Source organism: Hymenobacter armeniacus (assembly GCF_014699055.1).
In the GTDB taxonomy this organism is placed as follows: domain Bacteria; phylum Bacteroidota; class Bacteroidia; order Cytophagales; family Hymenobacteraceae; genus Hymenobacter; species Hymenobacter armeniacus.
In genome coordinates, this window is the sequence record NZ_JACXAC010000001.1 from 509,733 (window position 1) to 737,199 (window position 227,467).

General features: G+C 64.5%; 206 protein-coding genes (2 of these 206 only partly in view). 97 read left to right on the forward strand and 109 right to left on the reverse strand.

The features are described 5' to 3' along the window. The 3 genes from IC234_RS02225 to IC234_RS02235 all read left to right on the forward strand — a co-directional run. Positions 1-456: the 3' portion of a hypothetical protein gene (locus IC234_RS02225; RefSeq protein ID WP_190922192.1), read on the forward strand. Its footprint begins 3 nt before the window's first position; only the last 456 of its 459 coding nucleotides appear in the window; its start codon lies off the left edge, out of view; it ends in the stop codon at positions 454-456. A 75-nt stretch (positions 457-531) separates the two neighbouring features. Further along, a complete protein-coding gene (locus IC234_RS02230; protein ID WP_190922193.1) occupies positions 532-1,401 on the forward strand; it encodes a cation diffusion facilitator family transporter in 870 nt (289 codons plus the stop codon). Between the two features lie 196 nt (positions 1,402-1,597). Then, positions 1,598-2,710 carry a zinc ribbon domain-containing protein gene (locus IC234_RS02235; RefSeq protein WP_190922194.1) on the forward strand — a complete coding sequence of 371 codons (1,113 nt, stop codon included), beginning with the start codon at positions 1,598-1,600 and terminating at the stop codon, positions 2,708-2,710. A 39-nt stretch (positions 2,711-2,749) separates the two neighbouring features. On the opposite strand, the gene IC234_RS02240 is transcribed toward IC234_RS02235, so the two are convergent. Further along, entirely contained in the window at positions 2,750-3,454 is a 705-nt protein-coding gene (locus IC234_RS02240) for a 16S rRNA (uracil(1498)-N(3))-methyltransferase (RefSeq protein WP_190922195.1), read from the reverse strand. Positions 3,455-3,577: 123 nt separating this feature from the next. Between IC234_RS02240 and IC234_RS02245 the strand changes: the two genes are divergently transcribed. From IC234_RS02245 to IC234_RS02255, 3 genes are all read left to right on the forward strand, one after another. After that, the gene (locus IC234_RS02245) at positions 3,578-3,967 is read left to right on the forward strand and encodes an SPW repeat domain-containing protein (RefSeq protein WP_190922196.1); all 390 of its coding nucleotides are present in this window, start codon (positions 3,578-3,580) and stop codon (positions 3,965-3,967) included. 140 nt (positions 3,968-4,107) lie between these two features. Beyond that, positions 4,108-5,148 carry an SDR family oxidoreductase gene (locus tag IC234_RS02250; protein ID WP_190922197.1) on the forward strand — a complete coding sequence of 347 codons (1,041 nt, stop codon included), beginning with the start codon at positions 4,108-4,110 and terminating at the stop codon, positions 5,146-5,148. A gap of 55 nt (positions 5,149-5,203) precedes the next feature. Further along, the gene (locus tag IC234_RS02255; protein ID WP_190922198.1) at positions 5,204-6,298 is read left to right on the forward strand and encodes a hypothetical protein; all 1,095 of its coding nucleotides are present in this window, start codon (positions 5,204-5,206) and stop codon (positions 6,296-6,298) included. Positions 6,299-6,404: 106 nt separating this feature from the next. Here the strand turns inward: IC234_RS02255 and pckA are convergent, their stop codons facing one another. Then, positions 6,405-8,030 (reverse strand): phosphoenolpyruvate carboxykinase (ATP), encoded by a 1,626-nt coding sequence (gene pckA / locus IC234_RS02260; RefSeq protein WP_190922199.1) that lies wholly within the window; start codon positions 8,028-8,030, stop codon positions 6,405-6,407. A 228-nt stretch (positions 8,031-8,258) separates the two neighbouring features. Here pckA and IC234_RS02265 point away from each other — a divergent pair, with 228 nt between their 5' ends. The 3 genes from IC234_RS02265 (at position 8,259) to IC234_RS02275 (ending at position 14,119) form a co-directional block, all read left to right on the forward strand. Further along, positions 8,259-9,176: an AraC family transcriptional regulator gene (locus IC234_RS02265; RefSeq protein WP_190922200.1), complete on the forward strand. Its 918-nt coding sequence runs from the start codon at positions 8,259-8,261 to the stop codon at positions 9,174-9,176. Between the two features lie 150 nt (positions 9,177-9,326). Beyond that, a complete protein-coding gene (locus IC234_RS02270; protein WP_190922201.1) occupies positions 9,327-10,895 on the forward strand; it encodes a peptide MFS transporter in 1,569 nt (522 codons plus the stop codon). Positions 10,896-11,083: 188 nt separating this feature from the next. Continuing rightward, a complete protein-coding gene (locus tag IC234_RS02275) occupies positions 11,084-14,119 on the forward strand; it encodes a nidogen-like domain-containing protein (RefSeq protein WP_190922202.1) in 3,036 nt (1,011 codons plus the stop codon). 131 nt (positions 14,120-14,250) lie between these two features. Here the strand turns inward: IC234_RS02275 and groL are convergent, their stop codons facing one another. The 13 genes from groL to IC234_RS02340 form a co-directional block, all read right to left on the reverse strand. Further along, positions 14,251-15,897: a chaperonin GroEL gene (groL, locus tag IC234_RS02280; RefSeq protein WP_190922203.1), complete on the reverse strand. Its 1,647-nt coding sequence runs from the start codon at positions 15,895-15,897 to the stop codon at positions 14,251-14,253. A gap of 66 nt (positions 15,898-15,963) precedes the next feature. Then, complete coding sequence (gene groES / locus IC234_RS02285) at positions 15,964-16,254, reverse strand: co-chaperone GroES (RefSeq protein WP_068195400.1); 291 nt, start codon at positions 16,252-16,254, stop codon at positions 15,964-15,966. Between the two features lie 252 nt (positions 16,255-16,506). Next, on the reverse strand, positions 16,507-16,923 hold the full coding sequence (gene secG / locus IC234_RS02290; RefSeq protein ID WP_190922204.1) for a preprotein translocase subunit SecG: 417 nt from the start codon (positions 16,921-16,923) through the stop codon (positions 16,507-16,509). A 26-nt stretch (positions 16,924-16,949) separates the two neighbouring features. Further along, positions 16,950-18,485 carry a hypothetical protein gene (locus IC234_RS02295; protein WP_190922205.1) on the reverse strand — a complete coding sequence of 512 codons (1,536 nt, stop codon included), beginning with the start codon at positions 18,483-18,485 and terminating at the stop codon, positions 16,950-16,952. A 222-nt stretch (positions 18,486-18,707) separates the two neighbouring features. Continuing rightward, a complete protein-coding gene (locus IC234_RS02300; RefSeq protein ID WP_317173313.1) occupies positions 18,708-19,184 on the reverse strand; it encodes an LptE family protein in 477 nt (158 codons plus the stop codon). 100 nt (positions 19,185-19,284) lie between these two features. Continuing rightward, complete coding sequence (locus IC234_RS02305) at positions 19,285-20,577, reverse strand: sigma-54 interaction domain-containing protein (RefSeq protein WP_190922206.1); 1,293 nt, start codon at positions 20,575-20,577, stop codon at positions 19,285-19,287. A 6-nt stretch (positions 20,578-20,583) separates the two neighbouring features. Then, entirely contained in the window at positions 20,584-21,015 is a 432-nt protein-coding gene (locus tag IC234_RS02310) for a four helix bundle protein (RefSeq protein WP_190922207.1), read from the reverse strand. Positions 21,016-21,056: 41 nt separating this feature from the next. Continuing rightward, on the reverse strand, positions 21,057-22,493 hold the full coding sequence (gene miaB, locus IC234_RS02315; protein WP_190922208.1) for a tRNA (N6-isopentenyl adenosine(37)-C2)-methylthiotransferase MiaB: 1,437 nt from the start codon (positions 22,491-22,493) through the stop codon (positions 21,057-21,059). Positions 22,494-22,622: 129 nt separating this feature from the next. After that, positions 22,623-23,888 (reverse strand): anthranilate synthase component I family protein, encoded by a 1,266-nt coding sequence (locus IC234_RS02320; protein ID WP_190922209.1) that lies wholly within the window; start codon positions 23,886-23,888, stop codon positions 22,623-22,625. A gap of 90 nt (positions 23,889-23,978) precedes the next feature. Beyond that, entirely contained in the window at positions 23,979-25,436 is a 1,458-nt protein-coding gene (locus IC234_RS02325) for a DUF3808 domain-containing protein (RefSeq protein WP_190922210.1), read from the reverse strand. A 199-nt stretch (positions 25,437-25,635) separates the two neighbouring features. Then, a complete protein-coding gene (locus IC234_RS02330; RefSeq protein WP_190922211.1) occupies positions 25,636-26,397 on the reverse strand; it encodes a zinc ribbon domain-containing protein in 762 nt (253 codons plus the stop codon). After that, on the reverse strand, positions 26,387-27,508 hold the full coding sequence (locus IC234_RS02335) for a Nif3-like dinuclear metal center hexameric protein (protein WP_190922212.1): 1,122 nt from the start codon (positions 27,506-27,508) through the stop codon (positions 26,387-26,389). The genes IC234_RS02330 and IC234_RS02335 overlap by 11 nt, the downstream gene beginning before the upstream one ends. Before the next feature lie 63 nt (positions 27,509-27,571). Then, on the reverse strand, positions 27,572-28,261 hold the full coding sequence (locus IC234_RS02340; protein WP_190922213.1) for a uracil-DNA glycosylase family protein: 690 nt from the start codon (positions 28,259-28,261) through the stop codon (positions 27,572-27,574). Between the two features lie 54 nt (positions 28,262-28,315). On the opposite strand from IC234_RS02340, the gene lpxK reads away from it, so the two are divergent. The 3 genes from lpxK to miaE are packed head-to-tail and all read left to right on the forward strand — an operon-like array spanning position 28,316 to position 32,100. After that, positions 28,316-29,383, forward strand: coding sequence for a tetraacyldisaccharide 4'-kinase (lpxK, locus tag IC234_RS02345; protein WP_190922214.1), 1,068 nt, complete (start codon positions 28,316-28,318; stop codon positions 29,381-29,383). A 1-nt stretch (position 29,384) separates the two neighbouring features. Continuing rightward, the gene (locus IC234_RS02350) at positions 29,385-31,493 is read left to right on the forward strand and encodes a putative porin (RefSeq protein ID WP_190922215.1); all 2,109 of its coding nucleotides are present in this window, start codon (positions 29,385-29,387) and stop codon (positions 31,491-31,493) included. A 10-nt stretch (positions 31,494-31,503) separates the two neighbouring features. Next, positions 31,504-32,100 (forward strand): tRNA-(ms[2]io[6]A)-hydroxylase, encoded by a 597-nt coding sequence (gene miaE / locus IC234_RS02355; RefSeq protein ID WP_190922216.1) that lies wholly within the window; start codon positions 31,504-31,506, stop codon positions 32,098-32,100. Between the two features lie 90 nt (positions 32,101-32,190). On the opposite strand, the gene fahA is transcribed toward miaE, so the two are convergent. Next, positions 32,191-33,477 carry a fumarylacetoacetase gene (fahA, locus tag IC234_RS02360; RefSeq protein WP_190922217.1) on the reverse strand — a complete coding sequence of 429 codons (1,287 nt, stop codon included), beginning with the start codon at positions 33,475-33,477 and terminating at the stop codon, positions 32,191-32,193. Between the two features lie 118 nt (positions 33,478-33,595). Here fahA and IC234_RS02365 point away from each other — a divergent pair, with 118 nt between their 5' ends. Then, a complete protein-coding gene (locus IC234_RS02365) occupies positions 33,596-34,201 on the forward strand; it encodes an SET domain-containing protein (RefSeq protein WP_190922218.1) in 606 nt (201 codons plus the stop codon). A gap of 71 nt (positions 34,202-34,272) precedes the next feature. Here IC234_RS02365 and IC234_RS02370 read toward each other — a convergent pair whose 3' ends face one another. Continuing rightward, the gene (locus IC234_RS02370) at positions 34,273-34,488 is read right to left on the reverse strand and encodes a NifU family protein (protein WP_317173327.1); all 216 of its coding nucleotides are present in this window, start codon (positions 34,486-34,488) and stop codon (positions 34,273-34,275) included. A gap of 44 nt (positions 34,489-34,532) precedes the next feature. Next, complete coding sequence (locus tag IC234_RS02375; RefSeq protein ID WP_190922220.1) at positions 34,533-35,636, reverse strand: Mrp/NBP35 family ATP-binding protein; 1,104 nt, start codon at positions 35,634-35,636, stop codon at positions 34,533-34,535. 200 nt (positions 35,637-35,836) lie between these two features. On the opposite strand from IC234_RS02375, the gene IC234_RS02380 reads away from it, so the two are divergent. Beyond that, positions 35,837-36,136, forward strand: a complete 300-nt coding sequence (locus IC234_RS02380) for a hypothetical protein (protein WP_190922221.1) — start codon at positions 35,837-35,839, stop codon at positions 36,134-36,136. 24 nt (positions 36,137-36,160) lie between these two features. On the opposite strand, the gene IC234_RS02385 is transcribed toward IC234_RS02380, so the two are convergent. The 3 genes from IC234_RS02385 to IC234_RS02395 form a co-directional block, all read right to left on the reverse strand. Then, positions 36,161-38,011, reverse strand: coding sequence for a glycoside hydrolase family 2 protein (locus tag IC234_RS02385; RefSeq protein WP_190922222.1), 1,851 nt, complete (start codon positions 38,009-38,011; stop codon positions 36,161-36,163). A gap of 147 nt (positions 38,012-38,158) precedes the next feature. Next, the gene (locus tag IC234_RS02390; RefSeq protein WP_190922223.1) at positions 38,159-38,947 is read right to left on the reverse strand and encodes a phosphatase PAP2 family protein; all 789 of its coding nucleotides are present in this window, start codon (positions 38,945-38,947) and stop codon (positions 38,159-38,161) included. A 177-nt stretch (positions 38,948-39,124) separates the two neighbouring features. After that, the gene (locus tag IC234_RS02395; protein WP_394354864.1) at positions 39,125-40,402 is read right to left on the reverse strand and encodes an asparagine synthetase B; all 1,278 of its coding nucleotides are present in this window, start codon (positions 40,400-40,402) and stop codon (positions 39,125-39,127) included. Between the two features lie 155 nt (positions 40,403-40,557). Between IC234_RS02395 and IC234_RS02400 the strand changes: the two genes are divergently transcribed. Genes IC234_RS02400 through IC234_RS02410 form a run of 3 tightly spaced genes read left to right on the forward strand, consistent with a single transcriptional unit; the run spans position 40,558 to position 43,500 of the window. Continuing rightward, complete coding sequence (locus tag IC234_RS02400) at positions 40,558-41,796, forward strand: ABC transporter permease (protein ID WP_190922224.1); 1,239 nt, start codon at positions 40,558-40,560, stop codon at positions 41,794-41,796. 12 nt (positions 41,797-41,808) lie between these two features. Next, positions 41,809-42,663: a hypothetical protein gene (locus tag IC234_RS02405; protein WP_223827431.1), complete on the forward strand. Its 855-nt coding sequence runs from the start codon at positions 41,809-41,811 to the stop codon at positions 42,661-42,663. 45 nt (positions 42,664-42,708) lie between these two features. After that, on the forward strand, positions 42,709-43,500 hold the full coding sequence (locus tag IC234_RS02410) for a hypothetical protein (RefSeq protein WP_190922226.1): 792 nt from the start codon (positions 42,709-42,711) through the stop codon (positions 43,498-43,500). Between the two features lie 171 nt (positions 43,501-43,671). Here IC234_RS02410 and mtaB read toward each other — a convergent pair whose 3' ends face one another. Together mtaB and IC234_RS22105 are read right to left on the reverse strand one after the other, a co-directional pair. After that, complete coding sequence (mtaB, locus tag IC234_RS02415) at positions 43,672-45,006, reverse strand: tRNA (N(6)-L-threonylcarbamoyladenosine(37)-C(2))-methylthiotransferase MtaB (protein WP_190922227.1); 1,335 nt, start codon at positions 45,004-45,006, stop codon at positions 43,672-43,674. A gap of 48 nt (positions 45,007-45,054) precedes the next feature. Then, entirely contained in the window at positions 45,055-46,917 is a 1,863-nt protein-coding gene (locus tag IC234_RS22105; protein WP_190922228.1) for an LTA synthase family protein, read from the reverse strand. Positions 46,918-47,161: 244 nt separating this feature from the next. Between IC234_RS22105 and IC234_RS02425 the strand changes: the two genes are divergently transcribed. After that, positions 47,162-49,351, forward strand: coding sequence for a glutamine synthetase III family protein (locus IC234_RS02425; RefSeq protein WP_190922229.1), 2,190 nt, complete (start codon positions 47,162-47,164; stop codon positions 49,349-49,351). Positions 49,352-49,474: 123 nt separating this feature from the next. Here the strand turns inward: IC234_RS02425 and IC234_RS02430 are convergent, their stop codons facing one another. Next, positions 49,475-50,053: a hypothetical protein gene (locus IC234_RS02430; protein WP_190922230.1), complete on the reverse strand. Its 579-nt coding sequence runs from the start codon at positions 50,051-50,053 to the stop codon at positions 49,475-49,477. A gap of 193 nt (positions 50,054-50,246) precedes the next feature. On the opposite strand from IC234_RS02430, the gene IC234_RS02435 reads away from it, so the two are divergent. From IC234_RS02435 to IC234_RS02445, 3 genes are all read left to right on the forward strand, one after another. Continuing rightward, positions 50,247-50,612, forward strand: coding sequence for a hypothetical protein (locus IC234_RS02435; protein ID WP_190922231.1), 366 nt, complete (start codon positions 50,247-50,249; stop codon positions 50,610-50,612). 35 nt (positions 50,613-50,647) lie between these two features. Then, entirely contained in the window at positions 50,648-51,175 is a 528-nt protein-coding gene (locus IC234_RS02440; protein ID WP_190922232.1) for a PAS domain-containing protein, read from the forward strand. Positions 51,176-51,277: 102 nt separating this feature from the next. Next, positions 51,278-52,252: an NAD(P)H-quinone oxidoreductase gene (locus IC234_RS02445; RefSeq protein ID WP_190922639.1), complete on the forward strand. Its 975-nt coding sequence runs from the start codon at positions 51,278-51,280 to the stop codon at positions 52,250-52,252. A gap of 66 nt (positions 52,253-52,318) precedes the next feature. Here IC234_RS02445 and IC234_RS02450 read toward each other — a convergent pair whose 3' ends face one another. Continuing rightward, positions 52,319-52,927: a thioredoxin family protein gene (locus tag IC234_RS02450; RefSeq protein WP_190922233.1), complete on the reverse strand. Its 609-nt coding sequence runs from the start codon at positions 52,925-52,927 to the stop codon at positions 52,319-52,321. Positions 52,928-52,965: 38 nt separating this feature from the next. Next, the gene (locus IC234_RS02455; RefSeq protein WP_223827432.1) at positions 52,966-53,445 is read right to left on the reverse strand and encodes a TlpA disulfide reductase family protein; all 480 of its coding nucleotides are present in this window, start codon (positions 53,443-53,445) and stop codon (positions 52,966-52,968) included. A 143-nt stretch (positions 53,446-53,588) separates the two neighbouring features. Here IC234_RS02455 and ispG point away from each other — a divergent pair, with 143 nt between their 5' ends. Together ispG and IC234_RS02465 are read left to right on the forward strand one after the other, a co-directional pair. Further along, the gene (gene ispG, locus IC234_RS02460; protein ID WP_190922234.1) at positions 53,589-55,577 is read left to right on the forward strand and encodes a (E)-4-hydroxy-3-methylbut-2-enyl-diphosphate synthase; all 1,989 of its coding nucleotides are present in this window, start codon (positions 53,589-53,591) and stop codon (positions 55,575-55,577) included. Positions 55,578-55,634: 57 nt separating this feature from the next. Continuing rightward, positions 55,635-56,441, forward strand: a complete 807-nt coding sequence (locus tag IC234_RS02465) for a DUF4062 domain-containing protein (protein WP_223827433.1) — start codon at positions 55,635-55,637, stop codon at positions 56,439-56,441. A 5-nt stretch (positions 56,442-56,446) separates the two neighbouring features. Here the strand turns inward: IC234_RS02465 and IC234_RS02470 are convergent, their stop codons facing one another. Continuing rightward, positions 56,447-56,920, reverse strand: coding sequence for a nuclear transport factor 2 family protein (locus tag IC234_RS02470; RefSeq protein WP_190922236.1), 474 nt, complete (start codon positions 56,918-56,920; stop codon positions 56,447-56,449). Between the two features lie 161 nt (positions 56,921-57,081). Here IC234_RS02470 and IC234_RS02475 point away from each other — a divergent pair, with 161 nt between their 5' ends. After that, positions 57,082-57,255 (forward strand): DUF6728 family protein, encoded by a 174-nt coding sequence (locus IC234_RS02475; RefSeq protein ID WP_190922237.1) that lies wholly within the window; start codon positions 57,082-57,084, stop codon positions 57,253-57,255. A 15-nt stretch (positions 57,256-57,270) separates the two neighbouring features. Further along, complete coding sequence (locus IC234_RS02480; RefSeq protein ID WP_190922238.1) at positions 57,271-57,621, forward strand: MmcQ/YjbR family DNA-binding protein; 351 nt, start codon at positions 57,271-57,273, stop codon at positions 57,619-57,621. A 77-nt stretch (positions 57,622-57,698) separates the two neighbouring features. Here IC234_RS02480 and IC234_RS02485 read toward each other — a convergent pair whose 3' ends face one another. Together IC234_RS02485 and IC234_RS02490 are read right to left on the reverse strand one after the other, a co-directional pair. After that, positions 57,699-60,293: a M14 family metallopeptidase gene (locus tag IC234_RS02485; protein WP_190922239.1), complete on the reverse strand. Its 2,595-nt coding sequence runs from the start codon at positions 60,291-60,293 to the stop codon at positions 57,699-57,701. 98 nt (positions 60,294-60,391) lie between these two features. Continuing rightward, the gene (locus tag IC234_RS02490; protein ID WP_190922240.1) at positions 60,392-63,367 is read right to left on the reverse strand and encodes a leucine--tRNA ligase; all 2,976 of its coding nucleotides are present in this window, start codon (positions 63,365-63,367) and stop codon (positions 60,392-60,394) included. Between the two features lie 230 nt (positions 63,368-63,597). On the opposite strand from IC234_RS02490, the gene dnaG reads away from it, so the two are divergent. The 6 genes from dnaG (at position 63,598) to IC234_RS02520 (ending at position 72,669) form a co-directional block, all read left to right on the forward strand. After that, positions 63,598-65,691: a DNA primase gene (gene dnaG / locus IC234_RS02495; RefSeq protein WP_190922241.1), complete on the forward strand. Its 2,094-nt coding sequence runs from the start codon at positions 63,598-63,600 to the stop codon at positions 65,689-65,691. 85 nt (positions 65,692-65,776) lie between these two features. Next, positions 65,777-66,832 carry a potassium channel family protein gene (locus IC234_RS02500; RefSeq protein ID WP_190922242.1) on the forward strand — a complete coding sequence of 352 codons (1,056 nt, stop codon included), beginning with the start codon at positions 65,777-65,779 and terminating at the stop codon, positions 66,830-66,832. A gap of 249 nt (positions 66,833-67,081) precedes the next feature. Then, the gene (locus IC234_RS02505) at positions 67,082-68,338 is read left to right on the forward strand and encodes a glycosyltransferase family 4 protein (protein WP_190922243.1); all 1,257 of its coding nucleotides are present in this window, start codon (positions 67,082-67,084) and stop codon (positions 68,336-68,338) included. Then, on the forward strand, positions 68,335-69,504 hold the full coding sequence (locus IC234_RS02510) for a glycosyltransferase (protein ID WP_190922244.1): 1,170 nt from the start codon (positions 68,335-68,337) through the stop codon (positions 69,502-69,504). The genes IC234_RS02505 and IC234_RS02510 overlap by 4 nt, the downstream gene beginning before the upstream one ends. A 64-nt stretch (positions 69,505-69,568) precedes the next feature. Next, on the forward strand, positions 69,569-70,798 hold the full coding sequence (locus IC234_RS02515) for a bifunctional 3,4-dihydroxy-2-butanone-4-phosphate synthase/GTP cyclohydrolase II (RefSeq protein ID WP_190922245.1): 1,230 nt from the start codon (positions 69,569-69,571) through the stop codon (positions 70,796-70,798). A gap of 221 nt (positions 70,799-71,019) precedes the next feature. Beyond that, positions 71,020-72,669 carry a T9SS type A sorting domain-containing protein gene (locus IC234_RS02520; protein ID WP_190922246.1) on the forward strand — a complete coding sequence of 550 codons (1,650 nt, stop codon included), beginning with the start codon at positions 71,020-71,022 and terminating at the stop codon, positions 72,667-72,669. 222 nt (positions 72,670-72,891) lie between these two features. On the opposite strand, the gene IC234_RS02525 is transcribed toward IC234_RS02520, so the two are convergent. After that, on the reverse strand, positions 72,892-74,193 hold the full coding sequence (locus tag IC234_RS02525) for a competence/damage-inducible protein A (RefSeq protein ID WP_190922247.1): 1,302 nt from the start codon (positions 74,191-74,193) through the stop codon (positions 72,892-72,894). Between the two features lie 113 nt (positions 74,194-74,306). On the opposite strand from IC234_RS02525, the gene IC234_RS02530 reads away from it, so the two are divergent. Next, on the forward strand, positions 74,307-75,170 hold the full coding sequence (locus IC234_RS02530) for a DUF4197 domain-containing protein (RefSeq protein WP_190922248.1): 864 nt from the start codon (positions 74,307-74,309) through the stop codon (positions 75,168-75,170). Between the two features lie 95 nt (positions 75,171-75,265). On the opposite strand, the gene IC234_RS02535 is transcribed toward IC234_RS02530, so the two are convergent. From IC234_RS02535 to IC234_RS02545, 3 genes are all read right to left on the reverse strand, one after another. Next, on the reverse strand, positions 75,266-75,631 hold the full coding sequence (locus tag IC234_RS02535; RefSeq protein ID WP_190922249.1) for a hypothetical protein: 366 nt from the start codon (positions 75,629-75,631) through the stop codon (positions 75,266-75,268). A 187-nt stretch (positions 75,632-75,818) separates the two neighbouring features. Beyond that, positions 75,819-77,027, reverse strand: a complete 1,209-nt coding sequence (locus IC234_RS02540; protein ID WP_190922250.1) for an N-acetyl sugar amidotransferase — start codon at positions 77,025-77,027, stop codon at positions 75,819-75,821. Between the two features lie 130 nt (positions 77,028-77,157). After that, positions 77,158-78,075 (reverse strand): carbon-nitrogen hydrolase family protein, encoded by a 918-nt coding sequence (locus tag IC234_RS02545; RefSeq protein WP_190922251.1) that lies wholly within the window; start codon positions 78,073-78,075, stop codon positions 77,158-77,160. A 355-nt stretch (positions 78,076-78,430) separates the two neighbouring features. Here IC234_RS02545 and IC234_RS02550 point away from each other — a divergent pair, with 355 nt between their 5' ends. The 3 genes from IC234_RS02550 (at position 78,431) to IC234_RS02560 (ending at position 82,112) form a co-directional block, all read left to right on the forward strand. Then, complete coding sequence (locus tag IC234_RS02550; RefSeq protein ID WP_190922252.1) at positions 78,431-81,061, forward strand: valine--tRNA ligase; 2,631 nt, start codon at positions 78,431-78,433, stop codon at positions 81,059-81,061. 160 nt (positions 81,062-81,221) lie between these two features. Then, on the forward strand, positions 81,222-81,650 hold the full coding sequence (gene parS, locus IC234_RS02555) for a type II RES/Xre toxin-antitoxin system antitoxin (protein ID WP_190922253.1): 429 nt from the start codon (positions 81,222-81,224) through the stop codon (positions 81,648-81,650). A 3-nt stretch (positions 81,651-81,653) separates the two neighbouring features. Next, the gene (locus tag IC234_RS02560; RefSeq protein WP_190922254.1) at positions 81,654-82,112 is read left to right on the forward strand and encodes an RES family NAD+ phosphorylase; all 459 of its coding nucleotides are present in this window, start codon (positions 81,654-81,656) and stop codon (positions 82,110-82,112) included. Positions 82,113-82,123: 11 nt separating this feature from the next. Here IC234_RS02560 and IC234_RS02565 read toward each other — a convergent pair whose 3' ends face one another. The 15 genes from IC234_RS02565 to IC234_RS02635 all read right to left on the reverse strand — a co-directional run bounded on the left by IC234_RS02565 (position 82,124) and on the right by IC234_RS02635 (position 95,482). Next, positions 82,124-82,321: a hypothetical protein gene (locus IC234_RS02565; RefSeq protein ID WP_190922255.1), complete on the reverse strand. Its 198-nt coding sequence runs from the start codon at positions 82,319-82,321 to the stop codon at positions 82,124-82,126. 108 nt (positions 82,322-82,429) lie between these two features. Next, positions 82,430-83,824: a dihydrolipoamide acetyltransferase family protein gene (locus IC234_RS02570; protein ID WP_190922256.1), complete on the reverse strand. Its 1,395-nt coding sequence runs from the start codon at positions 83,822-83,824 to the stop codon at positions 82,430-82,432. A 163-nt stretch (positions 83,825-83,987) separates the two neighbouring features. Beyond that, a complete protein-coding gene (locus IC234_RS02575; RefSeq protein ID WP_190922257.1) occupies positions 83,988-84,389 on the reverse strand; it encodes a hypothetical protein in 402 nt (133 codons plus the stop codon). A gap of 95 nt (positions 84,390-84,484) precedes the next feature. Further along, positions 84,485-84,892, reverse strand: a complete 408-nt coding sequence (locus IC234_RS02580; RefSeq protein WP_190922258.1) for a hypothetical protein — start codon at positions 84,890-84,892, stop codon at positions 84,485-84,487. A 91-nt stretch (positions 84,893-84,983) separates the two neighbouring features. Next, positions 84,984-85,298: a hypothetical protein gene (locus tag IC234_RS02585; protein ID WP_190922259.1), complete on the reverse strand. Its 315-nt coding sequence runs from the start codon at positions 85,296-85,298 to the stop codon at positions 84,984-84,986. Between the two features lie 171 nt (positions 85,299-85,469). Next, positions 85,470-86,813 carry an acetyl-CoA carboxylase biotin carboxylase subunit gene (accC, locus tag IC234_RS02590; protein ID WP_190922260.1) on the reverse strand — a complete coding sequence of 448 codons (1,344 nt, stop codon included), beginning with the start codon at positions 86,811-86,813 and terminating at the stop codon, positions 85,470-85,472. A gap of 126 nt (positions 86,814-86,939) precedes the next feature. Then, entirely contained in the window at positions 86,940-87,422 is a 483-nt protein-coding gene (gene accB, locus IC234_RS02595; protein WP_190922261.1) for an acetyl-CoA carboxylase biotin carboxyl carrier protein, read from the reverse strand. 120 nt (positions 87,423-87,542) lie between these two features. Next, complete coding sequence (gene efp / locus IC234_RS02600; RefSeq protein ID WP_190922262.1) at positions 87,543-88,106, reverse strand: elongation factor P; 564 nt, start codon at positions 88,104-88,106, stop codon at positions 87,543-87,545. A gap of 145 nt (positions 88,107-88,251) precedes the next feature. Continuing rightward, positions 88,252-89,265 carry a beta-ketoacyl-ACP synthase III gene (locus IC234_RS02605; RefSeq protein WP_190922263.1) on the reverse strand — a complete coding sequence of 338 codons (1,014 nt, stop codon included), beginning with the start codon at positions 89,263-89,265 and terminating at the stop codon, positions 88,252-88,254. 149 nt (positions 89,266-89,414) lie between these two features. Continuing rightward, entirely contained in the window at positions 89,415-90,356 is a 942-nt protein-coding gene (gene plsX, locus IC234_RS02610; RefSeq protein WP_190922264.1) for a phosphate acyltransferase PlsX, read from the reverse strand. A gap of 114 nt (positions 90,357-90,470) precedes the next feature. Beyond that, positions 90,471-90,701 (reverse strand): 50S ribosomal protein L32, encoded by a 231-nt coding sequence (gene rpmF, locus IC234_RS02615; protein ID WP_190922265.1) that lies wholly within the window; start codon positions 90,699-90,701, stop codon positions 90,471-90,473. Positions 90,702-90,771: 70 nt separating this feature from the next. After that, on the reverse strand, positions 90,772-91,305 hold the full coding sequence (locus IC234_RS02620; RefSeq protein WP_190922266.1) for a YceD family protein: 534 nt from the start codon (positions 91,303-91,305) through the stop codon (positions 90,772-90,774). Between the two features lie 92 nt (positions 91,306-91,397). Beyond that, positions 91,398-92,432 (reverse strand): 4-hydroxythreonine-4-phosphate dehydrogenase PdxA, encoded by a 1,035-nt coding sequence (pdxA, locus tag IC234_RS02625; RefSeq protein WP_190922267.1) that lies wholly within the window; start codon positions 92,430-92,432, stop codon positions 91,398-91,400. Between the two features lie 47 nt (positions 92,433-92,479). After that, the gene (locus IC234_RS02630) at positions 92,480-93,940 is read right to left on the reverse strand and encodes a leucyl aminopeptidase family protein (protein WP_190922268.1); all 1,461 of its coding nucleotides are present in this window, start codon (positions 93,938-93,940) and stop codon (positions 92,480-92,482) included. A 159-nt stretch (positions 93,941-94,099) separates the two neighbouring features. Continuing rightward, on the reverse strand, positions 94,100-95,482 hold the full coding sequence (locus IC234_RS02635; protein ID WP_190922269.1) for a TSUP family transporter: 1,383 nt from the start codon (positions 95,480-95,482) through the stop codon (positions 94,100-94,102). A 178-nt stretch (positions 95,483-95,660) separates the two neighbouring features. On the opposite strand from IC234_RS02635, the gene rsmA reads away from it, so the two are divergent. The 8 genes from rsmA (at position 95,661) to IC234_RS02675 (ending at position 102,343) form a co-directional block, all read left to right on the forward strand. Further along, the gene (rsmA, locus tag IC234_RS02640) at positions 95,661-96,488 is read left to right on the forward strand and encodes a 16S rRNA (adenine(1518)-N(6)/adenine(1519)-N(6))-dimethyltransferase RsmA (protein ID WP_190922270.1); all 828 of its coding nucleotides are present in this window, start codon (positions 95,661-95,663) and stop codon (positions 96,486-96,488) included. A 34-nt stretch (positions 96,489-96,522) separates the two neighbouring features. After that, entirely contained in the window at positions 96,523-97,137 is a 615-nt protein-coding gene (locus tag IC234_RS02645; protein WP_190922271.1) for a hypothetical protein, read from the forward strand. 11 nt (positions 97,138-97,148) lie between these two features. Continuing rightward, positions 97,149-98,114: an NAD(P)-dependent oxidoreductase gene (locus IC234_RS02650; protein ID WP_190922272.1), complete on the forward strand. Its 966-nt coding sequence runs from the start codon at positions 97,149-97,151 to the stop codon at positions 98,112-98,114. 101 nt (positions 98,115-98,215) lie between these two features. After that, a complete protein-coding gene (greA, locus tag IC234_RS02655; protein ID WP_190922273.1) occupies positions 98,216-98,692 on the forward strand; it encodes a transcription elongation factor GreA in 477 nt (158 codons plus the stop codon). 145 nt (positions 98,693-98,837) lie between these two features. Further along, positions 98,838-99,671, forward strand: coding sequence for a nuclease A inhibitor family protein (locus IC234_RS22110; RefSeq protein ID WP_190922274.1), 834 nt, complete (start codon positions 98,838-98,840; stop codon positions 99,669-99,671). Between the two features lie 67 nt (positions 99,672-99,738). Further along, positions 99,739-100,305, forward strand: a complete 567-nt coding sequence (locus tag IC234_RS02665) for a hypothetical protein (protein WP_190922275.1) — start codon at positions 99,739-99,741, stop codon at positions 100,303-100,305. Between the two features lie 123 nt (positions 100,306-100,428). After that, the gene (locus tag IC234_RS02670; RefSeq protein WP_190922276.1) at positions 100,429-101,265 is read left to right on the forward strand and encodes an alpha/beta hydrolase family protein; all 837 of its coding nucleotides are present in this window, start codon (positions 100,429-100,431) and stop codon (positions 101,263-101,265) included. 133 nt (positions 101,266-101,398) lie between these two features. Next, a complete protein-coding gene (locus tag IC234_RS02675; protein ID WP_190922277.1) occupies positions 101,399-102,343 on the forward strand; it encodes a hypothetical protein in 945 nt (314 codons plus the stop codon). Position 102,344: 1 nt separating this feature from the next. Here the strand turns inward: IC234_RS02675 and IC234_RS02680 are convergent, their stop codons facing one another. After that, a complete protein-coding gene (locus IC234_RS02680) occupies positions 102,345-103,808 on the reverse strand; it encodes a DNA/RNA non-specific endonuclease (protein ID WP_190922278.1) in 1,464 nt (487 codons plus the stop codon). A 113-nt stretch (positions 103,809-103,921) separates the two neighbouring features. Here IC234_RS02680 and IC234_RS02685 point away from each other — a divergent pair, with 113 nt between their 5' ends. After that, positions 103,922-104,689, forward strand: coding sequence for a Bax inhibitor-1/YccA family protein (locus tag IC234_RS02685; RefSeq protein WP_190922279.1), 768 nt, complete (start codon positions 103,922-103,924; stop codon positions 104,687-104,689). Positions 104,690-104,760: 71 nt separating this feature from the next. Here the strand turns inward: IC234_RS02685 and IC234_RS02690 are convergent, their stop codons facing one another. The 3 genes from IC234_RS02690 to aspA form a co-directional block, all read right to left on the reverse strand. Next, positions 104,761-106,359, reverse strand: coding sequence for a protein adenylyltransferase SelO (locus IC234_RS02690; protein ID WP_190922280.1), 1,599 nt, complete (start codon positions 106,357-106,359; stop codon positions 104,761-104,763). A gap of 160 nt (positions 106,360-106,519) precedes the next feature. Further along, entirely contained in the window at positions 106,520-107,392 is an 873-nt protein-coding gene (locus IC234_RS02695; protein WP_190922281.1) for an alpha/beta hydrolase, read from the reverse strand. Positions 107,393-107,512: 120 nt separating this feature from the next. After that, complete coding sequence (gene aspA / locus IC234_RS02700) at positions 107,513-108,919, reverse strand: aspartate ammonia-lyase (protein ID WP_190922282.1); 1,407 nt, start codon at positions 108,917-108,919, stop codon at positions 107,513-107,515. A gap of 235 nt (positions 108,920-109,154) precedes the next feature. Here aspA and IC234_RS02705 point away from each other — a divergent pair, with 235 nt between their 5' ends. The 3 genes from IC234_RS02705 (at position 109,155) to IC234_RS02715 (ending at position 112,245) form a co-directional block, all read left to right on the forward strand. Further along, positions 109,155-110,924: a DUF885 domain-containing protein gene (locus tag IC234_RS02705; protein ID WP_190922283.1), complete on the forward strand. Its 1,770-nt coding sequence runs from the start codon at positions 109,155-109,157 to the stop codon at positions 110,922-110,924. Between the two features lie 80 nt (positions 110,925-111,004). Next, a complete protein-coding gene (locus tag IC234_RS02710; RefSeq protein ID WP_190922284.1) occupies positions 111,005-111,361 on the forward strand; it encodes a thioredoxin family protein in 357 nt (118 codons plus the stop codon). A 116-nt stretch (positions 111,362-111,477) separates the two neighbouring features. Beyond that, the gene (locus IC234_RS02715; RefSeq protein WP_190922285.1) at positions 111,478-112,245 is read left to right on the forward strand and encodes a YdcF family protein; all 768 of its coding nucleotides are present in this window, start codon (positions 111,478-111,480) and stop codon (positions 112,243-112,245) included. A 620-nt stretch (positions 112,246-112,865) separates the two neighbouring features. Here IC234_RS02715 and IC234_RS02720 read toward each other — a convergent pair. Beyond that, on the reverse strand, positions 112,866-114,263 hold the full coding sequence (locus tag IC234_RS02720) for an NAD-dependent succinate-semialdehyde dehydrogenase (protein ID WP_190922286.1): 1,398 nt from the start codon (positions 114,261-114,263) through the stop codon (positions 112,866-112,868). Positions 114,264-114,459: 196 nt separating this feature from the next. On the opposite strand from IC234_RS02720, the gene IC234_RS02725 reads away from it, so the two are divergent. From IC234_RS02725 to IC234_RS02750, 6 genes are all read left to right on the forward strand, one after another. Continuing rightward, positions 114,460-115,020 (forward strand): RNA polymerase sigma factor, encoded by a 561-nt coding sequence (locus tag IC234_RS02725; RefSeq protein ID WP_317173315.1) that lies wholly within the window; start codon positions 114,460-114,462, stop codon positions 115,018-115,020. 7 nt (positions 115,021-115,027) lie between these two features. Then, on the forward strand, positions 115,028-115,939 hold the full coding sequence (locus tag IC234_RS02730) for an anti-sigma factor (RefSeq protein ID WP_190922287.1): 912 nt from the start codon (positions 115,028-115,030) through the stop codon (positions 115,937-115,939). Between the two features lie 135 nt (positions 115,940-116,074). Beyond that, entirely contained in the window at positions 116,075-116,614 is a 540-nt protein-coding gene (locus IC234_RS02735; RefSeq protein ID WP_190922288.1) for a heme NO-binding domain-containing protein, read from the forward strand. 41 nt (positions 116,615-116,655) lie between these two features. Beyond that, positions 116,656-116,988: an arsenosugar biosynthesis-associated peroxidase-like protein gene (locus IC234_RS02740; RefSeq protein WP_190922289.1), complete on the forward strand. Its 333-nt coding sequence runs from the start codon at positions 116,656-116,658 to the stop codon at positions 116,986-116,988. A gap of 31 nt (positions 116,989-117,019) precedes the next feature. Then, positions 117,020-117,553, forward strand: a complete 534-nt coding sequence (locus tag IC234_RS02745; protein WP_190922290.1) for a rhodanese-like domain-containing protein — start codon at positions 117,020-117,022, stop codon at positions 117,551-117,553. A gap of 139 nt (positions 117,554-117,692) precedes the next feature. Then, a complete protein-coding gene (locus tag IC234_RS02750) occupies positions 117,693-118,586 on the forward strand; it encodes a hypothetical protein (protein WP_190922291.1) in 894 nt (297 codons plus the stop codon). Positions 118,587-118,634: 48 nt separating this feature from the next. Here the strand turns inward: IC234_RS02750 and IC234_RS02755 are convergent, their stop codons facing one another. From IC234_RS02755 to IC234_RS02770, 4 genes are all read right to left on the reverse strand, one after another. Then, positions 118,635-119,984, reverse strand: coding sequence for a hypothetical protein (locus IC234_RS02755; RefSeq protein WP_190922292.1), 1,350 nt, complete (start codon positions 119,982-119,984; stop codon positions 118,635-118,637). Continuing rightward, positions 119,974-121,431, reverse strand: coding sequence for a glycosyltransferase (locus IC234_RS02760; RefSeq protein WP_190922293.1), 1,458 nt, complete (start codon positions 121,429-121,431; stop codon positions 119,974-119,976). Before IC234_RS02760 ends, IC234_RS02755 begins: the two co-directional genes overlap by 11 nt. 155 nt (positions 121,432-121,586) lie before the next feature. After that, complete coding sequence (locus tag IC234_RS02765; protein ID WP_190922294.1) at positions 121,587-122,285, reverse strand: glycosyltransferase family 2 protein; 699 nt, start codon at positions 122,283-122,285, stop codon at positions 121,587-121,589. 180 nt (positions 122,286-122,465) lie between these two features. Next, on the reverse strand, positions 122,466-123,284 hold the full coding sequence (locus tag IC234_RS02770; RefSeq protein ID WP_190922295.1) for a universal stress protein: 819 nt from the start codon (positions 123,282-123,284) through the stop codon (positions 122,466-122,468). Positions 123,285-123,607: 323 nt separating this feature from the next. On the opposite strand from IC234_RS02770, the gene IC234_RS02775 reads away from it, so the two are divergent. Both IC234_RS02775 and IC234_RS02780 read left to right on the forward strand, forming a co-directional pair. Continuing rightward, the gene (locus IC234_RS02775; RefSeq protein ID WP_190922296.1) at positions 123,608-125,116 is read left to right on the forward strand and encodes an amidohydrolase family protein; all 1,509 of its coding nucleotides are present in this window, start codon (positions 123,608-123,610) and stop codon (positions 125,114-125,116) included. Between the two features lie 33 nt (positions 125,117-125,149). Continuing rightward, positions 125,150-125,983, forward strand: a complete 834-nt coding sequence (locus tag IC234_RS02780) for a DUF6544 family protein (RefSeq protein ID WP_190922297.1) — start codon at positions 125,150-125,152, stop codon at positions 125,981-125,983. A gap of 6 nt (positions 125,984-125,989) precedes the next feature. Here IC234_RS02780 and IC234_RS02785 read toward each other — a convergent pair whose 3' ends face one another. Continuing rightward, on the reverse strand, positions 125,990-126,733 hold the full coding sequence (locus tag IC234_RS02785) for an LOG family protein (RefSeq protein ID WP_190922298.1): 744 nt from the start codon (positions 126,731-126,733) through the stop codon (positions 125,990-125,992). 139 nt (positions 126,734-126,872) lie between these two features. Here IC234_RS02785 and IC234_RS02790 point away from each other — a divergent pair, with 139 nt between their 5' ends. The 14 genes from IC234_RS02790 (at position 126,873) to IC234_RS02855 (ending at position 143,378) form a co-directional block, all read left to right on the forward strand. After that, complete coding sequence (locus IC234_RS02790) at positions 126,873-128,174, forward strand: NRAMP family divalent metal transporter (RefSeq protein WP_190922299.1); 1,302 nt, start codon at positions 126,873-126,875, stop codon at positions 128,172-128,174. 40 nt (positions 128,175-128,214) lie between these two features. Next, on the forward strand, positions 128,215-129,234 hold the full coding sequence (locus tag IC234_RS02795; RefSeq protein ID WP_190922300.1) for a 2-hydroxyacid dehydrogenase: 1,020 nt from the start codon (positions 128,215-128,217) through the stop codon (positions 129,232-129,234). Positions 129,235-129,252: 18 nt separating this feature from the next. After that, entirely contained in the window at positions 129,253-131,946 is a 2,694-nt protein-coding gene (locus IC234_RS02800; protein WP_190922301.1) for a cation-translocating P-type ATPase, read from the forward strand. A 322-nt stretch (positions 131,947-132,268) separates the two neighbouring features. Further along, positions 132,269-133,759 (forward strand): BON domain-containing protein, encoded by a 1,491-nt coding sequence (locus IC234_RS02805; RefSeq protein WP_190922302.1) that lies wholly within the window; start codon positions 132,269-132,271, stop codon positions 133,757-133,759. Between the two features lie 51 nt (positions 133,760-133,810). Further along, positions 133,811-133,990 carry a hypothetical protein gene (locus IC234_RS02810; protein WP_190922303.1) on the forward strand — a complete coding sequence of 60 codons (180 nt, stop codon included), beginning with the start codon at positions 133,811-133,813 and terminating at the stop codon, positions 133,988-133,990. Between the two features lie 21 nt (positions 133,991-134,011). Then, positions 134,012-134,839: a universal stress protein gene (locus IC234_RS02815; RefSeq protein WP_190922304.1), complete on the forward strand. Its 828-nt coding sequence runs from the start codon at positions 134,012-134,014 to the stop codon at positions 134,837-134,839. A 57-nt stretch (positions 134,840-134,896) separates the two neighbouring features. Further along, the gene (locus tag IC234_RS02820; protein ID WP_190922305.1) at positions 134,897-135,742 is read left to right on the forward strand and encodes a universal stress protein; all 846 of its coding nucleotides are present in this window, start codon (positions 134,897-134,899) and stop codon (positions 135,740-135,742) included. 77 nt (positions 135,743-135,819) lie between these two features. Next, a complete protein-coding gene (locus IC234_RS02825; RefSeq protein ID WP_190922306.1) occupies positions 135,820-136,701 on the forward strand; it encodes a universal stress protein in 882 nt (293 codons plus the stop codon). After that, positions 136,701-137,603: a universal stress protein gene (locus IC234_RS02830; RefSeq protein WP_190922307.1), complete on the forward strand. Its 903-nt coding sequence runs from the start codon at positions 136,701-136,703 to the stop codon at positions 137,601-137,603. Before IC234_RS02825 ends, IC234_RS02830 begins: the two co-directional genes overlap by 1 nt. A 39-nt stretch (positions 137,604-137,642) precedes the next feature. Further along, entirely contained in the window at positions 137,643-137,795 is a 153-nt protein-coding gene (locus tag IC234_RS02835) for a hypothetical protein (RefSeq protein ID WP_190922308.1), read from the forward strand. Positions 137,796-137,964: 169 nt separating this feature from the next. Beyond that, on the forward strand, positions 137,965-140,364 hold the full coding sequence (ppsA, locus tag IC234_RS02840; protein WP_190922309.1) for a phosphoenolpyruvate synthase: 2,400 nt from the start codon (positions 137,965-137,967) through the stop codon (positions 140,362-140,364). A 184-nt stretch (positions 140,365-140,548) separates the two neighbouring features. Next, positions 140,549-141,307: an MlaE family ABC transporter permease gene (locus IC234_RS02845; RefSeq protein WP_190922310.1), complete on the forward strand. Its 759-nt coding sequence runs from the start codon at positions 140,549-140,551 to the stop codon at positions 141,305-141,307. Positions 141,308-141,319: 12 nt separating this feature from the next. After that, entirely contained in the window at positions 141,320-142,105 is a 786-nt protein-coding gene (locus IC234_RS02850; protein ID WP_223827434.1) for an ABC transporter ATP-binding protein, read from the forward strand. Between the two features lie 286 nt (positions 142,106-142,391). Beyond that, positions 142,392-143,378, forward strand: coding sequence for an MlaD family protein (locus IC234_RS02855; RefSeq protein ID WP_190922311.1), 987 nt, complete (start codon positions 142,392-142,394; stop codon positions 143,376-143,378). Positions 143,379-143,439: 61 nt separating this feature from the next. Here IC234_RS02855 and IC234_RS02860 read toward each other — a convergent pair whose 3' ends face one another. The 11 genes from IC234_RS02860 to IC234_RS02910 all read right to left on the reverse strand — a co-directional run bounded on the left by IC234_RS02860 (position 143,440) and on the right by IC234_RS02910 (position 154,233). Then, complete coding sequence (locus IC234_RS02860) at positions 143,440-144,396, reverse strand: 1-phosphofructokinase family hexose kinase (RefSeq protein ID WP_190922312.1); 957 nt, start codon at positions 144,394-144,396, stop codon at positions 143,440-143,442. A 141-nt stretch (positions 144,397-144,537) separates the two neighbouring features. Continuing rightward, positions 144,538-145,488 carry a coproporphyrinogen III oxidase gene (locus tag IC234_RS02865; protein WP_190922313.1) on the reverse strand — a complete coding sequence of 317 codons (951 nt, stop codon included), beginning with the start codon at positions 145,486-145,488 and terminating at the stop codon, positions 144,538-144,540. A 202-nt stretch (positions 145,489-145,690) separates the two neighbouring features. Beyond that, positions 145,691-146,743, reverse strand: a complete 1,053-nt coding sequence (locus tag IC234_RS02870) for a response regulator (protein WP_190922314.1) — start codon at positions 146,741-146,743, stop codon at positions 145,691-145,693. Further along, positions 146,721-148,331, reverse strand: a complete 1,611-nt coding sequence (locus tag IC234_RS02875) for a sensor histidine kinase (RefSeq protein WP_190922315.1) — start codon at positions 148,329-148,331, stop codon at positions 146,721-146,723. Before IC234_RS02875 ends, IC234_RS02870 begins: the two co-directional genes overlap by 23 nt. Before the next feature lie 158 nt (positions 148,332-148,489). Then, on the reverse strand, positions 148,490-149,254 hold the full coding sequence (locus tag IC234_RS02880; protein ID WP_190922316.1) for a porin family protein: 765 nt from the start codon (positions 149,252-149,254) through the stop codon (positions 148,490-148,492). 85 nt (positions 149,255-149,339) lie between these two features. Further along, entirely contained in the window at positions 149,340-150,782 is a 1,443-nt protein-coding gene (locus IC234_RS02885; protein ID WP_190922317.1) for a BON domain-containing protein, read from the reverse strand. Positions 150,783-150,972: 190 nt separating this feature from the next. Beyond that, positions 150,973-151,800 carry a universal stress protein gene (locus IC234_RS02890; RefSeq protein WP_190922318.1) on the reverse strand — a complete coding sequence of 276 codons (828 nt, stop codon included), beginning with the start codon at positions 151,798-151,800 and terminating at the stop codon, positions 150,973-150,975. Positions 151,801-151,819: 19 nt separating this feature from the next. Continuing rightward, a complete protein-coding gene (locus tag IC234_RS02895) occupies positions 151,820-152,047 on the reverse strand; it encodes a hypothetical protein (RefSeq protein ID WP_190922319.1) in 228 nt (75 codons plus the stop codon). Positions 152,048-152,261: 214 nt separating this feature from the next. Further along, on the reverse strand, positions 152,262-152,672 hold the full coding sequence (locus IC234_RS02900) for a globin family protein (RefSeq protein ID WP_190922320.1): 411 nt from the start codon (positions 152,670-152,672) through the stop codon (positions 152,262-152,264). Between the two features lie 237 nt (positions 152,673-152,909). Next, complete coding sequence (locus IC234_RS02905; protein ID WP_190922321.1) at positions 152,910-153,575, reverse strand: phosphoribosyltransferase; 666 nt, start codon at positions 153,573-153,575, stop codon at positions 152,910-152,912. Positions 153,576-153,600: 25 nt separating this feature from the next. Further along, positions 153,601-154,233, reverse strand: a complete 633-nt coding sequence (locus IC234_RS02910) for a dienelactone hydrolase family protein (protein WP_190922322.1) — start codon at positions 154,231-154,233, stop codon at positions 153,601-153,603. 370 nt (positions 154,234-154,603) lie between these two features. Between IC234_RS02910 and IC234_RS02915 the strand changes: the two genes are divergently transcribed. After that, a complete protein-coding gene (locus IC234_RS02915; RefSeq protein ID WP_190922323.1) occupies positions 154,604-155,899 on the forward strand; it encodes an erythromycin esterase family protein in 1,296 nt (431 codons plus the stop codon). A gap of 112 nt (positions 155,900-156,011) precedes the next feature. Here IC234_RS02915 and IC234_RS02920 read toward each other — a convergent pair whose 3' ends face one another. Next, positions 156,012-157,781 carry an SBBP repeat-containing protein gene (locus tag IC234_RS02920; protein ID WP_190922324.1) on the reverse strand — a complete coding sequence of 590 codons (1,770 nt, stop codon included), beginning with the start codon at positions 157,779-157,781 and terminating at the stop codon, positions 156,012-156,014. A gap of 475 nt (positions 157,782-158,256) precedes the next feature. Here IC234_RS02920 and IC234_RS02925 point away from each other — a divergent pair, with 475 nt between their 5' ends. Continuing rightward, on the forward strand, positions 158,257-159,105 hold the full coding sequence (locus IC234_RS02925) for a universal stress protein (protein ID WP_190922325.1): 849 nt from the start codon (positions 158,257-158,259) through the stop codon (positions 159,103-159,105). Between the two features lie 90 nt (positions 159,106-159,195). Here the strand turns inward: IC234_RS02925 and IC234_RS02930 are convergent, their stop codons facing one another. The 12 genes from IC234_RS02930 to IC234_RS02985 all read right to left on the reverse strand — a co-directional run bounded on the left by IC234_RS02930 (position 159,196) and on the right by IC234_RS02985 (position 168,255). Next, positions 159,196-160,029 (reverse strand): hypothetical protein, encoded by an 834-nt coding sequence (locus tag IC234_RS02930; RefSeq protein ID WP_190922326.1) that lies wholly within the window; start codon positions 160,027-160,029, stop codon positions 159,196-159,198. A 95-nt stretch (positions 160,030-160,124) separates the two neighbouring features. Continuing rightward, on the reverse strand, positions 160,125-160,307 hold the full coding sequence (locus tag IC234_RS02935; protein WP_190922327.1) for an invasion associated locus B family protein: 183 nt from the start codon (positions 160,305-160,307) through the stop codon (positions 160,125-160,127). A 54-nt stretch (positions 160,308-160,361) separates the two neighbouring features. Beyond that, entirely contained in the window at positions 160,362-160,505 is a 144-nt protein-coding gene (locus IC234_RS02940) for a hypothetical protein (RefSeq protein WP_190922328.1), read from the reverse strand. A gap of 92 nt (positions 160,506-160,597) precedes the next feature. Beyond that, positions 160,598-161,920, reverse strand: coding sequence for a sensor histidine kinase (locus IC234_RS22115; protein ID WP_190922329.1), 1,323 nt, complete (start codon positions 161,918-161,920; stop codon positions 160,598-160,600). 155 nt (positions 161,921-162,075) lie between these two features. Continuing rightward, positions 162,076-162,750, reverse strand: a complete 675-nt coding sequence (locus IC234_RS02950; RefSeq protein WP_190922330.1) for a response regulator transcription factor — start codon at positions 162,748-162,750, stop codon at positions 162,076-162,078. A gap of 22 nt (positions 162,751-162,772) precedes the next feature. Next, a complete protein-coding gene (locus IC234_RS02955; RefSeq protein WP_190922331.1) occupies positions 162,773-162,979 on the reverse strand; it encodes a hypothetical protein in 207 nt (68 codons plus the stop codon). A 338-nt stretch (positions 162,980-163,317) separates the two neighbouring features. Continuing rightward, on the reverse strand, positions 163,318-164,004 hold the full coding sequence (locus IC234_RS02960) for a phosphatase PAP2 family protein (RefSeq protein ID WP_190922332.1): 687 nt from the start codon (positions 164,002-164,004) through the stop codon (positions 163,318-163,320). A 179-nt stretch (positions 164,005-164,183) separates the two neighbouring features. Next, positions 164,184-164,543: a phosphoribosylpyrophosphate synthetase gene (locus IC234_RS02965; RefSeq protein WP_190922333.1), complete on the reverse strand. Its 360-nt coding sequence runs from the start codon at positions 164,541-164,543 to the stop codon at positions 164,184-164,186. Positions 164,544-164,591: 48 nt separating this feature from the next. After that, entirely contained in the window at positions 164,592-164,867 is a 276-nt protein-coding gene (locus IC234_RS02970) for a hypothetical protein (RefSeq protein WP_190922334.1), read from the reverse strand. 55 nt (positions 164,868-164,922) lie between these two features. Further along, positions 164,923-165,771, reverse strand: coding sequence for a universal stress protein (locus tag IC234_RS02975; RefSeq protein ID WP_190922335.1), 849 nt, complete (start codon positions 165,769-165,771; stop codon positions 164,923-164,925). A gap of 162 nt (positions 165,772-165,933) precedes the next feature. Continuing rightward, on the reverse strand, positions 165,934-166,761 hold the full coding sequence (locus IC234_RS02980; protein WP_190922336.1) for a universal stress protein: 828 nt from the start codon (positions 166,759-166,761) through the stop codon (positions 165,934-165,936). Between the two features lie 36 nt (positions 166,762-166,797). Beyond that, on the reverse strand, positions 166,798-168,255 hold the full coding sequence (locus IC234_RS02985; RefSeq protein WP_190922337.1) for a BON domain-containing protein: 1,458 nt from the start codon (positions 168,253-168,255) through the stop codon (positions 166,798-166,800). Between the two features lie 443 nt (positions 168,256-168,698). Here IC234_RS02985 and IC234_RS02990 point away from each other — a divergent pair, with 443 nt between their 5' ends. Beyond that, positions 168,699-169,574: a bestrophin-like domain gene (locus IC234_RS02990; RefSeq protein WP_190922338.1), complete on the forward strand. Its 876-nt coding sequence runs from the start codon at positions 168,699-168,701 to the stop codon at positions 169,572-169,574. 178 nt (positions 169,575-169,752) lie between these two features. On the opposite strand, the gene IC234_RS02995 is transcribed toward IC234_RS02990, so the two are convergent. From IC234_RS02995 to IC234_RS03000, 3 genes are all read right to left on the reverse strand, one after another. Then, on the reverse strand, positions 169,753-171,774 hold the full coding sequence (locus IC234_RS02995) for a cation:proton antiporter domain-containing protein (RefSeq protein ID WP_190922339.1): 2,022 nt from the start codon (positions 171,772-171,774) through the stop codon (positions 169,753-169,755). Positions 171,775-171,970: 196 nt separating this feature from the next. Then, a complete protein-coding gene (locus tag IC234_RS22025) occupies positions 171,971-172,099 on the reverse strand; it encodes a hypothetical protein (protein ID WP_262892397.1) in 129 nt (42 codons plus the stop codon). Between the two features lie 4 nt (positions 172,100-172,103). Next, a complete protein-coding gene (locus IC234_RS03000; RefSeq protein WP_190922340.1) occupies positions 172,104-172,262 on the reverse strand; it encodes a hypothetical protein in 159 nt (52 codons plus the stop codon). A 242-nt stretch (positions 172,263-172,504) separates the two neighbouring features. On the opposite strand from IC234_RS03000, the gene IC234_RS03005 reads away from it, so the two are divergent. Genes IC234_RS03005 through IC234_RS03015 form a run of 3 tightly spaced genes read left to right on the forward strand, consistent with a single transcriptional unit; the run spans position 172,505 to position 175,552 of the window. Beyond that, a complete protein-coding gene (locus tag IC234_RS03005; protein WP_190922341.1) occupies positions 172,505-173,602 on the forward strand; it encodes an efflux RND transporter periplasmic adaptor subunit in 1,098 nt (365 codons plus the stop codon). After that, complete coding sequence (locus IC234_RS03010) at positions 173,599-174,855, forward strand: ABC transporter permease (RefSeq protein ID WP_190922342.1); 1,257 nt, start codon at positions 173,599-173,601, stop codon at positions 174,853-174,855. Before IC234_RS03005 ends, IC234_RS03010 begins: the two co-directional genes overlap by 4 nt. A gap of 1 nt (position 174,856) precedes the next feature. Continuing rightward, positions 174,857-175,552 (forward strand): ABC transporter ATP-binding protein, encoded by a 696-nt coding sequence (locus tag IC234_RS03015; RefSeq protein ID WP_190922343.1) that lies wholly within the window; start codon positions 174,857-174,859, stop codon positions 175,550-175,552. A 167-nt stretch (positions 175,553-175,719) separates the two neighbouring features. On the opposite strand, the gene IC234_RS03020 is transcribed toward IC234_RS03015, so the two are convergent. The 10 genes from IC234_RS03020 to IC234_RS03065 form a co-directional block, all read right to left on the reverse strand. Next, entirely contained in the window at positions 175,720-176,109 is a 390-nt protein-coding gene (locus IC234_RS03020; RefSeq protein ID WP_190922344.1) for a DoxX family protein, read from the reverse strand. Positions 176,110-176,301: 192 nt separating this feature from the next. Beyond that, the gene (locus IC234_RS03025) at positions 176,302-176,907 is read right to left on the reverse strand and encodes a 2,3-bisphosphoglycerate-dependent phosphoglycerate mutase (RefSeq protein WP_190922345.1); all 606 of its coding nucleotides are present in this window, start codon (positions 176,905-176,907) and stop codon (positions 176,302-176,304) included. Between the two features lie 19 nt (positions 176,908-176,926). After that, positions 176,927-178,732, reverse strand: a complete 1,806-nt coding sequence (locus tag IC234_RS03030) for an ABC transporter ATP-binding protein (protein WP_223827435.1) — start codon at positions 178,730-178,732, stop codon at positions 176,927-176,929. A gap of 62 nt (positions 178,733-178,794) precedes the next feature. Next, on the reverse strand, positions 178,795-179,172 hold the full coding sequence (locus tag IC234_RS03035) for a spore germination protein GerW family protein (RefSeq protein WP_190922346.1): 378 nt from the start codon (positions 179,170-179,172) through the stop codon (positions 178,795-178,797). Between the two features lie 97 nt (positions 179,173-179,269). Further along, positions 179,270-180,223: a universal stress protein gene (locus IC234_RS03040; protein WP_190922347.1), complete on the reverse strand. Its 954-nt coding sequence runs from the start codon at positions 180,221-180,223 to the stop codon at positions 179,270-179,272. A 31-nt stretch (positions 180,224-180,254) separates the two neighbouring features. Beyond that, positions 180,255-181,088, reverse strand: coding sequence for a universal stress protein (locus IC234_RS03045; protein WP_190922348.1), 834 nt, complete (start codon positions 181,086-181,088; stop codon positions 180,255-180,257). Between the two features lie 80 nt (positions 181,089-181,168). Then, entirely contained in the window at positions 181,169-181,663 is a 495-nt protein-coding gene (locus IC234_RS03050; protein ID WP_190922349.1) for a general stress protein, read from the reverse strand. A 113-nt stretch (positions 181,664-181,776) separates the two neighbouring features. After that, positions 181,777-182,235, reverse strand: a complete 459-nt coding sequence (locus IC234_RS03055; protein WP_223827436.1) for an Hsp20/alpha crystallin family protein — start codon at positions 182,233-182,235, stop codon at positions 181,777-181,779. A gap of 75 nt (positions 182,236-182,310) precedes the next feature. Continuing rightward, a complete protein-coding gene (locus IC234_RS03060; protein ID WP_190922350.1) occupies positions 182,311-182,619 on the reverse strand; it encodes a hypothetical protein in 309 nt (102 codons plus the stop codon). Positions 182,620-182,691: 72 nt separating this feature from the next. After that, on the reverse strand, positions 182,692-182,901 hold the full coding sequence (locus IC234_RS03065; RefSeq protein WP_190922351.1) for a YgaP family membrane protein: 210 nt from the start codon (positions 182,899-182,901) through the stop codon (positions 182,692-182,694). 436 nt (positions 182,902-183,337) lie between these two features. Here IC234_RS03065 and IC234_RS03070 point away from each other — a divergent pair, with 436 nt between their 5' ends. The 3 genes from IC234_RS03070 (at position 183,338) to IC234_RS03080 (ending at position 185,679) form a co-directional block, all read left to right on the forward strand. Then, the gene (locus IC234_RS03070; RefSeq protein ID WP_190922352.1) at positions 183,338-183,796 is read left to right on the forward strand and encodes a peroxiredoxin; all 459 of its coding nucleotides are present in this window, start codon (positions 183,338-183,340) and stop codon (positions 183,794-183,796) included. A 93-nt stretch (positions 183,797-183,889) separates the two neighbouring features. After that, entirely contained in the window at positions 183,890-184,882 is a 993-nt protein-coding gene (locus IC234_RS03075; RefSeq protein ID WP_190922353.1) for an alpha/beta fold hydrolase, read from the forward strand. A gap of 239 nt (positions 184,883-185,121) precedes the next feature. Next, entirely contained in the window at positions 185,122-185,679 is a 558-nt protein-coding gene (locus IC234_RS03080) for a hypothetical protein (protein ID WP_190922354.1), read from the forward strand. Between the two features lie 21 nt (positions 185,680-185,700). On the opposite strand, the gene IC234_RS03085 is transcribed toward IC234_RS03080, so the two are convergent. The 3 genes from IC234_RS03085 to IC234_RS03095 all read right to left on the reverse strand — a co-directional run bounded on the left by IC234_RS03085 (position 185,701) and on the right by IC234_RS03095 (position 188,738). Beyond that, entirely contained in the window at positions 185,701-187,053 is a 1,353-nt protein-coding gene (locus tag IC234_RS03085; RefSeq protein WP_190922355.1) for a 4Fe-4S binding protein, read from the reverse strand. 90 nt (positions 187,054-187,143) lie between these two features. After that, a complete protein-coding gene (locus IC234_RS03090; protein ID WP_190922356.1) occupies positions 187,144-187,371 on the reverse strand; it encodes a hypothetical protein in 228 nt (75 codons plus the stop codon). A gap of 17 nt (positions 187,372-187,388) precedes the next feature. After that, entirely contained in the window at positions 187,389-188,738 is a 1,350-nt protein-coding gene (locus tag IC234_RS03095; RefSeq protein WP_190922357.1) for an NAD(P)/FAD-dependent oxidoreductase, read from the reverse strand. Between the two features lie 193 nt (positions 188,739-188,931). Between IC234_RS03095 and IC234_RS03100 the strand changes: the two genes are divergently transcribed. Next, positions 188,932-189,363: a hypothetical protein gene (locus IC234_RS03100; RefSeq protein ID WP_190922358.1), complete on the forward strand. Its 432-nt coding sequence runs from the start codon at positions 188,932-188,934 to the stop codon at positions 189,361-189,363. A 238-nt stretch (positions 189,364-189,601) separates the two neighbouring features. Beyond that, complete coding sequence (locus tag IC234_RS03105) at positions 189,602-190,318, forward strand: carboxypeptidase-like regulatory domain-containing protein (protein WP_190922359.1); 717 nt, start codon at positions 189,602-189,604, stop codon at positions 190,316-190,318. Positions 190,319-190,397: 79 nt separating this feature from the next. On the opposite strand, the gene IC234_RS03110 is transcribed toward IC234_RS03105, so the two are convergent. The 4 genes from IC234_RS03110 to IC234_RS03125 all read right to left on the reverse strand — a co-directional run bounded on the left by IC234_RS03110 (position 190,398) and on the right by IC234_RS03125 (position 194,322). Beyond that, complete coding sequence (locus IC234_RS03110) at positions 190,398-191,873, reverse strand: APC family permease (RefSeq protein WP_190922360.1); 1,476 nt, start codon at positions 191,871-191,873, stop codon at positions 190,398-190,400. 107 nt (positions 191,874-191,980) lie between these two features. Continuing rightward, positions 191,981-192,946 carry a tetratricopeptide repeat protein gene (locus tag IC234_RS03115; RefSeq protein WP_190922361.1) on the reverse strand — a complete coding sequence of 322 codons (966 nt, stop codon included), beginning with the start codon at positions 192,944-192,946 and terminating at the stop codon, positions 191,981-191,983. A 50-nt stretch (positions 192,947-192,996) separates the two neighbouring features. Further along, positions 192,997-193,533: a hypothetical protein gene (locus IC234_RS03120; RefSeq protein WP_190922362.1), complete on the reverse strand. Its 537-nt coding sequence runs from the start codon at positions 193,531-193,533 to the stop codon at positions 192,997-192,999. Between the two features lie 186 nt (positions 193,534-193,719). Continuing rightward, positions 193,720-194,322 carry a hypothetical protein gene (locus IC234_RS03125; protein ID WP_190922363.1) on the reverse strand — a complete coding sequence of 201 codons (603 nt, stop codon included), beginning with the start codon at positions 194,320-194,322 and terminating at the stop codon, positions 193,720-193,722. 98 nt (positions 194,323-194,420) lie between these two features. Between IC234_RS03125 and IC234_RS03130 the strand changes: the two genes are divergently transcribed. After that, on the forward strand, positions 194,421-197,183 hold the full coding sequence (locus IC234_RS03130; RefSeq protein WP_190922364.1) for a hypothetical protein: 2,763 nt from the start codon (positions 194,421-194,423) through the stop codon (positions 197,181-197,183). A 10-nt stretch (positions 197,184-197,193) separates the two neighbouring features. After that, the gene (locus tag IC234_RS03135) at positions 197,194-198,252 is read left to right on the forward strand and encodes an AAA family ATPase (protein ID WP_190922365.1); all 1,059 of its coding nucleotides are present in this window, start codon (positions 197,194-197,196) and stop codon (positions 198,250-198,252) included. Between the two features lie 38 nt (positions 198,253-198,290). On the opposite strand, the gene corA is transcribed toward IC234_RS03135, so the two are convergent. Beyond that, positions 198,291-199,484, reverse strand: coding sequence for a magnesium/cobalt transporter CorA (gene corA / locus IC234_RS03140; protein WP_190922366.1), 1,194 nt, complete (start codon positions 199,482-199,484; stop codon positions 198,291-198,293). A gap of 176 nt (positions 199,485-199,660) precedes the next feature. On the opposite strand from corA, the gene IC234_RS03145 reads away from it, so the two are divergent. Continuing rightward, complete coding sequence (locus IC234_RS03145; protein ID WP_190922367.1) at positions 199,661-200,647, forward strand: hypothetical protein; 987 nt, start codon at positions 199,661-199,663, stop codon at positions 200,645-200,647. A 70-nt stretch (positions 200,648-200,717) separates the two neighbouring features. Beyond that, positions 200,718-201,977, forward strand: coding sequence for an MATE family efflux transporter (locus IC234_RS03150; RefSeq protein WP_190922368.1), 1,260 nt, complete (start codon positions 200,718-200,720; stop codon positions 201,975-201,977). A gap of 105 nt (positions 201,978-202,082) precedes the next feature. On the opposite strand, the gene IC234_RS22120 is transcribed toward IC234_RS03150, so the two are convergent. Next, positions 202,083-203,330 carry a PKD domain-containing protein gene (locus IC234_RS22120; protein WP_190922369.1) on the reverse strand — a complete coding sequence of 416 codons (1,248 nt, stop codon included), beginning with the start codon at positions 203,328-203,330 and terminating at the stop codon, positions 202,083-202,085. Between the two features lie 791 nt (positions 203,331-204,121). Here IC234_RS22120 and IC234_RS03160 point away from each other — a divergent pair. The 5 genes from IC234_RS03160 to IC234_RS03180 all read left to right on the forward strand — a co-directional run bounded on the left by IC234_RS03160 (position 204,122) and on the right by IC234_RS03180 (position 212,122). Then, positions 204,122-205,081 carry a glycosyltransferase family 2 protein gene (locus IC234_RS03160; protein WP_190922370.1) on the forward strand — a complete coding sequence of 320 codons (960 nt, stop codon included), beginning with the start codon at positions 204,122-204,124 and terminating at the stop codon, positions 205,079-205,081. A 46-nt stretch (positions 205,082-205,127) separates the two neighbouring features. Beyond that, complete coding sequence (locus tag IC234_RS03165; protein WP_190922371.1) at positions 205,128-205,982, forward strand: phytanoyl-CoA dioxygenase family protein; 855 nt, start codon at positions 205,128-205,130, stop codon at positions 205,980-205,982. A 46-nt stretch (positions 205,983-206,028) separates the two neighbouring features. Further along, a complete protein-coding gene (locus IC234_RS03170) occupies positions 206,029-207,729 on the forward strand; it encodes a hypothetical protein (protein WP_190922372.1) in 1,701 nt (566 codons plus the stop codon). Between the two features lie 143 nt (positions 207,730-207,872). Then, complete coding sequence (locus IC234_RS03175) at positions 207,873-208,853, forward strand: acyl-ACP desaturase (RefSeq protein WP_190922373.1); 981 nt, start codon at positions 207,873-207,875, stop codon at positions 208,851-208,853. Positions 208,854-209,149: 296 nt separating this feature from the next. After that, the gene (locus IC234_RS03180; RefSeq protein ID WP_223827437.1) at positions 209,150-212,122 is read left to right on the forward strand and encodes a sensor histidine kinase; all 2,973 of its coding nucleotides are present in this window, start codon (positions 209,150-209,152) and stop codon (positions 212,120-212,122) included. Positions 212,123-212,280: 158 nt separating this feature from the next. Here IC234_RS03180 and IC234_RS03185 read toward each other — a convergent pair whose 3' ends face one another. Further along, complete coding sequence (locus tag IC234_RS03185) at positions 212,281-212,928, reverse strand: response regulator transcription factor (RefSeq protein ID WP_190922375.1); 648 nt, start codon at positions 212,926-212,928, stop codon at positions 212,281-212,283. Between the two features lie 251 nt (positions 212,929-213,179). On the opposite strand from IC234_RS03185, the gene IC234_RS03190 reads away from it, so the two are divergent. The 4 genes from IC234_RS03190 (at position 213,180) to IC234_RS22035 (ending at position 217,875) form a co-directional block, all read left to right on the forward strand. Next, complete coding sequence (locus IC234_RS03190) at positions 213,180-213,698, forward strand: hypothetical protein (protein WP_190922376.1); 519 nt, start codon at positions 213,180-213,182, stop codon at positions 213,696-213,698. Positions 213,699-213,724: 26 nt separating this feature from the next. After that, positions 213,725-214,270, forward strand: a complete 546-nt coding sequence (locus IC234_RS03195; protein ID WP_190922377.1) for a hypothetical protein — start codon at positions 213,725-213,727, stop codon at positions 214,268-214,270. 156 nt (positions 214,271-214,426) lie between these two features. Further along, on the forward strand, positions 214,427-216,346 hold the full coding sequence (locus tag IC234_RS03200; RefSeq protein WP_190922378.1) for a beta strand repeat-containing protein: 1,920 nt from the start codon (positions 214,427-214,429) through the stop codon (positions 216,344-216,346). Between the two features lie 23 nt (positions 216,347-216,369). Beyond that, complete coding sequence (locus IC234_RS22035; protein WP_190922379.1) at positions 216,370-217,875, forward strand: T9SS type A sorting domain-containing protein; 1,506 nt, start codon at positions 216,370-216,372, stop codon at positions 217,873-217,875. Between the two features lie 78 nt (positions 217,876-217,953). Here the strand turns inward: IC234_RS22035 and IC234_RS03210 are convergent, their stop codons facing one another. Further along, positions 217,954-218,811: a bifunctional transcriptional activator/DNA repair enzyme AdaA gene (locus IC234_RS03210; RefSeq protein ID WP_190922380.1), complete on the reverse strand. Its 858-nt coding sequence runs from the start codon at positions 218,809-218,811 to the stop codon at positions 217,954-217,956. Between the two features lie 82 nt (positions 218,812-218,893). Further along, complete coding sequence (locus IC234_RS03215; RefSeq protein ID WP_190922381.1) at positions 218,894-219,175, reverse strand: DUF427 domain-containing protein; 282 nt, start codon at positions 219,173-219,175, stop codon at positions 218,894-218,896. A gap of 141 nt (positions 219,176-219,316) precedes the next feature. Between IC234_RS03215 and IC234_RS03220 the strand changes: the two genes are divergently transcribed. From IC234_RS03220 to IC234_RS03235, 4 genes are all read left to right on the forward strand, one after another. Beyond that, entirely contained in the window at positions 219,317-220,423 is a 1,107-nt protein-coding gene (locus tag IC234_RS03220) for a vWA domain-containing protein (RefSeq protein WP_190922382.1), read from the forward strand. Positions 220,424-220,555: 132 nt separating this feature from the next. Next, complete coding sequence (locus IC234_RS03225) at positions 220,556-222,103, forward strand: sigma 54-interacting transcriptional regulator (protein WP_190922383.1); 1,548 nt, start codon at positions 220,556-220,558, stop codon at positions 222,101-222,103. A gap of 123 nt (positions 222,104-222,226) precedes the next feature. Then, entirely contained in the window at positions 222,227-222,985 is a 759-nt protein-coding gene (locus IC234_RS03230; RefSeq protein WP_190922384.1) for a COG4705 family protein, read from the forward strand. A 71-nt stretch (positions 222,986-223,056) separates the two neighbouring features. Then, positions 223,057-223,551 carry a DUF4112 domain-containing protein gene (locus IC234_RS03235; protein ID WP_190922385.1) on the forward strand — a complete coding sequence of 165 codons (495 nt, stop codon included), beginning with the start codon at positions 223,057-223,059 and terminating at the stop codon, positions 223,549-223,551. 93 nt (positions 223,552-223,644) lie between these two features. Here IC234_RS03235 and IC234_RS03240 read toward each other — a convergent pair whose 3' ends face one another. Together IC234_RS03240 and IC234_RS03245 are read right to left on the reverse strand one after the other, a co-directional pair. Beyond that, a complete protein-coding gene (locus IC234_RS03240; protein ID WP_190922386.1) occupies positions 223,645-225,456 on the reverse strand; it encodes an alpha-amylase domain-containing protein in 1,812 nt (603 codons plus the stop codon). A gap of 307 nt (positions 225,457-225,763) precedes the next feature. Beyond that, a protein-coding gene (locus IC234_RS03245) for a M14 family metallopeptidase (RefSeq protein ID WP_223827438.1) crosses the window boundary here: on the reverse strand, positions 225,764-227,467 show its 3' portion. 36 nt of this gene lie beyond the right edge of the window; the window shows 1,704 of its 1,740 coding nt (coding positions 37-1,740); its start codon lies off the right edge, out of view; it ends in the stop codon at positions 225,764-225,766.

A 227,467-nucleotide genomic window follows, 5' to 3' on the forward strand; every position in this document is an offset into this window, starting at 1 on the left:
CATCGGCACTGTCACCTTCTTCTGCAAACCGCAACCTTAGCCCTTGCGCTGCTGCTCAGCACGGCCGCGCACGCGCAAACCAAAGTGGCCACGTACGCCGCTGGCAAGCCCGGCACCGACCAGTACGAAGAGTTAAGCTTCTGGGTGAAAGACGGCAAGCGGGGCGATGTGTACTACGTGCGGGGCAAAGAGCGCAGCGAACAGCCGGCCAACTACTTGCCCAAAACGGGCATGACCAACGGCTCCAGCTTCGCCATCCGCACGGCCGACGACCGCCTGTTCAGCATCATTCCCAGCGGCACCGCGTTGAAGGTGGCCAGCTCGGCCAACGACGCCCCCAAAACCTTCGTTTGGAAATACGAAGGCCCCGTGAACGGCGTCGGGACGTTCTGCCGGGAGTGCGCCGCCAGTTCCAAAGAAGCCATGCAGCTACTGCGCGCGTATTACCTCAAGTAGGCGCGCCCCTTGCCTTAAGTCCCGGGCCGCGGCGGCTGTTGCAGCTGCGCTGTGTGGCCGCCCGTTCAGCCAACCATGACCAACGAAGAGACGGCCGTCAAAGCCACGTATTTCAGCATTGCCGGCAACACCGGGCTGGCCTTGCTCAAGGGCTTGGCCGGCTATTTTGGCAATTCCTACGCCCTCGTGGCCGACGCCATCGAATCGACGGCCGACATTTTTTCGTCGTTTCTGGTGCTGCTGGGCATCAAATACGCCAACCGGCCCGCCGACGACAACCACCCCTACGGCCACGGCCGCATCGAGCCGCTGGTGACCTTTTTGGTGGTGGGGTTTCTGATGACCTCGGCCACGGTAATTGCCTACGAAAGCATCCAAAACATTGGCACCCCGCACGCCCTGCCCAAGGCGTGGACGCTGCTGGTGCTGGGCGGCATCATTTGCTGGAAAGAACTATCGTTTCGGGCGGTGATGAAGAAGGCGGAGCTAACCAACAGCTCCTCGCTGAAAGCCGACGCTTGGCATCACCGCAGCGACGCCCTCACGTCGGTGGCCGCGTTTCTGGGCATCTCGTTTGCGCTGCTCATGGGCCCGGGCTACGAAGCCGCCGACGACTGGGCCGCCCTGCTGGCCGCCGGGCTGATTTTTTACAACAGCTACCATATTTTTCGCCCCGCTCTCGGCGAAATCCTCGACGAGCACGTGCACGACGACCTGGTGGCCGACATCCGCCGGGTGGCCCTGACCGTGGACGGTGTGCTGGGCACCGAAAAATGCTTTGTGCGCAAAGCCGGCATGCAATACCACGTCGACCTGCACGCCACCGTGAGCGGCGACATCACCGTGCGCCAGGGCCACGAAATTGCTCACCGGCTGCAGGATGCGCTGCGCCGCGAGTTGCCACAGCTCGGCCACGTGCTCATTCACATCGAACCGCAGGAGTAAGGGGTTTTCCAACAAGGTGACGCACGTTGGTCAGCGTGCCCTGGCTCTTGCCTTTCAATTCAGGAAGGTGGCACGCGGTGTTTGCAGAACATACTTCCTTACCGTGCCACGCTGAACGCAATGCGCTTGGGCCGTTCTGCTTAGTATTGTAGCCTGCAATATTTACGCCGCTGCCGGCCGCCACGAAAACAGCCCCATGGAATTCAACAGCAAGAAGTTGGAACGCACCTCGCGCGTGGTGTATTATGCCATTTCACTCATTCTGTGCGCTTTCCTGATTTTGCTGTCCAATCAGCTCATCGGCGACCTGGACACGGCCACCACCCGCCCGGAGTTCGATGGTTTTCTGAACGCCGACGCCGTGGCGGGCCTGCACCGCCGCCAAGCCAGCCTGCAAGCCGAGGTGCAACGCCTGCGCGACCGCAACGCGGTGGTGGAGCGCACCATGCTCACGGCCCAGCAGAACTACGCCAACGAAAAGCAGTCGTTCGAGAACTGGGTGAAAACCCGGAAAACCCTGGGCTCGCCCGACAAAGACGCGGAAGTGGTGAGCCGGGCCACGCGGCTCGATGAGTTTTATAAGGTGGAGCAAGCGTGGCGGGCGCAACTGGCGGCCCGGCAGGCGGCCATCGACGCCAAAGCGCGCCAACAGGCACGGCTGGAATCGCAGTTGGAGCGGGAAAATGAGCGAGCCGGCGAGAAATATGAGGCCGCGCTGAAGCGCTACGACCTGAAGGTGTTCCTGATTCGGCTGCTGTTTGTGGGGCCGGTGCTGGGCGTGGGCATCTTCTTTTTCATTCGCTACCGGCGGCACAAGTTTTGGCCGCTGTACATGGGGTTCACCCTGTTTTCGCTTTATGCCTTCTTCGTTGGCTTGGTGCCGTATCTGCCCAGCTACGGCGGCTACGTGCGCTCAGCGGTGGGCGTGGCGCTGTCGGTTGGGCTGGGCTACTACGCCATCAAAACCTTCCGGACCTACCTGGAGCGCAAGCAGCAAGAACTGCAAGCGTCCAGCCAGGAACGGGCCAAGCACGTGCAGCTGGAAGCCGCCGAAAAAGCGTTGGAAAACCATTTTTGCCCCTCCTGCGGCAAAGACTTCATCTTGAAGAAATGGGAGTTTCCCCCGTCGGGCGATGCCAGCGCCACCTACAAGCTGGTGACGGATTTCTGCCGGCACTGCGGACTGGAGTTGTTCTCAAACTGCCACAATTGTGGCAGCAAAAACTTCAGCCACCTGCCTTTTTGCGCCACCTGCGGCGCGCGGCCCCGCTCGGCCTCGCCTCAAGCCGTGGGCGCAGAAACGGTTTAGCTTGCGTGGCTAAGCAGAAACGCGGCGTGGACTGATGGCTTACGCCTGTGGGCGCTGCAGCTGCGCCGTGAATACCACCGCCAGCGCTGCCGTTTCGGTGCGCAGCCGCGAGGCGCCCAACGTCACCGGCCGGATGCCTTTTTCCTGCGCCAGCGCAATTTCCTGCGGCGTAAAATCTCCCTCCGGCCCGATGAGCACGCAGCAGCCGGGCCCGGTGCCTACCACCTGGGTCAGGGCTGTGCGCTCGCCCTCCTCCAGGTGCGCAATGAAAGTGGTTGCCGGTGCCACCGTTGCCACAAAAGCAGCGAAGTCGGTCAGCTCGTCCAGCTGCGGCAGCCAGGCCTGGCCCGACTGTTTCATGGCACTGACGGCAATTTTCTCCAGCCGCTCCAGCTTCAATTCGCGGCGCTCGGAGCGGGCGCAGCGCAGAAAGCTGATGCGCTCGACGCCCACTTCCACGGCTTTTTCCACGAACCATTCCATGCGGTCGAGGTTCTTGGTGGGGGCCACGGCCACGTGGGTGAAGTAGGGGCGGGGTGGCACCGTTTCGTGGCCGGTGATGCGCAGCTGGCAGCGCTTGGGGTTGGCGTCGGCCACGGCGGCCTGGTAGCGCCCGCCGCGGCCGTCGAGCAGCTCCACGGCGTCGCCGGTGCTCAGGCGCAGCACGCGCACGGCGTGTTTGCTTTCGTCTTCGGGCAGGGTGTAGGTAGGGCCGTCGAGGTCGGAGGCGAAGAAGGTGTGCATGGCCGCAAAGAACGGCAGCCGGGTCCAAAAGACGATGTGCGGCCTTGGCGAGCGAAGCTCAGCCATAACGCGGCGTTTGGGCTTGGCGTACGCAAAAGCTCCCCCTTTCCAGTTCCTTCCAACATGAATGCTCCCCTGATTTCCCGCTCCCTGCACGGGATGGCCGACTACCTCTACGTGCCCACGGTGGCGGCCGCGCCGGCGCTGTTTGGCTTTGCGCACGCCCGCACCCCGGCCCGGCTGGCCCGCCTCATCAGCTGCGGGGTGCTGGCCTCCACGCTCGTTACCCGCGCCGAATGGGGCGTGGTGAAGGCCATGACCTACAAAACCCATTTGCTCCTGGACTTCGTGTCTGGCCTGGGTGCCATGGCGCTGCCCTGGCTGGCGGGCTTTTCCCGCAACCGTGCAGCTCGCAACACGTTTCTAACCATCGGGGCCGTCAGCGTTGCGGCCGGACTGCTCTCGGGCGTTTTTGGCGATGCCAAAGAAATGCCGGTTGCCGCTGAGGAGTAAGGACGCGTACCCGCGTCTCAGCGCGCGCGCCGTTCAGGCGGCTTCGTTCTTATTTCCAGCCGCCGTCCTCGTTCAACGCCGAGACGTGAGTACGCGTTTCTCTCCCCGTTTTATTCTGCCTTTCCACCTACAACTGCTTCATGAAAACCAACCTGAAAAAATTAAACGAGCAAGTCATCGTCATCACGGGCGCCACGTCTGGCATCGGCCTGGTGACGGCCCGCATGGCCGCCCGGCAGGGTGCCCGGCTGGTGCTCGCCGCCCGCAGCCAGAACGCGCTGCGCCGCTTATGCGAGGAAATAACCCAAACCGGTGGCCAGGCCATTTACGAAGTGGCCGACGTGAGCCAGCAGGCCGACGTGCAGCGCATTGCCCAGGCCGCCGAGCAACGCTACGGCGGCTACGACACCTGGGTAAACAACGCCGGCGTGAGCATCTACGGCAAGCTGGAGCAGGTGCCCATTGAGGACATGCGCAAGCTGTTCGAGACCAATTTCTGGGGCGTTGTCTATGGCTCGCTCGAAGCGGCGCAGCACCTCAAGAAAAAAGGCGGGGCCATCATCAACGTGGGCAGCATCTTGTCCGACGTCACGGCCATTCTGCAAACCATCTACTCGGCCAGCAAGCACGCCGTGAAGGGCTTCAACGACGGCCTGCGCATGGAGTTGGAAATGGACGGCGCCCCGGTGGCCGTCACGCTCATTCAGCCCTCGTCCATCGACACGCCCTACACGGTGCACGCCAAAAACTACATGGACCGCGAAGCCAAGCACGGCCCGCCCGCCTACGCCCCCGACACCGTGGCCCGTGCCATTCTGCACGCCGCCGCCACGCCGGAGCGCGACATCGTGGTGGGCGGCGGCGGCCGCGCCTTCATCGGCCTGCAGCGCTGGACGCCCACGCTCTTCGACCAGTACATGGAAAAAGCCTTCGCCAAGCAGGAAAAGGCCGACGACGCCCCGCGCCCCCTGGCCCAAAACGGCCTCGACCGCGCCGCTGGTGGGCTGCGCGAGCGGGGCAACTACCCCGGCTACACCCGCGAAACCAGTTTCTACACAGAGGCCGTGACGGCCGGCAGCCCGGCCCTGCGCACGGCCCTGCTGGCGGGAGCCGGCGTGGCCCTGGCCGCTTGGCTGAACCGCGACACCATCAAGAAACAACTGGATAAGCGGCGGCAATAGCGGCCGAAGTAGCCAAGTGAAAACGATGGGCCGAAACCGGAGCTAGAATCCATTTTTGGACCGTCGTTTTTATTTATATTTCTGCATGCAAAAGTTTACATGGGCTCTGATTGCACTAGCGAGTGCTTTTTCAGCAAAGGCTCAAACGGTCATGATTGACAGAGCCCCGAGCGGCGTGCAGAACATGCGGGCTGTGCAGGGAGGGGGCATGATGGTTTCGGTTGATACGGTCACCTCGCTCGACGCGCTCATCAAGCGACTCAACGGCAATTGGGAATTTGTTGAAACCGGCAAAGCTTATTGGATTGGCTATACCGATGACATGTATTCCATCGCGGCCCGCAAGGAGAAGGCCATCGAACCGCTGCTTGATTTTATTAAAACCTCGGCAAACGAGGGAGGCAAATTTGGCGCTGTTTACAGCCTGCACCTCATCGGAATTGACAGCCGCATAGCAGGGCGTTTTTATGAGGAGTTCACCAACAAGAAGGCGCGCCAGGCCCTGCTCTCGCTCCTGAAAGAAAAAAAACTGCAAGGCCCCGTGACGCATTTGTTGATGCGCGACCCCTGGCAGTCGGACATACCTACGCTCTTCGACGCGTTGCGGCAGCCATCGGAGGGAAATTGGGGAGTCGTCAACGCCTTGAAAATTCATTTCCTTCCCGGATTGCCGATTCAGCAGCGCATTCCGGCTGAAATCGCAGAAGTTGATTTCGCATACCCCCGAATGAAATCCCAGACGTTCAAACAGCAATTGGACGCTGAAGCTCGCCACGAAATGAGTGTGTACGATGCGCAGGTGCTGGGCATTCTACGCGCCATTCGCGCCCTCAACAATCCCATTCTCCGTGTCGAGGATTCCTTACTTGCAGCTCCCAGGTTTTGGGGAAGGTCGATGACGGAATTTGGGTGCAAAAACTGCATTGGCGTGGGCGGCAAGCGCCTGACCGTGGGAACCTTCCTGGAACACCTGGCCGAGAGTCGGGTCCAGTACTTCGTTGAAGGCAATGAATTGGTGATGTGCAACACCCAACAGGCTCAGCAGCGAATACTCGCCTGGTGGGATGCTCAGCCCGCTGCGTTCAGGACGCAGTTCAACCAAGACCAGGCCGATAAGAGGCGCGGCCACCAAGTGCGTTGGGGATTCTAGCGTCAACGGGCTGTAGCAGGCTGAAATGATGGCGCTCCATCGCAACGCAAAAGCCCCGTCGGCTGCAACCGACGGGGCTTTTTGGTGAGTGAACTACTGCGGCAACTTAGGCTTCGACTGCCACGCGGGGCGCGCCGGCCAGAATTTCCTCGTTCGCAAACTCGGCGTACTTCTTAAAGTTTTCGACAAACTTCTCGGCCAGGTCCGAGGCGGTTTTGTCGTAGGCTTCTTTGTCGGCCCAGGTGTTGCGCGGGTCCAGTATTTCGGTGGGCACGCCGGGCACGGCGCCGGGCACCATCATGCCGAAAATGGGGTGCTTGGTGAATTTCACGTCGTCGAGCTGGCCATTGAGCGCAGCCGTAATCATGGCGCGGGTGTAGGGAAGTTTCATGCGCGAACCGGTGCCGTAGCTGCCGCCGGTCCAGCCGGTGTTGATGAGCCACACGTTGATGTCGGGGTTTTCGTCCATTTTCTGGCCCAACATCTCGGCGTACTTGGTGGGGTGCAGCGGCAGGAACACGGCGCCGAAGCAGGCCGAGAACGTGGTCTGCGGCTCGGTCACGCCCATTTCGGTGCCGGCCACCTTGGCCGTGTAGCCGCTCATGAACAGGTACATGGCGTGCGACTTATCGAGCTTGCTGATGGGCGGAATCACGCCGAAGGCATCGGCCGTGAGGAAGAAAATGTTCTTCGGCGCATCAGCCACGCCGGGCTCAATGGCGTTCGGGATGAAGTTGATGGGGTAGGCGGTGCGCGTGTTTTCCGTCACCGACTTGTTGGCGTAGTCCACCGTGTGGGTGCCGGGGATGAAGCGCGTGTTCTCCACGATTGCGCCGAAGCGGATGGCGTCGTAAATCTCGGGCTCCTTCTCCTTGCTCAGGTCGATGACCTTGGCGTAGCAGCCGCCCTCGAAGTTGAAGATGCCTTCGTCGGGCGTCCAGCCGTGCTCGTCGTCGCCGATGAGGCCGCGGTTGGGGTCGGCCGAGAGCGTCGTTTTGCCGGTGCCCGAGAGGCCAAAGAAGATGGCCGTGTCGCCCTCCTTGCCCACGTTGGCCGAGCAGTGCATGCTCAGCGTGTTGTGCTCGTGGGGCAGCAGGTAGTTCAGCACGCCGAAGATGCCTTTTTTCATCTCGCCGGCGTAGCCCGTGCCGCCAATCAGAATCATCTTTTTGGTGAAGTTGATGATGGCGAAGTTGGGCTGGCGGGTGCCGTCCACGGCCGGGTCGGCCTCGAAGCCGGGGGCGCAGATGATGCTGAAATCAGGCGTCCAGGAGGTATCGGCGCCTTCTTCGGGGCGCAGGAACATGTTGTAGCAAAACAGGTTGTGCCAGGCCTGCTCGTTCACCACGCGCAGCTTGAGCTGGTAGTCGGGGTTGGCGCCGGCGTAGGCTTCGCGCACGTACAGCTCCTTGTCGGCCAGGTAGGCCACCATTTTCTGGTGCAGCTGGTCGAATTTCTCGGGCGCGAAGGGAATGTTGATGTCGCCCCACCACACGCTCTCGGCGGTGTTTTCGTCCTTCACCACAAACCGGTCTTTGGGCGAGCGGCCGGTGAACTTGCCGGTGTCAGCCATCAGGGCGCCGGTGTCGGTGAGGTGGCCTTCGCCGTTGCGCAGGGCGTGCTCCACGAGCGCGGCAGGCGTCAAATTGAGGTGAACGGTGGCGGTTTCGGTGAAGCCCAGGGGCTGCAAACGATTGTGGGCCGTGGCGGCAAGGGTGGGAGCTTGTTGCATGGCTATAAAGGGGTTAGGGGGAGGTTCTTGCGAAAGAGGATACAAAGGTAGAATTGCCAGGCCCAAGGGCACTGAAACAATTCATTTCTTTAACGGGACAAATTAAACCATGCCACCGGTGGGCCTTACATTTGTGCACCACATACGGCTAAACGGGGCCGTAGGGATGGGAATAATTTAACGCCTTGCTCGCCTAAGGTTTTCTTTGTCCCTGTTTTTTGTTGCGTCATGGCCACGGAAATTGCTCGCTACAACGGAATCTACGGCGACCACAAGGCCCAGATTTCGCACGATTACCTGCAGAGCCAGCTCATTGTGCCCCGCCAGCGCGTCACCGACTGGGGCCTGAAGCCGCACCTGCACGAAAATCTCTTTCAACTATTCTTCCTGGAGGCCGGGCGGGCTTCTTTCGGCGCGCCCGAGCCGGTGGAGCTGCGCACGCCGTGCCTGGTCATCATCCCGGCCAACACGGTGCACGGCTTCACGTTCAGCCCGCAGGTGAAGGGCCGCACCCTCACCTTATCGGAGGCCTTGCTCGACACCATTCTGCAAGCCACGCCGGGCGTGCTGGTCGAGCTGAACTCGGTGCACATCCTGTCCGATTTCAACTCCGAAGTCCGCTTCGCCGACTTGCAAGACCTGGAGCAGCAGATTCACGAAGAAATCAACTCCGACCTGCCCGGCAAGCAGCTGGCCCTGAACGGCTACTTCAAGCTGCTTTTTGTGAAGATTTACCGCCTGCTGCAGCACAACCGCCGCCAGCAGGAAAGCCCCAACCGCGCGCTGCATTACTTCCGCGAGTTTCAGAAAGCCGTGGAGCGCACCGCGCCCTTCGAGAAAAAAATATCGGAGTTTGCCCGCGAGCTGAAGATTACACAAGTGCACCTGAACCGCATTTGCCAGGCCGTGAAAGGCAAAACGGCCCAACAGATAGTGCAGGCGCACACCATTCGGCGGGCGCACAACTACCTGCTCTACACGTCGCTTTCGGTGGCCGAAATTGCCTACGAGCTGCAGTTTGTCGACCCGGGGTATTTCACCCGTTTTTTCCGCAAACAAACCGGGCTGGCGCCGGCCGCCTACCGGGCCAAAGCCTACCGGAGCGATGCCGCCAAGCCCGGCAAGGCCGAGCTGAGCGAAGGGTAGCCGGGCAATCAAGCCGCCGCCTTGCCGGGCCGGGCCAGCCCCATTAATGCCGAAACTTTCCTAGATTTACCGTGCCCGCATTGCACTACTGTTGCAATGATTGTGGTTCTGGCCTTTTCGCATCTCATTTCTCACCCCTCGTTTCCCCCTATGCAAACCATCCCCGCTCAGACCGAGCAGCCGCTCGCCGCGGAATCCACGAGCCACCCCAAGGGCCTGTACCTGCTGTTCGCCACCGAAATGTGGGAGCGGTTCAGCTACTACGGCATGCGCGCCGTGCTCGTGCTGTTCCTCACCAAGGCCATGATGATGGACAAGGCCTTTGCGTCCAAGTTCTACGGCGGCTACACCAGCCTGGTGTACCTCACGCCGCTCATTGGCGGCTTTATCTCGGACCGGTACTGGGGCAACCGGCGTTCCATCCTCACGGGCGGTCTGCTGATGGCGCTGGGGCAGTTCACGCTGTTTTTCTCGGCTTCCAACTACGGCGCGGCCGAAAGCCACGCCCTCAGCCACTGGCTGCTGTACCTGGGCCTGGGCGTGATGATTGTGGGCAACGGCTTCTTCAAGCCCAATATTTCTTCGATGGTGGGCTCGCTCTACGCGCCGGCCGACAAGCGCAAGGACGCCGCCTACACCATTTTCTACATGGGCATCAACCTGGGCTCGTTCATCGGCAATACCATCACCAGTCTCATCGGCGACACCGGCAACCCCGCCGATTTTCGCTGGGCGTTCCTGGCCTGCGGCGTCGCCATGCTGCTGGGCACGGTGATTTTCAACTGGGGCAAGGAGAAGTACCTGCACACGCCGGATGGCACCCAAGTGGGCCAGACGCCCGCCATTTCGGGCGGCGTGATGGGCGTGTACGCTTTGCTGCCCGTGCTGCTGGCCATCATCCTGGGTATTCTATGGCTCGATTCGGCCAAATTCCCCACCATTGCGCCGCTGCTGGGCGTGGCCGTGCTGGGCATCGCCTTCATGATTTTCAGCGACAAATCCCTGAGCGGGGCCGATGTCAAGGGCATCATGGTGATTTTCATCGTGTCGTTTTTCGTGGTGTTCTTCTGGGCGGCGTTCGAGCAGGCTCCGGCCTCGCTCACGTTCTTCGCCGATGAGCAGATGAACCGCACCATCTTCGGCTACACCTTGCCGGCCAGCATTTTCCAGAACCTCAACGCCATTTTCGTTGTGGTGGGCGCGCCCATCATGGCCGCCGTCTGGACGGCCCTGGGCCGCCGCGGCGCCGAGCCGCCGTCCCCCCTCAAAATGGCCATCGGCCTGGCCCTGTTGGCCGCCGGTTACCTGGTGATGTGCTTTGGCGTGCACAACCTGCAGCCCGGCGTGAAGGTGAGCATGTTCTTCCTGGTGGCGCTGTATTTCCTGCACTCGGTGGGCGAGCTGTGCTTGTCGCCCATCGGCCTGTCGCTGGTGAACAAGCTGGCCCCGGTGAAATTTGCCTCGCTGCTGATGGCCGTGTGGTTCCTCGCCAACGCCGCCGCCAACTACCTGGCCGGCTACATGAGCAGCCTCTACCCGGACCCGAAATCGAACGCCACGCCGGAAATCCTCGGCTACCACATAACCAACCTCTACGACTTCTTTATGGTCTTCGTGGTATCGGCTGCCGTGGCCGCCGGCATCCTGTTCCTCATCAGCGGCAAGCTGGCCAAGATGATGGACGCCCGCAACTACCCCGCGCCCGCTGCGCAGGCGTAAGGCAGCGTTGTTTTTCATTTTCCACCAAGAAGCCCCCGGCGCTGCTGCGTCGGGGGCTTCTTGTTTGGGGTGGGGCGGCCGCATTGTCGAGACTCGTGGCTTTGGATGGGCAACGTTTTTGGGCAGGTCGTGAGAGGAATTCTGCCGGTCTTTTATTTTGCAGGGCCTTTCAACCTACTCCTTTTTCTATGAAACAATTTCTATTCTGCTGCCTGTGGCTGAGCGTGCTGTGCGCCCAAGGCCAAGCCCCGCGCTTCTGGAACCCCGCCAGCACCAACCCCCGTTACGAGGCCTCAAAGCGTCAGCTTAGCACTCCGGCTACTACCCCAGCGGCGCTGCCTTCCGTGGGCATACAACAAAGCGCCGCGTCCACCGCGGCCCGCCCGGCTTGCTTTGAGCCTTTCGACACCACGGCCGCCGGGGGCTGGAGCAGCTTGGGCCGCAACGACGACACTTCTTTTGGGCCCGTTTCCTTAGGCTGGAATTTCTCGCTTTTCGGCGCTTTGTACAGCGAGGTGTACGTCAACAACAACGGCAACATCACCTTCGATGCGCCATACGGTTCCTTCAACGCCCAGGGCTTTCCTTTAGCCAGACCCATGATTGCGCCGTTTTGGGCGGACGTGGATACCCAAAACCCTGCCAGCGGCACCGTGTGGTACAAGGTATTTCCGGACCGGCTGGTGGTGGTATGGAACAAGGTGGGCTACTTCAATCGCAAAGCCGACAAGAAAAACACCTTCCAGCTGGTCATGAAGGCCAACACGGCCCCCGGCTTTGCGGGCAACGACGTGCTGTTTGCCTACGACGACATGCAGTGGACCACCAGCGATGCCTCAGGCGGCACGGGCGGTTTCGGTGGGATTCCGGCCTCGGTGGGCGTCAACAAAGGCAATAGCGTCGACTACATCCAGACCGGGAGATTTAACCTCAGCGGCAGCCAGGCACCGAACACTTCTTTTTCGGGCAATCCCGGCGGCGTCGACTGGCTCGACGGGCTCTGCCTGGGCTACCGCGTGCGCGACGCCGGCAACGTGCCGCCCGCCGTGGCCGGCCTGCCCGCCGGCAACGTGCTCACCGTGAACCAGGGGCAGACCGTGGTGCTACCGCTCCAGTTCTCGGGCCCGGAAACCGACGAGACGGTTTCCGTGTCGTCCAATTTCAACGGCGCAACGTTTTGCAACGCTTCGGTGGGCGTGGCGGGCAACGGCGGCACCAACCCCACGCTGACGTTCTCAGTAACCGGCGCGCCCTGCAACGTGGGCACGCGCACCATCAATTTTACTGCTACTGACAACGGCCTGCCCGCGCCCGCGCAGGCCACCTTTGCCCTCACCGTGGTGGTGAACCCGGCCAACGGGCAATGGACCGGCGCCGCAAACACCGCCTACAACAACCCGGCGAACTGGAACAACAACACCGTGCCCGCCGCCACCGATAACGTGACCATTCCGGCCGGCGTGCTCAATATGCCCGTGCTGAGTACCAGCGCCGCCGTGGGCAGCCTGACCGTGGCCACCGGGGCCTCGCTCACGCTGGCCAACGGCGGCGCCCTCAGCCTGAGCGGTGCCCTCACCAACAACGGCACCATCGGCGGGGCGGGCACTTTGCTTACCACCGGCAGCGCCGCGCAAAGCTTCGGGGGCTCCAACGGCCTGCGCATCGCCAACCTAACAGTGGGGAGCGCGGGCGTGCAGCTTGGCCGCCCGCTGGCCGTGACGCGCCTGCTGACGCTAAACGGCAACCTGACGTCCAACGGCAACCTGACGCTGGCGGCCGATGCCAGCGGCACGGCCATGGTGGTGAACAACGGCGCGGCCGCCGTGCTGGGCACCGCCACCGTGCAGTGCTACCTCGACCCCGCACTGAACCCAGGCCCGGGCTACCGCCACCTGGCCGCGCCCGTGGCCAATACCACGTTGGCCGACCTGACCACTGCCGGCTTCGCGCCCGTGGTAAACCCGGCCTACAACGGCGCCGCGAACCCCGGCCAGGTGACGCCCTTCCCCAATATTTTCTTCTACAACCAAGCCCTGGTGGCCGCCACCGGCAATGGTGCCACGGCCGACTTCGACAAGGGCTGGTTGTCGCCGGCCGCCACCACCGAGGCCATGGCGCCCGGCCGGGGCTATACCGTGAATCTGGCCGGCGGCCAGACCATCGACTTCGTGGGCACTCTGGGCAACGGGGCCGTTGCCATCGGCGCCCTCGGCCGCGGCGTGCCGGCCCAGGCCGGCTGGCACTTGCTCGGCAACCCGTACCCGGCGCCCATCAACTGGACGCAGGCCTTTGCCGGGGCCTCGGGGCTCGATAATGCCGTGCACGTCTACAAATCGAGCGGGCAATACGCCGGTACCTACGCCAGCTACGTAAACGGCGTGGGCACCAACGGGGGCACTAATATTATCGGCCTGGGGCAGGGCTTTTTTGTGCGCGCCAGCACGCCCGGCGCCACCGCCAGCCTCAACCTGGGCAACGCCGCCCGCCTCAGCACCTACACCTCGGCCGCTCCGCAGCGCGGCACCGCCGAAACCCGCCTGCTGCTCCAGCTAAGCCTGAGCGGGGCCGGGGCCACCGACCAGGCCGCCCTATACTTCGAAGCGGGTGCCACTGCGGGTTTCGATGCCGCCTTCGATGCCCCCAAACTCACGGCCGGCCACCGCGTGCAGCTGGCCCTCGACGACGTAGCCGGCCCCCTGGCCATCAGCGGCCGGCCGCTGCTCGGTAATGCGCCGCTGACGGTGCCGCTGGCCGTGCGCGTAGCCCAGGCCGGCACCTACACACTGCGCGCCGACGAGCTGCTGAACCTGCCCGCCGGCGCCACCGTGCAGCTGCGCGACGCCCTGACTGGCACTGTCACGCCGCTCACGCCTCAGGCCACCTACACCTTCACCGCCGATGCCTCGCTGGCCGGGCCACGTGTCTCGCTCATCTTCCAGGCCAGCCGTGCCCTGGCCACTTCTCCAGACCAGCTCAGCGCCCAGGTGGTGGTGTTTCCCAACCCGGCCCATCAGCAGCTGTGGCTGGCCGTGCCTGCCAGCTCGCAGGCCGTCAGTGTAAGATTGGTCAATGCGCTGGGCCAGCTGGTGCTGCGCCAGGAGCTGCCCGTTGCGCGTGGTGCCGGTGCGCAGGCCCTGGCCGTGGGTCATGCGGCGCCCGGCGTGTACACCCTCCACGTGGCCCTGCCCGAAGGCGTGGTGACAAAGCGCGTCGTTATTGAGTAGCACAAGTTGGCGTAGCTGATGGCCCAACTCGCGCCGTGCCGCTCCGTGCTCCAAACCAACAAAAAAGCCCCGCCGGCAATGCCAGCGGGGCTTTTCTATTCCTAACAGCGGGAGGCTGCCAGCGGCTCGACTTACATCATGCCGCCCATGCCGCCCATGCCGCCCATGCCGCCGTCGCCGTGGCTATGGCCGCTTTCTTTGGGCTCGGGCTCGTCCGAAATCACGGCTTCGGTCGTCAGCAGCAGGCCGGCGATGGAAGCAGCGTTTTCGAGGGCCAGACGGGTCACCTTGGTGGGGTCGATGATGCCAGCGGCCACCAGGTTCTCGTACCGGTCTTCGCGGGCGTTGTAGCCAAAGTCGCCTTTGCCTTCCACCACTTTCTGCACTACTACCGAGCCTTCGCCACCGGCGTTGGCCACGATGGTGCGCAGGGGGGCTTCCAGAGCCGTGCGGATGATGTTCACCCCCGTGCGCTCGTCGGCGTTGATGGTCTCAACACCAGCCAGCGACTCCAGAGCGCGCACCAGGGCCACGCCGCCGCCGGGCACCACGCCTTCCTCAACGGCGGCGCGAGTGGCGTGCAGGGCGTCGTCCACCCGGTCTTTCTTCTCTTTCATTTCCACCTCGGTGCTGGCACCGATGTAGAGGATGGCTACGCCGCCGCTCAGTTTGGCGAGGCGCTCCTGCAGCTTCTCCTTGTCGTAGTCCGACGTGGTGGTCTCCATCTGGGCCTTAATCTGGGCCACACGGCCGCTGATGGCGTCTTTCGAGCCCTTGCCGTTTACGATGGTCGTGTTGTCCTTGTCGATGATGATTTTCTCCGCCGTACCAAGGTATTCCAGAGTGGCGTTTTCGAGCTTGTAGCCCTGCTCTTCGCTGATAACGGTACCGCCCGTGAGGGTGGCAATGTCTTCCAGCATGGCCTTGCGGCGGTCGCCGAAGCCAGGAGCCTTCACGGCGGCAATTTTCAGCGAGCCGCGCAGCTTGTTCACCACCAGGGTGGCGAGGGCTTCGCCGTCCACGTCTTCCGAAATAATGACGAGGGGCTTGCCGGTTTGCAGCACTTGCTCCAGCACGGGCAGTAGCTCCTTCATGGTGCTCACCTTCTTGTCGTAGATGAGGACGAAGGGCGAGTCGAACTCAACCTCCATTTTCTCGGGGTTGGTTACGAAGTAGGGGGAGAGGTAGCCGCGGTCGAACTGCATGCCTTCCACCGTTTTTACTTCGGTTTCGGTGCCGCGGGCTTCTTCCACGGTGATGACGCCTTCCTTGCCCACTTTCTCCATGGCGTCGGCAATCATCTTTCCGATTTCGGCGTCGTTGTTGGCCGAAATGGTGCCCACCTGGGCAATTTCCGCCGAGTTTTCAATCTTCTTCGACTGCGACTTCAGGTTGGCCACCACGGCCAGCACGGCCTTGTCGATGCCGCGCTTCAGGTCCATCGGGTTGGCACCGGCGGCCACGTTCTTCGAGCCGGCGGTGTAGATGGCCTGGGCCAGTACGGTGGCCGTCGTGGTACCGTCGCCGGCCTGGTCGGCCGTTTTCGAGGCCACTTCTTTCACGAGCTGGGCGCCCATGTTCTCGATGGGGTCGCGCAGCTCAATCTCCTTGGCCACGGTCACGCCGTCCTTGGTGATGGAGGGGGCGCCAAATTTCTTGTCGATGATGACGTTGCGGCCTTTCGGGCCGAGGGTCACTTTCACGGCGTTAGCGAGTTTGTTCACGCCGGCCTGCAGGCGGGCGCGGCCCTCCACGTCAAATTGGATGTTCTTAGCCATTTCTGGGAACTGAAGTAAGTAAGGTTAATAGGTGTTTTGGAATCTTCGCGGACCAAGCCCGATGGCTTAGAGCACCGCGAAAATGTCCGACTCGCGCATGATGAGCAGGTCCTCGCCGTCGACGGTGATTTCGGTGCCGGCGTATTTGCCGTACAGCACCTGGTCGCCCACCTTCACCTGGGGCTTGATGAGCGAGCCGCTGTCAGCGGTTTTGCCTTCGCCTACGGCCACCACTTCACCGCGCTGGGGCTTTTCCTTGGCCGTATCGGGGATGATGATGCCGGATTTGGTTTTTTCCTCGGCGGCGGCGGCGCGAACAATGACGCGGTCGGCCAGCGGTTTCATGCTAAGTGCCATTCTGTGTGTGTTTGGGTTATGTAAGGTGGAAAATCAGAGTCTACGCCCCCTCGTCATTTCCCGTGCCAGCCCCGGAAACCTGACAAAATGGGCAGTTTTTGGGAACCCGCGTGGCAGTACCCCGGGCAAACAGACATTGTACGAGGCAAACTTGACAAGCCTGCGCCAGCCCAACCCGGCTACAAACGACAAAGCCGGCGCCTCCCAAGGGAAGCACCGGCTTTGCATCGGAGGCGCGAAAAGCGCGCGGAATTAGTTGTTTGTGGCCGGAGCGGAAGCCGGCGCAGCAGGCTGAACCGGAGCCGTTGCGGGGGCCGTGGTGGTACCGGCCGGAGCTTCAGCACCAGCGGGAGCCGGGGCGGCAGGGGCAGGAGCCGAAGGCGCCGGCAGCTTGGTTTCGAGGGCGCGCTGCTGGTTGATGCTGCGAGCGGGGCCACCGCCGGTCGACGTCAGCATGTGCGAGCCGAGCGACAGCACCACCAGGCCAATGGCAAAGCCCCAGGTCAGTTTCTCCAGCAGGTCGCCGGTGCGCTTCACGCCCATCATGCTGGCGGCGCCGCCAGCGCTAAACTGGCTTGAAATTCCGCCGCCTTTGGGGTTTTGGGCCAATACCACCAGGGCCAGCAGGAAGCAAACGAGGAGAATGAGAACGATGAGTGCGATGTACATGTAGAGAAATAAAACTAAGAGGCGATTTACGCCGAAGGTTGCAAAGATTGGATTTGGGCCGCAAAGTACGCCATTTTTTCCGGCTGTTTCACCATCAGCTTCTCATAAATCTCAATGGCTCGGGCAGTTTTGCCCTGGCGCACAAAGATGCGGGCGAGGCTTTCGGACACCAAGTCGGGCTCGGCGTGGGTGCTGCGCACGCTCAGGTCGGCCTGCGTGGTGGGCGAGGGCGGCAGCATGGCCGGCCGCGTGAGGCGCGGCTGGCGCTTCAGGAAGTTGTTGATGAGGTCGAGCGACGAGGGCAGCGCCGGGGTCGGCGGACGGTGCGTCGCCCAATGGTCGAGTAGCAGCGGGTCGGGTTCGAAGAAGGCCCCGACGGGCGGTAGCGGCCTTGCCGGGGGCTGGCCGTCGGCCCCGGCGGGCGAGGTGTTTTCGTTGGCTTCAGCCTTATCGGTCAGCAGGTTGAGCAGTTGCAAGGAGAAGCCCAGGCGGCTGCTTTCGCCGTAACCGTAGCCAACGGCCTCGTCGCCGGTGAAGGCGGCCGGGGTGAGTTCAGGGGCCTCTGGGGTAGCCCCGCTGCCCACCGACAGGAAGTCGGCCGGAGCAGCCGGGCCGGCCAGGCTCAGGGTGACGGCAGCGGCGGCCCATTCGTCTACCAGGCCCGGCAGCTCATAGGCCGGTGGGGGCGGGGGCGGCTCGGCCAGCCCGAATTCGAAGCGGGCCTCGCCTACTTCGACCGGGGGCCGGATGGCGGGAGCCTGCGGGGGCAGGTCGGGCTCTTCGGCTAGCTCGGTGGGAGTTTCCATCTCCGGCGTTGGCGAGGCAGCCGGAATATCTACGCCTTCCTGGTCAACCAGAACCGGCGTCAGGTCGGCCTCAACAGCCGCAGAAGGCGTGGGGCTGTCCTCTGGCGCAGCATCCGGCTCAGGCTCGGCCAGTGCCTCTGCAACGGGCGTCGGGGCAGGTTCCTCGGCAATCGGAACGTCGGCAATTAGCTCCGGGACTGTCTCCGTCACCGGCTCCGGTACTGGTTCCGGAGCAACCTTAGCGGGCTCGGCTTCCGGTACCGTCGGGGTAGCCTCCGTGGGCGGCGCGTCGGCAGCAGGTGCTTCCTCTGCAGCAGGGGCGGCAATTGGAATGGGCGCGGCCGGCGTCTCAACAGCAGCGGTTTCGGCGACGGGCAGCGGCGCGATGACAACGGCGGGGGCCGTAACCGGCTCGGCCGGCGCCTGGGCAACGGGCGGCTCGGCGGTGACTGGCTCGGCAGTGGGCAGCAGTGCGCTGCTGGTCACTGTTTCTTCGGCGGGCACCGCTATTTCCGGTATTGTTTCCGGCACGGGGGCCGGCTCTACTTCCTCAATCAGGCGGCGGAGCAAGGCCCGGTCGGCAGCGTAGGTGGCGGCGCGGCGCAGGCGCTGGCCGGCCAGCATGGTGCCTTGGTCGTGCGCGGCTTTGGCCAGCAGCAGGTGGGCCGTTTGGCAATACGGAAACGCCTGGGCCAGCTGCTCCAACTCGCGCACTTCCGCCTGGCCGAGGGCCGTGGGACGGGCAAGAACTTGCAAAAGCGTGGCGCGGGTCACGGGGCTAAACGGGCGTTAATAGAGCAGAAGCGAACAGGCAGATTCTTAAAATCCGCTTTTTCGGCGCAAGAATGGGGCCGCAACATTACGTCAATTTACGCAAATACCCGCGCGCTTGCGCCACAACAAACTAGGGACGAGCCAACCCCGCTTTTGGCAATTGCCTCACCGGTTGGCGCTTATCAAAACGCAGCTTGCAACCGGCTACCAGTTGGCCACCGATTTATTGAAAATATCGGTGATGATTTTGTCGGTCGTGCGGCGCACGGCGTTGGGGTCGTTGTTAATCGTGGCGATGTTGCGGTCGCCCGAGAAGTCATCAAAATTCTGAAACACCTGCTCGAAGCTCTGCTTGTCGTCTTTGGAGTTGGTGAAGCGAATCTTGACCTGGATGGTGAGGCGGTTGGAGCCGGCTTGGCTCACGCCGCCCACTTGCTGAATGGCTGCCGGGGCAAAATCATAGGCAATGATGTTGCCGTCGAACTGCAGGTCGCCGTCGCGCGGCACCAGCTTGAGGTTGGTGTTGCGCTGGAAATAGTCCTTCAAATCCTCGGTGAAGCGCTGCGTCAGGAAGGCCGGGCCCATCGGCGCGTTGTTCTGAATGGTGGAGATGGAGACGGTGCGCACCGCTGGGTCGATGTTGGTGCCATTGAAGGAGTAGATGCCGCAGCTAGTCAGCACGGTGCAAACTGCCAGCCACAAGCCGCAAGCCAGTACGCGACGCCAGTTGTTCAACTTGCTAAAGGCAAGTGACTTGTGGCTGGTAGCTTGCAGTGCCGATTCAAACTTGCTCCAGGTCATATTGCTTCAGTTTGCGGTACAGCGTGCGCTCCGAGATGCCCAAGTCGTGGGCGGCGTACTTACGCTTGTTATTGTGCTTTTTCAACGCCTTGAGTATCATCTCGCGTTCCTTCACGTCGAGAGACAGGGTTTCTTCCTCGGTTTCGTGCGGAATGTCCTCTACCGGAGCTTCGTCGTCGTAGCCGGTGGTGGGCTCCGTGTTGTAGGTGTTCGGCGCAGGCGGCAGGAAGTATTCGGCCCCGGCGCTGCCGTCAAACGCGCTGGCGGCGCCGGTATTGCTGAAGAGGTGACTGTTCTGCCGCAGCAGCTCCTGGGCCTCGTGGGGGCGCTGGCCGGTGGCCAGCTCCAGCACCATTTTCTTGAGGTCCGTCATGTCGCGGCGCATGTCGAACAGGATTTTGTAGAGCAGGTCGCGCTCGGAGTAGCCGGCCGCCGACCCTTCGGGGGCGCCGGGGCCCAGCAGCATGGGCAGGCGGCTGGTCTGGTCCTGCGGCAGGTAGGGCGCCAGGCGCCGGGCGTCGAGCTCGCGCTCGGTTTCCAGCACCGAAATCTGCTCGGCAATATTCTTGAGCTGGCGGATGTTGCCGGGGAAGCGGAAGCGCGTAAGCGCCTGCACTGCATCGGGCGTCAGGGTGATGGGGCGGGTGCGGTACCGCTCGGCCGAATCGGAAGCAAACTTGCGGAAAAGCAGGTAGATGTCCTCGCCCCGCTCACGCAACGGTGGAACCGTAATGGGCACCGTGTTCAGGCGGTAGTACAGGTCTTCGCGGAAGGTGCCGGCCTGCACGCGGTCAAGCAGATTGACGTTGGTGGCGGCCACCACGCGCACGTCGGTTTTCTGCACCTTGCTGGAGCCCACGCGGATAAACTCGCCATTCTCCAGCACGCGCAAGAGGCGGGCCTGCGTGCCGAGCGGCATCTCGCCGATTTCGTCCAGGAAAATGGTGCCGCCGTTGGTAACCTCGAAATAGCCTTTGCGGGCCTCGTTGGCGCCGGTGAAAGAGCCTTTTTCGTGGCCGAACAGCTCCGAGTCGATGGTGCCTTCGGGAATGGCGCCGCAGTTGATGGCAATGAACTGCCCGTGCTTGCGCGGCGACAAGGCGTGGATAATCTTGGAAAACGACTCCTTGCCCGACCCGCTTTCGCCGGTGATGAGCACCGTCATGTCGGTGGGCGCCACTTGGGCGGCCACCTGAATGGCGTAGTTCAGCGCCGGCGCATTGCCGATGATGCCGAAGCGGAGCTTGATGGATTGGATTTCGGAAGGTGTCAAAGCTAGCTAGTTGTCAGTTGTTGGTTGTCCGTTGTCAGAGAAGTACCTGGGGGCATCTTCGGCAACTTGTGATGCTGGTAGCAGGGAGCGGTAGTAGCGGATAAAGCCTTGCAGTAGCTTTTTGCAATCCGTCACTGCAGCCAGCAATTCCTGAAGTTCTATTTCAGCTAAATAGGCTAAATCGTGAGCTAGATAGGATTGGGTCTCTACTTCAAACAAGGAGCCCCTGGCAACAAACAGAAACTGCAGTGTGTCGCGGGTATGCTGCCGTCCGCAGCCTTCGGCGATGTTTGAAGGAATAGAAACCGCTGCCCGGCGCATTTGATTGGTCAGGCCGAACAGCTCTTCCTTCGGAAACTGTTTAGTCAGTTCATAAACTCGTTTAGTCAGTTGCCGACTTTGCAGCCAAACACTCAATTCGGTATAAGACCTTTCCATCCGATAGAACAATCTAACAACTGACAACGAGCAACTGACAACTAAACAGCCTCGCCAAGCAAAGCCGCGCCGGTGGTGCTCGTGGCCAGTACGTTCACGTAGTCGCCTTTCTGGAAGTTTTGCTTTGGAAAGATGACGACCTGGTTCTGGCTGTTGCGGCCGCTCAGGTGCTCGGCCGAGCGTTTGGATGGGCCTTCTACCAGCACTTGGTGCACCCGGCCCACCATGCGGGCGTAGCGGGCACGGGCGTGGATTTGCTGCCGGTCGATGACCTCCTGTAGGCGGCGCTTCTTCACTTCCAGCGGAATGTCGTCTTCCAGCTTGCGGGCGGCCAGCGTGCCGGGGCGCTCCGAGTAGAAGAAGTTGTAGCCCATGTCGTACTGCGCGAAGTCGATGAGGCTCAGGGTGTCCTGGTGCTCCTCCTCGGTTTCGGAGCAGAAGCCCGAAATCATGTCCGTCGAGATGGCGCAGTCTTCGCCCAGAATGCGGCGGATGGCCTGCACCCGCTCCTCGTACCAGGGCCGGTCGTAGGTGCGGTTCATCAGGGCCAGCACGCGGGAGTTGCCGCTCTGGGCGGGCAAGTGGATGTACTTGCAGATGTTGTCGTGGCGCGCCATGGTGTGCAGCACCTCGTCGGTGATGTCCTTGGGGTGCGAGGTGGAGAAGCGCACCCGCAGCGCGGGGCTGATGAGGGCCACGCGCTCCAGCAGCTGGGCAAAATTGACGTGCTCCGTGCCGTCGGCGCTGGCCCATTTGTAGGAGTCCACGTTCTGGCCCAGCAGGGTCACTTCCTTGTAGCCGGCGGCTACCAAAGCGCTGGCTTCCTGCACAATGCTGTGCGCGTCGCGGCTGCGCTCGCGGCCGCGGGTGAAGGGCACCACGCAGAATGAGCACATGTTGTCGCAGCCACGCATGATGCTGATGAAGGCCGTGATGCCGTTGGAATTCAGGCGCACCGGCGTGATGTCGGCATAGGTTTCTTCGCGGCTCAGCAGCACGTTCACGCCTTTTTGCCCGCCGTCGACCTGGCTGATGAGGCCGGGCAGGTCGCGGTAGGCGTCGGGGCCCACCACGAGGTCCACAATCTTTTCTTCTTCCAGAAACTTGCTTTTCAGGCGCTCGGCCATGCAGCCGAGCACGCCTACCAGCATGCCGGGCTTGCGCTTTTTGTGCGAGTTGATTTGCTTGAGGCGCATGCGCACCGTTTGCTCGGCCTTCTCCCGAATGGAGCAGGTATTAAGCAACACCAAGTCGGCGTTGGCGAGGTCGTCGGTAGTATCGAAGCCTTCATCGAAGAGGATGCTCGACACGATTTCGGAATCCGAGAAATTCATCTGGCAGCCGTAGCTCTCGATGTAGAGCTTGCGCTGCCGACCCGTGCGGGTAGCGGCCGTGATGCGCACCTCGCCGCTGGGCGTAGCCTCGGCAGCGGGGGCGGCAGTATCCAAAAAATCAAGAGTTAAGAGGGGCTGGGGCATAATTATAGCGCGTTTCGGCGGACGACAAAGATACAGCTTCGCTTGGTAAAATGACAGAATGGCAGAGACGAAAGCCGGGAACAGTTAGCAGAAGTCGTTACAAATTGTTCACTGCTAACCGTTCACTGCTTATTGCTCACCGATAGTTGCGCCCAGTACCTCCAGCAGGGCCTTTGCCTTCAACAGGCACTCTTCGTACTCCCGCTCTGGGTCCGAATCGTAGGTAATGGCGGAGCCGACCTGGAAGCTGAGGTAGCCCGTGTCCTGCCGGTATTGCAGCGAGCGAATGACGACGTTGAAGTCACAGTCGCCGCTAGGCCACACGTAGCCGATGCTTCCGCTGTAGAGGCTGCGCCGGACGTTTTCGTAGTGCTCGATGAGCTGCATGGCCCGGATTTTGGGCGCGCCCGTCATTGAGCCCATGGGGAAGGCGGCGCGCAGCACGTCGACCAGCGTGGCGTCGGGCCTGGCGGTGGCTTCCACGGTCGAAATCATTTGCCAAAGGTGACGGAAAGGGTAGAGGCCGAAAAGCTCGGGCACGCGCACGGTGCCGGTTTGGGCCACGCGGGCGAGGTCGTTGCGCACCAGGTCCACTATCATCAGGTTTTCGGCGCGCTCTTTCTCGTCGTGCAGCAAGGTCAGGCGCTGCTGTTCGTCTTCGGCCGGGGTGGCGCCGCGGCGGATGGTGCCTTTGATGGGCTGGGAAAGGAGGCGCGAGCCCCGCCGGGCCACAAACCGCTCGGGCGAGGCGCAGAGCAGAAACCGGTCGTGCCAGCGCACAAACCCGGAAAACGGTGCCGGCGACGCTTCCATGAGCCGCCAAAACACGTCGACGGGGTTCAGGCGAACGTTTTCGGCATAAAACTCCTGGCACAGATTCAACTCATACACCTCGCCGTTGAGGATGTCGGTGCGCACGGCTTCCACAGCGCGCAGGTAATCGGCTTTGGGCAGGCGGGGCCGCAGCACCGGCACTTGGGGCCGCTGAACAGGCGGCATGGGTTGGGCCAGAATCTGGTCGATAATCCCGTTCGTCGTCCCGTGGATTTCCACCGCGTCTTCCCGCCAGCACAGCCAGGTTTCCGGCGCGAAAAAATGCAGCCGCGGCCAGCCCATGCCGTCGGCGTTGTGGCTGGAAAGGGCTTCGATATCGTTCTTGACGTCGTAGGTAAGGAACCCGCACCGAAATACGGCCGGGGAGGCGTCTGCTTCGAGCGCCGCCAACGACTCTACTGCCTGCGCCTTCGCCGACGCCACGGCCAGGATGCGGCGGAAAGGCCCTTCCGGATAAGCCGCATCGTTGGGTTCAAAGTAGGCGCAATGCGGAAACTGCGCGGCCCACTGCACGACCCGCCGCCGAAAATCGGCGGGCAAATCGGCCAAAGAAACAAGCACAGGAGCAGCCGCGGAAACAGACACGGGAAAGCGGTTCAAGTAGAAGCCAGAGGGGACAGCATCAGGCCAACAAGCCCCCAGCGGCCGGGGTTATTTCAGCTCGCGCAGCGCCAGCGTGGCTTTGGCGTCGGTGCTGTTTTTGTATTCGTGCCAGGGGTAGCGCAGGGCCTTCTCAAAATAAAAGCGGGCCTGGGCTTTTTTGCCCGCGTCTTTGGCCATGTAGCCTTGTTGGAGCGCGGCCTGGGGCGCAAAATAATACGGCGCCTTCGGGCCGGCCACCGTTTGGGTGCGCTCAAAGTAAAACCAGGCCGAATCGAGCCGGCCCAGGCCCTGAAAGGCGCGGGCCCGACGGTAGGGCTCCTCAATGCGGTCGCGCCAGAGCGTGGTGGGCGTCACGCGGAAGGAGCGCAGCGTGGCCAGGGCCTGCTGGTTGTATCCGCCGTCGGTTTGCAGGCGGGCGCGGGTGAGGATGGGATTCAAGGCCTGCGCTTCGTGGTAGTAGTGCTGGGCGTAGTTGTCTTCCTCCACGTCGGTGGGGCCGGGCTCGTTGATTTGGGCGCGGTAGCGGGCCACCGCCGGCGGCGGCGCACCGCCCAGCCACGCCGCCAGGTAGAGCTTGAAGGCCGCATCCTTGCGGTAATGCACGCCCTTGTATTCACGCAAAAACGTCAGGTTCTCGCGTTCCGAAGCCGCGTAGTCGCCCTGGTACAGCAGCAGGTCGGCGGCCATGTGGCGCAGGTAGGGCACCGGCTGGTAGCCCGGGCCGGCGGGCCGGGTGCGGTAGGCGGCCAGCGCCGCCTCGCCGTGGTGCTGGCGCTTATTGATGCTGATGAGCAGGTAGGAAAACAGCAGGTTGTCGGGCTGCTGGGCGTGCAGGCGCTCGGCCAGGCGCAAGGCTTCCTCGGGCTTTTTGTAGTAGCCTTCCCGAATCAAGCTCAGGTAAATCTGGCTTTCCGTCTGAAAGTCGTTGGGCTGGGTGGCGGCCAGCGCCAGGTTGCGGAGCCCTTCGTTCGAGTCGGCCGTCAGGCCCAGCAAACTCAGCAGCCAGTGGTAGCCCTCGGGCAGGGAGCCCACGGCAAACTGCGAAATGCCCAGCGTCTTGCGCGCCGGCATGAAGCCCGGGTAGTGCTTCACCACGTCCTGCATTTGGCGGTAGCCGCTGCGCAGGTGGTAGCCACCCATCACCACGTGCTTGAACAGCAGCTGGCTCAGCCCCAGGTGCAGCGTGATTTCGGCCCGGGCGTAGTCGCGCAGGGCGTTGGCTGGCTGTTTATCAAGCACCTCCAAACGGGCTTCCTGCGCCTCTTCCGATGCATCGAAGCGGCTGGGGTCTTGGCTTAGAATAAGCTCGGCAAAATCGATGCAGTTGGCCACCAGCAGGGGCGAGGCCGCCTTGGGGGCACTGGCCAGCTCGGACCGCAGCAGTTCGCGGGCGGGCCCCAGGCGCAGTTTCAGCACCTCGGCATATGCCCGGCGGCTGGCGGGCGTGAGCTCACCCGCCGCGGTGGCGCTGGGCTGCTCGGCCAGTTGGCTCGGCTGCGGCGCCATAAATCCCGACACAAGCAGCCATCCGGCTGCCCAGCCAAGCGGCCGCACAAGTGCCCGGCACCTGAGTGGTGCGACGCGTAGTAAAAAGCCGGCCAACGATGCCATGGAGAAGTGTAACAAAAAAAGGAACGACGCGCGGCCGTTCCTTTTTACGATTTCAATCAGCAAGTCAGATTCGTGAGTTGCTCACCAGTCGAGCTTAGACCGCGCGGGCTTCCACGTCGGCCAGAATGCGGCCGCAGTGCTCGCACACGATGATTTTCTTGTGCGAGATGATGTCGGCCTGGCGCTGGGGCGGCACCGTGTTGAAGCAGCCGCCGCAGGCGTCGCGGCGCACCAGCACCACGGCCAAGCCGTTGCGCACGTTGCCGCGGATGCGGGTGTAGGCCGTCAGCAGGCGGTCTTCCACCGGCTTGGTGGCCTCTTCGCGCTGGGCCATGATGGTGCGCTCCTCTTCTTCGTTCTCGCCCACGATGGTGTCGAGCTCCGATTTCTTGTTGTCGAGGTCCTTGCGGCGCTCGTCCAGCTTCGACTTGGTGCCGCTGATTTCGGCATTCTTCACGTCAATCTGGTACTGCGCCTCTTTGATTTTCTTGTCGGCAATCTGGATTTCCAGGCGCTGCAGCTCAATTTCCTTGGCAATGGCTTCGAACTCGCGGTTGTTGCGCACGTTCTGCTGCTGCTCGTCGTACTTCTTGATGAGGCTTTCGGCGTCTTTGCTGGCTTGCTTGCGGCTCTTGATGAAGTCGTTCAGACCCTGAATTTCTTCGTCGAATTTCTTCACGCGCACTTCGTAGCCCGCAATTTCGTCTTCCAAATCCCGCACTTCTTCGGGCAAATCGCCCCGCACGCGCCGGATTTCGTCGAGCTGCGAGTCGAGGTGCTGCAGGGTGAGCAGGGCTTCGAGCTTGGCGGCTACGGGAACGTCGGCGGGAGCCACGGCGGCACTTTTAGCAGTCATATTGAACGGGGTTCGTAGGGGTTTCAGCGATTAAGACCGCAAAAGTACGTCCAAATCCGGCCGTTAGCAAATCCCGAAACACCTCGCCGGTGAACTGTTCGCTCTCGAAATGGCCCACGTCGCAGAGCATGAGCCGGCCCTCTGCCCCGAAAAACTCGTGGTATTTCACGTCGCCGGTCACGTAGGCATCGGCCCCCGCCGCCCGCGCCGCGCCGATGAGAAACGCGCCCGCCCCGCCGCATAGCGCCACGGTTTTAATCGGTTTCTCGAACGCCGTGTGGCGCACCACCGGCACCAGCAGCTGCCGCTTCAGCAATTGCCGGAATGCGGCCGGGGCCAGCGGTTCAGCCAGCTCACCCACCAGGCCGGCGCCCACGTCCTGGTGCACGTTTTCCAGCTTAATGAGCTCGTAGGCCACTTCCTCGTAGGGGTGCGTGGCGCGCAAAGCGCGCAGCACCGCCGCCTGCCGGTGCAGCGGCAGCAGCACTTCCAGGCGCTTTTCGGCCACGGTTTCGGGCTGATTTGCGGCCCCGATGGCGGGCTGGGTGCCCGCGCCGGGCGTGAACGTGCCGGTGCCTTCCGTCTGGAAGCTACAAGCTGCATAACGGCCGACTTGGCCCGCGCCGGCGGCGTACAGCGCGGCCAGCACGCGGCCGGCCACGTCGGCCTGCTGGTCGTCGGGCCGGTTGGGCACGTAGGTGATGAGACGAGCCAAGATACCGCTCTGCGGGGCCAAAACACGGGTTTTTAGCAGGCCCAGCTTTTCGGCCAGCTTGTCGTTGACGCCGCCGCGCACGTTGTCGAGGTTGGTGTGGGCGGCGTAGATGGCCACGTCGTTTTTCAGCGCGGCAATGATGGTTTGCTCCACCTCATTGGTCCCGGTGAGCCGCTTGAGGGGCCGGAAAATGACCGGATGGTGGGCCACCACCACGTTGCAGCCCCGCCGCACGGCCTCGGCCACCACGGCGGGCGTGCAATCGAGGGCGATGAGCACGCCGGTGATTTCGGCCTGCGGGTTGCCGCATTGCAGGCCGGCGTTGTCGTAGCTTTCCTGATAGGCGAGGGGGGCGGCGGCTTCGAGCAGGCGGGCCAGGTCTTGAACGGTGGGCATTTTTCGAAAAGAGTAAAGAGGGAGAATGACGAGGGGCGTGGCGAGCGCAGCTGAGGCGCGCCCTTATTCTTCGTTAATCAAATTGCCCAGCGTGGCCACGTAATTCGCCACGTTGGCGGCTTCGTCGCGGCTTTTATACTGCATGAGGTAGCGCGGGTGGTCGAGCACGATGACTTCTTTGAACAGGTCCAGCTCCGCGTTCAGGCGCTTAAAGAATTCGCCGTTGCGCTTGCCCAGGCTCACGGCCACGTCGCGGCGCAGGCCCAGTTCCTCCACTTGCTGGCGCAGGGAAAGCCGGATGTCCGGCCACAGGGCTTTGACGAGCGCCGGAGCGTCGTAGTAATTGTAGTTCAGTCCGTTTTTCAGCAGCACCAGCGGGTAGAGGGAGCTCACGTAGAAATGCTGGTAGAACTCCGCCGGCCCGCCCATGGCCTCAACGACTTTGTAGACGAACTGCGTGGAGGTCTCGGGCCGGCCGCGCGGCAGGTCGTTAAGGATGCCGCAGTGCTCGGCTAAGGCGGTGGGGTCGGTGAAGGCCACGCCGGTGCGGCCCATGCCCAGGCGGCCGGGGTTGATGCCCAGCAGGGCCACGCGGGGGTGGTTGTCGGCGTAAAATTTCTGGGCAAACCGGCTGAGCAGTTCTTGCACCGGCGCTTCCCGAAACGGACTCTGGGCTTCTACCCCCGCGGGCAAGGCCTGGGGCAGCGGAAACGTGGTGAGAAAGTGCAGCAAACGGTCGGCCAGCGTGGTCATGGCCCAAAAGTACGCGCCGGGTGCCGGCCAAACCCGCCGTACTTTTGAGGGCGTATGGCCCGTTTGCTGCTGTTGTTGCTGTTGCCGTTTTCCTGGCTTTATGCCGGCGTCATGGCCGTGCGCAACTGGCTGTACGACGCGGGCTGGAAGAAATCGGTGGCTTTTGCGGTGCCGCTGCTGGGCGTGGGCAACCTGCGGGTGGGCGGCACCGGCAAAACGCCCCACGTCATCTGGCTGGTCGAAGAGCTGTTGCGCCAGGGCCACCGCCCGGCCATCCTCAGCCGGGGCTACGGCCGCCAAACCACCGGCCCCCACCTGGCCGGGGCAGCCGATTCGGCCCTTACCGTTGGCGACGAGCCCTGGCAGTACTACACGCAGTTTGCGGCGCAGGCAGTGCCCGTGGCCGTGGCCGAAAAGCGCGGCCTGGGCGTGGCGCTGTTGCTGGAAGCGCACCCCGAAACCACGGTCATCGTGCTCGACGACGCCTACCAGCACCGCGCCGTGCGCCCGGCCCTGAACGTGCTGCTTACCGAATACGCCCGCCCTTTTTACGAAGACCATGTGCTGCCCGCCGGCCGCCTGCGCGAAAGCCGTCGCGGTGCCGCGCGGGCCGATGTGGTCATCGTCACGAAATGCCCGCCCGATTTGAGCGAAGCCGCACAGGCCGCGGTGGCGCAGCGCATCCGGCCGTATGCGCGGCCGGCGGTGCCGGTGCTGTTTTCGGCGTACGCGTATGGCGCACCCCGGCCGTTGGGCCAAGCGGCGAAGCTGGCGCCTCCGGCCGCGGGCCCGGCGCTGCTGCTCACGGGCATTGCGCAGCCGCAACCGCTGCGGGAGTATCTTGAGAGTCAAGGCTATAATGTCGCTCATCACGCGAACTTGCCGGACCACCACGCTTTCCTGCTGGCCGACCTCGATGCGCTGCAAGCGCATTGGCAGCCGGGCTGGCCTATTTTTACCACCGAAAAGGACGCGACGCGCCTGCAGCGCCCCGAATTGTGGGCCGGCCGGCCGGCGCTGGCCCTTCACACCTATACCATTCCGGTGCAGGTGGCGTTTTTGGGCAATGGCGCCGACGTGTTGCGGCCGCTGCTGCCCGGCCGAAGCGCTTCGTCCTGCTGAAATGATTTTAACCCTGCCGGGCTCCGGCGCATCCGATACCTGTTTGAAGGCCCCGCAACGAGGATTTTTGATGAAGTGGCCGCGGCCGATGGGCGCGCTGCTGGTGCTGCTGGCGTGGCTGGCCGCGCCCGCCGTCCGCGCCCAGGTGCTCGACGACAGCACCAAGGTGGTGTACGGGCCCAAAACCACGCGCGTCATTTACGAAGCCGAGGTGCTGCGCGACTCTACCGCCGGCACGCTGCTCGACACCACGCTCACGCACTTTCCGCAGGAGCGGTTCTGGACCCACGACACCACGTTTCAGCAGGACCTGGGCGCCGTGGGCACCGCCACGCGGCCGCTGCTCTACCAGCCCAACCTGCAGCTGGGGGCCCGCCTGGGCCGCAACGTGTTCGACAAATACGCCCGCGACGCCAGCAAGGTGCCGTACTACGACTCCCGCTCGCCGTATTCGTTTTTCCGCTACATCCAGTCGGGCGCCGGCGAGCAGGTGTTTGAGTTCAGCTACAGCCGCAGCCTGAAGAAAAACTTCAGCGTGGGCATCGCCTACGAACGCATTGCCTCAAACAAGATTCTCGCCACTATCAGCTCGCGGGCCGGCTTGGTGGAACATTCCAACCTGCTGTTTTTTGGCCGTTACCAAACCGAAGACGAGCGTTATCACCTGTTGTTCAATTTCACGAACGCCCGCCACCGCGCCGCTGAGCAGGGCGGCATCTGGCCGCTAAAAACGCGCATACGTCCGGAGGGAGCGGGCATCAACGACAGCATTCCCGGCCCGGGCAGCGAAGAAACGCCCGCCGACCTGTTCAAGTACAACCAGCAGCGCGTGTACCTCACCCAGGCCGCCAACAACGAGGACCGCGACGAACTCTATTTCACCCACACCTACCGGCTGCTGGGCCGCGGCCTCACCGTGTACCACACCTTCGACGCCAAGCGCCAGTACAACAGCTATTCCGATTTGGCCCTCCAGCGGCTTAACTCTGCCGAAAACTTCTACCCCCGCGTGCTGTACTACCCGCGGGTGCTGCGCAACACGGCGGCCATTCTCGACCGCGTGGAGTTTGCGCAGGTGGAAAACACGGCCGGGGTGCTGGGCCGCACCAAGGCGGTGGAGTACCGCCTCTACGGCCGCTACCGCACCGCCAGCCTGGTGTCGCAGGCGCTGGTCAACAACCAGGACTTCGGCGGGGCAATTAACACCGGGCTGCGCCTGGAGCAGGCCGCGCCGCGCCGCACGTTCAACGAAGTGTTTTTTGGCGGCACGGCGGCTTTCAACTACCGCACCGTCTACGCCGTGGAGGCGGCGGGCGAGCTGCACCCCGTGTCCTTCGGGCCTGCCCAGAATGGGCCCGAATATTGGGCCCGGGCTTCGGTGCGCACCGGGCCGCTGTCGGCCGAAGCCCTGAGCACGTCGTACGCGCCCACGCTCACGCAGCAGGAGCTAGTGGGCAACAACTATGAGTGGCACCACCTGCCCGGCTCGGCCACCGAATTCAGCAACACCAACACCACCCAGCTCACCGGCCGCCTGCGGCTGAAACTGCCCGACCTCGGCCTGCTCAACAAGCAGCACTTCGAAGCCAGCGCCAGCCTGGTCAACATCGGCAATCTGGTGTACTACGACACCACCGCCATGCCCACCCAGGAAACCACGGCCCGAAACCTGCAGGTGCTGTCGGCGCGGCACCAGGTGCACCTGGGCCGGGTGGCCTTCGACAACCAAGCCACTTACACCCGCGGCGGCGACGTGAACGGCCTGCGCATTCCGGCCCTGGTGAGCAACTCGCGGGTGTACTACGAGAGCTACATTTTTCGCCGGGCGATGTTTACCCAGATTGGCGCCGAAGTGTACTATCAGTCGCGCTACCGGGCCTTCGACTACAGCCCCAGCACGCAGCAGTTTCATCAGCAAAACACTTTCACCATCCGCAACTACGCCGTGGCCAACGTGTTTCTGACGGCCGACATCAGAGCCGTGTCGGTGTTCCTCAAAATGGCCTACATCAACCAGGGCCTGCTGGGCGACGGCTATTTCACCACCCCGTACTACACCGGGTACCCGCGCCGCTTTCAGTTCGGCGTGAAATGGAATTTCTTTAACTAGGAATCAGGAAATGAAAGAGAAAACCATCCTGAAATTGAAGCTGAACACCGACCCGCGCTGGGTCGACATCGCCGAGAAAAACATCGAGGACATCCTGGTCGACCACGCCTGGTGCGAGCAAAAAGCCGCCAGCACCGGCATCAGCATGATTATCCACTACCCCGAGAAAACGCGGCTAGTGGACGAGCTGACCGACCTCGTGGCCGAGGAGTGGAGCCACTTCGAGCGGGTGCTGCTGGAGCTGCGCAAGCGCGGCTATGCCCTGGGCCGCCCCCGCAAAGACGAATACGTGGTGCAGCTGCTGGCCCACGTGCGCAAAGGCGGCGCCCGCGAGCGTCAGCTCATGGACCAGCTCCTGGTGTCGGCCCTCATCGAAGCGCGCAGCTGCGAGCGGTTCAAGCTGCTCTGGCAAAACATCGCCGACCAGGAACTGAGCAAATTCTACTACGAGCTGATGGTGTCCGAAGCCGCACACTTTGTGAGCTACGTGGACTTGGCCAAGGAATACTGCGACCCCCAAGTGGTGGACGAGCGCCTGCAGGAGCTGCTGAAAATCGAAGGCGAAATCATCACCAATCTGCCCGTGCGCGACGACCGGATGCACTAAGCGCGAGGTTTCGCGAAGTGAAAAGAGGTTTCGCAAGGTTGGCAGCACGTCAACTTTGCGAAACCTCTTTTCACTTCGCGAAACCTTGCGCTATACCGCCGGCAGCACCGTCCCGCGCACCTCGCCGAATCCAATGCGCACGCCGTCTTTCTCGGCAAAGCCGCGCATGGTCACCGTGTCGCCATCGAGCAGGAATTTGCGCTCCGAGCCATCGGCCAGGGGCACGGGGCGGGTGCCGCGCCAGGCCAGCTCCAGCATCGAGCCCAGCGAGTCGGGCGTGGGGCCCGAGATGGTGCCGGAAGCGTAGAGGTCGCCGGCTTCGAGGTTGCAGCCGTTGGAAGCGTGGTGGGTGAGCTGCTGGGCCATGCTCCAGTACATGAGGCCAAAATTGGTGCGGCTGATGGTGGTTTCGGGGCCGCCGGCGGGCGTGAGGGCCACTTCGAGGTGCACGTCGAAGTTGTGCGCGCCGCTTTGCTGCAGGTAGGGCAGGGGCGTGGGCTCCTGCACCGGGCCGGGCGTGCGGAAGGGCTCCAGCGCATCCAGCGTCACCACCCAGGGCGCCACGCTGCTACCAAAGTTTTTGCCTAGAAAGGGGCCCAGCGGCACGTATTCCCAGCTTTGCAGGTCGCGGGCGCTCCAGTCGTTGAACAGGCACAGGCCGAAAATGTGCTCTTCGGCTTCGGCCAGCGGCACGGTGCTGCCCAGCTCGGTGCCGGTGCCCACCACGAAGGCCATTTCGAGCTCAAAGTCGAGCTGGCGGCTGGGGCCGAAGGTGGGCGCGGCTTCGTCGGGGGCTTTGCGCTGGCCGTTGGGCCGGCGGATATTAGTGCCCGACACCACGATGCTGCTGGTGCGGCCGTGGTAGCCGATGGGCAGGTGGCGCCAGTTGGGCAGCAGGGCGTTGGCCGGGTCCCGAAACATGGTGCCCACGTTGGTGGCGTGCTCGATGCTGCTGTAGAAATCGGTGTAGTTGTTGGGCTTCACGGGGCGCAGCATGCGTACTTCGGACTGGCGCAGCAGGCAGGCGCGCACGGCCTCTTCGTGGTCGCGCAGGCGGGGCTCGTCGTGGCGCAGCAGCTCGCTCACGCGCTGGCGCACGGCCCGCCACGCCGGCCGGCCCAGCTTCAGAAACCCGTTGAGCGAGCGGCGGCGAAACACCTTGGGCTGGGCGTCGCCCAATTCGGTCAGGTCCTCAAAAAAGCCGTACTGGCTGGCCGCGTACAAATCGAGCACGTAGCGCCCGATGGCCACGGCCAGGCGCGTGCCCCGCTCCTCGGTTTCAAACACGCCAAATGGCAGGTTTTGGATGGGAAAATCGGAGCCGGGGGCAATGTCAATCCAAGAGCGGAGGGCAGGCGAGTTGGGCGAAGTGGCCATGACGGGAGAAAGGGTACGGCGCAAAAGTAGGGCAAGGCCGTGCTTCCGGGCTGTTCAGCTTGATTGGCTGCCGTTTTTTGCAAACATTGCGTCTCCTCCTTTTCCCGCTGCTTCCTGCATGATTCACCCCGACACCGAGCTGCGTTTCATCAGTCCCGAAGTTGGCTTTGGCGTGGTGGCCACCGCGCTGATTCCCAAGGGCACCATCACCTGGGTGTTCGATTCGCTTGACCAGATTATTTCACCCGCGGCCCTGGCCCTGATGCACCCGTTGCAGCAAACCTTTCTGGAAAAATACTGCTACCGCGACCACCACGGCGACTACGTGCTGTGCGGCGACCATTCGCGCTTCGTCAACCACAGCTTTCGGTCCAGCTGCATCAGCACGGCCTACAATTGCGAGCTGGCCGTGCGCGACATCCATCCCGGCGAGGAGCTCACCGACGATTACGGCTACCTCAACCTCATCGAGCCCTTCGACTGCCTGCCCGAGCCCGGCAGCCCGCGCACCCAAGCCCTGCCCGACGACTTGCTCCGTTTCCACGCCCACTGGGACGCGCAGTTGCTCTCGGCCTTTACGGCATTCAACCGGGTTGCCCAGCCGCTTTTGGCGATTTTAGCGCCGGAGCAGCGGCGTGAGGTGCTGGCCGTGGCCAATGGCCAGCGCCCGATGGCGTCCATTTTGAACTGCTATTACCAGGAAAAAGCAACGCGGCCGTTGTAGCCCGCGCCCCCGCACGTGTTACACGGCGTGAGGACGCGGGCTACAACGGCCGCGCTGCGTAAGCAGTTGGCTTATTTGGCCTCGACGGCGGTGATTTCGGGCACGGCTTTTTTCACCGTGTCTTCCAGGCCGGCGCGGGTCATTGGCGACATGGGGCAGGCGCCGCAGGCGCCCTGCCACTCCAGCTGGAGCACGCCTTCGGGCGTGATGTTGGCCACGCGCACGTTGCCGCCGTCGGTGGCCAGGTAGGGGCGCAGGGTATCCAGAGCGGCCTCAATGCGGGGCATCAGCGGATGGTCGAAGGTAGGGGCGGTGGTGGTTTCCACGAGCATTAGGAGTTCATCTGCACGACGGCCGTTTTGGGGGCCACGTTGTTGCGGATACTGACTTGGCGGGCCACGGCTTCGGCCAGGTAGGCGAAGCGCTGGCCCACTTCAGAGGTGGGGTCGAGCACGGCGGGCTGGCCCTGGTCGCCGTTTTCGCGGATGGTTTGCACCAGCGGCAGCTGGCCCAGCAGCGGGATGTCGTGCTGCGCGGCGAGGCGCTGGCCGCCGCCTTCGCCAAAAATAAAGTACTTGTTCTCGGGCAGCTCGGCCGGCGTGAACCACGCCATGTTTTCCACCACGCCCAGCACGGGCACGTTGATTTGCGGCTGGCGGAACATCTGCAGACCTTTCTGGGCATCGGCCAGGGCCACTTTCTGCGGCGTGGTCACGATGACGGCGCCCGTCACGGGCACAGTTTGCACTAGCGTGAGGTGAATGTCGGAGGTGCCGGGCGGCAGGTCGAGCAGCAGGTAGTCGAGCTCGCCCCAGTCCACTTCGGTTATGAATTGCTTGAGCGCCGACGAGGCCATCGGCCCGCGCCACACAATGGCGCTTTCGGCCGGCGCCAGGAAGCCGATGCTCATCAGCTTCACGCCGTACTTGATGATGGGCTGGATGAGGTTTTTGCCGTTCGGGCCCTGAAACACGTGCGGGGCCTCGTTCTCCACCCCAAACATGACCGGCATGCTGGGGCCGGAAATATCGGCGTCGACCAAGCCCACCTTGGCGCCGGTGGCGGCCAGGGCCACGGCCAGGTTGGCCGTCACGGTGCTTTTGCCCACGCCGCCCTTGCCGGAGGCGATGGCAATAATATTTTTCACGCCGGGCAGCAGGTCGCCGCGGTTGTGGCGGCCGGTGGTCACGCGCGAGGTCATCGTAATCACCACGTTGGCGTCTTTGGCCACCATGGTGTGAATGGCGCGCTCGCAGGCGTCGTGAATGAGCTGCTTGAGGGGGCAGGCGGGCGTGGTAAGCACCACGGTGAAGGCGACGGTAAGGCCGTCAATCTCAATGTTCTCAATCATGTTGAGCGTCACGAGGTCCTGGCCCAGGTCGGGCTCTTCCACGTAGCTCAGGGCTTTGAGAACGGCTTCTTTGGTAATCATCATGGGGGTGGGCTAGGCGCCGGAAGGGCGGGCCGCAAAGATAACCCCGGAAGCGCCGGAGCGGTTCGGAAGATGCAAAAATGCAGGTCTAACTATCAAAAAATCTGCCTTTTCGGCTTGCAATTATTCGATATTTTTCCCACATATTTACAGGCATGCCCCTGGCAGTAATCTAAAGATTTTACACTGTTTACCTTATCTATATGCAAAACCTCGACTCTGCGAACCGTTCACTCCTTGCCGATGCCCGGGCGTTTTCCGACGGCCAGCCCGAGGCCGAGGAGGTAGTCGTGTTTGAACTTCTGGTGCCGGGCGCTGCCAAAGTGCCGCCCCAGCGCCAGTACCTCGAAGTTGCTTCGCTGGTGGTGTTGCCGTCGTCGGTGAGCAGCACCGTGCCCAGCACCATTGTCACCGATTTGCGCGTGAGCGACACCGCCCGCCGCCTCACCTGGAAAGTGACGGCCACCCTGACGGCGCCCCCCGCCCAAGCGCGGCGCCACTAGCGGCTCCGGGCGGCCGTAGCTGCTTTATTGCAAATGCTCCAGCTGGCGCGAGGCCAGCAAGCCTTCGGGCACGCTGAGCGCGCCGGTGTGTGGGTCGATGAGGCCGTTGCGCTCGTCTTCGATGTTGGTGGCCTGGGTGTACACGTCGCCCGCAATGGGGCGGGTGCGCAGCTCCTGCTTAAAGGCCTTGATGCTGTTGGTGCGGGATTCGGCGTCGGCCGGGCCGCCGTAGTCCGAAAAGCCGAAGCCGCCCCACTCGCTCACAATCAGCGGCACCTGGCGGCGGTAGAAGAACGGGTCGCCCACCACCAGGGGGAAAGCGGCCGTGCCGTCCATTTGGCCGCCCACCAGGCGGTCGAGCAACTCTTTCCAGCGGGCCAGGTCGGGGGTGTAGAGGTGGGCCGTGAGCAGGTCCGACTTTAGACGGCCGGTGTAGGAAATGTGGTGCCAGCCGTCGTTGTCGACCACCAGAAACTGCGGGTAGGCAATCTGCATGAAGTGGTAGGTTTCGACGATGTACTGGCGGGTTTCGGGGTTGGTGGCGATGTCCTGGGCGCCCCAGTCCTCGTTGTAGAGGCTCCAGATGATGATGCTGGGGTGGGTTTCGCTCAGCGTGACGAGGCGCAGCAGCTCGGCGCGGTGGTTTTCGCGGCTGCGCGGGGTGGAGCTGTGCGGGCTGGGCACTTCCACCCACAGCAGCAGGCCCAGCTCATCGGCCAGGTTGTAGATGCGCGGGTCGATGCCGGCAATGTGCACGCGCACCAGGTTGCAGCCTAGGGCCTTCATGGCGTGCATGTGGCGCTGCATTTCTTCCAGCGTGGCCTGGCCGGGCTGGTAGAGAATGCCGTCGAGGTAGGTGGGCTGGTTGTTGAGGTACACGTAGCGGCCGCGCGCCTCAATCTTGCGCAGCCCAAACAGCGTTTCAATCTGGGCGGCGTAGCCCTCGGCGTCGATTAGGCAGGCCACCAGGCGGTAGCGGTTGGGCGCCTCGGGGCTCCAGAGCTCGGCGCCAGGCACTTCCAGCACCACGCGTTGCTGCCACTGCCCGGGTTCCAAGTGCAGCGGAAAGTCGGAGGAGGCGAGCGGGGCCGTGCGGTCGGACGTGAGCGGGTCGAAGACCTGCAAGCGGATGAGGTAGTCGCCGGCATCGTGAATGCGCAGCGTCAGGTTGAAGCGCACCAGCTGGTCTTCCACCACGCTCACCACGCCCACGCGCGAGCGCAGGCGGTTGCGCTCCACGGTTTCGAGCCACACGCTGCGCACGGCCCCGGTGTAGGTTTGGTACCAGATGCCGCCGCGCTTGTACACGTGCGATTCCTGCTTGCCGCGGGGCGTCTCGGCGTCCATCGTGTCCACGATGCGCACGGTGAGGCGGTTCACGAGGTGCAGGTTCTCCTCGTTCAGCTCGTAGCTGAAAGAAGTGTACTCGCCGAAGTGCACGTCTTCGCCCTCGATGGTTTTCAGGAGCTGGCCGTTGAGCCACACCCGCGTTTCGTAGCCGCAGGCCCCAAACGTGAGCTGAATGAGGGAGCGCGCCTGGGGCTCGGCTATTTCGGGCAGGTTGAACTCGCGCTCGTACCACACCACAATTTTGTCGTGCCAGGCGGCGCCGCCCTGCTGGCCCCGCACCTCGGCCAAATGGGCTTCGACCGAGCCGGGCCACTGGGCCAGGTGCTCGTAGTTGTGGCCCAGGGCCCAGTCGTCGAGCAGGCCCACGTCTTCCGCATCGTGGGCAAATTTCCATTGGCCGTCGAGCAGCACGTGGCTGCTCATGCGCAGCACGGCGCGGGGCAAGGGATTCGTGAATTCCTCGGGGGTTTCCTCTTCGGGCCGGCTGGCCGAGAGCGAATAGTTGGATGGGTTCAGGTCCTCCATGCGGGCAAGGGTAGGGGCGCAGCGAGATAAGCTGTGCCTGACATACCCCTGCTAACGGGCATATTCATCAGAATGATGCACACCGACCCATCGAATGACAAACCGCCCGCGGTATTGGCGGCTTGCAAGTCGGCCGTTGCGCTGCGGCTAGAGCTGCACGCCCATGGCCAGCCCGGCGCCGCCGCCGGGGGCGTAGGTGGGCACCAGCAGCATTTTGTGGGCCAGCCGCTGCGGCAGCAGCTTGGTGAGCGCCGGGTAGGCGTGCCACACCGTTTCGGCCGAGAGAAAGCCGATGGCAGCGCCGGCCAGCACGTCGGTGGCCCAGTGCTTGTTGCCGAGCACGCGCATGGTGCCGGTGGCGGTGGCCACGGCGTAGCCAGTCACGCTCACCCAGGGGTATTGGCGCCCGTATTGCTCGTGCAGCAGCGTGGCCGTGAGGAAGGCCTGCGAGGTGTGCGACGACGGAAACGAGCTCAGGTCCTGGGCGTTGTAGGGCCGGGGCTCGGCGGTGATGCGCTTGAGGTGATTCACCACGCCCTGGTCCAGCTCGTGCGCCACCAGGTAGATGAGCGTGAAGCCCAGCGGCGTGCGCACGCCTTTGTGGCCGGTGGCCATCAGCCCGTAGGCCAGGGCCAGGGGCGCGTGGCGCGTGTAGTCGTCGAGGCCGTGCGCGTCGAAGCCGCTGAAAACTTCCTGCGTTTCTTCCTGCAGGTCCTGCTTGGCCTTGCACAGGGTTTGGTTGAAGGTGGGCTTGTGGGCCAGCACGCCCACGCCAATGGCCACCGACGGCACGGCCACGCGCAACAGAGCCGCGCGCAGGTGCCCGGCGGGCCGGGCCGTTACCGAATCGGGCAATGGGCGGGTGGGAGCCTGGGCGGCGGCCTGGATGCACGGCCACCCGGCCAGCAGCAAAAGCAAGCGCAACCGAATTAACATAAAAGCAGGACCTGGATGTGGATTCTAAATCTACACACGGCCGCGCCCGAAACGAAACAAAAACCGGTGAGTGGAAGGCTTTTCCCCCTGAGCAGCCGGTCTGACGCGGCCACCTGCCGGGCACAAAAAAGCCTCTGCCTGACGGGGCAGAGGCTTTGGACTGCATTCGGGCGCAGCCTAGGTTTTTTGCTTCTTCTTCTTGGCCGCCGGGAAAAGAATGTTGTTCAGGATGAGGCGGTAGCCGGGAGAGTTGGGGTGCAGGGCCAGGTCGGTGGGCTCCTCGCCCACCAGGTGCTGGTAGTCTTCGGGGTCGTGGCCGCCGTAGAACGTCCAGGTGCCTTTGCCGAGCGAGCCGTGCACGTAGCGCGCCTCGCCGGTTTGCTTGGTGTCGCCCATTATCACCACATCGGGTTTCACGAGGCTTTTGCGGAAGGCCGTGGTCTGGCCCATGAAGCCGTGAATAGTTTTTTCGTGGTTCTGGCACAGCATGGTGGGCACCGGGTCGTACTTGGCCGAGAAGGTGAAGAGCTGGAAATAATCGTTTTGCTCACCCAGGCCCCGCTCGCCGGGCTGCATGTCGATGTTGGAGTACTCGTACTCAAACGGGTTGGTTTTGAGCTGGAAGTTCTGAAAGGCCAGGCAGCGGTTAAAGTTGAGCTTGGATTGGGCCGCCGGGTCGGCGGGGTCGCCGTCGTACATGCTTTCCACCATGTCGATGCCCAAGCTGGCCAGGGCGATGTCGTAGCTGTCGGTGGCCGAGCACATGGCAAACAAAAAGCCGCCTCCGGCAATGAATTCCTGCATTTTGGTGGCCACGGCGCCCTTCATCACGCTCACCTTGGCAAAGCCGTTGCGCTTGGCGGCGGCTTCGGCGTCGCGCACCTGCTGCTGGTACCAAGGGTAGTTGCGGTAGGTGGCGTAGAACTTGCCGTACTCGCCCGTGAAGTCTTCGTGGTGCAGGTGCAGCCAGTCGTACTTGGGCAGCTCGCCCTTCAGCACTTCGTCGTCGTAAATCTGGGTGTAGGGAATTTCGGCGTAGGTGAGCACCATGGTCACGGCGTCGTCCCAGGGCTGCTTGCCCTTGGGCGTGTACACCGCAATTTTGGGTACCTTCTCCAGCTTCATCACGTCCATGTTGGCGTTGGGGTCGGCTATTTCCTGCAGGATGCCGGTGTATTGCGCTTCGCTGATGACCTGAAACGTGACGCCGCGCACGGCCAGCTCATTCTCGGCCGCCGAGCTGGTTTCGAAGGCAAACGCGCCGCCGCGGTAGTTGAGCAGCCAGTCAACGGGCACCTCGCGCTGCAGCAGCCAAAACGCCACCCCGTAAGCCTTGAGGGCTTCTTTTTGGGTGTTGTCCATCGGGATGAACACGTGGTTGGCCCGCGCGGCCAGGGGGGCGGCCACGCCGGCCACCGCCATCAGCCAAAACAAGAGAAAACGCTTGAACAGCATAAGATTTTAGCAAAAGAAACGCATGTCCGCAACGAGGTTGCGGCGCCTGTGGTTCAAGTTAGGCGTCGGCCGCCGAACTTTGGGCTTGTGGCGCATGCTTTCGCTTGCGCTTGAAGAAAGGCACAAGCCGAAGCATGTGCTACAACACCCTTGCCATGAGCCCTTTCGAAAACGTTCGCGAAGCTTTCCGTTCCATCCGCGCCAATCTGCTGCGCACCGTCCTCACGGCCCTCATTCTCAGCATCGGGCTGTTTGCGCTGGTGGGCATCCTCACCAGCATCGACGCCATGAAAAACTCGCTGTCCGAAACCTTCGCCAGCCTGGGCGCCAACTCCTTTGAGCTGCACGCCAAGGGCTACACCAACCGCTCCCGGCGTGGCGGCGTGCAGGGCAAGCAGTACCCGCCCATCGACTTTTTGCAAGCCAAGCTCTACAAAAAAGCCATGGGCGACGAGGCCCAGGTGGGCGTGTCGGCCTTCATCTCCGGCGCCGCCGAAATGAAGGCCAACGGCGTGAAGACCAACCCCAACATGCAGGTGACCGCCGGCGACGAAAATTACCTGAAAATTCAAGGCTACAACCTCGCCGAAGGGCGCACCTTCTCCCAAACCGAGCTCAGCAGCGGCGCCAACGTGCTGATTGTGGGCGACGAAATCAAGCAGAAGCTGTTTCCCAAGCAAAGCCCCATTGGCCAGTACGTGTCGGCCCTGGGCCGGCGCTTCCTGATAGTGGGCCTGCTCGAAAAAAGCGGCGGCAGCATGGGCGGGGGCGGCGCCGACCGCCTGGCCCTGCTGCCCCTCGAAACCGGCAACCAGATGCCGCGCCAGCGCGCCCTTACCTACGACATCAAAACCGCCACCGACAAGCCCGGCACGCTGTCCTTCCTCATGGGCCAGGCCACCGGCAAGATGCGCGCCGTGCGCCACGACAAGCTGGGCCAGGAAGACAGCTTCACGGTGGAAAGCAGCGAGTCGCTGGCGTCTACGCTTGATTCCATTTCGGGCAAGGTGAAGGTGGGTGGCAGCATCATGGCTTTCATCACACTACTGGGGGCCAGCATTGCCCTCATGAACATCATGCTGGTGTCGGTGACGGAGCGCACGCGCGAAATCGGCATCCGCAAAGCGCTGGGGGCCACCGCCGTGCAGATTCGGCAGCAGTTCCTCATCGAAGCCATTGTGATTTGCCTGCTGGGCGGCACGCTGGGTATCATACTGGGGGTGCTGGGCGGCAACGGCGTGGCCAAGCTCATCGGGGCCGGCTCGTTCTTCGTGCCGTGGTTCTGGATGTTCTTGGGCCTGGTTATCTGCGTGGGCGTGGGGCTGGCCTCGGGCTATTACCCCGCCAGCAAAGCCGCGGCGCTCGACCCCATCGATTCGCTGCGCTACGAGTAGGGCAGGGGCAACATGCTGAAGAAATGCATCCTTGGCGCGTGGCTTTGGGCCGTGGCCGCTCCCGGCTGGGCGCAAGCCGTGGCGGGGGCCGCGCAGGCACGCATTGCCACGGTCACGGAAGGCCGGCCGGCCAACCGATTTAAAGTTCCGCAGGTGCAGCTGGCCGATGCCGCGGTGGCCGCGCGCATCAACCGCCGCTTGGTGGCGTTGGTGCTGGGCGGCGAAACCAACCCCGCGCTGAGCGTGCGCCAGCAGCTGCGGCAAGCCGAGCGGACCTGTTGCTACGACGGCGAGAACGGGCTGGGCTGGAACACGGCCGGGCAGGGCCTCACGGGCTGCGACTACACCGTGTTGCTGAATCAGCAGGGCTTGCTGTCCATTGAGTATTCGCAGGAATTCACGGGCGCCTACTCGTGGGAGCAGGCCCGGCACGCCACCTTCGACCTACGCACGGGCCGCCAGCTGGCCCTGGCCGACCTGGTGGCCGACCCGCCCGCGCAATTGACGCGCCGCATGCACGGAGCCATCAGCCGCCGCCTGGGCGAAACCATGGCCGAGCTGCGCGATGTAGGGGACTCCACTGATTTCGAAATCGTGGCCGAAAATTTCCATTGGGACGAAACGGCGAAGCGCGTGCGGTTCCAGTCCGACCCCGGACCCGCCGAAGAAGCCCGGGCCTCCGAGCCCGATTTGGAAAGCTTCGCCCTCACGCCGACCGAATTGCGGCTCTACTACGAGCGCATGCTGCCGCACGTCCTGCTGAACTTAGAGCCCGACAACACCTACCGCTTTCCCTATTCGAGGGTGCAACCGCGAGGAGCGCTGCTGCCCGTGGCTGCAAGGGCCCGGCCGCCGAAAGCGAAGTGAGGTTGGGTGAATGTTATACATTTGCACAAACCTCATTTGTGCAACATGGTGGCCATTCCCGCTTCCGAAACCATTGACCAGCGCTTCGCCCAGCTTATTCAGCAGTTCGGGCTCACCAAAAACAGCTTTGCCATCTCGCTGGGCAAAACCGCTAGTGTGGTGCAACACCTCATCGACGGCCGCAACAAGCCCGGCTACGACCTGCTGTGCAAGGTATTTGAGGTCTACCCAAATGTCTCAAGAGATTGGCTCCTGCTGGGCCGCGGCCCCATGCTGGTGGGCGGCGAGCCCATTCCGAAGCCGACGCCCCGGGCCGTGTCTCCCACGGTCGAAGCGCCCCTTGAGCCCATCGACCTGACCGACATTGAAGCGCCGGTCAGCCGCCGCGCTGGGCCCGGCGTGGCCGGCAGCCGTCTGCAGCCCGCCGAAATTGCCGCCACGCTGGCGCTGGCGTCGGCCGTTCAGCAGCCCGCTCTCGCCGCCACGTCCGTGCTGAATGATGTGGTCCAATCCCCCCAAGCCGCGCCCGCCGCTGTCGAGTCTTCCGCTGCGCCAGTGCCCCAAGTCGCCTCCGCTACCGAAACCAGCCGCCAGCCAGAACAGCCGACTGGCTATTCGTCCGCGCAGCCTGGCGCGGTGCCGCAAAGTAATGTTGCGCCGGCCTTGGTTCCTGCTGTTGCTCCCGCCATTAATCCGGAAACCTACGTTGCGGCGGCTCTGCACGCCCAGCACATGCAGCACCAGTTGGCAATGGCCGAGATGCGCAACCAGCACCTGCTGGAGCAGCAACAAATGTTACGCGAGATGCTGGCCATGGCAAGGCAGGCCATGGTCTGAACCACGGATTCGTGCGGATTTTCCGGATTCCACGGATTTTGTGAACGGCACAAAATGCAAGTAAAAAGGCCACTCATATGAGTGGCCTTTATTTTTTAGCATTGAATAGGTTCTGAATCCGCGCCGTCTACGAAATCCGTGAAATCCGAAAAATCCGCCCGAATCCGTGGTTCAGACGAGAATGCCTACTTCCTCGGCTTCCATCAGCCCCAGGGCATTAACCGCCGTGAGGCGCAGCTTCTTCATTTCGCCCACCAGCAGAGGGTCGTATTTGGCCGCCACGCGGATGTAGTTGGGCGTGAAGCCTTCCATGCGGCCATCGGTCACGTCGTCTTCAAACAGCACGTCGGTTTCGAGGCCCAGGTGCTGCTCGTAGAAGTGGCGCTTTTTCTTTTCCGACAGGCTGCGCAGCTGCGTGGTGCGCTCGTGGCGCACCCGGTCCTGCACGCGGCCGGGCAGGGAAGGCGCCAGCGTATCGGGCCGCTCCGAGTAAGGAAACACGTGCAGGTAGCTAATGGGCAACTCGTTCAGGAACTGGTAGGTATCGAGGAAGTCGGCATCGGTTTCGCCCGGAAAGCCCACAATCACGTCGACACCAATGCAGGCGTGCGGCATCAGTTCCTTGATGCGGGCCACGCGGCCGGCGTAGAGGGCCCGGCGGTAGCGGCGGCGCATCAGGCCCAGAATCTTGTCCGAGCCGCTTTGCAGCGGGATGTGGAAGTGCGGCATGAACCGCTCCGACGCCGCCACCGTGGTCAAAATGTCGTCGGTAAGCAGGTTGGGCTCGCAGCTGCTGATGCGGAAGCGGCGGATGCCGGTTACCCCGTCAAGGGCCTTCACCAGCTGGGTAAAGTCTTCGCGGCGCTCGCGCTCGGGGCCTTGCAGGCCAAAATCGCCGAGATTCACGCCGGTGAGCACGATTTCCTTTACGCCGGTTTCAGCCAATTTTTCCACGCGTTCCACCACGCTGGCCACGCTGCCCGAGCGGCTGCCGCCCCGCGCCAGCGGAATGGTGCAAAACGAGCAGGAGTAGTCGCAGCCGTCCTGCACCTTGAGAAACGTGCGGGTGCGGTCGCCAAACGAATGCGCGGCCACGAATTCGGTGGCTTCCGAAATGGGGGAGGCGTGCACCGCGCCCGGATGGCCAGCGGCAGGCTTCTTGAAATCGGCCAGGATGTCGACGAGCTGAAACTTCTCGGCGGCGCCCAGCACGGCGCTTACGCCGGGAATCTCCGAAATCTCCTGGGGCTTGAGCTGCGCGTAGCAGCCCACGATGGCCACGAAGGCTTCCGGATTATGCTTGAGGGCCTGCTGCACCACTTTCCGGCACTTGCGGTCGGCGTGGTCCGTGACGGAGCAGGTGTTGATAACGTATAAGTCAGCCCCGGCTTCAAAGGCTACTTTTTGGAAGCCCTTCTCTTCAAACTGCCGGCCGATGGCCGACGTTTCGGAGAAGTTCAGCTTGCAGCCGAGGGTATAAAAGGCAACGGATTGGGGGGTAGGCATAGCGCCGCAAAGGTACGGCCGGGGGCCAGAATGCGCCGCCGGCCGTGGCTAGCGGCGGGCAAAGTCTTCGAGCGACACTTGTTCTAGGGCCTGGCCCAGCTTTACCTGCGCATCGGTCACGTTCACGTCGCGCTCCCAGGTGTGCCGGCTCACGTTATCGAACGTGACCGCACCGGCCGGCGAAACGGCTCCGAATCCGTTGTTAAACGTGTAGAAGGCAAACGGCGTGGGATGCACCGCCAGCAGGTTGCGGCTCCACACATACGGTGTGGCCGGCAGCCCAAGCTGCTGCAGCAGCGTGGCCGCCACATCGGTCTGCGAGCCCAGGGCGGTGATAACCTGCCCGCGGCTTTCGGGCCGTAGGGCGCCCCCGGCCAGTAGTAGCGGAATGTGAAACTTGGCCGGGCTTTGGTTGGCGGAGTGGCCGGGCAGCGGGTGGCCGTGGTCGGCCACGAGCACCAGCAGGGTGTGGGCGTACCAAGGCTGCTGCCGGGCCGCGCGCAGGAACTGCCCAAGGGTGTAATCGGTGTAGTACACCGAATTGCGAAACAGGTCCGTTTCGGACGTGCCCGGAAACTTCGTTTTCATGGGCACGTCGAAGGGCTCGTGGCTGCTCAGCGTGAACGCCGTAACGAAAAACGGCTGCGGCTGCGTCCGCAGGTCCTGCAGCACGCGGTCGAAGAGCACGCCGTCGTGGGCGCCCCATTTGGAGTTCTGCTGCGCGGCGGCAAAGTCGGCCCGCTCGGTGAGGTGCTCGTAGCCGGCCGTCTGCAGGTAGCTTTTCATGTTGGCAAACGCCAACTCGCCGCCGTAGTAATAGCCGGAGTGGTAGCCGGCCGCCATCAGCGTGCGGCAGAGGTGGGGCAGGTGCTCGGTTTTGCGCGGAAACTTGATAATGCTGGTGGTGGGCTGGTTGGGATAGCCCGATAGCAGCGACACCAAACCCTTCTGGCTGCGGTCGCCGGCCGCGAAGATGCTGTTGAACAGCACCCCCGTGCGGGCCAGGCTGTCGAGGGTGGGCGTCACGCCCTTTTCGCCGCCCACGCTGCCCACCAGCTTACCGGTAAAGCTTTCGAGGATGATGAACAACACATTGGGTCGCGGCTCCTGCAGAATGGGAGCCGTCGAATCGGCGGGCACTGGCTGGCCCACCGCAGCTGGGTACAGACCGGCCACCAGCCGGCGCGCCGTGCTGTCGGGCATAAACGGGGCCAGGGGTTTTTCCTCGGCCCGCAGCACCAGCGCGCTCATCAGGTTCCAGGGCGCGTTCAGGGCGGCGTGGTTGGCAAACGGGATGCGCGAGAAATACACGTCGCTCTGGTTGACGGGAATTTGCTGGGTGCCGCCGCGCAGGGGCACCACCAGCAGCGCAGCGTAGAGCAGGCTGGCCAGCACCGCTCGCCCGCGCCCAAACCACGCCGGCTGCGGCGCCACCGCCCCCACCACCTTTTTATATAGCCAGCGCCCGCCCAGCGCCAGCAGCGCCAGCAGCGCCAGCAGCAGCGGCAGGGGCGCGCTGCCCGCCGAGGCCGCCATTTCGCCGGGCGAGTTCAGATATTGCAAGGGCGTGTCGTCGAGCCGAAAGCCCCAGGCGCGGTACAGCTCCAGGTCGGCCACCATCAAAAAGGCCAGAAACGCACCAATCACCACCGAATAAGCCCCGACAATTCGCCCAATGGGCAGTTGCGGCAGCACACTGGCCCCCACAAACAGCAAAAAGGGCAGCACCGAGACGTAGGCCGCCGCCGAAGCATCGAGCCGCAGGCCGTATCCAAACGTGGCCAGCAGCGTGCCGATGGACAACTGCGCTGCCGCCCCGTGCTGGTAGCCCAAAAACAAGGCCCGGCCCACCCCAAAAAACAGCAGCCAGAACAAAAAGTAGCGCGGCTGAAACGCAAAGCGGTTTTTCACCCCGCAAAGATAGCCCAGCCGCTAAAGGGATGCAGAACGGGTGCAGATTAACAGCACGAGCACATCAAGTGAATAAATGAGTAAATAGGCGTGAAAAAGAAGGGTCTAAAAATAAAAATTAGTTAAATTTTAGAAAAGGTGTCTCAAAATTTAGGGGGTAGGTAGCTGAGAAAAGGTTTCATGTTTTACCTTTGCCTTCAGATTCGTTACTAACCTTTCAATTCTTCCGTCGGTACTTTCGCATATGGCCACCCTTCGCTTTAAAGCCCTCGAACTCGTCAACCAGCGCCGCCCCATCACGGTGGTGCCCGCTGCCGCCCGTCGCTCCGACAGCTACGGCCAGAACGTGTTCAACCTGGAGGCCATGCGCGCCACCATGCCGGGCGACTATTTCAAAAAGCTGCAGGCGGCCATCAAGCAGGGCGCTACCGTGGAGCGCAACGTGGCCGACGCCGTGGCTTCGGCCATGAAAACCTGGGCCATGGCCAAGGGCGCTACCCACTACACCCACTGGTTTCAGCCCCTCACCGGCGCCACCGCCGAAAAGCATGATTCGTTTTTCGACCTGAATTCCGACGGTCGTCCGATTGAAAACTTCAAGGGTTCGGCCCTTGTGCAGCAGGAGCCCGATGCTTCGTCGTTCCCCAACGGCGGCATCCGCAACACCTTCGAGGCCCGCGGCTACACCGCCTGGGACCCTACCTCGCCCGCATTTATCATCGAGACGGTGGGCGCCAAAACGCTGTGCATCCCCACCATTTTCGTGGCGTACACCGGCGAGGCACTCGACTTTAAAGCACCGCTGCTGAAGTCGCTGGGCGTGCTGGAAAAGGCCGCCGTGGAGGTTTGCCAGTACTTCGACAAAGACGTGAGCCGCGTGAACACCACGCTGGGTATCGAGCAGGAATATTTCCTGGTTGACAAGGCGCTGTACGACGCCCGCCCCGACCTCGTGATGACCGGCCGCACGCTGTTTGGCCACACCCCGGCCAAAGGCCAGCAGCTCGACGACCATTACTTCGGCTCCATTCCGGCCCGCGTGCACGGCTTCATGCTGGAGTTTGAAGAAGAAGCCAACCTGCTCGGCATTCCGCTGCGCACCCGCCACAACGAAGTGGCCCCCAACCAGTTTGAGTGCGCCCCTACCTTTGAGGACGCCAACCTGGCGGTGGACCACAACCAACTGCTGATGGACGTGATGGACCGCGTGGCCGAGCGGCACAACTTCAAAGTGCTGCTGCACGAGAAGCCCTTCGCCGGCGTGAACGGCAGCGGCAAGCACAACAACTGGGCGATGAGCACCGACACCGGCGTGAACCTGCTCGCCCCCGGCCGTCGCCCCAAGGAAAACCTGCAATTCCTGGCCTTCTTCATCACCACCATCAAGGCCGTGCACCGTCACGCCGACTTGCTGCGCGCCAGCATTGCCTCGGCTTCGAACGACCACCGCCTGGGCGCCAACGAGGCCCCGCCGGCCATCATGTCGGTGTTTGTGGGGTCGATGCTGGACTCGGTGCTTGACGAGCTGGAGCGCACCGCCAAACTGCCGCTCGACAAAGGCGACAACATTTACCTCAAGCTGGGCATCGACAAGATTCCGGCCATCCTGCTCGACAACACCGACCGCAACCGCACCTCGCCGTTTGCCTTCACCGGCAACAAGTTTGAGCTGCGCGCCGTGGGTTCGTCGGCCAACTGCTCGTCGGCCATGACGGTGCTCAACACCATCGTTGCCGACCAGCTCATCGACTTCAAGGAGTCGGTGGACGCGCTGATTGACCAGGGCAAGAAAAAGGAAGTGGCCATTGTGGAAGTGCTGCGCGAATACGTCATCTCTTCCAAAAACATTCGTTTCGAGGGCAATGGCTACTCCGACGAATGGAAGGCAGAAGCCGCCCGCCGCGGCCTCAACAACATTGCCACCACCCCGCAAGCCCTTGATGCCTTCATTCGCGAGGACGCGGAGGAACTTTTTGCCCGCCACGGCATCTTCTCCCAAGTCGAACTTCATGCCCGCCACGAAATCTTGCTGGAGGAGTACATGAAGAAAATTCAGATTGAAAGCCGCGTGTTGGGCGACCTGGCCATCAACCATATCATCCCGACTGCGTTACAATACCAGACCAAACTCATTAACAACGTGCGCGGCCTGCGCGAGCTGGGCCTCGACGACGAGCACAGCCAGGTAACCGTGGAGATGATTAAAGCCATCTCGCGGCACGTGGCCACCATCAAAACCACGGCCGACGCCATGACGGAGGCCCGCAAACAAGCCAATAAAATCGCAGACGCCCGCGAGCTAGCCGTGGCGTACTGCGAAGAAGTTAAACCGAAATTCGACCCCATTCGCCGCGCCGTAGACAAGCTCGAGCAAATGGTGGCCGACGAGGACTGGCCCTTGGTGAAGTACCGCGAACTGTTGTTCAGCCGGTAATTCAGCTCGGGACGGAATCGGGTCCGGTGTTGGGTGGGAATTCTCGCCGCGCCCCGATTGGGAAAGAGGTACCTCCGTGGGGTGCCTTTTTTTGGAAATCCGCCGCAAACGATTGCGGTAAAGTCAGGCTTCTTTTTGAGCCTTGTTCGTGGATTTCCGGGTTGATTTGGCGCTTGTTGATTCGTTGGCCGGGGCGGCCAGCAGAAGGGGGAGCCGAGGCGCTAAGGCGTCTGCTTCTTCGTCGAGCACTTCGGTGCTGCTGCCGGGGTCGGGCACGAGCATTTTCCAGGTAGCGCGGCGCAGCTCATCGAGCTTGTCCACCGCCTCGCTCACGGTGGCGTTGGCCAGCAGCTTGTCGAACAGGCCGCTGCTATGGCCCACGGCAATCAGCTTTTCAATCACGAAGGGCAGCACCCAGCCCACCACATTCGACGCCAGAGCGCCGCGCAGGCCCAGGCGCATGAGCAGGCGCACGGTCATTTGCTCCAGCAGCAGCACGCGGGCGGCGGGCAGGGCCTTATCGGCCAGAAAATCGGCCACCAGCTTGAGGTTGCCCTTTTCGACTTCGGCACGCAGCACGTCCTGCACGCTGTCGAGGGCGCGGGCGGCCAGCTGGCGAAACAGGCGGCCGGTTTGCCAGGCGGCCAGGCCGGTGAAACGAGCGGCGCCCAGCAGCGCCGGCAAAAAACGGGGTTTTAGCATGGTTGAGTGCGAAACGGGGCCGGTCCGGAATAGTTGCTTGGGTAAGGAACGCTGGCCCGCAAATTGTGGTTAAGCCGCGCAGTAAGCAAAAGTGCGCGCAGGTGAAATAATCTCTGGCTTCGCGGCCGGCAATTAAAACCTCGGCACTAGTTGCTTGTTAGACTACGGCCCAAGGCCGCGTTTTCTCTCTTGTATGTCTGATTTGCTGCTGGATATAAATTTACAACAACTACCCGATGACTATTTCGGGGGGGAATGGCAGGTTGCGAACCGTGTGCTGAACCACAACGACCCGCGCAGTCCCCTGGCGCAGGCCGTGCGCCTGGTGCTGGCGCCTGGGCAGCTGGAAGCCAAGCCCATACCGCCTGGTGAGCCGCAGACCGGCCATTGGGCCGTGATGCGCGATGAAATACTGAATCGGCCTTACCTGAGCTTTGAGCTGCCCGAAGAGGCCACCCGGGCCCTGGTGACGCGCTTGCGTCGCTCGGCCGACGGCCTGCGCAGCCAGTTGAACCTATACTTCGCGTCGGGCATGGAAATGCAGCTCGACCGCGCCTGATTCCTTTCCTTTTCGAACCCTCATTTCTCTCGTTCGTGAGTACTTCGCCCGCTGCTTCCTCTTCTGCTGCCGCCGCCCAAGGGTTGGTGGGGCCCGAACAGTTCACGTTTCTGGCCGATATGATTCCGCAACTGGTGTGGATTACCGATAATACCGGCTTTCATACCTATTTCAACCAGCGTTGGATTGATTTCACGGGTTACGACTTGGCCGACAGCGTGGGCCCCGACATGTGGAACAACCTGCTGCACCCCGACGACCGCGCCCGCGCCCGTGAGGTGTGGGGCCATTCGCTGGCCACCGGCGACTACTACCGCATCGAGTACCGCTTCAAGGCTAAAGACGGCTCGTACCGGTGGTTCTTAGGCCAGGCCTTGCCGCGTCGCGGGGCCGATGGCGAAATCGTTGCTTGGTTCGGCACCTGCACCGACATCCAGGAGCAGCGCCAGATGCGCGAGCAACTGGAGGCCGCTTATTCTGACCTCGAAGCCAAAGTGATGTTCCGCACGCTGGACCTGGAACGCGAAGTGCAGACGTTGCGCCAACAGCTGGGCCAGAAATAGGCTACTCAAGCGTTGACTTTCTTCAAAACGGCTCTTCGGAGCCGTTTTGCGTTTATGTCAGGACTAGCCTCCTTGTTTCACCACCAGTTCTTTGCCCTTTTGATGAATGCCATTGTGATTCAGCAGCCCGGCGGCCCGGAAGTGCTTGCCATGCGGCAGCAGCCTCAGCCGCAACCAGCCGCGCACGAAGTGCTGGTGCGCGTGCACGCCGCCGGCGTGAACCGGCCCGATGTGCTCATGCGCCAAGGCAAATACGCCGGCAGCGGCGACGTGAGCGGCCTCGTGCCCGGCCTGGAAATAGCCGGCGTCGTGGAAGCGTGCGGCGCGCACGTCACGCGCTGGCAGCCCGGCGATGCCGTGTGCGCGCTGCTGCCAGCCGGCGGCTACGCCGAGTACGCGGCCGTAGACGCCCGCCACTGCCTGCCCGTGCCTGCCGGCCTGAGCATGGCCGAGGCCGCCGCTTTGCCCGAAACCGTGTTCACGGTGTGGCACAACGTATTTCAGCGGGGCCAGCTGCAGTCCGGCGAAACGCTGCTGGTGCACGGCGGCAGCAGCGGCATTGGCACCACGGCCATTCAGCTGGCGCGGGCGGTGGGCAGCCACGTGGCCGCCACGGCCGGCGACGAAGCCAAATGCAGCGCCTGCCGCGAGCTGGGCGCCGACTGGGCCATCAACTACAAAGCCGAAGACTTCGAACAGGTGCTCAACGACGAGGGCGTGGACGTAATTCTCGACATGATAGGCGGCGACTACACCGCCAAAAACCTGCGCCTGCTCAACGACGACGGCCGGCTGGTGTTCATCAATGCCATGCAGGGCAGCAAGGGCGAGTTCAGCGCGCTGGAGATGATGCGCCGAAGGCTGACCATCACCGGCAGCACCCTGCGGCCTCGTTCGGCCGATTTCAAAGCCGCGCTGGCCGAGGAGGTAGAAAAACACGTGTGGCCGCTAATCGCCGCGGGGAAGTTCCGGCCGGTTATTCACGCCACCTTCCCGCTGGCCGAAGCCGCGGCGGCCCATCGGCTGATGGAAAGCAGCGCGCACATTGGGAAAATATTATTGGAAACCGGCCACTAGCCGAAAAGCAAAAAGCCCGTTCTGCACAATGCGGAACGGGCTTTTTAGCGCGATGGAAGCCAAGGACTACGCCCGGCGCCACTTAATGGTGCAGCCAATGGCTTTGGTAGAATTGGTGGTGGCGGGCTTGCCGGCCAGGATTTCGGTCATGGCGTTTTCCACGTATTTCGTTTTCACCAGCTTGGGGTCTTCGGAGTTGTCGTCGATGGCGCCGATGTAGGACACCACGAAATCGGCTCCCTTGCGGGTGAGGACGTAGAGGTGCGGCGTGCGGGTAGCGCCGTAGGTTTTGGCCACTTGCTGCGACTCATCGACGAGGTAGGGGAAGGCGTATTTCTTCTTCTGCATGTCGGCGTAAGAATCGCCGGGGGCCACGGCCGGGTCGTTGGGGTTGATGGCCACCACGGGATAGCCTTTCGGCGCGTACTTGGCGTTCAGGTCGATAATGCGGCTTTCGTAGGCTTTGGCAAAAGGGCAGGTGTTGCAGGTAAACACCACGATGTAACCCTTGGCGGCCTTGTTATCGGCCAGCGACACCATTTTGCCGTCGATGTTTTTCAGCTTGAAGTCGGCAGCTTTGTCGCCCACTTGGTAGCCGTCGGCGACGGGGCGGCTCACGAAGCCGCTGAGCAGCAACGCGAAGCAGAGGGAGAGGAAAGGCAGGAGCTTTTTCATGGCGGTGGAGCAGGTAATAAGTGAGAAATGGAAACGAATTATTGCTGGACTTTCTGCAAGGCGGCCGTGAGCTCGGCTTGCGACAGCTCTTTTTCAAATGTAAGGCGCCGCTTGGTTTTGTTGTTGACAATGAGGGTGAAAGGCAGCGCGCCCGACCATTTGGCGTCCACTTTGTCGATGAAGCTATTCGGGTCCGACTCATTCAGCAGCACCACTTCCGACTTGAGCCCGCGCTGCTTCACGAAGGGCTTCACCTTTTTATCAAGCTGCGAGGCATAGTCCATGCTCACCAGCAGCACTTTCACTTTGCGGCCCGCATTGGCGGCGCGCAGCTGCTCGAAGTGGGGCAGCTCTTTCACGCAGGGCGCGCACCAGGTGGCCCAGAAATTGACCACGTACGTGGTGTCGGTGGGCCGCGCCAGCCGCTTCTGCAGCTCCGGAAACTTGATGACGGCTACCTGCTGGGCGAAGCCGGGGGCGGCGGTGAGCAGGGCAAAAGCAAGGAAAAGGGCTTTCAAAGGTTGACCGAGGTGTAATGATTCCTGTGATTGGTTGATAGACAGCAAACCCTGGCGCGAAGTTGCGGCTGCCCGAGGCGCGCGGCCGGCTTTACCTTTGTGCGACGGCGCAACTTTCGCCTTCTGACCGTAGTTTTTGCTTCATGAACAAAACGTATTGCCCCAGCCTGACCGAGTACAAGCGCCGCGTATCCCGCGTAGTCAACATCGGCGGCCTGCCCATGGGCGGCGACTACCCCATTCGGGTGCAAAGCATGACCACCGTCGACACCATGGACACCCTGGGCTCGGTGGAGCAAACGCTGCGCATGGTGGAGGCCGGCTGCGAGTACGTGCGCATCACGGCGCCCAGCATGAAAGAGGCCCAAAACCTGCTGGAAATCAAGAAAGAACTGCGCAAGCGCGGCTGCAACGTGCCGCTCATCGCCGACATTCACTTCACGCCCAACGCGGCCGAGCTGGCCGCCCGTATCGTGGAGAAAGTGCGCGTGAACCCCGGCAACTACGCCGACAAAAAGAAATTTGAGGAGATTGAATACACCGACGCCACCTACGCCGCCGAGGTGGAGCGCATCCGTGAGCGGTTTCGGCCCCTGGTGAAGATTTGCAAGCAGCACGGCACGGCCATGCGTATCGGCACCAACCACGGCTCGCTCTCGGACCGAATTTTGAGCCGCTACGGCGACACGCCGCTGGGCATGGTGGAGTCGGCACTGGAGTTTCTGCGCCTGTGCGAGGAAGAAAACTATTACGACGTGGTGCTGAGCATGAAGGCCAGCAACACGCAGGTGATGGTGCAGGCCTACCGCCTGCTGGTGCAAAAGCTTGACGAGGAAGGCCTGCAGCCCTACCCGCTGCACCTGGGCGTGACCGAGGCCGGCGAGGCCGAAGACGGCCGCATCAAGAGCGCCGTGGGCATCGGCACGCTGCTCGAGGACGGCCTGGGCGATACCGTGCGCGTGAGCCTGACCGAGGCGCCCGAAGCCGAGGCGCCGGTGGCCAAAGCGCTGATTGACCGCTACACCGGCCGGGCGGCGTTGGCCAAGCCCATTGCGCCGCTGGTGGGCGAGGAGCCCATCAATCCCTTCCAGTATTTCCGCCGCGTGACGCGCGAGGTGGCCAACCTCGGCGGCCAGAACGTGCCGCGCGTCATCACCGATGTGTCGCGCCTGCCCAACCTGGAGTATGCCGACTTGCGTGCGGCCGGGCATTTGTATTCGGCGTTTCTCGACAAGTTTCAGATGTCGGACCTGGGGGCTGACTACGTGTACACCGGCCAGCGCCCGGCGCCCTTTATGCTGCCCAACGGCCTGAAGGAAATAGTGGATTACACCGCCTGGCGCGACGCCGGCCAGCGCGCCGACCATTTCCCGGTCTTCACGCCGGCCGAATACGCCGGGGCCCCCGCCCGCCACCCGGAGCTGAACTTCGTGTTCCAGAACCTGGCTTCGCTAACCCAGCCGGTGCTCGACCAACTGCGCGCCGACAGCACCGCCGTGGTGATTCTCTACACCGACAACGCCCACGCCATGCCGGAAATCCGGCGGGCCTTTTTCGCGTTGATGAATGCCGGCGTGACTTGCCCAGTGGTCATTAACCGCCAGTACCCAGCCCTTTCGCCCGAAGAAACGCAGCTGTACGCCGCCACCGACGGCGGCGGGCTGCTGCTCGATGGCCTCGGCGATGGCCTCGTGCTGAGCACGGAACTGCTGCCGGAGCGCAGCAAAACCGAATGGCTCAGCACCATCGAAGGCCTGAATCAGTTGTCGTTTGGCATCTTGCAAGCGGCCCGCACCCGCATGAGCAAGACCGAATACATCAGCTGCCCCAGCTGCGGCCGCACCTTGTTCGACTTGCAGGAAACCACGGCCATGATTCGCAAGCGCACCGACCACCTCAAGGGCATCAAAATCGGCATCATGGGGTGCATCGTGAACGGCCCCGGCGAAATGGCCGACGCCGACTACGGCTACGTGGGCGTGGGCAAGGGCAAAATCTCCCTCTACCGCGGCCAGGAAGTCATCAAGAAATCGGTGCCCGAAGAAGCCGCCGTGGACGAGCTCATCGAACTCATGCGCGAGGACGGTCGCTGGATTGAGAAGGAAGTAGTGGAAGAGCCGGTGGGTATTTAAATTTTAGAGTGAATGTTAGTTTAAAGTATGAGCTTCAATGCGACTGTGTACAACGTGATGATTGCCTCTCCTGGAGATGTACAGGAGGAACGACAAGCCGTCCGTGACTTGATATACGAATGGAATGCTCTCAATGCAGATGAACGAAAGCAAGTGCTTTTGCCGATAGGTTGGGAAACACATTCTGCTCCTGATATGAAAGCACCTGCTCAATCAATCATCAACGAGTCGGTGTTGGCTCCTTGCGATTTATTGGTTGGTATTTTCTGGACGCGTATAGGCACTGCCACTGCGGAATACGCAAGCGGAACAGTAGAGGAAATACAGCGGCACATAGCTTCTGGCAAGCCAGCAATGCTATACTTTTCTGAAGCGCTTGTTAAACCAGAAATCAATATCAGTAAGCAGTTCAAGCAACTTCAAAAGTTTAAAAGCTATTGCCAGCCTAAAGGATTGTATGAAGGGTTTTCAAGTTTAGATGAGTTTAAAAGAAAATTTAGAAATCAACTCCAGATTAATATAAAAAAGTATTTCCCTGTTGCTGCTGTTCCCGCTTCTAACCATTTGCTAAGTCTTGTGAAGTCTAGCGAGAAATTGGAATTGAGCATTGACGAACAAAGTCTTTTGCAAGAAGCAGCCCAAGATTCTCGCGGAATAATTCAACGTCACCGAATTGCTGCCGGAACATATATTCAAACGAACAGAATTAATTTTATTAAGGAACAATCGCCAAGAGAGATAGCCAAATGGGATGCTATAATCGGCTCTCTTGTTCATAAGGGCTTATTCAAGCCAGTTGGCTACAAAGGAGAAGTGTTTGAGGTTACTGCAGCTGGATTTGAAGTCATCGACAATTCTAAATAATCTGATTATTTACACTTCTCCTTGCGCCGCGTGTCGATGATGTGCGCAATTTTCCAGCCGTCGGCCAGCTTCACCAACTGGAACGAGTCGTAGCCGCAGTGGCTGAATTTACTGCCGAGGTAGAACTCGTACGGCGTCCACACGCTGGCCAGGTTGGCGTCAATCAGCACCTGCTCGAATTTTATCCGCTCGTCCCATACTTCGGCGTGTGGCGTGCCCACGGCTTTCAGGAAGCCGTTGATGTTTTCGGTTTGTAGCGCCACGGGCTGGCCGGGCCGACCGCCGATGCCGTGGAAAACGGCGCCGGGCGCCAGCGTTCGGCGCACCAGGGTGCTGTCGCCGCGCCGCATGCCGTCGAAAAAGGCGGTGACGGTTCGCTTCACGGCCTCCGTTTCGGAAGGCGCTTGTTGGGCGTTGGCAACGAGGGCCGGCAGTGAAAGCACAGCGGCGAGCAGGAGAGAAGTAGCGAATTGGGGCATAATGGCTGGAGTTGCGGGAGTATAGGCGAGGAGCCAAGGCGCAGGTTGCACGGCAGCCCAGTAGGTTGATGTTTAACGTGTTTTACCTAGCAAATCCGGGCTTATCGCAAATCATTCTGGCGCGCCCCGTGTTATCTTTCCGAACCCAAACCTGCCTCGCCATGAACGGTAAAAACCTGTTTAACTTCGGTCCCGCCCTCGGTTATTTCTTCCGCGGCAACGACCCGAACCGCAAAACCAATTTCAACCTGAAGACCATGCACTTCATCAATAAGCTCAGCTTGGCGATGTTTCTGGTGTGCCTAGTGGTGATGCTGTTCCGCTACGTGCTCTAACCTGCGGACGGCCCGATGAACATTGAAGACTTCCGCGATTACTGCTTGCTGAAAGCGGGCGTGACCGAGGAAACCCCATTCGGCCCCGAAACACTGGTGTTCAAAGTAGGAGGCAAAGTGTTTGCCCTCACCGACATCGACACTTTCGGCAGCATCAACTTGAAGTGCGACCCCGAGCGGGCCGTGGAGCTGCGTGAGGCGCACGACTACGTGCTGCCCGGCTACCACATGAACAAGAAGCACTGGAATACAGTGCTCATCGGCACCGGCGTTCCGGAAAGCCAGCTGCGCGAGCTGATTGACCATTCGTATGAGTTGGTCTGGGTTTCCCTTCCCAAGGCGGTTAAGGCAGCTTTGGAAATGTAGAGACTCATATTTGCGTCTTTACAGCCCACGCAAAAGCCCCGCCGGATTGCCGGCGGGGCTTTTGCGTCAACAGTAGATTACTGTCCTACTAAGAACACGGCGTTGCCGAACATCAGCTTGCCGCCCTGCCAGAAGGCGCGGAAAAGCGGGTTGTCGCCCAAGTACACCACGGAGCCGCGGCCCAGGTCCTGGGTGCCCACCACGAAGGTGTCGGTGAGTTCCTTGCGGGCTTTGGTGCCGGCGAAACCGGCCGAGTAGCTGTCCTTCTTGATGACGCCCACGTTCCAGCCGCCCTTGTCGAGGAAGCGGTAGCCCAGGGGGTTGCGGATGAGGGCGAAGTAGTTGCTACCGTAGCCGAAGGCCAGCGGGTGGGTGTTGTCGAGCTGCACGCGGTACACGCTGCCCTGCACGGCCTCTTCGGCTTCCTCGCGCTCCGAGTCGCCGTAGCGGCGCAGCAGGCGGTAGGGGTTTTGCTGGTTGGCCTTGCGCACGGCCACCGAGTCGACGGCTTTGGTTTTCAGCAGAAAGTCCTTCTTGTTGGCCAGGAATTTGGCGGCGCCTTCCAGGGCAATGAGGCGGCCGCCGTCGCGCACCCAGGCCTTGAGGCCTTCGAGGGCGCGGTCTGAGTAGATGTCGCTGTAGTTGCCGTTGGGCAGAATCAGCACGTCGTACTTCTGCAGCGACACGCGGCTGAGGTAGTCGGCGCCCAGCACCGTGAGCGGGTAGCCGAGCTGCTGCTCAAAGAAGTGCCACACCTCGCCAAACGCGGTGGGGTCGACGCCGGGGCCGGCCACCACGGCCACGTTGGGCTGCTTCACGAAGTGCACCGTGCTGGAGCCCAGGTCGCGGCCCGTGGTGGAGAACCCCGATTTCACGGCCACGACGGTGGTGCCCGCCGAGTCGGCCTGGGCGCGCACCAGCTGGTCGAAGCGGGCGCCGAGGCCTTCGTTGCCGGTGCGGGTGATGATGAGGGTGCCGGGCGCGTACTGCTGGCCTTCCGACTCAAATGCTTTTTCGGCGTAGCGCACCTTCACTTTTTGCTGCAGCAGGCGGCTCAGGAAACGAATGTCTTGCAGGCTGTTCCAGCGGGCCAGGTAGGCGTAAGGGCGGTCGGCGGAGGCGGCGCTGCCCTTCACCATGGCTTGGCTGGGGGCGGCGCCCGAGGCGTCGAGGCGGCCGGGCAGGGCGTAGGCTTTCAGGTTGAAGGCGTAGGGCAGGGCCCAGGAGGTAATGTCGTAGGTGAGCGAGTCTTCGAGCTGCGACTTGGGCTCGAACAGCACCTTCACCAGCGTCGACTTGGGCTGGTACATGCTGATGACCACGTCGCGCGGCTCCACCTGCACGTTGTCGGTTTTGCCGGTGGCGTAGTTGTAGCCCTTGGCTTTGCTGCGCTTGCTGGCGAAACCGTACTGAATCTGGTTGCGGTCGAGGTATTGGGTGAAGGCGCGCAGCTGGCCGGGGTCGTTGCCGGCCGACAGCACGTAGGTTTTGTAGTCGCCCTGCGGCTTGCTCCGGGCCGTGGCGAAGTAGCTCTGGAACTCGCGCAGCAAGTCGTCGTGCCGCTCAGCGGTGGCCTGGATAGTGGCGCGGCTGGCAGCGTGGTGGTGGGCAATTCGCTGGGCCAGCGTCAGCGTGTCGCCGTCGAGGCGGGCGAAAGCCAGGCCACCGGCGGGGCCGCCGCCCTGCTCGTAGGTCATGCCGATGGCGCCGTTGAAGCTGGGCCAGGTGTCGCCATAGGTGGGCGCGTAGAGGTCGTACACCTCGCGGGTGAAGTACAGCCAGTTATTCTTGTCAAACGCCACCTTGTTGTAGTCGCCCAGGATGCCCTGAAACTTGCGCTGCCACGGCGTAATGTCGGCGTGGTAGGGCTTGGCCGCGGGCGAGAAATAATACGTGTTGTTGGGGCCCATCTCGTGAAAGTCGGCGTGCACGGCCGGCAGCCACTGGTTGTAGAGGGCGATGCGCTGGCGGGTTTCCTGCTGGGTTTGCCAGGCCCAGTCGCGGTTCAGGTCGAAATAGTAGTGGTTGAAGCGGCCGCCGGGCCAGGGCTCGCGGTGCTCCCAGGAGTCGGGGTTGGCGTTGGGGCTCTGGTTGCGCACGCGGTTGTACCAGTTCACGTACCGGTCGTGGCCGTCGGGGTTGATGCAGGGGTCGACGATGACGACGGTGTTTTTCAGCCAGTCCTGCACTTGTTGGTCCTGCGGGTTGGCCAGGTCGTAGAGCACCTGCATCACGGCTTCGGAGCTCACGGCCTCATTGCCGTGCACGTTGTAGCTCAGCCAGCACACGGCCGGCTGCTGGCGCTGGGCGCTGCCGCTTTCCAGGCCGGCCAGGCGCAGGTTGTTGTGGCGCACATCTTCCAGCTTGCCGAAGTTGTCGGCGTTGGCAATCTGCACCACTTCCAGCGGGCGGTTTTCGTAGGTTTTGCCGTAGGGCACCAGCTTCATGCGGCCAGGCGAGTGTGCCACCACGTGGGCCACGTAGCGCAGCATCTCGGCGTGCGGCGTGAACTGCGAACCGAGCTTATAGCCGAGGAACTGGTCGGGCGACAGGAGCGGGCCGGCGGCATCGGATGTTTGGGCGCGGCTGTTCAGGCCGATGCTCAGCAGCAAACCCAGTAAGCACCACCGGTGGCGCAGAGCTGCCGCTGGGCGGGTTAAAAATGAAATCATCAATGAAAAGAAAATAGGAGAGCAAAAAAGCGCGCCGCGAAGCGACACCTCAAAAGTATCACTCCGCGGCGCGCCGCGTATGGCCACATGAGCCGCTGCTACACCACCACGTTTACCATGCGGCCGGGCACCACAATCACCTTTTTGGCGGCTTTGCCCTCGCCGTGCTTGGCCAGGAAATCAGAGGCCAGCACGGCGGCTTCGATGTCGGCGGCGGTGGCGGCGGCGGCAAACTGCATCTGCTCGCGCACCTTGCCGTTGATGGCAAGCGGGTAGGTCACGGTGTCTTCCACTAAGTATTCTTCGCGGAACTCGGGGTAACTGGCCGTGGAGATGCTGCCGGCCGCGTGGCCCAGCTCCTGCCATAGCTCTTCGGCCAGGTGCGGGGCAAACGGCGACACCAGCAGCACCAGCGGCTCCAGAATGGCGCGCTTGTGGCACTTGAGGGCCGTGAGCTCGTTCACGGTAATCATGAACAGGCTGACGGAGGTGTTGAAGCTGAACTTCTCGATGTCTTCCTGCGCCTTCTGGATGGCGCGGTGCAGCACCTTGAGCTCGGCCGGCGTGGCGGACTCGTCGGTCACGGCGAGGGGGCCGTCTTCGGGGTGGAATAGGCGCCAGAACTTCTTGAGGAAGCCGCCCACGCCGCTGATGCCGTTGGTATTCCAGGGCTTGTACTGCTCCAGCGGGCCGAGGAACATCTCGTAGAGGCGCAGGGCATCCGCGCCGTAGCGGCCAATCAGCACGTCGGGGTTCACGACGTTGAATTTGGACTTGGACATTTTCTCAACTTCCCAGCTACAGAGAAATTGACCATCTTCTGTCACAAATGCAGCCGATTTGTAGTCATCTCTTGACGAACGGAATTGTTCAAGGTCTAGTACGTCATTCTCGACCAAATTCACGTCTACATGCAAGGCTGAAAAACTTGCTTTACCGTCTCCACCTACGTTATGGATTTTCAACTTTGCATTAAAGTCGGGGTACATCAAACGAGCGGATTTCTCAATCTCTTTCACTTGATTAAAAAAGTCGATAACAGCGGGGTTATTCGTTTGGTCTAGAGTGACATCTCGAAGCGCTTCCCGAATATTTTTGGATACATAGATGCTCGGCAAAAGCTCCATGTGCTCGTCACTGTTTGGGTCATTTGTATCCCATGTATGCCATAGCCTATACACAAAATTCGACCGGCCCAGAATCATGCCCTGGTTAATCAGCTTTTGAAAGGGCTCATTGCCGCTCACGAGGCCCAGGTCCTTCAGGAACAGGTACCAGAAGCGGGCGTAGAGCAAGTGGCCGGTGGCGTGCTCAGCGCCGCCCATGTAGAGGTCCACGGTACCCCAGTACTGCTCGGCTTCTTCACCCACGAAGCGCGCGTCGTTGGTGGGGTCCATGTAGCGCAGGTAGTACCACGACGAACCGGCCCAGCCGGGCATGGTGCTCAGCTCGTAGGGGTATTTGCCTTTGTAGAGCCAGTTTTGGGCACGGCCGAGGGGCGGCTCACCGGTTTCGGTGGGCTTGTACTCATCGATTTCGGGCAGCACCAGCGGCAGGTCGCTTTCGGCGATGCCGTAGGCCGTGCCGTCCTTGTAGTAAATCGGAATGGGCTCGCCCCAGTAGCGCTGGCGGCCGAAAATGGCGTCGCGCAGGCGGTAGTTCACCTTGCCGCGGCCCAGGCCTTTCTCTTCCAGATAGGCAATGAGCTTGGCGGTGGCTTCTTTGTAGCCCAAGCCGTTGATGAAGCCGGAATTGATGTAGTGGCCTTCCTTGGTGGGGTCGGCTTGCTGGTCGAGGTCCTTTTGCGCGTCGGAAATGGCCGGAATGGGCAGGCCGAAATGCTTGGCAAACACGTAGTCGCGCTGGTCGCCGCTGGGCACGGCCATCACGGCGCCGGTGCCGTAGCCGGCCAGCACGTAGTCGGCCAGCCAGATTTGCACGGGCTCGTTGTTCACCGGGTTCAGGGCATACGCGCCCGTGAACACGCCCGATACGGTTTTGGTATCGGCCATGCGGTCGCGCTCCGAGCGGCGCTTGGTGGCGGCGATGTACTCGTCGACGGCGGCGCGCTGCTCGGGCGTGGTGAGGGCGTCCACCAGCTCGTGCTCCGGCGCCAGCACCAGGAAGGTGGCCCCGTAAATGGTGTCGACGCGGGTGGTGTAGACCTTGATGTGCGCGTTGTCGTGGCCCTGCACCGGGAACGTTACCTCGGCCCCGATGCTCTTGCCAATCCAGTTGCGCTGCATCTCCTTCACCGCGTCGGGCCAGTCGATGGTGTCGAGGCCCTGCAGCAGGCGGTCGGCGTAGGCCGTGATGCGCAGGTTCCACTGGGGCATGAGGCGGCGCTCCACGGGGAAGCCGCCGCGCTCCGAGAGGCCGTCCTTCACCTCGTCGTTGCTTAGCACCGTGCCCAGGCCGGCGCACCAGTTCACGTAGGTGTCCTGCTGGTAGGCGAGGCGGTAGGGGTGCACGGCGGCCAGCTTCTGCTGCTCCGAAAACAGCGCCCACTGCCCGGCCGTGAACACCTGGCGCTCGTCGGCGTCGCCGGCCGCGTTGATGCCTTCGCTGCCGCTCTCGGCAAAGCGGGCGGTGAGGGCCGTCAGGGGCTCGGCGCGGTCGGTATCGAGGTTGTACCAGGAGTTGAACAGCTTGAGGAAAATCCACTGCGTCCACTTGTAGTAGCCGGGCTCCGAGGTGCGCACCTCGCGGCTCCAGTCGTAGCTAAACCCCAGGCTGTTGAGTTGCTTGATGTAGGTGTCGATGTTTTTCTCCGTCGTGATGGCCGGGTGCTGGCCGGTCTGGATGGCGTACTGCTCGGCGGGCAGGCCGAAGGAGTCGAAGCCCATGGGATGCAGCACGTTGAAGCCCTGCAGGCGCTTGAAGCGCGACACAATGTCGGAGGCAATGTAGCCCAGCGGGTGCCCCACGTGCAGGCCCGCCCCGGAGGGGTAGGGGAACATGTCGAGCACGTAGTATTTGGGCTTGTCGGAGTGGTTCTGGGCCCGGAAAGTGCTGTGCGCTTTCCAGTGGGCTTGCCACTTCTTTTCGATTTCTTCGGGGCGGTATGCGGGCATCTTGCGCGGAGTTTATTCCAGGCAAAGGTAGGACGTAGGAGAAAGTAGGGCGAAATTTGTTGTGACGACTGCAGCCGTAGCGCCTCACCCCCGGCCCCTCTCCCACAGGAGAGGGGAGCCAGCCGACTTCGATAGGAGCAGAACCGGTGCCTCTTTCCTTCGGGAGAGGGCCCGGGGGTGAGGCGCCCCGATTGCACGACGCCCCCATTTGTCCCGATACCCCGCCCCCGATGGCCCGCATTCCCAAAGAATTAGTTGACCACATCATCCAGACCGCCGACATCGTGGAAGTTGTCGGCGACTTCGTGCAGCTCAAGCGCAAGGGCCAGAATCTGTGGGCCCCGTGCCCGTTTCACAACGAAAAGTCGCCGTCATTCTCCGTAAACCCGGCCAAGAGCCTGTACAAGTGCTTCGGCTGCGGCAAGGCCGGCGGCGTGGTGCAGTTCGTGATGGACGTGGAGGGCACCAGCTACGTGGAGGCCCTGAAATACCTGGCCAAGAAGTACGCCATCGAGATTCAGGAGGAGGAAAAGACGCCCCAGCAGCAGCTGGAGCAGAACGAGCGAGACTCGCAGTTCATCGTTTCGGACTTCGCCAAAAACCACTACCACCGCCTGCTGCTCAACTCCGAGGAGGGCATGAGCATCGGCTACGGCTACCTCAAGGAGCGCGGCCTCAACCTGAGCACCATCCAGACGTTCGAGCTCGGCTATTCTCTGGATGCCTGGGACGACCTGATGAAAGCCGCCGAGACGGCCGGCTACGACAAGAAATACCTGGAGAAAACCGGCCTCACCGTCATCCGCACCGACGACCAGGGCAAGGATACCGGCCGGCGCTACGACCGGTTCCGGGGCCGCGTGATGTTCCCGATTCACAACATCAGCGGCCGGGTGGTGGGCTTTGGGGCGCGCACGCTGAAGCGCGACGACAAGATGGCGAAGTACCTCAACTCGCCAGAATCTGAGATTTACCACAAGTCCGACGTGTTGTACGGGCTATTTCAGGCCCGGCAGGCCATTCGTACGCAGGAGGTTTGCTACCTGGTGGAAGGGTACCTGGACGTGCTGAGCTTGTACCAGGGCGGCATCAAAAACGTGGTGGCCTCGTCGGGCACCTCGCTCACTGAAGGCCAGATTCGGCTCATCAAGCGGTATTCCGATAACGTGACGGTGCTCTACGACGGCGACGCGGCCGGCATCAAGGCCTCGCTGCGCGGCACCGACTTGCTGCTCGAAGGCGGCCTGAACGTGCGCGTGGTGCTCTTCCCCGACGGCGACGACCCGGACAGCTATATCCGCAAAGTGGGCGACCAGCGCTTCACCGAGTACATCGAAACCAAGAGCCAGGACTTCATCTCCTTCAAAACCACGCTGGTGGCCCGCGAGGCCAGCAACGACCCGGTGAAGAAGGCCGAGGCCATCCGCGACGTGCTGCACAGCATCGCCAAAGTGCCCGACGCCATCAAGCGCCAGGTGTTTTTGCAGCAAACCTCGGCCACGTTCGGCATCGACGAGCAGGTGCTCATCACCGAGTACAACAAGCTTGTCAAAACCGCTTCGCAGAAGGCGCCCGGCGGCAGCGGCAACGCCGGCAGCTACGGCCAGGGCGCCGGCAGCGCCAACACCGGCTTTCCGCCCAGCAACAACCCGCGCTCGGCCCCGGCTCCGCGCCCGATGACCGACGAGGAAGAGGCCGAAATGCTCATGTACGGCGGCCACGAAGCCACCGTGGAAATCCTGGGCGCGGGCGCCAGCTTCCAGCCCTCGGCTGCCAAAGCCGAGGCCGACGACGACACGCCCGACATGCTGCAGGTGTGCGAGCGCGAGGTGCTGCGCCTGCTGGTGCTCTACGCCGGGCGCGAGGTGGAAGAGGAAATCAGCGTGGCGGCCTACCTCATGGGCCAGCTCGGCGAAAACCCGTTGCAGAAGCCGCTCTATGCCGAAATGTGGGAAATCTGCCGCCAGGAATTGCTGGCCGGCCGCTTCCCCGACGCCCGCCTGCTGGCCCAGAACGAGCGCGAAGACATCCGCCAGCTCATCACCGACCTGGCCACCGAGCGCTACGAAATCAGCCCCAACTGGCGCACCAAGGAAATCTACGTCTTTAACGAAGTGGACCTGCCCAAGCTGGCCTGCGACAACGCCGTGCTGCGCCTCAACAAAGTGCACGTGCAGCGCGAGCTCGACCAGTGCCTCGAAAAGCTGCGCCACCCGCTGGACGACGTCGAGATGTTCGAAATCCTCGGTGACATCAAGCGGCTGAAGGAACTCGACAACGAGCTGGCCGGGCTGCTGGGCACCGTGGTGGGCCGCACGGCGTAGGATTTGGCCGTCCGTAATCGGCGATAATGAGGCGTCGTGCTTCGACAAGCTGGCATGACGTTCCTTTGAGGTCTCAACCAACCCCATGCTCCGACAACTCAACATCAACCGGCTGCTGCTGGCCATTGTCCTGACTTCGCTGAGTTTGGTCATCGGCATGACGGGCTTCATGGTCATCGAGCATTACCACCCGGTTGATGCCTTTTACATGACCGTGACCACCATTGCCACGGTGGGCTTTGGCGAAATTCACCCGTTTTCGCAGGCGGGGCGGCTATTTGTCTCCTTTTACATTCTTTACAACCTCGTCGTGGTGGCCTACCTCGTGTCGGTCATGTCCTCGTTTATCTTTGACGGCGAGCTGCGCAAGATTTACAACATGATTCGGACCGACCAGGAAATCAAGCGCTTTAGCGGGCACGTCATCGTATGCGGGTTTGGGCGCAACGGGCGCCGGGCCTACCAGGAGCTGCGCGCCAACGGCGCCCGCGTGGTGGTCATCGAATCGGACCAGGAGCTGATGAAAAGCATCACCAGCGGCAGCACCGGCGAGGACTACGACGGCGACGGCCTGCCCGGCGGCGGCATCTACACCGTGTTTGGCGACGCCACCACCGACCTCGTGCTGAAGCAGGCCGGCGTGGAGCGCGCCTCGGCCCTCATCACCTCGCTGCCCAAAGACGCCGACAACGTGTTTGTGGCCCTCTCGGCCCGCGCCCTCAACCCGCGCCTGAAAATCATCGCCCGCGCCTCGCTCAAAACCTCTGAAAGCAAGCTGCTCTCGGCCGGGGCCGACTCGGTGGTGATGCCCGACGAAATCGGGGGCTCGCACATGGCCAAGCTGGTGGTGCGCCCCGAGGTCATCCGCTTCCTCGACCTCATTTCCGGCCTCAGCGCCGACAAACTGCGGCTGGAGGAAATGAGCTTTGAGCAGCTCCGGCGCGATTTACACGGCCGCAGCATCCGCGAGCTCGACGTGCGCTCCATCACCGGCGCCACCATCATCGGCATGCGCACGGCCGCGGGCTCCCTTATGGTGAGCCCGCCCGTGGACTACGTGCCCGCGCCCGGCGACGTGCTGCTGGTGCTGGGGAGTGAAGAGCAGATTGAAACCTTCGAGGTGCGCTTCCGGCAGCTGTAAGGTCGCGCGGAATGCACAGGAGCGTCAAACTCCCCTCCTTACCAAGGAGGGGATGTTCGAGCCGCAGGCTCGGACGGGGGTGGTTAACGTCGTTGAACGACTGGCGGCTGCATCGTTTGGGTGCGTTCAACCGCCTAACCACCCCAGCTTGCGCTTTGCGCAAGCGTCCCCTCCTTGGTAAGGAGGGGAGTTGGCCGCCAATTTCCCATTCTTCCGGAAGCGCGGCCTCCTTCTACCTTTGCCGGCGCTATGCACATTCTGCAACTCTGTCCGCGCGTGCCTTTTCCGCCTCATGACGGCGGCGCCATTGCCATGTACGACGTGGCAGCGGGCCTCGTGCGGGCCGGGCACCGGGTCACGCTGCTGGCCATCAACACGCCCAAGCACCGCCAGCCGGCCGACGCCCTGGCCCGCCTGGGACCCAATTTGCGGCTGGTGCTGGTGGATGTTGACACGAACATTTCGGCCTCTAAAGCCCTCAAAAACTTCCTGTTCAGCCGCCAGCCTTACAACGTGGAGCGGTTCATCAGCCCGGCGGTGGGCGAGAGGCTGCTGGAAATCCTGCGCACCGAGAAAGTGGACATCGTGCAGATGGAAGGCACCTTCGTGGCCTGGTACGCCGAGCTGCTGGGGCGCCAGCATCGGGCCGATTTTCGGGTGCCGCCGCTGGTGCTGCGCGCCCACAACGTGGAATACACCATTTGGCAAATGCTGGCCGGCCGCGAAACCAACCCGCTCAAGCGCGTTTTCCTGGGCACCATTGCCCGGCGCTTGGAGAAGTTTGAGCGGCGCTACCTGCGCCAGTTCGACGCCGTGGCCGCCATCACCGAAGACGACGCCCAACGCCTGCGCGCCCTGCACTGCCCCGAGCCGGTGGTGTTCATTCCCGCCGGCGTCGACCTCAGCCGCGTGCGTCCCGACTCGTCGGTGCAGCCCAAGCCCCGCACCTTGTTCATGATTGGCTCGCTCGACTGGCTGCCGAATCAGGAAGGGGTGGAGTGGCTGCTGCGCGAGGTATGGCCCACGTTTCACGCCGAATTTCCGGACGTGGAGCTGCACCTTGCCGGGCGCAACGCCCCCGCGCACTTGCTCAATCGGAAAGGTGAAAATGTCATCATGCACGGCTTTGTGGAATCAGCCCCCGCCTTTATGCAGCAGTACGAGCTGATGCTGGTGCCGCTGCTGAGTGGCGGCGGCATGCGCGTGAAAATTGTGGAGGGCATGGCCTTGGGCAAAGCCATTTTGAGCACCACGCTGGGCGCCGAGGGCATTGTGGCCCACAACGACGAGAACCTGCTGGTGCGCGATGGCGCGGCCGCCTGGCTCGACGCCCTGCGCGCCTGGTACCGCGGCGAAATCGACGTGCGCGGCATTGGGGCCGCGGCCGCCCGCACCGCCACCAACGTCTACGACAACGGCCGCGTGGTGCAGCGCTTTATTGACTTGTACGAGCGCCTGCTTCTGCCCGCGCCGGCTGGCACGCCCGCCCATTCGCCGCCCGCATGAAGCTGCTTGTGCTCCTCTCGCGCTTCCCGTACCCCTTGGACAAGGGCGACAAGCTGCGCGCCTACCACCAATTGCGCTACCTGGCCGAGCGCCACGAAATCTGCCTCTTTGCCCTCAGCGACGAGGAAGTGACGGCCGAAGCCGACGCGGCGGTGCGGCCCCTGTGCCGGGGCGGCCTCACGGTGCACCGGCTGCACAAGCCCGGCATCGCGGCCAACATGGCACGGGCCTTGGCCACGGGCCGGCCGCTGCAGGTGGGCTATTTCTACGACGTCCAGGCCCAGCGCAAAGTCGATGAGCTGCTGCGCACCTTCCGGCCCGACCACGTGTACTGCCAGCTCATTCGCATGGCCGAATACCTGCGGCCCCACGCCGGCACGGTGCCCATGACGCTCGATTACATGGACGTTTTTTCGGCTGGCATGGCGCGCCGGGCCACGCAGGCGCCGCTATGGCAGCGGCCGGTGTTTGCGTTAGAGGCCCGGCGGCTGACGGCCTACGAAGCCGAGGCCTTTGCCTGGTTCCGGCACCACACCATCATCAGCGACCAGGACCGGCAGCTCATTCAGCACCCGCGCCGCAACGACATTCGGGTGGTGCTCAATGGCATTGACACCGAGAATTTCCAGCCCATGCCGGAGGTGGCCAAGGAATACGACGTGCTGTTTTGCGGCAACATGAGCTACCATCCCAACGTGGACGCAGCCGTTTTCCTGGCCGAGGAAATCATGCCGTTGGTGCGCGCGCAGCACCCCGGGGCGCGCCTGTTGGTGGCCGGCACCACGCCCGCGCCCCGGGTGCTGGCGCTGGCTTCGGCGCACGTGGAGGTGAGCGGCTGGGTGCCCGACATTCGGGCGGCGTATGCATCGGCACGGGTGTTTGTGGCGCCCATGCGCGTGGGCACGGGCCTGCAAAACAAGCTGCTCGAAGCCATGGCCATGCAGCTGCCGTGCGTGACCACCCCGCTGGCCAACAACGCCCTGGGCGGCACCGACGGCCAGGAATTGCGCGTGGCCGAGTCGGCGGCAGCCCTTGCTCGGGTCGTCTCGGAGCTGCTGGCCGACCCGGCTTCGGCCAGTGCTCTGGCCCGCCGCGGGCAGGCGTTTGTGAAAGCCCGCTACACCTGGGCCGGGGCCACGGCGCAGCTGGAAGCACTGTTCGGCTAGGGCGCCGCGCTACGGGCTAACTTTGCGGGCGCTGCCGCTGTTATGGCCCGAAATACCCCATCCCATGCTTGATACCATCGAATCCGCCATCGAAGACATTCGCGCTGGCAAAGTTGTCATCGTAGTCGACGACGAAGACCGTGAAAACGAAGGCGACTTCATTTGCGCCGCCCGGTCGGCCACGCCCGAAGTCATCAATTTTATGGCCACGCACGGCCGCGGCCTGGTGTGCGCTTCGCTGCCCGAGCAACGCTGCGAAGAGCTGGGCCTCGACCTGATGGTGGGCCACAACACGGCCCTGCACGCCACGCCCTTCACCGTATCGGTCGACCTGTTGAAGAACGGCGTGACCACCGGCATCTCGGCCTCCGACCGCAGCAAGACCATCCTGGCCCTTATCGACCCCGCCACCAAGCCCGAAGAACTGGGCAAGCCCGGCCACATTTTCCCCCTCAAAGCCCGCAAAGAAGGCGTGCTGCGCCGCGCCGGCCACACCGAAGCCGCCGTGGACCTGGCCCGCCTGGCCGGGTTTGAGCCGGCCGGGGTGCTGGTCGAAATCCTGAAGGAAGACGGCGAGATGGCCCGCCTGCCCGACCTCGAAATTGTGGCCAAGAAATGGGGCCTGAAGCTAATTTCGGTGCAGGACCTCATCAGGTACCGACTTGCCACGGAAAGCCTCATTACCCGCGAAATCTCAGTGAAGATGCCCACCGAGCACGGCGATTTCGACCTCTATGCCTTCACCCAAAACTCCAACGGCGCCAAGCACCTGGCCCTGGTGAAGGGCGACATCAGCGGCCCCGAGCCGGTGCTGGTGCGCGTGCACAGCTCCTGCGTGACCGGCGACATCTTCGGCTCGTGCCGCTGCGACTGCGGCCCCCAGCTGCACCAGGCCATGCGCCAGATTGAGCGCGAAGGCCGCGGCGTCATCGTGTACATGAACCAGGAGGGCCGCGGCATTGGCTTGCTCAACAAGCTGAAAGCCTACAAGCTGCAGGAGCAGGGCCGCGATACCGTGCAGGCCAACGAGGAGCTGGGCTTCAAGAGCGACGAGCGCGACTACGGCGTGGGCGCCAGCATCCTGCGCGACCTAGGCGTGCGCCAGATGCGCCTGCTCACCAACAACCCCCGCAAGCGCACCGGCCTCATCGGTTACGGCCTCGAAATCGTGGAAACGCTGCCCATCGAAATCCACGCCAACCCGCACAACGAAGCGTACCTGACCACCAAGCGCGACAAAATGGGCCACGAAATCATGCGAAAAGTACCCAGTGACGCCCCAGAAGCTGCTTAAGTTCTTCGTATGCCCAAGAAAAAAGGCCGGCCGAAATGCCGGCCTTTTTGCTTGGGCGTAACCAGTGCTTGGGAGTAGGCCCGTCGCTTGGAGGCCGGCATGGCTAGCAAGAGACGGGTAAGGACCTTGGCTGAATGGACAACATCGGGGCATTTGAGAATATTATTTCCAATGCTTTCAGTTACGCTGCCTATTTTCACCCATTATTCTTTCCTACTACCATGAAAACAACCCTACTTACTTCGTTAGGGCTCACCTTGCGCTTGGGTGCGGGGCTGGCCCTGCTCTGCCCGTTGCCCGAAGCCGCCGCCCAACTACCCACGGCGCCCACCAAGGTGTGGGACCGGCGCTTTGGCGGCACTTCCACCACCTGCAGCGGGGAAGATGCCCTGTTTACCCTGGCCGCCACCCCCGACGGGGGCTGCCTGCTGGGCGGGCGCTCCAGCTCCGACGCCGTGGGCGACGTGTCGCAGCCGAACTGGGCGTTTGGGGCCGATTTCTGGGCCGTGAAGGTGGATGCCCAGGGCAACAAGCAATGGGATGCCCGTTTTGGCGGCACCCAAATAGAAACCCTGCAAGCCATCTTGCCCACCGCCGACGGGGGCTACCTGCTCGGCGGCAGTTCAGATTCGGGGCAGGACGGCGACAAGTCGCAGCCCAGCCAGGGCGGCAACGACTTCTGGCTGGTGAAGGTGAACGCGCAGGGCGTCAAGCAATGGGACAAGCGGTACGGCGGGCCCGGCAGCGACTACCTCGCGGCCATCCAACCCACCCCCGACGGCGGCTACCTGCTCGGGGGCAGTTCGCAGTCGGGCAGCGGCGGCGATAAAACCGAAGCCAGCCGGGGCAGCAGTGACCTGTGGGTGGTGAAGATTGACGCGCAGGGCGCCAAGCTCTGGGACCACCGTTTTGGCGGCAGCGCCGAAGAATATTTTGCCGGCATGAAAGCCACGCCCGACGGAGGCTGCATTTTGGGCGGTTCCTCTCTCTCTGGGCTGGGCGGCGATAAATCGGAGCCAAGCCACGGGTCAGTGGATATTTGGCTGGTGAAGCTGGACGCCACCGGCACCAAACAATGGGACAAGGCCCTGGGCGGCGCGGGCTTCGATGGCCTCGGGGCCATTCAGGTGCTGCCGGGGGGCGGCTATCTGCTCGGTGGTAATTCGCAATCAAACATTGGCGACGACAAGTCGGATCCCCACAAGGGCGGTGGCGATATGTGGCTGCTGCGGGTCGACGCCCAAGGCACCAAGCTATGGGACCGCACCTACGGCGGCGCAATGGGCGAAAGCATTACCAGCTTAGCGCTGATGCCCGACGGCGGCTACCTGCTGGCGGGCAGCTCCAGCTCCGGCGTGGGCGGCGACAAAACCGAGCCCAGCCAGGGCGACGGCGACTACTGGGCCGTGAAGACCGACGCAGCCGGCGTGAAGCAGTGGGACAAGCGTTTTGGCGGCACCCTCAACGATAACCTCCTCGCCGTGCAACTGGCCGTGGGCGGCGACGTTTTGCTGGGGGGATTCACGGCCTCGCCCATTGGCGGCGACAAAACGCAAGGTTGCTGGGGCAACGTTGACTATTGGGTGGTGAAGATGACAGCGGGTGCGCCGCTGGCCGCGCAGCCGGCCGTGGCCGCCCAGGTGGGGCTGTACCCCAACCCGGCCCGGCACCAGGTAACGGTGCGCTTGCCTGCCGCTTACGCCCAGCAACCGGTGGCTGTCACCGTTCACAACGCCCTCGGCCAACTGCTGCGCCGCACCGCCCTCACGCCCACCGGCACAGTGCCCCTGGATGGTCTTGCGCCGGGCGTATACGAGGTGCGCCTCGCTTTACGGGAAGGCGTCGTTTCCAAGAAGCTGGTAATAGAATAGCGTTTTGAGCTGAACAGTATTGCCCAACCTGCTGCCGGTTGCGCTGGCTATAACCAGAAGGTTTTGACCCGCTAATCGATACTCGTTTGGTGCCCTCCGCAGCCTCAATCTGCGGGCTTCGGCGATGAGCCGAGGGGAAGGTAAAACGGAACTTGCCCCAGCGGGGCGACATGCAATGAGTGTCGCCCCGCTGGGGCAAGTTCTGCTATAACAGCTACGTTGCTACACGCCCGCCAGCTGCTGCCGCAGCATCGTGAGCAGCGACTGGGCCGCGTATTCCACGTTCAGCGCCCGGCCTCGGTCCAGCACGTATTCGCGGCTTATGGTGTGGGTGGCGTCGGCGTAGGCCAGGCACACGGTTCCTACCTTTTTGGTGGCCGTGGCGCCGGTGGGGCCGGCAATGCCGCTGGTGGCCACGGCCACGTCGACGCCCAGGCGGCGGCGGGCGCCCTCGGCCATCTCGCGCACGGTGGCCTCGCTCACGGCGCCGTGCTGAGCCAGGGTTTCGGGCTTCACGCCCAGCTCAGCCTGCTTGATGTCGTTGTGGTAGGCCACGATGCCGCCCCGGAAGTAGCCCGAGCTGCCCGGCACGCTGGTGAGGCGCTGCGCCACCAGGCCGCCGGTGCAGCTTTCGGCGGTGCCCACGGTGAGGCCCTTGGCCAGTAGTAATTGGCCGATGGCGGCTTCAATGGTGGTTTCCTCTTCAGCAAAAATGTACTCGCCGATGCGCTCACGCAGGGCGGGCAGCAGGGCCAGCATCCGGCCGCGCAGGTCGGGTTGGCCGTCGGCGGTGCCGGTGAGGCGCAGGCGCACGGCCCCGAAGCTGGGCAGGTAGGCCAGCTTGATGTTGGCGGGCAGGGCATCTTCCCAATCGGCGATTTTCTGGGCCAGAAAGCTTTCGCCCAGGCCGGCCGTCATCACCACGACGTGCTCGATGGGGGCGAGGTGAAACTGGCTTTGCAGGCGCGGCAGCACGTGGTCGGTCATCAGGCGCTTCATCTCGAAGGGCACGCCGGGCATGCTCACAAACACGGTGCCCTGGTCGTTGAACCACATGCCGGGGGCCGTGCCCACGGCGTTGTGCAGCACTTCGCAGTTGGCCGGCACCAGGGCTTGCTGGCGGTTCACGTCGAGCATGGGGCGTTGGAAGCGCTGGAAAATTTCTTCTACGTGGCGCAGCGTGGGCTCGTGCATCACCAGCTCGGAGCCGAAGTAGCGGGCCAGCACGTGCTTGGTGAGGTCGTCTTTGGTGGGGCCGAGGCCGCCGGTGATGAGCACCACCTGCGCCCGCTGCCGGGCCTGGTCGAGGGCCGTCACTATCTCGTCGGCGCGGTCCGACACCGACGAAATCTGCCGCACGCGCAGCCCGATTTTGCCCAGCTCCTGGCCCATGAAAGCCGAATTGGTGTCGATGACCTGCCCGTACAGCAGCTCGTCGCCAATGGTCATGATTTCGACGTCGGGCGGGGCGGCGGGACTGGTGGAAGAAACCGAGGGGGCGAGGAGCTGGTCGGGAGAGGGCATGGGTTTGTCGAAGAAAATAGGTTTGGCCGCAAAATTGTCTTCAATTTGCAAGCGCGACGGTCCAAGGACAGCCATAGGGGCTTTCCGGTTTTCCCGTTTCGTCAGTTTATTCCATGTTTACGCGCATTGCCGGTCCGTTGCTGGTAGCTGGTTTGCTGGTAGCGGCTACGCCCGCCGCTCAGGCCCAAACCAAAACCACTACCAAGAAGACTACAACCACCAAAACCACTACGCAAACCGCCGCCCAAAAGGCCGCCGCCGCCAAAGCCGCAGCGGCCAAAGCGGCCGCTGCCAAAGCCGCCGCCGACAAGGCCGCCGCTGAGAAAGCGGCCGCCGCCAAAGCCGCAACCCCGCCGCCCGCGCCGCTCACCGAAGCCCAGGCCAGCGCCGGCGTCAAGGAAGCCCTCAACAAAGGCATCGTGAAGGCCGTGCAGTTTGCTTCGGAGCCCGACGGTTTCAACCTGAACGACGACATCCACATTCCCTTCCCAGAAGATGCCATTCTGATGAAAACGACCCTGAGCAAGTTTCCGGGCATGAACACGGTTATCGGCACCTTCGAAACCCAGCTCAACCGCGCCGCCGAGGCCGCCGCGCCCAAAGCCAAGGATATTTTTCTCAATGCCCTCTCCAATATCAGCATCACCGATGCCCTGACGCTGGTGACCAGCGGCTCGACCGATGCCGCCACGCAGTTCCTGCGCAAGTCGACGGAGGCCCAGCTCATCGCCGCCTTCAAGCCCGACATCACCGCCGCCATCGACCAGGTGGGCGCCGGTGCCGCCTACAGCAAAATGACCAGCCAGTACAACCGAATCCCGCTGATGACGCCCGTGCAAACCGACCTTTCGGCCTACACCACCCAGAAAGCCGTCGACGGCCTGTTCATCCTGCTGGCTCAGGAAGAAGCCAAAATTCGCAAGAACCCGGCCGCCCGCACTTCCGACATCCTCAAGCAGGTATTCGGCCGGAAGTAAGGCTCGGGCCACGGCCCGTCACTCACCAAAAAGCCCCGGCTGGATATCCAGCCGGGGCTTTTTGGTGAGTGACGGGCCGCGCAAAGCGGGTTCGTTTAGTAGTCGTCGCTGTCGAAGCTGCTGCCGCGGCGGCTGCCGCGCCCGCTGCTGTAGCCCTCGTCGTCGTCATCGTCATCGTCGGCGAAGTCGTCATCGTCGTCGTCGTCGAGGCTGGTGAAGCCGCCGCGGTCCGAATTTTCGGCCCGTTCCGCCTCCACAAACTCTTCTTCGGTCATGTTGGCCAAGTCCAGGGCTTCATCGTGCGACGAGCCGGTGTCCGTCCACATCAGGTAGTCGGCGTATTTGGCCGAAAGGCGGTCTTCGGAACTGCCCAAGGCAGCGGCGCCGCCTTTTTTGGCGTAGGAGTCCAGGGAATCGTCGTCGTCGAGCAAGTCGTCGTCCAGGTCGTCGTCATCTATCATGGCCGGGGCGGTAAGTTGGTGAGGTGAAAAATTTGCCTGAGGTGGTCGCGAAGATACGGAGCAGGCCCATTTTCAGTTGGCCCCCGGCGCTACTTTATTGGGTAAAATAGTTGCCTTATAGCAGCCAGAGCCTGTTTTGCAACCACTTATTGTCTCACCCCGCTGGCCAGCAAAAGGCCGTAGCGGCTCAGGTGCCGCAGTTGAAATATTTGTCGTAGGCCGACTCCGGAATCAGGCTCAGCCGGCTCAGCACCTTGATGGGCAGGCGCAGCAGCTTCAGCAAGCTGTAGCTGTTGGGGTAGTCGTGAAAGGTTTTCGGGGGGGCGGCCACTATCTGCTCAAATTCGGCCCGCGTCAGGCCCAGGCGCTTGATGCAAAGCGCAATTACGTTTTCGTCCTCAATCGCATTCACGCGCGAAATGCGGTCCAGGGCCACCTCGCGGCTCATCTGGCCCGAGCGCACCAGGGCGGAATAGTTGAACAGGCGCCGGTCGATGTTGAACTTGACGCGGTTGAGGTAATAAATCAGGCTCTGGTACAGGTCGTCGGCGTAGTGCGCGCCGGGGCTTTTCCAGCCCAGCTCATTCGTGATGATGTCGTCCACTTCGGTGCGCACGTAGTCGAGGTGGTAGAGCAGGGTCACGGTTTTGATGCGCCGCACAAACGTGTAGTAAAACATCTCCTTCAGGCCCAGGTTGAAGCCCGGGTCGGCGGGGCGCCACGGGCGCAGCGGCACCGTGCCAAACTGCTTGTGCACCGCCCGCAGGTATTTGCCATCGAGGAAGTTCCAGCTCAGCGGGGCAATGCCTTCGGTGCGAAACGACTGCCCGATGACGAGGTGTTGCACGTTTTCCTTGGCCGCCACGCCGTAGAGGGCGGTGGCAATGCCCAGGTCGGTGCCCTCCTCCATGTCGGGCACAGAAGCCTTCAAAAACGCAATTTTGAGGTCCTTCGACTCGCGCCAGTCCGAGGTGATGGTGCGCAGCTCCACGCCCAGGCGCTGGCAGGCGCGCACCATGTTTTCGCCGGCCACGGGGTTGCCGAAGCCGTCGTTGAAATGCACCGCCAGGGGGCGCAGCTGGAGCTGCGTGACGCAATACCACAAAGTGTAGGTGCTGTCGCGGCCGCCGCTCACGCCCAGCACGCAGTCGTAGCGACGGCCGCGGCCGGCCCGGCGCATTTCGTCGGCCAGGCGGCGCACGGTGCGCAGGCCCGCTTCGCCATTTGGGAAGGCCTGCTCCATGCGGTCGTGCACGTCGCAAAAAGAGCAGGTGCCGGCCTCGTTAAAGGTAATGCCCGGCACGGTGGTGTCCATCAGGCACCGGGTGCAGCGTTGGTGGTCGTCGCTGGGAAGGGCCGAAACGTACTGTTCGGCGGGATGTACCTGGGTAAGCAAGGGGCGGAGAGTAAAAGTGGGGGCTGCGTAAAAAAACGGGTGGGTGGCAGCCTATATGACCGGAAGAGAGCGGATTAGCCAAGTAGAAATAGGATAAGAGCGGGGTATCGGAGCCTAGTACGCAGAACACTCACGGCAGTTCGTCGAAGCGGTAGCCTTTGCGCTGGAGCATCAGGCCGATGTCGGTGCCGCGTTCGGGGCGGTGGGGGCGGGCCAGGTCGGCCACGACCAGTTGGCCGGCAAACTCGTTGAACGCACCCTGTGCCCGCACGCCGTTGGCGTCGACGGCCAGGGAGCAGCCCACGCTTTTTTTGCCCTCGTAGGGCCCGCCCACGATGTAGCCCACCGAGGTGGTGCTCACCACCACCACGTTGTAGAGCTTGGCCAGGATGGAAAACGGCTTCACCCATTTTTCCTGATAGGGGTCGTGCTCTTCGGTGATGGAGTAGTCCACCGTCCACGACGCCGGGGCAATGATAAACTCGGCGCCCATGCGGGCCAGCGTGTGCCCGATGGGCAGGCCGTCGAGGTAGTTGTCGGCGCACACGTTCACGCCGATTTTACCCAGGGGCGTGTCCACCACGTTCAGCGTCTGGCCCACGGCGTAGAACGGCTGCTCCACGGCCAGTAGGTTGATTTTATGGTATTTGACGATGATTTCGCCCTGCGGGTTGATGAGAATGGCCGCGTTGTAGTTGCGGCCGTCGGGGGCACGCTCCGTGAGGCCGGCGCACACGTAGAGGCCGTGCTCGGCCGCAGCGCGGCACAGCACGTCGCTGAAGGGGCCCGGAATGGGCTGGGCTTCGTAGAGGGCGCTGGGGTGCGTCCAGGCAAAGTCGAGGGTTTCGGGCAGCAGCACCAGGTCGCACTGCTGGGCCGCGGCCTGGGCAATCTGCTCCACGGCGCGGGCCAGGTTGCGGGCCGGCTCGCCGCCTTCTACCAGCAACTGGCCCATGCCCACCCGCACCGTGCCCAGCGCGGGTGCCGACGGCTCGGGTGCCGGCGCAGCTACTGGTACCGATTTGCGAAAGGAGAAAAGCGCGGCCATAGGCGGAGCGAACACATCATTATTCGTGGAAACGTAAGTAAGGTACAAAGTCGGGATTAAACTTTGTCGCTCAATTTATGTCGCCAAGCAAAGATAGAAAAGCGCCAGAGGGCAGAAATTAAAGCTGGGTTAAAACTGAATATTCGATAGTCATCTGATGTTTAGGGCGCCTTATTCCTAACGGTCAGGGGCTACTGCAAAGAAATAGGCGTAGCCAACCACTGCCGGGATAGGCTACTAAGCGGGCGCCTTGGGCACCATTCCCCAGCGCCCGCCTGGCGCTTTGGTGGCCCGGGTGCGCGGTGCCCCCGGTTCCAATGCCTATTTTTGCCTTTCTGCTTACTGCTTAATTCTTATGTCCCTCGCCACCACCTACTCGCCCACCGACGTTGAAGCCAAATGGTACCAGCGCTGGCAGGAGCAAGGTTTCTTCAAGGCTTCGCCAAACCCCAAGAAGGTCCCCTATACCGTTGTGATTCCGCCGCCCAACGTGACGGGCGTGCTCCATATGGGGCACATGCTGAACAACACCATTCAGGACGTGCTGGTGCGTCGCGCCCGCATGCAGGGCAAAGAAGCCTGCTGGGTGCCCGGCACCGACCACGCCAGCATTGCCACCGAAGCCAAGGTGGTGGCCTTGCTGAAAGAGCAGGGCATCAGCAAAACCGACCTCACCCGTGAGCAATTCCTGGCCCACGCCTTTGAGTGGAAGGACAAGTACGGCGGCATCATCCTGGAGCAGCTCAAGCAGCTGGGCGCCTCCTGCGACTGGGACCGCACGCGCTTCACCATGGAGCCCGACCTGACCGAGGCTGTGCTCCGCGTGTTCGTCGACCTCTATAACAAAGGCCTGATTTACCGCGGCGTGCGCATGGTGAACTGGGACCCCGAGGGCCGCACGGCCATCTCCGACGAGGAAGTGATTGCCAAGGACGTGCAGGCCAAGATGTACTACCTCAATTATGCTGTGGTAGGGCAGGAGGGCCAGTTTCTGACCGTGGCTACGTCGCGGCCCGAAACCATCATGGCCGACGTGGCCGTGGCCGTGAACCCCAACGACCCGCGCTTTGCGCACCTGGCCGGCCAGAAAGTGCGCATCCCGCTGCTGGGCCGCGAAATCCCGGTAATTTTTGACGAGTACGTGTCGATGGATTTTGGCACGGGCGCGCTGAAAGTGACGCCGGCGCACGACCTGAACGACTACGAGCTGGGCGTGAAGCACAACCTGCCGGTTATCGACATCCTGGCCGACAACGGCACGCTGAACGAGAAGGCCGTGCTCTACGTGGGCCAGGACCGGTTTGCCGTGCGCAAGCAGATTGCCAAAGACTTGCAGGAAGCCGGCTTGCTCCAGAAAATTGAGGAATACGCCAGCATCGTGCAGACGTCGGAGCGCACCAAGGCCGTGATTGAGCCCAAGCTCAGCCTGCAGTGGTTCCTGAAAATGGAGCACCTGGCCAAGCCCGCGCTGGAAGTGGTGGAGAACGATACCATCAAGCTGCACCCGCCCAAGTTCAAGAACATGTACCGGGCCTGGATGGAGAACGTGCACGACTGGTGCATCTCGCGCCAGCTCTGGTGGGGCCAGCAGATTCCGGCGTACTACCTGCCCAACGGCACGTTCGTGGTGGCCCTCACCGCCGAGGACGCGTTGCAGCAAGCCATTGCCCAAACCGGCCAGGCCGACCTGCAGCTGAGCGACCTGCGCCAGGACGAGGACGTGCTCGATACCTGGTTTTCGTCGTGGCTGTGGCCCATTTCGGTGTTCGACGGCTTCAAAGACCCCGACAACGCCGACATCAACTATTTCTACCCCACCAACGACCTGGTGACGGGGCCGGACATCCTCTTCTTCTGGGTGGCCCGCATGATTATGGCCGGGCTGGAATACCGCCAGGAAGTGCCGTTTAAAAACGTGTACCTCACCGGCATTGTGCGCGACGCGCAGGGCCGCAAAATGAGCAAGCAGCTCGGCAACTCGCCCGACCCGCTCGACCTCATCGCCCAGTACGGCGCCGACGGCGTGCGCACCGGCATGCTGTTCTCGGCCCCGGCCGGCAACGACCTGCTGTTCGATACCAAGCTGGTGGAGCAAGGCCGCAACTTCTCTAATAAGCTCTGGAACGCCTTCCGACTCGTGAAAGGCTGGGAGGCCGACGCCACGCTGCCCTTCGTGAACGCCAAGCCGGTGGAGTGGTTCAATGCCAAGCTGCAGGCCGCCATCGTGGAGATGGACGACCATTTCGAGAAGTTCCGGATGTCGGACGCGCTGATGACCATCTACAAGCTGGTGTGGGATGATTTCTGCGCCCAGTACCTGGAGATGGTGAAGCCCGCCTACCAGCATCCCATCGACGCCGAAACCCTGCGCCACACCACGGCCTACCTCGAAACGCTGCTCAAGCTGCTGCACCCCTTCATGCCCTTCATCACCGAAGAGCTGTGGCACGAACTAGCCGAGCGCGGCACCCGCGACTACGTGACCGTGGCCCCCTGGCCCCGCGCCACCGCGCCCGCCCACAGCGCCGAAACCCTGGCCAACATGGACAAGGCCCTGGCCATCGTGGCCGGCATCCGCTCGGTTCGCAACCAGAAGAACCTCGGCCCCAACAAGCCCCTCGCGCTGGTGGCCAAAACCGACGACCCGCAACTGCTCACCGATTACGACGGCATCATCCGCAAGCTGGGCAGCATTTCGGACGTAAGCTTTGCCGACGCCGGCCCCGCCGCCTCGGTGAGCTTCGTGCTGGGCGGCAGCGAGTTCTTCATCCCGCTCGAAGGCCACATCGACCTGGCCGCCGAGCGCACCCGCCTCGAGAAAGAGCTGGAATACGCCCAGGGCTTCCGCGACTCGGTGCTGAAGAAACTCGGCAACGAGAAATTCGCCCAGAACGCCAAGCCCGAAGTTTTGGAAAAAGAGCGCCAGAAGCTGGCCGACGCCGAAGCCAAAATTGCCGCCTTGGAGCAAGCGCTGAAAGGGTTGTAAAAAAAGGATTGTCAGTAAAAAAGCCGCTTCCGACTCTCGGAAGCGGCTTTTTGCTTGTAGGAGATTAATTGCCGAAATCATTCTGACGACAACTGTCGTTATATTTACGACAAGTGTCGCAACGCGCGGTCCTAATCTGTTCCATTCTAGCTGCAATACCATGACCCCGTATGCTTTTGTTGATGTGTTGGGCGGCCCCTCGGTGGTGGGCGAGCCGATTGCCAGCGACTTGCAGCTGGTGGACGTGATTCAGCGGGGATTGCGGCGGCAGGCGCTCGACCACTTGGCGCGGCGCTCCCACTTGCCGCTGCCCGTGCTGGCGGCGGCCGTCGATTTATCGGTGCGCACGCTGCAGCGCTACACGCCGGCCCAGCGCCTCAAGGCCGATGCCACCGACCGGCTGGTGCAGCTGGCCACGCTCTACGCCGAGGGCTTCGACTTGTTTGGGGAAGACAAATTCCGCCACTGGATGGAGTCGTCGATTCCGGCCCTGGGCGGCCGCAAGCCCGTGGAGCTCATTAACACCACCGTGGGCATTCGGATGCTGCGCGACATCCTCGGGCGCATCGAGCACGGCGTTTTTGGGTAGGGCATGGAAGTTTTCCGCCTGGCCCGCTACGCCCGCCGCCACGACCTGAGCGGCTACGGCGCCTACCTCTATGGCGGCCGCTGGAACCTGCCCGGCCTGGCCCTGCTCTACACCGCCGAGCAGCGCGCCATGGCCCTGCTCGAAACGCTGGTGCACCTGCCCGTAGAAGACCTGCCCGACGACATGTACCTGCTGACGCTGGACGTGCCCGACGACGCCAGCCGCGAAGCCCTCACGCCCGCCGACCTGCCGCCCGACTGGCAGCGCCTGTCCATGCCGCAGCCCACGGCCACCATCGGGCACCAGTGGCTGCAGTCGGGCCGCAGCCTGGCGCTGCAGGTGCCTTCCGTGGTGGTGCCGCAGGAGCGCAACCTGCTGCTCAACCCCGCGCACCCCGAGTTCATCCGGGTGCGGCTGCTCGACGCCCAGCCGTTTCACTTCGACGAGCGGCTCCGGAAATAGCGGCTGGGTTGCTATTGCGGTATGCCGCCCGGCTGCTTCTTCTGCAGCGGGGCCAACTGATTCTGCAGCTGAAAGGTTACTTTCTGGCAATCAGCGAAGCGCTGCTCCGATGCCTGTAGGGCTTTTTGGGTAGCATCGAGCTGTTGGTAGAGGTAGCCAATGAGGCCCAGGGCTAGTACCAGGGCGCCGAGGTAAATGATGTTCTTCATGACTGAGTAAAAAACTGTCATCCTGAGCACAGCGAAGGACCTTATCGCGCTGGAACATCCTGGCGTGATAAGGTCCTTCGCTGTGCTCAGGATGACAAATTGGGTTGCTTAAATCGCCGTGTTCGGGTCGAACTGCTCCAGGTAGTCGGCCACCCGGCGCACGAACATGCCGCCGAGCGAACCGTCGACCACGCGGTGGTCGTAGCTGTGGCTCAGGAACATGAAGTGACGAATGCCGATGAGGTCGCCCTGCGGCGTCTCAATCACGGCCGGCTTCTTCTTGATGGCGCCCACGGCCATGATGGCCACCTGCGGCTGCATGATGATGGGCGTGCCCATCACGTTGCCGAACGAACCCACGTTGCTCAGCGTGTAGGTGCCGCCTTCGAGGTCGGCGGGCGTGAGCTTGTTGATGCGGGCGCGGTTGGCCAGGTCGTTCACCTTCTTGGTCAGGCCGTTGAGGTTGAGCTGGTCGGCGTTGTGGATGACGGGCACAATCAGGTTGCCCGAGGGCAGGGCCACGGCCACGCCAATGTTGATGTCGCGCTTCTTCACGATGTAGTCGCCGTCCACCGACACGTTGATGTTCGGGAAGTCCTGAATGGCGCGGGCCACGGCCTGAATGAAGATGGGCGTGAAGGTGAGGTTTTCGCCCTCGCGCTTCTTGTAGGCGTCCTTGTGCTTGTTGCGCCAGTTCACGATGTCCGTCACGTCGGCCTCCACGAAGCTGGTGACGTGCGGCGAAATGCGCTTCGAGTCCACCATGCGCTGCGCAATCATCTTGCGCATGCGGTCCATCTCAATCAGCTCCTGGCCGCCGCTCACGCTGGGCGCGGGTTTGGACGCTGCGGCGGGCGCCGCGGCCGCGGGCGCGGCCTGCGGCTGCGGCGCCGACACGGCGGCCGGCGCAGGAGCGGCGGGCGCCGCCGCAGCCGGTGCCGAAGCAGCCGCCGTAAACGACGGCTTGCCGGCGGCCACGTAGTCCAGAATGTCTTTCTTGGTCACGCGGCCTTCCTTGCCGGTGCCGGGCAGGTATTCGAGGTCGGTCATGCTCACGCCTTCTTCGCGGGCAATGCTCAGCACCAGGGGCGAGAGGAAGCGGCCGGGCTGGTGCTCGGCACCGGCGACGGACGCGGCCTGCTGGGCCGCCTGCGGGTCGTGGGGCTCGGGCAGGTACGGCACGGCAACTGCGGCGGCCTCGGCGTGCTGGCCGTTGCTGGAAGGAGCGGCGGCGGCAGGAGCGGCGGCCCCGGCGCTGGCGGCATCGGTTTCCACCACGGCAATGGGGGCGCCCACGGCCACTACCTGGCCTTCCTGCACCAGAATTTCCTGCAGCACCCCGGCGTGGATGGCCGGCACTTCGGTGTCCACTTTGTCGGTGGCCACTTCCAGCACCGATTCGTCCTGCTCAATCGTGTCGCCAACTTGTTTCAGCCATTTCAGGACGGTGCCTTCCATGATGGATTCGCCCATCTTGGGCATCGTCATTTCCACTCGTGCCATAGGTAAGGAGGAGTATTTTGGTAATAGGGTGGGGTGGGAGTTTAGAGCCGCAAAGGTAGCCAGAAAGCGCAACGCCTCCGGTGCGCACGGCACCGGAGGCGTTGGCGAACTTCAGCATCGCCCCACTGGCGGCGAAGCGCGAGCTAAGCGGCTGGCTGCCACTTCATCTCACGGTGATGGTGAACGTGTAGTAGCCAGTGGTCCGGCCCAGCGACGTCCCCGTTCGCTCGAAAGCTACCTTCAGCAACGCCTCCCGGCACAGCTCCTCTTGCCGTTTCGAGACGGAGCTGCTGACGGGCACCACGCTTTCAATGCGCCCGTTTTTATCCACCACAATCCGGAAGCGGACAGCCCCGGAAGCTTCATCGACGACTGCCGGCATTGGAGAACTGGCGAAACGCCAGCCCGACGCCCGGTTCGCACTGTCCAGCAGCAATGCGCTTGGCCTTCGGCCACTCGGGGCATTATCAAGCGGGCGCGGTGCTCCGGCCGGTGCCGCCGTTTGGGCCCGGGCCCCGTGCAAAGGAGCCGCTAACGTCACCACCAGAAGGATTAGAAACTTCATCGTAAAAAACAAAGATGTGGACCGAATAACCGCCGCTTACGCCACCGTAGGAACCCAAGTAGGCTGGCGGTTAGCAGGCAGAGACACTTGCGGGCTTACTGCTGCGGCGCAGAATGGTCTCGTGCCGTGTGGTGGAAATGCCGGCGCCGCAGTTTGCGGCGGATATCGCGCGGCAAACCCCAGCCTTCCGCGTAAAGCTTGAGCACTTCCGCTTCGCGGGCCGGGCTGTAGCGGCCCAACTGCAGCAAACCCACCGCCAGGGGCACCCCGCCCAGCACGGCGGCCGACGCCACGTCGCTGCCATTGGGCTGTGGCGCAGCGTAAAGCGGATTCCCTACTGCCGTGCCCGCGGTGGCAGTGAGGCCCGTGGCCGTCCATCCTTCGCCACTGCCGCGTTTCTCCCGAAACAGCTTGTGCACCGCAAAAACGGTGTCGCGGCCTTGGGCGAGACCGGGCATGGAAAAGCCCACCAACAGGAGCAGCAGAAGCAAGGGAGCTTTCATTGGGGAGGAGAAAAAGCGCAGTTAAAACTCTTTTCAAGAGCTTTGGCTACGCCCGGTAGTTGCAAGCGCGCCGGCCAAATCCCACCACAATTTATTCGCTGACCGAGATGTTGGGAATTCCCTGCTCGGCGAGGTCCCCGCCCGTTGCGGCCGGCGCCGTTTGATACTTCGAGAAGCAAATGCTGCGGTTCGAAGCGTAGCGGTTGGTGGGGTCGTTGATGATGACAACGTGCGCGAACGTACCAAACTCCTTGCCCTCGTACAGTAAGGTTTGCTTAATGCCCAGGTCGGGTTTGTTTACCACGTCCACGTAAATGCGCCGGCCTACGCCTTTCGGTCCGGGCTTCGCATACAGCACCGTGGTTTCGATGCTGCCGGTGCACGGCGCATCGCAGGCGGTAAGCATCAGCGCAACGCATGCCCACAGCGCGCTTGTGAAAAACGGATACCTGAATCGAGCCATAAAGTGACGGCGCAGAAGCAATGTCAAGACTGATAAAACGCGCATGCAAACAACCGCAAAAATAAAACGCCCGACCTCGAAAGGCCGGGCGTAGTTGTTAACAACCCGATTGGGTTAAACCACCGAAAAGTCAAACGTCTCCAGGAATTTCGTGGTGAAATTGCCCGCTTTAAAATCCTGGTCGTCCATCAGCGCCAGATGGAAGGGGATGGTCGTTTTCACGCCTTCCACCACGAACTCGCTCAGGGCGCGCTTCATTTTCACGATGCACTCTTCGCGGGTCTGGGCCACGGTGATGAGCTTGGCAATCATCGAGTCGTAGTTCGGCGGAATGGTGTAGCCGGCGTACACGTGCGTATCGACGCGCACGCCGTGGCCGCCGGGGATGTGCAGCGTGGTAATCTTGCCCGGGGTGGGGCGGAAGCCGTGGCGCGGGTCCTCGGCGTTGATGCGGCACTCCATAGCGTGCAGCTGCGGGAAGTAGTTTTTGCCCGAAATCGGAATGCCCGCGGCTACTTTAATCTGCTCCTTGATGAGGTCGTAGCTCACCACTTCTTCCGTCACGGGGTGCTCCACCTGGATGCGGGTGTTCATCTCCATGAAGTAGAAGTCGCGGTTTTTGTCCACCAGAAACTCGATGGTGCCCACGCCCTCGTAGCCGATGCTGCTGGCGCCCTTGATGGCGGCCGCGCCCATTTTTTCGCGCAGGGCGTCGGTCATAAAAGGCGACGGCGACTCTTCCACCAGCTTCTGGTGGCGGCGCTGGATGCTGCAGTCGCGCTCCGACAAGTGGCACACGTGGCCGAACTGGTCGCCTACAATCTGAATCTCGATGTGGCGGGGTTCCTCCACAAACTTCTCCAGGTACATGCCGTCGTTGCCGAAGGCCGCCTTCGACTCGGTGCGGGCGTCGTCCCAGGCCTTCTGGAATTCGTCTTCCGAATTGATGACGCGCATGCCGCGCCCGCCGCCGCCCGCCGTGGCCTTCAGCATCACGGGGTATTTGATTTTGGCGGCGATTTTCTTGCCTTGCTCGGCGCTTTCCAGCAGGCCATCGGAGCCGGGCACGCAGGGCACGCCGGCTTTTTTCATGGTGTCCTTGGCCGTGGCCTTGTCGCCCATCTGGTTAATCATCTCGGGCGAGGCCCCGATGAACTTGATGCCGTTTTCGGCGCAGATGCGCGAAAATTCTGCATTTTCCGACAAGAAGCCGTAGCCGGGGTGAATGGCGTCGGCGTTGGTGATTTCGCAGGCCGCAATCAGGTTGGGCATGCTCAGGTAGCTGTCTTTCGACGCGGGCGGGCCAATGCACACGGCCTCATCGGCAAACTTCACGTGCAGGCTTTCCTTGTCGGCAGTCGAGTACACGGCCACCGTTTTGATGCCCATTTCCTTGCAGGTGCGGATGATGCGCAGGGCAATTTCGCCCCGGTTGGCGATGAGTATTTTCTTGAACATGTGGGTGGGATGTCAGGTGTAAAAACTGTCATCCTGAGCGGAACGAAGGACCTTATCAAGTGAGAACGTTTTCCGCTCGTCGGTGATAAGGTCCTTCGCTCCGCTCAGGATGACAAATTGGGGCAACTATTCAATCAAAAACAGCGGCTGGTCGTACTCCACCGGCGAAGCGTTTTCCACCAAGGCCTTCACAATGCGGCCGCTTTCCTCGGCCTCAATCTCGTTGAACAGCTTCATGGCCTCGATGATGCAGATGACCTGGCCTTTCTCCACCATGTCGCCCACTTGCACAAACGCCGGCGCATCGGGGCCGCTGCTGCGGTAGAAGGTGCCAATCATGGGCGCCTTGAGGGGCTTGAAGTTGCCGCCGGCGGCTTCGGTGGGGGCGGCAGCGGCCGGTGCGGCGGCCGGGGCAGCGGCCGCCGGGGCCAGAGCTGCGGCCGGAGCCGGGGCGGGCGCGTGCACAGCGGCCGGAGCGGCGCTCATCACGTGCTTGGTATTGGGCTCCCGCTGCACCGAAATCTTGAATTCTTCGGTCTCAATGTTCACCTTGTTCAGGCCCGACTTGGCGATAAAATCAAGCAGCTCTTGCAGTTCTTTGGCTTTCATGGAGGCGTCCTTTTTGGGCGAGTTTGACATTTTTAGCTATTAGCTTATATGTTAGAGCGTCGGCCAATGGCCCGGGCCGCATGCAGGTCCTGGCCACTAGCCGACGGCTTAGAAAAAAGTCTACTTCACGCGCTCAACGTAGCTGTAGTCGCTGGTTTTGATGCGGATTTTGGTGTCCACGTCGATGAACAGCGGCACCTGAATGCGTGCGCCGGTTTCCACCGTGGCGGGCTTCAGGGTGTTGGTGGCGGTGTCGCCGCGCAGGCCGGGCTCGGTGTAGGTCACCACCAGGTCCACGGTGGTGGGCAGTTCGGCGGTGAGGGGCATTTCGGTTTCGGCGTGCATGAGGATGGTCACGTCCTGGCCTTCCTTCATCAGGTCGGCAAAGGGCACCATCTCCTCGGGCAGCACCACCTGCTCGAAGTCTTCCTTGTTCATGAAGGTGTAGCCGTAGTCGTCCTTGTAGAGGAACTGGTGCGGGCGCTGCTCCACGCGGGCCGTTTCCACCTTCACACCGGCGTTGAAGGTGTTGTCGATGGTGCGGCCGGTTTTGATGTTGCGCATTTTGGTGCGCACGAAGGCGGGACCTTTGCCGGGCTTCACGTGCTGAAACTCGGTGATGACGTGCAGCTCGTTGTTGTAGTTGAGAACGAGCCCGTTGCGGAAGTCGGCGGTTGATGCCATGGGGTTAAGCTTTTAAGCAAATGGCCGGAAGCCACTGGCTTGTTGGTGGGGAATTCTGTTTAGCCGAAGCCGGAGAAAGCCGTCAGCGTTCTGATTGCTGAAAAAAGGGAAAGCCGTCAGCAGCTACAAAGCTAACGGCTTTCAGTTACTTACCCGCGGCGACGTTGTCGCCGTCGTAAGCCCATTTGAGGTAGATGGAGCCCCAGGTGAAGCCGCCCCCGAAGGCCGCCAGCACCAGGTTGTCGCCGCGGCGCAGCTGGCTTTCGTAGTCGGCCAGGCACAGCGGGATGGTGCCGTTGGTGGTGTTGCCGTAGCGGTCAATGTTGAGCATCACCTTTTCCGGGCCCACGCCCATGCGGTTGGCGGTGGCGTCGATGATGCGCTTGTTGGCCTGGTGGGGCACCAGCCAGGCCACGTCGTGCTTGCTGAGGTGGTTGCGCTCCATCACCTGGGCGGCCACGTCGGCCATGCTCTTCACGGCAAACTTGAACACGGTGGCGCCTTCCTGGTAGATGTAGTGCTCCTTGGCGTCCACGGTTTCGTGGGAGGGCGGGCGGCGGCTGCCGCCGGCCTTCTGGTGCAGATAGGCCTCGCCGCTGCCGTCGGTGCGCAGCACCTGGTCGAGGATGCCGAAGCCGTCGGTGCTGGGTTCGAGCAGCACGGCGGCGGCGCCGTCGCCGAACAGGATGCAGTTGGCGCGGTCGGTGTAGTCCACGATGGACGACATCTTATCGGCCCCCACCACAATCACCTTCTTGTAGGTGCCGGCCTGAATGAACTGGGCGCCGGTGGCCAGCGCAAACAGGAACGTGGAGCAGGCCGCGTTCATGTCGTAGCTGAAGGCCTTGGTGATGCCCACCTTGTTGGAAATGATGTTTGCCGTGGCCGGAAACAGCATGTCAGGCGTGGTAGTGGCGCAAATCAGCAGCTCCACGTCGTCGGGGTGGGTGCCGGTTTTGTCGAGCAGGTTCTGCACGGCCTTGATGCCCATCACGGAAGTGCCTTGGTTGTCGCCCTTCAAAATCCGGCGCTCCCGGATGCCGGTGCGCGACATTATCCATTCGTCGTTGGTGTCCACCAGCTTCTCCAGCTCGGCATTCGTCAGCACATAATCGGGCACGTAGGCGCCCACGCCGGTGATGGCAGCAGTAATCTTCATACGGGCAAAAGTAGGCGGGGCAAGCGAGAGTTAGGTATTGGGGCCGAAAATGGCCCTGGCCTTCGCGGCAGGCGCGGACGCGGAGCCGGCCGGCAGGTAAAAAAAATCCGGCCGGAGCCGGAGGTTTTTTCACCACCGCGGGGCACGGGTCAGGTTTTAAAAGTAGCCTTTATTTGGTCAACAATGCCCGATTCGGCCATGTTGAAGCCCTGCACCAGCATGTTGCAGATGGCCAGCGGGGTGCTGCGGCCGTGCCCGATGATGGCGTTGTCGTTGATGCCCAGGATGGGCGAGCCGCCCACGGCCTCGTAGTTGAATTTGTCGAAAAACGGGTCGTGAATGTGCTTCTCCTCCATCATTTCGTAGATGGATTCGGCCATTTTCAGCAGGATGTTGCCCGTGAAGCCGTCGCACACAATCACGTCGGCGCGGTCGTTGAACATGTCGCGCCCTTCCAAATTGCCCACAAACTGCACGTGCGGGTTGGCTTTCAGCAACTGGTATGCGGCTTGGGTGAGGGGCGTGCCTTTGCCCTCTTCCTCGCCCAGGTTCACCAAGCCTACTTTGGGGTGGGCGATGCCCAGCACGTACTGCGCGTACAGCGAGCCAAGCTCGCCGAACTGCTCCAGCATTTCGGGCTTGCATTCGGCGTTGGCGCCCACGTCGAGCAGAATGCCGAAGCTGTCCTTGAGCTTGGGAACGAAGTTGGCAATGGCCGGGCGAATGACGCCGGGCACGGCTTTCACCGTGAGCATGGCGCCCACGAGCATGGCGCCCGTGTTGCCGGCCGAGCAAAACGCGTCGACCTCGCCGGCCAACAGCATTTTATAGCCCACGGCAATGCTGGAGTCCTGCTTTTGCTGGAAGGCCCGGGCGGGGTGTTCGCCCATGTCGATGATTTGCGATGCGGGCACAAACTCGAGGGCGGCACCGGCCGGGCCCGCGGCCTGCAGCAAGGGCCGCACGGCATCTTCCTGACCAATGAGGACGATGGTGGCCCGGCCGGCCAGCTGCTCGGCCGCCTGCAGGGCACCCGCCACGGCGGCTTGGGGGGCGAAGTCGCCGCCCATTGCGTCGAGGGCTATTTTCATGTACGAGGTGTTTGGATGGTCAGCGGAAAGAGTAGTTACCAAAAGTCCGGCCCCGCTGGCTTATAAAAAGAGCGAAGCCGGACCGTAGGGCCGCGAAGTAACAACCAAACGCGCTTATTCGTCGTCGCCGGTGGCGTCGGCAGCCGGGGCTGCGGTCGTTTTCGTGTAGTTTTTGATGGCCAGCTGGCCGTTGTGGTACAGGTCGCCGTCGACCACGTAGGCCTTGTGGCGCAGGTGCAGCTCGCCCGTGTTGGGGCACAACGTCACGGCCTTAGGGGTCAGCTTGTAGTGCGTGCGACGCTTGTCGCGAACGGCGGAAGAGGTGCGGCGCTTAGGATGAGCCATTGTAAGGGGAAATTTAGAGGATTAAGTTTTTGAGTGATGAGTTGGGGAGCGACTCGGGGCGCTGACGGATTCAGTTCAGGTTTTTGAGGGCGGCCCAGCGCGGGTCGGCCGGCTCGTCGTCGTCGGGGCCCTCGTTTTCGTCGCGGGTCGTGAATATGAGCTTGGTTTCGGCGTCGGGGTTATCGTCCTCCTCGTTTTGGAAGCGCGGGTGCAGCTTCTTCATGGGCAGGGCCAGGCCGATGTAGTCGTAGAGGTGCTGGGCCAGCGGCAGGGTCTGGGTGTCGGGCGTGATTTGCAGCACGTTGTCGTCCAGCTCCTTGTTCTCGTCGCCGAAGCGCACCAGCAGCTGCTCGTCAATGTCCAGCGGCTGGTCGAACTCGTCGAGGCTGCGGTCGCACACGAGGCGCACCGTGCCGGTGATGTGGAAGTTGAGCGTAATGAGGCGCTCGGTTTTGATAAGCTCCACGTCGGCGTGCAGGTGGCCTTGCTCTACCAGCGGCTCCTCAAACAGGGCGAAAAAGTCGGGACCCAGCTCGAACTCAAAGTGGTGCGTTTTCAGCGCCAGTTTGACGAGATTGATGTCGTATTTGCTTTCTTTTTTCACGGTCGGCTGGATAGCAGGGGGCAAAAGTAGTGAAAATCCGCCTTTTTGCCAAAAAACACGGCCAACTTTCTCTCCAACAACCCCTCCCTACGCTAGCGCGCGGAGCGGGGTTGGGCCGCCTCCCAGCGTTGTTTCCACACGTCGCAGGCCAGGTACACCGCCGCTCGGAACGAGGACTCATCGGCCTTGTACTGCCCGGCCAGGCCGTAGGCGGTGCCGTGGTCGGGGGAGGTGCGCACCACCGGCAGGCCGGCCGTGAAGTTGACGCCGCGCTCAAAGGCCATGAGCTTGAAGGGAATGAGGCCCTGGTCGTGGTAGAGCGCCAGCGTGGCGTCGAACTGCCGGAACTGCTGGGTGCCGAAGTAGCCATCGGCCGGAAAGGGGCCTACCACGAGGTGGCCCTCCTGCACAAACTGCTGAATGACGGGCACCACCAGGTCGCCTTCTTCGCTGCCCAGCAAGCCGTTTTCGCCGGCGTGGGGGTTGAGGCCGAGCACGGCGATGCGGGGTTTTAGAATGCCAAAATCCTGCTTCAAAGACTTCAGCAGCAGGGTGATTTTGGTGCGCAGCAGCTCGGCGGTGAGCTTGGCGGGCACGTCTTTGAGCGGCACGTGGCCGGTGACGGTGGCAATGCGCAGGCCCGCGTCCTCGTCCACCAAGAACATGAGGCTCTCGGGCGCGCCGAAGAAGCTGGTCAGAAACTCGGTGTGGCCGGGGTAGCGAAAGTTGTCGGCCTGGGTGTTGTCCTTGCTGATGGGCGCCGTGACGAGGGCGTCGAGCTTGCCGGCTTTCAGGTCGCGGCTGGCGGCCAGCAGGCTTTCGCGGGCGGCAGCGCCGGTAGCGGCCGAGGGCTGACCGGGGGCCAGCACGAAATCCTCTTCCCAGCAGGTCACGGCGTTGAGGCGGCCGGGGGCAATGTCGGCCGCGTCGCGCAGCTGGCGCATGGTGAGGTGTTCCGCGTCGGCCGGAGTGGGGAAATCATCAAACAGCGCCGTGGCCGTGCCGTAAATGACGGGCGTGCAGATTTTCAGCAGGCGCTCGTCGAGCAATGTTTTGTAGATGACTTCGGGGCCGATTCCGGCAAGGTCGCCCACGGAAAAGCCGAGGCGGGGGAGTTGGTGGGGCATTGCGTTAGTAGGGGAAGAACGTCATGCAAAGCATGGCCGCTCTATTGTTAATCAGCCAATTGATTGGTCAGAAACTCGTACAGCAGGCGCACGCCCACGCCGGTGCCGCCCTTGCCGCGGTAGCTTTCGGCGGCCGTGAGGTAGGCGGGGCCGGCAATGTCGAGGTGAATCCAGGGGTAGCCTTCGATGAAGCGCTCCAGAAACTTGGCGGCCGAAATGTGGCCGGCTTCGCCTTTGCCCAGGTTGCTGAGGTCGGCGATGTCGGACTTGATGTGGTCGGCGTACTCGTCCCAGAGCGGAAACTCCACCAGGCGCTCGTGCACGGCGTAGCCGGCGTCGCTGAGCTGTTGCATGGTAGCAGGTGCGGCGGTGCCCATGGAGGCGGAGGCTTCGGTGGCCAGGGCGCGCACGGCGGCGCCGGTGAGGGTGGCCAGGTCGATAACCAGTGCGGGGTCGTATTTCTTGGCGAAACTCAGAGCGTCGGCCAGGAGCAAGCGGCCTTCGGCGTCGGTGTTTTTCACTTCCACCGTGAGGCCGCTGTGCATGGTGAGGACGTCGCCGGGGGCGTAGGCCAGGCCGCCGGGGCGGTTGTCGGTGGCGGGCACCAGGCCGATGACGTGCAGCGGGGCGTTGTTTTTGGCCAGGGCGAAGAGGGTGCCGGCCACGGCCGCGCCGCCGGCCATGTCGCACTTCATCATGTCCATGCTGTTGGGCGTGGGCTTGAGGCTGAGGCCGCCGGTGTCGAACACCACGCCTTTGCCCACCAGCACGTAGGGCTTTTCGTTTTTGGCACCTTCGGGCTTCCATTCGAGGATGCTGAAGGTGGGCGGCTCGGGCGAGCCCAGGTTGACGGCGAGCAGGCCGCCCATGCGCAGGGCTTCGATTTTGGGCAGGTCGAGGATGTCGGTGGTATAGCCGGCCTGGTCGCCCGCTTCGGCAATGCGCTCGGCCAGCTGCACGGCGTTCAGCTTGTTGAGCGGGGCGTTGACGAGGTCGCGGGCCAGCATCACGCCCTGCAGCAGGCCGTCGAGCTCGGCGATTTGGGCGGCGGTGGCGGCTTCGCCTACCAGCGTGACCTTGGTCAAGGCCGGGGCCTGGCGCGACTTGTCATCGGTTTTGTAGCCGTCGAAGCGGTAGGCTGTCAGGGCCAGGCCCTCGGCCAGGAGCAGGCCGGCGTTGGGAACGTCGCTGAGGTTGTGAATGAACACCTCAGCTACTTTTTCGGCCTTGAGCTGGGTGTGCAGGGCGTGGCCGCTGCGGCGCAGGGCTTCGGCCACCTGGGCGGGCGTGGGCTTATCGGCCAGCACCACGAAATAGTGGTGGTGGCTGAAGTGGTTGAGGTGAACGAGCTTCTGGTCGTCGGCCAGGGCGGCGGCCACGTACTGCCGGGCTTCGGCCGAGAGGTCGCCGGCCGCGTCGGCGGGCAGGGCGGAGGTGCCGGCGGGCAGAAGAAATACCTGGGTGGCACGCTCCGGAGCGGATGTGGCGTGAGTGAGAACGAGGGACATGAACGTGCGAAGCTGAAGTAATGCGGCTGCTAAGGTAGCCGCAGACATCGCAACCGCGTTAGTGGAAGGCCAGGCGGCCGGACTTGTAGGCTCGGCGTGCGGGCGAGAGGCTGTAAGCCGATGCGCCCGTGCGTTACACGTTGCCTCCCGAATGCTCCCTCAAAGGAACACCTTGCGCAAAGCCCACAGGCTCCACACAATGACCATCAGGCCCACGCCTATAAACATCCAGCGGGTGGGCATGCGGCCCGCCAGCCGGGCCGCCAGCGGCGCCGCCGCCACGCCGCCCACGATGAGCCCGGCCACAATTTGCCAGTGCGACAGGCCGCGCATGGCGAAAAACGTGAACGCGCTGGCAAACGTGACAAAAAACTCGGTGATGCTCACCGTGCCGATGACGTAGCGCGGCGTGCGCCCGTTGGTGATGAGCGTGCTGGTGACCAGCGGCCCCCAGCCGCCCCCGCCAAATGAGTCGAGGAAGCCCCCGGCGCCGGCCAGCCAGCCCGCGTGCCTCACCTTGCGCCGCCGGTCGGCGCGGCCGAAGGCGCGGGTGAGGATGCGCACGCCCAGCACCAGCAAGTACAAGGCCAGCAGCGGCTTCACCCAAGCGGCGTATTCTTCGCCGAAGCGCGAGAGCAGATAAGCCCCGCTGATGGAGCCGGCAATGCCGGGCAGCAGCAGCACCCGGAAAAGCTTTTTGTTGACGTTGCCGAAGCGGTAGTGGTGGTAGCCTGAGGCCCCGCTGGCAAACATCTCGGCGGTGTGAATGCTGGCGCTGACCGCCGCCGGATTCAGCCCCAACGACATCAGGCTGATGGCCGACACCACGCCGTAGCCCATGCCCAGCACGCCGTCGATGAGCTGCGCGACGAACCCCACCGCGACAAACGCATAGAACGTGCCCGACGACGTGAGCCACTGCACCGCCTGCGGCCAGGTGACGTAGTACGACAGAATGTTGAGCAGAATGAACCCCGCAAACGCTACCAGCGAGCCCGTGGCCATGCGCCGCCAGTAGGCCGTGGCCGGGGCCTCGTAGGCCGGGCCGAGGGCCCGTTGCGGCGCTGCGCGCTGGGCGCGGGAGGGGGCGGCTGCGAGCGTGGTTTGTCCTTCACCTGCTTGGGATGAAGTGGGCAAGTAAATGCTGCTCTCGGCAGGGGCACCGGCCACGTGGGCGAGCATGCCCCGCCCGGTGGCGGCGGCGCTGATGCGGCGGTTGAGGGTGGGGTCGTCGGTGGCCGCGAAAACGAGGGCGTGGCCTGCCAAGTCCGTTTCCTGGAACGGGCGCTCCAGCAGCCGCACTCCGCCGTGGCGGCTGGCCAGCTCGCGCAGCGTGGGCAGCAGGGGCGCGGCCACCACCGTGACCATCGCGGCCGAGGCGTTGTGCAGGAGGGCGGTAAGCAGTTCAAGCGCGGCCGGGCCGCCGCCGGCCAGCAACACCCGAACGTGGGCCATTTGCAGCAAAACCGGTAGCGGGGGCTGCGGCGGCGCCCCGGAGCCAGCGGCCCCGGCGGCCTGCGGCGCCGGAAGAGGATGGTCCATAAGGAAGCTGTGCAGCACAATATCGAGTGTAAATATCAACTGGAAAAGTTGCGGTGGCGGTTTGGGATTGCTCGCAGGGCGGGAGGTGGGGCCCCAAGGCCGGCTGGCGCCGGGCACCGGCCGGCGCGGCTGCTACCTTTGCGCCGCTGCCGCGCCCCAAGCCGCGGGGCTTTTCTTCGTGGTAAGACCCAAAAAACACCTTGGCCAGCACTTTCTGGCCGACCCCAATATTGCCCGCAACATCGTGGCCGCGCTGCAGCTGCCCGACGGCGTGCGCGAGGTGCTGGAAATCGGCCCGGGCATGGGCGTACTCACCCAATACCTGCTCCAAAACCCGGCCTACCAGACCAGCGTGGTCGAAATCGATACCGAGTCGGTGGCCTACCTGCAGCAGCACTACCCGGCGCTGGACAACCGCATTTTTGCCACCGATTTTCTGAAGCAGAACCTGAGCGAGCTGTTTCCCGGCCAGCCGCTGGCCATCATCGGCAACTTTCCCTACAACATCAGCAGCCAGATTTTCTTTGCCGTGCTCAACAACCGCCAGCAGGTGCGCGAGGTGGTGGGCATGATTCAGAAGGAAGTGGCCGAGCGCCTGGCCGAGCCGCCCGGCTCCAAAACCTACGGCATCCTGAGCGTGCTGCTGCAGGCCTACTACCAGATTGATTACCTGTTCACGGTGCCGCCGCACGTCTTCAACCCGCCGCCCAAGGTGGAATCGGCCGTGGTGCGCCTCACCCGCAACGCCACCGAGCAGCTGGACTGCGACGAGAAGCTTTTTTTTCGGGTGGTGAAGCAGGCGTTTCAGACGCGCCGCAAAACCCTGCGCAACGCCCTGAAACCCTTCGGCCTGCCGCCGGAGGCCACCACCGACGCCATCTTTGAGCGCCGCGCCGAAACGCTGAGCGTGGCCGACTTTGTGGGACTGACGCAGCGCATCGGCCAGCACAATGCGGGCCTGAGCGCGGCGCTGCCAGACCTCAGCCTGAACGACCTTTCGGAATAATTCCACTTTTCACCTTCCCCCTCACTCTCCTCGAATGAATAAGCTGCTACTCGGCTGCGGTCTTCTGCTCTGCTCCTTCACCGTGGCTCCGGACGGGCCGTGGTTCAGCGGCAAAATCGTGTACAAAAACTCTTTTGCAACGCTCACCGGCCAGGACATTACCGATAAAATTGCGCCCGTGATGGGCAGCCAAAACCTGTATTACATCAACGGCGAGAACTATAAGTCCTACACCGAGAAGAAGCAGCTGTTGGAGCTTTACACGGCAAAAACCAACGAGATGCAGTACTTCATCAACGGGCAGAAAAGCGTCATTGATGCGGCGGCCAACGCCCCGGCGGCCGTGGTGAAGCCCCTGACCGAAAAAGCCACCATTGCCGGCTATGCCTGCCAAAGCCTGCAGATTGACGCCGACGGCAACACCACGGTCTACTATTACTCGCCGAAGCTGCGGGTCAATCCGGAGTTGTACAGCAAGCACCTGGCCGGCAACTGGTATGCGTTTTTGAAAGCCAGCAAGGGCGCCCTGCCGCTGAAATTTACGATGACCGACCGGAAGCAGGGCTTTGTGATGAACTGCGAAGCCACTTCGATCGAAGCCATGGCGCTTCCGCTGAGTGAGTTTACGCCCGAGGCGCCGGCTCGCTAATTCACCCCTCCATGAGCACCTGCCTCGTCGTCGACGAAATGCATCCCTCGCTGCTGCCGCTGCTGGCCGAAATCGGCGTCGAGGGCGACTACCAGCCCCACCTCACCGCCGCCGAAATTCCGGCGGCGCTGGCCGCCCGGCCCTATGAGGGCCTGATGGTGCGCAGCAAGCTGCGCGTGACGGCCGCCCTGCTGGCCCACGGCCCGCACCTGCGCTACGTGGCCCGCGCCGGGGCCGGCGTCGACAACATCGACGAGGCGGCCATGGCCGCCGCGGGCGTTACGCTGCTGAATGCGCCCGAGGGCAACCGCGACGCCGTGGGCGAGTACGCCGTGGGCCTGCTGCTGGCCCTGCTGCGCAACATTGCCCGCGCCGACCACGAAGTGCGCCAGGGCCAGTGGCGCCGCGAAGCCAACCGCGGCGAAGAAATGGGCGGCAAAACCATCGGGCTGTTGGGCTACGGGCACATGGGCCGGGCATTCGCGCGCCGCCTCGGCGCGTTTGGCTGCACGGTGCTGGCCCACGACCACGACCCCGCCGTGCCCGCCGATGCCCACGCCACGCTGGTGAGCCTGCGCGAACTGCAGGCCCGCGCCGACGTGCTGAGCCTGCACATTCCGTACTCGGCAGCCAACCACCATTTCGTGGACGAAGCGCTGCTGAAAGGTTTTGCCAAGCCCGTGTGGGTGATGAACACGGCCCGGGGCGAAGTGCTGGACCACGCCGCCCTGGTGGCCGCGCTGCAAGCCGGCGCCGTGCGCGGCGCCGCCCTCGACGTGCTCGACAACGAGAAGCTCAACACGCTCACGGCGGCCCAGCAGGCCACCTTCGATTATCTAAAAACGGCCCCCAACGTGGTGCTTTCGCCGCACGTGGGCGGCTGGACTTTTGAGAGTTACGCCCGCATCAATGAGGTGTTGGCAGAGAAAATTCGGGCATTCCGGGCCCAGGCCGACGGGCCGACGGTGGGGAGCTAATTGGTTTTGCGTATCTTTGCTGTGAACCTAAGAAGGGAGAACGGTTGGCAGTGCCAGCCGTTCTCCTTGCTTTTTAGCCAAACCGTCAAGCATCTACTCCTATGGCCAGCACCATCAATTATTACACCCCGGAAGGCCTGCAAAAACTGAAGGACGAGCTCCAGGACCTCAAAATCCGGGGCCGGGCCAAAGCTGCCGAAGACCTGCGCGAAGCCCGCGACAAAGGCGACCTGAGCGAAAACGCCGAGTACGACGCCGCCAAGGACGCCCAGGGCTTGCTTGAACTCAAAATCGCCAAGCTCGAAGAGGTGGTGGGCAACGCCCGCCTCATCGACGAAACCAACATGGATTTCAGCAAGGTGCTTATCATGAGCAAGGTGAAGCTGAAGAATCTCAAGAATAACATGGTGCTGAATTACACCCTGGTGGCCGAGGAAGAAGCCAATCTGGCGGCCGGCAAAATCTCGGTGAAGTCGCCCATCGGCAAGGGCCTGCTGGGCAAATCGGCCGGCGACATGGCCGAAATTGTGGTGCCGGCCGGCAAGCTGCAGTTTCAGATTCTGGAGATTTCGCGCTAGGCGGTAGCCGGCGGTTGCTCGTGGTCAGTGGTTAGGGCAGTGCCGGTGGGCGCTGCCCTACTTCTTTTTAGGCACCTGCCGGCGCGGGCCTGGATGTTCTCGTTTATTTGCATCAGCGACCTGACAACTCACCACAATCCTGCCCATGCCTTCTATTTTCTCCCGCATCGTTTCCGGCGAATTGCCGGCGTATAAAGTGGCCGAAGACGGCCGCCACCTGGCGTTTCTCGACATCACGCCGCTGGTGGAGGGCCACGTGCTGGTCATTCCCAAGAAGGAAATCGACTACATCTTCGACCTGACCGCCGACGAGCTAGCCGCCCTGCACGTGTTTGCGCAGCGCGTGGCCAAAGGGCTGGGCGCCGCCGTGCCCTGCAAGCGCGTGGGCGTGGCCGTGATTGGGCTGGAAGTGCCGCACGCGCACATCCACCTGGTGCCGCTCAACAAGGTGGGCGACATCAATTTCACCAGCCCCAAAATCAAGGTGCCCGAGGCGCGCATGCAGGAGCTGGCGGCCGCCATTGCCGCCAAGGTAGATGGCGGCAGCGGCCTGAGCGAGGAAAAAGCCGGTGCCGCTCCCGCCTCGGCCGCCGCTGTGCCGCCGGAGCTGCAACGGCAAGTGGCCGGCCTGCATTTCATGAGCGAGTCGGAGGCCCCGCTGGAGGCGGTGGCCTACGCCGCGCCCGGGGGCGAGCTGAGCAACGCCGCGCTGCTCAAGCTGCTGGGCGAGCCCGCCGATGCCAACGTAGAAACCGTGGAGCTCACCCACTTCCTGCGCAACCACACCGCCGACGATGGCGTGCTGGGCGATGTGGCGCTGGCCAACCGCTACAAAGCCCTGCAAATGTTCCTGAAGCAGGAGCTGGACGGCACGCAGGTGTACCGCGTGGGCACGGGCCCGCAAATCCACGCCTACGCCCTGGGCCGGACGATGGACGGCACCCTGGCCGGCTTCAAAACCGTGCTGACGGAAACCTGAGCGCAGTTGCCTGAAAAACTGTAGTGGTGCGAAACGCAGGGCCAATAAAACGATAACCGCTGTTGTGATGAAGTTGCGCGCTGCCGCTGGGGTTGCTTGGTTGCTGCTGTCGGGGTGTGTCCCGCAGGCTTTCGAGCTTGCCGATTACCGAAGTCACCTCACGGCTGAAGAGAAGCAGCAGCTGGCCACCGGGCAGCCCATCGAGAAACTGCACGTCTCGTACTGGCGTTTTTTCCCGAAACAGGTGTACTGGCAGGGAAAATTGCACGTGCAGCCAGCCGTGAAAAACACGTACAAGTTCACGAGGCTGGGGCATTGGCAGCAGTTTGATGAGCATGGCGGGCTGCTGGCCGACGCCGAGTACCAGCCGAAAGGCAGGTGGCTGACCGGCTGGGAACGGCTGTATTATCCGGCCGGGACGCTCAGCGCCGATGTGGCCGTGCAGCCCGCGGTGCTCAATGGCGACTCGGTGCAGGAAACGCGGATAGTGAATTTCCGGCACGGCAACAATGCCGATACATCTTTTGTGGAGCGCTGGTATCTCAAAGACGGCAAGTACTTGCGCCCTTCCTTGCGGTCCTTCGATTTGGCCGGCCGGCGACCCGTGCCGAAAAACTGGAAAGGCGCGCCCTAACCCACATTGGGCAAAGCGCAACTGGCGGAAAGAGTGAGAAATGCAACGGCGGCAACAATTCCGGGTCTGTGCGCCGAAGCGGTTGCTTTCGGCTGCATCATGCGGCTGTTGTATTCTTCTCCTATGCATCGACTTATTCTCCTCACTTTCCTTGTTCTACATACCGCCGCGGCCTGGGCTCTGAAGCCCAACCGGGTCTGGATTGTCACACCCGATTCGTTGGGCATGCGCTACCAGACCGTGGCCCTGACCACGCCCGACCACGTGCAGCTGACCGGCTGGCTGATAGAGCCGGCCGTGGGCGCGACGGACCGCCACACCACGATGGTGGTGGCCTACGGCGATTTCGGTAACATGTCGAACGAGCTATACCAGGCCCAGGCGTTGGCGGCGGACGGCTACCGGGTGTACCTGTTTGACTACCGGGGATTTGGGCACAGCGCTGATTTTGCCATCGACGCGCAGCGTTTGTACTACCATGAGTTTGCCGTGGATTTGGGCGCCGCGCTGGCCGATGCGCGCCAGCGCTACCCGCGCAACCGCACCGGCATCATGGCTTTCTCGATGGGCTCCATCATGGCCAGCGAGGTGGCGGCCACGGCCCCGCACTGCGATTTTCTGGTGACCGAAGGCTATGTGGCCAGCCCGCAGCGGCTGGTGGCCTATCAGCTGCAGAGCCGGAATAAAGTGGTGAGTTTGCCCGCGGAAGCCGCTGCTTATTCGCAGTACGCGCCCCGCATCCGCTGCCCGTGGCTGCTGATTGGCGGCACGGCCGACAAGCACACGCCCCTAGTCGACTCGGTGGCGGTGGTGCGCGATGCCCCGCGTGGGAAGCGGCGCCAGGTGCTGGCTTTTGAGGGCGAGCACCTGCAGGGCATGGTGGTGCTGAGCGACGTTCGCTTCGGCGATAAGTACGTGAGTGAAGTGAGCCGCTTTCTGGCGGCGGGCAAACGGCGTTAGGCTGATTCTGGAGTGAGCAGCCTGCCATTGGAAGTACGGAAATAGCGGCCTGCAGCCAGTCGGTGCAACTTTTGGGAAGGAGGGGCGGTCAGGCCGAAAACAGGAGGTCCTGCTTTTCACCCCGCCCAATTCCATGAAAAAACTGTTTGCACTGCTACTCGCTGGCTTTGGCCTTGCCTCCTGCAACCATCAGCCGTCGCCGCCGCTGGCCACCGACGAGGTGAATGTGCTGGTCGGCAACGCCGGCTACGTAGCCGCCACGGGCCACGCGCCCACCACCGCCAGCACCGAAGACGAGCGGGTGCAGGCCCACCTGGCCTACGCCGAGCACCGGCTGCGCCAACAGCCCGCCGTTGGCCTCAGCCCCGCGCTGGCCCAACGCCGCGCCCGCCTGCTCGACCTGCTGCACCGCTACTGGGTGGCGGGCGTGTTTCCGCGCAACTACGACCACCCCGAAGGCCGGCGCCCGTGCTTCATCGACCGCGACGGCCGCCTGTGTGCCGTGGGCTACCTCGTGGCCGAAACCGCCGGCCGCCCCGCCGCCGAGCGCATCAACCAAGCGCACCAGTATGACCTGATTGCCGACATGCGCACGCCCGTGCTGGCCGACTGGGTGAAAACCTCGGGCCTGACCCGGGCCGAGTGCGCCCTCATTCAGCCCACCTACGGCACCCCGCCGCCCACCGAAGCCGAGGTGAAAGCCTACGCCGTGGGCTCGGCCGTGTGGGGCGGGGTGAACGTGATGCTAAGCGCGGCCAACGCCAGCCAGTTCAACCGCCCCGATGCGGGCAAGGGCGCCGCCTACGCCGGCGTGCTGAGCGGCACCGGCCAGCTGCTGACGGGCGCCCTGCGCCTGCCCAACGACGTGCGGGGCATCAATTGGATAGGGGGCACCACCTACGGCACCGAGCGCACCATTTCCTACCTCAACATCGGCATGGGCACCGCCACGCTGGCCCTGAGCGCCTGGAACCTCATCAGCCACCGCAACGCCGCCATGAAAAATACCGCCGTGGGCGTGGTGAGCTTTCCCGGTCCGGAAGGTGGGAGCGGGCTGTCGCTGACGCGGCGGTTCTGAGCTATTCGGCGCGGCCGCTGTCCACCAGCTTTTGCAGGCGGGCCTGCACGGGGCGCGGCAGGGCGCTGAGCAAATCCAAACCGGAGGCGGCTTCGATTTTATCCACCGAAGTCAGGTATTGCCGCCAATCGGGATTCACGCCGTTGTCGTTGGGGGTATCCACGGCCAGCACGCGCACGGTGGGGTCGGTGGCGAGGCGCTGGAGGTCGTTGGTGCCATCGGGCAAGATGACCATGACCTTCCAGATGCGGGCCGGCACCGTGACGCGGCCCTGGTCGATGGTCTGGAAGAACCCGTTGGCGCCGGTGCCGCCGCGCCCGTAGTTGCCCATGATGACGTAGATTTCCTGGCCGCGCTGCACCTGCGAGCGGCCGTACTCTTCGAGGTGGGCCCAGGTTTGCTGGTTGTTGTGGGGGGCCTGCGGCACCATGTTGGTCATCAGGAAAGTGGCCGCGTTGGCGTCCAGGTCGGCGGTGCGGTCGGCGCTAGGGCAGTTGTGGCCTTTGTCGAAGCCGGAGCGGGCGTAGCTGGCGGGCGTTACCTGGTAAAACTGGCGGGGCAGGGCGGGGTCGGGCCGGAAGTTGTTCTGGCGGGGCGCTTCGCCGAGGTCGGCCCGGTCGATGTGCCAGCTCACCCAGGTCGGAATGCCGCGGTTGGCGTTGTAGCCGATGGTGAATTCGGGGTGCACGAGCAGGTAGTTCGTCGCGTTGGCGGGGTCGGAAGTGGCGCCGCTGGGGTTGCCCAGGGCCATGTTCGCGTCGTTCGGGTCTTGCGCCACGCCGGTGCCGCCCGGCGCTTGTGGCGTGGCCGGGGCGGTGGCCGCGGGCGTTTGCGGGTTGTTGCGGTTTTCGAAATAGCCGCCCGTCACGCCCGTAGCCACGGCGGCTGCCGGGCCGGCGGCCGTTTCGAGCACAATGTCGTCGATGTCGAGCCGGTTTTTGGGGCCGCTGGTTTTTCGTATTTCAAGCCGAATGGGCTCATTGGCCAGCCCGGCAAACATGTGCGTTTTCAGGGCCGGGCCGCTGGTGGTGACGGGCGCGCCGGTGCGCGCAAACGTGCGCCCGCCGTCGCGGCTCAGCCACAGCTCCCAGGTGCTGGGCCCGTCGGTGCCATAGGCCGCGGCCGAAATGCTGATGCGCCGCACCCCGGCTTTGGCGTCGAAGCGCATGGCAATGCGGCCCAGGTTGCGCAGGCGGGCCGCCCGCTCGCCGTGGGCATGGTCTTGCGGGCTGCTGCCGATGAGGGCATCCTGAAAGTGCCAGAGGCCCGTGGCCAACGGCTCGTCGGCATCGTCGTAGCTGCCCTTGCTGCCGGTCTCAAAGGTTTCGGGAAAAGGGCTGGCGGCGGGCGCCTGGGCGGTTAGGCGTTGGGGCGGGCGCGAGCTGGAAATCGTTTCGGCAGGCTGCTGCGAGCAGGCCAGCAGGGCAAAAACGGCGGTGAGCGACAGGTAGGCGGAAGCGTGCATGAGGCGAAGATATGGGCCCGGTAGTGGTCGCTGGTTTTTCGGGGGCGCTATGCTCGTTGGTGCTTATGTTTAGCCCGCAATCAGCCACTTTCCCTTCATCTCCCTTTACTTGTATGGAAGAAAACCAGTTAACGCCGAACAACAAGCCGGATTACCACGCAGTCGATGACATCACGCCGACGCGCAAGACGGTGACCATTTCAGTGGAAGAAGCCGCCGAGGTGCAATCCCGCTTTTTTGCCCAGGTGTATGGGTGGATGACGGCCGGCCTCGGCCTCACGGGCGGCGTGGCCATGCTGGCCACGTCTTCGCCCGCCCTCATGGAATTCGTGTTCGGCACGCGCTTCGTTTTTCTGGGCCTTATCATCGTCGAACTGCTGCTCGTTGGGTTTCTGTCGGCGCGGGTATTCGACTGGAGTGTGGGCAAAGTGCAGGCCGCGTTTGTGGGCTATGCCGTGCTAAACGGCGTCACGCTGAGCTGTGTGTTTCTGGCCTATACCTCGGCCTCCATTGCCTCCACATTTTTCGTCACGGCCGGTACGTTTGGCGTGATGAGCCTCTACGGGTACTTCACCAAGCAGGACCTTTCCGGCTGGGGCAAGCTGCTGAGCATGGCCCTCATCGGGCTGGCCCTGGCCATGGTGGTCAACTGGTTTTGGCAAAACTCGGCACTCTACTTCATTTCTTCCTTCGTGGGCGTGCTGCTGTTCGTGGCCCTCACGGCTTACGATACGCAGAAGCTCAAGCAGCTGGCGCTGTTGGGCATCACCGAAGGGGAGGAAATGAGCAACAAAGCCTCCATCATGGGCGCCCTCATTCTCTACCTCGATTTTGTGAACCTGTTCCTGTTTCTGCTGCGCATTTTTGGTCGTCGGCGGTAGTCAGTCACCTTTTTGCCAAAACCAACGCCCCACCGGTCTTTCCGGTGGGGCGTTGGTTTTTTAATCCTGGCTTACGAACTACACGACAGCGTGGCGCACCCCGGCATGTCCCAGGCCCAATCCGGCCGTTTGGCCGCAAACTCCTCGTACTCGGGCTGCTCGGCAAAAGGCGTTTTCAGGGCCTGCATCAACTTGTTCAAATACGACAAATCGCCCTTTTCCGCGGCTTGAATGGCGTTTTGCGCCAAGTAGTTTCGTAGCACGTATTTCGGGTTGGCGGCCAGCATGCCGGTTCTAATTGCTTCCGGGGCTGCGGGTTCCTGTCGCAGGCGGGTCAGGTAGCGGGGCAGCCAAGCCAGCAAGGACGCGTAGGCAGCATTGGGAAAAGGGGTGTAAGCGGCGGCGGTCAGCAGCTCCTGAAAACGGACATCTTCGTCGTCGGCGGTGGCCAGCAGGTCGGGCGCCACGTGCGACAGCTGCCGGAAGAAGATGGTCATGTCGACACCGGCTTCTTCCAGCGCCGCCAGCAGGTCGTTGAAGAGCTGCGCATCTTCTTTCGGCGCCCGGTGGGTGAGGCCCAGCTTGCCCAGCAGCAGGCGGTAGCGGGTGCTGGCCAGCGTTTCGGTGTAGCGGGCGAAGCCGGCGCGCAGGTCGTCGGGCTGCGGCACCAGGGGGGAAAGGGCTTCGGCCAGCCGCGCCAGGTTCCAGAGCGCCACCTGCGGCTGCTGACCAAAAGCGTAGCGCCGGTAGCCGAAGTCGGTGGTGTTGGGCGTCCAGCCGGGGTCGTAGGGCTCCAGCCAGCCGTAGGGGCCGTAGTCGATGGTAAGGCCCAGGATGGACATGTTATCCGTGTTCATCACGCCGTGCACAAAGCCCACGCTCATCCAATGGGCCACCATCACGGCCGTGCGCCGGCAAATTTCCGCATACCACGGCACGTACACGGCCGGGCCGGGCGCGCCAAATTCGGGGTAGTGGTGGCGGATGACGTAGTCGGCCAGGGCGCGCAGGTTTTCCATCTCGCCGCTGGCGGCAAACATCTGAAAGTTGCCAAAGCGCACGAACGTGGGCGCCACCCGCGCCACAATGGCGCCGGGCTCGGGCCGCTGGTTGCCGTTGTAGAACATGTCGCGCACCACCGCGTCGCCGGTGCCCACCAGGCTGAGGGCCCGGGTGGTGGGCACGCCCAGGTAGTGCATGGCCTCGCTGCACAAAAACTCGCGCAGCGACGAGCGCAGCACCGCCCGGCCATCGGCCCGGCGGGAGTAGGGCGTGGGGCCGGCGCCCTTCAGCTGCAGCTCCCAGGTGCGGCCGTCGGCGCCCGTGAGCTCGCCCAACGACATGGCGCGGCCGTCGCCGAGCTGGCCCGCCCAGTTGCCGAACTGATGCCCGGCATAGCGCGCCGCAAAGGGCTTCATGCTGGCCAGCACGCGGTTGCCGGCCAGCATTTCCACCTCCGGGCCGCGTGCAGCCGGGCGTTCCAGGCCGAGGGTCTGCGCCAGCTCATCGGACCAGGCCAGCAGGTGAGGGTCGGCCACGGCGGTGGGCTGCACGCGGGAATAGGCGTAGCCGGGCACCTGCCGCGAGCCCGGGGTGGGGTTATCTTCGCCGCGCAGCTCGTCCACGAAGGAGTTGCTGAAAGCGGCGTTTGCTAAGGAATGAGTGGGCATAGGTAAAGTGGCATAATGCAGGCCGGGTAACGTTCGTCTCACAAACGCTTCCGGGGCGGGCAAGTTCAGCCGCTGCGGCAGGCGTTGGCCACGTGTGAGGTTACAAAAATGGCCCACAGCCGGAGCTGTGGGCCATGCGCAAGGGCAGTGCGGCAGAGCTTTACAGCGGTACCGTGGTCCCGTTCTGCTTGAGCACCTGCGAGAAAAACAGCACATGGTAGGGCAGGGCCGCTTGCCAATATTCCCAGGTATGGCCGCCGGGGCGCTCGGTGTAGTCGTGCGGCGTGTGGTTGTACACCAGGCGGCGGTGCATTTCGCGGTTGATTTCTAGCAGGCCGTCGTCCACGCCGCAATCGAAAATGAGGGGCAGGCCGTTGCGGTGAATTTGGTCGACCATGTTTATCACCGAGTTGGCGCTGAAAAACGTGGGGTTGTCGGCTTCGGAGCCCAGGATGGGCGTCAGGTTCTTGGTGCGCCAGGCCGCTTCTTCCGGCGTGAATTTGCGGTTGGCGCTGCTCAGCTCCAGGGCGCCGCTCATGCTGCCGGCGGCGCAATACAAATCGGGGTGGCGGGCCGAGAGGGAAAGCGCGCCGTAGCCGCCCATCGAGAGGCCGCTGATGACACGGCCCCGGCGGTCGCGCACGGTGCGGTAGGCCTGGTCCACGGCCGGAATGACTTCCTTGGTGAGGTAGGTCTCGAACTTGCTGTCGGCCTTCACCGGACTGTCGAGGTAAAAGCTGAAAGTTTCACCCTCGGGGTTCACGATAATCAGGTTGTACTGGTCGGCCAGGCGGTGCAGCAACTGCTTGTCGGGCGTCTTGCTCAGCCAGTTATCGAAGTGGCCCCAGGCGCCGTGCAGCAGGTATAGCACAGGATAGTTGGCCTTCTTGTTTTTGGCGTAGGATGCGGGCAGCACCACGGCGGCGCGGTACGTTTTGCCCATGGCCGCGCTCGGAATAGCCAGGGTATCGACGCGGGCGGCGCGGGCGCTGAAAACGGTGAGCGAGAGCGCGAGTAGCAGCAGGAGGCGCATGGGGGCGGGAATGAAGTTTTATATCAATGAAATGCTGCGGTAAGGCTCAACGGGAGAGGCGGACAGACCGTGCTGCCGGGGCACCTCACCCCCGGCAGCACGTCGCAGGTGCGGCTCGGCCTACCGAATAAACACCGGCCGAATCAGGTTCTCAAACGTGAAAATTTCGTCCCATTTTTCCTGCGTCAGCAGGCCGCGCTCGGTCACGGCGATGTCGTGCACCGACTTGCCGGTACGTAGGGCCTCTTTGGCAATTTCGGCCGAAGCTTCGTAGCCGATGACGGGATTTAGTTGGGTGACGATGCCTATGCTGTTGCGCACCAGGCTTTCGGCGTGGGCCTTGTTGGCCGTGATGCCCACCACGCACTTGTCGCGCAGGGTGCGGCAGGCGTTGGTCATGTAGCTGATGCTGGTGAAGAGGGCGAAGGAAATCACCGGCTCCATCACGTTGAGCTGCAGCTGGCCGGCCTCGGCCGCCATGGTCACCGTGAGGTCGGCCCCGATGACGTAGAACGCCGTCTGGTTCACCACCTCCGGAATCACGGGGTTCACCTTGCCCGGCATGATGCTGGAGCCCGGCTGCAGGGGCGGCAGGTTGATTTCGTTGATGCCCGTGCGCGGCCCCGAGGACAGCAAGCGCAGGTCGTTGCAGATTTTGGAGAGCTTCACGGCCGTGCGCTTCAGCACACCCGACAGCTGCACGTAGGCGCCCGTGTCGTAGGTGGCCTCGAACAAATCGCCGGCCAGGCTCAGGTTCAGGCCGGTAATCTGGCGCAAGTGCTCGGTCACGGCTTCGGGGTAGCCGGTGGGCGCATTGATGCGCGAGCCGATGGCGGTGGCGCCCATGTTGATTTCGTCAATCAGCCGCCGCGAGTCGTCGATGCGCAGCAATTCCTCGCGCAGGTTGGTGGCGAAGGCCCGGAATTCGTCGCCCATGCTCATGGGCACAGCGTCCTGCAGCTGGGTGCGGCCCATCTTGAGGATGTCACAGAATTCCTCGCCCTTCTGAGCGAAGGCGTCGGCGAGCGCGCCCAGGGTTTCGCGGTAGCCCACCAGCTTGTTGTTGAGGGCGATGCGGAAGGCCGTGGGGTAGGCGTCGTTGGTGCTTTGCGAGCAGTTGACGTGGTTGTTGGGGTGGCAGTACTGGTACTCGCCCTTCTGGTGGCCCATCAGTTCGAGGGCCACGTTGGCGATGACTTCGTTGGCGTTCATGTTCACCGACGTGCCCGCGCCGCCCTGAATCATGTCGGTCAGAAACTGGTTGTCGAACTCGCCGGACGCCACCCGGTCGCAGGCCGCGGCAATGGCTTCAGCGATGTTAGCGGGCAGCACGCCGAGGTCGCGGTTGGCCAGGGCGGCGCCTTTTTTCACGTAAGCCAGGGCCTGCACAAACAGCGGCTCGGCGTTGATGGGAATGCCGGTGATGGCAAAGTTCTCCAGCGCGCGCAGCGTCTGAATGCCATAGTAAGCGGTGTCGGGCAGGGTGCGTTCGCCCAGGAAATCGTGTTCGATGCGGGAGGTAGTCATGCGGGAATTTTCGGTGAGGAAAGAGAAGCTTGTACGGATTGGCCGAACGGCGGGGCAAACCTACGGCGGCGGTTGGCAACGTATCGGCTTTGCAGTGTTCCTTTGAGGGAAATGACGGGGTTTAGAACGGTGTAGAGACGCGACATTTCGCGTCTCAGCTTTTGCGCCGTTCAAACGCCTTGTTCAACGCCGAGACGCGAAGTGTCGCGTCTCTACACCGTTCTAAACCCCGCTTATGAAACTCCGCTACTTGCCCTTGCTGGCCCTGGCCGTTGCCAGCTGTTCCCACGCCGATAAAACCACCGGCACGGCCGGCGCCGATGCCCGGTTCGACGCCTTCAAAAACCAGTTTATCGAAGCGCTGTGGCGGCAAAACCCTGAATACGCGTCGTATCAGGGCTACCACAAGTACGACTCGCTGCTGGTGATTCCGAACGAGGCCCAGCGCCAGAGCGACGCCGCTTTTACCCAGAAATACCTCACTGCGCTGGGCGGTTTTGGCCTCGACAGCCTTTCGCCCAACAACCAGATTGACCTGCGCCTGCTGCGCAACGAGCTGCGGTCCCAGCGCTGGTACGCCGACACGCTGAAAAGCTGGCAGTGGAACCCCGCCAGCTACAACCTGGGCGCCTCGGTGGGCGACCTGCTCAACGGCCGCCACTACCCGCTGGACCGCCGCCTGCGCAACATTTCCGACAAAATCAGCCGCGCCGCCGAGTACTACGCCGCGGCCCGGGCCAACATCAGCAACCCCACCAAAGAGCACGCCGCGCTGGCCCTCAAGCAAAACGCCGGTGGCCTCGCGGTGTTCGGCAAAGCCCTGGCCGATTCGGTGGCGAAATCGGGCCTGAGTGCCGCCGAAAAAAAGACGATGCTGGACCGCGTGGCCGCCGCCCGCACGGCCGTGGAAGGGTACATGAAATTCCTGGAAGGCAACGTGCTGCCGGCCGGCAAATTCCGCCCGTTCCGCATCGGCAAGGAGCTGTTTGAGCAGAAGTTCGCCTACGACATTCAGTCGCGCTACTCGGCCACCGAGCTCTACCAGGAAGCCCAGAAGCACAAGGTCGCGCTGCTGCACGACATGGGCCGCCGCGCCGCCCGCCTCTTCCCCAAGTACTTCCCCGGTCAGAAAGCGCCCGCCGACACCCTGGCCCTGATTACCACCGTCATCAACCAGCTCACGCTAAAGCACGCCCCGCGTGAGGGTTTTGTGGACGCCGTGAAGCGCCAGATTCCGACGCTGGTGGCTTTCGTGAACGAGCACAAGCTGCTCACCCAGGACCCCAGCAAGCCGCTGGTGGTGCGCGAAACGCCGCTCTACATGCGCGGCAGCGGCGCGGGCGCCAGCGTGTCGGCCCCCGGCCCCTACGACAAGGGCGCCAACACCTACTACAACGTGGAGCCGATTCCGGCCGAGTGGACGCCCGCCCAGGCCGAAAGCTACCTGCGCGAGTACAACGACTACACCCTGCAGATTCTCAACATCCACGAGGCCATTCCGGGGCACTACACGCAGCTCGTGTACGCCAACCGCTCGCCTTCGCTGGTGAAAAGTATTTTCGGCAACGGCGCCATGGTGGAGGGCTGGGCCGTGTACGCTGAGCGCATGATGCTGGAAAGCGGCTACGGCAACAATTCCGACGAAATGTGGCTGCTGTGGGACAAATGGAACATGCGCTCGACGCTAAACGCCATTATCGACCACGCCATTCAGGTGGACAACATGAGCGAAAACGACGTGGTGAAGCTGCTGCGCCGCGAGGGCTTCCAGGAAGAAGCCGAGGCCCGGGGCAAATGGCTGCGGGCCACGCTCAGCCAGGTGCAGCTCAGCAGCTACTTCACGGGCTACACCGAGATTTATGCCCTGCGCGAAGAGCTGAAGCAACAGGAAGGCAAAAGCTTCGACCTGAAGTCTTTCAACGAAAACTTCCTGAGCTACGGGAGCGCCCCGGTCAAGTACATTCGGGAGCTGATGCTGCGGCCGGCGGCGGCGCAAAAGCAATAGGCCGGGGCTGACGGAATTTTTTCGTTTTGCGGTATGTATGGGCCGCGAAACGTTTTAAAATCCGGATTTCGACTTCTTGTATGTTTGAATTCTTACGAAGCACCGTCGTTGACACCGACGACGAAGGCCTGCGCCGCATCACCCACGAGCGGATGAAAGTGTTTGCCAAGTTCACCGCCGAAGACTGCCTCACCTGCAAGCTGCTGGGCCCCGGCTTCGCCAAATTTGCCGACGATGAGGAGTACCAGGGCATCTTGTTCGTACGCCTGGCCTCCGACGAAAACCCCGTGGCCAAGCAGCTCATGAACCAGCGGGCCGCGCCTTTCTTCGTGAGCTACTGCCAGGGCCGCATTCTGGAGTGCGACACCCGCGAAACCGACGCCGACGTGCGCGCCCAGCTCGACCGCCTGCGCGCCTTCATGCCGCACACGGCTTAGCCAGCCGTACCCCCAAGCTGCGCTTGGGTCCACCCAAACCGCCCCCCAACAAAGCCCACCGGGCCGCAGCACAGCTGCGGGGTACAATCCGCTACCTCGGCGGGCTACCTTTGGGCATGTTTTTTCTGCTCTCCAAACTTCTCGACGTTGTTTTATTGCCCGCCGTGTGGCTCCTGGCGCTGCTGCTGGCCGCCCTGGTGGCGCTGCAGCCCCGCCGCCAGCGGCAGTGGCTGGTAGCGGCCACCGTGCTGGCCCTGCTCTGTACCAACAACGCTCTGGTGAACGAGGCCCTACTGGCCTGGGAAAAGCCACCCGTGCCGCTGGCCGCCCTGCCCGCCCACGCCGATGCCGCCGTGCTGCTCACCGGCATCACCTCCGTCGACAAGTCGCCCCACGACCGGGTGTACCTCAACGCCGGCGCCGACCGCCTCACCAACGCCCTGTGGCTGTACCGGGCCGGGCGTGTGCGCCGCATCATCGTGTCGGGCGGCTCGGGCGCGCTGCAGCAGAAGGCCCACACTGAAGCCGCCGACCTGACCGCCCTGCTGCGCCTGGCCGGCGTGCCCAACGCCGACATCATTCAGGAAGACAGCAGCCGCAACACCCGCGAAAACGCCCTGTTCACCAAGCGCCTGCTGGCCGGCTACCCAGGCACCGACACGCTGATTCTGGTCACGTCGGCGTTTCATCAGCGGCGCGCGCTGGGCTGCTTCCGCAAAGTGGGGCTGCAGCCCATCAGCTTCCCAGCCGGGTTCCGCAGCTCCGACCGCAAGGGCACGCCCGACTACTGGCTGGTGCCCAACGCCGGCGCGCTGGAGAATTTGAACGTGCTGATTCACGAAATCAGCGGCTGGCTGACGTACAAAGCGCTGGGGTATCTGTAGAGTCGGGTAGTTGAAATGCCGTTTCCCTGAACGTTCATTCAGCTAATGGTCAGTATCTTCAGCCTTTCACCTTTTCTTTGGTTATGAAACTCGAACCACTTTTCCTACTGGGCCTGACGCTAGTGGCTCTAGGCAGTCCTGCTTCCGCTCAAACAACGCCAGCTCCTGCACCCAATACCTCCCTGGGGAGAGGAGCCCCTCACCCCAAACGGGCTGCCGCTTCCCCGCGCACGGTCACGGTGCCGATGTCAGCCGTGAAACTAGACACCGCTGCCTTTCGTCGCGGACGCCCCGCTGACGCCATTCTACTTCGCGTCCAGGACCTTCCACCTTATCGAAAAACTAAAGGAGGAAGTCGTTCGAGAAACTAAAGGAGGAGGTCGTTCGAGCATCCGCTCCTTTTAGCAAACCTTACTGTACCAAGCCAGCTGGGTCCAGCGTCAGTAGCAAAAAGCATATTGTTGCGTGCGTTGAGTTAATGAAATCCGTCTACGAATCACAGTTTACGAAAAGCACGGAGTAGATGAGTCTCGTAAACTCCTGCAAAAGCGAGAATCACTCATGATGGGGCACTGCCGTAAGCAACCATTCAAACAATAATCGCCCCTGCCCGCAACTGTCTATTCGACTTTACGGCCCTCATTACCGGCCTCTTTCCCAACCCAAATAGACTTCTGGTTGACAAACTCCCGGATGCCCAGATACGACAGCTCCCGCCCGTAGCCGGACTTCTTCACGCCGCCAAACGGCAGCTCCGGCATCGACTTCACCAAACCGTTCACGAACACGGCGCCACTTTCTATCTGGCGGGCCAGGTCTTCGCCCTTTTTGGCATCCCGCGTCCACACTGCCGCGCCCAGGCCGAAGCGCGAGTCGTTGGCCAGGCGCACGGCATCGGCGGCGTTTTTGGCTTCGAGAACGAGTGCTACTGGGCCGAAAAACTCTTCGGTGTAGGCGCGCTGGCCGGGTTTGACGTTTGACAGAATCATGGGCCGGAACAGGGCGGTGCCGGGCTTGGCCTGGCCGCCGTGCAGCTCCACTTTGGCGCCCTGGGCCACCGAGTCGTTCACCTGTTCGGTGAGCTCGTCGGCGAGGTCGGCGCGGGCCATGGGGCCGTACTGAGTGGCCGGGTCGAGCGGGTCGCCGGGGCGGAAGGCCAGCAGGTGGGTTTTCAGCTGGTTGATGAAGTCCTTGAGCACGGGCTTCTCCACAATGAAGCGCTTGGCCGCGATGCAGCTCTGACCACTGTTTATCATGCGGCTCTGGGCGGCGGTTTTGGCAGCTAGGGCCACGTCGGCATCGGCCAGCACAAGGAAAGGGTCGGAGCCGCCCAGCTCCAGCACCATTTTCTTAATGTGCTGCCCGGCAATAGCCGCCACCGAAGCGCCCGCGCCCTCGCTGCCCGTGAGCGTGGCGGCGCGCACCCGGTCATCGGCCAGCAGCTTCTCCACCAAATCTGACCCAACTAGCAAGGTGCGGAAGCAGGCCGGCGGCAGGCCCGCGTCGTGGAATATTTTCTCCAAAGCCAGGGCGCACTGCGGCACGTTGGAAGCGTGCTTGAGCAGGCCCACGTTGCCGGCCATCAGGGCCGGGGCGGCGAAGCGCACCACCTGCCACAGTGGGAAATTCCAGGGCATGATGGCCAGCACCACGCCCAGGGGCTGGTAGCTGATGAAGCTGCGGCCGGCGTCGGTGTCGATGAGCTCATCGGCCAGGAAGCCCTCGGCGCGCTCGGCGTAGAAGTCGCAGCAGGTGGCGCACTTCTGGGCTTCGGCGCGGCCGTCGGTCACGGGTTTGCCCATTTCGAGGGCCATGAGGCGGGCCAGCTCGTCCTGGCGCTCGCGCAGCAGCGCGGCGGCGCGGCGCAGCACGCCGGCCCGGTGCGCCCAGGTGGTGGCTTGCCAGGCGGCCGCCGCGCGGTGGGCCTGGCCCAGAATGCGCTCGGTTTTGGCCCAGCTGAAGGCCGGGAAGCGGCGCAGGCGGCGCCCGGTGTAGGGGTTGAGGGATTCGATGGGCATGGCGAGAACTGAAGAAGGGGCGGGGGAGAGTGAAGTGGCCGGCCCGCGGCGCAAATATTCGTTCAACTTACATGGGCTTAGTTCGGTTGCGTATACCGTCGGGGCCGTATAGCGCTATTTGCGGTGGCTGCGCGTATTTTCGTGCACTTCCGGTGGTGCCGGCTTCGGCTTCATTTTCTCACTTTCAGTCACTCCTGTGTCGGATACTCCTTTAATTTCCCTGCCACCCGCCGCCGAGGCGGAGCTCGTCCGGCGCCTGCAGGCGCGCGACGAATCGGCCATGACGCTGTTCTACGACCGATATTCGGCCGCGCTCTACGGCGTCATCTTCCGCATCGTGAAGGCCGAAGACGAGGCCGAGGACGTGCTGCAGGAAGCGCTGGTCAAAATCTGGCACGCCTTTGCCAGCTACGACCCCGGCAAGGGCCGCCTCTTCACGTGGGTGCTCAACATTTGCCGAAATCTGAGCATCGACAAAATCCGCTCCCGACAGCACCGCGTAGGTAGCCGCACTCAGGGACTGGACGATAGTCTGACCGCGCAACGCCAGGCAGCGCCAACGGCCTTCCGCCCCGAGCACATTGGTTTGCAGGAAATCACCCAAAAGCTGGTTCCCGAACAACGCCAGATTATCGACCTGCTCTATTTCGAGGGCTTCACCCAGAGTGAAGTGGCGGAGGAGCTCAACATCCCGCTGGGGACGGTGAAAACCCGCGCCCGCACTGCCATCAAAGTCCTCAGCAAACTTATTCGCTAAACCAATCGTGGAAAACATCCAAGACTATATAGAATCGGGCATCCTGGAGCAGTACGCTCTCGGAGAGCTTTCGCCGGCCGAGCAGGCCGCCGTGGAAGGCATGGCTGCCCGGCACCCGGAGGTCCGCGAGGAGCTACAGCAGGTTCAGCTTGCCTTCGGCGTGTACGCCGAAGCCCACGCCCTGACGCCGCCCGCCGGCATGCGCGAGCGGGTGCTGCACAACGTGATGGCCCAGATTGCCGCGCCCGCCGCCAATTCGACCCCCAACGCCTCGCTGCGCGCCGACGTCGATGCAGTGGCTCAGAATCCCACTGCGCCTGTTATTTCGACCCAACCCGTTGGCTATGGCGAGGCCGTGAATCGGACGCTCACGCCGGCGGCTGAGGCCCCGGCGCGCTCCCTGTGGGCCATGGCCGCCTCGGTGGCGCTGCTGCTGAGCCTGGGCGCCAACTTCCTGCTGTATTCGCGCTGGAAAGACGCCAGCTCCGACCTCGTGGCCCTGCAAAACGAGAAGGCGCGCTTCGCCACCACCACCACGGTGCTGAACCGGCAGGTGGGCGACCTGCGCCAGGAAAACCAGGTGCTGCGCAACGACGAATTCCGCGCCGTGGCCCTGGCCGGCACCAAAACCGCGCCCACGGCCCACGCCCGGGTGCTGTTCAACCCGGCCACGCACAAGGTGTACGTCGACGTGAAAAGCCTGCCCGCGCTGCCGGCCGGCAAGCAGTACCAGCTGTGGGCCCTCGACAAGGGCAAGCCGATTGACGCCGGAGTGCTGACGGCGGCCACCGCCACCGGCGAAGGCCTGCAGGCCATGAAAGACATTGCCAGCGCCCAAACTTTTGCCATGACCGTGGAGCCCGCCGGCGGCAGCGTGAACCCGACCCTGAGCACGATGACGGTGGTTGGGAACATCTAGCGGCCACTCCTCCCAAAAACGGAAAGCCGGCTGCTAACTTGCACCGGCTAACCGCTTCCCGAACGTTACCGCCCGTTAGCCAACCCGGCCGATGGGCGGTAATTGTTTATTCATCAAACAGGTAATTCTGAGTTTATGCACGGCACCATTCTTACCCTGCTCAAGCGCTACGTGCAAACGCAATACGACCACAGCACCTGGGTGAAGCTGATGGAGCTTTCGGGGTTGGAGCACCTCGAGTTTGACCACAAAACCGCCTACCCCGACGAGCACCTGTACGCCCTGGTGGGCCACGCCGCTGAGATGACGGGGCTGTCGGCCGGCGAGCTGCACGAGAAATTCGGCGAGTACCTCGTGCCCGACCTCATGTACATGTACCAGAAGCTGCTGAAGCCCGAGTGGAAAACCCTGGACATGCTGGAACACACCGAACTCACCATGCACCGGCAAGTGCGCCAGGAGCACGCCGAAAACGCCCCGCCCGTGCTCGACGTCACCCGCCTCGGGCCCAACGAGCTGTACATCGACTACGTGTCGCCGCGCCGCATGGGCGGGCTGGCCGTGGGCATTGTGCGCGGGCTGGCCGCCTACTACGACGAGGCCGACCGCATCGACGTGATGCCCACCACCACCGAAGACGGGCAGCGAGTACGCATACACGTGCGCCGCACCTAACGCACGCCACACCTTTTATTTCTTCCCAACCCCGCCAACACATGAGCAGCTACTATAACCCCGCCGACCTCGCCAAATTTGGAAAAATCAGCGACTGGCAGCCCGAAATGGGCCGTAAATTCTTCGACTACTACGGCGAAGTCTTCAAAGAAGGTGCCCTGTCGGAGCGCGAAAAGTCGTTGATTGCGCTGGCCGTGGCGCACGTGGTGCAGTGCCCGTACTGCATCGATGCCTACACTTCCGACGCCTTGCAGAAAGGCGTGGACGAAACCGAAATGATGGAAGCCGTGCACGTGGGGGCCGCCATCAAGGGCGGGGCCACGCTGGTGCACGCCACCATGATGATGAACAAGGCCAAGGAGCTTTCCATGTAACTAGCGGCGCCCGGCCGGTTTTATCGAGTCTATGTCGTTTGCCTTCGTCGCGTCTTCCTGCCTGCTACTGGGCGTTTTCGGCCTGAGCGGCTGCGGCCCCGATTCTGTGGGGGAGGCGCGGCCCTCGGCGGCCTACCGCCGCATGCTGCAGCTGCTGTACAAGCACACCGTGCCCACGGTGGCGCCCGCCGCGCTGGCCCGCGCCCTGGCCGGGCCCGACGCCCCGCTGCTGCTCGATGTGCGCACGCCCGCCGAGTACGGCGTGAGCCACCTGCGCGGTGCCCAACTGGTGCCGTATGACGCGGTGGCCACGCAGGATTTTGCGGGCGTTGACCGCCGCCGCCCGGTGGTGGTGTATTGCTCGGTGGGCGCGCGCAGCGAGCGCCTGGGCGAGCGGCTGCGCAGCCTGGGCTTCGAGCACGTGAGCAACCTCTACGGCGGGCTGTTTGAGTGGGTGAACGAGGGCTACCCGGTGGTGAATGCCCACGGGCCTACCACCGACGTGCATCCTTACTCAGCGCTTTGGGGCGCCTGGCTCAGGCGCGGCCGCAAGACGTATCAATAGCAGTTCTACCTGCTAATATTGGGGGGCGTCAGTCCGTACTCCCCGTTGTCGCGTATGCATTCGCCCGCCTTGGCGCATCGCCTTTTCGATGGTGCCGGGGCCAGCAGGTGCCTGCGCCGTTTTCATTTCATTGTTTTCCATGCCACGCTCCCCTTACCGGACGGCTTTTTTTTCGCTTCTGCTCAGCACTGGCCTGGCCGGCTGCCAAGCGCCTACCAACGAGCAGGCCGCGGGCCGGGCGCCGGTTTCGGCGCAGGCCCTGCAGGCGGTGCTGCCGCATTTCGACCAAAACTGGGCCATGCGCAAGCTGTGGGAAGACGGCCTGGCCGAAGTGGCCACCTACGACGCCGAGCGCGTGGTGTACAAAAAGCCGCGCCGCTTCGAGTACACCATGATTACGGTGAAGGAGGAATTCAACCAGCAGTTCAACGTCAAAACCGACGACTACAAGCGCCAGGACTTGTTCCCGGTGATGAAAATCAACCAGTTCTGCGCCATTCCGGCCGACCAGTACCCGTACCACTACCTGACGTCGCTGTTTTTCCGGCGCGACCAGCCCGTGGCGCTCTACAAAATGACCACCTCCTCGCAGGAGTGGTGCGGCAACACGTTCAAGTCCATCATCGACGACGGCGTGAACTTCGAAATGTGGTACCACTCGTACTGGGACGGCGAAGGCAGCAGCAACCGCGACCTGCGCCGCGACGTGTTTTTGGAAGACGCCTTGCCCTACACGCTGCGCAGCCTGAAATTTGATTCCCGGCCCGCTTTCAGCCTGGTGGTGATGGACCTGCAGCAAACCAACCGCGCCAAGCCGCCGGTGTACTACCAGGCCCGCCTCAGCACGGCCGACGTGCCCGCCGACAAGCAAAACCCGGCCGCCTGGCGGGTAAGCATTCAGCTGGCTCCGGACAAGGCAAACACCTACCTCTTCGCCAAGGAATACCCCAACCTGCTGCTGCACCAAAGCACCTGGGACGGCCGCACCCTGCAGCTGAAAGGCGTGCGCCGCTACGCCTATTGGCCCAAATAAATCGGAATTCGGGCTGGGCCGCCGCGACTGCTTGGCTACTGATAATGGCTACGGCGCGGGAGCGGGCCGTCGGGCCAGCTCCCAGGCCAGCACGGCATACATGCCGGCGTATTCCAGCGCCACCAGCCACAGGTTTTCGGCGTAGGCTGGCGTGCGGTAGGCAGCGTAGGAAAGCACTGCCAGCCCGCCCCACACCAGCGCGTAGCGAAACCGCGTGAACACGCCAATGCCCACCAGCAGCGTGAGGTACCACGGGTGCACCGTGGTGGCCAGCGCGTAATAGCCCGTGAGCAAGAGCAGCAGCGTGGCCGGCAGCGAAGCCAGCGTGGGCCGCCGCTCGCGCCAAGCCAGGGCCAGGCCCAACAGCCCGCTTAAAAAAGCCAGGGCCGGCCCGATAACGGCAATTTGATTGTAGGTAGTCAGCCAGTAGCCGATGGGCCGGAGCAGGTAGTACACGCTGGCGTTGAACTCGAAGCTGCGGAAGTATAGCTTGAGGCTGCGGGCAATGTTCTCGAACAAATCAACCGACAGAAACGGGCCAAAAAGCACCGCCAGCGCACCCAGCGCAATGGCCGCATAGGCCGCCACGCGCCGGACGCCCAGGCGCCGCACCAGCAGCGGCAGCACCAGCAGCGGCAGCAGCTTGGTGGCCACGCCCAGCCCCAGCGCCCCGGCCGAGGCCGCCCACTTTTGTCGGCTCAGCAGCCACAGCGCCAACAGGGTGAAGCCAAAAACCACCCCCTCGAAGTGCAGGTTGCCGGTAAGCTCCACGATGACGAGCGGGTGCAGCAGGTAGTGCAAGGCGCGCCGCGCCGGCCAGCCCAGCACGGGCAGGAGCGCCAGCAGCAGCCAGGCCGTGCCCACCTCCGCCAGCAGCACAACCGCGCGCAAACACGCCGCAAACCCTGCCTCGGACGTGGGGAAAAGCCGCGCCGCCGCGCCAAACGCAAACTGGCATACCGGCGGATACACCGAGTAGTAGTGCGGCGAGTTGAGCTGCCGGTACAGCTGCTGCAGCTCGGGCAGCAGGGCGGCGCGGCGGGCGGCATCGGGCACGGCGCGGCGGGCGCCGTTGGCAATCAGCTCATCGGGCCGGAAGCGGAAGGGGTTCACGCCGTTGGCGACCAGCAGGCCGTCCCAGCGGAAGCGGTACACGTCGTCGGACAGGGCCGGCTGGGCCGGCAGCCACAGCAGCCGAAACGCCAGCGCCGCCGCCAGGCCCCAGCGCACCGGCAGCCGGCTGCGCAGCAGCCAGGCATAGGCTGCCAGCGCCACCGCAAACAGCCCCAGCAGCTGCCCAAACTGCGGGCGGGGCGTGGCGTAGGCCAGGGCCGCGTAGGCGCCGCCCGAAAGCAGCAGCGCCGCGCATTGCGAAAGCGAAGGAAACTTAGCGGGCATGGCGCACCGAGTAGTAGAAAATGGCCGCGAAGCCCAGCGTCAGCAGGCTGTGGAAGGGCAGCAGGCCGAAGTCGTCGAAGTAGATGCCGGCCCCCAGGCCAAAGGCAAAATACGCGGCCAGCAGGCCTTCGAGGGCCACCAGCGGGCCCATGCCCCCCGTGCGGTAGCGGCGCCGCCGGGCCACGGGCGCCGTGCCGGCCTTGGGCGTGCGCACAAACGGGGTGCGCCGGCCCAGCCAGCCCAGTATCACGGCGCGGGCGTTGTGCAGGGCCAGGCCCATCGAAACCGACAAAAACAGCAGAAAGAAGCCCGGGTAGCGCCACAGCGGCTTATCGGGGTGGGCCAGGCGCCAGGCCGAATAGTAGTAGTAGATGAGGGGCGTGAAGCCCACCAGAAACACCGACGCCAGCTGAAATACCACCTTGTACTCCCGAAACTGCGCCCGCACAAACACCAGCGGCACGCTGAGCAGGGCCATGAGCATGATGACGACGTACACCGAGCTGTTGAGCAGGTGAAACGAGGCCTGCAGCTTCACGCCCAGCGGCTGCGCCGAGCGCCACACGGGCCCCAGGTGCTTGTGGGCCGTCTCGGCCGCGCCCTTGGTCCAGCGAAACTGCTGCGACTTGAGGGCGTCCATCACGGCGGGCAGCTCGGCGGGGGCCACTATTTCGGGGCGGTACACGAAGCGCCAGCCGCGCAGCTGAGCCCGGTAGCTCAGGTCGAGGTCTTCGGTCAGGGTGTCGGTGTGCCAGCCGCCGGCGTCGTCGATGCAGGCGCGGCGCCACACGCCGCCCGTGCCGTTGAAATTGATGAAAAAGCCCGCGAACGTGCGGCCTACTTGCTCGATGAGAAAGTGCGCATCGAGCCCGAAAGCCTGCAGGCGGGTGAGCAGCGACTCGTTTTCGTTGAGGTGGCCCCAACGCGTTTGCACCACGCCGATGCGCGCGTCCTGCAGGAAGTAGGGCACGGTGCGGCGCAGAAAGTCGGCCTCGGGCACAAAATCGGCATCGAAAATGGCCACGTATTCGCCGTCGGTTTCCAGCAGCCCATCGCGCAGGGCGCCGGCCTTGAATCCCTCGCGGTTGGTGCGATGCACGTGGCTGATGCGCAGGCCGCGGGCGGCGTGGTGGGCCACGCGTGCGGCGGCCATGGCCACGGTGGCGTCGGTGGAGTCGTCGAGCACCTGAATGTGCAGCAATGCAGAAGGGTAATCGAGGGCGGCCGTGGCGTCGATGACCCGCTCCACCACGTTTTGCTCGTTGAAGAGCGGCAACTGCACCGTCACGCGGGGCCAGGCGGCCGGCGCCGGGGGGGCGGGGGCGGGCGGGGCAGCGTAGGCGCGCCGGGCCAGGCGCGTGAGTTGCCACTGCCCCACGCTAAAGCCCAGAATAAATAGCAGGCACAGCCCGTAGAGCACCACCAGCAAAAGAGGCAGAACGGGCATCAACGAGAAAGCAACAAAGAGTGGAGTAATCTAAAAACGTTTGTCATCCTGAGCGGAGCGAAGGACCCTATCACGCCTGCGCCATTAATGAGGTTAGTGTTCAGTCGTGATAAGGTCCTTCGCAAGCTCAGGATGACAGACGTTTGCGTAATGCATTACCAATACCGGAAAATGGTCCATAGAATTTTGTAGCCTGCCCCCAGCGTGCCGCGCACCGTGCCCGACACCTTGCTGGTGCCAATGCGCTTGCGGTAGCGCACGGGCACTTCCACCACCCGCAGGCCCTGGCGGAAGGCTTTCACCTGCATTTCCACCGTCCAGCCATAGGTTTTGTCTTCCATGCCGATGGCCAGCAGGGCGGGGGCGAGGACGGCGCGAAACGGGCCCAGGTCGGTGACGTTGCCGCGGTAGCGCAGGTTGAGCAGCCGCGCCGCCAGCCAGTTGCCGAAGCGCTGCTGGGGCAGCAGGGCGCCTTTTTCGCGCTCGCCCAGGGCCCGCGACCCTATCACGAGGTCGGCCTCGCCGCGGAGCAGCGGCGCCAGCAAGTCAGGCATCTGGTCGGGGAAATCGGAGTGGTCACCGTCGAGAAATACGACGATGTCGGGCTGCTCGGATTGGGGCTTGCCGAAGACGTAGGCCATGCCCGCCAGGCAGGCGTGGCCGTAGCCGGGGCGGCGCTCGTGCAGCACGGTGGCGCCCCCGGCCCGGGCCGCGGCGCTGGTGTCGTCGGTCGAGTTGTTGTCGACCACCACCACTTCCTGCACCAAGCCGGCCGGGATTTCGGCCAGCACCAGGCCGATGGCGTTGGCTTCGTTGTGGGCCGGAATGATGACGCTGATGCGGGGCTGGGGCATGAAAAGTGGAAAACAGAAGCGCGCTGCGGCCACTCAAAACGGGGCGGCCGGCGCGATATGAACCACAAAGATGCCGCCGCCGCCCTTAAGCCGCACGGTGCGGCCCAACGGCTTCGCCTTAATTGACGGCGGCCCCGCCACCGCTAGCGCGGGCGGGGTGGTCTGTTTCCAGTAATTTGACTAATGTGCCGGCAGCACCAGCACCGGCAGCTTGCTGGCCACCATCACCTGGGCCGTGACGCTGCGGTGAAACAGGGCGCTCATGAAGCTGCGGTGGCGGGCCACGAGCACGACCAGGTCGTAATCGGCCGGCTGGGCGGCTTCCAGGATGGCCGTGGCGGCGTGACCGTCCACCACCGTGCGGCACTGCACCGGCGGCAGGTCGGCCAGCAGGCTCGTGCGCGTGACCGACTCCAGCACCTGGGGCGGCAGCTCGTCGGGGCCGGTTTCGGGCACCACGTGAAACACGGTGATGTTGGCCCCCAGGGCTTTGAGCAACTGGTGGGCATTGTCGGCGTGTTCGCCGAGGGCGAACGGGTGGCCATCGACGGCCAGCAGCACGCGGCGGGGCGGGGCCGTGGAGCCGACGCCGTGGGGCACCACCAGCATGGGGTAGGGGGCGGTGCGCAGCAGGTCGAGCGAGGTGGTTTGCACCAGCTCGTCGGGCGTGTCAGAATAGTCGGGGCGGCCCAGCACCACCAGCAGCGGGTGGTGGCGGCTGATGGCGTCGGCCACGGCAAAGGCCACGCGGCCGCGGCCCACCTCGGCCACCACGGGCACGGGCAGGTTGCGGGCCACGCTGTTGAGGGCCAGGTCGATGGCTTCCTGGCTCAGGTTGGAGATGCCGCCCGTGAACAGTTCGGGGTCGAGCACGGAGTCGCGGCGCACGTGCAGCAGCACCAGGCGCGCGTTGAGCGGATGGGACAGGTTGGTGGCGTAGTCCAGGGCCTTGTTGGCGGCCTGAAAAAAATCGGTCAGGATGAGCAGCGAAGGGTCCATAGTCCAACCAGGAAAAGGGTGTGTTCGAACACAAAGGACTAGGGCGCTGACTGCTAAAGCACTGCGCAACATTAGCCAGTCGCTTGATTATTGTCATGTTTTGCCGGCCGGGCTTGGGGAAAAATTGCAGGAGCAATTCACTTCACTTCCCAGGCCGTGGACAGCAACCGGCAATCCCTCGGGGCTGCGCGCTGCGTCGCGGGCTTGAAGCACCTGTGCTCACGCTGGAGCAGGCCGGCGCGCGCCACCAAGGCCTGTTCGAAGGGCTGTGAGCGGGGCCGGGATTTCCGCTGCCCACCTTCCACTCTAAACCGCACCTGACTATGAAACCGCGTCTTTTTCTGGGACTGCTTTGGGGGCTGAGCTGCTGGGGACAGCTGGCCGCCGGGCAGCAGCCGATGGTCATTATTCCGCCAAGGGCACTGCCGCCGGTCGATGAGCTGGTGATTAGCAACGTGAACGTGGTGGACGTCGATTTGGGCGAAATCGAGCCGCACCGAAACGTGGTGATGCGCGACGGCTTCATCATTTCGGTGGGCAAATGGGTGCCCGCCGGCCGGGGTGTGCCCACCGTCGACGGCACGGGCAAGTACCTGGTGCCCGGCCTCTGGGACGGCCACACCCACGCCCTAGCCTCGGCCGACGACGAACGGGTGGCCCTGCCGCTGTACGTGGCCCACGGCATCACCAGCATCCGCGACGTGACCACGGCCCGGCCCCTCAACGACCTGCTGCGCACCCACCAAGCCCTCGAAACCGGCCGCCGCGTGGGCCCGCGCATCGAGCTGGCTGGCCCCGTGCTCGACGGCTCGGACGATGGGCGCAGCGGGCTGGGCCTCGCGGCCACCCGCGCCGAAGGCCGCGCCCAGGCCGAAAGCCTCATCAAGGCCGGCTGGTGCAGCCTGCAAACCGGCCCGCTGCTCTCGCGCGACGCCTTTGGGGGCATAGCGACGGTGGCCCAGGAGTGGCGCGTGCGCGTGGCCGGTGCGGTGCCCGAAACCGTGCCCGTGCGCGACGCCATCGGGGCCGGCCAGGGCGGCATCGAGCACCCCGACAAGCTGCTGCTGGCCTGCTCCAGCCGCGAGGACGAGCTGGTGCAGGAGCGGGCGCTGGCCCTGGCCGGCCCCCGGCCCCTCGCCACCTTGCAGAGCCGCATCAAAGCCCAGCAGAAGGAGGTGGTGGCCAGCTTCAGCCCCAGCCGCTGCGCGGCCCTGGCCCAGGCGCTGGTGCAATACCGCACGGCCGTGCTGCCCACGCTGGTGACCCAGGATTTCGACCTGCGGCGCGACCCCGACCCGCAGGACCCGCGCTTCCGCTCGGTGCCGGCCAGCGTGCGCCAGCAGTGGGCGCTGGCCGCCCGCGAGCGGCCCCACCTGTCGGCCGGCAAGCTGGCCCGAATCCGCGAGGTCGATTCGTTGCAGCGCAGCATGGTGGCCACGTTCGGGCTGCTGGGCGTGCGCCTGGTGGCGGGGTCCGATGCGGGCTCGGGCACGCCCAATCTCTTCCACGGCGGCAGCCTGCACGACGAACTGGAGCGCTTGCAGGCCATCGGCCTCACGCCGGCCGAGGCCCTGCGCGCCGGCACCGTGAACCCCGCCATGGCCACCGGACACGGGTTTGACATGGCCCGCATCCGCGCCGGCTATTTGGCCGATGTGGTGCTGCTCAACGGCAACCCGCTCGACGACATCCACAACCTGCGCCTGATTCAGGCGGTGGTGCTGCGCGGGCGCCTGTTCGACCTGCCTGCCCTGGCCGGGCTGGCCACCGAAGCCGAGCAGGCCGCCATGCAGCAAAATGTGGCGGCCCAGACGGCCACGGCCATTCGCTAAGCGAAAAGTGAACCATCCTTCAATTCCTGTGCGATGAACACCAAACACTCCTGGCTGCTGGGCTCGGCGGCGCTGGCGGCCGGCTCGGCCGCGGGCCTGCTGCTGAGCCGGGCCGCCGGGGCCCGCCGCCTGCACCACGACGTGGAACGCCTTTTTGCCGACTCGACGGCTGTGTCCCGTCACATTTACCGCGAGGCGCAGCTGGTGGGCCTGCCCGCGCCGGTGAAGCGCTACTTCCGCCAGGTGCTGCGCGACGGGCAGCCCTACCTGCGCGGCCTGCGCCTGCGGCACAACGGCCAGTTCAAAACCGACCTGAAGAAGGGCTGGACGCCCATCACCGGCGAGGAATACCTGACGGCCAGCCCGCCGGGCCTCATCTGGCAGGGCACTACCAGCTTGTTTACGGCCCGCGACGAGTACGAGGACGGGCGCGGCCAGCTCACGGTGAGCCTGCTGGGCGCGGTGCCCGTGCTGCACGGCAGCGGCCCGCACTACGACCAGGGCGAGCTGCTGCGCTGGCTGACCGAGGCCGTGCTGCTGCCCACCAGCCTGCTGCCTAATGACGAAATCTGCTGGGTCGACCTCGACGACGACTCGGCCCGGCTGCTGTGCACCCACCACGGGCAGTCGGTGTCGTGCATCATTCGCTTCAATCAGCAGCACGAAATAGCAGAGTGCGAGGCCCTGCGCTACCAGGGCGAGGCCGGCTTGCAGCCCTGGATTGGCCGCTTCATGCACTACCGCCACTGGCACGGCGTGCGCGTGCCCACCGTGCTCGAAGCCAGCTGGGTCATCGACGGCCACCGCCAGCCCTACGCCCAGTTTGCCGTGCAGGAGCTGGAATACGAGCCCCTGGAGCCGTTTTGAGTTGGTTTACTCGGCCAGCCACCAGCGCCGGGGCGGGCGCCGGGCCACCAGCCGGAACTTCTGCACGGCGTATTGCTCGATGTGGGCCAGGGCGTCGGCCACCGAGTCGGTGAAGGTGAGCAGCTGCAAATCGGCGGCGGCCACCATGCCCTGGGCCTGCATGTGGGTGAGCTGGGCCAGCAGCGGCTGCCAATAGGCGCGCCCCACCACCACGACCGGGAAATCCAGAATTTTGCGCGTCTGGATGAGGGTGAGGGCCTCCATCAGCTCGTCGAGCGTGCCAATGCCGCCGGGCATAATCACAAACGCATATGAATACTTCACCAGCAAGACTTTACGGACGAAGAAATAGCGGCAGCTCAGCCACTTGTCGAGGTAGGCGTTGGGGTGCTGCTCGGCATTCAGCACGATGTTGCAGCCCACCGAGGGGCCACCGGCTTCGCGCGCACCCCGGTTCGCGGCTTCCATGATGCCCGGCCCGCCGCCGGTGAGCACCGTGAAGCCCTGTCGGCTCAGGCCCGCGCCCAGCTGCCGGGCCAGCTCATAATATGGCGAGCCTGCCGCCACCCGCGCCGACCCGAACACCGACACGCACGGCCCCACAAAATGCAGCACCCGAAACCCGCGCATAAACTCCCGCAGCACCGTCCAGAGGAAGCGCAGCTCGCGCCGCCGGCTGCGCGGCCCGGCCAGAAACCGGCGCTCGTCCTGGTCGGGGCGGCGGGGGGCGGGTGGGGGTGGGGTAGGCATCGGCGAAGCAGCGTAAACAGCGAAACCAGGAGGCCACGGGCCGCCAAAGGAACAACATTTTAGCAAGAAATCAGCATCGAAATCCTGCACGGTCAGCCGTTCCGCACCAGCCGTTCTCCACCGAATTTATTCTCCGCCGATGGTCCCTAACGCTTCGCCTGCTCCTGTGCCCGTGGCCGTGCCCCGCCGCCGCCGCCCGCGCCCGGGCTTCTGGAAAAGCCTGGGGCCGGGGCTGATTACGGGGGCCAGCGACGACGACCCCTCGGGCATTGCCACCTACTCGCAGGCCGGGGCCGCGTTCGGCCTGGCCACGCTCTGGACGGCCCTTTTCACCTTCCCGCTTATGGCCGCCATGCAGGAAATGTGCGCCCGCATCGGGCTCGTGACGGCCCAGGGCCTGGCCGGCAACCTGCGCCAGCACTACCCGCGGGCGGTGCTGGTGGGGCTGCTGGGGCTCACGTTTCCGGCCATTGTGCTCAACATCGGGGCCGATTTGGAGGGAATGGGCGCGGTGGCGCACCTGCTGGTGCCGCAAGTGCCGGCGTTCCTGTTCAGCATCCTGTTCACGGGGCTGCTGCTCGTGGCCATGGTGCGCTGGCCCTACCGGCGCATCGCGGCCGTGCTGAAGTGGCTGTGCGCGGCCCTGCTCGTGTACGTGGTGGTGCCCTTTCTGGTGCGGCAACACTGGGCCGACGTGCTGCGCCACGCCGTGGTGCCCGAGCTGCGGCTCACGCCGGCTTTCGTGGGCATGCTGGTGGCGCTGCTGGGCACCACCATCTCGCCCTACCTGTTTTTCTGGCAGGCCGACATGGAGGCCGAGGAAATGCACCACCACCGGGGCCGCGCGGTGGTGGTCGATAAAAGCCTGCTGCACACCATGCAAACCGACGTGAACGTGGGCATGCTCAGCTCCAACGTCATCATGTTTTTCATCATGCTCACCACCGGCACGGTGCTGTTTCCGGCCGGCCTGCGCGACATTACCACCGTGGAGCAGGCGGCGCTGGCGCTCCGGCCGCTGGCCGGCGAGCAGGCCTATTTGCTGTTTGCGGCGGGCATTATTGGGACGGGGCTGCTGGCCATTCCGGTGCTGGCCGGAGCCCTGTCGTACGCCGTGGCCGAGGCCCTGCGCTGGCGCGGCGGGCTCGACCGCAAGTTTCGGCAGGCGCCCGGGTTCTACGCCACCATGTTCGTGTCGCTGGTAGCCGGCGTGCTGCTCGACGGCCTGGGCATCAGCCCGATGCAGGCGCTGCTGTACGCGGCCATGCTCTACGGCCTCACTGCCCCGGTCATGATTGCCATTGTGCTGCACCTGGCCAACAACAAGGCCGTGATGGGCGAATTCACCAACGGCCTGGCGGCCAATGTGCTGGGCGGGGCCGCGCTGGTGCTCATGAGTGGCGCCGGCCTGCTGCTGCTCCTCTTCCAGCTGGCACCCTGACGGAAATTCTCGCCCTTCTGGCTCTCTTTTTTTCGATTTTATGAACGTCACCGCTTTCAGTGTGCAAGGGTTTGAGCGCAGCTTTTTGCAGCGCGCCAACCAGGCCCGCCACCAGCTTACGCTGGTCGATACGCCCCTCGGCGCCGACACTGCCCACCTGGCGCAGGGGTCGTTGGCCGTTAGCATCTTCACCCGCGACGATGCCTCGGCCCCGGTGCTCGGCAAGCTCTGGGATTTGGGCGTGCGCTACCTGGCTGTGCGCGCCACCGGCACCGACAACGTGGACCTGGCCGCTGCCCGCCAGCTGGGCCTGCGCGTGGCCAACGTGCCCGAATACTCGCCCTACGCCGTGGCCGAGCACGCCGTGACGCTGATGCTGGCCCTGTGCCGCCACCTGCGCCAGGCCGACCAGCAGCTGCGGGCCAACGACTTCCGCCTCGACCACCTCATCGGCTTCGACCTGCACGGCAAAACCGTGGCCATCCTGGGCGTGGGCCGCATCGGCGGGGTGGTGGCGCGCATTCTGCACGGCTTCGGCTGCCAACTGCTGGGCGTGGACGTGCAGCCCAACCCCGACCTGACCGCGCAGTACGGCCTGCGCTACGTGCCCCTGGACGAGGCCTGCGCCCAGGCCGACATCATTTCGGTGCACACCCCGCTCAACGCCGACACCCAGCACCTCATCGACGACGAGCGGCTGCACCGGATGAAGCGCGGCGTGATGCTCATCAACACCGGCCGGGGCGGCGTGCTCGATACCGAAGCCGCCCTGCGCGCCCTCAAAAGCGGCCAGTTGGGCTTTCTGGGGCTCGATGTGTACGAGCGGGAAAAGCCCCTCTTCTTCGCCGACCACAGCCAGGAGCTGCTGCTCGACGACACGTTTGCCCGCCTGCTCACTTTCCCCAACGTGCTGCTCACCGGCCACCAGGCCTACCTCACCCGCGAGGCCCTCACCAACATTGCCGACGCCACCGTGGCCAGCCTCTCGGCCTGGGGCCTGGGCCGGCCGGCCGCGCACGAGGTGGCCGCGCCCGTTGCGCAGCAGCAGCTCGCCACCTAATCATTTTCCGTCATTGCCATGCCGTTGCTTGCTTCGCCTCCGCCCGCCAGCGTGCAGCCGCCCACCGCGCCGCTGCCCAAGCCAGTTTCTGGCCTAACCACGGCCGAAGCCCAGCGCCGCCTGCGCGAAACCGGCCCCAACGTGCTGCTGACCGCCGCGCGCGACACGCTGCTGCGGCTGCTGCTGCGGCAGTTTGCGAGCGTCACGGTGCTGGTGCTGGCGGTGGCGGCGGCCGTGTCGGTGTTTACCGGCGACTACTTAGAAGGCATTGCCATCGGGGCGGTGGTGCTGCTGAATGCGGCCATTGGCTTTGCGCTGGAGTGGCAGGCCCGCGCTTCGATGGATGCCCTGCACGCCCTCGATGTGCCCCAGGCCCGGGCCCTGCGCGACGGCCAGCCCCGCCGGATTCCGGCCGCCGAGCTGGTGCCCGGCGACGTGCTGCTGCTGGAAAGCGGCGACCTGGTGCCCGCCGATGCCGACCTGCTCGAAGCCCACCAACTGCAGGTGAACGAGTCGGCCCTCACCGGCGAGTCGCTGCCCGTGGCCAAAGCCCCTGGCGTGGCCCCGGCCGAAGCGCCGCTGGCCGAGCAGCGCCAGCGCGTATTCAAGGGAACGGCCGTGGTGGACGGCAACGGCCGGGCCCTGGTGGTGGCCACCGGCATGCGCACCGAGCTGGGCCACGTCACGAAGCTGGTGCAGAGCACCCGGCGCCCGCCCACGCCCCTCGAAGTCAAGCTCGATGTACTGGGCAAGCAGCTCATCATGCTCACGGGCGCGCTCACGCTGGGCTACGTGGGGCTGGGCTGGGCGCAGGGCCAGCCGCTGGGGCAGGTGCTGAAAACCGGCGTGGTGCTGGCCGTGGCCGCCATTCCCGAAGGCCTGGCCATTGTGGCCACGCTGGCCATGGCCTTTGGCACGCTGCGGCTGGCCCGGCGGCACGTGCTGGTGAAGCACCTGCCGGCCGTGGAAACGCTGGGCAGCACCAGCGTCATCGTGACCGACAAAACCGGCACCCTCACCCAAAACCGCATCGAAGTACACTCCGTCTGGCTGCCCGAGGGCCGGGCCGATGTGCCCCCGCCGGCCGGCGCCCCGGGCACCGCCGCATGCGCCGCCACCGGCGTGCTGGCCGGGCCGGGCTTTGCGCATGTGCAGCTGCTGGCGGCCCTGTGCAACAATGCCACCTACCATCCCACCGACCCCAGCCGCACCACCGGCGACCCGCTCGAAATTGCCCTCTGGCAGCTGGCCGGCACCCCGGCCGATGGCGCCCTGGCCGCCGCCATCCGCCTGGCCGAGCAAGCCTTCAGCGCCGATACCCGGCTGATGGGCACCGTGCACCAACTGGCCCCCGGCCGCTGCCTGGTGGCCGTGAAGGGCGCCACCGAAGCCGTGCTGCCCCACTGCCGCCACCAGTGGACGGCCGCCGGCCCCACGCCGCTGTCCGGCGAAGAAAAAGCCCTTTGGTTGGTCAGGGCCGAAGAATTAGCCGCCAATGGCCTGCGCACGTTGGCCTTCGCCAGCGCCGAGTGGCCCGAGCACCCCGGCCCCGATTTCGTGCGCGACTTGGCCTGGGTGGGCCTGGTGGCGTTTCTCGACCCGCCCCGGCTGGAAGTGGCCCCCGCGCTGGTGGCCTGCCGCACGGCCGGCATCCGGGTAATCATGGCCACCGGCGACCACCCGGCCACGGCCCGCACCGTGGCCCGGCAGGTGGGCCTGCTCGATAACAATGACCCCGGCGACGTGATAACCGGCACCGAGCTGCCCGACCTGCTGCGGCACCCCAACGGCGCGGGCCGCCGCCGGCTGCACCACGCCCAGGTGTTTGCCCGCGTGAGCCCGGCCCAGAAGCTCGACCTGATTACGATGTTTCAGCAGCACCACCAGGTGGTGGGCATGACCGGCGACGGCGTGAACGACGCGCCCGCCCTGCGCCGGGCCGACATCGGCATTGCCATGGGCCAGCGCGGCACCCAGGTGGCCGCCGAAGCCGCCGACCTCGTGCTGCAGGACGACGGTTTCGGGTCCATTGTGGTGGCCATTGAGCAGGGGCGCATCATTCTGGCCAACATCCGCACCTTCCTGCTCTACCTCATGTCGTGCAACCTGAGCGAGGTGCTCATCGTGACCAGCGTGGCCGTGCTGCACCCCGGCGTGCCGCTCTGGCCGCTGCAAATCCTGTTTCTGAACCTGCTCACCGACGTGTTTCCGGCCCTGGCGCTGGCCCTTGGGGCGGGGCCGGCCGGCCTGATGGGCCACCCGCCCCGCCCGCCCAAAAAGCCCCTGCTCACCGGCGGCGACTGGCGGCGCACGGGCCTCTACGCCCTGGCGCTCACCGTCGGCGGGGTGGGGGCCTTCGGCTTCGCCCGCTGGGAAATGGGCTGGTCGTTCGATGTCTGCAACAACGTGCTGTTCTACCAAATGGCGCTGGTGCAACTGCTGCACGTGTTCGATTTCGCGGCCGACCACCGCACTTTTCTGCGTTCCGAGGTCACCCGCAACCGCTACGTGTGGGGCGCCTTGGCCCTGTGCGGCTCGGTGCTGACCGCTACCTACCTGGTGCCCGGCCTGCGCGCGCTGCTGAACATCGGGTCGCTGCCCCCCATGGCGTGGGCGCTGGTGGCCGGCTTTGGCCTGCTGTCGGTGCTGCTGGTGCAGGTGGGCCGCTGGGTGGCCGCGGCCGGCAAGCACCCGCTGGCAGAAGTGGCCTAAGCAGCCGATGATACCGCGTGCTAGTGCCTGCGCCATCCCGCTGCCGGCCCGGCAATAGGCGGGGGGCTCGGCGAGGGCTGCGCTGATGAAAATCAATTAAAAGCCTAACCGTCATCAGGGAATCGCTTGGGGAAGTTGCCGAATTTTGAATGACTCACTTCCCGAAGCTTGGGCGACGTGCCATTCATTTCGCACGGTCAGAGCGAATAGGGCCTGCGCTTAATTATTCGGTGCCGCCAGCCCGCTTCCGGGCCCGATAGTCCAGCGGCAAACTGTGGCTGGCTGGGCTTTTCCTCCCGCTATTATTCCATCCCTGAATGCTATGCAAACGCTGGAATCTCCGCCGCAGGCTTCGGCCGGCACGGCCGCCGATGCCGACATCACGGCCGCCATCAAACGATGTTATCTGACCAAAAGGGGAGTAGCGCCGCACCTGATTGAGGTGAGCACCAAAGCGGGCATTGTGGAGCTAACCGGCGCCACCAACAGCCTGCTCTCGCGCCACCGGGCCGAGGAAATTGCCCTGGCCGTGTGCGGGGTGCGCGGCGTGGTGAACGAATTGGTGGTGAACGGCCCCGACGTGCCCAGCCCCGAGCTGCACCAGCACGTGCAGCAGGCCCTCGCCGACGACCCCGTGGCCCGCGACTACAACCTGCGCTGCACCGTGTCCGACGGCATGGTCTGGCTCACGGGCACGGTGCGCTCCTGGGCCGAAAAGCAGCTGGCCCTGCGCGTGGTAGAGGGCGTGCGCGGCGTGCAGCACATCGTGGACGACCAGCTGCGGGTGTGCCGCGAAGGCCCGCCCAAATCCGACGCCGACCTGACCCGGCAGCTGCTCGAAGCCCTCGACTGGGACATCCGGGTTAACAGAAACCTGGTGCAGGTGCGCACCGCCGACCGGATGGTGCACCTGGCAGGCACCGTGGGCTCGCTGGCGGTAAAGCGCCGCATCGAGGGCCTGGCCTACGAGCTGGGCGCCAGCCGCGTCGACGGCCGCGACCTGTTGGTGGCCCGCTGGGCCCTGGGGCCGGGCATGGGCCGGGAGGAAGACCTGGACCGTTCCGACGAGGCCATTGCCCAGGCCGTGCGCGACACCTTCGACCGCGACCCGCGGCTGCGGGAAGAGCTGCCCCAGGTGGAGGTGCAGGCCCACGCCGGCGCCGTGACGCTGCGCGGCACCGTGGGCAACCTGCGCGCCTGCCGCAGCGCCGCGCACGACGCCGGCCAGGTGGCGGGCGTGCGCGAGGTGCACAACCTGCTGAAAGTGCGCCCCACCCGGTTCTGGTCCGATGCCGACCTGCGCCAACGCGTGGCCGCGGCCCTGCAGCGCGACCCTTACCTGCACGGCTTCCACTTCAGCGTGACGGTGCTCAACAGCCGGGCCACGCTCCACGGCTGGGTGAGCAGCCGCTTCGAGCAGGAGCAGGCCGGCGAGCTGGCCTCGGGCGTGAACGGCGTGGTGGACGTGGAAAACCGGGTGGCCGTGTGGCCCGACGGCCACCACGCCGCACAGGCCCTGGCCGGCCACCTCACCGGCAGCCTCCGCCCGGCCGAAAAGCCCTTGCCGGCCGCCGAGCTGGTGGCGCGCATTCGCGCCCGCTACGCGTGGTCGGTGTGGCTGCACAACCAGCCCATCGACGTGCGGGTGGAAGAAGGCGAAAGCCGCGTCACCCTCACCGGCGCCGTCGATACGGCGCAGGCCCGCGAGCTGGCGGTTCGCGAAGCCTACGAGCAGGGTGCCACCGAAGTCGACAACCACTTGCGGGTGTGCCCCACGCCAGAGAAACGAACGGTTTTATCGCCCACTATCTAACCTAATGCCGAGCCAATGCAGACTTCCTCCCCGCCGCCTTTCTTTTTCGCTTTGCGCCGAGCCGGCGCCCAGGATATGTCCATCAGCCCCAGCACGCAGCAGTGCAGCCAGGAAGCCGATGCCGCCATGGCGTTCGATGACTGGGGCGGCTACTCCCCGCAGCCCGGCAGCCCGCGGCGCGCTACCGCCCCCGGCGCCGAACCAATTCCCACCCTGGCTGGCCTGCGCTAGCCGCTTTCTTCTACATCCGTCATGAGTGCTTCCATTGTTGTGCTGACTGATTTTCTGGCCGTAGCCAACCGGGCGCTGTCCTACGCCGCCGGGCTGGCGGTGCCGCTGCAGGCCCACCTGGTGCTGCTGCACGTGCGCCACGATGGCCTCCTGGCCCCGGCCGAATACCGCCGGCACTACCTGCAGCGCGAGGAGCGCAAAACGGTGCACGCGCTCTACGAGCTGGCCGCCCATCAGCCCGTGATGACCGACGTCGACATTTCGGACGAATTTCTGTCCGAGGCCGTGAAGGAATCGGTGCGCCAGCACCACCCGCTGCTGCTGGTGCTGGGCCGGCCCGGCTCGGCCACGGCGCCGCAGGAAATCATCATGAGCGCGGCCATGGACCTGCTGCGGCAGGTGCCCCATCCGCTGCTGGTGGTGCCCACCGTGGGCTGGCAGGACGCGGCCCTGCCCCGCCGCCTGCTGCTGGCCGTCGACGGCGAGCCGTTCCACCTTTTTCCGCACCAGGACGTGCTTCACCGGATGCTGCAGGCCACCCAGGGCACGCTCGATGTGGTGCACGTCACCGTGCCCGACCAGGTGCGCCCCGATGCCGCGAAGATGCTCAGCACGTTGCGGCAAACCGGCCTCACCGAGGAACCGCTGCCGCTCGACCGGCTGCACGAAATCAACCAGTCCGACATCGTCGGCGGCGTGCTCGGCGAAGCCGCCCGCCAGCAGGCCGACCTGCTCGTGGTGGTGGCCCGGCGCCACTGCCTGCTCGGCAGCCTGTTTCACCGCAGCGTCACGGCCCAGCTTATTCAGGAAAGCATGGTGCCGGTGCTCGTGTTTCCGGCCGAGGACTGAGCCGGCCGCACGGCGCCGCCCCTGGCTTTCCTGCTTCATCCTCTTACGCTTCCCCGCATGGCCCTCTCTTTTTTGATACTCACCAACTTATCGGAGACGGCCAAAAAAGCAACCCGATACGCCGCCGTGCTGGGCAAGCCGCTGCACGTGCACCTGGCGCTGCTGAGCCTGTACCAGCCCCCCGTGCTCGACCCCGACCTGCTCACCGTGACGGCTGCCGAGGCCTTCCGCAGCCAGGCCGAAACCATGCAGGAGCTCCAGGTGGCGGCCCAGGACCTGCCCGCGCCGGCCGAGGTGCAGGTGTCCATCGGCACGCTGCACGATGCCGTGAGCGAAGCCGTGCACCGCAGCCACCCGCTGCTGCTGGTGCTGGGCCTGAGCGCCGAGCACAACCCACTCGAGCACTTGCTGCACCACCAGGCCCTGCCCGTGCTGCGCGCCACGCACCGGCCCCTGCTGCTGGTGCCCGAAGCCGCGCCCCCGCCGTGCCTGCCCAGCCGCATTGTCATTGCCACCGATGCCGAGCCGCTAATGCTCAATGCGTTGTCCCGGAACCTGGCGCCGCTGCTGGCGTCCTGGCCGGCCCACTACACGGTGGTGCACGTGCATGCCCGGCGCGAGCAACTGGCCATGCCCGGCCAGATGGCCCTGGCCGACGTGCGCGCCAGCGGGCTGCTGCCGCCCGGCACGCCGCTGGAGTTGTACGAAGAGCACCACCTGGCCCCGGCTTCCGGGGTGCTGCAAGCCGTGGCCGATACCGCGGCCGACCTGCTGATTCTCATTGCCCGGCCGCGCAGCTTTCTGGGGCGGCTGTTCCACCGCAGCATCACGGCGCAGGTGCTGCGCCGCAGCCCGGTGCCGGTGCTGCTGCTGCCGGCCGTAGCCGCCGAAATGGTGGATTGACCCTTCAGGCGTCATCCGTGAAGCGGGTGTTAGGCCTGAAGCCAGTGCCTTTCGTCTCACTTTAGCCGTTGATTGTCATGGTTCCCAACCTCGTAGTGCTCACTGATTTTTCGCTCGCTGCCGAGCGGGCCCGGTCCTACGCCGCCGTGCTGGCCGCGCCGCTGAAGGCCGAGCTACACCTCGTCCACGTCTTTTTGCCCATGCCCATCGGCACCGAATACGGCATGGTGGTGCCCGTGATGGACGACAAGTACGTGCCCGCCGCCGGCCGCTGCCTCCAGCACGTGGCCGACGTGATGCCCGTGCCCGCCACCGCCGAGATATTGGAGTCGGACTGGCCCAGTGCCATTGAGGAAGTCCTGGCCAAGTACCAGCCCATGCTCGTGGTGGCCGGGCTCACGGCCACCAGCAATTTCCTCGAAGAGTGGTTCAGCAACCGCGCCGTGGCCCTGCCGCACCAGATGGGCTGCCCCCTGCTGCTCGTGCCCGAGCACCTGCCCGATGCCGCCCTGCACCCGCCCCACCGCCTGGCCCTGGCCGTGGAAGACCGGCCCTTCCGGCTGGCGGCCACCACCAAAGTCGTGCGGCCGCTGCTCGACAGCCTCGACCTGGAGCCGGTGGCCGTCACGGTTTTGCCGGACGAAGAGCGGACCGGCGGCTGGGATGGCCTGCGCGCCGCCCAGCACAGCGGCCTCACGGCCGGCGCGGCCACCTGCGGCCTGCACAAAGTGGTGAGCAACCTGCCCGGCTCCGGCATTCTGGAGGCCGTGAGCGACCTGCACGCCGATGCGGTGGCCCTGCTCGACCAGGGCCATGGCTGGGCGCACAAGCTCTTCAGCGGCAGCGTCATCAGCTACGTGCTGCGGCACACCCACGTGCCGGTGCTGCTGCTCTCGGCCCAGGTGCTTGACGCCGAGCCGGCGCCGGTCGAAACCCTTGCATTTACGCCGACCAACTGATGAAACCTGCCCCCGCCATGCCCCTTACGCTCATCGTTTTATCCGGTTTCTACGAGCCCGCCCGGCACGCCATCCGCTACGCCGATACGCTGGCCCAGGCCGTGCACGGCCAGTTGGTGCTGCTGCACGTCAACCGCGCCTCGCTCTTCGACCCCTACGAGCTGGTGGGCGCGGTGGGGGAGAAGTACCACCGCCAGGAGCTGGCCGCCCAAACCGACACCGTGGCCGCCCTGCGCCAGCTGGCCCACACCCTGCACAGCCCCGCCACCGTCGAAATGGCCACCGACCTGCTGCCCGACATCGCCCACGAACTGGCCACCCGCTACAGCCCGGCCCTGTTCGTGCTCGGCCAGCCCGACGAGGACCACCCCGACCACGAAGGCATGGCTGCCCTGTGCGCCGAGCTGCTGCGGGCCGGCCACTACCCGGTGCTGGCCGTGCCCACCACGGCGCCCACCGACCAGCCGCCGCACCGCTTCCTCATCGCGGCCGACCGCGAGCCGTTTGCCCTCGGCCCGGCGGCGCAGGCGTTGCGCCCCGTGCTGGCCCTGCTCGGCACGGCCGTGGTGGTGGCCCACGTGTCGGAAGGCGTGGTGGACGACGACGGCTGCGCCGCCGCCCTGCACGCCGTGCGCCGCAGCGGCCTGGTCGAGTTTCAGACGCCCGAGCTGCGCGGCTACCTCGACAGCGACTACGCCGAAGGCCTGCTCACGGCCACGCAGGACGCCGCGGCCGACGTGGTGATTACGCTGGTCCGGCAGCGCAGCTTCATGAGCGACCTGTTCCACCGCAGCGTGACGGCCCGCTTGCTGGAGCTGTGTCCTGTGCCGGTGCTGGTGCTGCCCACCGCCGCCGAAATCCCGCAGGCAGATGCCTCCGCGGCGGCGTCAGCCCAAGCTTAACGAGCTATAGCCGGCACGAAGAAAATGCTGCCCTAGCCCGTGTCTCTGCTGCTGGGCACCAGGGCGTTTGGCATCAGCATGTGGCGGCGCGAAGTAGCTAACACGCTCATTGTGGCGCTGCCGGTGATGGGCCATCTGGGCGCGGGCTGGCTGGGAGGCTACAAGCTGCTGCACGCGCGAGCAACCGCTTGATTATCAAATTGGGCGATGACCGGCTGGACCATGATTTTAATCAGCCGGCCGATTGAGAAAACGCAGTGCGGTGGCGCGGTGGCGCGGATAGTTTTGGGAAGAATAAAAACCGGCTTTGCGCGGCGCAGGGCGGCGGTTTTAGCCATTTTCAACCCCAACCACTCCCAGTATGGCACCCGAACCATTTGCCCTGTTTTTTCAGGATTTGACCAATGACAAAGTGGCGCTGGTGGGCGGCAAAAACGCCTCCCTGGGCGAGCTGTACAACCGCCTGAGCGCGGAGGGCATCAGCGTGCCGAACGGATTTGCCCTCACGGCCAAGGCGTACGAGCTGTTTCTGAACGAGAACAACCTGCGCGAGCCGCTCACCGCTCTGCTGGCCAAGCTCGACACGCAGGAATTCAGCAACTTGGCCGCCATCGGCAACGAGGCGCGGATGATGTTGCGCGTGTCCCGGCTGCCCGATTCGGTGAGCCTGGCCATTGCCGATGCCTACCACCAGCTGCGGGCCGGCTACGAGCACGAAATTCAGGTGGCGGTGCGCAGCAGCGCCACGGCCGAGGACCTGCCCACGGCCAGCTTCGCCGGGCAGCACGACTCGTTTCTGGACGTGCGCAGCGCCGATGCCGTGCTCGACGCCTGCCAGAAATGCTACGTGTCGCTGTTCAACGACCGCGCCATTAAGTACCGGGTGCAGAACGGGTTCGACCACCTGAAAGTGGCGCTGTCGGTGGGCGTGCAAACCATGGTGCGCTCCGATTTGGCCTCGGCCGGCGTGGCCTTCACCATCGAGCCCGAAACCGGCCACGACAACCTGATTTACCTCACCGCCAGCTGGGGCCTGGGCGAAAACGTGGTGCAGGGCGCTGTAAACCCCGACGAGTTCTACCTCTTCAAGCCGGCCCTGCGCACCGACAAGCGCGCTCTGGTGCGCAAGAAGCTGGGCGACAAGGCTAAAACCATGCGCTACGCCACCGACGCCGGCACCACCGGTATCAAAAACACCGACACGCCGGCCGAGCGCCGCGCCGCCTTCGCCCTCACCGATGCCGAAGCCGAGCAGCTGGGCCGCTGGTGCCTGCTGATTGAAAACCATTACGGCATGCCCATGGACATCGAATGGGCCAAGGACGGCCTCAACGGCAGCCTCTACATCGTGCAGGCCCGGCCCGAAACCGTACACCACGGCCGCCGGGCCTTGCGCCTGCACGAGTACCACCTCACCGAGCGCGGCTCGCTGCTGGCCACCGGCAAGGCCGTGGGCAGCCAGATTGTGTCGGGCGTGGCGCGGCTTATCGACTCGCCGGCCGACGGCCACCGCCTGCAAACTGGTGACATTCTGGTCACGAACAGCACCAGCCCCGACTGGAACGCGGTGCTGAAAAAGGCGTCCGTCATCGTGACGAACCAAGGCGGGCGCACCAGCCACGCGGCCATTGTGGCGCGCGAGCTAGGCCTCTCGGCCGTGGTGGGCACGCTCGATGCGACCCTGAAAATCCGGGACGGGCAGCGCATCACCGTCTCTTGCGCCGAGGGCGACGAGGGCCACATCTACGAAGGCCAATTGGCCTGGGAAGAGCACGAAATCGACTTGGAGCACCTCGTGCAGCCCCACACCAAGCCCATGCTGATTCTGGCCGACCCTGACCGGGCGCTCACGCTGGCCCGCTACCCCAGCCAGGGCGTGGGCCTGCTGCGCATGGAGTTCATTATCAGCAACGCCATTCGGGTGCACCCCATGGCGCTGGTGGCCTTCGACCAACTCACCGACCAGAAGGCCCGCGAGGAAATCATGGCCCTCACCGCCAATTATGCCAGCAAGCCCGAGTATTTCATCGAGCAGCTGGCCCAGGCGCTGGGCTTCGTGGCGGCGGCATTCTACCCGCGCGAAGTCATCGTGCGCATGAGCGACTTCAAGACCAACGAGTACGCCAACCTGCTAGGTGGAAGGCAGTTTGAGCCGGAGGAAGAAAACCCGATGCTGGGTTTCCGGGGCGCGTCGCGCTATTACAGTCCGCAATATCGCGAGGGCTTCCGGCTGGAATGCGCGGCTCTGGAGCGCGTGCGCCACGACATGGGCCTGACCAACATCAAGGCCATGATTCCCTTCTGCCGCACGGTGGAAGAAGGCCAGCGCGTGGTGGCCCTGATGGCCGATTTCGGCCTGCGCCAGGGCGTCGACAACCTGGAAATCTACGTGATGGCCGAAATCCCGAGCAACGTCATTCTGGCCGAGGACTTCGCCACGGTGTTCGACGGCTTCTCCATCGGTTCCAACGACTTAACCCAGCTCACCCTGGGCCTGGACCGCGACTCGGCCATCGTGAGCGGGCTCTTTGACGAGCGCAACGAGGCCGTGACGCGGCTGCTCTCGCAGGTCATTCGCACGGCCAAGGCGCACGGCCGGCCCATCGGCCTCTGCGGCCAAGCCCCGAGCGACTACCCGGCTTTCGCCCAGTTCCTGGTCGAGCAGGGCATCGACAGCATTTCCTTCACGCCCGATGCGCTGCTTAATGGAATGGCGAATATGGTGAAAGCGGAGGAAGTGGTGGCCGATGAGTACCCGTAGCTGAACGATGAAAGAACGTCATGCTGAGCGGAGCGCAGCGTAGTCGAAGCATCTCGCTTGTGGCAGTAAATCCATCGTTGAAAAAGGGTTAGTGGCGGCACGCGAGATGCTTCGACTGCGCTGCGCTCCGCTCAGCATGACGGCCTCTATGCCTCCAACGACAATATAAAATATTCCCAACCCCATGCCCGACACCTCGCTACTGGCCGAAACCGGCGAAATCACCAGCTTCGCCGGGCGCTTCTTCCGCGAGGGGTTTCGGCCGCGCTACGAGCTGGCCGAGTTGCTGCACCAGTGCTACGTGGTGGGTTATCAGTCCTTGCCGATGGTGGGCATCACGGGGTTTATCATGGGCATGGTGCTCACGCTGCAAAGCCGGCCCACCATGGCGCAGTTCGGGGCCGAATCGTGGATTCCGACCATGGTGGGGCTCACCATCATCCGCGAGATGGGGCCGATTATCACGGCGCTGATTTTCGCCGGCAAAATTGGGTCCAGCATCGGGGCCGAGCTGGGCTCGATGCGCGTGACCGAGCAGATTGACGCCATGGAAGTGTCGGGCACCAACCCGTTTAAGTACCTGGTGGCCACGCGGGTGATGGCCACCACGCTCATGCTGCCGCTGCTCACGATTCTGGCCGATGCCATTGGACTGTATGCTTCTTATCTGGGTATCAACATGAAGGGTACGACCACGCTGGCGCTGTTCGTGAACAACATTCTGAGCGGGTTGACCTTCGGCGACGTGCTGCCGGCCTTCATCAAGACCTTCTTTTTTGGGTTCGCCATCGGGCTCATCGGGTGCTATAAAGGCTACTTTTCCGACAAGGGTACCGAAGGGGTGGGGCAAGCGGCGAATTCGGCCGTGGTGGTAGCCTCGCTGGTCATTTTCCTGCTCGATTTGGTGGCGGTGCAAATCACCGGCTTGCTGGGACTTAACTAACGCCAACCCGCCATGCAGCCCGAATCCATCACCCAGGAAATGCCCCGCCCCGCCGCCGCCGCCGCCGCGGCCGAAACGGTGCTGACGGTGGATAAAGTCAGCAAGTCGTTTGGCGACAACCACGTGCTGCGCGACTTTTCGCTGGCGCTGCACCGGGGCGAAAACGTGGTGGTGCTGGGCAAGTCCGGCTCGGGCAAGTCGGTGCTTATCAAGTGCATCATCGGCCTGCTAACGCCCGATGCCGGCCGCATCACAGTGCTGGGCCAGGACGTGGCCGCCCTCGACCACGCCGCCATGGACCGGCTGCGGGCCAAGGTCGGCTTCCTCTTCCAAAGCAACGCCCTCTACGACTCGATGACCGTGCGCGACAACCTGCTCTTCCCGCTGCGCCGCCACTGGCTGGCCCACGGCCCGGAGGAAGAGGACGCGCTGGTGCTCCAGGCCCTCGATGATGTAGGCCTGGCCCAGACCGCCGAGCTGCTGCCGGCCGAGCTCTCGGGCGGCATGCGCAAGCGCATCGCGCTGGCCCGCACCCTCATCCTGCGCCCCGACATCATCCTCTACGACGAGCCCACCACCGGCCTCGACCCCGTGACGGCCCGCGAAATCGACCACCTCATCCGCGAAGTGCAGCAGAAATACCGCACCTCGGCCCTCATCATCTCGCACGACATGAACTGCGTGCGCCTGGTGGCCGACCGCGTGGTGCTGCTCGTGGACGGCCGCTGCTATGCGGAGGGTACTTATGACGAATTAGCCAGGAATATGGACCCTAAAGTGAAGGAGTTTTTTGCTTGAATACGCTCAACGATTGACCTCACCCCCTGACCCCCTCTCCAAAAGAGAGGGGGCACCGGTATTGCACTTGTAGCGTGGACTCTGCGAGTCCGCGCCTGCTAGAACATCGACATCCTTCGCCAAGACGCGGACTCGCAGAGTCCACGCTACAAGTCGTCAGGCTCCCCTCTCTTTTGGAGAGGGGCCGGGGGTGAGGTCCCGGCGTCAGGCGAAGCGGTAGAGATGCTTCGACTGCGCTCAGCATGACGTTCCTTTTACTCACCACTCACCACTCAACACTACCCCCATGCCCCAACGCCCGACCGGTAACTATGTAAAGCTGGGCCTGTTCGTGGTCGTGGGCCTGGCGTGCCTGCTGGTGACGCTGTACTTGCTGGGGCGGCAGCAGAGCTTGTTCAGCCGCGGCTTTGTGGTGCAGGCCGATTTTCGGAACGTGTCGGGCCTGCTCACGGGCAACAACGTGCGGCTGGGCGGTATCACCGTGGGGACGGTGCGCGAAATCAAGCTGCTGAATGATACTACCGTGCGCGTGGCTATCAACCTGAACCGCGACGCGCAGCCCTTCGTGCGCCGAAACGCGGTGGCCGCCATCGGCACCGACGGGCTGGTGGGCAACACCATCATCAACCTCACGGCCGGGCGCGGCGCGGCCCCGCCCGTGCAGCCCGGCGACCAGCTGCGCACCCGCCGCCCCGTGGGCATGGATGACCTGCTGAGCACCTTTGACGTGTCGAACAAAAACCTGGTCAGCATCACCCAGGACCTGCGCCAGGTGACCGCCAGGCTCAACGGCAGCAAGGCGCTCTGGGAGTTGCTCGACGACCGCACCCTGGCCGACAACCTGCGCCGCAGCCTGCGCAACGCCGCCGGGGCCTCTGCCCAGCTCGGCCAGGCCACGCGCGACGTGGCTCAGCTCACCGGCGGGGTGCGGCGGGGGCGGGGGCCGCTGGGCTACCTGCTCACCGACACGGCTTTTGCCGGCCGGCTGGGGTACGCCTCGCGGGGCCTGGCCGGCACTTCCGACACGCTGGCGGCCCTGGTCGGCAGCCTGAAAGGGCAGGTGGCCCACGGCGCCGGCCCCGTGCACACGCTGCTCACCGACACCGCCGCCAGCCGCCAGCTGCGCCTCACCCTGCAGCACGTGGAGCAGGGCACGGCCGGCTTCAACCGCAGCATGGACGCCCTGCAGCACACCTTCCTGCTGCGCGGCTACCTGCGCCGCCAGCAGAAAAAACAGGCTCGCGAAAAGCAGGCCCGTGCTGCCATGCAATAGGCGAATGGGGACAACGGCCGCAGGTGGGCTGGCCGGTTCAGTGCCCGCGCGGCGTTGCTCCTCAGGTGGCGATGCGCGCGGCGGGCATGGTTTTCAGCAGCCAGTGGTAGAGCTTTTCCGCATCGGCCCGGTGGAACAATTCGGTGCCGGGGTTCAGGGTGGCGGCCGTGCCGCAGGCCACGCCCAGGCGCACGGCCTCGCGCAGGGGCTGCGCGTGCACCAGCGCGTGCACCAGGCCGGCCACCAGGCTGTCGCCGGCGCCCACGGTGCTGCGCCGCTTCACGGCCGGGGCCGGAATGTGGTCTTCCCACTCGGGCGTAATCAGGCATGCGCCCTGCGCGCCCTGCGACACCACCACAATTTCGCAGCGCCCCGCCCGCATGAGCTGCCGGGCCACGGTGGGCACGCTGGCGCTGTCGAGCTCGGCCTCGCCGGCCAGGTGGCTCAGCTCGCCCAGGTTGGGCTTGATGAGGTAGGCGCCGGCCTCGATGACGGCGTGCAAGGCCGGCCCGGAGGTGTCGGCAATCACCTTAATGCCCATTTCCCGGGCCTGGCGCACCACTTTGGTGAGAAAGGACGGGTGCACGCCCGCCGGCAAACTGCCGCTGATGACCAGGTACTCGGGCCGGCGCACGAACTGGTGCAGCACCTCCAGCACTTGCAGCTGCTCGCTGGCGGTGAGCGGCGGCCCCGGCATGCCGAAGCGGTATTGCTGGTTGGTGTTCGTGTCGACGACGACAAAGTTTTCGCGCACCGCGCTTTTGGTCGGAATAACCCGCGAGGCAATGTTTTCGGCCGCGAGCAGGGCTTCGAGCTGCGCGCCCGTTGGCCCGCCCGCCGGGTAAATGGCCACCGATGGCGTGCCGAGGCGGCGCAGGCCCCGCGACACGTTGATGCCCCCGCCGCCGGGTTCGGCGACGAGCGGGGCGCAGTGCAGTTTCTGGTCGGGCACAATGCCGGCCACGGCGGTGCTTTTGTCCAGGGCCGGGCTTAAGGTGAGGGTGGCAACAGCTGGCATGAGTGCAAGGAAAAACAGTGAAAAAGGAAAGGTGAACGGGATACTATTTTCGGGGCACCCGTCACCAGGTTTACTGCGGGGAGGCTTGGGGGCGTCTGGGCTGCGAACTTGCCGAGGCGGGCCGGCGGCCCGCAGCCCCGCTCAGGGGCCAACGGCCGGATTGTTGGGCGCCAGCCAGTCGACGCCGCGCCGCAGCCACTGCTGGGTTTGGGCTTCGGGCGAGCCGGGGGTGGGGGCGTGGTTGTAGTGCCACTCCGCCCGCGGGGGCAGGCCCAGCACCATGCCTTCGGGGTAGCCGGTGGCGGGCTCGAAGCGGCCGGGGTGGCCCGTCGCAAGGGTGAACTCGGCGCAGCGGGCGCGCCGCACCTGCTGCCAGCGTTTTTCGGGTTCGGAGTAGGCCAGGTGGGCGTTTTGGCCCATGAGGGTGCAGTAGGTGCGGCCGTACACCTCGCCCACGTCCTGCACAAAGGCCAGCAATTCCTCAAACAGGCCGTCGGGGCCCACCCGCAGCTGGGGGAAGTGCAGGCCGCCCACGCCCCGGGTTTCGCCCCGGTGGGGCAGGTAAAAATGCTCGTCGGCTTCGGCCTTGAAGCGGGCGTAGTAGCCGGCATCGTGGCGGTTGCACACGGCCTGAATCTGGGCATGAAACCAGCGGGCCTGCGCCACGTCCACGTACACCGGCGTCAAATCGAGGCTGCCGGCAAACCAGGCCTCGCCCGTGCGGGCTTCGAAGTAGCGCAGGCTCAAATGCGAAATAGGCACCATGGGGCTGCGCGGGTGCAAGCCCGCCGTGATGCCGGTGGCAAAGTAGCTCCGGTCGTTGAGCTGCAACTGCTTGACCAGCGGCTCGCTCATTTCGTCCCATACTTCCGAAAAAATCACGCTGCCCTTCTCCAGCACGGCCCCGTGCTGCAGGGCGCGGGCCAGGCCGCCGCCGCCGCCGGGGTGGGTCCATTCTTCGTGCCGAAACCGGCTGCCGCCCCCGTCCGCCGTTTCCAAGCGGTGGCACAGCCAGTCCTGAAATTGCCGCATCCAGTCGGCGGCCCCCGCACGCGGCCGGAAGGCCGACGGGGGAATCACGTTGCTTTTCATCGTTTTTGCATCTGCGTAAACGGGCGCCGTAACCACTGCAAGCTCCCGCGGGCACCGCTCGTTTGGCCGGGCCAAGAGGCGGCGGCCTCAAGCCGAATGAGCTAACCGGTAACAGCATAAAGCTGCTTGATTTTCAAGGCCAATGCGCTGATAAGCATCATTCCGCGGCCTGATTCCACTCAGTGAGTCCGCGGTAGGGGCGCTACCACTGGGGGTGGCGCAGTTTTTCGGGTTGCAGCACGTGCACGCTTTTCGCCGTGAGCTCAATCAGGCCGTCTTGTTTGAACTCGCTCAGGGTCCGAATCAGCGATTCCGGCGTGGTGCCAATCACGGCGGCCAAGTCATCGCGCGAGAAATGGATGACGTGGTGTTCGTCGGTGGTTTGTTCGTGCAGCCGCAACAGCGTATCGGCCACGCGGCGGCGCAACGAGTCGTAGGCCATGCCCAACAGCAGCTGCTCCCGCTCCTCGACCTGCCCCGCCAGCAGCCGCACAAACTGCTGGCCGACGGCCTGGTGCTGGAAAAGCAGCTGCTCAAAATCTTCTTTGGGAATGTAGAGCAGCGCGGCGTCTTCGAGCACCACGGCCGAGTCGGTGTGGAGCCGCTGCTGCAACAGCGGCAGGTAGCCGAAGAACTCGCCGGGGCCGTACACGCCCGTTATCAGTTCCTTGCCCGCGGCCGTCCGGCGCACGGTTTTCACCCGCCCGCTCTGCACGAAGTAGAGCCGGGCCGCCTCGTCGCCTTCGGCGTAAACGAATTGCTTCTTGCTCACGGGGTGCGGCCGGCGGTCGGTGGTGAGGCTGTGCAGGTTGCCCACCGCCCGGGCGTCGTTCAAAAATTCGTGCAGGCCCTCGGGGGCACGCAAATTGTAGGACGGCTGCAGCTGCTGGAAGCGGCTCAGCCGGCTGCTGATGGCGCTCAGCAGCTCGGTTTCCTCAAAGGGCTTGGTGAGGTAGTCGTCGGCGCCGAGCTCCATGCCGCGGCGCAGGTCGGCGCGCTCGGTTTTGGCGGTGAGGAAAATGAAGGGCACGCCCTTGAGCTGGGGGTTCTGGTTGAAGATGTGCAGCACGCCGTAGCCGTCGAGCACGGGCATCATGATGTCGCACACCACCAGGTCGGGCGGGGTGGCCAGGGCTTTTTCCACCCCGATTTTGCCGTTTTCGGCGGTCAGCACCTCGTAGCCGGCCAGCTCCAGAATCTCGGCCGTGTTGTTGCGCACGATGTCGCTGTCCTCAATCAACAAGATGTTTTTCATGGGGCAGGGTAATGGTGACGGTGGTGCCCACGCCCAGCTCGCTGCGCAGGGCCACGGTGCCGCCCAGCAGCTCCACGTAGCGGCCCACGATGTAGAGGCCCAGGCCGGTGCCGGGCAGGTTGATGGCGTTGCGGGCCCGGAAAAACCGCTGAAACAGCCGGTCTTGGTCTTCGCGGGCAATGCCCATGCCCTGGTCCTCCACCGCCACGCACAGCCGGCAGCCCTGAAGGCTGGCGCGCACGGTGACGGTGGTGTTCTCGCAGGAGTATTTGAGGGCGTTGCTGAACAAATTCACCAGCACTTTGCGCAGCAGCGAGGCGTCCAGCCACAGGGGCGGCAGGCTTGGCAGGGCCAACTCGATGCGCTGGCCGGGCTTGCGCAGGCCCGCGGTTTCGGTGATGGCCTCGTGCAGCAGCGGGGCCAGGTCGAGCTGTGCGGTGTGCACTTCCAGGCGGCCCTCCTCGATTTTGCCCACCGAGAGGAATTCCTCCAAAATGTCGGTCAGGTGCTTCACCGAGGTGCGAATGCGGTCGTAGTGGCGCTGGCGCTTGTCTTGCTGCTCGGCGCCCGCGTACTTTTCGAGCAGCACCACGGAGGTGAGCACGGCCGTGAGCGGCGTGCGAAACTCGTGAGAAGCCATGGCCACGAAGCGCGTTTTGAGTTCGCCCAGTTCCTGCTCCTGGGCCAGGGCCTGGCTGAGCTCGCGGGTGCGCTGCTCCAGCTGGGCCAGGGTGGTTTCCAGGTCGTGGGTGCGGTCGGCCACTTTCTGCTCCAGCTCGGCATTGAGCTGGGCCACGCGCCGGTGCTGGGCGTGCAGCTCCTGCTCGGCCGTTTTCTTGAGGGTAATGTCGATGACGTAGGCCACGACGAACAGCTCCGCCTCGATGTGGAAATAGCTCAGGCTGACTTCCACGGGGAATTCGGACCCGTCGCGGCGGCGGGCCAGCAGGTCGCGGTTGTGCCCCATGGCCCGCATGGTGGGCCGCGCGTTAAACGACTCCCGGAACTGCTCGTGGCGGTGGCGCGTGGCGTCGGGCACCAAGGCCTCGATGCGCTCGCCGAGCAGCTCCCCGTCGGGGTAGCCAAACAGCTGGCGCGCTTTCTCGTTGGCGAGCACAATGTCGCCGGCCCGGTTGCACATGATGATGCCGATGGTGGCGTGGCTCACCACGGCCTCGAAGCGGCTCATGCTTTCGGCCAGGCGGTGCTCGGCCAGGTGCAGCGGGGTGGTGTCGGCGAGGCGCACAAGAAAATAGGGCTGATTTTCAAACCAGAGGCAGGTAAGCTCGACGTGGGCCCAGAAGCACTCCCCCGACTGCCGCTGCATTTCCGAGTCGAATTCTTGGTAGCCCTCGCGCAGCACTTTTTCCCGGAGCTCGGCCCATTCATCGGGCGCAAAGCGGGTGCCGCGCAAGGCCCGCGCCGGCTCGTCGTACAGGGCCTGCGCCGACGGGTAGCCCAGGAGCTGGTAGCCCGCCGTGTTGACGTGCGTGAACCAGCCCTGTTCGACATGGTACAAGCCCACAAACTCTTTGCTTTGCTCAAAGAGGATGTCTGTCAGCGGATTACGGTAGCGTTGGGCTGGCATGGGCAGCCGCAGACTGTTGTCTTACGTTGTTAAAAGGTAGCAATAATCAATTGAATATCTATTATTGAATATATTTTGAGTAATACTAGCTCAGCCGTCTTGTTGCCGTCAAGGGTTCACAATCAGAGCGGAGGTAAGGGCAAAAAAATATTATATTACTACCATTCCCGGTCGAAGGGCAGAACGTAGCCGACCTGCAGCATCAGCACGTCGTTGTAGGCGCGGGGCTTGGCGGCCGCGCCGGCGGGGTTCAGCAGCGGCGTCAGGCCCCGGTTGAGGCGCAGGCCAAGGGCGAGCCCGCCGCGGGTTTGGTAGCCCACTCCGCCCACAATGCCCACGTCGAGGCTGGTCAGGTCGCCCCGGTCGGTGCTGGTCGCCGACGTGGCCTTGTCCGGCGCGCCGGTGGAGTAGCGGGTCGTGGTGTGCGTTTCGGCGTTGGCGTGCACCAGGAAGCCCAGTTGGGGGCCAAATTCCATAAACCAGCCGCCCACGTTGATATTCGCCAGCATCGGCACGTCCACGTACGTCAGCACCCGGGTCTGCTCGAAGGAACACTGCTTTTCGCCCGTGGCCAGGCCGGCGGTGCGTTCGCCCGCAAGACGGTAGCCGCGCAGGTTGAGCAGCAGCTCGGGCTGCAAGGCCACCGCGCCGTGCTTGGACAGGGGGATGCGCAGGGCCGCGCCGGCGTGGTAGGCCAGGTACCGGCTGTCGAGGCGGGTGGTGTAGTCGGGGCCGGCCAGCTGCTTCAGGTCGTCGCCGGCCAGCCCGGCGTAGGTGCCGCCGATTTTGAGGCTCACTTTGGGGGGGCCTTTGTCTTGGGCCTGCGCCGCGAGCGGCAGCGCGCCCAGCCCGAGCAACGCGCCCATTTTCAGCAACGCAAGCGCCCCGGCCCAAGCCGGGCGTCGGGTGGATGTCTTTTTCATGGCCCATGGAAATGGATGACGGTGGCGCGCTAAGCGCGGGGCTGGCCCTGGGCCGGCCCCGCACCGTCGCGGGCCTCACATTCTGTTAATAGCCGTTGAAAACGGCTTCGCTGGTGGTGCGAAGCTTGTTGTTGACGCTGCTGGCGCCGCCGGCCAGGGCGCAGTGAATGGCTAGCTGGGCCTGGTGCCAGTTTTCGATGTTGCCGCGCAGCGTGGCCTGCCCGTTCTTCACGCTCACCTGAAGGTTGAGGTCGTGCAGGAAGGCGTTCCAGTACAGCTCCTGCCGAATGGCTTGCTCAATGGCCTGGTCGAGGTTTACGGCGTGGGTGAGCGTGCCGTCCTGGCTCCGGCCAAACCAGGCCGGGGCATTGGCCGTGATGTGCAAGTGGTTGTCGACCTGCACCACGCCGCTGATGCCGGCCGCCACCTGCTCGGCGTGGGCGGCCTCGAAGTGGGTGGGCACGCTGCCGCTCAGGTTGACGGTGCTGTTGTAGGCCAGCACCGTGATGGGGTAGCGGCCCACGTAGGGGTCGCGGGTGAGGGCGGCCTGCACGTGGTTGCGCAGCTTCACGTCGTCGAAGGGGCCTGCGGGGCGCACTTTCAGGCGGTTGTTTACCCAGCTCACGCCCACCACGTTGCGGGCGTCCTGCTCGGCGGCGCGCTTGGCGGCCAGGCTGTTCACGGTGCCGGTCAGCGTCACGGTGCTGCCCTGCACGGTCACCGTGGGCTCGAAGGAGAACACCCGCGGGTCGTACACGAAAGCGTCGCGCACGGCCTGGGCAATGTCGGTTTCGGAGTGGTAGGCGTACTTGTCCTGCCGCACGTCGTCGCTGGGCACCCAGGGCTCCACGCGCAGGTCCTTGCTGTCCACCGCTTTGGCCGCGCCGGCGCTCCAGGCAATGCCGATGACTTCGCTGCGCTCCAGGGCGCTGCCTACCACGCCGCTCAGCTTCACGGCGCCGTTTTTCACGCTCACGCTCACCAGGCCGGCGTGCACGCGCACGTTCCAGCGCAGCAGCTCGCGAATGGAGGCCGCCATCTCGTCGTCGGGCCGGGGCGTGAGGGCCGGCACGTAGGTCAGGTGGTCGTCGACGCGGCGGATGCCCCGCACGCCCTTCACCACGCGCAGCACCTGCTGGCGCTCGGCGTAGCTGCGCACGGTGCCGCGCAGCTCCACCTCGCCGGTTTTGGCCAGGCACTCGATGGCCAGGCTCTGGGTGGCGGGGTTGGTGGCCAGGGCTTCCTTGAGGTCGGCCAGCAGCTTGGCGTCGGGCACTTCCGGCGTGCGAATTTCCAACTCGTTCACCACGCCGCGCACGCCGCGCACCAGCTTGGCAATTTCCTCGGCCCGGTCGAGGGACAATAGGCTGTCCGTAAAGCCTTTGAGCGTGACGATGCCCTCGGTGGTGCTCACGTCAATCCAGGTGGCCGACACGCCCTGCCGCCGGCTGTAGAGGCGTTCGATGGCGGCCGTGATGTCGTGGTCGGCCAGCAGTTGCTTGGTGGTGGGAATGCTTAAGGTGCTCATGGTCGGAAAGGAAAAATGTGGATGGGAGGACGAGGCAACGAGCCCAGCCGCGCCGCCACGGCCGCGCCGGAAACGTGGTCAAAATTATTCGTTCGCTGGCCCCGGTTGCATGACGATGCTCAGACCGGTGCTTGATTCAGGTCATTGAACCTTAAGGCAAAGCGGAAGGAATTCATGGTTTCGCCGAGCCTCAGTTGAGGGCCGGCACCAGCAGCAGCGGCAGGGCCCGGGCCTCTATCAACTGGGCCGTGACGCTGCGGTGGAACAAGCTGCCCAGCAGGCTGTGGTGCCGGGCCACCAGCACCAGCAGGTCGGCGTGCCGCTCCGCGGCGCCCTGCAAGATGCCCTGCGCGGTGTCTGGGTGGTAAACGACGTTGGTCCAGGTGCCTTCCGGCACCGGGGCGAGGCCGCTGTGGCGCACCGAGTGCACGGCCCGGTGCCTGGCCCCCGCGCCGGGGTCTTTCTGGTCGGTCACGAAGAGAAGCTCGAGCGTGGCCCCCGGCCGGGCCAGCAGCTCCGGCACGAGGCGCGGGTAGTCGGGCAGCGTGAACTCGTGGCCATCCACGGCCAACAGCAGGCGGCGCGGCGCAAAGGCGGGCGCGCCGCCGGGCGGCAGCACCAGCAGCGGGCAATGGCTGTGGCGCAGCAGGTCGAGCGCGGTGCTGGTCACGACCTCGATGGGGGCCGCCCCCGCGTGGGGCGTGCTCAGCACCAGGGCCCACGGCCGCTGCTGGCGCACAATGCCTTGCACCGCCTCGGGCAAAAAATCGCCGAGCACGACGATGCTGGCGGGCACGGGCTGCTGGCTGGCCAGGTTTTGGAGCGCCAGCAAGGATTTTAGCTCGCGCCGCCGGGTGTGCTGGCCGGGGTGCTCTGCGGGTGTGGGCTGCGCATCTTGGCGCAGGTGCAGCAGCACCAGCCGGGCCTGCAGGGCCTCGGCCAGGCTGGCGGCGTACGGCATGGCCTGGCCGCCGCCGGGAAACAAATCGGGAAGGACGAGCAGCGCGGGCGAGGACATGGCGGGCGCAAAAAATAGGTTAGAAAGAGCCGGCGTAGGGCCCCAGTGCGTCGGTGTTGCGGGCCAGGCCAGCGGCCTCGGTCAGCGTGTCGTCGAGCGGGGCGTCGCCGGGCGCAGGCCGCGGAACATCAGATGGCCAGGGTGTTGCATCGGCTTCAGCATCGGCGGGCGTTACCGGTGGTGCGGCCCCATCGGGCGGAGGCGGGGTGGCATCGGGCGGGGGCTTTATGGGAGAAGGAACCTGCATGGCTGGCCGGGCAACCCCAGTGCGCCAGACCGCACCGAGCCGAATCAGCAGCGGCAGCCGGCCGGCCGACCTGCCGTTGCCCGCAATTTTTTCTTGTCCCGTTTCCCACGGGTGCTTTCAACAACCCTTGCTTGCCGCCCACCACCTGCCGGGCCGCTGCCGCTTGGGCACAACCAGCACCGCTGCAATGCCGGCCGCTCGTCCTGTTTCGCGCCTACGCTGCCGCCAGCGCGGCCGGCTGCTGGGGCGCGTGGGCACCCGTGCCCAGCCGGTGGAACTGCCAGTAGGCCCGCATCGTGGCCAGGTTCAGGACGTGGCCTTTGGCTTCGGCGGCCACCAGCACGTCGAGGGCCTCGTCGAGGCTTGTTTCCAGCAGGCGGCACCAGCGCTCCAGCTGCGAAGCGGTGAAGAGCGGGGCTGCGTCGCGCTGCAGGGGCCGGCCGGTGTAGCGGTTGCCCAGCAGGGCTTGTTCCCACCAGGCGCATTCGCCGCCGTCGGGCGCGTGGTGCGGCCGGGGAAATGCGCGGCCCAACAGGGCGTCGCCCGCCACCCGGTGCGCAAACTGATGCACGAAACGCCGGCATTGCAGTGGGCTAATGCAGTCGGAAAAGCGGGGAGTCAACACGACGAAAAAGGGGTTAGGGCCTGCCCGCAGCGGGGGCTAAGCCAGTACGTCCAACAATCAACACGGGCCAACTCACCAGAGAATCAGCCGCCAACCTCTGTATGTTCAAACTCTCCCAAAGCTGCGAGCTAGAAGCCAAAAGCCCTTCGCCCGCAGCAGGAGTGAGTGCTCGATATAAAAATACAGCGGTGCCGAAACGGGTGGGTTGACGACAATCAGCCAGGCCGCTGATTGTCGTCATGCTGAGCCTGCGGGGCGCCCGGCAGTTCCGGTGGCCGGGAGCGTCGCCGCGTGCAAGATGGCCAGCGCTTCCTCGTCCGTCACTTCGCTAAAGTCCTGGTAGTATTGCCCGACGGCCCGGAAATCGAGCGGCGCCAGCAGGCACACCACTTCGTCGGCGGCGGCCTGCAGCTGGTGCAGCCCCTCGGGCGACGCTACTGGCACGGCCACGATGACGCGCGCCGGCTGCTCTTTCCGCACCAGCGCGATGGTGGCGAGCAGGGTTTGGCCGGTGGCCACGCCGTCGTCGACGACGACCACCGTGCGGCCGGCCAGCGGCTGGGGCGGGCGGTGGCCCAGGTAAGCCTCCCGCCGGGCTTTCAGCTTGGCCTGAATGGCGGCCACCCGCTCCGTCAGCCAGGCGTCGGGCACCTCCACGTGGGGGCTGAGCACGTAGCCGTACTCGCTCACGGCCCCGATGGCAAACTCGGAATTATGCGGGTGCCCCAGCTTCTTAATCAGCACCACGTCGAGGGGCCAGCCGAGGGCCTGGGCGATGACGACGCCCATGGGCAGCGCGCCGCGGGGCACGGCCAGCACCACGCCGGGCCGGCCGCGCAGGTGCTCCAGCCGCTGGGCCAGCAGCCGGGCCGCCGCCTGGCGATTAGCAAACCGGGTTTCCATCGCAAAAGGGAATTGTATGAAAGCGTCAGCTCAGGTACCGCTCGTACCAGGCCGTGGCGGCGGCGGCCACGGCTTCGAGCGCGCCGGGCTCCTCAAACAAGTGCCCCGCCCCGGGGATGAGCCGCAGCTCGCTGGGCGGCCGCAGGGCCTGCCGGGCCCGTTGGTTGAGCTGGACAACGTCCGTGTCGTGCTCACCAACCAGCAGCAGCGTGGGGGCCGACACGCTGGGCAGCACGGACAGCACCAAATCGGGCCGGCCCCCGCGCGACACCACGGCCCGGACCCGGGGGCCCAGCTCGGCCGCCGCCGCCAGGGCCGAGGCGGCCCCGGTGCTGGCCCCGAACAAGCCCAGCGGCAGCTTGGCCAGGGCCGGCTGCTGGCGGGCCCAGTGCGTGGCTTCCACCAGCCGGTGCGTGAGCAGGGGAATGTCGAAGCGGGTGGCGTAGGTCTCGTCCTCGGCCGGGGTGAGCAGGTCGAAGAGGAGGGTGGCCAGTCCGGCCTGGGCCAGGTGCCGGGCCACGGCGCGGTTGCGCGGGCTGAGCCGGCTGCTGCCGCTGCCGTGCGAGAAAATCACCAGCCCCGCGGCTTGGTCGGGCACTTCCAAATCGCCCGGCAGGATGAGGTCGGAAAGAACGAGCTGAACGGTGTGGGTTTTCATGGGGCCGGCGGTGAGGTGAGGGCCTGAATGGCGGCTAGCGCGGTTTCGGGGTCACTGTATAGGCTGAAAGAGGTAGGGGCGGGGCCTGCCCCCGCCCGCCGTAGAATGGACTCGGGAGCTTGGCGCGAACGACGGGCGGGGGCGGGCCCCGCCCCTACATCCGCGGACCCCGATACGGCGCTAAATAAACCGGCTGTCCTCGGTGGAAACATGACCGGCATTAGGCAAAAGGGTGATTTTGCTTATGGCGTGGTGACTTGCCTGTCAGTAAGTTAGTTGAACCAAGCAAGGGCCGGCGGAGTGCTCCGAAAACAATCTTTCAGCCCCGCCGGAAGTTGAGGCTTTGCCCAAACCTCTTTTGCGTTTGACAATGGCACCTGCATTTCCCACCCACCCCCTGCGCCAAGCGGCCGACCTCGGCCCCGTACTGGCGGCCATTGGCGATGCCCGCGTGGTGCTGCTGGGCGAAGCCTCGCACGGCACCCACGAGTACTACACCTGGCGCACGGCCCTAAGCAAGCGCCTGATTAGCGAAAAAGGCTTCCAGTTTATTGGCGTGGAAGGCGACTGGCCCGACTGCTTCGAGGTGAACGCGGCCATCAAGCAGGACGCCGTGACCTACGGCTCGGCCGCGCAATTGCTCCAAACCTTCAACCGCTGGCCCACCTGGATGTGGGGCAACTGGGAGATTTCGGCCCTGGTGGAGTGGCTGCACCGCCACAACCTAAGCCAGCCCGCCGCGCGCCGCGTGGGCTTCTACGGCCTCGACGTGTACAGCCTCTGGGAATCGCTGCAAGCCGTGCTGCACTACGTGGAGCAGCAGGGCGACGGCGCCCTGACGGCCGCCCGCCACGCGTTCCACTGCTTCGAGCCCTACAGCGCCGACCCGCAGCAGTACGCCCGGGCCGTGGCTTTTGTATCGGAAGACTGCCAGGACGAGGTGGCCGGCCTGCTGCGCACCATGCGCCGCCAGGCCGCCGGCCGGGCCTACGCCAGCCTGCCCGAGCGCGAGCAGGCCTTCGCCGCCGAGCAAAACGCCCTGGTGGCCGTGAACGCCGAGCGTTACTACAAGGCCATGCTGCGCGGCGGCGGCTCGTCGTGGAACGTGCGCGACCGGCACATGATGGAAACCCTCGCCCGCCTGCTGGAGCTGCACGGCCCCGGGAGCAAAGCCATTGTGTGGGCGCACAATACCCACGTGGGCGACGCCCGCTACACCGACATGCGCCGCGACGGCGAGGTCAACATCGGCCAGCTGGCCCGCGAACAATTGGGGCGTGAGCAGGTGTTCAGCGTCGGCTTTGGCTCCTACGAGGGCAGCGTGGTGGCGGGCAAGGATTGGGGCGCCCCGCGCGAGAAAATGGCCGTGCCCCGCGCCGTGCGCGCCTCCTGGGAACACCAGCTGCACGAGCAGCTGCGGGGCGACAACGCCGTGCTGCTCTCCGCCGAGCTGCGCAACCACTCCAGGCTGCAGCAGCCGGTGGGCCACCGCGCCATTGGGGTGGTGTACCGGCCGCAGTTCGAGCAGTTTGGCAACTACGTGCCCTCCCTCATCCCCGAGCGCTACGACGCCTTCCTGTTCCTCGACCGCACCCAGGCGCTGCACCCGCTGCCCACCACCCCGCAGCCCAACGTGCCGCCGGACCTGTACCCGTGGGGCGAGTAAGGCCGGTTGGGCCACTGACCGAAAGCGCAGGCCGCCGTGGGGCAGCCTGCGCTTTTGGTTGGAGTTTCTATGTCGGTTGACTTCGCCCTTTCTCATGGCATCAAGTCAGCGCTCAGTGCTGCACTTGTAGCCGCAGCTGTTCCACCTGGCTGCCGTGCAGCAGCCGGCACAGGTACACGCCGTTGGGCAGCGCGGCGGTGGGCAGGGTCAGGGTTTGCCAGGCGTCTCCGGTGGGCGCGGGGGCCTGGAGCGTGGCCACCAGCGTGCCGTACTGGCTGAATACCTGCACCTGCACCGGGCCGGTCGCGGGCAGGCGGTAGCGCAGTAGGGTAGCAGCCCCGGCCGGATTAGGATAAGCTTCCAGGGCCACCGGGGCGCTGGTCGCGGGGTCGGTATTTGGGCACCCCGTGTGGCGGCCGTACTTCACCGTGCCGTAATCGACAAGCTTGGGGCCATAGTCGGAGGCCCAGCCGGTGGCGTAAGCATCGCCCTGGGGGCTGACGGCCAGCGCGGTAGCCGTAGCGGTTTTGTAGCCCGGGTGACTGGCGAGGCCCAGCCACAGTTCATGGCCCCGCTGCTTGTCGTATTTCACCGTGGCATAAATTGACCGGAAGAGATAAATGGCCGTGCCCGTGATGTATACATCTCCGGAAGCATCCAAGGCAACGTCAACGGGTATTTCGTCCGTGTCCTCGGGAATGCCGCTCTGAACCTGAGGGCCAAAGTACCGCGCCACCCACCGCTGCTGCCCCGTGCGCGAGCCGTACTTGACCGTGGCGTAGTGCGGGCTGATGGTGCTGCCGGGCAGGAGGGGGGGCGCATCCGGGGCCCGCAAGCCATCGGAGGAACCGGTCACGTAGGCATTGCCGGACGGGTCCACGGCGATGGCGACGGCGTTATCGGCAGAAGTGGCCGTTTCGGCGTAGCGGGTCACCCAGAGTGGCTGGCCGGTGCGCTCGTCGTACTTCACGGTGGCGTAATCGGCGTTGCCGGCGGCGTTTTGCGAGTTGCCCGTCACGTACACGTTGCCCGCCGCGTCCACCGCCAGGTCCTTGGCCAGGTCGTCGTGCGCCGGGGTGCCGCCGAAGCGGCTGGCCCACTGCTGGCGGCCCGTGCGCCCGTCGTACTGCACGGTGGCGTAGTCGTAGTCCGCGGCGCAGTAGGAGCTGCCGGTCACGTACACGTCGCCCGAGTGCGTGAGGGCGATGCCCACGGGCGTGTCGGTGGCGTTGGCGGGGCCGTTGTAGCGGGTGCGCCATTCGGTCCGGCCGGTGGCCCCGTCGTACTTGATGGTCACGTAGTTCACGCCGCCAGTGGCCTCCACCGAGGAGCCGGTCACGTAGGCGTCGCCGGCGGCATTCACGGCAATGCCAACGGCATTGTCGTTGCCATTGGCCGGGCCGTTGTAGCGCGCCAGCCAGCGTTGCTGGCCCGTTCGGGCGCTATACTTGATGGTCAGGTAGTCGAAGTTGCTGCCGTTGGAAGAATAGCCCGTGACGAAGACGTTCCCGTTTCGGTCCACGGCGAGGGCCGTGGGAACGTCGTCTTGGTGGGCCGGCCCGGAGTAGCGCGCGGCCCACAGCTGCTGGCCGGTGCGGGCGTCGTACTTCACGGTGACAAAGTCAATCAGCTCGTTGTTTTGGTAGTTACTGACCGTGCCGGTGACGTACACGGCGTCGTTGCCGTCCACGGCCATTGCCGTGGCTCGGTCGTCCCCCGATACGTCGCTGTTGTAGTGGGCCAGCCAGGTTTCGGAAACCTGGCAGCTGGGGGGAGTACACCCGCCCGAAGACCCCGAATCGGGCTGCGATTGGGCGTGGCCGGGCTGCGTGAGCAGCAAGCCCGCGGCTGCCAGCAGGCAGCGAGTAAAATAGTGGTGCATGAGCGTACGGGTTTGGTGAATAGAAAAAGGGGTTCAGACTTGCTTTGGGGAATGACTGGCGCTGGGCATTGGGGCACTACGCCCGCAGCATCAAGCGGCTAAGGGTGGCCGGGTAGCCGGGCGCATCCGGGCGCACTGGCCCGCACGGCGGTAGCTGGCAAGCATCACGGCTACTCATTGGGCAGGGCAAGAAAGCCGGCAACAAACCGAAACAAAATGATTGAAATCAGACTGTCAATTGATTATGCTTTCTGCTTGCTTGCTCCGGACTGGAAGCCGCGTGCGCTGAGCTGGCCCTGCAAATGCCGCAGGGGGCTGGAACAGGCGGGCCGCGGCCGACCGCTGTTCCTAATTAGGCAAATGCCTGATGCTAATCATGTTCCGGAATTTATCCCCGACGCAGATTTGCGCTTTTCCCACTGGTTGCGCCCCGCTTCACCGCGCCGCTATTTATACCACCTCATTCCCGTGCCCCATGCAACAGACGTTTGTGGTCATGACCGATTTTTCGGACGCCGCCCAAGCCGCCCTGTCCTACACCGCCCGCCTGGCCGCGCTGGTGGAGGGGCGCGTCATCCTGCTGCACATCTTTGAAGACCCGCTGGCCGTGGCGCTGGAATCGCCTTTGGTGCTGGCGGCCGGGCGCCTGCGGTTCCGGCCGCAAACCAGCCGCGCCGCCGTGCTGGCCGCGCTAGCCCACGAAGCCCAGCAGCTGCCCGTGCCGGCCGAAGCCGAAACCGCCGAAGCACCGCTCGGCCCGGCGTTGCACCGCCTGCTGGCCCACCGCTTTCCGCAGCTGCTGGTGCTGGGCCGCGCCCACGCCCACGCCTGGTTCGAGCACCTGCTCACGCTGTCGCACCAAGCGGTGGTGCTGAAAGAAGCCCACGTGCCCGTGCTGCTGGTGCCAGAAAATTGGCACCGGCCGGAGCTGCCGCGCCGCGCCGTGGTGGGCGCCGACGGCGCGCCCCTGACCCTGCAGCCCGCCTGCCTGGCCGTGGCGCCGCTGCTGGCCCGGCTGCGGCTGGCCGCCACCGTGGTGCACGTGGCGGCCCACGCCCACGGCCCCTCCCGCGCCCCCGAGGCCCTGGAAGCCGTGCGGCAAACCAGCCTCTTCGGCCCGCTGGACGACAACCACGTGTACGACCTGCGCGAAACGGCCCCGGTCGCCGGCCTGCTGCAAGCCGTGCAGGAGCTGGACGCCGACCTGCTCGTGGTCATGCCCCGGCCCCATTTTTTTCCCGGCAACCTGTTTCACCACGACGTGACGGCCGAATTGCTGCGCACCAGCCCCGTGCCCGTGCTGGTGCTGCCCGCCGTGGCGTAGCGCCCGGCCTGCGTTATGTAAAGGGGAAGTTGGTAAAGACAGTATATTGAATAGAGTATAATCGGTAAACGGCCCTGCTCAACCAGCCCGCTACAGCGTGAAGGTGAGGCCGGCCGTCCACACGGACAGCGCCCGCGAGTCGACGTCGTCGGCGGGCAGGTTCACGGGCACCACGTAGCGCCAGCCGGCGGCCAGCTCCAGCTTGCCCACGGTGTAGCGCACGGGCACCGAAAGCTCGTAGTCGACCACGCTGAAACGGCGCACGTTGCGCACCTTGGTGGTGCCGTTGCGCTTGTCCAGAGCGGCTTCGGCGAAGGACTGCGTGCCGGCCGCCACGCTCACCAGCGGCTCGATGGTGAGGTAATTGTCGGCCCCAAAAACGTGCGGAATCTCAAAAGAGCGGGAGTTTTCTAAGGTCAGAAAGGCGTCGCCCTTGCTGGTGGACTTCCCAAACAAGTACGTGGCGCTCAGCCGCGAATACACCACGCCCCAGTCCTGGCCCAGGGCCGCGTCGAAGGCGTTGTTGACGTTGGATTTGACCAGCTGGCTGTTGGTGGGAAAGAAAAACCGCGAGTAGCTCACCGACACGTCCAGCGTGCGGCCGAAGTCGTGGTCCCAACCCACGGTCAGGTCGGTTTCGTCGAGGGCCGCGGGCGTGTTCAGCAGGTTATACAGGCCCAGCGTGCCGAAGAGGCCGTTTTTGGCGGTGTAAGTAAAGTCGGCGGTGAGGTAGGGGAACGCCACGGCCTGCGAGCGGCCGAAGTAGGTGGAATTGCTGCCGTAGCCGAGGGCGGCGGAAAAGTTGCGCGTGGGCGCGTCCGTGGCGGCGGTATCGGCGGGTGCGGGGGCGGCCGCGGCGCGGGGCGTGCCGGCCAGCAGCGCCCCGGCGAGCAGTAGCACCGAACAGGTAGCGGAAAAAGTCAAAATCGAAGAAGAAAAAAGAAGCAAGGTAAAGCCAAAAAAGCCTCTCCGACAGTTGCGGAGAGGCTTGGAATGGGAGGCGGGGCGCCGCCGGCCGGCTAGTGCTGGCCGGCGCGCATGCCCTTGTGGCGGTGCTGGCCGCGGTGGCTGCCTTTCTTGCGGTGCTCGCCGGCGTGGGTGCCTTTCTTCTGACCAGGACGGGGGCCGGGTCCGGGTGCAGTCTGGGCCAGGGCGGCAAACGAGCACAGGAGGGCCAGGGACAACGTGAGGAAGCTTTTCATGGGAAGTAAAAATGAAAGAGGTTAGCAAAAAGGAGAAGTGAGCGGGACGGCCAATTACTTGACTTTGTGGCCGCCGTGGTGGCCATGGTGGCCGTGGCGCCCGCCGTGATGGCCGCCGTGGTGGCCTTTGGGAGCGGTTTGGGCCAGCGCGGCAAAGGCGCACAGCAGGGCCAGGGCGGAAAGCGTGAGCTTTTTCATGGGAATAGTGGGGGTTTGGGTTAGAAGACGATTCAAACCTACCCCGCCAACATGATGCGAACATGATAAGCGCGCAGCCTGCCGCGCCGCCGTCAGCCGGCGGCCGGAAACGTGAGCAGAAACGACGTGCCCAGCCCCTCGATGGAGTTGACTTCCAGCCGGATGCCGTGCAGCTCGGCGATGGTGCGGGCAATGCTCAGGCCGAGGCCGTAGCTGTCGGCATCGGCGGCAGCGCCCTTGTCGAAGGGCTGGAACAGGCGCGGCAGCTGCTCGCGGGCAATGCCGAGGCCGGTGTCGCGCACTTCAAGCACATAGCCGCCAGTGGGCGCGGGTCGGCCCAGCAGGTCGATGCGGCCGCCGGCGCGGTTATACTTGATGGCGTTGCTCACCAGGTTGTAAATCAGGGTAAAGAGCAGGCCGCGGTTGGCGTTTTTGACTTCAAAATCGGGCGCCACGGCTTGGTGCAGCGTGAGGCCGAGCACGGCCAGGCGGTCCTGCACTTCCTCGCACACTTCGGCCACTAGCGGGGCCAGGGGCACGGTTTCGGCGCGGGCAAACTGGTCGTTTTCAATCTTCGACATCATCAGCAGCGCCTTAATAATGGTGCGCAGCCGGTGCACGGTGCGCTGCGACTCCACCACGCGCAGCTGGTTTTCGTCGCTCAGGCTCTCGTCGGCCAGCATGTTGTCGAAGCGGTATTGCAGGGCGGCCAGGGGCGTGAGCAACTCGTGCGAGGCTTCGGCAATGAACTTACGCTCCTTCGAAAACGAAGCCTGAATGGTGGTCATCATCTCGCGCAGGCTCTCGTCGAGGTAGCGGAAGTCGTCGGTGCTGGTTTCGATGGGCGCGAAGTTGAACGCCGCCGGGTGCTGCGCATTCTTCAGCCGCTGCCGGATGATGGTGTAAAACGGCTCCAGCAGGTAGCGGAAAAACGCCACGTCGGCCAGTGTGGTCAGGGCCACGGCCACCAGCAGAATGTACAGCGCATAATGCCGGAAATTCCGCTCCGTTTCGCCGATGCTGCCGGTGCTGCGCCCGATTTCGAGCAGGTAGTTCTGGCCCGCATCGGCGAAGGAGTAGCTCAGCACACGGTACTCCACAATCTCGTCTTCCACGGCCCGCTTGGCGTCCTCAATGCCGCTGATGCTGGGGCCGGGCGGAATGGCTTCCAGGGAAATAAATTCTTCTTTCAGCAGGTTGTAACTGCCGTAGGAAGATTCCTCTTCGGTGATGAAGGCCGAGATGCCGTTGCGCCGAATCAGCTTGAGCACCTTTTCCTTCTTCTGGGCCAGGCGTTGGTCGGTGCTCAAGCGGGCCAGCCGGCTCATGGCCAGCGGCAGCGCCCCCACCAGCACCAGCAGAATGGCCACCCGCGAAAGGGCATTGAAGAGGGAAAATTTGGTGCTGAGCTTCACGGAGAGCAGTTAATAAAATCGAAAAGAACGTCATGCTGAGCGCAGTCGAAGCATCTCTACCGCGCAAGTAATCCAATCGCCAGGATTTACTACTGCGGTAGAGATGCTTCGACTGCGCTCAGCATGACGTTCTACATTGGTGCAAAAGCAACCCCCTACAGCCGCGCCCGGTACCCGATGCCGCGCACGGTTTCGAGCCAATCCACGTCGGCGTGCTGGCCGAGCTTTTTGCGCAGGTTCTTGATGTGGGCGTCGATGTAGTTGGAATCGAAGCCCGACTCCGGCAGATTGCCCCAGATGTGCTCGGTGAGCTGCAGGCGCGTCATCACCCGGTTTTTGTGCAGCACGAGGTAACTCAGTACGTCGAATTCCTTCACCGACAGGCTTACTTCCTGCCCGCCAAAGAGCAGCCGGCGGGCCTGCAAATCCAGCTCAAACGGCCCCACGGCCGCCAGCGGCTTGTGCAGCCCGAAGCGCCGCCGCGTGATGGCGTGCATGCGGGCCAGCAGCTCGGGCAGCGAGAAGGGCTTGGCCAGGTAGTCGTCGGCGCCCAGCTCCAGGCCGCCGATGCGGTCTTTGACGGCCCCGCGTGCGGTGAGGATAACGAAGGCGGCCGTCAGGCCCTGCTGCTTGGCCTCGGCCAGCACGGTCAGGCCGTCGCCGTCGGGCAGGCCCAGGTCGAGGAGCACGAAGTCGAAGGGCGTGTCGGCCAGCTGCACGCGGGCCTCACGGGCGGTGCGGGCCACGGTGCAGGCAAAGCCCTGCTGATAGAGGAAAAGGCCCAGCTCGCGGGCCAGCGTGCGTTCGTCTTCGACGATGAGAACGGTCATGGGAAATCCAAAAGGGCGCGATTTAGTGGTGCCGGCCGTGGCCACCGCCGTGGCGCGGGCCGCGGGCGCGGCGGGCCGCCCGCGCCGCCTGCCGGTCGTTGGGCTGGCCGTTGGCGTTGAGGCGGCGCGGCTTGGCCTGGTGGCCGGCGCGCGGCACGGCCTTGACGGGCGCTTCGCCCGGGCCCTGGCCGGGCTGCTCGGTTTGCGGCGGCAGGGCTAGCTGAATCACGGCAGGTTGCTTCGCTCGGGCAGCGCTTGCTGATAATAAAGTGCTTAGCAGTAGTATAATGCAGAAAGAATATTTCATAAAAATTTACGCTGGATAACTGGCGAAATAAAAGGGATAGTACTTCCTAGAACCGTAGCTAAAACACCTATTGTGCGACTGTCAACATGGGGAATGCGAGCAGGCGCTAGTCGCAAGGAGAAGCCCTCGGGGACCTTTCAGCGCAAAGGTATATTCCGTGCATGAGGCCAACATGATAACCTCCAGGCGGGACTTAGTAGGGCGAGGCCGGCAGCTCGCGCCCGTCGGTGCTCGCCAACCGTGGAAGTAAGCGGGTGCCGCTACGCTGTCTGTATCATCTCACGTTGTGGATGAAAATGAACCACATACAGCCCCATTACCCAGCCCACCGAGCCTAGCCAGCCGGCCAGCACATCGCTCGGATAGTGCGCGCCGAGGTACACCCGCGCCGCGCCCATGGTGCCGGTCCAGCCCGCGCCCAGGGCCACCGCCGGCCAGCGCCAGCGCGAGGGCCAGAGCAGCACCACCCCGCTGGTAACCAGCGCGGCCGAGGCAATGGCGTGCCCGCTCGGGAAGGAGTAGGCAGTGGCCCGAAACGGGGATTTCATCAGCGGGCGCCACTCGGCGGGGCGGGTGCGGCGGAGCAGGGTTTTGCCGGCCAGCTCCAGCAGCCACGCGCCGCCCATGCCCGCGCCCACCAATCCGGCCTGCCAGCGGCGGTGCGTCAGCAGCAGCCCGCCCGTCAGGGCGAGGCCCACGGCGCCCATGCCCACCGGGCCGCCCACGCGCGACAGCCGCGTGGTGGCGGCGTCGAGAGTGGCGGTGCGGTGGGCTTGCAGCCAGGCAAACAGTTTTTCGTCGGGGGCAAAGCCTTTTTGGCTTCGGATGTGTTCGGCCAAGCGGATGCAGGCCAGCCAGGGCAGCGCCCAGCCCAGGGCAAACAGGGCCGCGCGGGGCCACCAACTGGTTGCCGGCTGGCCGCGCGGGGCAAGGAAAGTGAATGTCATGGCAGGCTTTAAACGGCCTTCTCAGCACCTGCGCTACACAGAACGGTCGTGCTCATGTGGCGTGCGCGAAGTCATAACCGCTTTTACAGCCCAACGCGAGTCCACCCAGCGGGTTGCTCCCGCGGCGAAGCGGCTTCACCGGCGCGACCGTCCGTTAACCGCGGCCCTATTCATTCACGCTACTTACTGCCCGCGCTGCGTGGTTGCTGGGCAACCGGCTGTTGAGCAGAGGCTTCGAGCGGGGCCAGCAGCTGCACCAGTTCCGATACCTGCGCGTCGTCGTCGCTGCCGTAGGCGTTGATGAGCACGCCCTTCGCGCCGCTGTCCGACTCGATGGCGTAGACCACGCACTCGTCGGCCGGGTTCGATTCGCCCTCGAACCGGTACACTTCCCGGATGTGAAACCGGTCCGGATTCAGGCCGATGTCCAGGCTGGGGTCGGGCTGTTGCGGGCCGGTCAGGTTGAAGTCGTGCACGTAGCCGCGGCGGGCCAGGTCGCGCAGGGCCGCGCTTTCCGAAGCATAGGTTTGGGGCTGCATGGCATTGAAGGTTGGGGGAGAGAAGCTGATGAAAAACCAAAGGGCTATCTACAAACCGGTTTGCTCGTTCTGCAGGTCGAACACGTCGCCGCCGGCGTAGCGCGAATCTTCCACGGCGTAGGCGGCGTGCAGCTGGGCTTCGGGGCCGCCTTCGGCAATGAGGGCCGCGGCGGCTTCGCGGGCCGGGTCGGGGGGCGGCGCGGGCGCCTCGGCCGGGCGGCCGAAGGTGCCATAGCGCGGGGTGCCGGCGTGGGCCTTGATGGCCGGTTCGGCGTGTTGCGCCGGTTGCGGCCGGTATTGTTCAGAATTGGGCGTCGCTTTCATGGCGAAAATAGCTGAAGTGGAAACAACTGATAGCTGATTGAAAAACAGGACTTCCTTAGTCGGACTCCTCCACTGGCAGCAGCAGCACCGGTTTCGGGCTGTGGCTGATGACCTGGGCCGTGACGCTGCGGTGAAACAGCCGTCCCAAGAAGCTGCGCGGCCGGGCAATGAGCACCACCAAATCGGCCCGCGTGTCGGCGCAGGCCTGCAGGATGCCCTCGGCGGGCGGGTAGTGCACCCGCTGGTAGAAGGCCACGGGCGTGTTTTCGGGCAGGAGCATGCTGGCCCGCACCCTGGCCCGCACCAGCTGCTCCGCAAATTCGAGCGACTCGTCTTCCTCGGCCAGGTGGGCCACGGTGTAGGTGGCCGTGCAGGCGGCCAGCAGCGGCGCCAGGTGCCGCGCGGCCGAATTGGGGGTGAAAGGGTCGGCATCGAGGGCCACCAGCACGCGCTTGGGCAGCACGGGCGCGGGCGCGGCCTCGGGCACCAGCAGCAGGGGCAGGTGCGTGGCCCGCAGCACGGGCAGTATCTGGTTGTGAAGCAGGTGGTCGAGGAAGCCGTGCTCGGCGCTCAGGCCCATAGCCAGCAGCAGGGGCTGGTGCTGCCGCACGGCGGTGGCCACCGCGTCGGCCATGGGGCCGGCGGCTTCCTCCACCACGGCCGGGCTGGGCAGCTTCCGGGCAATGGCCCAGAGGCCGTCGAGGCGCTCGTTGCGCTCCTGGGCGGCTTCGCGGGCTTCCATCATGGCCAGTTCCGGCGCCAGTAGCACCGGGTACACATTGAGGGTGGCAAGGTTGAGCAGCGTGACGTGGGCGTGCAGCGGCGCGCCCAGCTTGGCGGCGTAGCGGGCCGCCCGCTCGGTTGTGGCCGACACGTTGGCGAGTACCAGGATGGAGGGAGTCATGGCGATGAGTTGACAGAAAAAAGGGGCGGCGCTGACGTACGCGGTGGCGCCAGGGGCGGGCAGAATGATTGAACATCATGTTGCTGGAGCAGGGGCGTCTTCGCAGCGCCCGTGCCGTACCGTTTCGGGGCCGCTCAACCACCCGGCCCCCTACCCACTCCCTCAGTCCTCGGCCGGCAGCACCAGCACCGGGATGGGGCTTGCCTGCACCAGCCGGGCCGTGATGCTGTGGTGGAACAGGCTTCCCACGAAGCTGTGGTGCCGGGCCACCACCACCAGCAGGTCGGCTTCCAGCCGCGCCGCTTCGGCCAGAATGCCGGCGGTTACCTGTGGGTTGTAGCGCTCGTGCAGGTGCAGGGGCGCGTCGAGGGTGTCTTCCACGAGGTCGTTTTGGGTCACGGTTTCGAGCAGGGCGCTGGCGGTGGGGCGGGCGTGCTCGTCGTCGGTGATGTGGATGATTTCCAGGGTGCCCTGCAAGGCTTGCAGCAGGCGGTAGATGGTGTGGTGCTGCGCCCCGACGTTGAACGGCTCCCCATCGACGGCCAGCAGCAGGCGGCGGGGCGGAAACTGGTCCCAGCCCGCGGCCGGCACCACCAGCAGCGGGCAGGCCACGCGGCGCAGCAGGCCCGTGGCCGTGCGGGCCACCAGTTCCACCGGCGCGCCCTCAAAACCGGGCTGGCCCATCACCACGAGCAGCAACTCCCGCTCGCGGGTGATTTCGCGCACGGCGTCGGAAAGCGGGTCGTCGGAAATGTCGACTTCAGCGGGCACGGGCTGGTCCGAAGCCAGCTTTTCCAGCGCGTAAAACGTTTTTTGCTCGCCGGCCAACGTGTGGTAGGCGGCAAACTCGTTGGGCGCCAGCAACGAGTCGTGCTGCGCGTGCAGCAGCAGCAAGTGCGCTTTTAGGGGCACCGCCAGCCCGGCCGCGTACGACAGCGCCCGGTTGGAAACGGCAAAAAAATCGGTGAGGACGACGATGCAGGGCGACATGGCAAAAGGCAAAGAAGGGTGGAACCCAGGGGTGGTTTAAGCGTGCGCGGGGATGCTCACTTTCAGCTCGTTGTTCACAAAGCGCGCCCCGGCCTCGTAGGCTTCGAAGCCGGCCTGCTCGCGGTCGAACCAGGTATCGACGGTGCCGGTGAGGGTGGCCACGCCGTTTGCCACCTGCACGTGCACGTCCTGATGGTAGAGGCCCGCCGACCACTGGTGGCGCCGCCGGATGCGCTCGGCCAGGGCGTGGTCGGGGTCGGGCTGCGGGGTGGGGCGCAGGCCCTGGGCGGGCGGGCCGTAGGGGCGCAGGCCGGTGGCGCAGGTGGCGCCGGTCACTTCGAGGCGGTTCACCACCTCGGCCACGCCGGTGATGCCGGCGGCCACGTCGGCGGCGTGCTCCTGCTCGAAGTGGTTGCCCACGCGCCCGTCGAGGTACGCTTTGCCGTTGTACACCATGGCTTTAACCTCGTAGTCGCCCACGTAGGGGTCGCGGGCCAGCGCGTCCAGCACGTTCTGCCGGATTGCCGCGTCGGGCTCGTGGTGCGGGGGGCGCACTTTCAGGCGGTTTTGCACGTCCCACACGCCCACCACGTGGCGGGCGTCCTGCTCGGCGTCGAGCTTGGCGCGCAGGTTGCTCACCGTGCCGGTGAGCGTCACGTAGCCGTGGTACACGTGCACCTCGGGCTCGTACGAGAGCACCCGCGGGTCGTAGCGGAAGGTGTCGCGCACGGCCCGGGCAATTTCTTCGTCGGTGCGCGGGGCGAACTTCTCGCGTCGCAAATCGCCCACCACGGCCCAGTAGGCCACAAACAGGTCGTGCGCGTCTACCTGGCTGGCGCCCGCCTGGTAGGCCACGCTGATGATGCGCTCCTTCTCGGCCGCCGAGCCCACCGTGCCCGACAGGTGCACTTCCCGGTTGGCGGTGTGCACCTCCACCAGCGTGCTGTTCACCCGAATGTCCCAGTCGAGGATTTCGCGGATTTCGGCGGTGATTTCCTCGTCGGTATTCACGTTTTTGCCGCCGCGCACCCGCAGGTGAGCTGCGTCGATGCGGCGCACCCCGCGCACGCCGCGCAACACGCGCAGCACCAGCTGCAATTCGAGCCAGGTTTGCACGGTGCCGCTCACCTTCACGGTGCCGTCGGCCACGAGGCAGGTCACGTTGTAGTCGGCGGTGGCGGGGTCGTGGGCCAGGGCGCGCTCCACGCGGCGGCGCAGGTCGGCGTCGGGCAGCTCGGGCGTGCGGATGTTCAGCTCGTTTACCACGCCGCGCACCCCGCGCACGGCCAGCGCAATTTCCTCGGCGCGCTGCCGCGACAGCAGGCTGTCGGTGAACCCCGTCAGCTCCACGATGCCGTGCTGGGTGCCGACGTCGATGAGGTGCGCCGACACCCCGCGGCTGCTCAACAACAGCGTTTCGATGGCGGCCGTGATGTCGGCGTCGGCTACTTTTTCCTGCGCGGCGGGCGGGGTGGGGTGTTCAATGGTTTCCATGGGCTGACGGTGATTAGCAAAACAGAAGGAACCAAGCCACGCCCGGCTCAGGCCGTGGCCCGGGGCGGACGCGGGCGCCCGCCCGCCGACACCGCCAGCGTGATGAGCGTGGCCAGCAAAAGCACCGCGCCAATGAGGTTCAGAATGGCTTGAATGAGAATGCCCATGGCGTAGGGGGTGGAGGCAGTGGAACCGCCGTCATGGCCCGGCCGAAGCGGCAGGCCTGGTGCAAATTTCCACCAGACGCGCTGGCAAGGCATTGAATTTTATCAGCGCATTGCCTGATTTTAATCACCGCCTCCGCCTTCGCAGGCAGAAGAAAGGCCCAATAGTGCCCAGCTTGCTGTGCAATGATTACGAACAGGCAACTCCCTGATACACATCAGGCGCCGGGCCGGGCACCGCGCAGATATTCACGGCGTGAAGCAATTTTCTAAGACGCCATGATGCCGTTCGTTGCCCGACTGGATTTGCCTGGCCAGCCCGGTAGCCTCCTGCTGGGCAGCGAGTCATTCGGCGCTTTAAGCCGGGAACTGATGAGAGAATACTCGCTGCTGTACCGCACCGACTCGCGCCTGCTGGTGCTCCTCTTGTTCGGCCTGCTGCTGCTCCTGACCCGGGCCGGCCTGTGGGAGGGCCGGCGCCGCAAGCCCTACGCCACCAGCACCAACGAGCAGTCGGTGGCCGTGGCCTCGCTGCTGGCCTTGCAGGGCCTGCTGCTAGCTTTCTCGTTTTCGATGGCTTCCGACCGGTTTCAGGTGCGGCGCGATGCGCTGGTGGCCCTGGCCGCGAGCTTTCGCACGGCCGTGCTGCGGGCCAACCTCTACCCCGAGCCCGAGCGCACCGGCTTTCGGCGGGAGCTGCACCGCTACCTGGACGCGCGCATCGCCTTCGGCGAGGCGCCGTACGATTCGGTCATTATCAAAGGCACCTTGGTGCAGGCCGACACGGCCATCAACCAGGTGTGGCGCCGGGTGGCGCGGCTGTCCTTCGACCGTCGCTACGACATGGCCACCGACAAAATGGTGGACGCCCTGAACGAGGTGACGGCCCACGCCATTGCCCGGCAGGCCTCGCTGCGCGCCCACGTGCCCGATGCCGTGGTGTACATGCTGTTCATCATTGCCCTCATCACCGCGTTTTTTTCGGGCTACGTGAGCGCCAACCGGGCGCGGTTCGACTGGCTGGCCGTCGTCACCTTCCACCTGATGGTGGCGCTGGTGGTGTTCATCACGCTGGAGCTCGACCGGCCCCGGCGCGGCATCATCCGGCCCTCCGACGTGCAGGAAATCCTGGTCGACCAGCTGCACCTGTTTTAAAGCGGTTTGGGCGGGTCGAAGCCGGGCGCAGCGTACCCCGAAGCTGTGCTTCGGCTCGCGTAAGGGCTTCAGGCACTTTTAGGGAAGCCTCTGATTCGGGTGTCGTTCTGCCGAAGCACAGCTTCGGGGTACAGGCGCACAGCTCTACCAAAAGCGGTTGCAGCTAAAGTGGCCCGCTTCAGGCCGGTTCCAGCACCTGCATTTCCTGCAGCAGCTGCTGCACCCGGTCGGGCTTGCCAAAGACGTAGAGCGTGTCGTGCAGTTGAATGATGCCGTCCTCGTGCACCACTTCCAGCATGCGGCCCTCGCGGCAAATGCCCATCAGGCAGAGGCCAAAGCGCCGCCGCAGCTCGGTTTCGGAGAGTTCGGCGCCCCCCAGGCAGGTGTGGGGGTCGGCCTCGACGGGCACGGTGGCCACCTCGGCCCCGGCCAGCCCCACGTGGATGCTGGCCCATGCCGCCCGGCTGATGGAGTGCGGCCGCAGCATGGCGTGGCTGCCGTGCCGCAGCTCGCCGATGACTTCCTCGATGGTGGGCAGCGGCACCAGGAAGCGGGCCAGCACGTGGGCCAGCACTTCCATGGAGGTTTCCTGCTCCTGGGCAATGACTTCGGTGGCGCCCACGTGGTAGAGGTTGCGGCGCTCGTACACGTAGAGGCTGCGCACCAGAATGCAGCCCACGGGGTTGAGCCGCCGAATGGCCGCCACGGCCCGCAGCGAGGCCGCCGGGTCGGAAATGGCCACCACGATGACCCGGGCCCGGGCCACGCCCAGGTGCTCGAGCACGTGCTCGTGGGTCACGTCGCCGTAGAGGATGCGCTCGCCGCGCTTCAGGCCGCGGTGCATCTTGTCGGGGTCGGCTTCGAGGATGATGTAGGGGACGTGGGCAAACTTGGCGGCCCGCGCCAGGTTGCGCCCGTTCAGGCCGTAGCCCACGATGACGAGGTGGTCGAGCAGGGGCGGCGCTTCCACGGCCACGGCCGGCACGGCGGGCTTGGGGCTTGTGTGCAGGCGCTGCTCCAACTCCAGGGGCCAGGGCAGGCGCATCACCCAGTTCACCACGGGCCGGGCCAGGGCCAGCACGCCGGGCGTGGCGCACATGGTGAGCACCGAAATGGCCAGGAAAATCTGGTAGCTGTCGGGCTTGATGAGGCCCGCCTGCAAGCCCGCCCGCGAGAGCACAAAGGCGAACTCGCCCACCTGCGCCAGGGCCATGCCCGTGAGCAGCACCTCGTTCACCGGCGCGCGCAAAAAGACCGTGGCCACCGGCGTGAGCAGCATTTTCAGCAAGATGACCCCGAGGGTGAGCAGCACAATCTGGACCGGGTGGGCCAGCAGCACGTGCACGTCGAACAACATGCCGATGGACACGAAAAAGAAGCTGGCAAACACTTCCCGAAACGGCAGCACGCTGCTCACGGCCTCGTAGCTGTACTCGGATTCGGAGATGATGAGGCCGGCCAGAAACGCGCCCAGCGCCAGCGAAAGGCCCGCCTGCTGCGTGAGCACGGCCACCCCCAGGCAAGTGCCGATGACGGTGAGCAAAAACAGCTCGCGGCTGCGGGTGCGGGCCACGGCCAGCAGCACCTTGGGCATGAGGTAGCGCGCCCCGAGGCCCACCACGGCCACCACGGCCAGGATTTTGGCCACCATCAGCAACAGGGCCAGCGCGGGGCTGCCGGTGGCCTGGCCGCTCAGCAGCGGGATGAGCAGCATCATGGGCACCACGGCCAGGTCCTGAAACAGCAGCACCGCCAGCACCATCTGCCCGTGCACCGATTCCACTTCCATGCGCTCCTGCATGAGCCGCAGCACAATGGCCGTGCTGCTGAGCGAGAGCAGAAACCCCCAGAAAACCGACGAGCTAAACGAATTGCCCGCCGCCATGCCCAGCACCGCCACGGCCGCCACCGTGAGGCCTACCTGCAGGGTGCCGCCCAGGAAAACCGCCCGCTTGATGCGCCCCAGGCTCTGCACCGAAAATTCGAGCCCGATGGTGAACATGAGCATGATGACGCCCATCTCGGCCACGCTGTCGACCTTGGCGGGCAGCTTCACCAACCCCAGCGCGTAGGGCCCGGCCAGCATGCCCGTCACCAGAAACCCGATAATGGACGGCAGCTTGAAGCGGTTGAACAGCAAGGTCACGCCCACCGACAGCAGCAGGATGACCAGTAAATCGTAGAGCAGCGAATAGTTCATGGCGCGCAGCTTTGGGCAGGCGCGCTACCGGGCTCGGCGCGCCCACAGGTTGGGGAGGCAGGCCATTGCCGGGCATTCATCCACACACAAACCGCTTCACTTCCGAAACGGCATCCAACAGCCTATGAAAACATTGTAGATAAGTAGAGGCTATACATCATAAGCTATAAATCAGAACATTCACGGCGCAGCTCGGCTAGGCCGGACTCAGCGTTTTGCGCTTGGCGGGGGCGGGCAGGGGAGCGGTGCCAAGCTTCTGAAAGGACTTGTGCAGCTGCTTCACCAGAAACTTGGCCGCCGCGCGGGTGGCCTTGCGGTTGCGCACGTTGCTATTCGTTCAATAGCTTGGTGAACTTATGGCTCAGCTTGCGCACGGTGTTCACCAGCGGTTTTTCGAGCTTACGGGCGTATTTGGCGTTGAGTCCGCTCAGGTTGGCCTGGATGTCATTGGCCAGCCGAATCTGCAATTGGTGCGGGTCGGTTTTCATCGGGAATGGGCATTAGGGAGGAGCTGCAACCTGGCCGGAGCTCGGCTTGGAAGCAACTGGGGTAAGATAAAAAAGCTGGACAGCGTCGACCATGAGCAAAATCAGCCCTGTGCTTGATTACAATCTTGGCCTATGACAACAATCGAAACCTCAATTGATTAAGGTCATGGTTTGCGGCGTGGCCCGGGCTGAAATTGTGGCCAAAACACGGTGCCCCGGCACAACCGGCCGCCTGCTTGTCCATGAATCTCAACTGGTACTCCCGGCTTGGTCGGCTAACTGGGCTGCTGCTGCTGGTGGCCGGCTGCCGCGACAAAGCCGAGCGGGTGAAGCCCGTGTGGTCGGCCATTTCAGAGTCGGTGTACGCGGCCGGCACGGTTAAGAGCGGGCGGCAGTACCAGGCGTTTGCCACCGTGGGCGGGGTTATTCATGCGGTGCTGGTGCGCGAGGGCGACTCGGTGCGGGTGGGCGCGCCGCTGCTCTCCATCGCCAGCGACGTGCCCCGGCTAACCCAGGAAAACGCCGCCCTGGCCGCCCGCTACGCCGACCTGCGGGCCAACCAAAGCCAGCTCGATGAAGCCCGCCAGCGCATTGCCCTGCAACGCCGCACCATGCAAAACGACCTGTTGCAGCTCACCCGCCAACGCCAGCTCTGGCAGCAGGCCATCGGCACCAAGCTCACGCTGGAGCAGAAAGAGCTGGCCTACGCCGCCTCCAAAACGGCCTATGAGTCGGCCGTGCTCAGCTACCAGACGCTCAGGCGGCAACTCGACTTTGCCGCCGCGCAGGCCCGCAACAACCTCCAGATTGCCCGGCAGCAGGCCGGCGACTACCTGTTGCGCAGCAAAATCGACGGCGTTGTCTACCAGCTCTACCGCGAAAAGGGCGAGGCCGTGACGCCCCAAACGCCGCTGGCCCTGCTCGGCGACGCCCGCCACTTCGTGCTCGAAATGCAGGTCGATGAAACGGACATCGTGCAAGTGCGCCCCGGCCAGCTGGTGCTCGTGACGCTGGATAGCTACCAAAACCAGGTATTTCAGGCGCGCGTCACCCGGGTTTCGCCCATGATGAACACCGGCAGCCGCACGTTTGAGGTCGATGCCGCCTTCGTGCGCCAGCCGCCGGTGCTCTACCCCTTCGTGAGCTTTGAGGCCAATATCGTGCTGCAAACCAAGCCTAGGGCGCTGCTCATTCCGCGCCGCCTGCTCCTGAACGACTCCACGGTGCTGAAAAGCAACGGCCAGCCGGCGCGGGTAAAAACCGGCCTGCGCGACTATCAGCAGGTGGAAATCCTGGCCGGCCTCTCGCCCTCCGACGAACTCATCGACCCCGCCCCATGAAACTGCCCCTGCTCTACGACGTGGCCCTAGCCCTGCTGCGGGCCCGCGGGCGCCAAACGCTGGTGGCGGCCATCGGCGTCACGTTCAGCATCACCATGTTTATCGCGCTGCTCAGCTTTATGTCGGGCCTCAACCAACTGCTCGACGGGCTGGTGCTGAACCGCACGCCCCACGTGCGCCTCTACAACGAGGTGAAGCCCGACCCGCAGCAGCCCGTGGACCGCTTCACCGGCCCTGGGCCGCACAATTTCATCCGCTCCATCAAGCCCGCCGACGAGCTGCCGCGCATCCACAACGTGGCGGCCATCCTGGCCGCGCTGCGCCGCGACCCGCGCGTGCGCGGCGTGGCCCCCAAAACCCAGGCCCAGGTGTTCTACAACGTGGGTACCATCGACCTCACCGGCACCGTTAGCGGCATCGACCCCGAGCCGGAAACCCGGCTGTTTGCCTTCGGCGACTACGTGGTGGCCGGCAACCCCGCGAGCCTGCAAACCGTGCCCAACAGCATCATCCTGGGCAAAGCCGCCGCCGACCTCATGCTGGTGGGCGTGGGCGACGTGGTGCAGCTCACCACCGTGAAGGGCAACCGCGTGCAGCTTAAGGTGGTCGGGCTGTTTCAGTCAGGCCTGCTCGAAGTCGATAAAGTGCAGAGCTACACCTCGCTGGCCACCGCCCAAAAGCTGCTCGGCGAGGCCAACAACTACATCACCGACCTGCAAGTGAAGCTCCACGACTTCACCCTAGCCCCCCGGCTGGCCAAAGAATACGCCCAGCTCTACGACGTGCAGGCCATTGACATCCAGACGGCTAATGCCGACTTCGATACCGGCAGCTCCATTCGCACGCTCATTTCCTACGTGGTGGGCGTCACGCTGCTCACGGTGGCGGGCTTTGGCATTTATAACATCCTGAACATGATGATTTACGAGAAGATGGACACCATTGCCATCCTCAAGGCCGTGGGGTTTGCGGGGGCCGATGTGCGGCGGCTGTTCGTGGCGGTGGCGCTGGCCATTGGGCTGTCGGGCGGGGGGGTAGGGCTGCTGTGCGGGCTGGGGCTGTCGGCCCTCATTGCGCAGGTGCCGTTTCACCCGGCCTCGCTGCCCACGGTGCACTACTACCCGGTCAATTCGGACCCGATTTTTTACGGCATTGGGGCGGTGTTCTCGGTCGTTACCACGTATTTGGCGGGGTTTTTTCCGGCCCGCAAGGCCAGCCAGATTGACCCCGTCGTCATCATCCGCGGCAAGTGAGATGGACACGCCCGCCCTCGAAGCCCGCCGGCTGACTAAGTACTTCGACGACCCCGTGCGGGTGCAGGTGTTGCACGACATTACGTTTGCGCTGGGCCGGGGCGAGTTTGCGGCCGTGGTGGGCAAGTCGGGCTGCGGCAAATCGACGCTGCTCTATCTCCTCTCCACCATGGACACCGTGTACGAAGGCGAGCTGCTGATTGACGGCGTGCCGATGCGGGGCAAAAAAGAAGCCGAGCTGGCCCACGTGCGCAACGCCCAAATCGGCTTCGTGTTCCAGTTTCACTACCTGCTCAACGAGTTTACGGTGCTGCGCAACGTGATGCTGCCCGGCGAAAAGCTGGGCAAATTGTCGCGCGCCGAAATTGAGCACCGCGCCTACGAAAAGCTTCAACTCCTGGGCATCGAAAGCGAAGCGTTCAAAAAGCCCAACCAGCTCTCGGGCGGCCAGAAGCAGCGCGTGGCCATCGCCCGCGCCCTCATCAACGACCCGCTCATCGTGATGGGCGACGAGCCCACCGGCAACCTCGACAAGAAAAACGGCGAGGTCGTGTTCGACACGTTCAAGGAGCTGGCCGAAACCTACCACCAAGCCCTGCTCATCGTGACGCACGACCCCGAGTTTGCCGCCCGCACCCACCGCATCATCGAGATGGAGGACGGCCGCATCATCAATGGGGCGTCGAATCAAAAATAAACCCAGGTCATGCAGCGCGCCGCAAAGCATCTCGCGTGCTTCGTTGGCGGGCAGGCGTGGCGCCTCACCCCCGACCCCTCTCCCAATGGAGAGGGGAGCCAGATGGCGCACGCGAGAAGCTGCGCGGCGCGCTGCATGACCTGGGCTTCAGTCAGCCAAACTCTCCCTTAGGCCATCATCACGCGCCCGTCGTCGGCGTGGTGGTTGCGTTGGTGCAGCGTGAGGTAGGAAGTGACCAGCAGGGCCAGCGCCACGAACGGTACGGCCCGGTAGCTCAGCGGGTCGCCCACGCTGGAATGCGCGATGATGGCCGAAATGAACGTGATGCCGAAGCCGGCGTAGGCCCATTCCTTCAGGCGCGCGCCTACCGGGAACACCAGCGCCGCCACGCCCAGCAGCTTGGCAACGGCCAGCTCGACGCGGAAATAGTCGGGGAAACCCAGGTGGTGGAACATCTGCGCCATGCTGGGCTGCACCAGGTAGGCAATGGCCACCACCGTCATCATGGCGGCGAGGATGAGGGTAGTGGCCCAGTAGGTGAAATTGGCGGTTTTCATGTCAATTACCGGCTGAAAAAAGTGAAACAGACGCTGCCCGGGCCGCCGGAAGGCGGGTTCCGCGGTCGGCAGACCGCCCGGCAGCAGCTGATTCAAAAATGCATTTCCACCCCGTCCAGAGGCATGACGCCGGTGAGTTATTTGCCTGATTTACATCAGTAAGCATTGTGCTGATATCCTGCCCAGTCCCCGCTACATATCGTGCACGGCCTGAATCACCAGCTCCGGCGTGAATTCATACACCCGGATGGCGCCGGTGGGAATTTCCATCGCTTCGACCTCGGGCACGCTGAGGCCGTCGAGCTGCATGCGCAGGGCGCGCAGCGTGTTGCCGTGCGACACCACCAGCAGGTTGCGGCCGGCCCGCAGGGCAGGCACCAGCGTGTCGTCGTAGTAGCGCACCACCCGGTCGAGGGTGTGGTGCAGCGACTCGCCCGCGGGCGGGGCGTCGTCGTAGCCGCGGCGCCAGCGGGCCACCTGCTCGGCGCCGTATTCGTGCACGGCTTCCAGCTTGTTGTGGCCCTGCAGGGCGCCGTACATGCGCTCGCGCAGGGCATCGGTGGCGTACACCGGAATGGCCGGCTGGCCGATTTCCTCTAAAATCAACTCCAGCGTGCGGAACGAGCGGAGTAGCGTGGAGCAGAAAGCCGCGTCGAAGCGCAGCCCGTGGAGCTTGCGGCCGGCGGCGCGGGCCTCCTCCTCGCCCTGCGGCGTGAGGGGCACGTCGAGCCAGCCGGTGAAGACGTTGGCCAGGTTGGCTTCCGACTGGCCGTGGCGCACCAAAACGAGGAGAGGCATATTGCTGGAGGTGAATGCGTTAGAATGTGAGGGTGCGGGCCAGCTTTTCGAGGTTTAGGCTGCGGGCCGAGGCGTCGAAAATGCGGCGGTAGGCGCCGTTCTGGTCGTACAGGTCTTGGTGCTGGCCGTTTTCCACCACGCGGCCCCGTTCGAGCACGTAGGTGCGGTCGGCGTCCACAATCTGGGAGAGGCTGTGGGAGATGATGACCACCGTGCGGCCCTGCTTCAGCGCGTCGAGGCTGGCCTTGATTTGCTCGGTGGTCACGGCGTCGAGGCTAGCGGTGGGCTCGTCGAGGAAGATGATGGGCGGGTTTTTCAGGAACAGCCGGGCAATGGCGATGCGCTGCTGCTGGCCGCCCGAGAGCTGCTGGGCATCGGTCTGGTAGCCGTCGGGCAGCTGCATGAGCTGGTCGTGCAGGAGGGCTTGGCGGGCGGCGTCCTGCACCTGGGCCGGGGTGGCGCGCAGGTTGCCGTAGCGGATGTTTTCATCCACCGTGCCCTTGAAAATGTGGTTTTTCTGGAGCACCAGCCCGATGCGCTCGCGCAGGGCGTGGGTGTCGTAGTCGGCCAGCGGGTGGCCGTCGAGCAGGATTTCGCCGCGCTGGGGCTCGTAGAATTTGCAGAGCAGGTTCACCACCGTGCTTTTGCCGGCGCCGCTCAGGCCCATGAGGGCGGTGGTTTTGCCCGCTTCGATGGTCAGGCTCACGTCGAACAGGGCCTGGGTGCCGCTGGGGTAGCTGAAATCGACGTGGCGCAGCTCGAAGGTGCCACGCAGGTGGGCCGGCGGCAGCGGGCCGCTGGGCTCCACGGCCTCGTCGGCATCCAGCAGCTGGAAAAAGGCCTCGGAATAGGTGTGCACCTCGTTCAGCTCGTCGTACATCTGGTGGAGCTGCCGGATGGGCGCCGACACGTTGTGGAACAGCATGCTATTGAACATGATGGCCCCGATGGTGAGCTCGTGCGTGAGCACCAGGTAGGCCGTGAGCACGATGATGAACACCAGCCCCACCTGCTCCACCAGCGACTTCAGCCCGTTGAACAGGAAGTTGGTTTTGCGCATCCGCAGCTGGGTTTCGCGCAGCTCGTGCTGCAGGTGGTCCTGCTTTTCCTCCTCGTACGCCTCGCGCACGAAGCTTTTGATGACCACCGCCGACTCCATCAGGTTCAGCAGGCCGTGGTTTTTGTCTTCCTTGAGCTGGCGCATGCCACGCCGCACGCCGCTCAGGCGCACGGCCTGCCGGTAGCTCAGCCAGAAATATACCGGCAGCACGGCCAGCGCCACCAGCCCCACCCGCCAGCTGGCCGCAAACATGACCACCAGCGACACGGCCGCCGCGGCCAGCAGCGGAAAAATATCGATAAACAAGTCTTGCACCAGCTTCATCAGCGCGTCCACGCCTTTGTCGAGGCGGGTTTGCAGGCGGCCGGTCTGGTTGCTGCCGGCCGCGTAAAACCCCAGCCGGTAGGAGAGGATGCGCCGCACCGCGTCCTGGCTCAGCGCGCTCGACACGTACACCCGAATTGCCTCCCCGAAGTAGCTCTGGCCGAAATCAATGGCCGCGTTCAGCACCTCCTTGGCCAGCAAAATGCCGCTGATGCCCAGCAGCAGCGGCATGCCAACCTTCAGGCTCTGGCCGTGGTGCAGCAGCGCCTGCACTTTGTCCACGGTGTAGCGCAGCACAAACGGGTTGACCTGCGCCGTGAGCGAGCCCACCAGCGTGAGAACCAAGGTGCTGACCACCAGTAACCGGTAGGGCCGCACGTACGGAACCAGGCGCCGAATAATCTGCCAGATGCTCAGGGCCGGCGGGGTGGGGAAGTTCATGGGAGCACAAGCCGAACAAGGGTAAAACTGACCACGCCAACCCGCCAAACCCGTCCCGCCCGCTAGCGGCCCGCCAGCAGGCGGGGCACGCTGCGCAGCAACAGCAGCGCCACCACCCCGCTCACGGCCACCAGCGGCACCACCGACCGTCGGATGGGCCGGAACCGGCTGCGGCCCGCTCGCAGCTCGATGTAGCCCACCGGCTGCAGGGCCACGCCCCCGCCGCCCCCGCTGCCGGGCCCCTGCGGCCCCGTGCCGCTGCCCCCGCCGAAGCCATAGGCGGCCCGGGCCACGGGCACCACCGTCACGCCGTCGCGCTCCACGGGGGCGCCGTAAATGGTTTGGGCCGTTACGGAGCTGCTCAGCAGCTGGGCCAGCCGCTCTACCGTGGAGGGAGGAGGGGCCGGTATGGCGGCGGGTGAAGTTTCGGCAGTGGCCATGGCGGGCGAGGAAGGAGGCGTCGAATTCATCATTCAATAGGGGTAAATGGGCTGAGCATAAGTTTATCTGCCAGGGCGGGTGAATATTTCTGCGGCATCAGATGAGAAATTCATCCTCCAGCCTGGGCATGTTCAACTTCGCGGGCCGCTTGGGTGCCCGGCTGCGGGCCTGGCGGCTGGGCACCACCAGCACCGGCACCGGGCTCCAGTGCAGCATGCGCTTGGTGACGCTGCGGTGCAGCAGCTGGTCGAGGAAGCGACGCGGGCGGGCCAGTAGCACCAGCCAGTCGGCCTGGGTGGTGGCGATGGCGTGCAGCAGGCCCTGCTCGGTTTGGGTGGCATAAAACCCCTCCACCGTGGGCGTTGGAACCGATTCGGGCAGCAGGCCGCTGGTGCGCACGTGGTGCAGGGCGGCCGTGCACACGGCATCGTCTTGCAAGGGCGAAGCCGTCACGACCGTGACTTGGGTGGGTAGCAGGCGCCGCAGCAGCAGCTGGGCGGCCCGGGCCCCGGCGTGCAGGGCAAAGGGCTCGTCGTCGGTGGCCACGGCCAGGTGCTGGGGCAGGTCGGGGCCGGCGTACACTTCGGGCACCAGCAGCAGGGGCAGGTGGGCGGCGCGCAGCTCGTCCACCACCGCCTTGCTCAGCTCCACATCGGCTTCCTCGTCGGCCGGCCGGCCCAGCACGAATAGGGCCGGGGCGTGGCGCCGGGCCGCCTCGGTGAGAATGTGCTTTAGCAGGCCGGTGCCCAGCTCGACGGTGGCGGGCCGGTGCAATTCCTCGGCCAGCTGCCGCAGGTCCTGGCGCAGCTCGCGGGCTTCGGCGGCGGTGTGTCGCAGCGGAATTTCGGGGTACTGCGCGGCCAGCTCGTCGATGTGCAGCAGCACGAGCGGGGCGGCCAGGTGGTCGGCCAGCTCGGCGGCAAAATGCAGGGCCCGGCGGCTTTCCGGGAAAAAATTGGCGAGGACGAGCAGCGACGGCACGGCGGTTTTTGGCACGACGGGCGCCGCTGGCAAGCGCCGTTGCCGGCGGGATTTTACGGGCGAAACCATGAGGCAGAAAGGTTAAAGTGACAAACCGGCATCAGGCCACGGTGGGCAGCACCAGCACGGGCACGGGGCTGCGGCGCAGCACTTGCGCCGTCACGCTGCGGTGGAACAAGCTGCCGAGGAAGGTGTGCGGCCGGGCCAGCACCACAATCAGCTGCGCGCCCAGCTCCCGGGCCGCGTGCAAAATGCCGTCGGCCGGGGCTTCCTCGCGCACTTCGTAGAGGCTGTTATTGGTGAGGGGCCCGAACAGCTGCGCGCTCATCACCGACTTCAGGGCCACATCGCCGTGCGAGGGGCCGTGCACTTCCGGCGCCACGTGCACCACGGCCGTGGTGGGTTGCAAGGCATTGAACAGCTCCTTCAAGGGCCAGGCCGGCGCGGCCAGGGTGAAGGGCGCGCCGTCGGCGGCCACGAGCAGGCGCTGCGGCAGCTCGGTTTCGGCCCAGCCTTCGGGCACGAGCAGCAGCGGGTAGCGGGCGGCTTGCAGCGCCGGCACCACCTCGTGGGGCAGCAGGCGGTCGAGCAGCGCGGGGTGGGCGGCGCGGCCCACGGCCAGCAGCAGCGGCTGGTGCTGGCGCACGGCTTTGGCCACGGCCGGCCCCAGCGAATCGAACGAGAGCTCGGCCTCGGTGGGCACGGGTTGCTGGCGGGCCATCTGCTGCAAATCGGCCCGGATGCGCTCGCGGCCGGCCAGCTCGGTGGCGGTGGTGAGCACCAGTTCCTCGGGGTCGCGCAGCGGGTCGATGTTGAGGTACACGTGCAACAGCACCAAGCGGCCGTGCAAGCGCGCGGCCAGGCGGGCGGCGTAGCCCTGCGCCTGCGCAGCGGCTTCCGACAAATCGGTGAGCACAACAAAAGCCCGTTTCATGGCAAGGGAGGGTTGGGCCGGGCAGCGCTCGGCGGGTGATGTTGAGTGTGATGATAGCGGGGCCAAGCGCCCAGCGCGCACTAGGCCATGGCGGGGTGGTGCAGCATTTCTTTGGCGCGCTCTACCTCGGCGGCGGTGCCGTGTGCCAGCAGCAAAAACTTGCCGGCCTTGAGGTCCACCTCGTACTGAATGGCCTCGTGCTCGGGAATGCCCATGCTCACCAGCGCGGCGCCCAGGGCACTCACGCCGCCCACCAATGCGGCCCCTTCCAGCGCGCCCACCAGGGCCGACACCACCGGCCCGGCCAGCAGCAGCGGCCCCAGGCCGGGCAGCACAAACATGGCCGAGCCCAGCAGCAGCCCCCAAATGCCGCCCCAGAAGGCCCCGATGCCGCCCCAGGTTTTCATGCGCTCGCCGGTGGTGTAGAAGCCAAGCACCTTTTCTTCGGTTTGATAGTCGGCCCCCACAATGGACAGCTTGCGCATGTCATAGCCGGCCTGCTGAAGCTCTTTCACGGCGGCTTCGGCCGCTTGGTGCGTGTCGTACACGGCCACCACTGTTTCGTTGCGTTTCATAGCGAGGAAAGTGGAAAAATGCAGAAGGAAGCGAGGACGGGCGGCCAACCCAATGAGGCTTCAGGCCCGGCCCGAGGGCGGGCAGCCGGCAATGGCTGCCCGTCCATTTCGGGTTAGTGGCCGTTGTGGCCGGCGTGAATCGGAATCTGGTGCTGCGTGGGCTTGTGGCCGTTTTTGGGCACGTGGATGTGCAGCACGCCGTTGTCGAAGGAGGCGTCAATCTTGCCGGGGTCGGCGGCGCCGGGCAGCTGAAACGAGCGCGTGAACGAGCCGTAGGAGCTTTCCACGCGGTGGTACTGGCGGCCGTCGGTTTCCTTCTCAAACTTGCGCTCGCCCGAAATCGTGAGGCAGCCCTGGTCGAAGTTGACCTTGATGTCTTCCTGCTTTAGGCCGGGCAAGGCGGCCTCGATGTCGTAGCTTTTCTCGGTCTCGTAGGTGTCCACCTTGGGCGAAAAGGCCGTCAGCTGGCTCCGGGTCATCATCGTGTCGTTGAAAAACCGGTCGAGCATGGTGCTGAACGTGGCCGGCATCATGTCAAAAAACGGGTCCTGATACTTTTGAAGCGTTGTCATGGCGTTTGAAAGAGGTTAGAAGTTGGAGTAAGGTGAATGGCCGTCGTTGTAAGGCCGGGCGCAAGGAGCTCATCGTCAATCCTCGGTTAGCAGCCGGTCGGGCCGCAGGGCCAGGTTGGGGGCGGGCCGTGTTGAACCGGGCGCGGCCGGGTGCCGGGGCCGCCGAACCAGCGGCCAGAGCGTCAAGGGCCAGAGGTTCCAGCGGCCGGCCACGGTGCGCGACCAGTCGCGCAAGCCGGCCGTCAGCCGGGTGCGGGCGTGCCGGCCCGAAGCCGGCGCCCACAGCAGGCCCGCCGTGAGCCCGGCCAGCATGCTGGCCCCAAAAGCCGACCACTGCGCCAGGGCCGGCCGCCGCACGCGCGGCGGTGTTACAGGAGTTTTCATAAATGCTCAGAAAAAAGGTGAATCCGCGGCGGCAGAATCGGCCGCACGCGGGGCGGGGCACAGCCGCCCGCCTCAGCTCGGCAGGGCGCGGCGCGTGCTGATGCCCAGCAAGTGGTAGAGCGGGCAGTAGCCAAAGGTGCCCGTGCCCAGCAGCAGCGTGGCCACCACCAGCCAGAAAAGCAGCGGCTCGCCGGTCCGTTGCTGTTGCAACAGCACCCCCACAATGATGACCGCCAGCAAAATGCGCAGGCCGCGGTCGAGAGAACCAACGTTTTGTCGCATGATTGATAACTGCTTAAATGAGTGACAGGCTTGGTTTTGCCAGCAGTAGCCTGGCGGTGTGGTGCCGTCGCCGGCGCCGCTTCCCACCCCCGCCCAGAACCGCGGTTCGAGCCGGCCAACAAGCCGCAGGGGATAAGGCAAAGTTCTGAGCACCAGCCGCCGACGGGCATGATGCCAATCAGCGCAACCGCTGATTCTGGTCATGGAAGCCCGTGGCGGCCATCACCGGCGGCGCAGTGCCGCTTTTTCGGGGGAAAAGCCCGTGGGCGAGAACATACTGGCGGTCGTCGTTGTCTTGCAGCCGACGCACTTTTCGGGCTCCTGAAACTGGCGCTTGTTTCTGCAGAGTGCTCAAAGCGGGAAATGCGCGTGGCACAATCCGGTTATGAGAAAACCGCCGTTTTCCCGTAACAACGCCCAACTAACTCTAACATCGATGCTTAAAATAGGAGACAAAGCCCCTGACTTTTCGTTGAAAACCGGCAACGGCAGCACTTTCAACTTAGCTGACCACCAAGGGCAAAAATCAATTGTCCTGTACTTCTACCCCAAAGACGACACACCCGGCTGCACCGCCGAAGCCTGCTCGTTTCGCGACCAGTACGAGGATTTCAAAGACCTTGGCGCCGAGGTGGTGGGGGTGAGCTCCGACAGCGAAGCCTCGCACCAGAAATTTACGCAGAAGCACCGCCTGCCCTTCGAGCTGCTGGCCGATGCCGACGGCAAGGTGCGCAAGCTCTACGAAGTGCCCCGGGCCCTGCTGGGGCTGCTGCCCGGCCGCGTCACGTTTGTGATTGACAAGCACGGCGTGATTCAGTACATCTTTAATTCTTTGAGCGGCGCCACCGACCACGTGAGCAACGCTAAAAAGGTGCTGGAAGGCCTGCCGGCTTAGCCGCAGCGCACAGCCCATACTGGCGCCAAAGGGAAAATTTTGAGTACCGGCGGCAGTTTTGACGTACACGCCAATTCACCGATTGAATTGGCGATGCCTCGTTTTCTTCTGCTTCTGGTGCTGCCCCTGCTGCTGGCGGGCGCGCCGGCTTCGGCCCAAATGGCCCCGCTCAACGCCACGTTGGACGGATACGACTACCCGTTTCCGGTCAGGGTTTTGCCGCTGCGCATTGAGGGCCAGGCCCTGCGCATGGCCTACATGGACGTGCCCGCCACGGCCCGGGCCAACGGCCGCACCGTGGTGGTGCTGCACGGCAAGAATTTCTTCGGGGCCTACTGGCGCGAAACCATCCGGGCGCTGGCGGCGGCGGGCTTTCGGGTGGTGGTGCCCGACCAGATTGGCTTTGGTAAATCCGACAAAGCCGACATTCACTACTCATTCCACCAGCTGGCCCGCAACACGAAGCGCCTGCTCGATACGCTGGGCGTGAAAAAAGCCGTGGTGGTGGGCCACAGCATGGGCGGCATGCTGGCCACCCGCTTTGCCCTGCTGTACCCGGAAACCACCGAAAAGCTGGTGCTCGAAAACCCCATCGGCCTCGAAGACTACCGCGTGGGCGTGCCCTTCCAAACCGTGGACCAGGCCGAGGCCACCGAGCGCAAGAGCACGGAAGCCAGCATCCGCAAGTACCACGCAACGTATTACCCCAACGGCTACCCCGCCGCCCACGACCAGTGGCTGCTGCCGCTGGCCGCCCAAACCCAGAGCCCCGATTTTGCGAAAGTGGCGCGCGCCAACGCCCTCACCTTCGACATGATATACCAGCAGCCGGTGAGCTACGAATTCAGCCACATTGCCGTGCCCACGCTGCTCATCATCGGCCAGGCCGACCGCACCGTGGTGGGCAAGGCCCTGGTGAAAGACCCCAAAACGCTGGCGCAGCTGGGCCAATACCCGGCCCTGGGCCGCCGCACGGCCGCCCACATCAAGGGCGCCCGGCTGGTGGAGCTGCCCAACGTGGGCCACATCCCGCACCTAGAAGCGCCAGCGCAGTTCCACCAGGCCTTGCTGGCCTTTCTGCGATAGAAGGCGCTGAGGCTGAGCGGGGCGGGCGAAAGAATGGCCTAAGACGTTGGCACACGGAGAAGCTTAGCGCAAAGAAAAACCGTTGATGGCACGCGTGCTTGGATGCAGCGGCAGTACCATTTGTCAGTAAATGAGCCGTTAGCCTTGGCGTATGCATCAGCTTGTTTGTAATTTTGCGGCTTGAAACAACGGGCTGCACAACGCCGGCCGTCACCAACATTGCTACGCTTTCTGCCGCCATGTCCGACTTATTTATAGAGATGTTTAAGCGTGCGCAGCAGGAAAAACGCCTGCTTGGCGTGCGCACCACGCAATCGGAGGGCCGCTTCTCGGTGGGCTACGTCATCAACTTCAGCGACGAGCTGATGATGATGCGCGTCATCAACCGCGACGGCATGCAAACCGGCATCCAGTCCTTCAACCTGGAAGAAATTTTCCAGCTCGATTTCGACGACCGGTACATCCGCAACATCGAGCTTAAGGAAGACAACCTCGACAAGGTGTACGCCGGCATTAAGTCGCCCGCGTTTATGGAGCAGGAATACCTCAACATCCCGCTGCTGTTGTCGCGCGCCATGGAGGCGGGCCAGCTCGTGTACCTGACCTCGCAGGTGGGGGCCGATTTGTACGGTTACATCCGGCAGTTCACGGAGCAGGAGCTGCTGCTCGAGTGCTACACCGAATACGGCGAGCCCGACGGCCTGACCGTGCTGCGCGTCGAAAACATCCGCAGCTTTGTGTGGAGCGACGAAGACACCCGCATGATTGAGCTGCACCTCAAGCGCCGGCAGCAATAGAGTTAAAGACTCGCGTAGTGGTTAGGAAAGGATGCGCAGCGAGTCGGCGTGAATCAGCTGCGCGCCTTGGTAGCGGCCTTGGCGCGGGCCGTTTTCCAGGTTGAGCACGCCGCGGGGGCAGGCCGTGCTGCACAGGCCGCAGCCCACGCACGCGGCCCGGATGATGGGCTCGCCGCGCTGGGCGTACTGCTTCACGTCGATGCCCATCTCGCACACGTTGGAGCAGTTGCCGCACGAGATGCACTGCCCCCCGTTGGTGCTGATGCGGAAGCGGGAAAAGTGCTTTTGCAGCAGGCCCAGGTAGGCCGCCATGGGACAGCCGAAACGGCACCATACCCGCGAGCCCATGATGGGGTAGAAGCCCACCCCAATCACGCCCGAAAACACCGAGCCGATGGCGAAGCCGTACCACTTGGCTGCCACGGTGCCGGCCTGGCCCAGCAGGGTGCCGCCCGTGGCAAAATGCACCCACAGCAGCGCCGTGATGGCTACGATGATGCCCAGGATGGGGTAGATGAGCCGCACTTCCCAGCGCCAGGCGGCGCGGCTTTTGTCGGAAAGCTGGCGGTAGGGGTCGCCGGCGGTTTCGGCCAGGCCGCCGCAGCCGCACACCCACGAGCAGTACCAGCGCTTGCCGAAGAAATACGTGAGCACCGGCGTGGCCAGTAGCGACATCACCGCGCCCCAAAACACCATGAATATGCCCAGCCCGCCGTTTTGCAGCAGCGACGTTACGGTGCCCGGAAACAGGTAGTCGTACTTCAGCGGCCAGAAATACGAGAAATAAAATTCGGGCTGCTGAAAAAACAGCAGCACGCCCGGGATGAGAAAGGCAAACCCCAGCTGAAAAAACATCACCGACGCCGTGCGGATGAGCTGGTAGCGCGAGTGCCGGTATTTCCAGAGGGCCCGGCCGCCCATGAGCAGCACGGCCAGCGTGTAGAACGTGCCGTAGAGAAACCACTGGTCGGCGGGCCGGGCGCGCAGCCACTGGCTGAACCCGTCGAGGGCGTGCACCAGGTGGTCGAGCGGGCCGAAGTGGCCGTGGCCATCGTCGCCGCTGTACCAGTAGAGCACCACGTAGAACCCGGTGAGCACTAGCCCCGTGACCCAGGCCACGGCGCCGCGCCCGGTGCTGGCGCGCAGCCACAGGTTGTGGTGCTGCACTCCGGCGGGCGCGCCGCCAAATTTCAGCCAGCTCCAGGCCAGCGTGCCGCCGCTCACCAGCGCCAGCGCCAGGTAGAACCACAGGCTTTGACGGCCGGCGTCGGCATCGGCCAGGGCCAGCAGCAGGGCCAGCAGGCCAGCCGCCACCACGGCCAGGGTGAGTTTTTCGGCCGGGGGCGTGGCGGGCAGCGGAGGCGCGGTGGTCATGTTGGCTTTTGGAAATGGTGGTAATGGGGTGTCCTGCTCAGCAGAGCGAGGGATGCAAGCACTTTCTTGGCGGTACCTTCCGGCGGCCCCTTAGTGATGGTGGTGATGATGCGTGTCGGGCTTGCCAAACACATTTTTCAGCGTGCCCAAGATGTAAAAAGCCGTCCAGCACACGTAGAGCCAGCTAAAGCCCTCGGGGGTGTGGCCCACAAAAAAGTGCAGAATCAGGTGCGCGCCGGCGCTCATCAGCAGGCCGGTGAGGGCGATGAACTGGAAGCTGTTGAGGGCCGAGGGGCGGTATAGCTTGGAGAAATCCACGGGAAAAGGGTGGGGGATTAAGTGGTGAACGGCAGGCGCAGGCCCCAGAGGCCTTTGCGCTGCTTCAGGGCCACGGGCAGCTGCGGAAACTGCCGGCGGAACGCCGCCAGCACGGCCGGCTCGTGCTGCGGAAAAAACTCGGGGTCAAAATTAGCCGCGCCCAGGTGGGCCAGCACGGTGGTCACGGGCGCCTGCGCCAGTATCCACTGCTCGCACACGGCCTGGCGCAGGCGCAGCCCCAGGGCGTTGAACCCCAGTACCGCGTGCGGCGCACCGGCCCGGAAGTACACCCGCAACGCCGCCCGGCCCGACGGATGTTCCCAGTAAAAGCTCTCGACGCCCGGCACCGGACCGGCGGGCGCCTCGCCGTAGGTCTGGTACTCCAGGTTGAAGAACTTGGCCGAGTTGAACCACACGCCGCGCCGGTAGGCCGTGGGCTGCCCGCACAGGGTGTGCGCCACGGTTTCGCCCTGCATGCGGCCCGTGTACCAGAGCTGCTCGATGGGCACTTGGCCGGCGCCGGGCCGGCGGTGCTGGGCGCAGTCGCCGGCCGCCCATACGTTGGGCACGCTGGTGCGCAGGTGCTCATCGACGAGGATGCCGCGGTCGGTTTCCACGGCCGGGTCGGTGCGGGCCAGGGCCAGGTTGGGGGTCACGCCCACGGCCAGGCCCACCCACTGGCAAGCTATTTCCTTGCCGGCGGTGGTGCGCACGGCCCGCACGCGGCCCTGGGCATCGCCCAGAATTTCGCGGAGCTCGGTGCGGTAGCGCACCGGCACGTGGTTTTCTTCAAACTGGCGGTCTACCAGGTTGGCTTCTTCCGGCGGCAGCACCGAGGCCCAATAGTGAGCGTCGCGCACCAGCACCAGCGGCTCGATGCCGCGGGAGTGGAGCATTTCGGCCAGCTCCACGCCGATGAGGCCGCCGCCCACCACCACGCCCCGGCTGATGCCGTGCGTGTCGCGGGCCATGGCTTCGAGGTCGGGCAGGCCGTAGAGGCCCTGCACGCCGGCCAGGTGCTGGCCGGGCCAGTCGGGGCGGCGGCTTTCGGAGCCGGTGGCCAGCAGCAGCTGGTCGTATGCTAGGGTGGTGCCGTTGTCGAGGGAGAGGCGGTGCTCGCGGGTGCTGAGGGCCGTGGCGGTGGCGTGCACCAGGGTAAGGCGGTTTTCCTCCCAGAACCAGTCTTCGTAGGGCTTGATGTCCTGCGGGCGCAGGTGGCCCATGTACACGTACATCAGGGCCGTGCGCGAGTAGTGGTGCGGGCTTTCGGCCGATACCAGCGTGATGCGCGCCTCGGGCCGCAGCCGGCGCACGGCCAGCGCGCACGAAACGCCGGTGATGCCATTGCCAACGATAACCAGGTGCATGCGGGGAAGGTGAAGGGCCAAAGGCCAAATGTAGAGTTTCTGCTGCACCCAGGCGCCGGCCACTGCCGTGCTGGAAACGGGCGGGTGCATCTACGCAGGCCCGCGGGGCCGTGGTTTGGCCGGCGGCGTAACGGAAAGCCGGGGGCTGCGTAAGCCTTTCAGCACCCAACACCTCCACTTAACCTCGCAGCCCATGATTCCCGATAATATTTCCGGCGACGGCACCAACCCGAACGAAGGCGAACACGCCGACATCACCGAAAACAAAAACTTCGTGAAAAACGAAGAGCTGGAGCGCCAGAAAGCCTACCAGCAGGACCAGAGCAACAACAAGTCCAGTAACGACCCCTCGGCCGCCCGCAACACCGGCGCCAACGGCTACACTCAGCGCAGCAACCAAAAAGACCAGCTCGAAAACCTGCACATCGGCGGCTCCGAAACCAGCCCCCAGGGCGGCAACGACCACGCCCACGCCGGCGAGCAGGCCCAGGGCCCGGGCTTTGAAGCCGAGGGCAGCTACGAGCTTGACCACAACCTGCGCACCCGCGACCAAGCCTTTGGTGAGAAAGCCGCCACCGGCAAGCCCACGCCGGCCGGCAACAGCGAAAGCATCAGCGACGAGTAACGGCCCCGCTACCCGCGCCGGCAAAAGCCGCTTCGCCGCCACCTGCCCGGGTGGGGCGGAGCGGCTTTTTGCATGCCGGGACTGGCGAAGAAATAAAGTGAAAAAGAAAAAACCGCGCCGATACCTTGATAACGCGGCAAAAGCTTAACTTGCCGGACATATCCGATACAAGAGTATTAGGATAATACCCATTCTGTGTCTTTTTCTTTTCCCACCCTTACGCTAACCAGTCGTTACGATGAATCCGGACAATGTACCCAACGTTGAAAATGAACCTTACGACCCCAATTTTGAGGCGCAGGACGAAGAACTAGCCTCGGGTGGCAACAACAAGCTGCTCTACATTCTGGGGGCCGTGATTCTGGCCCTGGTGGTGGGCTATATTGCCCTGCCCAAGGGCGGCGGCAGCGGCCTGGCCAGCGTGACGCCCACCTTCATGCTCGACGATGCCGCCGTGACGGCCACCGCCCCCACCGCCGCCGACAGCATTGCCGCCGGCCTCAAAGCCGCCCCCACTGCCGAAACCGCAGAAGAGGTGGCAGCCGCTGAGAAACCGGTGGCCAAGCCCGCTACGGCTCCCAAGCCGGTAGCGGCGGCCGCGGCGGCCCCAATTGCCGCCGCGCCGGCCGCGCCGGCCCCGGCCCCGGTAGAAGCCGCTCCGGTCCCTGCGCCCGTGGCCGCCGCAGAGCCCGCCGCGCCCACCACCGTCACGGTGTCGGGCAAGATTGAAAACGAAATCGGCAAGCCCCTGGTAGGGGCCACCGTGCTGCTGCGCGGCAGCAGCAAAGGCACCAGCACCGACGCTAACGGCAACTACACCCTGGAAGTCCCCGCCGGCACCGACAACACCCTGATTTTCGGCTACGGCGGCTACGAAGACGAAGAAATCCGCAGCCGTGGCAGCCAGCCCGTGAACGTGACCCTGACCCCCCGCGCCAAATCGCGCCGGCGTTAAGCCGCTCCAGCTGCGCAACGCAAAAGGCCCGGACTTTCCTAGGAAAGTCCGGGCCTTTTCATGTGAACAGGGGATGGGACTACGCGCCAGTATTCCCAAACCGGCGGCCAAACAGGAAGTATACCGGTAGGCCCAGCGCCATCAGGCCCAGGCCGCGGCGCGAGAACTCGGCCGTGTCGGGCGCGATGAGCAGGATGATACAGAACGTGGTGGCAAGCAGCACGTAGAGGCCCGGTACCAGCGGGTAGCCCCAGGCGCGGTAGGGGCGGGGCGCCTCGGGCCGGGTGCGGCGCAGCACGAAAATCCCGATGATGGTGATGACGTAGAACAGAATCACCGAGAACATGACGTAGTTGAGCAGGTCGCCGTAGCGGCCGCTCAAACACAGCACGCAGGCCCAGAAGCACTGAGCCCACAGGGCGCGGCCGGGCACGCCGGCCCCGTTCAGCCGGGCCAGGCCGGGGAAAAACAGGCCGTCTTTGGCCATGGCGAAGTAGGCGCGGGCGCCGCTGAGGATGATGCCATTGTTGGCCCCGAAGGTGCTGAGCATGATGAGCACGGCCATGACATAGGCCCCGGCGCGGCCCAGCACCGACTCGGCCACGGCCGTGGCCACCCGGTCGTCGGTAGCGTACTGAATGCCGCGGCCGGCCAGCGTGGTGGCTTCCGGCGAGCCGTGCAGCGGCAGCACCAGCAGGTACACCACGTTGATGAGGATGTAGAGCGCCGTCACGATGGCCGTGCCGATGGCCATGCTGCGCACCAGCGTCCGCTCGGGGTTCTGAATTTCTTCACCCGCGAAGCCGATGTTGTTCCAGGAATCCGACGAAAACAACGAGCCCGTCATGGCCATGCCGATGGCAATGACCAGCGCGCCGCCGCTGATGGGCAGGGTGGGCGCGTTCACGCCCGGTGCGGCCGAGCGGGTGGCCGACCACAAATCGGCGAAGTTGGCGGCAATGGCTTCGTGGTTGATGCCCAGGGCCACGCCAAAGATGATGAGCAGCGCCAGCGCAATGAGCTTGGTGCTGCCCAGCACGTTCTGAATGAGCTTGCCCGTGCGCACGCCCTGCGCGTTCAGCGCGGTGATGCCCACGATGAGCACAATGGCCAGCAGCTGCACCGTGCTGAATTCAAACGCACCCACGCTAAACAGGGCGTTTTTTACACTGAAATACGGAATCAGCACGCCGGTAAACTTGGCAAAAGCTACGGCCACGGCCGCAATCACACCGGTCTGAATGACGAGAAACAGCGACCAGCCGTACAAAAAGGCCGTGAGGCGCCCGAAGGCTTCGCGCAGGTACACGTACTGCCCGCCCACTTTGGGGAACATGCTGGCCAGCTCGCCGTAGCTGATGGCGCCCGCCATGGTGATGAAACCCGTGAGCAGCCACACCACCAGCAGCCAGCCCGCGCTGCCCACCTGCCGCGCAATGTCGGCCGAGACGATGAAGATGCCCGAGCCTATCATGCTGCCCGTCACGAGCATAATGGCGTCGAAAAGATTGATGGCGCGCTTAAAATGCGGCTGGTCGGGTTGGGGTTCGGTCATAAAGCCAGGGAATGAAGCCGGGAAGATAGAAGGCTGAACTGAATGAATGCTCGCTACCGTCGCCGGCCCTGGCTGGCTGCGCCGCTGTAATACGTCCGCTTCGACAGTTAAGGCTTGGCTTTGAAGCCGGCGGCTAGTCGGCCCATCGCGTGCTTATTGCCGAGCGCGGCGGCTTGTCTCCAGTAAATTTCGGCAGCGGATACTTCACCGAATTGCAGGTACAAATCGCCCCGTTCGAAGAGGAGGCTGCCCTTGCCCTTGTACTGGGCCTGCAGCTGGGCGTAGAGCTGCTCGGCCTTGGCCGCATCGCCCGTTTTCTCGTAGAGCACGGCCGAAACGAATTGCGTAGTGCTGTCGGAGGACAGGCGGTTGGCCTCGTCGGCATCCTGGCGGGCGCCGGCCGCATCGTGCAGCTTGCAGCGCACCAGCGCACGGCTGGCGTAAGCCAGGTTATAGCGTTTGTTTTGGCTGACGAGGGCGTTAGCGGTGCGCAGGGCGTCGGCGTCGCGGCCGGCCACCATCTGCGCGAAGGTCAGCCATAGGGCATAGTCTTTTTCCTGCGGCGCCAGTGTGTTGGCTTGGGCAAAATCGCCGATAGCCTCGGGCAAGTGATTGGTCGCCAACTGACCGTAGCCGCGCAAGTAGAGCAGGGATGCATCTGCGGGCGTTTGCTGCAAGGCAGCGGTGAGGTCGGCCACCGACTCGGCGTTACGGAACGTCTGCGAATTGGCAAAGCCTCGGTCGGCCAGGTACGCCCACGTATTCGGCTGAAGACGCAAAGCTTTGTTTAAATCGACCAAGGCGAGCGCCGCGTGCGCTTCGGTGTTTTCGTTGAGGTGGCATTCGGCGCGCAACGCCCACAGGTCGGCGTTTAGGCTGTCCTGCCGTAGGTGCTGCTCAACTTCGGGCAGCAACGCGGCAAACTGGCCTTTTCGCAGCAGTCGTCGGGCGGGTCCATTCAATGATTTTAACACGTTGCCCTGCGCTGCGGCCGGTGCGGCACCCACCCAAACAAGGGCGCCCAGTAGGCCAAGCGCGGCAATACTACGGGCCAGGAAAAAACCAAAACGCATCTATAAACATTTAAAAATAAAAATGATAGCATAAATTAACTGTGCCGAAGCTAAAACTCGCTGCGGTCGTACCAGCTGCGCATGCGCCAGGGGTCGTTGCGGTTTTTGCGCACCAGCACCAGGCGGGCCGTGCCGGAGCCGGAAAACCGCTCGTTGTCGCGCTGCTCGATGGTGAGCAGGAAGGACCGTTCCACGTTCACCAGCGTGTCGGAGGCCAGCGTGTCGGACGTGGGCAGGTACTGCGTCCACTGCAAGTTGGTGGAGCGGGCGGCTTTGAAGAGGCGGTAGGTAGTGTTGGCGTCCACGTCGCGCGTCCAGCTGCGGTCCACGTTGGCGGCAAAGTCGTGGTAAGTGAACTTGAACTTCGGCGACAACAGCTGCCCGTAGAGCGTGGAATCGCGCAGCTGGTAAGCGGCCCGGAAGCGGTCGAAAAAGCCCCGCACCGTGACGGGGTTGCCCAGCAGCGCGTTCTGGTCGGTGGGCACCTCGTCCAGGGCCGGCGCAAACGGGTTGCAGGCCGGCACCGTCAGCATCAGGACAATGCCCGCTTGCAGCAAAACCGGAAATGACAGGCGCAACGGCTTCATAGGCCGAAATATACGAATTGGGAAATAGGGAAAAAGAGAGATGGGAAGAAGGAGCAGGCAATTAGGTGAGAGGACAAAGGAGGAACGAACGTCATTCCTCGGCGGCGCTCGGCATGACGTTGCTTCTTTATCAATTCTCCCAACTTTATCAATTCTTCCAATCTTACTCGCTTCCCACCTCCCCACTTAATGCGAGCTGAAATATTTCTTTAAATCCGTCCAGCACAGGCCGGGCATGGTGCGCTGGTCGCGCCAGGCCACAATGCGCCACTCGTTGTTGCGGCGACGCAGGATGAGGCGGATGTTGCCCTGCAGCAGCCCCGCGTGGAAGGCCGTGTCCTGCTGCGTGACCTGCAGTTGGTACAGGGCCGATACTTCCACCGAGTCGGCGGTGTAGAGCTGGTCGCGGCGGTCGGTGAGGGTCAGCGTGTTCTTGACGCCGCTTGCCGTGCGGCGGCGCAGGCTGCTGAAATAGGTGGTTTCCTCGGGCACGCTCCAGTTGGCAAACAGGGCGGGCGAGGAGCCGGCGCTGGTGGGGTCGGGCACGAAGCGGTAGGTGGGGCCGCTGAAGGTGCGCTCGTAGTTGGCCACGTTCACGTTTTGCACGGCCGTGGTAAAATTGGCCAGCAGAATGTCGATTTGGGTGGGCTGAATCCACTCGCTGCCAGTGGCCGACGGCTCGGGCTCGCGCAGCTGAAAGCAGGCCGGCAGGGCCAGCACGCCCAGCAGCCCGGCCCAGCGGCGGGGGCCCGACAACAACGAAAACAACGGGCGGGGCGGCGTGGTCATTTCTGGTGCTTGATACCGAACGGAAAGATACGCTCTGATTTCATGCGCGGCCGCGGCGGCGGGCGTACTTTCGTCGCCCGTCATCCGCTTCCTCCCGCATGTCCCGAAAGCTTCTGGCGCTGTATACGGCCCTCTTGCTGCTGCTGGCGCTGGCCACGTACGTCTACTACCGGCGCACGCTGGCCGCTGTGCCCGTCGACCCCTACGCTCTGGTGCCCGACGATGCCGTGCTCGTGCTCAGCACCCACGACCACCCCACGCTGGTGCGCCACCTCCAGGAAACCGAGCTATGGGACAACCTCACGGCCGTGCGCTACTTTCAGCAGGCCGCTGGCCACCTGGCCCTGGCCGACAGCCTCAGCGGCGGCAACGCCCGGCGCCGCAACAGCCTGCTCACGCTGCTGGGCCGCAAGCTGGTCATCACCTCGCTGCACGTCACGGGGCCCGGCGAGTTCGACGTGCTCTACCAGATTCCGCTGGTGCGGGTGAGCGAGTACCGGCAGGTGCGCAGCCTGCTCGAAACCCTGGGCCGCGACGGCCGCTACCGCCTCAGCACCCGCGAGTACGAAGGCCAGGAGCTGACCATCCTCACCGAGCAGCGCAGCGAGTTCAGCCTCACCGTGCTCAATTACCGCAACCACCTGCTCATCAGCGCCAACGGCGGCCTCGTGGAGGCCGTGGTGCGCCGCCTGGCCCACCCCGACGCGCCCACGGTATTGGCCTCGTTCGGCTCGACGGACCTGCTGAAGCTGCGCGGCGTGGACGCCACCGTGCTGGTGAACTACCGCCGCCTGCCGCAGTTCCTCGACGTGCTGTTTCGGCGCGATGCCCACGGGCAGTTCGACCTGCTGGCCGGGCTGGCGTCGCAGGGATTTCTGGGCGTGAAGCTGGCGGGCAGCCAGGCCTTGCTGCAGGGGTTTTCGACCCCGGAAACTACCCACAGCAGCCTGCAGCAGCGGCTGAGCGGGCAGGCGCCCCAGCCATTGGGCCTCACCGATATGTTGAGCACGCGCACCGCGCTGGTGCTGCACCTGGCCGCGCAGCCGGCCCGCACCTGGCCCCGGCCCACGTCGTCGGCAGTCGATTCGCTGGGGCTGGGCGCGGCGCTGGACAGCCTGCGGGCCACGCTGGGCGGCGAAATGGCGGTGGCTTATCTGGCGGCTTCCGCGCCGGGCAGCCGGCCCGGCCGGCTGGCGCTGGTGCGCTGCCCGGTGCCGGCCCGCACCGAGGCCTGGCTGGCCCGCCTGCGCCGCCTCAACGGCAACTCGCCGGCCTTCACGCGGGTGGGGCCGTACCAGGTGCACCCGGTGGGCTTTTCGGAAGCGGCCGTGCTGGGCCCACTCCTCGACCCGGCCCGGCCCAACGCCGTGGAAGTAGTTTCGGGCGCCGGGGTGATGATGGGCAATTACCTCGTGCTGTCGGACGAGCTGACCCTGAACGCCTACCTGGCCGATGTGGTGGCGGGGCGCACCTGGGCGCAGTCGCCGGCGCAGGTGTCTTTCTTGCAAGAAACCCAGCCCCGCGCCCGCCTGAGCATCTTCATCGACACGCGCAACAGCTGGAACGCCTTGCTGGGCGTGCTCACGGAAGAGCGACGCGCCGGCCTGCTGCGCAACGAAGCCCTGTTCAAGCGCTTTCCCCAACTGGCCTTCCAGCTGGTGCCGGCCGACAACGAGGCCGCCCCTGATGCGCAGTACTTCACCCAGCTGCTGCTGCACCACCCCAACCTGGGGCCCGCCACCGCCCAGGCCGGGGGCGCCGCCGCCAACGGGCGCGTGCTGGCGTTTAAGCGGGGGCTGGTGGGCACGCCGGTGGCCCTGCCCGCGCTGGGCACGCGCATTCCGGCCGTGGTGGTGCAGGATTCGGCCCAGGCGCTGCACTTTGTGAGCGCCGACAACTCGGTGGTGTGGTCCGACACGCTGGCCGGGCCGGCCGTGGGCACCACGCAGCTGGCGGCCGGGGGCGGAGTGGCCGGCGGCCTGCTGCTGGGCGCCGGCCACCGCCTGCACCTGCTGGCCAACGACGGCCGCGACGCGCCGCCCTTCCCCCTGAACCTGCCCGACACCCTGCACCTCACCGACCTGACCGTGGGCCCGGGCGGCCCCGGCGAGCCGGCCCGCCTGCTGGCCCGCACGGCCGGCAACGAGCTGCGCCTGCTCGACGCCCGGGGCCGCGAGTTCCGCGGCTGGCAGCCCAAGCGGCTCGACTTTCCGCTGGCGGGGCGCCCGGCCCTGCTGAATGCGGGCGGCCGCACCGTGGTGGTGGCCCCCCTGCAAAACGGCTACGTGTACGCCTACGACGGGCAGGGCAACCTGTTTCCGGGCTTCCCGCTGAGCCTGGGAGCCCGGCTGGCCGGCAACCTGCTGGTGCAGCCCGGCACCACGCTGGCCCGCACCCGCCTCACCACCGTCAACCAGCACGGCGAGCTCATCACCTTCAACCTCAGCGGCGACGTGCTGAGCCGGAAGCGCATTGCCACCTGGAGCCGCACCGCCCGCTTCCGCCTCGTGCCCGACCTCAGCGGCCACAGCTTCGTGCTCACCCGCGAAGACGGCAGCCAAATCGATGTGTACCTGCCCACCCAAGCGGCGCCCCTGTTCACGCAGCGCTTCGTGACCTCGGGCGAGCGGCTGGTGCAGTTTTTTGATTTTGGCAAAAACCACCGGCTGGTGGCCATCACCGAGCCCGGCCCGGCCCACGTGTTTCTGTACGATGCGCGGGGCCAGCTGCTGGGGGGCGAGCCGCTGCCCAGCACCGGCACCGGCGTGGCCCTGAGCTACGACGCCACCACCGACACCTACCAGCTGGCCCGCTTGGTGGGCCGCGAGCTGCGCCGCACCGAATTGAAGGTGAACCTGTAAACAATTAGCAATGAACTCAGCCATTCGCACCGGCCTCGTTGTCGGCAAGTTCTGGCCGCCGCACTGGGGCCACCAGCTGCTGTTGGAAACCGCCGCGGCCCAAGTGGCCGAGCTGGTGGTGCTGGTGTATGCCAACCCCGATTCGGCCCGGCACCCGGCGGCGGTGCGCGCCGAGTGGCTGCGGGCCCTGTACCGGGGCGACGAGCTGGCCGACGGGCCATGCATTGGCGCCACGCCGCTGCGCGTTTTCGCCCTTTCGGCCGCGGCCGACGGCGTGCCGCCCGATGCTGCCGACGACCATACGCAACGCGAGTTCGTGAAGCAGTGGCTGGCCCGTCAGGGGATGCAGGTAGACGTCGTGTTCAGCAGCGAAGCGTACGGGCCGGGATTTGCCGCCCACTTGGGCGTGGCGCATGTGGAAGTGGATGCGGCGCGGGCCCTGGTCCCGGTTTCCGGCACGTTGGCGCGCGCGAACCCGGCCGCGGCGGCCCGCTACCTGCACCCGCTGGTGGCGGCGCAGCTGGGCGCGGTGCCGCCGGCGCCGGTGCCGCGGGTGGTGTTGCTGGGGGCCGAAAGCAGCGGCAAAAGCACGCTGTGCGAAGCCCTGGCGCAGGCCTGCGGCACCGCCTGGGTGCCCGAATACGGCCGCACCCTGCACGAGCAAAAAAACGGCAACCTCGACTTCGACGACCTGCTCTACATTGCCCGGCGCCACGCCGAGCTGGAAGACGAAGCCGCCGAGCGGGCCCGCGGCGTGCTGTTTTGCGACACCAACGCGGCCACCACGGCGCTGTATTCCTACTACTATTTTCACCGCTGCGACCCCGCGCTGCAGGCCATGGCGGCCGTGTGTGGGCAGCGCTACGCCCACACTTTCGTGTGCGCGCCCACGGTGCCCTTCGAGCAGGACGGCTGGCGCGGGCCCGAAGCGCTGCGCAGCTTTCAGCACGGGGCCATTCTCATGCAGCTCGATTTTTACGGCATTCCCTACACGCTGGTAGAAGGCACCGTGACCGAGCGGGTGGCGCAGGTGCGGACAGCACTGGGAGATGGACTCGTACAACGATAACCGGTACCTGTTATCGTCCATTCCCCAAACGGGCTTCCTTAGCGATTGGTGAGCCAGCCTTTGCGGTAGAAGTACACGAACTGGCCGATGACCACCAGCACCATTACCCCGATTACCACGGGGTAACCCCAGGGCTGATAGAGTTCGGGCATGTTGTGGGGCAGCAGGTGGCCCTGGTCGTCGTGGCGCTGAAAATTCATGCCGTATAGCCCCACCACAAAACTCAAGGGGATAAAAATGGTGCTTATCATGGTCAGCACCTTCATCACCTCGTTCATGCGGTTGCCCTGGTCCGACAGGTAGAGGTCGGTGAGCGAGGAAATGTTGTCGCGGTAGCTTTCGGCCAGGTCGAGGGCCTGAATGGCGTGGTCGTAGGCGTCGCGGTAGAAGATTTTGAGGGTTTCGGGCATCACTTCTTCCGGCAAGCGCAGGATTTCGGCAATTTTGTCGCGCTCCGGATACACCAGCCGGCGGAAGCGCACCACGTCTTTCTTGATGCGCAGGATGCGGTTGAGCAGGCGCTTGGGCCGTTTTTCGGCAAAAATGGCTTCCTCCAGCCGCTCGATGTAGTCGCCGATGGCGGCCATGGTGGGGTAGTAGTGGTCGAGCACCACGTCGGTGAGGGCGTAAGCCAGGTAGAGGCTGGGGTGGCGGCGCAGGGTGCTGAAATTGCTGCGGATGCGCACCCGCAGCGAGTCGAGGCAGTCGTCGTAGTCGTCCTGAAACGAGAGCACATAGTTCGGCCCCGTGAAAATGGACAGCTGGTCGTCGTCGATTTCCAGGTTGGAGGTGAAGTCGGTCATGCGCGACACCATGAAAAGGCGGTGCTCGTCGAACACTTCCATTTTTGCCCGCTGGTAGTCGTTGAGCACGTCTTCCATCTGCAGGGGGTGCAGGCCGAAATCCTGCATCATGCGCTCCAGCAGGGGCAGGTCGTTGTAGCCGCGCACGTCCACCCAGTGCTTGAGCTTGGGGTGCGTGCGCATGTACTCCAGCAGTTCGTCGTAGCGGCCCGTGAACTCTTCCTCGAAACAGGTGGTGTCGTCGTACGACGTGAGGAAGAGGCGGGGCGGGAGGGCGCCTTCGTGCACGTTGAGGGTGCCGGGGCGCTGGCCCACTTGCTGCTCCCGGGCTTGGCGGGTGGCTTCGCGGTCGGTGATGAAGCCGTCGGACGGCGTGGATTGCGGGTCCAGGGAAGGCGAGGGCTTGGGCGACAAACGGGTTGGTGTCATGCGGCAAAGAAAAACGAATCAACGGAGCAGCTTGCGCCCCTACGCAGGGCCGGGGGCCGAAGATGCCTTCAGCGCCTAGAATGGCATGACCAGCGGAAGTAAAACAGCATTGACCTGTTCCGTGCCGTACTTTGCCGGCCCAGACTCGAAACACACGGTTGAAAAAAACGGATTCATTGGCGGAAGCAACCACGGCGGCGCACCCCGCGCCGGGCTTGGCCGTGTGGCTGGCCGAGGGCCCCGCGCCGCCCCGGCTGCCGTTGGCGTTTGAATCATTTCTGTACCTGCGGCCCGAACACCAGGCCTTGCAAGCCGGTGCCCCGCCCGTCCTCAGCTTCTACGTAGAAGACCCGGCCCAAGCCCGCACCATAGCCCAGCTCCACCTGAGCCTGGATGCAGCGGCGGGCGCCGCGAGCAGCCCCGCGCAGGCGCCGTTCGGGGCCGTGCAGCTGGCGCCCGGCGCCAGCGCCGCCGCCGTGCACCTGCTCCTGGATGCCGCCGAAGCGCAGGCGGCCCGCCATGGCCTGCGCCGGCTGGCCCTGCGCGGCTACCCCTTCGCCTACGACCCGGCCGGCGCGGCCACTCTCGCCGAAGCCCTGCGGCAGCGTGGCTACCGCGTGGCCCTGGCCGAGCAGAACTACCACCTCGACCCCGCGCGCGACTACGAAGCCCACCTGCACCCCTCGGAGCGGCGGCGGCTGCACAAGTGCCGGCGCCACGGCCTGCACTTCGAGCAGGAGCCGCCCTTTCTGCTGCCCGCGGCCTACGAGTTCATTCGGGCGTGCCGGCAGGAGCGGGGGCAGCGCCTGTCGCTGCCGCTGGAGCGGGTGCAGGCGCTGTTTCGGGCGTTTCCGCGCGAGCATTTCCTGTTCTCGGTGCGCCAGCCCGACGGCGAGTGGGCGGCCCTCACCGTGGCCATCCGCGTGAGCGCAACGGCCTTGTATAATTTCTACCCCGCCAGCCCCCTGCGCTGCAACTCGCTAAGCCCGGTGGTGCTCCTAAATGAGGGCCTGCACGCCTTCGCCCGCGCCAGCGCCCTCACCGTGCTCGACCTCGGCACCTCCACCCTCGACACCGGCCCCAATGCCTCGCTGCTGCGGTTTAAGCGCCACCTGGGCGGCGTGGCCGGACTGCGCCTGAGCTGGGAAAAGGCAGTGGGGTAGCGGAAAGAGAGGAAGCAGGAAAGGAGAAACGCTGGCTTAGGAAGGAGGGAGTGTGTCGTTCTTTGTGGCAATGGCCGCCATTTCCTCCACAGCCAAGACATTCCTGCGCGGTTCGTTGGGCACGGGCGTGGCCGTAGCGGCCCGGGGCGCGGGCGCTTTGGTCATCAACAAACTGTTTGCCACCTACGCGCCGGCCGGCGGCCTCACGCTGCTGGCGCAGTTTCAGAACCTGATGGCCTTGCTCACGGCCCTGCCCAACGATGGCGTGAACGTGGGCGTGGTGAAATACCTGGCCCCTCTCCAACCCGGCAGCCCGCGCCACCGCACCTGGTTAGGCGCCGCCCTGGCCCTGAATGCCCTTGCGCTGCTCATAGGCGCCGCCATGCTGGCCGGCACGGGCCTGCTGGGCTGGGACTGGCGCAGCGTGCCGGTGTTTGTGCTGGGCATTGCGTTGGTTACCGGCCAAAGCCTGGCGGGGGCCGCGCTGTTGGCGGCGGGCCGCCTGCGGGCGTACATCGGGCTGGCCGTGACGCTGGCGGCACTGGGCACGGCGGCCGTGGCGGCCACGTTGCTGCGGGGCGCCGCCCTGCCGCAGGTGCTGCTGAGCTACCTGCTGGCCCAGGGCCTGACGCTGCTGCCGGCCCTGTGGCTGGCGCGCCGGGCCGGCGTGCTGCCGAAGTGGCGCCCGGCCGCCCCCGTGAGCCGCACAGCCCTGCGCGGCCTGGGCCAGTTTCTGCTGATGGCCGTGAGCTCCCTGCTCTTCGGCCGGGCCGTCGACTACGTGCTGCGCGACCACCTGCTGGCCACCTACGGCCCCGCCCGCACCGATTTGTGGCAGGCCGTGGCCAAGCTTTCCGACAACTACACCATGGTATTTGGGGCCGTGATGAACAGCGTGTTTTACCCGCGCCTGTCGGCCCTGGCGGCCCAGCCGGCGCAGGCCCGACACTACTTGCGGGGCGTGCTGGCCCTGCTGGCCCCGCTGCTGGCCGCCGGCCTGGGGCTGGTTTTTGCCTGCCGCAGCTCGCTGCTGCCGCTGTTGTTTGCCCCGCGCTTGCTGGCGGCCCAAGAGCTGCTGGCGCCGCAGCTGCTCGGCGACTGGGCCAAATTCCTGAGCTGGGTGTTCATCTACCAGCTCATGGCCCGGGCGCGCACGTGGCCTTACATCGCGGTGCAGGCCGCGTCGGCGGTGGTGTTTGCCGGGATGCTGGCCCTGCTGCTGCCACGGCTGGGGCTGGCGGGGGCGGTGTGGGCCCACGCGGCGCGCTACGGGCTGGTGCTGGCGGTGTGCGTAGCGGTGTATCTGCGGGGCCCGCGGGCCCGGCAGTGATAAGAAAGAAGCCCAACAAAAATCCCCGGCACTGCGCAGTGCCGGGGATTTTTGCAATGATACATGCCGCGCCCTTGCCCGCAGGCCGGCCGCGCCGGTGCTTTCTTACTGCACCACCAGACGCTTGACCAACGTTCCCTCCCGGGCCAGCAGGCGCAGGCTGTACACGCCCGGGGCCAGGCCGCTCAGGCCCAGCGGTACGCCCTGGGCCAACGCCGCCGGCGCCCACTGCTCGCGGCGCATCAGCTGGCCCAGGGCGTTGCGCAGCTCGCCGGCCACGGGGCCCTGGGGGCGCAGGCCCGGCAGCTGCACCGTGGCCGTGCCGCCCGCCCCGGCCGGGGTGGGAAACACGGCCGGGGCGGGCGGCAGCGCGCGCTGGGCGGCGGTGGCCAGGGCGAAAGGAAAGGCCACGGCCGTGGCCGTGCAGCCCAGGTTGTTGGTGACGGTGAGGCGCACGGCCGTGCCGGCGCCGGCGGCGTAGCGGTGGGGCGGGGGCGTGGGCCCGTCGAAGGCGGTGCCGTCGCCGAAGTCCCAGCGCCAGCGCAGGAGCTGGGCGTAGCGCGGGCCGGCGCCGGTGAGGGCGAAGAAGCGCAGGCTGTCGCCGCCGGCGGTGGGGGCGAAGCCCAGCGCGGCCTGCGGCGGCGTCTGGCAGAGGTTGGGCACGTAGGGGCGCTCGGCCAGCTGCAGGCGCATTAAGGCCAGCGTGTGGCCAAAGTCGATGCTTCCGCTAACGGTAAGCTCGCCTCGTGTGCTCAAGTCCCAATCGCCGTAGGGCTCGTCGGTGGTGGGGGGGGAGGTGAATCGCTGCCAGGCCACGGGTGCGCCGCCCACCCCGTTGGGCTGATAGACGGCCATGTACAAGTCAGTAAATACATCCAGCCGGTTAGGGGCCAGTCGTGAGCCCTGTACCAAGGCGCCCCCGCCGGCCAGAGCCAGGCAGCGGTAAAATACAAAGTTGGGCACTGCGGAACCGACCGGGGTGCGCTGCTGCCACTGCACGCGGTTCAAGCTGTCGAGTTGCAGCAGCCAGCCCTGCTGTTGCTGGCTGTTGGCTAGGCCGATGACGCCGCACAGCAGTAGGCCACCGTTGGCGCTCGGCCGCACGTCGGTGAACTGGTCGTAGTCGTTCGGCAGGCCGAAGTAGCGCGAGCCCAGCGTGTCGCCGCTGGCCGTCAGGCGCAGCACCCAAGCATCGGGCGCCACCAGATTGCCGCCGCCGGTCATGGGCCGCGACTGGTAGCCGGCCAGCGCGTAGGAGCCGTCGGGCAGAGGTACAAACTTATCCAGAGAGGAGTAGGCCCGCCCGAGGGTACGCTGCCAAACCACCGCGCCCGTAGAGTCAAAGCGTGACACGATGGCCACGGGTACGGTGCTAGTACCAGTAAATGCCGTTTGGTGGGTAAGTAGGCCGCCGCCATCAGGTAAGGCCAGCAACTTGTGATGGCCGGTAGAAGAACCATTGACGGTGAAAAAGCGCGACCACCGAATCGTACCAGTTGAATCGAGCCGCGCTATCATGTTGGCTTCCAACTGAGGCACCCCTTGCACCTCGCCACGGGTGCGCGAGCCCGTGACTAAGAAATCGCCGCCTGGCAGTAGTGCTAGGGAAGTATAACTGTAACCCGGTGGGAATGGTCCTTGCGGCAGAACCCGACGGGTGCCAAGGTCCCGTTTGGTCCTGACCGTATTACCTTGATTATTATAAAACCACAAGGCTGTTGAACGGTCATAAATATTTCCCGTTGTTGTGGAGGTTAGGCCAACGCCCAGCAATCGATTGGCTGAAAAGCGATGTAGCTCAGCGATGTAGCCACCGGGTGGGTATTGGATGGTTTTCAACCAAACTCGGGTGGGCTGGGCAGAGGCGGAGAAGCATCCTGTGAGCAATACCAGGGCGAAAATGGTAGAAAGTAAGTGTTTTCTCATAGCAATCAGGAAGGTTGCTTTCCGGCATTCAGCCTGCGGAAAGCGGTAGAATTGGGATGCGCAAAAACCGTGCTTTACACCTGCGCAGACAGAAAATAGACGCGCAGAGTAGGCCGCATCCTACTTCGCGGCTGGCCCGCAAGGGAAAAGAAACCGCGGGCCGGCTTTTGAAATTTGCCGGGTGTAGCTCCGTTTTCTGTGCGTCATTTGCAGCCCGCATGTCTGATTCCTCCGTTACGCTTCTTCCCTCTGCCGCCACGCCGCCGCTGGTCACCATCGTGGCGCTGTGCCACAACCACGCGCCCTTCCTGCGCGAGGCCCTGGATTCCATCCTCGCCCAAACCTACCCGCACCTAGATGTGTGGCTCGTGGACGATGCCAGCACCGACGGCAGCCCCGCCATCCTGCGCGAATACGCCGCCCGGCAGCCCGGCTGGCACCTGCTGCTGCTGCCCGAAAACGTGGGCAACTGCCGCGCCTTCAACCAGGCTTTCCGCCAAACCCGGGGCGAGTTTGTGATAGACTTTGCCACCGATGACGTGCTGCTGCCCGAACGCATTGCGCAGCAGGTGCAGGTGTTTCAGGCCGCCGATGCCAGCGTGGGCATGGTCTATTCCAACGCTGAATTGATTGACGAGCAAAGCCAGCTGCTGGGCCTGCACCACCGGCCCGACGGCGCCGGCGGGCTGCGGCCCCGCCCCGCCAGCGGCTGGGTGCTGGCCGACGTGCTGGCCCGCTACTTCATCAGCACGCCCACCATGCTCATGCGGCGCGCTTGCCTGGAAGCACTGGGCGGCTACGACGAAACCCTGGCCTACGAGGATTTCGACTTCTGGGTGCGGGCCAGCCGCGACTGGCAGTTTGTGTACCTCGACGCCCTGACCACCCGCAAGCGCAAGCACCCGCGCAGCATGAGCGCCAAAGCCTACCAAGCCCACGACCCTTATTTGGCCTCTACCATTCGGGTGTGCGAAAAAGCGCTGGCCCTGGTGCGAACCCCCGAGGAACGCGCCGCGCTGGCCATCCGCGTGCGCTGGGAGCTGCGGCAGGCCGCCCGGCGCCGGCGCCACGCCGAGGTGCGGGCCTTGTATGAGTTGCTGCGCCGGGTAGCCCGGCCGGGCCTGCCGGAGCGGGCGTTGGCCGGGTGGAGCGGGCTGTTTGCGCCCAGCGCAAGTTAAGTTTGTCATTATTCTACTCGCGGGCTCTGCGGGTGCCCGCTCGCTGATGTCTTTGCCTACCAACCCTGCTTCGCCCGACTCTTCGCTTCCGCAGCTCCGCGTCGATGGCCAACCGGTGCCGCACCGGGTAGAAGGCCGCCCCGCCGCGGCCGAAGACAACACCGTGCTTTTGTCCAGCGACGTCGACCTGAGCGCGCAGGCACCCTGGGCCACGGCGGGCTTTGCGGTGGTGCCTGGCTTGCCCGGGGGCCTGCAGGCCGCGCTACAGGCGGGTTTAGCCGAGCTGTTGCGAGAAGCGTTGCGCAACGTGGGCTGCGCCGTGGCGCCGGATTTCGACATCAGCCAGTACCACCGCGTCATCGGCGACGATGCCCAACGACACCTGGCCGTCATCGCCCAAACCAAGGCCTACGAGCTGGCGCGCCTGCGCGTGGCCCCCGCGCTGCTCGAAGCCCTGGTGAGCGCCGCCTGCGGCCAGCCGGTGCGGGCCTACAACCCCAACGTGCAGGAGGCGGTGTTTCACTTGCGCATTGTGCGGCCTCACCGCGCCGACCAAAACCCGCTGCACCGCGACGCCTGGCTGCCGCGCTACCGCCACGCCCTCAACATTTACCTGCCGGTGGCGGGCAGCACGGCGCAGTCGTCCTTGGCGCTGGTGCCGGGCAGCCACCACTGGCCCGAAAGCGCCGTGGAGCGCACGGCCGGTGGGGCCATTTTCCACGGCGTGCCCTACACGGTGCCCGGCGTGCTGCGCCCCGCCCGCCCGCTGGAGCTCATGCGGCCCAATCCCGGCCCCGACGAAGTGCTGGTGTTTTCGCCCTACCTGCTCCACGGCGCTGCCGCCAACCTCAACCCCGACGCCACCCGCGTGTCGCTCGAAATGCGGTTCTGGCGGGCTTGATGGTGTCTCACTCCGTTTCTTAGCGGCTTCATTCGTTATTGCCGCCGTGTCGAGTTCTTCCCGTATTGCCGTTTTGTTGCGCGTGGTGCTGCTGCCCCTGGGGCTGATTGGGGCCACAGTGGCCGGCCTGGGCAGCTATTTTGAGGCCAACGACGACATGGCGCTGGCCTGGCTATTTTCCGGGGTCATTGCGGCAAAGCCGGTGGCGTCGGTGCCGCTGTATTTTCACGGGTATGGGCACCTGCTGGCGGCGGCATATGCTGCGCTGCCTGCGCTCCCGTGGTTTGGCTTGCTGCTTGGATTGGGGCTGAGCGTGGCCACGGTGCTGGTGTTCGCCGTGCTCGACCACGTGCTGCGGGCGCGGTGGCGTGGCGTGGCCGGGGTGGGGGCGTTGGTGCTGTTTTTCGGGCTGGCCTGGCTGGAGCATTGGCTGTGGTTCAGCTACGTGCGGGTGGGGCTGCTGCTGGCCGGTGCGGGGGTGCTGTTTGCAGCCCAGCGGCCCGGGCGACGCGGCACCCTGGCCGTGGGGCTAGCGGTGCTGCTGGCGGCCTGGCTGATGCGGCCCAGCCTGGCCGTGATGGGGTTTGGAGCGGCCCTGCCCGCGGCGTGGTGGCTGGCCGGCAGCTGGCGCCGTGCCGCCCCCGTGTTGCTAGGCGGAGCCAGCATACTGGCGCTGGCCACGGCCGTAGCCGCCTTCCTGCAAACGCCTGAGCAAGCCCACACCCAGGCCCGCGACCGGTATTTCGCCCGCATTCTCGACTTCGACCAGCTGCAGCCGCGGCCCCGCTACACGGCCGACAGCCTCGGCACGTCCGCGGTCAGCCTGTGGCTGATGGGCGACTCCACCCTCGTCAACGAAGCCCTGTGCCAGCGGGCCTACCGCTTCGATGCCCGTAGCTTCTACGGCCGCGAGGTGCCGGCCAAGCTGCGCCTGCGCGCCGGCTTGCTGGTGCGCGACTATTTCCCCGTGCTGTTGGTCCTGGCGGCTACTGCACTGGCCGTGTGGCGCCAGCGGAAACGGCCTGTTGCGGTGGATTTCTGGCTGGTGCAGGCCGCTTATGTGGGGGCGCTGGTTTTCCTGGCCGGCGTGCTCAAGCTGCCGCCGCGGCTGGAGCTGCCCCTGCTCGATTTCTGGCTGCTGGCCAATTTGGTGTATGTGCTGCGGCCGGCCGCGGCCGGTAGCCGCGGCATGCCCGGCCCAGTGGCCGCCGAACGCACCTTTCCGCTTTGGCAGTTGCGGGGCGCAGCCTTGCTGGCTTGCGGCGCGGTGGCGCTCTACGGCGTCAAGACCTGGCACCGCCACCAGGTGCTGAGCGCCGAGCGCCGTCGTCACGAAGCCGCTCTGAGCGTGCTGCGGCACCGGGGCGCCGGGGCCGTGCGCATCGTGGCGGGCCCCAACGACTTCCTCAAAAGCCTCTCACCGTTTCGCGCCTACTCGGTGGGGCCGGGCCCCGTGCTGCTGCTCAGCGGCTGGCCCTCGCACGATGCCTCCCAGGCCCGCTTGCGCCGCGCCCTCAGCGGCACCGCCGACCAAACCGAATGCCTGCGCCGGCTGGCTCGCCTGCCCACCTACAGCGCGCCGCCCCGGGCCCTGTGGGTGCTCACGCCCGAAACCGCGCGCTGGCTCGCCCGGCGGTTCCGCTTCGATGGCGCCCCAATGCTGCTCTACCCCGAGGGCTCACCATTGGCCAACGACACGGCGCTGGCGGCGCGCGTCTACCACATTCAACCGTGGCCAGAACATTGATTTTTGGTTTGCAAAGGCTGGTTTGAGCCTTTTTTGCGGCCCTAATGCCATAATCTTATACCCGGCCCCCTACGGTTGGGGCAGACCTTTGTTGCGCGAAAAGCGTTTCTTTCACCACCCCCTCACGTTTTTCGCCTTTTCTTATGCAAACCTCCATTTCGATAACCCGCGGCGAAGTCCTTCAGCAGATGGAAGGCTACCTCAAGGAAAACATGAGCACCTTCCTCAAAAGCGTGGAAGACAGCTGGCAGCCCGCCGACTACCTGCCCGACTCGCGCCGCGACACGTTTTTTGACGAGGTGAAGGAGCTGCGCGAAAAAGCCAGCGGCCTGAGCTACGACCTGCTGGCCGTGCTCATCGGCGACACCATCACCGAGGAAGCCCTGCCCAACTACGAGGCCTGGTTCCACGAGCTCGACAACATCAACCGCGACCGTAACAACGGCTGGGCCGAGTGGATTCGGGGCTGGACGGCCGAGGAAAACCGCCACGGCGACCTCCTGAACCGCTATTTGTACCTGAGTGGCCGCGTCAACATGCGCGAGTTCGAGGTGAGCACCCAATACCTCATCAACGATGCCTTCGACCTGGGCACGGCCAACGACCCCTACCGCGCCTTCGTGTACACGAGCTACCAGGAGCAGGCCACCAACATCTCGCACCGCCGCGTGGGCCAGCTGGCCCGCAAGGCCGGCGACGACCAGCTCTCCAAAATCTGCGGCATGATTGCCGGCGACGAAACCCGCCACGCCCGCGTGTACAAGGCTTTTGTGAGCAAGATTTTCGAATTGGACCCCTCCGAAATGATGCTGGCCTTCGAGGACATGATGCGCAAGAAAATTGTGATGCCGGCCCACTACATGCGCGAAATGGGCGTGGAGATGGGCAAAACCTTCGGCCACTTCACCGACGCCGCCCAGCGCCTGGGCGTGTACACCAGCGCCGACTATACCGACATCCTCGACTCGCTCATCACGGATTGGAAGATTGAGCACATCGGCGGCCTGACCGGCGAAGCCGAAAAGGCCCGCGACTACATCATGGCCCTGCCCAACCGCCTGCGCCGCGTGGCCGACCGAATGCCCGTGCCCAAGCTGGAATACAAGTTTAAGTGGATTGATTAGGGCCTGCTTTATGTTGGGTGCTACCCCTGCGCCCCACCTGGTTCTGCCGGGTGGGGCGCTTTATTATGCGCTTCCGGCATATACAAATCAGGGAAATGTCAAGAGTGACCTTGGTTGCCCCGCAGCCTTGTGGTAGGCAATGCTAAATTCAATCTGTTGGAGCTGCGCAACGGTGTTTTCGAGTTAATCACGGATTTAACACAATGGCAGCTTCATGCCGAAATCCGAAAGCACGCACCTACCCGTAACTTGCCCGTATGAATGCGTGGCGGTTATTCATTGCTTATGTGGGGGTGTTGCTGCCTCTGCTGGGCCGCGCCCAGCCGGCCCCCGCCAACGGCTGGCAGCCCGACGCAGGCTTGGGCGGCTTGATGCTGCGCACGCTGGTGTCCACCGCCGAAGGCCTGCTGTGGGTGGGCACCGACGACGGCGTGTACCGCTACGATGGCACGCGCCTCGTGGCCCTCAACGCATTGCGGCGGGATGGAGCAGTGCTACCTGCCGTGCCGTGCAACCACCTGTTGCCGTTGCCCCAGGGCCAGCTGTGGCTGGGCACCGAAGCCGGCCTCTACCGCTTCGGCCCCACGGGCCGCCTGGAACCGCTGCCGCTGCCGGCGCCCGATGGCAGCAGCCACGCCATAGAAGCCGTGGTGCTGGCCCCCGGCGGCCGGCAAGTATGGGTGGCGCAGGCCCATAGCGGCCTGCGGGCCTACACCCTCGCGGGCCAGCCCATTGGTCCTTTGGTAAAAAATAGTGACGAACTGCAGGAGACGTGGCCCGCGCCGGATGGCAGTTTGTGGCTGGTCAGCCATGGCGTTACCCGGCAGCTAAGCGCCGGGGGGCAGGAACTGGGTAGATGGCACACGGCCCCGCAGGCGTGCCTGCGCCCCGCATACGACCCCCGGGGGCAGCCCTGGCTGCTCAGCACCGCCGCCGCGTACCGCGCCGGGCCCGGCGGCCGGCTCGACGAGCAGAGCCGCTGGGATGAGAGCCCGCCCGAACAGGGTGCGGCGATGGTGCGCAATGCCGCCGGGCCCACCGTGCTGCTGCAGCGGCAGGTGCTACAGCTCGAGTGGACCCCCGGGCCCGCGCCGCGGCTGCGGGCGCGGTTTGCCCTGCCGCTGCCGTTCCGGCCGCCCGCCGCGTGGCGCGGCCAACTGCAACCCGACCACGCCGGCCACTGGTGGGTGTTTGATATGGGCACCCACGGGTGTTGGCAATGGGCGGCGGCGGCGGCTTTTATTCATGCCCTGCCCGGGCCCGACGGCGCCCCCTACAGCGTACGGGCCAGCGTGCGCCTGCCCGATGGCCGCCTGCTGGTGAGCAGCTACGGCAAAGGTATTCTGACCCAGGCGGCGGACTCGCCGCTGGCGCCGTTGCGGCGCTGGAAGACGGCCACCCTGCCCGCCGGCAACGCGCCCGTGCTAATGGGCCTCGTGCCGGCCCCGCTCGGGCCCGGGGGCAGTTGGCTAGCCGCTGGGGTGTTTCCGCTGCTTCAGTTCAACCTGCGCACCGGGGCATTCAACCGCCTGCCCATGGCCGGCCAGCCGCAGCTAGAGCCCGGCGTGCGGGCCCTGGTGCGCGACGCGGCCACGCACCGGGTGTGGGCTGGCACCCCGCTGGGGTTATTGTATTACGATGCGGCCTCTCGGGCCTACCGGCCCTATCGGGCGCCCGGCCAACCTGCCACGGCCCCCCCGCCGCTGGCCGGGCGCCTCATCGAGGCCGTGTGTCCGGATGGGCAGGGCCACCTCTGGCTGGCTACGCCCGAAGGCGTGGAGCGCCTGACGCTGGCCACGGGCCACCGGGAATCCTTTGGCCCCCAGGCGCCCGCCGCCCGCCGCGTGGCCGTGGACGGAGCCCGCTGCCTGTATCTGGCCCCCGATGGCCGGCTGTGGGTGGGCACCCATGCCCATGGCTTGGCCGTAATTGACCCGGACGGCCGGGGGCGCATGGCCCTGTCGCAACACCAAGGGCTGCCCAATGCCCCGGTGGTCACCATCACGCCTAGCGCAGGAGGATACTTGTGGTTGGGTACCTACCAAGGACTGGTGCGCTACCAGCCCGCCAGCGGCCGGCTGGCCGTTTTTACTACGGCCCACGGGCTGGCCTCCAACGAATGCAACAGCCAGGCGGCATCCGTCGACCCCCGCGACGGCTCCCTGCTGGTGGGGGGCGTGGCCGGGCTGCACCGCGTGTACCCCGACCGGGTGCCCGGCACCTCGGCCGTGCCGCCGCGCCTGCTGCTCACTGGCTACACCACCCTGGCCACCGCGGCCGAAGCCAGCCGCCCCTACTACTTGCTGGCCGCCGACTCCTTGCCCGCGTTGCAGCTGGGCCCGGGCCTGCCGCTGGTCGATTTGCAACTGGCCCTGACCAACAGCCTCGACCCCGGCCAGGCCCGCTATGCTTACCGGTTGCGCGGCTGGCTGGCCGACCGCTGGCTGGGCCTGGGCACCACGCCGCAGCTGCGCCTGCAAGGGCTGCCCCCGGGCAACTACACCGTCGAAATCCGGGCCGAGAGCGGCCAGGGCGTCCGGGCCGCCAACATACTGCGCCTGCCCCTGACCGTGACGGCCGAGTGGTGGAACCGCCCCCTCACCTGGGTGCTGGCCGCCGTGGCCGCCAGCGCGGCCGTGTATGGCTGGCAGCGGGCCCGCCTGCGCCAGCTGCGCCGCGAAAACGACCTCCGGGCCCGGCTGGCGGCCGACCTGCACGACGAAGTGGGTTCGCTGCTCACCCGCGTGACCATGCAGGCGGAGCTGCTGCACGCCCTCGAACAAGGCCCGCCCGCCCGCCTCGCCACGCTGGTGGAGGACAGCCGCGCCGCCGCCAGCACCGTGCGGGACATCATCTGGAGCGTGGATGCCGGGGTTGACACCCTGGCCGCGCTGGTCGACCGCATGCGCGACCACCTCGACGCCACGGCCCGCGCCACCGGGCGCGAGCTGCTGCTCGACGAGAACCTCCCTACGGGGCCGGAGCAGCCGCTGCCGCCCACGCTGCGGCAGCACACCTACCTCATCTTCAAAGAAGCGGTGACCAATGCCCTGAAATATTCGGAACCGGGCACGCCCATCCGGGTCAGCCTGGGCTGCACGCCGCTGCTGGAGCTCCGCATCCGCAGCACGGGCGCGGGAACGGGCGCCCCGGGCCGGGCCGGGCAGGGCCTGCGCAACATGCGCCACCGCGCCGCCCTGCTGCGCGCCGAGCTGACCGTAGGCCCCGTGCCCGGCGGCTGGCAGGTGCGGCTGCGGCAGCGGCCGTAGGGGCGGCGTGCCCTGTATAAGCCGGAACGTCATGTCGAGCACAGCCGAGACATCTCGCGTGCAGCAGTAGCCCAATCGTTCAAATAGCTTGGTTACCGCCCCGCGCGCGATGCTTTAACTACGCTCAGCATGACGTGCGGGCTTGCAACGGGCTGTTTCTATAAATCGCCCTTGGCGGCGCGGCTGAGCAGCTCGCCGCGCGAATTCACCCGCAGCTTCTCGTAGAGGCGCTTCACGTAGGTGTGCACCGTGTCGGGCGAGAGGCTGAGGCGGGCGGCCACCTGCTTCTCGCTGAGGCCTTCCACCAGCCCTTGCAGCACCTGCTGCTCGCGCCCCGAGAGCAAGCCGGGCTGCTGGCTGGGAGCGGGCTGGAAGTGCTGCAGGGCCTTGCGGGCCACAGAAGGGGAGAGGGCCGCCCCGCCGTTGAGCACGTCGAGAATGGACTGCTTGTACTGGGGCAGGCTGGTGGCGTTTTTGATGACGTAGCCCGTGGCCCCGGCCCGCAGCGCCTGGAAGATGCGCGCGGGGTCGTCGTGCATGGTTTGGAGCACGATGTCGGTGGCGGGCAGGCGCTTTTTGAGCGCGGGCAGGGCCTGGAGGCCGCTTTGGCCGGGCAGGCTCACGTCGAGCAGAATGACGCGGGGCGGCAAGCTCACGTCGAGCTCGGCCCAGAGGGCTTCCATCGAATCGACCACGATGGGGCAGGTGAATTCGGGCTGGTAGCACAGGTATTCGCGCAGCAACTCGCGCACGCGGGCATCGTCTTCCACGATGGCCAGGCTGATGGGAAAGGCGGAGGCAGTCATAAGCCCCGCAAAGGTGCGGCCCGATAGGTTTTCTGCCCGGCCGGCCGTGTCCCCTGATTAGGGTACGGCGCTGGTGCGCGGCCCACCCGGCCCGGCCCAAACCTTTGCTGCTGCCGGCCCGGCCCCTTTCGCCCGGGGCCGGCCTGCCCGCAGCTGCCCTCCCAGGATGACGCCGACGACCTTTCCAAACGCAGGTGGCGACCGCCGAAAAGCCCACAGAGTAGGCACCGTATCTACAGTTCTTTTTACTTATGAGTCTGAAGTTCAACCTCAGTACGTTCACCAGCCTATTCCCCGACGCCACGGTCAGCAGCGACCACGTGATGTACGAGGTCGAAGACTCCAACTATCGGGTGTACAACCCCAGTCTGAGCGGCACCACGCTCACCATTAAAGTGGACCACATCCGCGGGGGCGCCACCGACGACCACGCCGTGCTCACCCTCGCCTTCGACGGCGGCACGGCCAGGCTGACCAACCTGCAGGCCTCCTGGACCACCGGCAACGACGGCTACCAAATCCCCGACGTGGTGGTGAAAGTGGTGGACGACACCGCCGAGCTGCTCGGGGCCATCGGGGCCATCGAAACGGCCGGCATCTCCGAGGAGGCGGCCCAGGTGGCTGTGGCGGCGTTCGACGGCTTTTGCAAGCTCTTCAACAAGCTCTCGCCCCTCATCGTGGGGCTGAGCGACGACGGCGGCCGGTTTTATACGATGGCCGTGGTGTGTCACACCGTGAACCGCGCGTGCAGCAGCATGAGTGTCAATTAATTCTTCCCCCGTTGTTTTTTATTCCCATGGCTCTCAGCTTCAACCCCACCACCTACGCCCAGCAGTTGGACGCGCAAAGCGGCATCACCCTCAAGAACACTGACAACGGCCAGAGCGGCTGGCTGCCCAAAGACTCGACCAGCCCGAGCACCAACAACCTGGTGCTGGAGTACGTGTACCAAAAGGACAGCAACGACGACAAAACCAACTACCGCACCTGGTACCCGGAAACCTCGCTCATGAAGGACGGCGCGGGGCTAATCGTGTCGGCGAAAATCGACCACATCCGCGGCGATTCGCTCGACGACCACATCATCCTGATTTGCGGCTTCAACGCCGCCGCCGAGCTGGTGGTGGCGCAAGCGTCGGTCCAGATTACCAAGGACTCGAAGTATAACCAGACTGTGCCGCCCCAAACCCTGGCCATGGCCCGCAACGACCCCGGCAACATCGACAACCTGGTGTACGACTTGCTGCACGCGGTGGACTTCCACGACTACGGCCGCAACACCATCGACACGGCCGTGAAATACAGCATCATCGCTATTCGCAAATCGGTGACGAAAGCCTGAGCCCGCCCGGAGCCGGCCCCCGGCAGCGGGAGGGCCCCCGGGAGCAGGCCCCGCGCCAATCGGCCGTGTCCCCTGAACAGGGGACACGGCCGATTGGCGCGGGCACCGGGCCAGCCGAAACTTTACGGCCTCAAACAATCCCCTTCGCTTTTGTTTATGAAAGGACTTTTACCCTGGCTGGCGGCCGCCGCCGCCGTGCTTCCCCTCGCCGCCCAGGCCCAGAACGTGGGCGTGGGCACCGCCACCCCCAACGCCAAGGCCGCCCTCGACATCACCTCCACCACCAAGGGCCTGCTCATTCCGCGCCTCACCCAGGCGCAGCGCCTTGCCATCAGCGCGCCGCCCGATGGCCTGATGATTTTCCAGACCGACAACACCGCCGGCTTCTGGTACGCCTTCGGGGGCAGCTGGGTGAACCTGCCGAGCGCCGGCGATAACCTGGGCAACCACACCGCCACCCAGGACCTGAAGCTGGCCGGCAACGACTTGCTGCTGGCGCCCGCTGCCGACGACAACAACAAGCTGGCCTACGACGCCACCACCGCCGGCGGCCCCGTGCTCACGGGCGCCACCGGCGGCGCGCTGGGCTTCCGCAGCGCGGGCGCCACCACCTCGGTGCTGAACTGGAACAATACCGGCACCGGCCGGGTGGGCATCGGGCTGGCCAGCGGCGTGAGCCCAAGCCGCGTGCTCGATGTGGGCGGCAACGTGCGCCTGCGCGGCCTCAGCACGGTCGGCTACGTCACCACCGACGCCAACGGCAACCTGAGCAGCGTGGCCGTTCCGGCCGAGCAAACCCTGGCCCTGAGCGGGCAGACACTCAGCATCAGCGGCGCCGGCGGCAACTCCGTGACCCTGCCCGGCGCGGCCGGCCCGGCCGGCGGCGACCTGGCCGGCACCTACCCCAACCCCACGGTGGCCGCCAACGCCATCACCAGCGCCAAGCTGGCCGATGACGCCGTCACCATTCCCAAGCTGGCCGCCACCGGCACGGCCAGCGCCACCACCTACCTGCGCGGCGACAACACCTGGGCCACGCCCGCCAGCAGCGGCTGGGACCTGAACGGCAACGCCATCACCGGCGGCAATTTCCTCGGCACCACCAACAACGAGGACCTCCTCTTTAAGCGCAACGGGACCGAGGCCTTCCGCGTGGCCGCCAACGGCCGCGTCACCCTCGGCGCCAATACCTACGCCGGCCTGTCGCTGATTCTGGGCTTCAACGCGGGCGTCAACTTCAACAGCCCGAGCGGCACCGTCGAGGGGGCCACTTTTCTGGGGGCCAAAGCGGGCGAGAAGAGCCTGGGGGGCGACAACACCTACGTCGGGTACCTGACGGGCACCAACAACACGACGGGGACCTACAACACGGTGGTGGGGTCCCAGGCCTTCGCCAACGGCCTGAACAGCAGCGGCTCCAGCAACGTTGCCATCGGCTACGACGCCCTTAGCAACGCCAGCCTCTTTACGGGCAGCAACAACGTGGTCATCGGGCCCGGGGCGGGCTACGACATGCGCACCAACAGCAGCAACATCGTGCTGGGCAGCAGCGCCAATGCCGCAAACGGCCTCTACGACGCCTACGTCATCGGCAACAACGCGTCCGTCACCCAAGGCAACTCGCTGGTCATCGGCGCCGCCGCCGGCAATAACGACGCCGTGAACGTAGGCATCGGCCTGTCGGCCCCCACCAGCACCCTGCAGGTGAAGGGGACTTTTGCCGTGGGCGTGCAAAACAACTACGGCGGCGGCACCAGCGGCAGCCCCAACGCCCTCGACCAGGGCTCGAACCAGCAAACCGACCTGAACGCCGGCTACTACGGTCTGGCCCCCGCCAGCACCAGCTTCCAGTACTTCCGCCTGCCCAACGCCAGCACCTGCGTGGGCCGGGTGTACTACCTGCGCAACAACAGCAGCTCGGTGGCGGCCATCCTTATCGTGAGCAGCGGCCAGCTCATCGACAGCGCCGCCAGCACCGGCACCCAGCAGTACACCCTCACCACCACGGGCTCGGCCAAAACGGTCATTGCCGTGTCGGACGGCCAGAATTGGACCATCATGCGGACGGGCAACTAAGGCGCAGAATTTCTCAACAGCTCATGCGAAAATTGCTAACTCTGCTGGCCGGCAGCCTGCTGCCCTTGCTGCCCGCCGCCGCCCAGGACCTCACCAACGCCAGCGGCGGCCTCACCGTGGAGGCCGGCGCCACGCTCTACGTGGGCACCGGCGGCCTCAGCAACCAAGCCGGCGCCACCCTCACCAACGCGGGCGCCCTGCGCGTCGAAGGCCCCCTCGTCAACGCCGGCACCCTCGGCCTGAGCACCGGCACCCTCGAAGTGCGCGACGACCTCACCAACACAGGCACCCTTGCGCCCGGCACCAGCGCCGTCACCTTCAGCGGACCCGACGACCAGCTGCTCACGCCCGGCGGCGCCACCCTTTACCAGGTGGTGGTGAACAAAACCACCGCTGGCACCAACACCCTGCGCCTCGCCGCCGACCTCACGGTCAGCAATGCCCTCACCCTCACCAGCGGCCTGGTGAACACCAAAAACGGCAGCACACTCAGCACCCTGCGCCTGCCCAACGGCGCCACCTTGGGCGGCGAAGCCCCCGGCCGCTACGTGCTGGGCAAGCTCGAAATCACCCGCAACGCCGTGGCCGGCAGCACGGCCGTTGATTTCGGCCTCGGCGCCGTGCTCAACCCCGCCGGCCAGAACCTGGGCACCGTCGTCGTCACCCGCCGGGCCGGCCTGCTCACGGCCGCCACCGCCGCCACCCCAGATGGCAGTTTCGGCCAAAACTTGGCCAACAGCAGCCTCAAGGGCATCGACCGCATCTGGACCGTGGTGCCCGCCACCCAGCCCAGCGCCGCCGTGCAGCTCACCCTGAGCTGGCCCGCCGACAACGACAACGGCCTCACCAACTTTGCCCAGGCCCGCGGCTGGCAGCAGGCCAGCGCCGGCCAGCCCTGGGCCCCCGTGGGCGCCGCCACCAACGCCAGCACCCGCAGCCTCGCCCTGAGCCCCACCGTCCTCAATCGCTTCACCGTCAGCAACGCCGCCAACCCCTTGCCCGTCACGCTCGTCGATTTTACGGCGCAAGCCGAGGGCCCGGCCGCCGTGCGCCTGCGCTGGGCCACCGCGTCGGAGCTGAATAACGTCGGCTTCACCGTGGAGCGCAGCCTCGATGGCCACGCGTTTGCCGCCATTGGCACGGTAGCGGGCGCGGGCAGCAGCACCGCCCGCCACGACTATTCGCTGCTGGATGGCCAGCTGCCCGTCGGCGCCCTGCACCTCTACTACCGCCTGCGCCAGCTGGATGCCGACGGCACCGCCAGCTACTCCACCGTGCGCACGGTGAATTTCGCCGGGCCGGTCCGACCTGATTTCGTACTCTACCCCAACCCGGCCCAGCGCGCCACCACGGCCGCCGGCCTCCCCGCCAACACCCTCGTGGAAGTGCTGGACGCCACCGGCCGCCGCGTGGCCCGCGCCCTCACGAATGCCACCGGCACCGCCCACCTCGCCCTGCCCGAACACCTGCCCACCGGCGTCTACGCGGTGCGCACCAGCACCGCCGCGCGCCGGCTGGTGGTGGAGTAAGAACGGCTCACTAAAAACAGAAAAAGGCCGCTTCCCAGAGCCGGGAAAGCGGCCTTTTCGCGCTCCGCCCCAACGGCCCTAAGCCGCAGCCGTAACCAACGAAGCCGCGGTTTTGGCGCTGGTGTGGGCCGCTTCCCAGCCTACCAGCGCCGCCTTGCGGTCGGCGCCCCAGCGGTACTGGCCCATCTCGCCAGTGCCGCGAATGACGCGGTGGCAGGGGATGAGGTAGCCCACGGGATTGGCCCCGATGGCGGTGCCGGCGGCGCGCACGGCTGCTCCGTTTTCGGCCGCGGCCGCCAGCTGCGAGTAGGTGCGCAATTCTCCTTCGGGAATGCGCAGCAACGACTCCCAGATTTTGAGTTGAAACGGCGTGCCTTTCAGGTGCAGGTGCAGCCGGTCGGCGGGCTGAAACGCGCGAGTAAAAAAACGCGCAACCGTTGCATGACTGTCGGCGGTGGTGGCCGCCAGCACGGCGTTTGGCCATTCCTGGCGAAGCTCGGCCACCGCCGCGGGCGCGTCGTCGGTAAATGCCAATTTGCAGATGCCTTTGGGCGTGGAAGCCACCAGGTAGGTGCCAAACGGGCATTCGCCGAAGCTGTACTGAATGACCAAGGCGGCCCCGCCGTGGCGGTATTCGCCGGGCGTCATGGCCTCCAGGGTCACGAACAAATCGTGCAGGCGGCCGGTGCTCGACAGGCCGGTTTCGTGGGCGGCTTCGGCCACGGAGGCCTGCTCGCGCAGCATGTGCTTGGCGTGGTCGAGGCTGAGGTATTGCAGAAATTTCTTGGGCGACACCCCGGCCCACTCCTGAAACTTGCGCTGGAAATGGAACGGGCTCCAATGAGCCCGCTCCGCTACTTCTTCCAGACTGGGTTGGGCTTGAAAATTGGCGCGCAAGTGGGCCAGCGCGGCGGCGATGCGTTGGTAGTCAGTCATGGCATAGAGGGTTCTGATTGACTACAAAATTCACGCCTATAGCCCGCGCCCGAAACCCGGTTCTTGCGCACTTTGGGCGTACTTACTTTTCGATTTTGACCCCTTTCCAGAACGCCACGCGGCCTTTGATTTCCTTGGCCGCGTCTTTGGGCTCGGGGTAGTACCAGGCCGCGTCCTTGTTTTTTTCGCCGTTCACGTTGAGGGAATAGTAGCTGGCGCGGCCTTTCCAGGGGCAGGTGGTTTGGGCAATGCTGTCCTCAAAAAACTCTTTTTTGATGGCGTCGGCAGGGAAATAGTGGTTGTTTTCAACCACGACGGTGTCGTCGCTTTCGGCCACGACCGTGTTGTTCCAGATGGCTTTCATGGGTGGGGTAGGCCCGCCGGGGGCCCGCAATGGGGGTGAGGGTGTAAAATAGACCAAGTGCCCGGCCGTAGCTTGGCCGTAGGAAATGAACATTGGCCGCGCCGTCGTTGTTTTCTGAGCCTATCCTGAAAGAAGAATATTATGGCCGTTGGCTTCCGCTTCCGCGATTTTGTGCCCGAAGACCAGCCCGAAAAGGGCTTCGAGTCGTTGTTTAAGCTGTTCATGCAGCTGGTTACCATCACCTCCGGCGACGTGGGCGAGGCGCTGTCCTGGCTCAACGAGCTCGACAAGCAGTACGGCCTCACCGACGACAATTACGGCATGGGCAATTTCATTGATGACCTCAAGAAAAAGGGTTACATCGATGAGAATGAGCAGGAAAAGGGCGAATTCAAGATTACGCCCAAAACCGAGCAGGGCATTCGCAAGAGTGCGCTGGAGGAGATTTTCGGCAAGCTGAAAAAGAGCAGCACAGGCAACCACCGCACGCCCCACACCGGCCAGGGCGACGAACAAAGCACCGACCTGCGCGAATTCCGCTTTGGCGACTCGCTGGAGCAGATTCAGATGTCCGAATCCATCCGCAACGCCCAGCTCAACCACGGCTTGAGCGGCGACGACTTCATGCTGACCGAGGGCGACCTGGAAGTGCGCGAAAACGAGCACAAGTCCCAGACCAGCACCGTGCTGATGATTGACATCTCGCACTCGATGATACTCTACGGCGAGGACCGCATCACGCCGGCCAAGAAGGTGGCCATGGCCCTGGCCGAGCTGGTGAAGCAGAAGTACCCCAAGGATTTCCTCGACGTCATCGTGTTCGGCAACGATGCCTGGCAGATTGAAATCAAGGACTTGCCCTACCTGCAGGTGGGGCCCTACCACACCAACACCGTGGCCGGCCTGGAGCTGGCCATGGACCTGCTGCGCAAGCGCAAGACGCCCAACAAGCAGATTTTCATGATTACCGACGGCAAGCCTACCTGCCTGAAAGAAGGCAACGGCTATTACAAAAACGCTTTCGGCCTCGACCGCAAAGTGGTGAACAAGACCCTGAACCTGGCTGCCGCCGCCCGCCGCGTCAAAATTCCCATTACCACGTTCATGATTACCTCCGACCCGTATCTGCAGAAGTTCGTGGAGGAATTTACGGAGGTGAACCAGGGCAAGGCGTATTATTCCGGCCTGAAAGGGCTGGGGCACCTGGTGTTCGAGGACTACAAAAAAAACCGGCGTAAGACGCTGTAATTTCCATTTTTTTCTGTCATGCTGACGAAGGAAGCATCTTATCACGGTTGCTTTTGTCAGCTCTCATAATGCAAACGGCGCGGACGTGATAAGGTCCTTCGCGCTGCTCAGGATGACAACTAAACCCCGTTCATGGCCAACGACCAGCTTCCAACCAACCATTTTGCCCACATCACCACCCTGGGCCAGCTGAAAAAGTCTGGCTACAAATCCCGCTCGGTGAAGGCCGAGTTGCGGGAAAACCTCATCCGCAAGCTGCGCGTGAAAGAGGACGTTTTCCCCGGCATCTTCGGCTACGACGAAACCGTGATTCCGGAACTGCAGCGCGCCATCCTGGCCGGGCACCACATCAACCTGCTGGGTTTGCGCGGCCAGGCCAAAACCCGCATTGCGCGCCTGCTCATCAACCTGCTCGATGACTACATGCCCGTGGTGGCCGGCTCGGAGCTGAACGACGACCCGCTGCAGCCGCTGTCGGTATTCGCCAAAAACCTCATTGCCGAGCACGGCGACGCCACGCCCGTGGCCTGGGTGCACCGCGACGAGCGCTACACCGAGAAGCTGGCCACGCCCGACGTGTCGGTGGCCGACCTCATCGGCGACGCCGACCCCATCAAAGCCGCCACGCTGAAACTGCCGTACTCCGACGAGCGGGTGATTCACTTCGGCCTGATTCCGCGGGCGCACCGCGGCATTTTCGTGATTAACGAATTGCCCGACTTGCAGGCGCGCATCCAGGTGTCACTGTTCAATATTTTGCAGGAAGGCGACATCCAGATTCGGGGCTTCAAGGTGCGGCTGCCGCTCGATATCCAGTTTGTCTTCACGGCCAACCCGGAGGACTACACCAACCGGGGCAGCATCGTGACGCCGCTCAAGGACCGGATTGACGCGCAGATTATCACGCACTACCCGAAATCCATCGAAATTGGCAAGCGCATCACCAAGCAGGAAGCCCGCATCAAAGACGAGCAGAAGGGCATGGTGACGAGCAACGAGGTCATCCACGACCTGGTGGAGCAGGTGGCCGTGGAGGCGCGCGGCTCCGAGTTCGTGGACGCCAAGTCGGGCGTGTCGGCCCGCCTCACCATCTCGGCCTACGAGCAGGTGATTGCGGGCGCCGAGCGCCGGGCGCTGGTGAACGGCGAAAGCAACACCTACGTGCGCCTGGGCGACTTCATTTCGGCCGTGCCCGCCGTGACGGGCAAGGTGGAACTGGTGTACGAGGGCGAGCAGGAAGGCGCGGGCATCGTGGCTGAGAAGCTGATGGGCAAGGCCATCCGCACGCTGTTCCTGAACTACTTCCCCGACCCCGACAAGAGCAAGAAGCTCAAGAACCGCCCTTCGCCCTACAAAACGGTGCAGGAGTGGTTCGGCAACGGCCATACGCTGGACTTGCTGCACGACGCCAGCACCGAGGACTACCGCAAGGCCCTCGACCAGGTGCCCGGCCTGCGCGACATCGTGACCGAGCTGCACCCCAACGAAACGCCCGAGCACACCTACTTCCTTATGGAATTCCTGCTCCACGGCCTGAGCGAGCATAGCCTGATTTCGCGCAACCGCCTCACCAGCGGCGCGCAGTTTAAGGACTTGCTGTCCTCGATGTTCACCATGCCCAGCTTTGGGGATGATGACGACGAGGACGAAGAGGAGGAGAAGCCGCGCCGCCGCCGGTAAACGGCACCGGCTGCTGTGAATGCAAAGCCCCGCTGTCGCCTTTGGGTGGCAGCGGGGCTTTTTTGTGGGCCAGGCAGCTTGCGCGCCGTCCACTGCGTACACCCCGCGACCAATTTCCTTCCCATGAAAAAAATCGCGCAAGTCACCCTGCTCTTTTGGATAATGAAGATTTGCGCGACCACGCTGGGCGAAACCGCCGGCGACCAGTTGGCCCAAACCATGAAGGTGGGCTATGGCACCAGCTCGCTGATTCTCATTGGGTTGTTTCTGGTGGTGCTGGCGGGGCAGCTGGCGGTGTCGCGCTACATTCCGGCGCTTTACTGGGCCACCATCCTAGCCACGAGCACGGCCGGCACCACCATATCCGACTACATGGACCGCACCCTGGGCCTGGGTTACGCCATGGGCTCGCTGCTGCTGGTGTCGCTGCTGGGGCTGATTCTGGGCTTGTGGTGGCTGCGCGAACGGTCGTTGTCGGTTACCGACATCCGGACGCGCACGGGGGAGGTATTTTACTGGGCGGCCATTCTGGTATCGAATACGCTGGGCACGGCGCTGGGCGACTTCTTGGCCGATGATTCCGGGTTGGGCTTCGGCGGTGGGGCCCTGCTGATTGGCAGCGCGCTGGCCGTGCTGGTGCTGGCATATTATTTCACCCCCGTGTCGCGCGTGTTGCTGTTCTGGCTGGCCTTTGTGCTCACGCGGCCGTTTGGGGCCACATTCGGCGACTTGCTCACCAAGCCCACCGAGAAGCAGGGGCTGGGCTTTGGCACGCAGGGCGCGTCGCTCATTCTGTTTGGGCTGCTGGTGGCGCTGGTGCTCTACGAAACCTTTCGGCGTAAGCCAACGGGCGCGGGCGACACGCTTGCTCCGATTCGCTAGGGTGGTTTCTCGTTTCGTGCTCTCGGCCGTCATTTAGCTACTGATTACGTACAGCCCCGAAAGTCCGCGCCATGTTCCCCCGTACTCAGTCCGCCCCTTCTTCCTTCGACGCCGACGAGCGCCTGCGCTGGGTCGAGCGCATTGCCCGGCTCATGGACAGCCAGTTCGCGCTGCCCGGCACCCGCTTCCGCTTCGGGCTCGACCCGCTGCTGGGCCTGCTGCCTATAGTCGGCGACTTATCGACCACCGTGGTGTCGGTGGCCTTGCTCCTGACCATGTTCCGGCACGGCGCCAGCGGGGCGCTGGTGGTGCGCATGGCCTTCAACATCCTGCTCGATACCGTAGTGGGCGGCATTCCCATCCTCGGCAACCTGTTCGACTTCGCTTATAAAAGCAACGAGCGCAACGTGGCCCTGCTGCGCGCCCACTACGCCGAAGGCCGGCACACCGGCAGCGGCAAGGGCCTGGTGCTGCTCCTGCTGCTTTTCCTGGCTGCGGTAGTGGCGCTGGTGGGGTGGGGCAGCTACGAGCTGCTGCGCTGGGGCTGGCATTTCTTCAATCAATAGCCACCTGCGGCTTAAAATGTCCTGTAAAAGCAAAAAAGGCTGACCCGAAAGGTCAGCCTTTTTTGTTGTCAGAAGAGCGAAGGCTTGTTGGCGTTACTGCCAGGTATCGTTGCGCACTTGGCTGGTGCCGGTGGGCGTGAACACGCGGTTCGAGCCGCCTTCGTAGAGCACGTTGCCGGCCGCGTCCTTGCGGATGTATTTAAACTGCACGCTCGTGCCGCTGGTCAGGTTGATGGTGCCGCTCCACTTGGGGTAGGCCGCGCCGCTGAGCTTGATGGCATTGGCCGTGTTCCAGGCGCCGAGTTGGGCGGTGCTGCCCAGCACGTACACGTCCTGGCCGGTCACGGTGTTGCTGTAGGTCACGTTGAACTGCACGGCCGTGGTGCCGGTGGCGGGCGGCGTGGTGGTGCCGCCGGGCACCCACACGGCGTAGGAGCGGGCCCCCACCGGGAACACGGCGTAGCCGCTGGCGTTGGTGGTGATGCTGCCCGCGTTGTTGCCGGTGGCGTCGGTGAGGGTGGCGTTGGCGAAGGGCGTGGTGATGCCCTTGCTGGCGGCCGTGCTGCCGTCGTTCAGCAGCAGGAGCAGGCCTTTGTGGGTGGCGTCGCCGGCGCGGGAGTAGGCATACACGTTGGCGTCGTTCACGCTGGTGTATTCGTTGGCCGCGCCGTAGGCGTTGGCCTTGCGAATGGCGATGAGCTTCTTAATCTGCGCGCCCAGGCCGTATTCGTAAAAGTCGCGGTAAAACACGCAGGGGTAGCCTTTTTCGCGGGTCAGGATGTAGGCGTAGGCCAGCATCTTCAGGTTCACCACCGGCGAGTAGAGTGCGCCGCCCTGCTGGTCGGTGTCGTGGTTGTCGACGAACGACACCGACAGCGGCCCGTTGGCCTCGGTGAAGCCCGCAAACTGCAGGCCGCGCATGTCCCAGGCGCCGTTGCCGTTGCTCATGTCCTGAAACGTGTAGTGCAGCGGCACGTCGAAGAGGCTGGTGCGGCCCCCGGTGGCGGCGGCGTAGTTGTTCAGGTCCGTGAGGTTGCGGAACCAGGCCTCGCTCACGGCAAAGCGGCCGCTGGTGCCCTTCACCGCGTCCAGCCACTGGTTCAGGAAAGGCGTGTAGATGTGTTTGGTGGCGTCGAGGCGGTAGCCATCCAGCCCAAGCTTGGTCGTAATCCAATTGCCCCAGCTGATGGTTTCGTTCACGTTGGCCGTGTTGCCGTTGTATTGGATTTCCGAGCCGAGCAGGTTGTCGTAGGCGTCGCCGTTGGCGTAGGGCTGGAAGTCGTAGGCCTTCCACTGGTACCAGCCGTTGTTGGGCGCCTGCTGTGTGGCCGTGAAGTTGCCCCAGTGCCACTGGTAGCTGCTGTAGGTGTTGCCCCGGCCGGGGTAGGTGAAGCTCGTGTACACGTTGTACTGGCCGTTGGCCAGCTCCTGCGCATCGGCCGAGGTGAAGTGGTTCATCACCATGTCCTCATACACCTGCACGCCCTGCCCGTGCAGCGCCCCAATGGCGCTTTGCAGCTGGGCCAGCGTGCCGTAGCGCGTGGCCACGGTGCCTTTCTGGTTGAACTCGCCCAGGTCGTAGCGGTCATACACGCCGTAGCCCACGTCGAGGGCGCCCGAGCCTTTGTAGGCCGGCGGCAGCCACACGGCCGTGATGCCGGCCTGGCCGAGCTCGGTGGCTTTGCTGCCCAGGTTTTGCCACCAGGTGCCGGCGGGGGTGGTGGTGGGCACGTCCCAGTAGAAGCCCTGCATCATCACGCCGTTGGCCACGGTGGCGTTGGCGGTGGTGGGGGCCACGGCTACGGGCAGGCCCGCGTTGGGCTGGGTGGCCTCCTTGGCGCAGCCGGCTAGCAGCAGGCTGGCAGCGAACGAAAAACGGGTGACCCCGCGCAAAAAGTTTGTCATAAAGTGGTGGGAATGGTGAATGTTGGCCTCCAAGGTAGAGCGCCACTCCCAAGCCACTGACGTGCAGAATTCTGGCTTTTTAGAAATTAATAAAAGTCAGTGCAAACGATTGCATCATTGCCAGTTTTCATCTGGCTGAGATATTCGTAATTGCAATTTTTGTAAAAACCTCCGCAAAATATTTTCTGTATGCCAAGCATTGGTGCGAAACGGCTGCAGAAATTGTGTTTTTATTGCTAGAAGAAATTGCACGCTGTTTTTTCGCCTGCTGTTGTCGGCATCATTGCGCTGCTGCTCAAGCGGGCGCTCAGCGCGCCGCTTCCACGCGGCCTTGGCCCAGCCAACGCACCACCGGGTAGCGGTTGTGGCCCGGCTCGTGAAAGGCCGAGTTCAAGTACACCCATTCGAGCTGGGCAGGGCCGTTGGCAGCAAAGGCGGGGTTGTCCTTTTTGAGCTTTTCCAGCCGGTCGCGCAGCGGGGCGTCGCGGCGCAGCAGGTCGGCGGCCAGGTCCTCGAACACGTAGTCGGAGAAATGCTCCTTTTGCTGCAGCACGCTGTCGAAGAAGCCCCAGGCAAAGAACGAGTCGGTGGCCTGCGGCTCCAGGGTTTCCATCAAGTAGCGAATGGGGGCCGCGTTGTTGAGGTACACCACAAAGTCGCCGGGCTGGAAGCTGGCGGTTTCACGCACCGTGCGCAGCCGCACCTGGCTGTGCACGTAGTGGCCCTCGAAGGGCTTGGAAGTGGTTTTAAAATCTTCGAAATAATAGGTTTCAACCGGCACCGTCACCTCGGTGGCCAGCGGCTCCAGCGTGGCCCCGTTGCGGCGCAAAAGCTCCACCACTTCGGCCCAGGCTCTGGGAATGAGGTAGGCGGTGGGCCGGGTGGCCGATACCGTTGGCAAAAAAGTGTTGAAGTACTTCACCGGCCGGATGAAGGGCGCGGCGCGGTCGTAGTAGAGGCGGGGCTGGCCGCTCACTTCGCTGGGCTTCGTATTGCCCTCGTAGCCGCGAAACTGCACCGTTTCGTATTGGCTGTCGTCCAGCTCCCAGCCCAGAGGAAACCGGGTTTGGGCCGCCATGTCGGCGGCGGCCTGGGCGCGGGCTGCCGCCAGCGCGGGCGCCTGCTGCCCCACGGTTTCGAGCATGGTTTTCAGGAAGTCATAGGTCGAATGCACGCGGGGCGCGAAGGCCTTGAGCATGTGCGTCTCGGGCATGAAGCCAATGGTGTTGAACAGGGCCGCGTAGCCCGTCGAGTACCGGGGCGTTTCCAGAAATGCCTGCAAGCCACTTTCCGGGGTTTTGCCCTCAAAGTCCACGTAGGGCGTCATGGGCCACTTCTTTTGCTCCATGCCCTTGTAGAGAGCCGGCAGCAGCTGGCCCTGCAGGTAGGTGCCCAGCGCCGGCGCCAGCTTGCTGTGCTGGGTGGCAATGAGCGTCATGGTGTACTGGTAGTCGGCGCCGTTGGAGGTGTGGGTTTCCACAAACACATCGGGCTGCCATTTCTGAAACAGGGCCGCAAACGAGCGGGCGTTGCGCGATTCCTGCTTGATGTAGTCGCGGTTCAAGTCCAGGTGCCGGGCGTTGCCGCGGAAGCCGTATTCGGCCGGGCCGTTCTGGTTCACGCGGGTGGTGGCGTTGCGGTTCAGCATGCCGTCGATGTTGTACACGGGCACGATGACCACCGTCACGTTGCCCAACAGCTTCTGCAGGTTTTTCTGCTGCATCAGGTCGCGGGCCAGCATCATGCTGGCGTCGATGCCCTCGGGCTCGCCGGGGTGGATGCCGTTCTGGATGAACAGAATGCGCCGGTTTTTGCGGCGCGTGCTGGCCGGGTCGGCGTCGCCGTCGGGGCTGAGCACCACCTCGTGCAAGGGCAAGCCGGCGTCGGTGGGGCCGGCCTCGGCCAGGTGCAGGTGCTGCGGGTAGGCGGCGGCCAGCTTCTGGTAGTAGCCGATGCACTCCGCATAGGTGGCCGTGGTGTTGCCGGCGGGGTCGTTTTCGAAGGGCGTGCG

Bases quoted from the DNA above. Each gene is read 5' to 3' on its own strand.
- IC234_RS02230 (WP_190922193.1), top strand. From the start codon at position 532: ATGACCAACGAAGAGACGGCCGTCAAAGCCACGTATTTCAGCATTGCC.
- IC234_RS02235 (WP_190922194.1), top strand. From the start codon at position 1,598: ATGGAATTCAACAGCAAGAAGTTGGAACGCACCTCGCGCGTGGTGTAT.
- IC234_RS02240 (WP_190922195.1), bottom strand. From the start codon at position 3,454: ATGCACACCTTCTTCGCCTCCGACCTCGACGGCCCTACCTACACCCTG.
- IC234_RS02245 (WP_190922196.1), top strand. From the start codon at position 3,578: ATGAATGCTCCCCTGATTTCCCGCTCCCTGCACGGGATGGCCGACTAC.
- IC234_RS02250 (WP_190922197.1), top strand. From the start codon at position 4,108: ATGAAAACCAACCTGAAAAAATTAAACGAGCAAGTCATCGTCATCACG.
- pckA (WP_190922199.1), bottom strand. From the start codon at position 8,030: ATGCAACAAGCTCCCACCCTTGCCGCCACGGCCCACAATCGTTTGCAG.
- IC234_RS02265 (WP_190922200.1), top strand. From the start codon at position 8,259: ATGGCCACGGAAATTGCTCGCTACAACGGAATCTACGGCGACCACAAG.
- IC234_RS02270 (WP_190922201.1), top strand. From the start codon at position 9,327: ATGCAAACCATCCCCGCTCAGACCGAGCAGCCGCTCGCCGCGGAATCC.
- IC234_RS02275 (WP_190922202.1), top strand. From the start codon at position 11,084: ATGAAACAATTTCTATTCTGCTGCCTGTGGCTGAGCGTGCTGTGCGCC.
- groL (WP_190922203.1), bottom strand. From the start codon at position 15,897: ATGGCTAAGAACATCCAATTTGACGTGGAGGGCCGCGCCCGCCTGCAG.
- groES (WP_068195400.1), bottom strand. From the start codon at position 16,254: ATGGCACTTAGCATGAAACCGCTGGCCGACCGCGTCATTGTTCGCGCC.
- secG (WP_190922204.1), bottom strand. From the start codon at position 16,923: ATGTACATCGCACTCATCGTTCTCATTCTCCTCGTTTGCTTCCTGCTG.
- IC234_RS02310 (WP_190922207.1), bottom strand. From the start codon at position 21,015: ATGGAAAGGTCTTATACCGAATTGAGTGTTTGGCTGCAAAGTCGGCAA.
- miaB (WP_190922208.1), bottom strand. From the start codon at position 22,493: ATGCCCCAGCCCCTCTTAACTCTTGATTTTTTGGATACTGCCGCCCCC.
- IC234_RS02325 (WP_190922210.1), bottom strand. From the start codon at position 25,436: ATGGCGCCGCAGCCGAGCCAACTGGCCGAGCAGCCCAGCGCCACCGCG.
- IC234_RS02330 (WP_190922211.1), bottom strand. From the start codon at position 26,397: ATGACTGCTAAAAGTGCCGCCGTGGCTCCCGCCGACGTTCCCGTAGCC.
- IC234_RS02335 (WP_190922212.1), bottom strand. From the start codon at position 27,508: ATGCCCACCGTTCAAGACCTGGCCCGCCTGCTCGAAGCCGCCGCCCCC.
- IC234_RS02340 (WP_190922213.1), bottom strand. From the start codon at position 28,261: ATGACCACGCTGGCCGACCGTTTGCTGCACTTTCTCACCACGTTTCCG.
- lpxK (WP_190922214.1), top strand. From the start codon at position 28,316: ATGGCCCGTTTGCTGCTGTTGTTGCTGTTGCCGTTTTCCTGGCTTTAT.
- IC234_RS02350 (WP_190922215.1), top strand. From the start codon at position 29,385: ATGATTTTAACCCTGCCGGGCTCCGGCGCATCCGATACCTGTTTGAAG.
- miaE (WP_190922216.1), top strand. From the start codon at position 31,504: ATGAAAGAGAAAACCATCCTGAAATTGAAGCTGAACACCGACCCGCGC.
- fahA (WP_190922217.1), bottom strand. From the start codon at position 33,477: ATGGCCACTTCGCCCAACTCGCCTGCCCTCCGCTCTTGGATTGACATT.
- IC234_RS02365 (WP_190922218.1), top strand. From the start codon at position 33,596: ATGATTCACCCCGACACCGAGCTGCGTTTCATCAGTCCCGAAGTTGGC.
- IC234_RS02370 (WP_317173327.1), bottom strand. From the start codon at position 34,488: ATGCCCCGCATTGAGGCCGCTCTGGATACCCTGCGCCCCTACCTGGCC.
- IC234_RS02375 (WP_190922220.1), bottom strand. From the start codon at position 35,636: ATGATGATTACCAAAGAAGCCGTTCTCAAAGCCCTGAGCTACGTGGAA.
- IC234_RS02380 (WP_190922221.1), top strand. From the start codon at position 35,837: ATGCAAAACCTCGACTCTGCGAACCGTTCACTCCTTGCCGATGCCCGG.
- IC234_RS02385 (WP_190922222.1), bottom strand. From the start codon at position 38,011: ATGGAGGACCTGAACCCATCCAACTATTCGCTCTCGGCCAGCCGGCCC.
- IC234_RS02390 (WP_190922223.1), bottom strand. From the start codon at position 38,947: ATGTTAATTCGGTTGCGCTTGCTTTTGCTGCTGGCCGGGTGGCCGTGC.
- IC234_RS02395 (WP_394354864.1), bottom strand. From the start codon at position 40,402: ATGCTGTTCAAGCGTTTTCTCTTGTTTTGGCTGATGGCGGTGGCCGGC.
- IC234_RS02400 (WP_190922224.1), top strand. From the start codon at position 40,558: ATGAGCCCTTTCGAAAACGTTCGCGAAGCTTTCCGTTCCATCCGCGCC.
- IC234_RS02405 (WP_223827431.1), top strand. From the start codon at position 41,809: ATGCTGAAGAAATGCATCCTTGGCGCGTGGCTTTGGGCCGTGGCCGCT.
- IC234_RS02410 (WP_190922226.1), top strand. From the start codon at position 42,709: ATGGTGGCCATTCCCGCTTCCGAAACCATTGACCAGCGCTTCGCCCAG.
- mtaB (WP_190922227.1), bottom strand. From the start codon at position 45,006: ATGCCTACCCCCCAATCCGTTGCCTTTTATACCCTCGGCTGCAAGCTG.
- IC234_RS02425 (WP_190922229.1), top strand. From the start codon at position 47,162: ATGGCCACCCTTCGCTTTAAAGCCCTCGAACTCGTCAACCAGCGCCGC.
- IC234_RS02430 (WP_190922230.1), bottom strand. From the start codon at position 50,053: ATGCTAAAACCCCGTTTTTTGCCGGCGCTGCTGGGCGCCGCTCGTTTC.
- IC234_RS02435 (WP_190922231.1), top strand. From the start codon at position 50,247: ATGTCTGATTTGCTGCTGGATATAAATTTACAACAACTACCCGATGAC.
- IC234_RS02445 (WP_190922639.1), top strand. From the start codon at position 51,278: ATGAATGCCATTGTGATTCAGCAGCCCGGCGGCCCGGAAGTGCTTGCC.
- IC234_RS02450 (WP_190922233.1), bottom strand. From the start codon at position 52,927: ATGAAAAAGCTCCTGCCTTTCCTCTCCCTCTGCTTCGCGTTGCTGCTC.
- ispG (WP_190922234.1), top strand. From the start codon at position 53,589: ATGAACAAAACGTATTGCCCCAGCCTGACCGAGTACAAGCGCCGCGTA.
- IC234_RS02465 (WP_223827433.1), top strand. From the start codon at position 55,635: ATGATTGCCTCTCCTGGAGATGTACAGGAGGAACGACAAGCCGTCCGT.
- IC234_RS02470 (WP_190922236.1), bottom strand. From the start codon at position 56,920: ATGCCCCAATTCGCTACTTCTCTCCTGCTCGCCGCTGTGCTTTCACTG.
- IC234_RS02475 (WP_190922237.1), top strand. From the start codon at position 57,082: ATGAACGGTAAAAACCTGTTTAACTTCGGTCCCGCCCTCGGTTATTTC.
- IC234_RS02480 (WP_190922238.1), top strand. From the start codon at position 57,271: ATGAACATTGAAGACTTCCGCGATTACTGCTTGCTGAAAGCGGGCGTG.
- IC234_RS02485 (WP_190922239.1), bottom strand. From the start codon at position 60,293: ATGATTTCATTTTTAACCCGCCCAGCGGCAGCTCTGCGCCACCGGTGG.
- IC234_RS02490 (WP_190922240.1), bottom strand. From the start codon at position 63,367: ATGCCCGCATACCGCCCCGAAGAAATCGAAAAGAAGTGGCAAGCCCAC.
- dnaG (WP_190922241.1), top strand. From the start codon at position 63,598: ATGGCCCGCATTCCCAAAGAATTAGTTGACCACATCATCCAGACCGCC.
- IC234_RS02500 (WP_190922242.1), top strand. From the start codon at position 65,777: ATGCTCCGACAACTCAACATCAACCGGCTGCTGCTGGCCATTGTCCTG.
- IC234_RS02505 (WP_190922243.1), top strand. From the start codon at position 67,082: ATGCACATTCTGCAACTCTGTCCGCGCGTGCCTTTTCCGCCTCATGAC.
- IC234_RS02510 (WP_190922244.1), top strand. From the start codon at position 68,335: ATGAAGCTGCTTGTGCTCCTCTCGCGCTTCCCGTACCCCTTGGACAAG.
- IC234_RS02515 (WP_190922245.1), top strand. From the start codon at position 69,569: ATGCTTGATACCATCGAATCCGCCATCGAAGACATTCGCGCTGGCAAA.
- IC234_RS02520 (WP_190922246.1), top strand. From the start codon at position 71,020: ATGAAAACAACCCTACTTACTTCGTTAGGGCTCACCTTGCGCTTGGGT.
- IC234_RS02525 (WP_190922247.1), bottom strand. From the start codon at position 74,193: ATGCCCTCTCCCGACCAGCTCCTCGCCCCCTCGGTTTCTTCCACCAGT.
- IC234_RS02530 (WP_190922248.1), top strand. From the start codon at position 74,307: ATGTTTACGCGCATTGCCGGTCCGTTGCTGGTAGCTGGTTTGCTGGTA.
- IC234_RS02535 (WP_190922249.1), bottom strand. From the start codon at position 75,631: ATGATAGATGACGACGACCTGGACGACGACTTGCTCGACGACGACGAT.
- IC234_RS02545 (WP_190922251.1), bottom strand. From the start codon at position 78,075: ATGGCCGCGCTTTTCTCCTTTCGCAAATCGGTACCAGTAGCTGCGCCG.
- IC234_RS02550 (WP_190922252.1), top strand. From the start codon at position 78,431: ATGTCCCTCGCCACCACCTACTCGCCCACCGACGTTGAAGCCAAATGG.
- parS (WP_190922253.1), top strand. From the start codon at position 81,222: ATGACCCCGTATGCTTTTGTTGATGTGTTGGGCGGCCCCTCGGTGGTG.
- IC234_RS02560 (WP_190922254.1), top strand. From the start codon at position 81,654: ATGGAAGTTTTCCGCCTGGCCCGCTACGCCCGCCGCCACGACCTGAGC.
- IC234_RS02565 (WP_190922255.1), bottom strand. From the start codon at position 82,321: ATGAAGAACATCATTTACCTCGGCGCCCTGGTACTAGCCCTGGGCCTC.
- IC234_RS02570 (WP_190922256.1), bottom strand. From the start codon at position 83,824: ATGGCACGAGTGGAAATGACGATGCCCAAGATGGGCGAATCCATCATG.
- IC234_RS02575 (WP_190922257.1), bottom strand. From the start codon at position 84,389: ATGAAGTTTCTAATCCTTCTGGTGGTGACGTTAGCGGCTCCTTTGCAC.
- IC234_RS02580 (WP_190922258.1), bottom strand. From the start codon at position 84,892: ATGAAAGCTCCCTTGCTTCTGCTGCTCCTGTTGGTGGGCTTTTCCATG.
- IC234_RS02585 (WP_190922259.1), bottom strand. From the start codon at position 85,298: ATGCTTACCGCCTGCGATGCGCCGTGCACCGGCAGCATCGAAACCACG.
- accC (WP_190922260.1), bottom strand. From the start codon at position 86,813: ATGTTCAAGAAAATACTCATCGCCAACCGGGGCGAAATTGCCCTGCGC.
- accB (WP_190922261.1), bottom strand. From the start codon at position 87,422: ATGAAAGCCAAAGAACTGCAAGAGCTGCTTGATTTTATCGCCAAGTCG.
- efp (WP_190922262.1), bottom strand. From the start codon at position 88,106: ATGGCATCAACCGCCGACTTCCGCAACGGGCTCGTTCTCAACTACAAC.
- IC234_RS02605 (WP_190922263.1), bottom strand. From the start codon at position 89,265: ATGAAGATTACTGCTGCCATCACCGGCGTGGGCGCCTACGTGCCCGAT.
- plsX (WP_190922264.1), bottom strand. From the start codon at position 90,356: ATGAAAATAGCCCTCGACGCAATGGGCGGCGACTTCGCCCCCCAAGCC.
- rpmF (WP_190922265.1), bottom strand. From the start codon at position 90,701: ATGGCTCATCCTAAGCGCCGCACCTCTTCCGCCGTTCGCGACAAGCGT.
- pdxA (WP_190922267.1), bottom strand. From the start codon at position 92,432: ATGCCCCACCAACTCCCCCGCCTCGGCTTTTCCGTGGGCGACCTTGCC.
- IC234_RS02630 (WP_190922268.1), bottom strand. From the start codon at position 93,940: ATGTCCCTCGTTCTCACTCACGCCACATCCGCTCCGGAGCGTGCCACC.
- IC234_RS02635 (WP_190922269.1), bottom strand. From the start codon at position 95,482: ATGGACCATCCTCTTCCGGCGCCGCAGGCCGCCGGGGCCGCTGGCTCC.
- IC234_RS02645 (WP_190922271.1), top strand. From the start codon at position 96,523: ATGAATAAGCTGCTACTCGGCTGCGGTCTTCTGCTCTGCTCCTTCACC.
- IC234_RS02650 (WP_190922272.1), top strand. From the start codon at position 97,149: ATGAGCACCTGCCTCGTCGTCGACGAAATGCATCCCTCGCTGCTGCCG.
- greA (WP_190922273.1), top strand. From the start codon at position 98,216: ATGGCCAGCACCATCAATTATTACACCCCGGAAGGCCTGCAAAAACTG.
- IC234_RS22110 (WP_190922274.1), top strand. From the start codon at position 98,838: ATGCCTTCTATTTTCTCCCGCATCGTTTCCGGCGAATTGCCGGCGTAT.
- IC234_RS02665 (WP_190922275.1), top strand. From the start codon at position 99,739: ATGAAGTTGCGCGCTGCCGCTGGGGTTGCTTGGTTGCTGCTGTCGGGG.
- IC234_RS02670 (WP_190922276.1), top strand. From the start codon at position 100,429: ATGCATCGACTTATTCTCCTCACTTTCCTTGTTCTACATACCGCCGCG.
- IC234_RS02675 (WP_190922277.1), top strand. From the start codon at position 101,399: ATGAAAAAACTGTTTGCACTGCTACTCGCTGGCTTTGGCCTTGCCTCC.
- IC234_RS02680 (WP_190922278.1), bottom strand. From the start codon at position 103,808: ATGCACGCTTCCGCCTACCTGTCGCTCACCGCCGTTTTTGCCCTGCTG.
- IC234_RS02685 (WP_190922279.1), top strand. From the start codon at position 103,922: ATGGAAGAAAACCAGTTAACGCCGAACAACAAGCCGGATTACCACGCA.
- IC234_RS02690 (WP_190922280.1), bottom strand. From the start codon at position 106,359: ATGCCCACTCATTCCTTAGCAAACGCCGCTTTCAGCAACTCCTTCGTG.
- IC234_RS02695 (WP_190922281.1), bottom strand. From the start codon at position 107,392: ATGCGCCTCCTGCTGCTACTCGCGCTCTCGCTCACCGTTTTCAGCGCC.
- aspA (WP_190922282.1), bottom strand. From the start codon at position 108,919: ATGACTACCTCCCGCATCGAACACGATTTCCTGGGCGAACGCACCCTG.
- IC234_RS02705 (WP_190922283.1), top strand. From the start codon at position 109,155: ATGAAACTCCGCTACTTGCCCTTGCTGGCCCTGGCCGTTGCCAGCTGT.
- IC234_RS02710 (WP_190922284.1), top strand. From the start codon at position 111,005: ATGTTTGAATTCTTACGAAGCACCGTCGTTGACACCGACGACGAAGGC.
- IC234_RS02715 (WP_190922285.1), top strand. From the start codon at position 111,478: ATGTTTTTTCTGCTCTCCAAACTTCTCGACGTTGTTTTATTGCCCGCC.
- IC234_RS02720 (WP_190922286.1), bottom strand. From the start codon at position 114,263: ATGCCCATCGAATCCCTCAACCCCTACACCGGGCGCCGCCTGCGCCGC.
- IC234_RS02735 (WP_190922288.1), top strand. From the start codon at position 116,075: ATGCACGGCACCATTCTTACCCTGCTCAAGCGCTACGTGCAAACGCAA.
- IC234_RS02740 (WP_190922289.1), top strand. From the start codon at position 116,656: ATGAGCAGCTACTATAACCCCGCCGACCTCGCCAAATTTGGAAAAATC.
- IC234_RS02745 (WP_190922290.1), top strand. From the start codon at position 117,020: ATGTCGTTTGCCTTCGTCGCGTCTTCCTGCCTGCTACTGGGCGTTTTC.
- IC234_RS02750 (WP_190922291.1), top strand. From the start codon at position 117,693: ATGCCACGCTCCCCTTACCGGACGGCTTTTTTTTCGCTTCTGCTCAGC.
- IC234_RS02755 (WP_190922292.1), bottom strand. From the start codon at position 119,984: ATGCCCGCTAAGTTTCCTTCGCTTTCGCAATGCGCGGCGCTGCTGCTT.
- IC234_RS02760 (WP_190922293.1), bottom strand. From the start codon at position 121,431: ATGCCCGTTCTGCCTCTTTTGCTGGTGGTGCTCTACGGGCTGTGCCTG.
- IC234_RS02765 (WP_190922294.1), bottom strand. From the start codon at position 122,285: ATGCCCCAGCCCCGCATCAGCGTCATCATTCCGGCCCACAACGAAGCC.
- IC234_RS02770 (WP_190922295.1), bottom strand. From the start codon at position 123,284: ATGGACCCTTCGCTGCTCATCCTGACCGATTTTTTTCAGGCCGCCAAC.
- IC234_RS02775 (WP_190922296.1), top strand. From the start codon at position 123,608: ATGAAACCGCGTCTTTTTCTGGGACTGCTTTGGGGGCTGAGCTGCTGG.
- IC234_RS02780 (WP_190922297.1), top strand. From the start codon at position 125,150: ATGAACACCAAACACTCCTGGCTGCTGGGCTCGGCGGCGCTGGCGGCC.
- IC234_RS02785 (WP_190922298.1), bottom strand. From the start codon at position 126,733: ATGCCTACCCCACCCCCACCCGCCCCCCGCCGCCCCGACCAGGACGAG.
- IC234_RS02790 (WP_190922299.1), top strand. From the start codon at position 126,873: ATGGTCCCTAACGCTTCGCCTGCTCCTGTGCCCGTGGCCGTGCCCCGC.
- IC234_RS02795 (WP_190922300.1), top strand. From the start codon at position 128,215: ATGAACGTCACCGCTTTCAGTGTGCAAGGGTTTGAGCGCAGCTTTTTG.
- IC234_RS02800 (WP_190922301.1), top strand. From the start codon at position 129,253: ATGCCGTTGCTTGCTTCGCCTCCGCCCGCCAGCGTGCAGCCGCCCACC.
- IC234_RS02805 (WP_190922302.1), top strand. From the start codon at position 132,269: ATGCAAACGCTGGAATCTCCGCCGCAGGCTTCGGCCGGCACGGCCGCC.
- IC234_RS02815 (WP_190922304.1), top strand. From the start codon at position 134,012: ATGAGTGCTTCCATTGTTGTGCTGACTGATTTTCTGGCCGTAGCCAAC.
- IC234_RS02820 (WP_190922305.1), top strand. From the start codon at position 134,897: ATGGCCCTCTCTTTTTTGATACTCACCAACTTATCGGAGACGGCCAAA.
- IC234_RS02825 (WP_190922306.1), top strand. From the start codon at position 135,820: ATGGTTCCCAACCTCGTAGTGCTCACTGATTTTTCGCTCGCTGCCGAG.
- IC234_RS02830 (WP_190922307.1), top strand. From the start codon at position 136,701: ATGAAACCTGCCCCCGCCATGCCCCTTACGCTCATCGTTTTATCCGGT.
- ppsA (WP_190922309.1), top strand. From the start codon at position 137,965: ATGGCACCCGAACCATTTGCCCTGTTTTTTCAGGATTTGACCAATGAC.
- IC234_RS02845 (WP_190922310.1), top strand. From the start codon at position 140,549: ATGCCCGACACCTCGCTACTGGCCGAAACCGGCGAAATCACCAGCTTC.
- IC234_RS02850 (WP_223827434.1), top strand. From the start codon at position 141,320: ATGCAGCCCGAATCCATCACCCAGGAAATGCCCCGCCCCGCCGCCGCC.
- IC234_RS02855 (WP_190922311.1), top strand. From the start codon at position 142,392: ATGCCCCAACGCCCGACCGGTAACTATGTAAAGCTGGGCCTGTTCGTG.
- IC234_RS02860 (WP_190922312.1), bottom strand. From the start codon at position 144,396: ATGCCAGCTGTTGCCACCCTCACCTTAAGCCCGGCCCTGGACAAAAGC.
- IC234_RS02865 (WP_190922313.1), bottom strand. From the start codon at position 145,488: ATGAAAAGCAACGTGATTCCCCCGTCGGCCTTCCGGCCGCGTGCGGGG.
- IC234_RS02870 (WP_190922314.1), bottom strand. From the start codon at position 146,743: ATGAAAAACATCTTGTTGATTGAGGACAGCGACATCGTGCGCAACAAC.
- IC234_RS02875 (WP_190922315.1), bottom strand. From the start codon at position 148,331: ATGCCAGCCCAACGCTACCGTAATCCGCTGACAGACATCCTCTTTGAG.
- IC234_RS02880 (WP_190922316.1), bottom strand. From the start codon at position 149,254: ATGAAAAAGACATCCACCCGACGCCCGGCTTGGGCCGGGGCGCTTGCG.
- IC234_RS02885 (WP_190922317.1), bottom strand. From the start codon at position 150,782: ATGAGCACCTTAAGCATTCCCACCACCAAGCAACTGCTGGCCGACCAC.
- IC234_RS02890 (WP_190922318.1), bottom strand. From the start codon at position 151,800: ATGTCCTCGCCCGCGCTGCTCGTCCTTCCCGATTTGTTTCCCGGCGGC.
- IC234_RS02895 (WP_190922319.1), bottom strand. From the start codon at position 152,047: ATGCAGGTTCCTTCTCCCATAAAGCCCCCGCCCGATGCCACCCCGCCT.
- IC234_RS02905 (WP_190922321.1), bottom strand. From the start codon at position 153,575: ATGGAAACCCGGTTTGCTAATCGCCAGGCGGCGGCCCGGCTGCTGGCC.
- IC234_RS02910 (WP_190922322.1), bottom strand. From the start codon at position 154,233: ATGAAAACCCACACCGTTCAGCTCGTTCTTTCCGACCTCATCCTGCCG.
- IC234_RS02915 (WP_190922323.1), top strand. From the start codon at position 154,604: ATGGCACCTGCATTTCCCACCCACCCCCTGCGCCAAGCGGCCGACCTC.
- IC234_RS02920 (WP_190922324.1), bottom strand. From the start codon at position 157,781: ATGCACCACTATTTTACTCGCTGCCTGCTGGCAGCCGCGGGCTTGCTG.
- IC234_RS02925 (WP_190922325.1), top strand. From the start codon at position 158,257: ATGCAACAGACGTTTGTGGTCATGACCGATTTTTCGGACGCCGCCCAA.
- IC234_RS02935 (WP_190922327.1), bottom strand. From the start codon at position 160,307: ATGAAAAGCTTCCTCACGTTGTCCCTGGCCCTCCTGTGCTCGTTTGCC.
- IC234_RS02940 (WP_190922328.1), bottom strand. From the start codon at position 160,505: ATGAAAAAGCTCACGCTTTCCGCCCTGGCCCTGCTGTGCGCCTTTGCC.
- IC234_RS02950 (WP_190922330.1), bottom strand. From the start codon at position 162,750: ATGACCGTTCTCATCGTCGAAGACGAACGCACGCTGGCCCGCGAGCTG.
- IC234_RS02960 (WP_190922332.1), bottom strand. From the start codon at position 164,004: ATGACATTCACTTTCCTTGCCCCGCGCGGCCAGCCGGCAACCAGTTGG.
- IC234_RS02965 (WP_190922333.1), bottom strand. From the start codon at position 164,543: ATGCAGCCCCAAACCTATGCTTCGGAAAGCGCGGCCCTGCGCGACCTG.
- IC234_RS02970 (WP_190922334.1), bottom strand. From the start codon at position 164,867: ATGAAAGCGACGCCCAATTCTGAACAATACCGGCCGCAACCGGCGCAA.
- IC234_RS02975 (WP_190922335.1), bottom strand. From the start codon at position 165,771: ATGACTCCCTCCATCCTGGTACTCGCCAACGTGTCGGCCACAACCGAG.
- IC234_RS02980 (WP_190922336.1), bottom strand. From the start codon at position 166,761: ATGTCGCCCTGCATCGTCGTCCTCACCGATTTTTTTGCCGTTTCCAAC.
- IC234_RS02985 (WP_190922337.1), bottom strand. From the start codon at position 168,255: ATGGAAACCATTGAACACCCCACCCCGCCCGCCGCGCAGGAAAAAGTA.
- IC234_RS02990 (WP_190922338.1), top strand. From the start codon at position 168,699: ATGATGCCGTTCGTTGCCCGACTGGATTTGCCTGGCCAGCCCGGTAGC.
- IC234_RS02995 (WP_190922339.1), bottom strand. From the start codon at position 171,774: ATGAACTATTCGCTGCTCTACGATTTACTGGTCATCCTGCTGCTGTCG.
- IC234_RS03000 (WP_190922340.1), bottom strand. From the start codon at position 172,262: ATGAAAACCGACCCGCACCAATTGCAGATTCGGCTGGCCAATGACATC.
- IC234_RS03005 (WP_190922341.1), top strand. From the start codon at position 172,505: ATGAATCTCAACTGGTACTCCCGGCTTGGTCGGCTAACTGGGCTGCTG.
- IC234_RS03010 (WP_190922342.1), top strand. From the start codon at position 173,599: ATGAAACTGCCCCTGCTCTACGACGTGGCCCTAGCCCTGCTGCGGGCC.
- IC234_RS03015 (WP_190922343.1), top strand. From the start codon at position 174,857: ATGGACACGCCCGCCCTCGAAGCCCGCCGGCTGACTAAGTACTTCGAC.
- IC234_RS03020 (WP_190922344.1), bottom strand. From the start codon at position 176,109: ATGAAAACCGCCAATTTCACCTACTGGGCCACTACCCTCATCCTCGCC.
- IC234_RS03025 (WP_190922345.1), bottom strand. From the start codon at position 176,907: ATGCCTCTCCTCGTTTTGGTGCGCCACGGCCAGTCGGAAGCCAACCTG.
- IC234_RS03030 (WP_223827435.1), bottom strand. From the start codon at position 178,732: ATGAACTTCCCCACCCCGCCGGCCCTGAGCATCTGGCAGATTATTCGG.
- IC234_RS03035 (WP_190922346.1), bottom strand. From the start codon at position 179,172: ATGGCCACTGCCGAAACTTCACCCGCCGCCATACCGGCCCCTCCTCCC.
- IC234_RS03040 (WP_190922347.1), bottom strand. From the start codon at position 180,223: ATGGTTTCGCCCGTAAAATCCCGCCGGCAACGGCGCTTGCCAGCGGCG.
- IC234_RS03045 (WP_190922348.1), bottom strand. From the start codon at position 181,088: ATGAAACGGGCTTTTGTTGTGCTCACCGATTTGTCGGAAGCCGCTGCG.
- IC234_RS03050 (WP_190922349.1), bottom strand. From the start codon at position 181,663: ATGAAACGCAACGAAACAGTGGTGGCCGTGTACGACACGCACCAAGCG.
- IC234_RS03055 (WP_223827436.1), bottom strand. From the start codon at position 182,235: ATGACAACGCTTCAAAAGTATCAGGACCCGTTTTTTGACATGATGCCG.
- IC234_RS03060 (WP_190922350.1), bottom strand. From the start codon at position 182,619: ATGAAAACTCCTGTAACACCGCCGCGCGTGCGGCGGCCGGCCCTGGCG.
- IC234_RS03065 (WP_190922351.1), bottom strand. From the start codon at position 182,901: ATGCGACAAAACGTTGGTTCTCTCGACCGCGGCCTGCGCATTTTGCTG.
- IC234_RS03070 (WP_190922352.1), top strand. From the start codon at position 183,338: ATGCTTAAAATAGGAGACAAAGCCCCTGACTTTTCGTTGAAAACCGGC.
- IC234_RS03075 (WP_190922353.1), top strand. From the start codon at position 183,890: ATGCCTCGTTTTCTTCTGCTTCTGGTGCTGCCCCTGCTGCTGGCGGGC.
- IC234_RS03080 (WP_190922354.1), top strand. From the start codon at position 185,122: ATGTCCGACTTATTTATAGAGATGTTTAAGCGTGCGCAGCAGGAAAAA.
- IC234_RS03085 (WP_190922355.1), bottom strand. From the start codon at position 187,053: ATGACCACCGCGCCTCCGCTGCCCGCCACGCCCCCGGCCGAAAAACTC.
- IC234_RS03095 (WP_190922357.1), bottom strand. From the start codon at position 188,738: ATGCACCTGGTTATCGTTGGCAATGGCATCACCGGCGTTTCGTGCGCG.
- IC234_RS03100 (WP_190922358.1), top strand. From the start codon at position 188,932: ATGATTCCCGATAATATTTCCGGCGACGGCACCAACCCGAACGAAGGC.
- IC234_RS03105 (WP_190922359.1), top strand. From the start codon at position 189,602: ATGAATCCGGACAATGTACCCAACGTTGAAAATGAACCTTACGACCCC.
- IC234_RS03110 (WP_190922360.1), bottom strand. From the start codon at position 191,873: ATGACCGAACCCCAACCCGACCAGCCGCATTTTAAGCGCGCCATCAAT.
- IC234_RS03115 (WP_190922361.1), bottom strand. From the start codon at position 192,946: ATGCGTTTTGGTTTTTTCCTGGCCCGTAGTATTGCCGCGCTTGGCCTA.
- IC234_RS03120 (WP_190922362.1), bottom strand. From the start codon at position 193,533: ATGAAGCCGTTGCGCCTGTCATTTCCGGTTTTGCTGCAAGCGGGCATT.
- IC234_RS03125 (WP_190922363.1), bottom strand. From the start codon at position 194,322: ATGACCACGCCGCCCCGCCCGTTGTTTTCGTTGTTGTCGGGCCCCCGC.
- IC234_RS03130 (WP_190922364.1), top strand. From the start codon at position 194,421: ATGTCCCGAAAGCTTCTGGCGCTGTATACGGCCCTCTTGCTGCTGCTG.
- IC234_RS03135 (WP_190922365.1), top strand. From the start codon at position 197,194: ATGAACTCAGCCATTCGCACCGGCCTCGTTGTCGGCAAGTTCTGGCCG.
- corA (WP_190922366.1), bottom strand. From the start codon at position 199,484: ATGACACCAACCCGTTTGTCGCCCAAGCCCTCGCCTTCCCTGGACCCG.
- IC234_RS03150 (WP_190922368.1), top strand. From the start codon at position 200,718: ATGGCCGCCATTTCCTCCACAGCCAAGACATTCCTGCGCGGTTCGTTG.
- IC234_RS03160 (WP_190922370.1), top strand. From the start codon at position 204,122: ATGTCTGATTCCTCCGTTACGCTTCTTCCCTCTGCCGCCACGCCGCCG.
- IC234_RS03165 (WP_190922371.1), top strand. From the start codon at position 205,128: ATGTCTTTGCCTACCAACCCTGCTTCGCCCGACTCTTCGCTTCCGCAG.
- IC234_RS03175 (WP_190922373.1), top strand. From the start codon at position 207,873: ATGCAAACCTCCATTTCGATAACCCGCGGCGAAGTCCTTCAGCAGATG.
- IC234_RS03185 (WP_190922375.1), bottom strand. From the start codon at position 212,928: ATGACTGCCTCCGCCTTTCCCATCAGCCTGGCCATCGTGGAAGACGAT.
- IC234_RS03190 (WP_190922376.1), top strand. From the start codon at position 213,180: ATGAGTCTGAAGTTCAACCTCAGTACGTTCACCAGCCTATTCCCCGAC.
- IC234_RS03195 (WP_190922377.1), top strand. From the start codon at position 213,725: ATGGCTCTCAGCTTCAACCCCACCACCTACGCCCAGCAGTTGGACGCG.
- IC234_RS03200 (WP_190922378.1), top strand. From the start codon at position 214,427: ATGAAAGGACTTTTACCCTGGCTGGCGGCCGCCGCCGCCGTGCTTCCC.
- IC234_RS22035 (WP_190922379.1), top strand. From the start codon at position 216,370: ATGCGAAAATTGCTAACTCTGCTGGCCGGCAGCCTGCTGCCCTTGCTG.
- IC234_RS03210 (WP_190922380.1), bottom strand. From the start codon at position 218,811: ATGACTGACTACCAACGCATCGCCGCCGCGCTGGCCCACTTGCGCGCC.
- IC234_RS03215 (WP_190922381.1), bottom strand. From the start codon at position 219,175: ATGAAAGCCATCTGGAACAACACGGTCGTGGCCGAAAGCGACGACACC.
- IC234_RS03220 (WP_190922382.1), top strand. From the start codon at position 219,317: ATGGCCGTTGGCTTCCGCTTCCGCGATTTTGTGCCCGAAGACCAGCCC.
- IC234_RS03225 (WP_190922383.1), top strand. From the start codon at position 220,556: ATGGCCAACGACCAGCTTCCAACCAACCATTTTGCCCACATCACCACC.
- IC234_RS03230 (WP_190922384.1), top strand. From the start codon at position 222,227: ATGAAAAAAATCGCGCAAGTCACCCTGCTCTTTTGGATAATGAAGATT.
- IC234_RS03235 (WP_190922385.1), top strand. From the start codon at position 223,057: ATGTTCCCCCGTACTCAGTCCGCCCCTTCTTCCTTCGACGCCGACGAG.
- IC234_RS03240 (WP_190922386.1), bottom strand. From the start codon at position 225,456: ATGACAAACTTTTTGCGCGGGGTCACCCGTTTTTCGTTCGCTGCCAGC.